Genomic DNA, 226,737 nt, shown 5'->3' with positions numbered 1-226,737 from the left:
GCGCGCCGCCTGGTTCGCCGCGCGGCTGGAGAAACCTTTCGATATCAGCCGGTTGCGCGCGGTGTTGGGCCGGGCGCTGGAATCGCCGTCCGGCCCTGGACACGCAGGTTAGTCGAACAGCCGCGCCTCGCGCAGCAAATGCCTGTCCCCCAGGCGGCGGGTGAAGCCGCAGCGGTCGAAATACTCCAGGATTTGAATCGCCAGCTTGCGGCCGCAGCCCAGTTGGTCGCGGAAGTTGGCGGCGTCGGCGTAGCCGGCGTCCTGATTCAGGCTGTGCACGATGGCCGCCATGCCGCGGATCGCCGCGCTGGAGAAATAGCGGTCCCGAACCACGGCGTGGACATGGCCCTGCCTCGCGGCTTTGCGCAGCACAGCGCGCGCCGTGTCCTCCTCCACGCCGGCCGCCGCGGCCAAATCCCGCACCCAATGCGGCTGTCCCTGATCGGTGAAAGCCGGCTCCAAACGCCGCCACAGCGCGGTCTCTTCCGCGTCGAAAGCCAGCACGTGGCCGGGCAGATGCAGCCAGCCGCGGGTATTGGCCAGCCTTCCCTCCGCCAGCAATTGATCGATCATCAAATTGACCGCGGCCTCGCTTTCCTGCGGCAGCGCCAGCCGGCGCGCGCGGCCGCGGCTGGCGCCCAGTTGGTCCGGCTGCTGGAGATGCAGCGCCGCCAGCCGTTCCAGCAGCTGTCCTTGCAACTCCGCCCAGTGTTCCGGCGCGTAAGCGTGCTGGCCGGCGGTGAGCAGCGGGGCGGCGCGCAGCAGCTCCGCCAGCCCGGCTTCGCTCAATTGCCGGTCCCAGGCGAGATCGGGCAGGGAAAGCGCCTGTCGGCTCAGGCGCAGCCGCAGGTTCTGGACGTTGTCGCTTCCGGCCGCGGCCAGGGCGCGCAGATGGGCCAGCCGTTCGTCTTGGCGCTTGCCGCGCGTAGGCGGCTGCCGTTCCAGCACCGTGGCGCAGGCCAGGGTGTGCTGCGCGCCGGCGTCGCGCAGGATCAGCTTGTCGCCGTCGGCCAGGTGCAGCGGCCGGTCCAGGCTCAGTTCAGCCAGTCCCTCGTCGCCGGGATGGAGTTGCGGACGTTCCAGCAGGGCCACCCGGCCGGTGCAGTGGCTGGCGGCGTGATGGAGATGGACGGCCTGCCAGTGGCGCAAAGTGGCGTGAGCGGCCGGGGCCAGGCGCAAGCGCACGCTGACGCGGACGGCCGGCGCCGGCGCCGCTTGCTCCAGCAGCCAGTCGCCGCGTTGAATCTGTCGTTTGTCGATGTCGCCGACCAGGTTGAGCGCAATGCGCTGGCCGGCCTGGCCTTGCCGCGCCGGCTGGTTTTGCACGTGCAGGCCGCGCACGCGGACGGCGACGTCCTTGCCGCTCAGCCATAGGGCGTCGCCCACGTTCACGCGGCCGCCCCAGGCGGTGCCGGTCACCACCAGGCCGGCGCCGCCTATGGTGAAGGCGCGGTCTATCGCCAGGCGGAAGCGACGTTCGGTTCCGGCGGCTTGGTCGCGCAGTTGCAGCAGATGCCGCCGCAAGACGTCGACGCCGGCGCCGCTGCGCGCGGAAACCGGCAGCAGCGCAGCCGCGCGCAGGCCGTGTTCGGCCAGCGCCCGCCGCGCCTCGTCCATGACGCCTTCCAGCGCTTCCGGGCCGGCCAGGTCGCTTTTGCTGATGGCCACGGTCAGGCTGTCCAGTTGCAGCAATTGCAGGATGGCCAGGTGTTCTCGGGTTTGCGGCATCACGCCGTCGTCGGCGGCGATCACCAGCAGCGCGTGGCGCACGCCGCCGACGCCGGCCAGCATATTGCTCAGGAAACGCTCATGGCCGGGCACGTCGATGAAGCCGATCGCGCCGCCCTCGGGCGTCGGCAGATAGGCATAGCCCAGGTCTATGGTCATGCCGCGCTTTTTTTCTTCCGGCAGGCGATCGGCGTCGGTGCCGGTCAGGGCGTGAAGCAGGGCGGTCTTGCCGTGGTCTACGTGTCCGGCGGTGGCGATAATCATGGCGGGCGAAGCGGCAGGGGTAAAAGGCCAAGTATCGCCAGAAATGGCGGACTTGGCCATGGGCTGGGCTCAGCGGACGGGCGAGGGGTCCGGCAGATAATGGCCGGCGGGGTCGATGTGGGCGAGCACGTCCAGCACCGGGTGCCGCTCCAGCACGCGGTGGCGCGCGGCTTCCGAGATGGCGTGGGCCTGTTCCACGCTAATGGCGCCGTCCACTTCCAGGTGCACGTCCACCTGGATCAGGTCGCCCATCTTGCGGGTGCGCAGATCGTGCACGCCGTGAATGCCCGGGGTGCTCAGCAGGGTCTGGCGGATGGCGGCGACGGCGTCGTCGTCGGCGGCGCGGTCCATCAGGTCGTGCATCGCGTCCCAGCCGAAGCGCCAGCCCATGCGGGCGACCAGCAGGCCCACCAGCAGGGCGGCCACCGGGTCCAGCAGCGGATAGCCCATCAGGTTGCCGATGATGCCCAGCGCCACCACCAGCGAGGAGGCCGCGTCGGAGCGCGCGTGCCAGGCATTGGCCACCAGCATGCTGGAGCGCACGCGCTTAGCCACCGCCAGCATGTAGCGGAACAGCGCCTCCTTGACCGCCAAGGCCAGCAGCGCCACCCACAGGGCGACGGCGTGGACGGTGGGAATGGAGGCGGGGTCGTGGAATTTCGCGGCGGCGCTGTACAGCATGCCCAGGCCGACGCCCAGCAAGAGCAGGCCCAGGATCAGCGAGGCGGCGTTCTCGTAACGGTGATGGCCGTAGTGGTGATCGTTGTCCGGCGCTTTATGGCTGTGTTTGCCGGCCAGCAAGACCACGAAATCGGCGATCAGGTCGGACAGCGAGTGCAGGCCGTCGGCGATCAAGGCGGAGGAGTGCGCCAGCGCGCCCACCACGATCTGGGTGGTGGAGAGGATCAGGTTGACCGCGACGCTGACCAGCGTGCTGACGCGGCCGGCGCGGCGTTTCTCTACGCTGTCGCCGTCGATGGCGTGATGAGTGTGGGCCATGGCAGTGCAGTCCGGCAGTGGGTGGGATGCCCTGATTATCGCACAAAGGCTATTAATTTTAAAAAATTGATTGTTTTTATTAATGAGAATGAGAACAAGAATGAACCTCAGCCGCGGCGGGGACGCCTTGTGACACAATTGGGGTTTTCCGGGAACGGGGAGGGGAATGGCTTTATTGCTGAAAAGCGCCTTGGGCGCGCTGGCGGTGCTGTTGATCAGCGTGTTGGCCAGGTCCAGGAATTACTATATCGCCGGCCTGGTGCCGCTGTTCCCCACTTTCGCGTTGATCGCGCACTATATTGTCGGCAGCGAGCGCGGCGCGGCCGAGCTGAAAACCACCTTGCTGTTCGGCATGGCTTCGCTGCTGCCTTATTTCATCTATTTGCTGGCCCTGTATTGGCTGATAGACCGCTGGCGGCTGGGCGCGGCCTTGCTGGGCGCGGCGGCGTGCTGGGCCGCGGCCGCCGGCGTCTTGATCTGGCTATGGACGCGCCAATGAGGCCAGATTGGCGATGAAGCCGGCTTCGTCCTCCAGACAGCGCAGGTCCAGCCACAGCCTGCCGTCGGCCAGCCGGCCGATCACCGGCTGCGGCAGCGCGCGCAGCGCTTCGGCCAGCCGTTCCAGCGTGCCGCCCCGGCCGTCGGCCGGCGAAACCGCCAGCGCCCAGCTGGGCAGCCGGTCCACCGGCAGCGAGCCGCTGCCGATCTGGGACAGGCAGGCGGCGCCTTCCACCAGGTAGTCCGTTCCCAGCGCCGCGCTCAGCGGGGCGAGCAAGCGCTCGGCGCTGGCGCGCATCGCCGCTTGCGGGCGGCTCAGCCGGCGCAGCGTCGGCAGCGTGTCGGCCAGCCGGTCCGGTTCCAGATAGAGGCGCAGCGTGGCTTCCAGCGCCGCCAGCGTCATCTTGTCGCAGCGCAGCGCGCGTTTGAGCGGGTGCTGTTGAATCTTGTCTATCCATTCGCGCTTGCCGATGATCAGGCCGGCCTGCGGGCCGCCCAGCAGCTTGTCGCCGGAGAAGCTGACCAGGTCAACGCCAGCGGCGATCATCTGTTGCGGCATAGGCTCGTGCGGCAGGCCGTAGGCGGCCAGGTCGATCAGCGCGCCGGAGCCCAGGTCGGTGGCCACCGGCAGGCCGCGTTCGCGCGCCAGTTCCGCCAGTTCCGCCTCCGCCACGCTGCTGGCGAAGCCCTGAATCGCGTAATTGCTGGTGTGGACCTTGAGCAGGAGGCCGGTTTCCGCGGTGACGGCGTTGCGATAGTCCTTCAGATGGGTGCGGTTGGTGGCGCCCACTTCCACCAGCCGGCAGCCGGCCTGACGCATCACGTCCGGCATGCGGAAGGCGCCGCCGATCTCCACCATCTCGCCGCGGGACAGGATCACCTCGCGGCCGGCGGCGACGGTGGACAGCATGATGAGCACCGCGGCCGCGTTGTTGTTGACCACGCAGGCGGCTTCGGCGCCGGTGAGTTCGCGCAGCAGCTCGCTGACCGCCTGGTCGCGGTGGCCGCGGCCGGCACCTTGCAGATCGAATTCCAGCGTGGCGGCTTCGCGCATCGCCGCGGCGACGGCTTCCACCGCGGCCTCGGCCATCGGCGCGCGGCCCAGATTGGTGTGCAATACGGTGCCGGACAGATTGAACACCGGCCGCATCCGCATGCGTTGCCGTTCGGCGACCCGGTCGCCGACGGCGGCGGCCAGGCTGTCGTCGCTGTCGGCCCAGGCGGGCAGCGCCTGTTGTTCGCGTATGGTCCGGCGCGCCTGCTCCAGCGTCTGGCGCACGGCCTCGGCCAGCGCGGCGTTGCCGTGGCGGCCCAGCAGGCGGGCCAGGCGCTCGTGGCCCAGCAGGCGGTCAACGGAGGGCAGGCGGGTGTACAGGTTCTTCAGGTCCATGGAAGCTTCCGGCGCAATGTCAGATTCCTTCATTTTACCCGCTTACGCTCGAGCGCTGCCGGCTGCGTATAATGCCTGGATGCAGACACATCAAACGCCTCCCTTCGCCGGCCTGACGCCGGACGCCATTCTCGACGCCGTGGACAGCCTTGGCCTTTACAGCTCCGGCAGCCTGCTGGCGCTGAATAGCTATGAGAACCGGGTTTACCAGATCGGCATCGACGACGCCGCGCCGCTGGTGGCCAAGTTTTACCGGCCGGAGCGCTGGAGCGATGAGCAGATTCTGGAGGAACACGCGTTTTCGCTGCAATTGGCGGAGCGCGAGATTCCGGTGGTGCCGCCGCTGGCCTTCAAGGGCGCCACCTTGCATCATCACGGCGGTTTCCGTTTTGCTTTGTTTCCGCGTCGCGGCGGCCGGGTGCCGGAGTTGGGCGACGCGCGCACGCTGGAATGGATAGGCCGCTTTCTGGGCCGCATCCACGCCTTGGGCCGGGTGGAGGATTACGCGCGGCGGCCGGCTTTGGACGCGGACAGCTTCGGCCGCGAGCCGGCGGACTATTTATTGCGGCACGCGGACTTGCCGCCGGAACTGCGCGAAGTCTTCCGCGGCGTGCTGGAGCAGGCGCTGGCCGGCGTCGACCGCGCTTACCAGCGCGCCGGCGCGGTGAGCGCGCTGCGGCTGCACGGCGATTGCCATGTCGGGAATATGCTGTGGACCGACGACGGCCCGCATTTCGTCGACTTCGACGACAGCCGCATGGGGCCGGCGGTGCAGGATTTGTGGATGCTGTTGTCCGGCAGCCGCGAGGAGCAGTCGGCGCAACTGGCCGAGGTGCTGGCCGGCTATGAGGATTTCTGCGAGTTCGATCTGCGCGAGCTGCATCTGCTGGAGGCGCTGCGCACCTTGCGCTTGATCCATTACAGCGCCTGGCTGGCGCGGCGCTGGCACGATCCGGCCTTCCCGGCCGCCTTCCCCTGGTTCAACAGCCAGCGTTACTGGGAGGAGCAGATACTGACGCTGCGCGAACAGATTGCGCTGCTGGACGAGCCGCCGCTGTGGTCTGCCTGAGCGTGCGGTTCAGCCGGTGCTGGCTTCCTTGCTTTGCTGCATTCTTTCCTTGACCCAGCTTTCGAAGTGGGGCGCGTCCATGGGCTTGGCGATGAAATAACCCTGGCCCATCAAGCAGCCGCGGTTGCCCATGAAGTCCAGATCGGTGGTGGTTTCTATGCCTTCGGCCACCGTGGTCAGCTGCATGCGCTGGGCCAGTTCGATCACGCTGTTGAGCACCGCCTCCAGATGAGGCTTGGTGGACACCGAGGTGACCAGCGACTGGTCGATTTTCAGTTCGGTGAACGGGAAACGGGTCAGTTGCTGCAAGGTGGCGAAGCCGGTGCCGAAGTCGTCGATGGACAGGCCCAGGCCGCCCAGGCGCAGCCGGGCGGCGATGCCGATGGCTTCGGCCAGATTGTCGGCGATGGCGGTTTCCGTCACTTCGAAAATGATGAAGCGCGGCGGCACATGGGTGCTGAGCAGCCGCTGTTCGATTTGCTGGGTCAGGTCGTCACCCTTTAGCGACAGCGCCGACAGATTGACCGACAGCGGCAGCCGCAGGCCGCGGCGCGCCCATTCCTGCCATTGCTTCAGGCCCTGGTCCAGCATGCTCAGCGTCAGTTCGGTGGCCCAGCCGCTGGCCTCCACCACCGGGATGAAACGGGCGGGGGAGACGATGCCGAGTTCCGGATGTTGCCAGCGCGCCAGCATTTCCGCGCCCTTGAGCAGGCCGCCGTTGAGGGTGACCTTGGGCTGGTAGTAGGGAATGATCTCGCCCTTGTCCAGCGCTTCGCGCACTTCCACCTCGCTGAACAGTTCGGCGTGATGGTCGTCGCCGCCCTTGGGCGTCCACACCCGTTTGAGCAGGTCCAGCAGCTCGGGCTGGCGCAGCGGCTTCTTTAGGCCGCCGAGCACCGGCAGGCCCAGTTCCCGCCCCATCAGCTCCACGGTGGAGATCAGCAGGTAATCCTTGCTGGAGGTGACCACCAGCGGCGCGCCCAGGCCTTCTCTGGCCATGTGCTGCATCACTTGCACGCCGTCCAGCTTGGGCATTTCCAAATCCAGCAGGATCAGGCTGGGAAGCTGCTCGCGCATCCGCTCCAGGCCTTCCTCGCCGTTGGCGGCCTGGCGGATCTGCTGCGCGCCCAGGCCTTGGCAGATCTCGCAGCCGTGCTGACGCTGCAAGGTGCTGTCGTCGATGATCAGGACGTCCTGGATATCCAGTTGCATGGTGTTTCCTCGTTCAACGGCAAATCGCCTTGGCGATGGTGTCCAGCGGCATCACTTCGTCGGCCGCGCCCAGGCGGATCGCCTCCTTGGGCATGCCGAAGACCACGCAGCTTTCCTCGTCCTGGGCGATGGTCTTGGCACCGCAGTCGTGCATTTCCTTCAAGCCCTTGGCGCCGTCGTCGCCCATGCCGGTCATGATGATGCCCAGCGCGTTCTTGCCGGCGAACTTGGCGGCGGAGCGGAACAGCACGTCCACCGAGGGCTTGTGGCGGCTGACCAGCGGGCCGTCCACCACCTCCACCAGATAAAAAGCGCCGCTGCGCTTGATCATCATGTGCTTGCCGCCGGGGGCGATCAGCGCGCGGCCCGGCAGGATGCGGTCGCCGTTGCTCGCTTCCTTGACTTCGATCTGGGACAGGCTGTCCAGCCGCTCGGCGAAGGAGCGGGTGAATTTTTCCGGCATGTGCTGGACGATGGCGAGGCCGGGGCAGGTGCGCGGCAGCGCGGTGAGCACGGTTTCCAGCGCCTGGGTGCCGCCAGTGGAGGTGCCCACGGCGATGATGCGTTCGGTGGTGGCGAACATATTGCCGCCGGTGGGCGCGGACAGGATGGCGTCGGCGGACAGCTTGGGCCGGGTCTCCAGCGGATTGGACGCCGGCGCGGCGCCGCCGGGCGCGGAGCCGCCGGCCGAAGGCATCACCCGCACCCGGTTCATCCGGGCGGCGGCGGCGCTGCGCACCGCGTGCACCAGCTGATTGGCGCTTTCCTCCAGGAAGCCCTTGACCCCGGCCATGGGCTTGGCGATCACCTCCACCGCGCCGGCGGCCATCGCCTGCATGCTGATGTCGGTGCCTTTCTGCGTCAGCGAGGAGCAGATCACCACCGGCGTGGGCCGGCTGGCCATCAGCTGCTTGAGGAAGGTGATGCCGTCCATGCGCGGCATCTCGATGTCCAGCACGATGACGTCCGGCCACTGCTGCTTCATTTTTTCCATCGCGGCGATGGGGTCGGTGGCCACATCCATCACCGTCATGCCGGTTGCCTGGCTGAAAACCTGGCTCAGCACCTGGCGAACCACTGCAGAGTCGTCCACGATCAGCACTTTGATAGTCATGCCCGAGTCCTTGCCTTATGGTGTGCGGAAATCCTGCTCATGTCCGCGTCCTGCGTCTGTTTTACCCACACATCGCCCGTGGCCAGATCGAACATCACCAACCGCGGGCTGTTGCCGCCCAAATCCTCCGCCTGCACCGATAGTCCGAGCTGCTTGACCAACTGGTAGGCCATGTCGATATTGCGCGAGGGCACGTCGTGCGGCTGATCGCGCTCGACGCCGGCCAGCACCGCGGCGCCGCCCACCAGCTTGGCGTGGAATTCCTGCAAGGGCAGGCCGGAGGCCAGCACCTCGTGCAGCATCAGCAGCATGGCTTCGTCGCCGTAGCGGCCGGACAGCGCCGTCGGTCTGCGGTCGGTGCGCCGCGCCAGCAGGTAGTGGCACATGCCGCCGATCTTGGCCTTGGGGTGCCACAGCGTGATCGAGACGCAGGAGCCGAGCAGCGTGCGGATCTTGTGGTGCTTGTCGCCGAAGTACCAATCGCCGGGATGCAGGAATATATCGACTTCTTGTTTTGTCATTGCCAGGGCCTTTGCGCCGAAAGTCGGCCAAGCGACCGGTTCATTCGTTTCAATGTAGAACAGTTGCCGCGCCGTTTCAGGGCGGATTCGGCGCGTCCTCCGCCGCCGCGCCCGATTCCCGGACCAGGAAATAGGCGATTTGCTGTTGCAGGCGCGCAGCCTGTTTGTGCACTTCGGCGGCGGTGGCGGCCAGGGCTTCGCTGTTGGCGGTGTTGCGCTGGGACACGTCGCCCAGGTGTTCCATCGAGCTGTTTACCTGGGCGATGCCGCGTGCTTCTTCCCGGCTGGCGGTGCTGATGCCGCCCACCAACTCCGCGGTGGCCGCGCTGCGCTCCAGAATGCCGGACAGCGCGCGCGCGGCCAGACGCGCTTCATGGCGGCTGCGCCGGGCCAGTTCGCCGATTTCCCGGGCGGCGTTCTGGCTGCGTTCCGCCAGTTTGCGCACGTCGTCGGCCACCACGGCGAAGCCGCGGCCGTGCGGGCCGGCGGTGGCGGCTTCGATGGCGGCGTTGAGGGCCAGCAAATTGGTCTGGTAGGCGATGTCCTCGACGATTTCTATGCGCCTGGCGATCTGCTCCAGCGCGCTTTCCGCGGTCTGCACCGCTTGCTTGCCGTCCGCCACCTGGCGCGCGGCGTCGTGCGCGGCGGCGTTGGTCAGTTCCGCCTGCGCCAGATTGCTTTGGCTGACTTCGTGCATTTGGGCGCAGGAGTGGGCGGTGGCGCCGACGCTGAGCGCGGCGGCCCAGCTGTTTTGCGCCAGCGCCTCGGCGGTGGCCCGGATTTCCTGGGCGCTGTCGGCCAGTTGGTCGGCGCTGCGGCGCACGTCCAGGATGATGTCGCTCAGGTGGCGGCTGCAGTAGCTCAGGGTGGCGTGCACGCTGCGGCGCGTTCCGGAGGGCGGCCTGTCGCCGCGGGAGAGCCGGCCGGCGGCCATCTCGCGCATGCGCTCGGCCAGCGCGTCGGGCTCGGCGCCCAGAATGCGCCACAGATTGCGGTGGATGGCCCAGGCCAGCGCCAGGCCGGCCAGCGCGCTGCCGCCGGCCAGCGCCATCAGCAGCGTTTTCAGTTCGCGGCCGCGGCGCTCCGCTTGCAGGGCGGCTTGCTGGCGCAAGGCGTGCGCTTGTTCGCGGACTTGCCGCAGCGGGGCGAGCAGCGCCGGCGCGGCCTGGTCCAGCGCTTTGCGGGCTTCGTACTTCTGATTGGCGGCGGCCTGGCGCACGCCCTGGTCCAGCATGGGGAAGGCCAGGCCGCGCTGGGCTTGCAGCTGCCGCATCGAGCGTTGCAGCGCGTCCTTGCCCGGCGCCTGCTGCCGTTCGATGGCGTCGGCCAGTTTCCGCTCCAACTCCAGATAGCGGCCGCGGGCGGCCAGATAGCGCTCCCGCCAGGCCTGGATGTCGCGGCGGCTGGAGACGATGATCAGCGAGCGGTAGTCGATGCGCATTTCCTGGATCTGGACGTGCATGCGGTCGCTGAGCCGGGCGTGGCGGCCATAGACTTGGGTGATTTCTTCCAACTGGGTATGGAATTGCTCAAGGCCGTAGAGCCCGGCGGCGATCAGGGCCAGCAGCAGGATCAGCAGCGCGCCGAAGCCCAGTTTCAGTTGCCGGGAGACGGACAGGGCGCTTCGGCCGGGCGCGGGGACGAAGTGGGCCGGCATCGCCGCTCAGGCCTTTTCCGTCTGGGTTTCCGCGGCGGCGTCCTGTTGGCCCAGGCTGGAGATCAAGGCCATTTCATCGACCGACAGCACTTTGTTGACGTTGAGCAGCACGATGAAATGGCCGTCCAGCTTGGCCATGCCGGCGATGAAGTCGACGCGTATCTTGCTGCCGAACTGAGGCGGCGGTTCGATATCGGCGTCGGGGATGGCCAGCACCTCATGCACCGCGTCCACCAGAATGCCGATCAGCTGCAATTGTTCTTCGCCCTCCACTTCGATGATGACGACGCAGGTGCGGCGATTGATTTCGGTTTCGCCGCGGGCGAAGCGCAGCGACAGGTCTATCACCGGCACCACCGAGCCGCGCAAATTCATCACGCCGCGGATGAAGGCCGGCATCAGCGGCACGTGGGTGGGTTTCAGGTATTCCAGGATTTCGCGTATCGCCAGGATGCCGATGGCGAAGACGTCGCCGCCCAGCTGGAAAGTCAGGTATTGGCGGGCGTCGGCCTGCGGTTCGGCGGAGGCGGCGTTGTCGTGCTTGCGCTGCAGATGGAGCGGTTTCATGGCGCTGTCCGGTTAGAAACGGATGAAGTCGGACTCTTCCGCCAGCGGCGGGTGCAGCGGCTTGTGCGGCAACAGGGGCTCGCGCCGCGCGCGCGGCGCCGGGTGGAAGGACTCGGCGGCGCCCAGCTTGAAGTAGCCCATCAACTCGTGCAGGTGCTCGGCCTGATCGTTCATTTCCTCGGCGGTGGAAGCCAGCTCTTCGCTGGCGGACGCGTTTTGCTGCGTGGTCAGGCTCAGTTGCTGGATGGCGGAGTTGATCTGGCTGACGCCGCTGGCCTGTTCATTGGAGGCGGCGGCGATCTCCTGCACCAGGTCGGCGGTGCGGCTGCTGGAGCGGACGATTTCCTCCAGGAACTGGCCGGCCTGCTCGGCCAGCTTGACGCTGCTGCCGGCCACGCCGCTGATTTCCTGGGCGGCGATCTGGCTGCGCTCGGCCAGCTTGCGCACCTCGGCCGCCACCACGGCGAAGCCCTTGCCGTGTTCGCCGGCGCGCGCGGCTTCGATGGCGGCGTTGAGCGCCAGCAGATTGGTCTGGTAGGCGATGTCGTCGACGATGCCGATCTTGTCGGCGATCTGGCGCATCGCCTCCACGGTGCGGCGCACCGCCTCGCCGCCTTCGGCCGCCTCGCGCGAGGCCTTGGTGGCGATGCTCTCGGTGACGCGGGCGTTGTCGTTGGTCTGGCTGATGGAGGAGGACATTTCCTCCACCGAGGCCGAAGTTTCCTCGATGCCGGCCGCCTGCTCGCTGGCGGCCTGGGACAACGCCTGCGAGGTGGAGTTGATCTGTTGCGCGGCGCTGGACAGCGCCTCGGAGCCACTCTTGACCTCGGCGATGATGTTGCGCATCCGTTCAATGGTGACGGCGATGGCGGCGCACAAGCTGCTTTGGTCGCCCGGACGCAGCCGGATTTCCGCGTCCAGATTGCCGTCGGCCACCTGGCGCATCACCTCGGACACATAGTGCGGCTCTCCGCCCAGGGTGCGCAGCAGATTGCGGGTGATCAGGGTGGCCAGGCCGGCGCTGATCAGGGCGGCCAGCAAGGACAGCGCGATCATCACCCAGTGCGCCTGTTGATAGCTGGCGTTGGCCTGATTGGCCAACTGGTCGTTGAGTTTGTCCTCCAGGTCCGCCAGCGCGGTCAGTTGCTGGTTGAAGGCGACCATCTGCGGCGCGATCTCGTTCTGCATCAGTTTCTTGGCTTCGTCCTGACGCCCTTGATTGGCCAGGTCCACCGCCTTGTCCACCATCGTGAGCGTGGCCGGCCGCATGTTCTGAATGCGGCTCATCTGTTCCAGCTCCTGGGGGGTGTTGTTGTCGGCCTGCCGGAAGACTTCGGCCAGTTTCTTTTCCCTGTCCATATAGGCGACTTTGCTCGCCTGATAGGCTTGCAGCGCGCTGTTGATGTCGGCGGGCCCCTCGGCCAGCATCACATTGCGGTAGGCGATGCGGATGTCCTGGTTGTCGCTGATCAATTGGCGCGCCAGCCGGCTTTCCACATTGTTGACCTGGGTGATGTCGCGCAGGGCGATATTGCTGATCTCCAGCCCGTACAGCGCCGCGCTGACGCAGATCAGCATCAGCGCGATGATCAGGCCGAAGCCCAGGCCGAGCTTCTGCGCGATGGACATGCCGTGTTTGTATTGGCTCATTGGGCGCTCCTATCCGTTTTCGCCGCGGTGTTTGTGGTGCCAGCTTCCCATTCCCGGGCGGGAAGCAGCGCGTACCGCTCCGCCTCTTTTTGGGTGGCATGGTGGATCAGGGCGGGCACGTCGAGAATCAAGGCGACTTCGCCGGTGCCCAGAATGGTGGAGCCGCTGATGGCCTTGAGGTGGCGGAACAGATTGCCCAGCGGCTTGATCACGGTCTGGAATTCGCCCAGCAGCGCGTCCACCACCAGGCCGGCCTTGCGTTCGCCGTAGTGCACCACCACCACGTTGCGGCGTTTGGCCGCGACGGCGGGCAGTTCCAGAAAGCCGTCCAGGCGCAGCAAGGGCAGCAGTTCGCCGCGCAGATTCAGGCAGTCGTGAACGCTGTCCTTGTCCAGCGCGGCGGGCAGCTCTATGCATTCGATCACCGCTTCCAGCGGCACCACGAAGGTGGCGGCGGCGACTTCCACCAGGAAGCCGTCGATGATGGCCAGGGTCAGCGGCAGCCGGATGCGGAAGGTGGTGCCTAAGCCCAGTTCGGATTCGATGTCTATGGTGCCGCGCAGCTGCTCTATGCTTTTCCTCACCACGTCCATGCCCACGCCGCGGCCGGAGATGTTGGTGACCTGGTCCGCGGTGGAGAAGCCGGCCTCGAAGATCAGGCGGAACACGTCCTGCTCCGGCAGCGCCATGTCGGCGGGCAGCAGGCCGCGCTCCACCGCCTTGGCCAGGATGCGCTCTTGGTTGAGGCCGCCGCCGTCGTCGGCCACTTCGATCACGATGCTGCCGGATTCATGGTAGGCGTTGAGCCAGACATGGCCTTCGGCCGGCTTGCCGCCGGCCAGCCGGCGCTCGGTGGTTTCTATGCCGTGGTCGATGGCGTTGCGCACGATGTGCATCAGCGGATCGCCCAGTTTTTCCACCATGGATTTGTCCAGCTCGGTCTCCGCGCCGGAGATGTGCAGCTGGATGTCCTTGCCCAGTTCGCGCGAGACGTCGCGCGCCACGCGCGGGAAGCGGTTGAAGATTTCGCCTATCTGTATCATGCGCATGGACAGCGTGCCGGCGCGGATCTGTTCGATCAGATTGGCGATGGTCTGGGTGGACTCCACCAGCGCGCTTTGCTGCGAGCGGCGCGCCACCAGATTGGCGGCGGCGCCGGCGATCACCAGTTCGCCTATCAGATTGATCAGGCTGTCCAGTTTGCCGGCCTCCACTTTGATGAATTTGCTTTCGGCCGATTTGCCGCTTTTGGCGTCGCCGGCGGTTTTGGCGGCGGCGCGCGCGGCGGGCGCTTCCGGCGCGGCGTCGGCGGGGGCATCGGACACGGCGTCGGCGGCAAGCGGTTCGTCCGGCGCGAACTCCACGATTTCCACCGACGGCGCCGTCGCCTCTGCTTCGGCGAACGCCGCTTCCGGCTCGGCGGCATCGGCTGCGGGCTCCAGGCCAAAGCGCAGCCATACCGCCTGGACCGCGTCGGCCTCCTCCCGCGGCGCGCTGGCCAGGGTCTGAGCCTGCTGCCGCGAGCTGGGCGGCCACGGCCAGATATGGACCTCGCTGTCTTCGCGCGCGAACTCGAAAACGTCCAGCAGCGTCTGCTGCGCCTCCTGGCTGCGGTACAGCGCCTCCAGGCGCAGATAATTGGTTTCCGGATTAAAGTCGTCGCCGCTTGGCAGCTGGGTGGCGACGGCCTCGATCCGGTCGATCTCGCCTATGGTGGCGAGATAGCGGATAAAGGACGACGGGTCCATGCCGTTGCGCAGCATGTCCGGACCGAAGCGCAGCGACAGCAGCCATTGCTCCGGCAGCGGCGCGGCGGGCTCGGGCTGCGGCTCGGACGGCGCTTCCGTTTGCTCCATCCCGGCCGGCGCCTCCTGGGCGGCCGCGCCGCCGGCGGCGCGGCTGTAGGCGACCAGCTCGTCCAGCAGCTCGGTGCCGGCGAAACGCTCCAGGTTGTCCTTGGCCGCCAGCGCGGTCAGCATTTCCTTGACGTGGTCGTGGCAGCGCAGCAGCAGGCCGGTCAGCATATCGTCCAGCCGCAGTGCGCCGTCGCGCAGCAGGTCCAGCACGTTTTCCACTTCATGGGTGAAGCCGACGACGACGTCCAGGCCGAACAGCCCGGCCGAGCCCTTGATGGTGTGCATGGAGCGGAACAGGGCGTTCAACTGTTCCGTGGTGGTGGAGTCGGCTTCCGCGTCGAGCAGAATGCTTTCCATCTCCCCCAGCAGATCGTTGGATTCTTCGAAGAAGGTTTGCAGCGCCAGTTCAAGATCCATGCGCGACCTCCTCCAAAGAGAGCTGGCCTTGCAGGCCCACCAGGCGGATGAAGTCCAGCGAGGCCGGGCTGGGGGCGATGAAGCGCAACGCGACGTCCTTGCGCAGGCTTTCCCGGCGCAGCCACAGCAAGACCTGGGCGATGGCGCAGTCCAGCTCTCCGACGCAGGACAGGTCCAGTTCGATGGCGGCGTGGCCGGCGAGGGCGGCGTGGAGCTGCTGATGCAGTTCCGCCGCCTGGTAAATGGTTTGTTCTCCGCTGAGCGTCAGTTGGAAAACGGCGGCGGCCGGCGCGGCGGGCGCGCTGTCTTTGGCGTCTGGTTTTTTGCGGGCGCGCGGCATGTCGGGCTCCCGATCAGGGTAGGATCAATTTGGAAACGGCGGTCAACAGCACCGGCGGCTGGAAGGGTTTGACCACCCAGGCCTTGGCCCCGGCGGCCTTGCCTTCCTGCTTCTTTTCCTCGGAGGATTCCGTGGTCAGCATGATGACCGGAGTGAATTTGTAATTGGGATGGACCTTGATATTGCGCAGCAGCGCGATGCCGTCCATCAACGGCATGTTCACATCGGAGACGATCAAATGGACTTTGCGTCCGTCCAGCACGTCAAGGGCTTCCTGGCCGTTGGCGGCCTCCAGCACCTCATAGCCCGCGCCGGCGAGCGTCATGCGAACCACCTGCCGCAGGCTGGCCGAGTCATCGACGATGAGTATGGTCTTGGCCATCTGGAACATTCCCCGGATCAAAAGAAAGTGATGTTGTTTTGCTTATTGCCCGATTCCGCTTGGTCGCTGCTGTGCAGGACGCGCTGCTCATGGGTGGTATAGCTGTTTTTCAAGGCGTCCAGCCAGGCGGCGGTGTCCGGCGGCGTCGGCCGACGCTCGGTGTCCACCAGCGCCTGGCTGAAGACGCTCTCCAGCCGGCGCATATCGTTCTGCACCCCGCTGAGGATTTGGTCGACCCTGTCCTGGAATTGCAGCTGCACCAGAATGTCTTCCAGCGCTTGCTGCAAGGATTGGGATTGGACGGCCTCGTCGTCCGGCGCGGCTTCTTCCGCCGGCGCGGAGGCGTCGGCGGCGTTCAGCGGCGCGTGCGGCCGCAGCGGCTCGTGCGCCATCTGCGCCAGGCTGTCCATGGCCTTGTCGATCTGGTTCTGCAGCCGGGACAGCTGTTCCAGCGTGTCGCTGCCCAATTGCTCCATGCTTTGCTCGCCGTCCAGCTGGTGGCCGCTGACCAGGCTGCGCACCAAGTTCTGCAGGGTGTTGGCCGATTGGCCCAGGGTGTGCAGGTGGATGGCGAGATCGGTCTGTTGCCGGGTGGCGTTCTGCAATAGCTGCAGCATGTGCTTGAGCCGGCTCTCCGCCTGGGCCAGCGCCGCCTGGTCGGTGTGTTCGCCCGGCTTGGGCACCGCGCCGCCCACTTGGCGCAGTATGCCGTCGAAGCGCAAGGTCAGTCGGTTGGCGGCGTCGTCCATCTGCTCCTTGCCCAAGGAGATGTGGCCGGCCCACAAGGGCAGCAAGGCGCAGACGTGGCTGGCGAAGCCCTGCCAGTATTCGTCCGGAGTCGGGGCCGGCTCCGCGGCGGCGGCCGGCGCCGGCCAGAACAGGACCAGCGCCAGCGCGGCGCAGCTGAGCGCCAGTCCGGCCCAAAGCAGCGGATGCCCCCAGAACAGCCAGCAGAGGACGCCGCCATTGATGGCCAGGCCCAGCAACAGGCGGTTTCTTGGCGTCAGAGGCGGGAGCAGGACCATGTCGATCAACCGGGATGGAAAAAAGTCATACCTTTTTTGTAGTTGTTGGTTTTTTCTTATGCAAACGGACGGCGCGGCCAAAGCGCTCGCCGACGCCATGAAAAAAGCCTCCGTGTAGGAGGCTTGGGGGACCTTGGGAGCGGGGGCTTAGCCGGGAAACAGCAGCGGATTGACCCCGCTGCGGGCGAAGCCGCGCTGCTCCAGCTGCTGGTCCAGCGCCAGCGTGGCCAGATCGTCGGCCGCCGGCTCGGCGTCCAGGTCCTTGTCCAGCGCCAGGATCTTCAGATAGCTGCCACAGTCGCCGCAGCTTTCGCCGCGCACCGCGGCCTGCTGGCTGTCGCCTTGCTCCAGCGACCAGTAGCCGATGTCGCGGGTCGCCTCGCAATTGCTGCACTTGGCGCGCACCAGATGCCATTCGCTCTCGCACAGGCTGCAATGCAGATAGCGCAGGCCGGACTCGTTGCCGAGGCGCACCACGCTGGCCACCGGCGGCATCGCGCACACCGGGCACAGGTGGCGGGCGTCGTCGGGCTCGGCCACCGCCGTCACCTGCAGTTGCGCGGCCAGCTGGCTGAAGTAGACCGACAGCGCCGCCCACAGCAAGGGCGCGCGCGCCGAGCCGACGGCGGCGAAGTCGCCGTCCAGCAGCGCGCGGGCGGCGCTTTCCAGCGCGGCGTCGTCCGTCTGTTCCAGCTCGCGCGCCATCTGGCCGGCGGGGCCGGGCAGGGCGGCGAGCTCCGCGCACAGCGCGCGCAGCAGATTGCGCCAGACCGGATCGCGCGGCCAGGCGGCGGCGCCCAGCGGCGGCAGGCCGTGCTCGGCGCAATGATGGAAGTAATCGCCGCGCGGCGGCAGCGTCACCGGCTGTTCGCGCACCAGGCGGTGCTGAGCCGCGGCGATGCGGGCGGCGAAGGCCAGATAGGCCGCCATCGGGTGGCCGTCGGCCAGCGCCGTCAGGCGCCGGCTGCGGGCCAGATAGCGTTCGGCGGGCTGGGGCAGCAATAACGGCGGGATCTCTCCCGCCGCGGTTTGCAGCCGGCCAGCCTCGTCCAGGGGGACGATGCGTATGCTCATGGCTTGTTCTTGTCTCCGGTCATTTCACGGTACCAGCGCGGATGATGCTTCTTGGCCCAGGCATGGGTGACCACGCCTTCCACCATCGCCCGTATCGTGCCGCGCACCCAGATGGCGGCGTAGACGTGGACGATGATGCCGGCGATCAGGATCAGCGCGCTCCAGGCGTGCAGGAGCAGGGCCACGCGGATCACCGGGATGGGGAAGTACATCGCGAAGTACGGCCGCCACATGATGAAGCCGGTGCACACCAGCACCAGCATGCAGCCGGTCATCAGCCAGAACATGCCTTTCTGGCCGCCGTTGTACTTGCCGATGTCGCCGACCTCGTGGCCGGACAGCACCGACTTCACCGCCATCATCCACTTCACGTCTTCCTTGTCCAGGAAGTTGTGATGCCAGTAGCGCAGGAATTGGCGCGCGAAGCCGACGAACATCAGCACCCCGACGAAGGGGTGGATGATGCGCGCCAGCTGCGGCGTGCCGAACACGCCGGTCAGCCAGAAGAAGGCCGGGTAAAAGAAGGCCAGGCCGGAAATCGCCAACAGCACGAAGCACACCGCCACGATCCAGTGGTTGACGCGTTCCGCCGCGCTGTAGCGCTTGATCAGCTTTTCCTTGCTCATGCCTTTTCCTCCTCTTCCTCTTCCGCCTTATTGGGGCCGACGCCGATGTAGTGGAAGAAGCCGAACAAGACCGAAGCCGCCAGGCCGATGGTGGACAGCGGCTTGAGGATGCCCTTCCACAGGCTGACCACCGGGCTGATCTTGGGATCCTTGGCCAGGCCGGAATACAGCTCCGGCTTGTCGGCGTGGTGCAGCACGTACATCACGTGGGTGCCGCCCACGCCTTCCGGATCGTACAGCCCGGCGTTGGCGTAGCCGCGGGTCTTCAGCTCTTCCACCCGGTCATGGGCGTAGGCCTGCATATCGGACTTGGTGCCGAAGCGAATGGCTCCGGTGGGACAGGTCTTCACGCAGGCCGGCTCCTGGCCCACCATCACCCGGTCGGAACACAAGGTGCATTTATACGCCTTGTTGTCCTTCTGGTTGATGCGCGGCACATTGAACGGACAGCCGGAGATGCAATAGCCGCAGCCGATGCAGTGCTCGGACTGGAAATCCACGATGCCGTTGGCGTACTGGATGATGGCCCCCGGCGACGGACAGGCCTTCAGACAGCCCGGGTCGGCGCAGTGCATGCAGCCGTCCTTGCGGATCAGCCATTCCAGCTTGCCGCTTTCCTCCACCTCGCTGTAGCGCATCACCGTCCAGCTGTGGGCGGTGAGATCGGCCGGGTTGTCGTAGACGCCGACGTTGCTGCCCACTTCGTCGCGGATGTCGTTCCACTCCGAGCAGGCCACCTGACAGGCCTTGCAGCCTATGCAGGTGGACACGTCGATCAGCTTGGCCACCTCGGCCTTGTAATCTCGCACCACCGGCGGCTGGGTGGGGCTGGCGGAGCGGCGCAGGATATCTTGCGATTGCAGTGATGACATGGTCGCTCCTTATACTTTCTCGACGTTGACCAGGAAGGACTTGAATTCCGGCGTCTGGGTGTTGGCGTCGCCTACAAACGGCGTCAGCGTGTTGGCGCTGAAGCCTTTCTTGGCCACCCCTTCATAACCCCAGTGAATCGGAATCCCGACCTGGTGCACCGTCTTGCCGCCCGACTGCAGCGCGCGGATGCGCTTGGTCACCACCGCCTTGGCCTTGATGTAGCCGCGCTTGGACGACACTTTCACCGTGTCGCCGTGGGCGATGCCTTTCTCCTTGGCCAGCGCCTCGCCGATTTCCACGAACTGCTCCGGCTGGGCGATCGCGTTCAGCCGCGCGTGCTTGGTCCAGCCGTGGAAGTGCTCGGTCAGCCGGTAAGTGGTGGCCGCGTACGGGAAGGCGTCGTGCTTGCCCATCTGCTCGCGGTCCGCCGGGAACACCCGCGCCGCCGGATTGGACACCACCTTGGGATGCAGCGGGTTGGTGCCCAGCGGCGTTTCGAACGGCTCGTAGTGCTCGGGGAAGGGGCCTTCGGCCATCTTGTCGAGCGCGAACAGCCGCCCCAGACCCTCGGCCTGCATGATGAAGGGGCCCATGGCGCTGCCGGGCGGCTCGTCGGCCTTGAAGTCCGGCACGTCGATGCCTGTCCATTTTTCGCCGTTCCACTTGATCAGCGTCCGCTTCTTGTCCCAGGGCGTGCCGTCCGGCTTACAGGAAGCGCGGTTGTACAGCACGCGGCGGTTGGCCGGCCACGCCCAGGCCCAGCCCAGGGTATTGCCCAGCCCGGACGGATCGCTGTTGTCGCGGCGCGCCATCTGATTGCCGGCCTGGGTCCAGCTGCCGGCGAAGATCCAACAGCCGGAAGCGGTGCTGCCGTCGGCCTGCAACAGCGCGAAGCCGGACAGCTGCTCGCCTTTCTTGGCCAGGAACTGTCCCGGGTTCTTGGGATCCGGGATGTCCGCCAGCGCCTTGCCGTTGAGCTCCTTGGCCAGTTCCTCCGGCTTGGGCTCGTGCGGATCGCCGTAAGCCCAGGACAGGCTCATGATGGCCTCGGCGTTCTTGCCGCCGTCCTTGGCGTACTGCGCCTTCAGGCGGGTGAAGATGCCGGCCAGGATTTCCGCGTCGGTGATGGCTTCGCCCGGCGCGTCCGCGCCTTTCCAGTGCCATTGCAGCCAGCGTCCGGAATTGACCACCGCGCCGTCTTCCTCGGCGAAACAGGTGGTGGGCAGACGGAACACCTCGGTCTGGATTTCCGCGGTCTTCACATCGTTCTGCTCGCCGTGGTTTTTCCAGAAAGTGGAGGTGTCGGTGGCCAGCGGGTCCATGATCACCAGGTATTTCAGCTTGGAAAGCGAGGCCACCACCTTGTTCTTGTCCGGGAAGGCCAGGATGGGGTTGAAGCCTTGGCAGAAATAGCCGTTGATCTTGCCCTGATGCATCAGCTCGAAGTACTGCAGCACGTCGTAGCTCTTGTCCCACTTGGGCAGCCAGTCGTAGCCCCACTGGTTGTCTGCGGTGGCCTTGTCGCCCCACATCGCCTTCATCAGCGAAACGAAGAACTTGGGATAGTTCTGCCAGTAGTTCATCTGCCCGTCGGCCAGCGGCTTGCTGGTGTACTTGCTCAGATAGGACTCCAGCGTGGGCTCCTTCTCCGAGGGCATGTTCAGATAGCCCGGCAAGCTGGTGGACAGCAGGCCGATATCGGTCAGACCCTGGATGTTGGAGTGGCCGCGCAGCGCGTTGACCCCGCCGCCGGCCATGCCCATATTGCCCAGCAGCAGCTGGATCATCGCCATGGTGCGGATGTTCTGCGAGCCGATGGAGTGTTGCGTCCAGCCCAGCGCGTACAGGAAGGAAGTGGTCTTGTCGTGGGCGCCGGTTTCCGCCAGGTATTCGCAGACCTTGAGGAAGGCGTCCTTGGGCGTGCCGCAGAGGGTTTCCACCATTTCCGGCGTGTAACGGGCCACGTGCTCGCGCATCAGATTGATCACGCAGCGCGGGTCGGACAGGCTGTCGTCGCGCTTGGCCATGCCCTTGTCGTCCAGCTGGTAGGTCCAGGTGGATTTGTCGTAGCTGTGCTTGTCGGCGTTGTAGCCGGAGAACAGGCCGTCGTCGAACTTGAAGTCCGGGTTCACCAAGAGCGCGGCATTGGTGTATGCCAGCGTGTATTCCTTATTGTACTTGCCGGTTTGCAGCAGGTAGCGGATCACGCCGGACAGGAACGCAATGTCCGTGCCGGTGCGGATGGGGGCGTAATAATCCGCCACCGAGGCCGTGCGGGTGAAGCGCGGATCGATGACGATCAGCTTCGCCTTGTTGCGGGTCTTGGCCTCAATCGCCCAGCGGAAACCCACCGGGTGCGCCTCGGCCGCATTGCCGCCCATGACGACGATGAGGTTGGCGTTCTTGATGTCGACCCAATGGTTTGTCATGGCACCGCGACCAAATGTTGGGGCAAGACTTGCCACCGTTGGTCCGTGTCATACACGCGCCTGGTTGTCGACCGCCAGCAGCCCCAGGCTGCGGGTGAATTTGTGGGTCAGCCAGCCGGCCTCGTTGCTGGACGCGGAAGCGGCCAGGAAACCCGTGGTCAGCCAGCGGTTGACGGTGACGCCGTCCGCGTTCTTCTCGACGAAGTTGGCGTCGCGGTCGCGCTTCATATGGGCGGCGATGCGCTCGAAGGCCTCGTCCCAGCTGATGCGTTTGTATTCGTTGGAGCCCGCTTCGCGCACTTCCGGGTAGCGCAGGCGGTTGGGGCTGTGGATGAAGTCGATCAGGCCGGCGCCCTTGGGACAGAGCGCGCCGCGATTGACCGGATGGTCCGGATCGCCTTCAATGTGGAAAATATCGGCTTTGGCGTTCTTGGCGCCGTCGCCCAGGCTGTACATCAAGATGCCACAGCCCACCGAACAGTATGGACAGGTATTCCGGGTTTCCGTCGCGCGCAGCAATTTATAGCTGCGGGTGTCGGCCAGCGCGGTCTCGGGCATGAAGCCCAGGGTCGCGATGGTGGTGCCTGCCATGCCGCCGGCGCAGAGCTTGAAAAACTGCCGTCTGCTGACTTGCATGGGTTTGTCTCCTTGGGGTTGAACTGGGCGCGTCCCTGACCCACCAAGGACGCGTTGCTCACTCACAGCGGAAAATCTATTATCGCCCTAGGTATCAATTAGTACAAACTATTGCAGTGAATGGCAGGCCACATTTTATGAAAAAAACCGAAGCGCTGGAGCAGGCGGCGCTTGAGCTCGGCATTGTCGATTGCCGTCACGGCGGCGCCCAGGCCAGGCAGGACTGGGTGGCGGTGGAAACCCCGGTGGCGCTGGTGTACAACGGCCTCTCCCACGTGGTGATGATGGCCAGCCCGCGGGAGCTGGAAGACTTTGCGTTGGGCTTCAGTCTGGCCGAAGGCATCGTCTCCCATCCAGGCGAGATCTACGGCATCGACATCGTTCCGGGCGAACGCGGCGTGGAAGCGCGCATCGATCTGGCCTCGGCCCGCTTCATGGCCTTGAAGGAGCGCCGCCGCCAGCTGGCCGGCCGCACCGGTTGCGGCCTGTGCGGCGTGGAACAGCTGGCCGAAATCCACCGGCCGCTGCCGCCGCTGCCGGTCACCCAAAACTTCAGCCTGGACGCGCTGGCGCGCGCCTTGCCGGTGCTGCAGCAGGCGCAAAGCCTGTCCCAGGCCACCGCCTGCGCCCACGCCGCCGGCTGGGTGACGCCGCAGGGCGAACTTCTGCACCTTAGCGAGGACGTGGGTCGCCACGTGGCGCTGGACAAGCTGATCGGCGCGCGCGCGCGCCAGGGCTGGCGCGATGGCGCGGTCATCGTCACCAGCCGCGCCAGCTATGAAATGGCGCAGAAGGCCGCCGCCGCCGGCATCGAGATCCTGATCGCGCTGTCCGCGCCCACCTCGCTGGCGGTGGAGATGGCCGCGCGCTACGGCCTGACCCTGATCGGCTTCGCCGGCCACGGCCGCGCCAATCTGTACAGCTGCCCCGAACGTTTGCGCATGTAATCCAACAGAAATATTCTGCCAGTAAACGGCATGGCAGCCGTGGATTGATGCCGGCAAGCATCGCAGCGTCGGCAGCTTGCGCCGCGCAGTGCCGGCTGGGGCTGGCCGCGGGTTTTGCGTTGCAGCATCCGCGGAGAATTCCGCCTTGCAATTCTGGCCAGGATAGGGTCAGAATCGAAGCTCGACATTTCAACCCTTTCGAATATAAGAAACAAGCATGGCACTCATCGTACAAAAGTACGGCGGCACTTCGGTTGGAACCACCGAACGGATCAAGAACGTTGCCCGCCGTGTCGCCAAGTGGAAGTCGCAGGGACATGATGTCGTGGTGGTGGTGTCCGCCATGAGCGGCGAAACCAACCGCCTCATCGCCCTGGCAAAGGAGATTCAGGACTATCCGGACCCGCGCGAGCTGGACGTGGTGATATCCACCGGCGAGCAAGTCACCATCGGCCTGCTGGCCATGGCGCTGAAGGAAATCGGCGTGCCGGCCAAGAGCTACTGCGGCTGGCAGGTGAAGCTGGTCACCGACAACGCCCACACCAAGGCCCGCATCCAGGAGATAGACGACGCCGCGATGCGTTCCGACCTCAATGAAGGCCGCGTCGTCATCGTCGCCGGCTTCCAGGGCGTGGACGAGGACGGCGACATCACCACGCTGGGCCGCGGCGGCTCGGACACCTCCGCCGTGGCGCTGGCCGCCGCGCTGAAGGCCGACGAATGCCAGATCTACACTGATGTGGACGGCGTTTACACCACCGATCCGCGCGTGGTGCCGGAAGCGCGCCGCCTGAAGACCGTCACGTTCGAGGAAATGATCGAAATGGCGTCGCTGGGCTCCAAGGTGCTGCAGATCCGCTCGGTGGAGTTCGCCGGCAAGTACAAGGTTCGTTTGCGCGTGCTCTCCAGCTTCGAAGACGAAGGCGAAGGCACCCTGATTACGTATGAGGAAGATGAAAGCATGGAAAAGGCCGTTGTCGCAGGCATCGCATTTGACCGTAACGAAGCGCGCATCAACGTCAAGGGCGTGCCGGACAAGCCTGGCATCGCCTACCAGATTCTGGGGCCGATCGCCGATGCCAATATCGAAGTGGACATGATCATCCAGAACGTGGGCGAAAACGGCGCGACCGATTTCTCCTTCACCGTGCCGCGCGGCGAATTTCAGCGCGCGCTGACCATCCTGCGTGAAGTGCAGACCCATATCGGCGCCGCCAAGATCGACGCCGACGACAAGGTGGCCAAGATCTCCATCGTGGGCGTGGGCATGCGTTCGCACTGCGGCATCGCCTCCACCATGTTCCGCACCCTGGCGGAAGAGGGCATCAATATCCAGATGATCTCCACCTCGGAAATCAAGGTGTCGGTGCTGTTGGACGAGAAGTATCTGGAGCTGGCGGTTCGCGTTTTGCATAAAGTTTTCGGGCTGGACCAGCCGGCGTAAATAATTTCGGATACACGCTTGACAGGGGGCGCAGCGCTAATTAATATGGCGCTCTCTGAACGGAGAAATGGCCGAGTGGTCGAAGGCACTTCCCTGCTAAGGAAGCATACGGGCTTAAACCTGTATCGAGGGTTCGAATCCCTCTTTCTCCGCCAGTTCGCATTAAGCCCTTGATTGGAAACAGTCGAGGGCTTTTTTGCGTCCTAGCGGCCCGAACCTCATCGTTAGATTCCTGAAGCGGATCAACAAGACCAAGAGCTTCCTAGAAGCGTAACCGTCTCTGCGAAAACGCGATCAATCCATTTGACCTAGATAAAACTAGTCGAGACACGCCCTCGAGCGGTTTGCGCGGCAATTCCCGATTGCCTCTGTGTATTGGGGAAAAGGGGTGTCTTCCATCGGCTGGAGGATGGAGGCGGATGAATTCGATTGATGGCCGGAAGCAGGTGGGAGATCCGCTCCGGCCATTTTGTCGCTTGCTCATGCTGCTATTCAAACTGCCAAGGGGGCTGAATAGTTTCCTCTGTTTCAGTCACCGCCACTTCCTGTCCGGTAGCGTAATGGCGCTAGAGCAGACGCCCGACCCGCTAATCCGCCAGCGACGCGCTGCCCGGTGCGCTGGTCTTCTTTCGCCATGGCTCGGATGGCTTGAGCAGGTAGTTGGCGTATACGTAGCGCCAGGGCACGACTGCATAGAAGACGATCAGCAAGGGAATCCAGCCCAGATTGGCTTCGGTAAAGGGTTCTATGCGCCCGCTGCGCCACTGGGGAATGGCTACCAACACCACCCACAGGGTTTTCCAGATCATTTCCCATAGCAGCACCGGGAGCATTTGCAGCGGGTAGCGCACGCCAAATAGGGTTAACAGCCAAAAGGCCAAGAGCATGTGGTCCACCACGGTTCTAGTGGGAACCGCCGGGGTATGGGGACTCAAGATATTAGGTAGCAGGGAGACTCCAAATCCGACGGCGATAAACAGATACAGGCCTCTCAAGCAGTTCAGGCGAAATAGTGAAATGTCTTGCATTTTATCTTTCTCCATGAAAATGACCCATTTGGGCGAGTGGATACAGCTTGCTTCGGACGCCGTTCGATTTGGCGGGCGCTTGCTACTGGCGCTACTGGCCCGCCAGATGGAACTGGCCAAGGCCCGGCGCGTAAACAGATGGCTTAAGCTTTATTTTGGAACGGCTTGATCTTCCTTAGTGCTGGCCGCATAGTCCAGCAAGTCGCCCGGCTGACATTGCAAGGCTTCACAAATTGCTTCCAAGGTCGAGAACCTGATGGCGCGGGCTTTTCCGGTTTTGAGGATGGAAAGATTCGCCAGGGTGATGTCTACACGGTCCGCAAGCTTGCTCAAAGTCATTCTTCGCTCATGCAACAGGGCATCGAGCTTTACCAGAATAGCCATGGCTTATACGGTTCCTTCCAAATCGATACGCATTTTCGTTCCTGCATCAAATACTCGCGCCAGAATAAACAGCAGCAATACAGATAGCCATCCATCGACCGAAGGGCTCCACCCAATGTCCAACGGGTAGGTCATGGATACGCTTGCGCAAACCGCGCCGACGGCAAGGTTGAGAATTTGTATGGCGAGCAGCGCCCAAGCAATGGCTTGCAGCCGGGCGGCGCGATAAAGCTGGCAAGCAAAAGTGCCCCAATTCCCATGCCGAATATGAGGTTCAGGCTGAGCAGGGCGCGCAAGACCAGGCGGGTCGTAGACAAAAGGTTCGGACGGCTAGGCATCATTTCCTCCTCCTGGGTTTATTGTTAAACGATAAATAGGACATTGGTATTCTGCAGGAAATTTATCGTTGTCGATAATCTTGCTTGAGCTTGTCGCAACCAGGGAACAGGTAAGGAGGGAACGGCTCCGGTCTAGGTCGCTGCGGCGACCCGTCGAACGGGGGCCAACTTGCTCAATGACCGGGTACAGCTTTTCTTTGCGGAACAGGGCATGGGGATCATCCGCATCCGCAGGCGCCGCTTCTGCAGTCTGGCCAATTTGGCCATGCGTGCATTTTCTCCCAGGGGGAACGGAGTGAACCGCCATCAAAAGCCGCTGAAAGCCTTTCATTAACAAGGCCATCAGCTGGATTCGATTGAGGGGTTAAAGCTGATGAAACTTGTACCTTGGTTGGACGTTTGAATCAGCCGAAAACATCCAAATTGAATACTTTTGGTCTAGCTTGCCAGGGCACTTCGTCGAGCAGCGAGTAGCCGCCGCTATCCCCATACCTGCCATCGCCATCGGCGAACCGGAAGGATGCCCACACGCCATACCCAAAATGAACCGTACAAATGAGAATCGGCGGGTAGCGCTTGCTCTAGGCCGGGCGGGGAAAATTGCGAGTTTTGTTGAGTCAGGCATGGCTTTATGAAAATTTTCTCCATTTTGCGGGTTTGGAAAAATTTCAGAGCAAGCTGTTGACAAGGTCCAGTAAAGGACACATACTGTGCGCCTCTTGATCGACAGCACAGCAAGCGCTGCTGCTAGAGAATTCAAGGGTTTGGTTGTTTGAGAGCGGGTATTTTCACGAATCCCTCTTTCTAAGCCAATCAGCGCACCCGTAGCTCAGTTGGATAGAGTATCTGGCTACGAACCAGAGGGTCGGGCGTTCGAATCGCTCCGGGTGCGCCACTTGCTGTCCCTATAGTTTAGCGGTTAGAACACCGCCCTTTCACGGCGGTAGCCGGGGTTCGATTCCCCGTGGGGACGCCAGATTCAGAAAAACCCATCGCGCAAGCGGTGGGTTTTTTGCATTTCTAATGCTGTTTATCCGGCAGTGAGCCCCATCGGCACCATCACCACACGGGACCGCTGTTTCTAAGCGGCCCATCCGGCAGAAGCACGGCGCGCGGCTAGCTTTTGGCGGGCCGTGTAAAACACTGCTCCACCACCTGTTCGCCCCAGCGCGCTCCTGGGCGCTCCTCGCTCAAGACAAAGCCGAAGGCCTCGTACAAATGCCGCGCCGCCAGCAAGCCCTGGAAGGTCCACAGCCGGACGGCGAGGCGCTGCTGATCGCAAAACGCCATCGCCTGTTCCATCATGCGGCGGCCAAGACCGCTGCCGCGCGCCTCCTCGTCCAGAATGAACCAGCGCAGCTGCGCCTGCCCCGGCGCGTCCGGCTCCGCCGCAATCACCAATGAACCGATGATGCGGCCGTTGCGCAAGGCCAGCCACAGCTGATTGCCGGGCTGGCTCAGGCGGCCGAGGAAATCGGCCAGGCCGGTGGCCACCTGCCGTTCGAAGAAAGCGCCGAAGCCGGCGTGGGCGTGGTAATAGCGCGCATGCATGGCGACAATGCTGCCCAGCGCGCCGCAACGGTAACCGGTTTCAATGGCGATGGGCGCCGCGGCCGGCGGCGTGTGCTCGGCGTGCCTGGCTTCCAGCGCCGCCGCATAGCAATTCAGGCCTTGTTCCACCTGCCGCTGCTGCTCCGCCGACAGGTGGACGAGGGCGCCGCCCACCTGGCCGCGTCCGTAGTCCTGCAACTGCGCGAACAGCTGCTGGCCGGATGGGCTCAAGGCCAGCAGCTTGGTCCGGCCGTCGCTGGGGCTGGCCTGCTCCAGCAGCTCGCCGCCCTGCGTCAGTTTGCGCACCAGCCGGCTTACCGTGGATTTTTCCAGCTGCAGCTTGTCCGCCAACTGGCTGGCGGACAAGCTGCCGGCCAGGCCGATCTCCACCACCGCATGCACGGCGGAAGCGGAGTGCCGGCTCATGGCCAGGGTGCTGCGCATGAAACCCAGCTCGCGCACGATGCGCCGCGAGGCGGAGCGGATCTGGTCGATGACAAGCTGCGGCGGCGGTGTAGGGTTCATGCGCGCTCTCCTGTGGTAATGGTTGTAACATACAACTAAATAGTTGCTTATTACAATAAATCGTGAGCGCGCCAGCCGTTCAGAACTTGTGATTCACCTCCACCCACCACTGGCGTCCATAGGGCAGATAACTGCCCACCGGGTAGTAGGGCCAGTTGCTGGTATCGTCGCGCTTGATGGTGTCCAGCACATTGTTGACGATGAGCCCCACCGAAGTCTGCTTGCTCCATTGATACTGAGTGCTGAAATTGGCCAGTACCGTGGGCGTCAGATTGCCATTGCCGCTGGCCTTGGGAATCTTGCCGTAGCGGGTCAGCAGCACGGTGGACGACCAGGAGCCGATGTCCCAGCTCAGGCTGGTGTCCAGCTTGTCCGGCCAATCGGTGTTTTCCGGGTCGTTCAACATATTCTTTTCCACATCGCCGGCAAACTGCTGGTAAGTGTGCTTCAGCACCTTGGTGTAATTGGCTTTCAGCAGGAAGCTGCCCCAGTTGGCGGTTTTCCAGCGCAGCTTGCCGGCGATGTCGAAACCGCTGGTGCGCTCGCTGGCCGCATTGATTGGGTTGACCACGATCTGCTTGATCGCGCCCGGATTGATCAAGGCATTGGCCGGATTGCGCTGCACTCGGCGCAATGTGTCCTGGCACAGCTGGGACGACGCGTCCAGCACGCCGGCGCGGCACTGCGCCTCGTCGCGCAACAGCTTGTCGCCGCTCAGGTCGGTGACCAGATCATTGATGGCGATGTCCCAGTAATCCACCGAAATATCCGCGCTGCTGCTGGGCGACCACACAAAGCCGAAGCCGTAGGACTTGCCGTTTTCCGGCTTCAGTTCGGCGTTGCCGTTCTTCACGTAGTCCGCGCCCGGCGACATGCTTTTGTAGTCGCAGCTGGCCAAGGGTTGGTCGGCCTGGGCGCAACGCCAGTAATCGGTGCTGGACGAGTAATAGCCGCGGCTCTGGGTCAGGAACAGATAATTCATGTCCGGCGCACGGAAGCTGGTGGCGTAACTGCCGCGCAGCAGCAAGCTGTTCAGCGGCCGGAACGCCAGGCCGGCGCCGTAAGTGAACTTGCCGGCGCTGCTGTCCGGCAGCTGGTAGCGGTCGTAACGGCCGGATAGCGTCAGGTCCAGCCGCTTCAACACCGGGATGAACAACTCGCCGCCCAGCGCCTGGCGCGAGCGGGCGCCGCCGGCGTGCACGGCCGGCGAGGTGTTGTAGAAAGCGCCCTGATTGATCAGCGGGTCCGGATCGTTGCTGAAGCCCTGGCTGCCCCATTCCAGCGTGCCGGCCAGCTTCACCGCGCCGGCCGGCAGCTTGAACAACTCGCCACTGCCGCTCAGGCTGAGTGCCTGCAGCCAGGACTTGTTCTGGCTCACCGAGCGCCCGGCGATGCTGTCGAACTCCGCCTGCGTCAGCTGGCGGTTGAACGGCCCGGCCGACGGCGCGTAAATCGGCACCCCCTTGGCGTCCACGCCCTGCTGCTGGCCCAGGAAGAAACTGTCTGCATTGGCCAGCAGCCGCGGCGCGATGTTCTGGCTGGTGTAGATGGACGCGTTGTAAGCGGCTTCGTAACTCCAGCTGCTGTCCGGCACCGTGCCGCGCAGGCCGAAAGTCAGGTTGGCCGCCACATCGTCCCACTTGCGGTTGTAGCGGCTGGCGCCGCCCATCTCCTCCGGCGACAGCAAGCGGCTCCAGACCTCGTAGCGGCCGCTGTTCTGGTTCAGGAAATAGCCGCCGTTGCCGGCGGCCGAGGTCCAGCTGGGGCCGCGGGTGTTGTTCTCGCTGTGGTTGAAGGCCAGCAGCGCGTCGCTGAACAACTCCAGGTGATCGTTGAGCGCGTAATTCAGGCTCAGATAACCGTTCTGGCTCTGGTTGGCGGTCTGCACCGTCCAGTAGGAGGCCCTGGCCAGCGGGCTGGCGCAGACATTGCTCTTGCTGCTGCGGTAAGCGCGCACGCTGCCGGCGTACAAGCCGCCCAGCGCGCCGCAAGCCGCGCCGGGGTCGATGAACTTGCCGCTGCTCACATCCTTCTGCGACCACACCGTGGTGGGCGCCGCGCCGTTGACGGTGTTGTCCGCCATGAAGCCGCGCTGGCGCGACCAGATCGGGTTGCGCTGGCTCAACTCCAGCGCATAGACCAGATTCAGCTTGTCCCAGCTCTTGCCGCCGCTCAGCTGCAGGCGCAGGTTTTCGCCGCCATGATGCTCGCTGCCGCCGGCCTTGACGTTGACCGTGGTGCCGTTGGCCTTCTTCTTCAGGATCACATTGACCACGCCGGCGATGGCGTCCGAGCCGTAAATCGCCGACGCGCCGCCGTTGAGCACCTCGATGCGCTCAATCATCGCCGCCGGGATATTGGCCAGATTGACGAAGTTGACCGAGCCCTCGTAAGCCACCGGGTAATCGGCGATGCGGCGGCCGTTGAGCAAGGTCAGCGTATGGTTGGGCCCCAGCCCGCGCAGGCTGATGGCGTTGGCGGCCGGGGTGAAGGTATTGCCGAAATCCGCGCCCTGAGTGAAGCCGGTGTTCTGCGCCAGATTGTTCAGCGCGTCGTAAACATTGGTGTAACCCTGTTTTTCGATATCGGCGCCGCTCAGCACCGTGACCCCGGTGGGGCCTTCCTTGCCGGCGCGCGCAATGCGCGACCCGGTAATGGTGACGCTGTCCAGCGTGTTGCCGTCGGCGGCCAGCGCCGGCAAGGCTTGCCCTGCCAAGGCCAGCGCCAGCGCGGAGAGGGTGAAATGTGGATATGCCATCGCGGAATGCCGGCTGTGCCGGCCCTTTATTGATTTTGGAAAACAAAATCTAGCATGATTGCATATATGTTAAAAATCTGGAAAATTAGATTGTTATTCAAATTGAGAATAACGTGATTGGAAGGATTGCGGGGGAGGGGTTGGGGATGCTTTCTAGGCTGCCCATCCGGCAGAGAACCTGTACCGAACTCAGCACGGTGAGCCCTTCGCTTTCTAAGCTGCCCATCCGGCAGAGAACGTTTGCCAAGGCCGCCGACAGACTGGGCGCGGTTTTCTAAGCAGCCCATCCGGCAGAGAACAAGCGGTGGGTTGCTGGCGTTGGCCGTGGTGATTTCTAAGCTGCCCATCCGGCAGAGAACGTTCGACCGCCAGCAGTACATCGATTTTCATGTTTCTAAGCTGCCTATCCGGCAGAGAACATCATGCGCAGCGCGGTACGCCTTGCCAGGGATTTCTAAGCTGCCTATCCGGCAGAGAACCTTGGTGCCAATGACGCGCGCAGCGTCGATCATTTCTAAGCTGCCTACCCGGCAGAGAACCCGAGCATGCTAATAGCTGTCTCGCTCCTGTTTTTCTAAGCTGCCTACCCGGCAGAGAACTGGCCCGGCCAACATCCGCGCCGGCTCGTTTATTTCTAAGCTGCCTACCCGGCAGAGAACGGGATAATAGGATTTGGCATAGCTCCAATGATTTTCTAAGCTGCCTACCCGGCAGAGAACATCCAGCTGCTGCCCGGCGCGCCGTACACGCTTTTCTAAGCTGCCTACCCGGCAGAGAACGCTCAGCGACGAGACCGGCGCCAAAACCTACAATTTCTAAGCTGCCTACCCGGCAGAGAACTAACTTGAGCCGTAGGGGCCGTAGAACCAGCATTTCTAAGCTGCCTACCCGGCAGAGAACAAGGGCAAGCAACTGCGGCGTGCCGACGCAATTTTCTAAGCTGCCTACCCGGCAGAGAACAGCAGACTGGCGCATCGTCAAAAACAAGCTGCCTTTTCTAAGCTGCCTACCCGGCAGAGAACATGGTGTCGACAAGAGCGTCGACCATCTCATCTTTCTAAGCTGCCTACCCGGCAGAGAACTAGAGCCTTTCCCCCGCAAACCCGCGCCAGCGGGGGAAAGCATCGCTTTCCCCAATAAAAACCCTTTTATTTCTCCCCGCGCCAAGCCCTTGATTTAACAGGCTTGGCGGCGGGGCAGGAAAAAAAGGGTTAGAACCACGGCACGGTGGCGTCGGGGCTGAGGCCGAAGGCGTTGAAGCGGCCGCTGTGGGTGGCCGGGGCTGGGCGCTGCTCGATGTGCAGCTGGTAACGTTGGCCGGTGCTGGCGCTGTTGAGGGTGAGGAAGGGCAGGGTTAGCCGGCGGGCGGCGCTGTCCGGGAAACGCTGCGCGGCTTCTTCCGCGCTGATGCCCAGCCGCCGCACCAGCCGGCGGCGCTCCTTGTCCGGATTGGTCTTGGCCTGCTTGCGCCGCACCTGCCAGGCTTCCGCCTGCGGCGGCACCGGCTGGATGGCGGCCAGCGCGATGTGGTCGCGCATGCCGCTAAGCCAGTCGCCGGCCATCAGCCGCTGCAAGGCGGCGTGGCCGCCGTGCAGGCGCAGGGTGTCGCCCAGCGCGGCGGCCGGGGCCGCGCGCGGGAAGCTGACGCCGATGTCGTCGCGGCCTTGTTCGCTCAGCGCGCGGTGCAGCTTGGCGAACAGCGCGTTCATCAGCAGCGTGGGCGCAAACTCCGGGTCCGGGCGTAGCCGGATGTCCAGGTAGTGATCCATGGCTTACTCCGCCGCGCCGAACACACCGCCGCGGATCAGCGTGGCCAGCACAAAGTGCTGATCATGCGGCGCCGGGGCCTGGTCTTTCAGCACCCAGTTGTCCAGCAGGGTGTAGAAGTCGGACTTGGCCTTGGGCTGGCGGCAGGCCTTGCCCAGCGTGGTGACCGAGCCGTAGGGCTCCACCGCGATGGGGCCGAGCTGTTCGGCTTCCGGGTGCCAGTCGTCAATGGTGCGGATGGCGTTGCCCAGCTTCTGCGAGTGGATGGCGGCGATTTTCAGCGTGCCTTGCTCGATGGCGTACAGGGTTTTGCTCTTGTCGCCGCGGCTGCGGTCCAGGATCAGCTCCTGCGACGGGAACACCTCCTGGCCGGCGCCCAGCCGCGCAAAGGCGGTGATTTGCAGCAGCAGATGGCGCTGGCCGGCCAGGCCGGCGGCGATGGCGGCGGCCAGTTGTTCCAGCGCGGCGGCCTGATTGCCGGGGTCGAAGTGGCGCAGGGACAGCGCCAGCGCGTCGAACTGCCATTGCTGCGCCGGCTGGCCTTGCTCCAGCAGCGCCACCCGTACTTCCACCTGCTCCGCGCCCACGCGGTTGCGCCACAGGAAGCGGCCGTTGGCCAGGTTGCAGGCATAGCGGCGCGCCAGCTCGGCAAAGCCGTGAGCTTGCACATAGCCGGCCACGGTGGCGCGCAGCTTGGCCTGGTAGGCGCTGTCGTTGCAGGCGGACGGCGCGCCGACATTGCCCAGTACCCGCAGCGTGAAGCTGATCTTCAAGGTGTCCGCGTGGTGCGGCAGCGCGGCCACGTCCACGGTTTGCAGATTGGGGTTTTCAATCTGCGCGTCCAGCTTGGCCGGGTCCTGGTCCTTGGTTTTCAGGCGGTTGGAAATGGTGCCGCGCACGGATTTTTCGATGACCCTGACCGGCTCCCAGCCGGCGTGCTGCTCGCGCTGTTGCCAGTCGCCGGCGTGAAACAAGGCGTCGGACGGGTCCAGCTTGCGTTCAAAGGCCAATACGGTAGCGGTTTTCAGCGGTGCGGTGCTCATGAGGCTTCCTTTCTGTCTTCTATTTCCAAGGTGGCGGCGTAATCATTGCGGCAGCGGTACAAGCCGCTGGCGGTGTCGTCGTCGGCGTACCACAGCAACTGGCCGACATCATGCAGCCGGTGCGGGCTGAGCCATTCGCCCAGCGAATACAGGCTTTCCACAAAGCGGAACGGCGTCTGCGCGTCGCGGGCGTTGGCCACGCTGCCGGCCGGGTAGAGCGGGGACAGCGCGCCGTAGCCCACCGGCATCGGCACCGTCCAGCCCTGGCTGTGGCCGCGTTGGCTGCGCCATTCCAGCGTGCGGCGCGGCTCGCCGCCGGTCGGGTCCGCTTGTTCCTGCCAGTGAGGCGCGTGGTTGATGCGGGACAGATCCAGCCAGGCGTCGAAGAGGTCTGTTTGCGGCTGGCTGGCGCGCAAGGCGGCCAAGTGGCTTTGCAGCAGATCGTCGCGGGACACCAGCGCAAAGCCGGGCAGCAGGCTGCGTCGCAGCTGGCGGAATTGCTCGCGTTGTTCCGTCTCGTCCTCGCTCAAGGTCATCAACTGCGGCGCGGGACGGCGACGGCCGGGCAGCGGCGGCGTCACGCTGCCGCCGGCAATGCGCATGCCGTGCAGGGTGTCCGTTACTTGCCGCGCCAGTTCCGGCAGCTGCTCCCCTGGCGCGGCCAGTGCTTCGCCGGTGAGGCCGAACAGCAGACTGATGTCCAGATGGATGCGGCCTTCCTCCACAATGGCGGCGGTGGCGCCGTCCTTGTCCACCGGGTTGCGGCTGAGGTGGAAACCCTGGGTGTACGCGCCGCTGGTCTGCGCCTGGTAATGGTGGCAGACCACGCCCACCGCCTCGAACTGCAAATCCAGGCTGCCGGCCAGCTTGCGCTCCAGCGCCTGGGCCAGGCCGGTGAAGGCGGTAATGGCCGGAAAGCCCCAGGTGAAGGGGCTGGAAATGGCGTTGGCGTTTTGCACCCGCAGCCGGGGCACGCTCAGCAGGCCGGTGATCACGGGCAGAGTGCTCATGCTTGCTCCTTGGCCATGGCCGCCAGCTGGCGGCGGGTTTGATCGTGCAGGGCCTGCCAGCCCAGGTCCCCGGCCAGCTCACGCGCCCAATGGTGGAATTCCGCGTCGCCCATCTCCAGCGGGCTGGCGTCGAATTGCTGGTTCAGCCAGCGGCCGAAGCGTTTGGCCACTTCCAGCGGCCAGTCCTCGCCGTGCCAGCGCGCGGCAAAGTCCGCGTCGGTATCGGCGCGCCAAGGGTCCAGCCACAGCTGCTGGTATTCCGGCAGCCGGCAGCGCGTGTCCGCGCTCCAGCCGGGCGGCAGGCCTTCGTGCATTTCCTTGCCGAACAGCAGCAGTTCCTCCAGCAGCGCATTGCCCAGATCGTCACGACGATCTTGGGCATCTTTGTTTTGAGGCGGTTGGCTTTCCAGAAAGACGCGCAGTTGGCGGACCAGCCGGCGCACATCGTTGCGGCGGCCAAAGCGCAGCAGCGCGTCCTCGCTATTGAGCGGCGGTTTCAGGCCCTGGCTTCGCCACTGCGGCGGCAGGGAAGCCAGCAGATAGTTATTGCCCTTGCGTTCGCTATTGAGCTGGGAAATATTCTGCGGCTTGGTGCCGCCCAGTTTCTGCACCGCCAACTGCGGATAGTCGCAATAGCCGTGCGGATGCTCGCGCTGTTCGCGGCGGGCCTGGCGCGCGGCCTTGGCGGCTTCGCCGAAGCGGTGCTCCTGGATGGTTTGGTACAGTCGCTGCGCCAGCGCGCTGGGATAGAGCGGGGCCAGTAGGTGGTAGTGCTCGTCCTTGGCCGGCTCGTAACCCACCAGCCAATACACTTGCTTGGCGCGGCTGTGGCTGGCGAGGTTTATACGAGGCTGCTGTAGTGTTGCAAAAATCTCGAGCCATTTTTGGGATAGCTCTGAGTCATTACTAAGTGCTGCGGCAAAGTCGCTATCTCGTGATGTTGCCAATTCAAGTAGGGCTTTACCATCAAACTTTTGTTCTAAGAATTTGTAAAACGCTGAGGAAATGGCTGCATTGCCAGTGAGGTCATTGTTGAATGTAGGGCCAAGTAGATGACTACCAACTTCTTGATGAGGTGGGAGTTTGTTTGGATAGCAATAAAGGTTAGTTGCTTCGGTAATTTTGATATCGGGATGAGTAGCTTTTAGCAGGTGGGTGACAAACTGAACCTCGAGGGCCCGTTGAACGAGGTTTGAGAGCCAAGTTGTCGGTTGATAATTGGCCAGCAGCGCTTCGCGCTTGGCGTCGTCGTCGGGCGCGAGCTTGTTCAACTTATCGTCGCGCCGTTGCCGGATGAAGTCGGTCATCAAGGCGCGTAGTGCTGCGGCGCGGGGCGTGAGGGTAGGGGGCATGGCTGGTCCTTGGATCAAAATCAGGAACAAACAGCAGTGCGGCCCCGGCGCGATTGGGCTGCCGGGGCCTTGGGTCGGTGCTTCATTGCATGCGCATCCTCCTGTTTTGCAAGGGATAGGGATGGGTGTGAGCCGGTCTTCCAACTTTGTCACGCGCTTGCGCAACACCGACATCCGCCATTTTTTTACCTAGTTAAAGTGACATTTATCGTTAATGAGCAGTGGCGACTTGTAACATCGGCGCCACTGCCGGCATAAGGCAGCTTAGAAATAGTCCAACTGAAACTTTCATTTCAGTTCTCTGCCGGATAGGCAGCTCAGACCGGCCAGCGCGCAAGCGACTGGCCTTTTTTACGTCCATCCGTTTGGCATGCCATCTATCTAGTGTGCCTGCGAGCAGGTGATATTGGTATGGACAGTGGTCGGGATTTACTTGACCTGTATCAGGCGGGGGTGGAGCAGGGGGTCTGGTGTGCTGAACTCAGGCGGTTAAGTCATGTGTTCGGCGGGATGGTGCTGCCATGTGATATCGATTTGTCTGCTGTGGAAGCTGTTAGACTTGTATGGCGTGCTGCCGGATAGGCAGCTTAAGTAACGGAATAAACCTACTGTTCATCTACCCCGTATGTTCTCTGTCGGATAGGCAGCTTAGAAAAAGCTCGGCGGTCACCCTTTGCCAGCAGTGATGTTCACTGCCGAATAGACAATTTAGGAAAGAGTGGTACCACACCATCCCACGCCAGACTGCTGTTCTCTGCGGGATGAGGTGCTCATTTCTCTTGCCCAGACTGGTTGATGTTCCTACAGGTCTATTCAGCAAAAATGGCTTCGGCTTGAAGGAAAGTAATGATGAGCAAAACAGCTAAAAACTATGGGATTGTGCTGAAGGCGCGCAAAGGGCCGGTCAAGCCGGTAGAGCTGGATTTGAGCGGTGAACCCGGCGTGCGCATTGTCAAGACTGCGGCCAAGCGGGTGATTCAGCGCCACAAAAAAGTGATCAAGGCGTTGGCGGATCGATGATCAATCCACGCGTGGTGGTGCAGTTGCATGATGCCATTTTGGAGATGGAGCCAGGGTTGGCGGGCATGCATGACATTGGGCCGCTGGAGGGCGCGTTGGCGCGAGTGGATAACAAGATCCGCTATGAGGGGATGGAGGATATCTTCGATATCGCCGCCATGTATGCGGTGGCCATTGCTCGCGGCCATTGCTTCAATGACGCCAATAAACGGACCGCGCTGGTGACGGCGCTGACTTATCTGGACTTGCAAGGCGTGGTGATTCTGCGTAGTGCCAAGCTGGAAGACATTATGGTGGATGTCGCTTCCGGGGCCTTGGAGGTGACGGAACTGGCTACGATTCTTTACTCACTGGCTAATTCATAGCTATCAGAATCTCAAAGGGCGTTTAGCCAATGTGCCCGCTAGCGGCACTGTGAAGCATGCTTGCTGCGGTGTGCCGTACTTCAATGTTCCTGCTACTTAGGCGAAGGGTGTGAGGTGCTTTGCTATGTAGTGAGGCTTATCAATTCAATATTGATAATCATTCCCATTTATAGTGTAAGATTGCTGCTCTCATTTGATCTGCCCACGCATCATTGCGCTGGCATGGAACCGCAACGGCACGCCTTCTTATGACTTTGACCGCTTCTCGCCTCCCCGTCAGCGCCGCGCAGCACGGCATCTGGATGGGACAGCAACTTTCCCCGGACAACCCGAGTTACCTCACCGCCGAAGCCACCGAGCTGCGCGGCGCGCTGAACCTGGACGCCTTGCGCGACAGCGCCGCCGAGGTGTTGGCCAATTGCGCGGCGCTGAACATGCGCTTTGAGTTTGACGGCAGCCAGCTGTGGCAGCAGCCGGTGGCCGCGCAGGCGGAGATACCCTGCCTGGACTTCAGCGCGGAAACGGAACCGGAAGCGGCGGCGCGCGCCTGGGTGGCTCAGACGCTGGCGCGGCCGTGCGATCCGGCGCGGGACGCGCTCTATCTGGGCGCGCTGTTGAAGCTGGGGCCGGAGCGGCACTGGTGGTATCTGCAGACCCACCATATCGCGCTGGACGGCTTCGCCTACGGCCTGCTGAGCCAGGCGCTGGCGGCGCGCTACAGCGCCCGCGTCAAGCAGCAGGCCCTGCCGCCGCTGGCGGATTGGTCGCTGGACAAGATCGTCGTCGCCGATCACGCCTACCAGGCCAGCGAGGCCTGCGCGCAGGACCGCGCCTTCTGGCTGCAGCGCCAGGGCCGGCAGCCGGCGGCCAGCACGCTGGCGCCCGCCGCCTTGCTGGCGGACGGGGTGAACAAGGCCGAGCAATGGCTGAGCCCGGCGCAGATCGCCGCTTGGCAGGCTTCGGCCAAACAGCACGGCGTGGACTGGGGCGCCTGGTTGCTGGCAGCGGTGGGTGCCTGGCTGGCCAAGCGCAGCGGCCGCCGCGCGCTGACCCTGGGTCTGCCGGTGATGAACCGCCTGGGCACGCCGGCGCTGGCGGTGCCGTGCATGGCGATGAATATCGCGCCGCTGAGCCTGCGGCTGGACGAAGAGCTGGGCGCGGCGGAGCTGAGCCGCCAGCTGGCGGACAGCCTGCGCGCGATCCGGCCGCATCAGCGCTATCGCTACGAGCAGCTGCGCGGCGATCTGGCGCGCGTTGGCGGCCAGCAGCGCTTGTTCGGCGCGGTGGTGAACCTGATGCCCTTCGACCGCCGCGCGCCGTTCGCCGGCCTGGACAGCCGGGTGCTGCCGCTGGGTTCCGGCCCGGTGGAAGATGTGTCGATCAATTTCAGCCTGTTGAACACCGAATGGCGGCTGTGCCTGGAAGCCAACCCCAACGCTTACCCGCAGGCGGAGCTGGACGGCCTGCGCGACGATTTGCTGGCCTGGCTGGACGCCTGGGCCGGCCGCGCGCCGGACGCCGCGTTGAGCGAGTTGCTGCCGGAGCTGCCGCCGCTGAGCGTGCTGGACGGCGCAGCGCTGGAGCGCGAACCGCTGGAGGTGCTGAGCCTGATCCGCGCCGCCGCCGCCGCGCGGCCGGACGCGACGGCGCTGGAACAGGACGGCGAGCGCCTGTCCTACCGCGAGCTGTTGCAGCGCGTGCTGCAACTGGCCGGCCGCTTGCAAGCCGCCGGCCTGCAGGCGGAGGAACGGGTGGCCATCGTGCTGCCGCGCAGCCCGGAAGCCATCGTCGCCATCCTGGCCACGCTGTGGGCCGGCGGCTGCTATGTGCCGCTGGACCCGCACGGCCCGCCGACGCGGCTGGCCATGGTGCTGGACGACGCGCAGCCGCGGTTGGCCGTCACCCTGAACGCCTGGCGTCCGCTCTTGGGCGCCGTGCCGGCGCTATGTCTGGACCTGCCGCCGCAACAGGACGCGCTGGCCGCCGCGGACCCGGCGCCGGAAGCCGGCCAAGCCGCTTATCTGCTCTACACCTCCGGCTCCACCGGCAAGCCCAACGGCGTGCTGGTCAGCCACGGCGCGCTGGCACAGTTCGTCAGCAGCGCCGGCCAGCTGTACCGCATCGGCGCCGACGAACGCATTCTGCAATTCGCGCCGCTGCACTTTGACGCCAGCATCGAGGAAATCTTCCTGGCGCTGTGCCATGGCGGCACCCTGGTGCTGCGCACCGACGCGATGCTGGAATCCATGCCGGCCTTCGCCGCCGCGGTGGCGCGCCAGCGCATCAGCGTGCTGGACCTGCCCACCGCCTTCTGGCACGAACTGGCCTTCGCCTTGCAGCCGGAACTGGCCGCGCAGCTGGCCAGCGTGCGGCTGACCATCATCGGCGGCGAAGCCGCGCTGCCGGAACGCGCCGGCCGCTGGCAGGCGCTGTTGCCGGGCAGCGTGCTGCTCAACAGCTACGGACCCACCGAGGCCTCCATCATCGCCACCAGCGCCATCCTGTCCGGCCCCGGCGCGGTGTGGGACGGCGGCGACAGCGTGCCCATCGGCCTGCCGCGCCCCGGCGTGCGCGCCGTCATCGTGGACGAGTGCCTGCAGCCGGTGGCGCAGGGCGAGGACGGCGAACTGTGCCTGCTGGGCGAGGCGCTGGCCATCGGCTACCTGGGCCGCGAAGAACTGACCGCGCGCCGCTTTGTAACGCTGGACGCGTTGCCCGGCGCGCCGCGCGCCTACCGCACCGGCGACCGCGCGCGGCTGAGCGACGGCCAGCTGCGCTTCCTGGGCCGGCTGGACCATGAAATGAAGATCAGCGGCCTGCGCATCGACCCGGCCGAAATCGAAAACGCGCTGCTGGCCTGCCCGGAGGTGCGCGAGGCGGCGGTGGTGGGCCTGCCGCTGGCTGGCGGCGGCTATACCCTGGCCGCCTTCCTCAGCGGCGGCGAGACCGAGCCGGCGGCGATGCGCGCGCGCTTGGCCGAGGTGCTGCCGGCGGCGGCGATCCCGGATCACTGGCGCTGGCTGGACAGCCTGCCGCGCAACGTCAACGGCAAGATAGACCGCAAGCAGCTGGCCGCCGGCATGGAAGCGCAAGCGCCAACCGCGGCGGAAGACGCCAGCCCGCTGGAACGCCAGGTGATGGAGGTGTGGCAGCAAGTGTTGGGCGTCACCCCGCCCAGCCGCCACGCCAACTTCTTCGAACTGGGCGGCAAATCGCTGCAAGCCATCCAGGTGGCCAACCGGCTGGCGCAGCGCCTGAACCGCGAAGTGGCGGTGTCCGCGCTGTTTAGCCACAGCACGGTGGCGGCGCTGGCGCAGGCGCTGAGCGCGCCCGCCGCGCACCGGCCGCCGTCGGCCAGCGAAGGCCAGGAATTCGCGCCGCTGCTGACCATCCAGCCCGGCGCGCTGCCGGCGCTGTTCTGCCTGCACCCGGCGGAAGGCCTGTCCTGGTGTTATCTGGGCCTGGCCAAACACCTGCCCGGCGTGGCCATCTACGGCCTACAAGCCACCGGCATCACCGGCGACAAGCCAGCCAGCTTCGACGCGATGGTGGCGGACTACGTAGCCCGCGTGCGCGAGGTCCAGCCGCAAGGGCCGTACCGGCTGCTGGGCTGGTCCCTGGGCGGCGGGCTGGCGCAGGCGATGGCGGCGCAGCTGCGCGCCGCCGGCGAAACCGTGGAACTGGCGGCGCTGATGGACAGCTATCCGACCGCCAGCTGGCAGGGCCGGCCGCAACCGATATTGCACGACGCGCTGGTGACGGTGCTCAGCGTCAACGGCGAAGTGGACGCCGACGAAAACGGCCAGCCGTTGGACAATGAGGCGATCTACCAACGCCTGCTACGCCCCGGCAGCCCGCTGGCGCCGCTGGGCCGCGCCGCGCTGGAGCGGCTGGGCGCGGCCTCGCTGCACGGCATGCAATTGTTCCGCGACAGCCAAACCCCGCCTTACGACGGCGACGTGCTGCTGTTCCGCGCCGGCATCCACCCGGAAGACGCGCCCAAGCCGGAAGATTGGCGGCCCTTCCTCGGCGGCAAGCTGGAGTGCGTGGAGCTGGACTGCGACCACTTCGGCATGAGCGATCCGGAGCCGATGAGAAGGATAGGCGAGGAGTTGGCGCGGCGCTTGGCTTGAGCCGCGCTGGTTTGATGAAAAACGCCGTTCACCCTGGGTGAGCGGCGTTTTTGTCTATGCTGTCAGACTGTTCATTCGCTGGCAGCAGGATCTGCTTGCTTGTGGCTTGCCGGGAGCGGGGCCGTCATCTCCGCTGCGGCGGGGAGAGGCTCAGTGGTGAGCTGGCCTCTTTCTTCCTGCTTCGCTTGGCGTGCTTTTTGACGACGAATCATCTCCTTCGCACTGACACAACGGCGCAATGGCTGCACGGTTAGGAATAGGAAGAAACCGGTATAGGCGCTTAGAAATAAGAGCAGCATGCGTTGCTTTGATACGGTGTCGCTGATCGCCTTGGGGTAATTGGTCTGCTTGAAGAATTTGCAAAAAATTTGGGCGTCGTCAGGGGAGAAACCCGTGGCCGGGAGCGAGGCCTTGGCGCAGTCGCTTTCACTGATTTTGTTCTTGCCCCATAAGCCGGTGATGGTTTTTTGGCTGCTGGCAAAGAACCAGGTCTTGCTTTCCGTGGTGGCATAGAGCCCGTCGTCTATGCCGGTGCTGGCAACACCGCTGGCGGTGAGGATGCCCAGCACGAGAACAGCTAGCAGTAGGGCGATGCTGCCTAACCTATTGGGCGAGGTGATATTGCCGGGCTCGCTGAGCTTGAAGTAATGCCCGCAGCGTTTGATGTCGTCGATATCCTCGTTGTGCTTGGCCGCCCATTGGATCAGCGTCAGCATTTCTTGTTTGGTGCGGATCTTAAGCCCGGTCAGGGTACGGAACTTCATGATGGCGTTTCTTTCATCCAGAAAGTCCGCCAGCAGTTTGTCGTTGATTTCCTTCTTACCGCCCACGATGCGCCATAGCAGCGTCAAGGGAATGTGGTAGGACTGGGTGCGCAGCACCACGAACAGAATGGCCAGTATCGGCAGCGCGCCCAAGATGATGGCGGTGAGGGGCGAGATCAGTTTGGATGCCTGATTGACGTAGTCAATGTATTCCACGGCCACTCCTTTGATGATTTTATTGGCATATTTTATCCTTTGGGAGTGGCTTTGTTCAGGCGGCAGATCAAGAAAAATGCCCCATCAGGAGCGTTTTGTTTGCGGGCTAGCTGGCAGTGAACGCGGTAACTCGCCAGGATCAGTTCTCTCCCGTTTCTAAGCTGCCTATCCGGCAGTGAACTTGGTGGCCGCGCTTTGATACCCGGTGTTGGTTTTCTAAGCTGCCTATCCGGCAGTGAACTGGCTGACAGAGACTAGGCGTGTGCTCAAGCCTTTCTAAGCTGCCTATCCGGCAGTGAACCCGGCGACGTTGCGCACTTTGATGATGCCGTTTTTCTAAGCTGCCTATCCGGCAGTGAACGTCGCCTTCATTCAGTGCATCGTTGACGATCTTTTCTAAGCTGCCTATCCGGCAGTGAACGGCGGCACAACCAGAAATCGCCCGGCTTATGGTTTCTAAGCTGCCTATCCGGCAGTGAACCATTGTAGGGTTTTAGTGGCTATCGCACCTGTTTTCTAAGCTGCCTATCCGGCAGTGAACCGACTGGCATGATCCATCATCCAGCCGGGGAATTTCTAAGCTGCCTATCCGGCAGTGAACGAGAAACAGGCCGCTGCCTGTCTCGGCCCATATTTCTAAGCTGCCTATCCGGCAGTGAACTGATGCTGTTCATGGTGTCCTCAGTACTGGATTTTCTAAGCTGCCTATCCGGCAGTGAACGACCAAACGCCCCACTTGCAGCGCTGCATAGTTTTCTAAGCTGCCTATCCGGCAGTGAACACGACCGACACACTTAAGCCAGATCACGTCGCTTTCTAAGCTGCCTATCCGGCAGTGAACATGGAAACATCGGTGCCCTACGTGTCGTGCCTTTTCTAAGCTGCCTATCCGGCAGTGAACTCTGGACAATCGGCGCCACGGCGCCGCCCGGCTTTCTAAGCTACCTATCCGGCAGTGAACCAGGAAGTTACCCGGGGTGAACGAGCCGGTACTTTACTAAGCTGCCTATCCGGCAGTGAACAGCTGGTCAGCGGCATCAATACCTTGACGTAATTTCTAAGCTGCCTATCCGGCAGTGAACTCGTTTGTCACGCGCGTCCGGACATGCGACATTTTCTAAGCTGCCTATCCGGCAGTGAACTGTCATGGGGCATTGGTCGGATGGATATGTAGTTTCTAAGCTGCCTATCCGGCAGTGAACTAGAGTCTACACCGCTCATAGTCCTTATGGCGCGGGCATTTGCAGCGATTCCTCCGGCGTTGACCCAAATTTCCAGATTGTCGCTAAGTCATTGTTTTTAAATGTCGGAACCAGGGGGCTGAAAAAAAGGGTAGTCCGCGCAGGCTGTCCCACCGTTCATGCCCATGGCAAGATATGCCGTCGCGTTCCATCCTGAAGGGCTCGCCGTGTCCGATTTTCCCCCGTCTGATCTCAAGACCATTCTGCATTCCAAGCGCGCCAATCTTTACTACCTGCAGCACTGCCGGGTGCTGGTCAACGGCGGGCGGGTGGAGTACGTCACCGACGCGGGCAAGGCTTCGCTGTACTGGAATATCCCCATCGCCAACACTAGTTGCATCCTGCTGGGCACTGGCACCTCGGTGACGCAGGCGGCGATGCGGGAGCTGGCCAAGGCCGGGGTGATGGTGGGGTTTTGCGGCGGGGGCGGCACGCCCTTGTTTAGCGCCAATGAGTTGGAGCAGGAGGCGGCGTGGTTTGCGCCGCAAAGCGAGTACCGGCCCACCGAGTATCTGCAGTACTGGGTGCGTTTCTGGTTTGACGACGCGCAGCGGCTGGCTGCGGCCAAGGATGTGCAGCTGGCGCGGCTGGGCTGTTTGCAGCGGCATTGGCTGGGCAGCCGCGCCTTGCGCGAAGCCGGTTTCGTGGTGGAAGAGACCGGCCTGGAGGCGGCCTTGCAGGCCTCGCGCCAGGCGATTGCCCAGGCGCCGGACCACGCGCATTTGCTGACCGAGGAGGCGCGGCTGACCAAGCTGTTGTTCCGTTTGGCGGCGCAGGCCACCGGTTATGGCGATTTCAGCCGCGCCAAGCGCGGCGCCGGCACGGACCCGGCCAACGCCTTTCTGGATCACGGCAATTACCTGGCTTACGGCCTGGGCGCCACCGCGGCCTGGGTGCTGGGCTTGCCGCACGGCCTGGCGGTGTTGCACGGCAAGACCCGGCGCGGCGGGCTGGTGTTCGACGCGGCGGATCTGGTCAAGGATGCGCTGATCCTGCCGCAGGCCTTTGTTTCCGCGATGCGCGGCGACGATGAGCAGACTTTCCGCCAGGCCTGCATCGAGGCGCTGACCCGCGGCGAGGCGCTGGACTTCATCATCGACACCTTGAAGGACATTGCCGAGCGGCGGGGGCGGGCGGCATGAATATCCTGCTGATTTCACAATGCGACAAGAAGGCGCTGACGCGCAGCCGGCAGATCCTGGACCAGTTCGCCGAGCGCCGCGGCGACCGCGTCTGGCAAACGCCGATCACCCAGGCCGGGCTGGACACGCTGCGGCGCTTGCTGCGCCAGAGCGCGCGCAAGAACACCGCGGTGGCCTGCCACTGGATACGCGGCCAGGACCATAGCGAGCTGCTGTGGATCGTCGGCGACGCCAGCCGTTTCAATGCCGACGGCGCCACGCCCACGCACAGCACCCGCCGCAATGTGCTGCGCAGCGCGGACGAGAACGATTGGCACAGCGGCGAGGACATCCAGCTGCTGGCCGGCCTGGCGGCCTTGCTGCACGACCTGGGCAAGGCCAGCCAGGCGTTTCAGCAACGGCTGCGCGGCGAACGGAGCGAGCGCAATCTCTACCGCCACGAGTGGGTGTCGCTGCGCTTGTTTCAGGCCTTTGTCGGCGATGACGACGACGCCGGCTGGCTGGCGCGCTTGCGGCAGCCGACGGAGCAGGATCACGCCAGCTGGCTGGCGCGTTTGCAGGCGGACGGCATGGGGGAGGCGTGCGAACCGCCGTTTTCCCGTCTGCCGCCGCTGGCCGCCGCGGTGGGTTGGCTGGTGCTGACGCATCATCGGCTGCCGCTGATGCCGGAGTTCAAGCAGGAGCGGCAATGCCGCTTGGGCGGCAAGCTGGAGGGTTTTCAAAGCCGCATGCTGTTGAATATTCCGGCCCATATCGACGCGCGCTGGAACGAATGGCGGGAGACGGAGGCCGAGCCGGCGCAGCTGGCGCCGTACTGGCGTTTCCCGCTGGGCCTGCCGGTGAATACGCCGGCCTGGAGCCGCCGCGCCGCGCGGCTGGCGGACAAGCTGGCCGCGCGCCTGACCGCGCGCGGCGAGACGCGCTGGCTGGACAATCCTTACGCGATGCATGTGGCGCGGCTGAGCCTGATGCTGGCGGATCACCATTTTTCCAGCCTGGATTACGCCCAACTGCGGCACAAGCGCGGCCAGGCCGGCTATCCGCTGTGGGCGAATACTCATGGCCGGTCCGGCGATTTCAATCAGCCGCTGGACGAGCATTTGCTGGGCGTGGCGGAGCAGAGCGCTTTGGTATGCCGCGTCTTGCCCGGTTTTGAGCGCGAGTTGCCGCGGCTGCTGCGGCGCAAGCGCTTGCTGCAGCGCAGCGCCGATGGGCGCTTCCGCTGGCAGGACCGCGCCGCGGACCAGGCCGCGGGAATGCGCGCGCGGGCGGCGGAGCAGGGCGCTTTCATCGTCAACATGGCGTCCACCGGCTGCGGCAAGACGCTGGGCAATGCGCGGATCATGTACGCCTTGGCGGACCCGGCGCTGGGCCTGCGTTGCGCGTTTGCGCTGGGCTTGCGCGCGCTGACGCTGCAAACCGGTCAGGCCTTCCGCCAGCGGCTGCGCCTGAACGAGGACGATCTGGCCATCTGCGTGGGCGGCAGCGCCAACACCCAGTTGTTCAAACACTATCAACGGCAGGCGGAGGCCAGCGGCTCGGCCTCGCGTCAGGCTTTGTGGGATGAGGGCGGCGAGGTGCGTTACGAGGCCGGCGGCGAGCACCCGCTGTTGTCGCGCGCGCTGCGCGATCCGCAAACGGCCAAGCTGCTGCAGGCGCCGCTGCTGGTGTGCACCATAGACCATCTGACGCCGGCTACGGAAAGCCAGCGCGGCGGGCGGCAGATTGCGCCCATGCTGCGGCTGATGAGCGGGGACCTGGTGCTGGACGAGCCGGACGATTTCGACCTAGCGGATTTGCCGGCGCTGACCCGGCTGGCGCATTGGGCCGGCTTGCTGGGCAGCCGGCTGCTGCTGTCGTCCGCCACCTTGCCGCCGGCGCTGATCGAGGGCTTGTTCGAGGCCTATCTGGCCGGCCGCCGTCAGTTCCAGGCCAATCGCGGCCAGCCGGGGCGGCCACTGGCGGTGTGCTGCGCCTGGGTGGATGAACAGGACCGGGCCCAGGAAGACTGCGCCGATGTCGACGCTTTCCGCCGGCGGCAACGCCAGTTCGCCGGCCGGCGCGCCGATTGGCTGGCCACGCAGCCGGCGCGGCGCCATGCCGAGCTGCTGCCGTTGAGCTTCGGCCAGGGGCAGGCGCCGGCCTTGCGTCGGGAGTTCGCCGCCCAGTTGCAGCCGGCTATCGAGCGCTTGCACCGGCTCAATCAGCAGCGGGACCCGATCAGCGGCCAGGCGGTCAGCTTCGGCCTAGTACGCATGGCCAATATCCAGCCCTTGTTCGAGGTGGCGCTGGCCTTGTACGCGCTGCCGTGGCCGGCGCACTGGCAGCTGCATTTATGCGTCTACCACTCGCAATACCCCTTGCTGCTGCGTTCCGCCATCGAGCGCCAGCTGGACCAGGCGCTGAATCGTTCCGATCCGCAGGCGGTGTTCACGCTGCCGGCCATCCGCCGCGAGCTGGACGCTGAGCCGGAGCGCGAGCATGTGTTCATCGTGCTGGGCTCGCCGGTGACCGAGGTGGGGCGGGATCACGATTACGACTGGGCGATCGTCGAGCCCTCGTCGATGCGTTCGCTGATCCAGCTGGCCGGCCGGCTGCGCCGCCACCGTCCGGATCCTTGGGACAAGGTGAATGTGTTGATTGGCGAGCGCAATCTGCGCAGCGTGGAACAGCCCAGCCAGCCGGCCTTCTGCTGGCCGGGCTTCGAGAGCGAGACGTTTGCCTTGGACAGCCATCTATTGAGCGAACTGCTGGAGGAGGACGAGTACCGGCATCTGGACGCGCGGCCGCGCATCGTGCAGCCGGAGCCCTTGCGGCCGAAGCGGCGCTTGTCGCACCTGGAGCATGCGCGGCTGGCGCAGATGATGTCGCCGGCCGGCCAGGCCAAGGCTGCCAGCAGCAGGCCGGGGCGGGAGGGTCAGGCCATCGCGCCCTTGGGCGCGTATAGCTGTTGGCAGCAGCCGCAGGCGCTGCTCAGCGGAGTGTTGGCGCAGCAGCAGCCTTTCCGCGCCAGTGGCGAGCCGGAGGTGGATTTGCTGTTATTGCCCACCGAGGACGGGGGCAATTATGTGCTGCACCGGGTGGTGGCCCAGCCGTGGCCGAAGCCGCCGGACTTTATTCCGGCTGAGAAACAGAAGAACCAGCGGGTGCCAGACGCGGCGTTGACGCAGCCGAATATCCGAGCCTGGGGCCACAGCGAGTATCCGGCGGCCTTGGCCGAACTAGCGGCGGAGCTGGGCATGGAGCTGGACGCCTGTGCGCGGCGCTTTGGCGGGCTGAGCTTGCCGCGGTCGGACAATGGCTGGCGCTTCCATCCGGCGCTGGGGTTTTGCAAGGCTTGAGGCGCGCCAGCAATGAAAACGGCCGAGGCGGCGAGCGTATCGCCGGGGGCCTCGGCCGTGTGGGGGCTCAGCGCAAACCGCTGTGCAGCCCGTCCACCAGCACATGCGCCACGCCCTGAGAGCAGCGCTCCACCCGGCCGCTGACGCCGTAGACGCGGCGCAGGCTTTGGCTGTCTATCACCTCGTCCGGCGCGCCGTTGGCTTGCAGCGCGCCGTCCTTCAGCATCAGCACCCGGTCGCAATGGCGCAGCGCCACATTGAGGTCGTGCAGCACGATGACGGTGACCATGCCGCGGCGGCGGGTTTCGCGGCGCAGCAGGTCCATCACGTGGAACTGGTAGTTGAGGTCCAGCGCGGACAGCGGCTCATCCAGCAGCAGCACCGCCGGTTCGCGGATCAGCGCCTGGGCGATGCCCACCAGCTGGCGCTGACCGCCGGACAACTGGTCCAGGTAGCGCAGCGCCAGTTGCTCGATGCCCAGCGATTGCAGCAGCGCGAACACTTGCTGGTCGTCGTGGCGGCGCGACAGGCCGGCGGCGGTGGCCTGGCCGGCCACCATCAGCGATTCGAACACCGACAGATGCACGCTGGGCGGCAGGGTCTGCGGCAGGTAGGCCACTTCGCCGCGCTGGCGGCTGAGCGCGCGCTGGTCCAGGCGGACGTCGCCACTGCTGTGCTGCAGGCCGGCCAAGGCGCGCAGCAAGGTGGACTTGCCGCTGCCGTTGGGGCCGAGCAAGGCCGTGATGTCGCCCGCCCGCAGACAGGGCACGTCCAGCGCGCGTATCACCTGGCGCTTGCCGTAGCTGACCGAGAGTTGATGGATGGACAGGGCGGAGCTCATTGGCGGCCTCCGTTGCGCAGCACGATGGCGATGAAGAAGGGGATGCCCACCAGCGAGGTGACGATGCCCACCGGCACGATGACGCCGGGCACCAGATTCTTGGTCACCACCGAGGCCATGGACAGGATGGCGGCGCCGGTCAGCGCGCTCACCGGCAGGTAGAAGCGGTGATCCTCGCCCACCAGCCGGCGCGCGATATGCGGCGCGATCAGGCCGATGAAGCCTATGGTGCCGACGAAGGCCACCGCCAGCGCGGTGAGCAGGCTGGCGCGCAGCAGCGAGCTGAGGCGCAGCCGGCGCACATTGATGCCGAAGCTGGCGGCGCGGTCTTCGCCCAGCCGCAGCGCGGTCAGCCGCCAGGACTGGCTCAGCGACCAGGGCAGGATCAGCGCGAAAGCGCCGAACAGCAAAGCGATCTTGGGCCAGTCCGCGCGCGACAAGCTGCCCATCAGCCAGAACACCAAGTCTTGCAGCGAGTCCGCGGTGGAGACGAATTGCAGCAGGGACACCAGGGCGTTGAAGCTGAAGAACAGCGCGATGCCGAACAGCACCACGCCGCTGGTGGGCATATTGCTCCAGCGCGCCACCACGTCCAGCAGCAGCGCGGAACCGAGCGCGAACACGAAGGCGTTGACCGGCAGCATCCACGGGCCGGGGATGCCGGGGAGGCTGACATCCAGCAGGATGGCCAGCGCCGCGCCGAAGGCGGCCGCCGGCTGCAGGCCCAGGGTGAACGGGTCCGCCAGCGGGTTGTGCAGCACGGTCTGCATTTCGGCGCCGGCCAGACCCAGCGCCAGGCCGGCGGCGATGGCGATCAGCGCGTAGGGCAGGCGGATCTGCCAGACGATCACCTCGGTGGCCGGATCGGCGGCGGCCGGGTGCCACAGCGTCTGCCAGAATTCGGCCAGCGGCATGCCGCTGGCGCCGGTGGTGACGTCCAGCGTCAGCGAGACGGCGAGCAGGCTCAGCAGCACGGCCATCAGCAGCAGCCGGCGCAGCAGGGTGCGGCGGTAGTCCGCCGCCACCATGGCGGCGGAAAGCGTTAGGGTTTCGCCGCTCATTTAACGCCCTTGACCCAGTAAGTGCCTTGCGGCTCTATGGCCAGGAAGTCGCGGTGCAGCTGCTTCCAGCTGGCGTCCGGGTCCAGCTTGGCGAAGCGCGCCGGTTGCAGTTCCTTGGCGAAGGCTTCCAGCAGCACGATGTGGTAAGGCGTGTTGTAGAAGTGGTGCCAGGCGCCGAAGGTACGGCCTTCGCGCACCGCGCGCAAGGCGCCCACCGGGCTGCGCGCGGCGGTGCGCTTGAGCGAGGCCTGCGCCTGCGCCGCGCTGATGTTGGCGCCGAACTGAATGCCGGTCTTGTCGGCGGCGTCCGCGGTGCCGGTGCCGATGTAAAGATCCGGATTGCTGGCCAGCACATGCTCCATATTCACTTCGCCCACCGCGCCGGGAATCAGCTTGTCGGCGATATTGACGCCGCCGGCGGCGTCCACCAGCTCGCCCAGGCTGCCGCGGCCGGCGCTGGTGACGTTGCTGAAGGCGCCGGCGCGCAGGTCCAGGAAGGCCTTGGGCTTTTGCTGCGCCGGGATGGCGGCGACGACTTTGCGGATGGCGTCCATCTTGCCCTGGTAGAAGCGGATGAAGCGCTCGGCCTCGGCCTCGCGCTGCAGCGCCTTGCCCATGATGCGCAGGCTGGGCACGGTGTGTTCCAGCGGCGCGTTGCGGAAATCGACGAAGACCACCGGCACCTTGGCTGCTTGCAATTGCTGCACGATGGGGTTGTTCAGGCCCGGGCCGTGGCCGGAGATGCTGAACACGGCGATGTCGGGGCGCAGCGTCAGCACTTTTTCGGCGCTGACCGAGTTTTCGCTGGTCTTGCCGATCAGCGGAATCTGGTCGATGGCCGGGAAGCGTTGTTTGTACTGGGCGTAGGTTTGCGGGTCCAGCTGGCGGAAGTCGCCCTGCCAGCCGGCGATGCGGGCGATGGGCTGCTTGCCTTCCAGCAGGGCCAGCGCGTAGAACAGCCGGCCTTCGCCCAGGAGGATGCGGTTGACCTTGGCCGGCACTTCCACTTTACGGCCGGCGATGTCGGTGACGGTGGCGGCTTGGGCCGCCAGCGTGGCCGCGGCCAGCGCGCCGGCCAGCAGCAGACGGGAGAACAGTGTTTTCATTGTGATTCCTTGAGCGATACGGCTCCGCTGCCAAAGCCCGCCGCGGTGGAGAGGGCGGGTGGACGGGCTTTAGCCGTGGAGCGGGTGGCAAGCATCATACAGAAACGGGAGCCGCCGGGCAGGCCCGGCGCGCTCGGAAAACGCGGCTGGGCTGGGGGGCTTACTCGGTCTTGGCCCAATCCAGTTTCAAGTCCGGCGTCTTGGCCATCAGGCCCAGGTGCTCGTCCATGATGAATTCGATCTTGGCCAGCTTGTCGGCCGCGTCGGCGGCACAGATCATGTCCAGGGTGTCGTCCTGGCGCTGAATCCGGCATTCGCCGATGGGGAAGTGCACATGAGCCTGGTGGCTGTCGAACTCCACCGGGACTTTCAGCGCGTAGTGCTTGCACAGCTTGTACAGCACCTTGTCGGCATTGGGCGTGGTCAATTGGGCGCGGCTGCTCAACATCATCAATTCTCCAATCGTAAAAACGGGAACAGGCAGTTGGCGAATCCGGCGGATTCGGCAACTGCCGTGCGGTGTTTCCGGCCCGTCCGGGGACGGGCCGTCAGGGTGCGGCTTAGAAGCTGTTCACAATCTGCTGCGCGTCGGCGATACCGCGTTGCCAACGGCTTCGGAATGCTCATGTACCACTTGTACATTCCGCTTCCTCAACCGTTTGCGCCTTGTCTCGCTCTAGCTCGCGAGATCGTGAACACCTTCTTAGAACTTGCCGGTCAAGGTCAGCCAATAGCGGCGGCCCTCGTCGACCATCCAGTTGCCGTTAAGCGGCGCTTTGGTTTTGTCTTTCTCTGCGTTGCCTACGCGGTCGTCGATCGGTACTTTGCGGTCGGTCAAATTGAAGACGGCGAAGTTGACGTCGAAGTTCTTGCTCAGCTTGTAGCTGCCGCCAAAGTCCCAGGTGCTGGAGCCGCCGCGGGTGCGCGCATCGTAAGCGCCGTTGCGGAAGCCGGTGTAGTACTGTTTGCCTTCAAAGTTCAGGCGAGTGTACAGGTCCAGCTTTTCCATCGGCGCCCAAGCCAGCTTCACATTGCCGGCGTGTTCCGGTGTCTTGTCCAGCGGTAAGCCGTTCAGCGATTGACCGGACAGCGAGGTTTCCTTGCCGCCTTCGCGCTTGGACTTGGTGTAGGTGTAGTTGCCGGACAGCGTCCATTTCGGCATGAAGGTCCAACTGCTGGACAGCTCGAGACCACGGATATCAACTTGGTCTACGTTGTCGTAGACATAGACTCTCGCATCTTTGTATTGCTTGTCGTTTCTATCGAAGTACTTCAACTGATCGGTAAATTGGTCCGTACCGTAGCTGACTACCTTGTTGCGGAAACGATTGTAGAACAGAGTGGCGCTGCTGTTCAGGTTCCGGCTATTGTCGAAATGAAGACTAACTTCATAAGAAGTGCTTTCCTCAGGCTTCAGTTTGGAGTTGCCGCACAGCAAACCAGTCTCTACGCGGCTGCCGGTACGCATGCAATAGCCGTCGGTGCTTTGGCGAATGGTCGGCGCCTTGAAACCCTTGCCCGCGCCACCTTTCAGTGTCCACTGCGAGCCCAGGTGCTGGACCAGGTAAACGCGCGGGGTGAAGTGGGTGCCGAACACGCTGTGGTGGTCGACGCGACCGCCGGCGGTGATGGTCAGATTGTCAGTGGCCTCATAGCTGTCCTCGGCGAACAGGGCCCAAGTATTGACAGTAACTTTATCCGGATTGGCAGGGCCTTTGTATTGGAATGGCGGAAGCAGGGCCTCTTGTGCCTGAAGATCGGAACCAACTTGTCGGCCAAACTGGGTGCCAACCTTCACTGTGTGCCGATCCAGCAGGAAGGTCAGTTGGCCGTCCAGCGTGGTATTGGCCAACTTCACGCCTTTGCCGTCGCTGACGTTGTTTTCGTCCGAGCTGGACTTGGCCATTTCCTGATACAGCGCGACATTGGAACGGATATTGCCGTATTTGCCGTTGTGGCTCAGGCTCCAGTGATCACGGGTATCGTATTGATCGTATTTGCCGAGAGTCGGGGACAAACTCTTGCCGCCCGTGGTGGTCTTGCGCAGTTCGTTATGGCCGGCTTCGAAGGTGATCTCGTGGTCCTGGTTCGGGGTGAAACTCAACTTGGCGTTGATGTCGGACATGTGATTGGCGTCTTTGCCGCCGTCGCCGCTCTTGCTGTAGAAAATATTGTCTTCAGCCTGGTTGTTCAGCGAGCCGTAGACTTGCAGCGACAGCAGGTCCTTCATCAGCGGGCCGCCCAGCCAGAAGCTGCTCTGGCCGGTATTGCCTTCGTTCGAATGTTCGGTGATGGTGCCGCCCAGCGTCATCGAACCATGCCATTCCTTGGGCGCTTTGCGGGTGATGATGTTGACCACGCCGCCCATGGCGTCGGAGCCGTATAGCGAGGACATCGGGCCGCGCACCACTTCGATGCGCTCAATCGCCTCCATCGGCGGGATCTGGTATTGCTGGAAACCGCCGGTGCCGCGGCTACGCACTTCGCGGGTGCCTTGGCGGCGACCGTCCACCAGGATCAGCGAGTATTCGCCGGGCATGCCGCGGATGGAGATGTCCTTGTCGCCAGGGCCGGAGCCGTTGATGTTGATGCCTTCCAGGTCAACCAGCGCGTCGGTTAGATTGGTGAACGGTTTTTTCGCCAAGTCTTCACGGGTGATCACCGAGATGCTGGCCGGAGCCTGTTTGATTTTTTGCTCGTAGCCGGAGGCGGTGACCACGACCGAGGGCAGCGTGGCTTCGGCTTCCGCCGCGTGGGCGGCGGGCAGGTAGAGGGCGGAAACCGCCGCGGACAACAGGGCAAGGCGCACGCCGTGACGGGCGGCGGAGTCAAAGGTTTTCATTATCGTGGATACCTGGAAATCATCACATGAACGAAGCCCATTTGATCCGCGTCCCGGCAAGGCCGGCGCTGTGTGCATGCCGTTGGCGTTTAGTTTGCGCAAGGAATGTCAAATGGGACCATAAGTATCCCACCGAATTAATGCGAACGCAAATGCGAATCGTTATTGATTGAGGGTGTGATTGTACTCGATCGCCACAAATCTGGCGCGGATATGACCTGGCTCAAACTTTGCGCGGGGTGGGAGAAATGGCGAAATGGCTTGGGAACCAAGGCGCTATCCGTCAGTCTCAAGCCTGTTCCGGACTCAGCGCTCTACCTGAATCGATGCCTATTCGTCTGCCCTTGCTACTGTTGCTAACGTGTCTGCTGCTCTTGCCGCAGGCGGGTTGGAGCATGGGCGGACGTATGGACGCCAGCGCGCCCTGCGTCTGGATGGCCGACGACGGCGCGGCTTGCCATACCCAGCCGGCCAGCGCCGCTCAGGCCGCCGCTTGCTGCCAGTTGCCGGCCGCCCCATGGCCGGCGGCGCCCAGCCTGCCCTTGCAGGCGATCCGCCCGGTGCTGCAGGCCAAGGCTGAAATAGTGTGGTCCGGTTTCATCCCCGCGCCGCCGGAGCGGCCTCCCCAATCTGTTGAATGATCCTTTTTTTGCGCCAACCGCGGTTTTGCGGGCTGGTTCGCTTTTTCATTCAAATAGCATTGGATTTCATCTCATGAATAAACGCATGTATTGGGCCGCCGCCGCGCTGGCCGTTTCCTTGATGTCCCCCGTGGTGGCCGCCGCCGGCGGCGTGATGCACAAGGACCCGTATTGTGGTTGCTGCACCGCCTGGGCCGAGCATATGCAGCAGAACGGCGTGGCGCTGCAAAGCCGCAACGAGGCGGATATGTCAGCGTTGAAGGCCCGCTTGAAGGTGCCGGCGGATCTGCGTTCCTGCCATACCGCCGAGATCGGCGGCTATGTGTTCGAAGGCCATGTGCCGGCGGATCTGGTGAAGAAGGTGCTGAAGGACAAGCCCAAGATCGTCGGCCTGGCGGTGCCGGGCATGCCGATGGGCAGCCCGGGGATGGAGGGGCCGAGCAAGCAGCCTTATCAGGTGTTGAGTTTTGATGGGCAGGGGAGGCGCAGCGTCTACGCCACGCGTTAAGACCCGCTAACAAAACCCCCTGATCCTGCGTTGCGCCTCCTTGTCGTACGACTTGTACTGCCTGCGTCGGCGCACCTTGGCTCAGGTGCGCTGCGCGGTTTTGTTAGCGACTCTAAGAACCTGTTCATAGTCTGCTGCGCTGCGGCGGGATGGATAGAAAAGGGCGTTGGAAAAGACCTCAGAATGCTGATGTACCATATGTAGATTCCGCTTCTTCGGTCGTTTCCGCCTTGTCTCGCTCTAGCTCGCGAGACTTTGAACAGATTCTAGATTAGCGATGCGCCAGCCGCCTTGCAGCGGCTTGCTTGAGTGTATGACGGGCGTTCCGGCAGGTCGGAACGCCCGTCTTGCGTCAGCGCATTGAGAACGCCTCGTGGTGGAAAGCCGGGGCCTGCGCGCCGCGTTGTTTCAGGCCGCGCCGCAGCGCCTCGCCCAAGCCTTGCGGGCCGCAGAACCAGACCTCGTCCACTTCCGGCAGCATGCCGGCGTTCAACTGTGCCCCGGCTTCGCTTTCGATCAGATGCAGCCGCACGCCGCGCTGACGACAGGCCTGGCGCATTTCTTCCAGCCGCGCCGCTTCGCCGCGGTTGCGCACGCAATAATAGAAATCCACGTCCAGCTGCTTCTCCTTCAGTTCCCGGCTTTGCAGCCAGGCCAGGAAGGGGGTGACGCCGATGCCGCCGGCTACCCAGGCTTGGCGCGCGCCGCCGCGCGGCTGGAAGCCGCCGTAAGGGCCTTCCACGGTGACGGCCTGGCCGAGCTTGAGTTCGGCCGGCAGGCGGCGGGTGTAATCGCCCAGCGCCTTGATGATGAAACGCAGCCGGCCGTCGCCATGGTCGGCGCTGGCGATGGTGAAGGGGTGGGCGCCTTCGGCGGCGTCGAAGCTGACCAGGGCGAATTGTCCGGCGCGGTGGCCGGGCCAGGCGTCCATCTGGCAGATCACTTCCAGTTGTCCGGCCGGCAGCGTTTCGATGCCGCACACCCGGCCGGCGTATTGTTGTCGCTTGCCGATGCGGCCGGCCAGCGAGTAGAGCGCGCAGCCGGAGCCGATCAGCATCAGCGCGGCCAGCAGCCAGCCCACCGGCTGCGCCCACATCTCGGCCGGCATCAGGATCAGGCCGTGGAAGGCACCCATCAGGTAGAGCGGGGCGAACAGCTTGTGCAGCTTGCGCCAGAAGCGATAGGGCACGGCGCGCAGCAGCGCCAGGATCACCATGGCCAGCACCGCCCAGGCCGCCCATTCGCCCACGTCCTTGGCCAGCGAGACCAGCGGGTCTTTGCCGCCGCCGCCGCTTCTGACGCGGGGAGCGACCCAGTCCAGCGCCAGCATCAGCTTGGGCGACAGCTTGATCAGCCAGTGAGCCGCCAGCAGCAGACCGGCGGCGATGCCCAGCTGCTTGTGCAGCGCGTAGAGGCGGTCCAGGCCGCCCAGCAGCGATTCCAGCCGGCGCGGGCGCGCGGCCAGCAGTATGGCGGCGCTCATGACGGCCATCAATTGCACGCCGCTGAGCAGCACCAGTTCGTGTCGCCATTGCCAGTAGTTGGCCGGCAGGCCGTTTTGCCACAGGCTGGCGGCGGCGTACAAGGCGCCGCTGGCGAGCAGCAGCAGGCTGAGCAGGGGGAGTCTACGGTTCATCGCCATGTCCTTTCTTGCGATAGGGGATTAAGGCGATTGGAACACCGCAAACTTAAGCGCAGCTTAAACGCGGCGCGGGGGCCGGTTTAGCGTGGCGGCTTGCCGGCCTGGGTGTCGCCGCCCAGCGCCTTGTACAGCGCGATCAGGTCGGCGGACAGCGTTTGCCGCGCGGCCAGCCGCTGTTCGCGCAGCGCGGCAAGCTGCAACTGCGCTTCCAGCACGTGGCTTTGCGCGGCCTCGCCGACGGCGACGCGCTGGCGGGCGTAGCCAAGCTGGCGTTGCAGCGCGGCTTCTCCCTCGGCCAGCCGCGTGTCCTGGACGCGGCCGGCCTGGCTGCGCAGCAGCGCGGTTTCCACATCGGCCAGCGCTTGCAGCACCGCCTTGCGGTATTGCGCCAGCGCGGCGTCGTAGCCGGCCTCGCGCGCCCGGACCTGGGCTTGCAGCCGGCCGCCGGCGAACAGCGGCAGGCTCAGTTGCGGCCCCAAACTCCAGTAGCGGCTGGCCTGGGAGGCGAAGTCGCCGGGGCGGACGCTGTCCCAGCCGCCGCTGGCCAGCAGGCTGAAGCGCGGGTATTGCTCGGCCGCGGCCACGCCGATGTCGGCGCTGGCGGCCGCCAACTGCCGTTCCGCGGAGCGCAGGTCCGGCCGGCGCAGCAGCAGTTCCGACGGCAGGCCGGCGGCGGGCGCGGCGGGCAGCCGCGGGGCCGGCGCGGCGGCGTCCAGCAGCGTGCGCAGCTGTTCCGTCGGCAGCGCGGTCAGCGGGCCCAGCGCGGCGAGCGCGGCCTGGCGGGCGGCGAGCAGCGGTTGCAACTGCGCGTCGGCGCGCAGCCTTTCGGTTTCCGCCTGATCCAGTTCGCCGGCGCCGGCGAGGCCGGCCTGGACTTGCAGCCGGCTCAGCCGCGCCAGTTCCGCGCGCCAGCGGGCTTGGGCGGCGGCGTTGTCGGCGCGCAAGCCCCAGTAGCGGTAGTCCAGCGCCAGCCGCGCGGTTTCGGCGGCCACGCGCAAGGCGGCGTCGGCGGCTTGTTCCCGGCTGGCGTCCAGCCGGGCGCGGCCGGCTTCCACGCTGCGGGCGGTATGGCCGAACAGATCGATTTCCCAACTGGCGTCGAAGCCGGCGCGGTAGTCGGTAAATAGGGTCTGCGGGTTGGCGAAGGGGATATTGGCCAGCGCTTCGCCGCGGCGGCTTAGTTGGTCGCGGCTGACGCGGCCGCCGGCGTTGAGTTGAGGCCATTGCGCGCCGGTGTTGATCTCCAGCGCGGCGCGCGCCTGGCGGATGTTGGCGTCGGCGCTGGCCAGGTCCGGGCTATGGCGCAGCGCGGCGCCGACCAGGCGGTTCAGCGCCGGGTCCTGGAAGGCCTGCCACCAGCCTGCGGCTTCCGGCTCGGTTTCCGCGCTGGCGGCGGGCAGCAGTTGCGCCGGCGTTGGCGGCCGGTAGTCGGGGCCGACGGCGCAGCCGGCGAGCAGGGCTAGCAAGACGCAGATGGCGAGGCGAGATGGATTCATTGTCCGCTCCGGTGACGGAAGATCAGGTAGGCCAGGCCAAGGGTGGCGGCGGCGATGAGCAGCAGCGGCCACAAATGTGGCCAGGCCTCGGCCGCGCCGTAGCCTTTGAGAAACAGGCCCTTGATCACGATGATGAAATGGCTGAGCGGGTCCGCGGCGCTGAGCGCGCGCAGCGGCCAGGGCATGTTTTCCACCGGCGCCATATAACCGGACAGAATCACCGCCGGGGCCATGAAGCCGAACACGCCGAGAAAGGCCTGCTGCTGGTTGGCGCACAGCGCCGAGATCAGCAGGCCGCAGCCGGACAGGGCCAGGCCGTAACACAGCATGGAAAGATAGAGCAGCGCGACGCCGCCGCCGAAGGGTACTTGGTAGATCCATACCGCGGCGGCGGAAATGACGCTGCCTTGCAGCGCGGCCACCAGCATGCCGGGCACGGCCTTGCCGGCCATGATGTAGCCTGGCGTCAGCGGGGTGACCAGCAATTGGTCGAACGTGCCTTCCTCGCGTTCGCGCGCCAATGACAGCGCGGTGACCATCAGACAGCCTATGGTGGTGATGATGGCCACCAGGCTGGGCAGCACGAACCAGCGGTATTCCAGATTGGGGTTGTACAGATGGCGAACCAGCAATTGGGCCGGCGGCGGCGCGGGGCTGAGTTCGCGTGCGTACTGGGCGACGATTTGCTGGGCGTAGCCGAAGGCGATTTGCGCGCTATTGGAGCGGCGGCCGTCGATGACGGCTTGCAGCGGCGGCGCGCTGCCTTGAGCCAGCCGCCGGGAGAAATCCGGCGGAATGCGGATGGCCAGCAGCGCTTGTTGGCGGTCTATGGCGTCGCGCAATTGGGCTTCGCTGCGGATATTGAGCAGCTGCGGAAAAGCCTGGGCCGAGGCCAGGCGCTGGGACAGTTCGATGGAGGCGGCGCCGCCGTCCTGGTTGTAGATGGCCAGGGTGCTGTTCTTGACTTCCAGCGTGGCGGCGAAGGGGAACAGCAGCAGTTGCAACAGCACCGGCATGATCAGCAGCCGGCGGCTTTGCGGGTTGGACAGCAGGGCCCGCAATTCTTTGTGGATCAGGGTTAGCAGTGAGTGCCACATCAGAACCCTTTCTAACCGTCCAGCCGACGGCGGAATTTAAGCGCGGTCAGCCCCAGCCAGAAGGCCGCGGACAGCAGCAGCCAGACGGTGTTGAGCAACAACACCGGCCAGATGTCGCCGGCCTGGAACAGGGTTTGCAGCGCGTTGACGAAATAGCGCGCCGGCACCAGATAGGTGGCGGCCTGCACCGGCGGCGGCATGCTGTTGATCTCGAATACGAAGCCGGACAGCATGGTGGCCGGCAGGAAGGCGGCGGTGAGCGCGCCCTGGGCGGCGACGAACTGGTTGCGGGTGATGGTTGAGAGCAGCAGGCCCAGGCCGAGGGCGCTGCCCAGGAAGAGGCTGCTGACGATGAACAATAGCCACCAGGAGCCGCGCAGCGGCACGTCCATCAACAGGGTGGCCGCCAGCACGCAGACCAGCATCGCGGCCATGCCCAGCAGGTAATAGGGCAGGATTTTGGACAGCAGCAGTTCGGCGCGGGTCACCGGGGTGGACAGCAGCGCCTCCATGGTGCCGCGCTCCCATTCGCGCGCCACCACCAGAGAGGTGAGCAGCGCGCCGATGATGGTCATGATCACCGAGATGGAGCCGGGCACCAGATAGTTGCGGCTGACGGTGTCGGGATTGAACCAGTAGCGCGGCTCCAGCCGCAGCGGGGCCGGCGGCGGCTGGCCGCGATCCTGCGCGCGCTGGGTCTGCCAGATCTGCCAGGCGCCTTGCAGATAGCTGGCCAGGAAGTTGGCGGTATTGGGCTCGGCGCCGTCGGTGAGCAGCTGCGCCGCGGCCGCGCCGCGCCCCTGGAGGGTTTTGGCGGAGAAGTCGGCGGGAATCACCACCATGCCGCGCACTTCGCCGGCGGCCAGCCGCGCGCGCATCTCGGCGCGGTCATGTCCGGGATGGACTTCCAGATAGGGCGAGCCCGCCAACGCGTCGGCGAAGCGGCGGGCTTCGACGCCGCTGTCTTCCAGCACCACGCCGATGCGCACCTTGTTGGCGTCCAGATTGATGCCGTAGCCGAAGATGAACAGCAGCACCATCGGCAGCACGAAGGCGATCAGGATGCTGCTGGGGTCGCGCACGATCTGCATGGCTTCCTTGCGGCACAAGGCCAGCAGGCGCGCGGGTTTGACGGCGGCGCTCATGCGGGGGCTCCGGCGCGGTCGTCGGCCGTCACCAGGCGGATGAAGGCTTCCTCCATGGTGATGTCTTCATCGACGCCGGCGGCCTGGCGCTTGAGCTGGTCCGGCGTGCCGCTGGCGATCAAGCGGCCGCGGTAGACCAGGCCGATGCGGTCGCAGTATTCGGCCTCGTCCATGAAATGGGTAGTGACCATCACGGTGACGCCCTTGTCCACCAGGCCGTTGATATGGGTCCAGAATTCGCGGCGGGTGATGGGGTCGACGCCGGAGGTGGGTTCGTCCAGAAACAGCAGCGGCGGCCGGTGCATCAGCGCGCAGGCCAGCGCCAGCCGCTGTTTGAAGCCCAGGGGCAGCGCGCCGGCGAGCATGTCCAGATAGGGCGCGAGCGCGAACACGCGGACCATTTCGGCGACGGTGTCGCGTTGCGTCTGGCCGCTCAGGCCGTAGATGCCGGAGAAGAAGTCCAGATTGTGGGCGACGCTGAGATTGCCGTAGAGCGCGAATTTCTGCGCCATATAGCCCAGCTGCCGGCGCGCGCGGCTGGCGCTGCGTTTCAGGTCTATGCCCATCACGCTGGCCTGGCCGGCGCTGGGCCGCAGCAGGCCGCACAGCATTTTGAAGGTGGTGGACTTGCCGGCGCCGTTGGGGCCGAGCAGGCCGTAGATCTCGCCACGCCGCACCTGGAAGTCGATATTGTCGGCGGCGACGAAATCGCCGAAACGGCGCGTGAGCTGTTCGGCGCGGATCACTGCGTCCGGGTCCACGCCGGCCGGCAGTTGCGCCGGCGGCATCTGCTCGGCCAGGCCCGAGTCGCCGCCGGGGCCGCCGCCCAGCAGTTCGATGAAGGCGTCCTCCAGCCGCGGCGGAACCACGATGAAACAGGCGTCCGGCCCGGCCTGCAAGGCGCTCAGCTCAGGCGGCCGGCCGGCCTGGCGCAGCACCAGGCGCAGCGCCTGGCCCTGGATCACCCCGTCCAGCACTTGCGGCTGACGCAGCGCGCGCCGCAGTATCTGACGAGGGTTGCCGGCGATGCCGCGCAGCTGCACGCTGCGGCCCTCCATGCGTCGGATCAGCTCGCCGGGCGCGCCGGCGTAGCTCAGCTGGCCGGCGTTGATCAGCAGCACTTCGTCGCAGCGTTCGGCCTCGTCCAGATAGGAGGTGCTCCACAGCACGGTCATGCCGTCGGCGGCCAGTTCGCCCACCATCTTCCACAGTTCGCGCCGGGAAATCGGGTCGACGCCGACGCTGGGCTCGTCCAGCAGCAAGACCCTCGGCTCGCCCAGCAGCGCGCAGGCCAGGCCCAGCTTCTGCTTCATGCCGCCGGACAGCTTGCCGGCCGGCCGCGCGGTGAAGCGGGCCAGGTCGGTGAAGGCCAGCAGGCGTTCGAAGCTGCGTTGGCGGGGCTCGCCGGCGACGCCGCGCAGATCGGCGTACAGCTCCAGGTTTTCCTGCACCGTCAGGTCTTCGTACAGGCCGAATTGCTGCGGCATATAGCCGATCAGCGCGCGCAGCGCGTCGCCGTCGGCGATGGGATCCAGCCCTTCAACGCGGACGGCGCCGTCGCTGGCTTGCAGCAGGCCGGCAAGCAGCCGCAGCAAGGTGGTTTTGCCGGCGCCGTCCGGCCCGGCCAGGCCGGTGATCGCGCCGCGGCGTATCGTCGCGTCTATGCCGGCCAGCGCCTCGTGCGCGTCGAAGCGCTGGCGCAGCCCGCGCAGGACGATGGCGTTTTGCGCATCCATCTCAGCGGCCGTCCGCCAGCGTCACCGTCACCGGCATGCCCTGGCGCAGCGCGGCGTCCGGGTTTTGCACCACCACGCGCAGCCGGTAGACCAGGGCGGTGCGCAGGTCCTGGGTTTCCACGTTCTTGGGAGTGAATTCGGCGCTGGGGGAGACGAAGCCGACCACGCCGTCGTAAGGCTGGGCGCGGCCGTCGCTGCGGACCTTGACCTTGGTTCCGGGGGCCACCTTGCCCAGCTCGGGCTCGGCGACGTAGGCGCGCACCCACACCGGCCGGGTCAGCGACAGGGTGAACACCGGGCCGCCGGCGCTCAGCATGCCGCCGGGTTCGACCGCGCGGGTGAGGATGACGCCGTCGGCCGGGGCCAGCAGCCGGGTGTCGGCCAGTTGCAGCTGGGCCTGAGCCTGTTGCGCCGCCGCGCGTTCGGCATTGGCGTCGGCCTCGGCGATTTCCTCCTTGCGGTAGCCGCGCTTGAGCGCCTGCCATTGCTGGCGCGCCGCCTCGGCCTGCGCCGCCGCCTGGTCGCGCTGCGCGCGGGCCTCGTCCAGCGCGCGTTGGGCGGAGGCGCCGGTGTCGGCCAGTTGGCGCTGGCGCTGGTAGGTCTGCTCGGCGTTGAGCCGCGCGGCGCGACGCGCGTCCAGATTGGCCTGCGCCTGTTCGATGTCCTCGCTGCGCGGGCCGGCGCGGTACAGTGCCCTGCGCGCTTGGGCGGCGGCCAGGCCGGCGTCGGCGTCGCGCAAGGCGTTCTGATAAGGCCGCGCGTCCAGTTCGCCCAGCAGCTCGCCGGCGCGTACGCTGGCGCCTTCGTCCACGTTCAGGCTCCGCAAGCGGCCGGCCACCCGGAAGGACAGACTGACTTCGCGGATGTCGACGTTGCCGGACAAGCTCAGGCGTTCTTGGGCGAGCTGCCGTTGCCGCCAGGCGTAGCCGCCTCCGGCGATCAGGGCGACGACGATGAGGCCGATGAGCAGAGGGGAACGCTTCATGGCTGTGGCTCCAATGGGCGCAAACCGCGCAGCGCCCATTGCAGGCGTTGCTCGATATGGCGCGGATCGATGGCGTAGGTGTTGAAAGCTTGCTGGATCAGGCCGGGCAGCAGCGGCTTGCCGGCGATGATGTGCTGGGCCAGCGCCGGCAGGCCCAGCGCCGCCATCAGGAACAGCGCTTGGTGCAGCGGATCGCCGCGTTCCAGTTCGCCGGCCTGTTGCGCGTCGGCAATGCTTTGCAGCAGCAGCTTGGGATGGCGGGGCGCCAGCGTGGACAGAAAACCCTGCGCGGCGGTTTCGCCGGCGGCCGCGTCCAGCAGCATGTGGGCGATCAGCTCGCCGTGCTCGGCGACGAAGGCCAGCAGCTGACGCAGCAGGGTCTGCAGCCGCGGCAAGGCCGACGCTTGCTGCTGCAACTGCGATTGCATGTGCCGGAACAGCGGCGCGTACCAGTTTTCCAGCAGTTCGGCCAAGTAGCGGTCGCGGCTGCCGAAGTGGTAGACGAAGCTGCCCGGATTGACCCCGGCGCGCTGGCACAGGCCGCGCACGGTGAGCGCGCGCAGGCCGGCCTCCTTGGCCATGGCCAGTCCGCAGTCCAGCAATTGCTGTCGAGTCGCGTTGTTCGGTTTCATACCTCTATTCTTATACGAACGTATAAGTCCATGCAAGCTGAATTTGTACGTCTGTATAAATCATCGGGAATTCCAGCCGGCTCGCCAAGTGCTTGTTTTCAAAAGCGGCCGTCGCCAGCCCTGCGGCCGCGGGCAAATTCACCGCGCGGCGGCATGTGCCGGCGGAAAATAATCGGCCATAATTGGAGCGTCGGCGCTTCGCCGCAAGCAAGAATCCCACAGCCGCCCAGCTCAGGCCGCGGCAAAAACAGCGATTCGTCGCGCCATTACAAGGGGACACATCATGTTGGCCATCATCGGCGGCAGCGGCCTGGCCCAGCTGCCCGTATTGGAAGTCACCCACCGTCAAGTTGTGCGCACCCCGTACGGCGATCCCTCCTGCGCGCTGACCTTCGGCCTATTGAACGGGCAGAACGTGGTGTTCATCGCGCGCCACGGCTACGGCCATTCGCTGGCGCCGCATGAAATCAATTACCGCGCCAATATCTGGGCGCTGCACGATCAAGGCGTCAAAGGCGTGATCGCCATCGGCACCGTGGGCGGCATCCGCCCCGACATGCCGCCGGGCCGCCTGGTGGTGCCGGACAACATCATCGACTACAGCTGGGGCCGCAAGCACACTTTCTTCGAGGGGCTGGACCGCCCGGTGGTGCACGCCGAATTCTCCTCGCCTTACGACGAGGCGTTGCGAGAGCGCCTGATCCGCGCGATGGCGGACAGCGGCCACAGCGGCGTGGTGGGCGGCGTTTACGCCTGCACTCAGGGGCCGCGTTTGGAAAGCGCCGCGGAAATATTGAAGTTGGAGCGGGATGGTGCCGATATAGTCGGCATGACCGGCATGCCGGAGGCGGCCTTGGCGCGGGAGATGAATCTGCCTTATGCGCATCTGTGCCTGGTCAGCAACTGGGCGGCCGGCAAGGGTGGCGCGGCGACGGTGGAGTTCGACGCCACCACCGGGGCGATGGGGGTGGAGGTGGTGATGTCGGTGCTGGCTGAGCTATTGTCAAGCAAACAGTAGGGTTGTTGGATTGGTGTGCTTGTGTCGTATTAAGGCATGGTACTGGAAGGTGGGCTTGCGGATTATCGGCAAGCGTTGCTTTGGCGGACAAGGATCGGAAGCCTGGCGCTGATGGCGGACGGTTGCTCCGTCTTTTTCAAAGAAATAAAGGCATATTGGCGATGTTTGACAACAAGTCCATCTTAATTACTGGCGGAACGGGATCCTTCGGCCGTAAATTCATTACCACGCTATTGGAGCGGTTCAAACCGGCGCGAGTGGTGGTGTTTTCTCGCGATGAGTTGAAACAGTTTGAGATGCAACAGGAGTTTTCCGATCCTTGCATGCGTTTTTTCCTCGGCGATGTACGAGATGGCGAGCGCTTGAAGCAGGCGATGCGCGGCATTGATCTAGTGGTGCATGCCGCCGCTCTCAAGCAAGTGCCTGCCGCCGAGTACAATCCTACCGAGTGCATTCGCACCAATGTGAATGGCGCGGAAAACGTGATCAATGCCGCTATCGAGTGCGGGGTAGAGAAGGTGATTGCGCTGTCTACCGATAAAGCGGCTAGTCCAATCAATCTGTATGGGGCAACCAAGCTGTTGTCGGATAAGTTGTTTGTGGCCGCGAATAATATTGTTGGCGGCCACAAGACCCGTTTCGCGGTAGTGCGCTATGGCAACGTCGTCGGCTCGCGGGGCTCTGTGGTGCCGTTCTTTCGAAAATTGATCGCGAGCGGGGCTGATAGCCTGCCCATTACCGATGTGCGGATGACCCGCTTCTGGATCACCCTGCAACAAGGGGTGGACTTTGTGCTCAGCAACTTTGAGCGGATGCAGGGCGGGGAGCTTTTTGTGCCCAAGATTCCTTCCGTGAGCATTGTGGACTTGGCGACAGCAATGGCCCCCCAGTTACTGCAACACCAGATTGGCATCAGGCCAGGGGAAAAGCTGCATGAACTGATGATTTCCGCTGATGACAGCCTACATACCTACGAGTTTGACGATCATTATGTGATCGCTCCTTCGATTCGCTTCACAGTTCACCATGGTTATGATTCCAATCAGTTGAGCGAGGCAGGGACATTAGTGTCGGAGGGATTTCAATATTCTTCCGAGAGTAATCCCTGGTTTCTGAGCATTCCCGAGCTAGAAATTTTGGATCAGGCAACGCCATGAGCATGATTCCATATGGTCGGCAACAACTCGATGAGGACGACATTGAGGCCGTTGTGGAGGTATTGCGTTCGGATTGGCTGACACAGGGGCCTGTGGTGCCGGCTTTTGAGCAGGCTCTGGCTCTGCGTTGTCAGGCTACGCATGCCGTGGCGGTTAGTAGTGCGACCGCTGCTTTGCATATTGCTTGTGTTGCGGCAGGTTTGGGGCCGGGAGACTGGCTGTGGACGAGTCCTAACACCTTTGTCGCTTCGGCTAATTGCGGGCGCTATTGTGGGGCAGAGGTTGATTTTGTCGATATCGATATTGCCAGTGGAAATATGGATATGGGCAAGCTGGCAAGCAAACTGCAACAGAGCGAGCAGTTAGGGCGCTTACCCAAGGTAGTCGTGCCAGTGGCGTTTGCCGGTCGCAGCTGTGATATGGCTGCCCTTAAGTCCCTATCGCGGCGCTATGGTTTTGTTGTGATCGAAGATGCTTCCCATGCGATTGGTGCCGAGTTTGCTGGTCAACCTGTTGGTTGCGGGAGTCATGCTGATATGACGGTTTTCAGCTTCCACCCGGTCAAAGTGATTACGACGGGGGAAGGCGGTGCGGTATTGTGCAATGATTCCGCTTTATATGAGCGTCTGGGCGAATTGCGTAGTCATGGAATTACCCGTGATGAGTGCCGCATGGAGGGCAATTCAGACGGCGCTTGGTACTATCAAATGACTGGACTGGGGTTCAACTACCGAATGACGGATATACAGGCGGCGATTGGACTATCTCAGCTGAGTAAATTGGACGGTTTTTTGATAGAGCGCCGCATGCTGGTCCGACGCTATGCGGAGCTGTTGGCACAGCAGCCCTTGAGTTTGCCTTGTCTAGAGCCTATCGATGAATCTGCCTGGCATCTGTTTGTAGTGAGACTGAGCTTAGAGCATGTTGCTAGCAGTCGAGCCCAGGTGTTTGAGCGTATGCGGGCTGATGGCATCGGGGTCAATGTTCATTACATACCGGTACATATACAGCCCTACTACCGTCGTCTTGGTTTCCAGTCCGGAGATTTTCCTATGGCGGAAAGACATTATCGCGAGGCACTGACCCTGCCCTTGTTTCCTGGTTTAACAGAGCGCCAGCAGAACGACGTTGTTGCCAGTTTGAAGAAGGCAATTCAATGAGCCGCAGCGTAGCTGTCATCCCGGCTCGTGGAGGAAGCAAGCGGATCCCAGGCAAGAATATCAAGCAATTTCACGGCTTGCCTTTGATTGCGTATTCGATTCGCACAGCGCAGGCGTGTGGTCTGTTTTCCCGCATTATTGTAAGCACTGATGATGATCAAATTGCTCAAGTGGCGAGGCAGTATGGTGCAGACGTGCCGTTTGTGCGTCCGCAGGAACTCTCGGATGACTATACGACGACTGTGGCTGTGATCCGTCATGCAGTGGCATTTTTGCAAGAACAGGGTGAGGTTTTTGATTATGCCTGCTGCTTGTACGCGACGGCTCCTTTGATGCAAGCATCTTACTTGCGTAGTGGCTTGAATTTGCTTGAAATGGATGCAGGCAAGCACTATGCCGTGTCGGTGACCTCATTCGGGTTTCCTGTGCAGAGAGCGTTAAAAATTTCATCCGAGGGCAACTTGGTACCGATGTATCCACAATATCGGGATACTCGATCGCAAGATCTTGAAGAGTCTTTTCAAGATGCTGGGCAATTTTATTGGGGACGGCGTCAGGCTTGGCTGGAGTGTGAGCCATTTTTTTCGGAGCGTTCGTTGGCAGTCCGTCTTCCACGTCATCTTGTTCAAGATATTGATACTGAAGAGGATTGGCGGCGGGCTGAGTGGATGTATGCGGTATTACAAGCGGAAGGGGAGCCGACGTGAAGGTGCTGTTCCGGGCCGATGCTTCAGTTGAGATAGGCAGCGGTCATGTTATGCGTTGTCTGACTCTGGCTGATTTGTTGAGACGGAATGGGGCTGAGGTCTGCTTTGTGTGCAAGGACCTGCCCGGAGCCGCCAGAGAGTTGCTGACGGATTCCGACATGTCTATTTTTTGGTTGCCGGAACAACTACCAGAGGGAGAGGCCGCTGATCTACGCGCATTGCGCTCAGTATTGCCGCAGAGCACCGTTTTTGATTGGGTGGTGGTAGATCACTATGGTTTGGGGAAGGAGTGGGAGGCTGATGCGAGGTGTTTTGCTAAACGTGTCTTGGCGATAGACGATCTTACAAATCGTTGCCATGACGCAGATCTATTGTTGAACCAGAACCTGTTTGCGGACACAGCCGCCTATCAATCATTGGTGCCTGAAGAGACGGTCTTATTGCTTGGTCCCCGTTTTGCCATGTTGCGTGATGAGTTTTCTACTACTTGCGTTAGAGAACATCCATCAAGAGCAAGCAGGGTTCTGCTGAATTTTGGCGGTTCTGATCCAACAGGAGAAACTGTCAAGAGCATGTTAGCGTTGCAGCGTTTGGCGTTTACGGAGGTGACCGTGATTGCGGGGGCCGCAAATCCGAAATTCGAGGATATCGCATACATGGCGTCACCGCAGTGGCGCGTTTATCGTCATACAAACGATATGGCCAAGTGGATGTGCTGGGCGGATGTGGCGATTGGCGCGACTGGAAGTAGCGCTTGGGAGCGCTGCGCACTGGGTTTGCCGACGGTAGGGTTTGCCGTGGCGGAGAATCAACTGCTAATAGGCGAGACGCTAGCAAAGGCTGGGGCTATAGAGTATTTGGGACCATCTACATCAGTAACGGTTGATGGCTTGGCTCAAGCTCTGGATTCTTGTTGCAATAATGTCATCTTGCGACGAACCATGTCCATGCTTGGACAAGAACTGGTGGATGGCCGCGGCGCAGGCCGCGTAGCCTTGGCAATGGAAGAAATGGTATGAGCAAAGTCGATATCTTGTGCACAGACCCAGAACACCCGGTTTGGCCATGGTTGAGGCAATGGAAAATTGAGCATCAACAATGTTTCGTAAGCCTGCTGACTGATTGCAATCAGGCTGGCGGGGGGGACTTTCTCTTTTTAGTATCTTGCCAGCAATTGATTTCCAAGTCATGTCGCGAGCGCTACCGTTACACCTTGGTGCTGCATGCCAGTGATTTACCCAAAGGAAGGGGGATGTCTCCCCATATTTGGCAGGTGCTTGAAGGTCGACAGCGTATTCTTGTTAGCTTATTGAACGCCGAGGATGGCATAGATACTGGAGCCATTTGGCAGCAACGTGCGTTTGATCTAGAGGGGCATGAGCTTAGCACGGAAATCAATGCCAAATTATTTGACTGCGAGTTGCGCTTGATGGATTGGGCGGTACACCATTGTGACGGTGCGGAACCTCAAGAGCAGCGAGGCGAGCCCAGTCTGTATCCGAGACGGGGACCTGAGGATAGCCGCCTGGACCCTGGGCAGTCTCTGCAGGAGCAGTTTAATCTATTGCGAGTGGTTGATAATCAGCGCTATCCGGCTTTTTTTGAATGGGCAGGGCACCGCTATAAGCTGACAATTGAAAAGGACGATGTCTAATGGGAAAAGGCGTTCATATCGGTGGTAGGCTGATTTCCAGAGAGGCTCCGCCTTTCATTATTGCTGAGATGTCTGGTAATCATAACCAGTCGTTAGATCGGGCTATGGCCATTGTTGCCGCCGCCGCCAGCAGTGGTGCTCATGCATTGAAATTACAAACGTATACACCGGACACCATGACGCTCGACCTAGATGAGGGTGAGTTTCATATTTCCGATCCGGACAGTTTGTGGAGTGGCTCCTCGCTTTATAAACTGTATCAGCAAGCCTATACGCCATGGGAGTGGCACCAGCCTATTTTTAACTATGCCAAGTCACTGGGTATGCTGGTGTTTTCGACGCCTTTTGACGAAACGGCGGTAGACTTTCTGGAAACTCTCGAGGTTCCCGCTTATAAGATTGCGAGTTTTGAAAATACGGATTTGCCCTTGATTCGTAAAGTGGCGGCAACCGGTAAACCTATGATTATTTCGACCGGAATGGCCTCAGTGGCCGAACTCGATGAAACTGTGAGGGAAGCAAGAGCGGCAGGTTGCCAGCAATTAGTCTTACTGAAGTGTACCAGTTCATACCCTGCTCCCCCTATGCACAGTGATCTGCGTACCATCCCGCATTTACGCGATTTGTTCGGTTGCGAGGTCGGTTTGTCCGACCACACCATGGGGATTGGCGCTGGAATTGCCGCGGTCGCTCTCGGCGCCTCCGTGATTGAAAAGCACTTCACTTTGCGACGGGCAGATGGCGGGGTGGACTCTGCTTTTTCCCTAGAACCTGAGGAGTTGGCTCAGTTGGTGATTGAAAGTGAGCGCGCTTGGCTGGCGTTGGGAGATATCAGGTACGGTAGTAGCCCGATTGAAAGCAAATCACAGATTTTTCGCCGATCCCTCTATGTTGCTCAGGATATTGCGGAGGGTGAGCTCTTCAGCGCGGAGAACATCAGAGTTATTCGGCCGGGGTTTGGCTTAGCTCCGAAATTTTTTGACATCGTCATTGGTATGCCAGCCACGAAAGCCCTGAAACGGGGCATGCCGCTCACATGGGAAGCGTTGAAATGAGTAAACAAGCCGCGACTACGGTTGCGAGTTACGAAGACGACAGTCTAATCAACTGGAAAACCCAGGCGTGGCAGGATGCCGGCATGGTTAGCTGGTACTCCGGGAGGATGGTGGAAAACACCAGCACTAACTATCTGAAGAATGCTTTGGAGGTAGGCACCATTAAGCGGCATGTCCGGGGCAAGGAGATACTCGATATCGGTATCGGTACCGGACGGGCCAGTTTGCCTTTGATAGAGCAAGGTTTTCACGTAACGGGTATTGATAGCTCCCAAGCCATGTTGAACGAAACGCGTCGCTTGGCCGGCAATATGCCCATTACATTGCAACTGGGTGACATCACTAAGTTGCCGTTTGATGAAAAGAGCTTTGATAGTGCGATCGCCTTGAACGTGATGGTGCATTTTCCCAACTGGCGGGAAGCTTTGCTGGAGTGGAAGCGAGTTGTGAGGCCGGGAGGGCGCATCGTGTTCGATATTCACTCGCGAGACCATTTCGAGGCGGCCTACGGCGCGGATACCAATCAGTGGCCAGCTGTTATGCGTGAGGCGGAAGACCCCTCTAATTTTGGTCGCTACATGTCCAGGATCCGAGTCGATGAGCTGGTGGCGTTTGCCGATCAAGAGGGCTTCGCCATCATGGATGCGGTTCCGCATGGCGCGTTTCTCGGTGGGGGGAATATCAATGCCTTCCTGTACGAGCCGCTGGAAAAGACCAAGCGATGGACACGGGTGTTGTCATGGTTTGCTCGAGACCCGCATCTGTTGGAGTTGGGCTTGTTCCTTGAGGAACTCTTGGTGGCGCGGTTGACGCCGAAGGTCGCAGGGCGAATGTTTGTGGTCTTGGAGAACCGTGCGGACGAGGCTGGCAATAAGGCCTGGGCCGAAGAACAGAGGCAAAAAGACGCCGCGTTGGGGCAACAGTCGTTTCGGGCGTTGATGCCGTGGATGCTATTGCCCAGCGAGGACCTTTCCCAGGAGTTGGACCGTCTGCTGCAGCCCTTGCGCGCGCGGCATTTCTTCTACTGCCTGTTGAAAACCTTGGTGCAACGTAGCCCTGCTTATGACTTTGCCGGGCTGCTTTCCGAAGAGCGTGTCCAACAATTTTCCGCCTGGCTGGCGGCGGAAGGCCTGGATCAGCGGGTGATGGGTCTGGTCAAGGGGTGGTCCGCCGGCAGTCGGGAGAAGTTCAGGCATGGCGTTGATCTTACCTTAGGCGCGGATTACCACTTGGTGGATACCTTATTGGCAAAACACTATGGCATTTTTGGCGGGAACCAAGGATGAAACCAAAAGCAATTATAAGCCTGCTGTGGGATAACCAGCTGGGCGCCTTGCGCCAGTTCCTGGCGATGTTTGATCCCATGGTCATTGTGACGACATCAGCGGGCATGACGCCGGCGCTGTTAAACCTTGCGGCGGAGTGCGGCTGCGCGGTAGTGGGCTTGGAAAGTCTGTTGCCTGACGGATATAACGCTGTTGGAGAAGCCAGTCCGTCCCTAGCGGCGTTGAACGAGCATTTGGCCGTCCTTAACTGGGGTGAAGAGTTCGCCGACGAGGAAAATACCGCGTCATTGGTTGAGGTGATCAAAGAGCGTTTGAGCTTTGAATTGCCAATGTCGGTGCAATTGCTGGATGGTTTGGCTGCGGCGGCTGAGGAGTTCGACGTGTCGCTGTTCGTCACTAGCGAAGACGTCACGCGTTTGGGAAAAGTCGCCACGGCCTGGGCGAGGGCGAATGGTGTTCCAAGCTTGCATCTTTCCCATGGCATTGCCTTGGCCGATCCTTACACCGTTCATGCCGAATTGATTGCGGATAAGATGGCTGTTTACGGGGAGCGCGGCAAGGAAGGCTTCTTGGATTTGGGCATTGAGCCGGAACGTCTGGAGTTAACGGGCAACCCCGCATGGGACTGCTATGCGCAACTTAGAGTCCAAAAGGCGGCGTATCGTCAAGCTTTAATCGAAAAGTATGAGATGGATCCCAATTTGCCGATCGTGGTTTTCGGTACAACTTGGGCAGCCAATCTTAGCGCGCATTGCAATGAGCATGCTTATGCGGACACGATGCTGGCGTTTTTGAGCGCTTGCGAAGCTTTGTCGCAGCATGGTTGCAAGATCAACGCGGTGATCAAGGATAGGCCAGCCAACCAGGCGATAGGCGAGCATTGTTGCTCCGAATTATTGGCGGCCTTGGGGTCCGATGGCCGTCAGTATTATTACGTGATGGAGGATACTCCCGCCTTTGCCGCTGCCGCGGATGTATTGGTAGCGGTTGATTCCAATTATTTGGTGGAGGGCATGATGGCGGATACCCCCGTCGTCAACTTGATGAATAGCTCGGGTATGCTGATGGGGCCTTGCTTTGAGGCTGAGACCGGGATCAAGGAAGTGGAGGCCCACGAGTTGGCTGCATGCATTCTGCAGCTGTTGGAGGATAAGGAAGAGCGCAATGCCCAGTTGCATCAGGCTCGTCAGCGACTGGTTTATTACCATCATGGCGGAGCGGATGGTTTGGCGGCATCGCGAGTGGCCCAGTTGATGGCAGATATGGCGCAAGGCTTGCGGGTGCGCCCGCAACGGCTGGTGTGGCAGCAATACCTGGATAACGAACATACGGATTTGACCGCTGGCTACCATACAACGGGGCGCAAGGATTTAATCAGCTTGTTCAGCAACCAGCCTCACCTGGCGCTGGACATTGGGTGCGCGGGGGGCGGTAATGGCGCTTTGATTAAGCAGCGTTTTCCATCTTGCCAGGTATGGGGGATTGAAATGAACCATGCCGCTGCGGAGATGGCCAGCCGTCAACTGGATAAAGTTCTGTTGGGAAAATTTGAGGACTTCGACCTAGAGGCGGAAGGCATGGCGTTGGGCAGCCTGGATGCCGTGGTGCTGGCTGATGTGCTTGAGCATATGTACAACCCATGGGATGTAATGGTGAAAATCCACCGTTATCTATCTTCGCAAGGGCAAGTGCTGCTCAGCGTGCCGAATGTGCGTAACCTCGCATTGATGGATGATTTGGCCAAAGGAAATTGGACTTATGCCAAAGAAGGATTGTTGGATATCACGCATATTCGCTTCTTTACCCTTCGAGAGCTGCTTAAATTTTGTCAGGAAACCGGCTACAAAGTCGTAAATAAGATGAATGCGCTTGATGGCCGGCTGCAGGATATTTTCAATCGAGCCCAAGGCTCATTGCCGTGCAATATCGAAACTGAGCGCATGGTGATTAAAAATGTCACCCATGAGGAAATGTTGGAAATGTGCTCGTTACAGTTTTATCTTCTGCTGGAAAAGGCATAGGATCGACTGCTTGTTGAGCGAGAAGCGGCCTCAGAGGGGTCGCTTCTTGTTTGTTAACGGTGTGCTTGCGCCACCCTGAATGATGCAGCGGTGTCGGCAAGCTTTTGTGTGTGGTTGTATCGGACTGTGCTGAAGTAGTCATGCCAAGGATAATGGCGGTGATCAAAACCGTTGCAATGATGGTTTGACTATGTTCGGCTTGGCGTCTTCTCTGCAGGCGGACCTCATCTCATGGAAAAAAGAAATCCCCGTATCGGCATCTTGTCTAGAGATCACTTTGATCATGCTTGTTTCAAGCTTAGATTGGGTGATCCTCTGTCTTTGCTCGCAGGCGTGGTTGATACTTATTTTTATAAAAACCTAGAGGCTCATCGCCTGGTGGGCGATTATGGGTTCGATTCAGATGCCCATTTTGTTGAGTCCATGGACGCATTTATTGTACAGCGATGGTTTATAGATAAGTGCTATATGGATTTGATGAAAATTATTATCGAATCCAAGAAACCCATTGTCTTTGATATTGATGATTGGTTGCTGGGTTTGCCAAGCAGTAACCCGATGTATGATGATTTCTTTAAATCCACTGAGCATATAAAGTGGATATTGCCATATTGTTCTGTTGTGACTGTCAGTACGCCAGAGTTGGCTAAAAAATTTGTTGCTTATAATCAGAATGTCGTAGTAATTCCAAACTCCTTGAGCCAGTTTCGTTTTGTAGAGCCAAGAGAGCGGGATGATCAGGTTGTTATTGGGTTTGCCGGTACCAGCACTCATGGTCGAGATTTGGACTTGATTTCTGGTGCTCTGTTACGGGTTTATCATGAGTATGCGGACGCGGTAAAGTTCGTGTTTTGGGGAAATGTTCCCAAGACCATGATTGGCTTGAAAGGGGTGAAGCAAGGCCCCAAAGGTGTGATGTATCACGACTATTTTTCTTATCTTGCTGATTTGAAAATAGATATTGGACTGGCTCCATTGGAGGAAGACGGGTTCAATCTGTGTAAGTCGGATATCAAGTGGATTGATTACGCGGTAGTGGGGGCCGCCAGTATCGTGTCGGACCTCCCTCCTTATGCCGAGCCCAAGGAAAAGGGGCTGGCGCTGGCTGTTGAAAACAATGAGGACGCTTGGTTCAATGCCATCGTTTCCTTGGTTGAAGACCACGCGGCAAGAAAGTCGCTGGCTTCCAGGGCACGCAATTACATCTTGCAGCAACGCACGTTGGAAGGGACGATAAGCCAGCATATCGCAGTCTGGAATAGTGTTTTGCCGAAGGCTGTCCAAATCCGCAGTCCCAGCAAAATCGGCAGGCCCATCTTGCAATCGTCATGTCCGGAAGATGCGATTGAGGAGCAGCGTTACAAGATTTGGAAGAACAATCACCAATTGCGGGAAGTTCACGCAGAACAGTTTGCCGAGAGAATGGTGAAAGCATGGTCGGTACGGCCGACGTTCAATCTGGTAACCGTGGTACCCGCGGCTGAAAAACGACGCTTGGTAGAGTCGTTGGCGGCAATGGAGAAGCAGCTGTATCCGAATTGGCGTTTACTGGTCTTGGCGGATTGGGAGATGCCGGATCCCGTGTTTCAGAATAGCCCGCAGCTGGGGTGGGTGAGGCTGCCTACGCTGGACGATCCTGAGCGCTTGACCCAAGTTTTTAACGATATCGTTGCAGACTGCTATGCGGATTGGGCCATGCTGTTGCCGGCGGGCTTCCGCTTGGAATCGCGCGCGCTGGTTAGATTGGCCGAGGCGGCCCATGCTCACCCTGAATGGATGGCTATTTATTGCGATAGCGATGTCGTTTCCCCTATGGGGGAATATTTTTTGCCCTCGTTCAAACCGGATTTCTCCCCGGAGTATTTGCGCTCCATGGACTATATCGGGGCGGGAGTTGCGATTTCGACTAGAGCCCTAGTGGCATTGAATGGCTTGCAGCCGTACCCGGGGGCTTATGTTTATGAATGCCTGTTGCGCTTGTTCGAGTTGAAGGGAAGGGATGCGATAGGGCATGTGGATGACGTGCTGCTTTCCCTTCCATATGACAAAAGTGATATTGGCCCTTTGGCGACGGCGGCGCGGAAGGTGGCTCTGGAGAACCATGCCATCAGACTGGGGCTAGCCGCCGATGTGGGCGACGGTTATGTGCCGGGCACCCATCATTTTGATATCAAAGTGCAGGGGAGTCCCTTGGTTTCCATCATTATCCCTACCCGGGATAAATTGGAGTTTTTAGAACCATGCCTCGAAAGCCTGTTCGAGAAAACCCGGTATCAGTCGTTTGAAGTCATTATTGTTGACAACCGTTCGGAGCAGCCTGAGACCCGCGAGTTTTATGAGGATATGGCTGGGAGATTCCCTGGGCGGATCAAGGTAGCCGAATACGATGCTCCTTTTAATTTCTCCGCGCAGTGCAATTTAGGCGTTAGTGTAGCGGCCGGTGAGTTCGTTTTGTTGTTGAACAACGATACGGAAGTCATTTTGGAGTCCTGGCTTGAGCGTTTGCTGGCGGTGGGGCAGCAATCTGGGGTAGGGGCTGTCGGCGCCCGCTTGTTGTACCCCGAAGTGGGGCAGATTCAGCATGCGGGAATTATTCTTGGCTTGCCGGGTGGAATGAGGTCTGTCGCCGATCATGTATTTGAGCCGATGGATATCTCCGAGTCCGGATATCAGAATCGGATTCTGACCGGGCAGAACTATTCCGCTGTGACGGGTGCTTGCCTTTTGGTGAGTAAAGAAATTTACCTGCAAGTAAGCGGTTTGGACGAAGACAAATTTAAAGTCTGCTTCAACGATGTAGACTTTTGCCTGAAGGTTCAAGCTGCGGGCTATCGTAATGTGTACAACCCTTTTGTGGTGTTGTATCACCATCATGCCAAAAGTATTGGACGAACCACGTCAGACCCTCGCGTCGCGTTGCAGGCGGCGGTGAGGGAGCGCGATGAAATGGATGCGATGCTGAGGCAATGGCTGCCGTTGATGCGACGTGATCCATTTTTTAACCGCCACTTGTCTCTGCGTGGAAGAAAGATGGAAGTGGAGTGGCAGCGTTGCGTTGCCTGGGATCCTGAGTTGCCGGGACGTAAACGTGTTCTGGGGATGCCGGTTCCGGGGGGAAGCGGCGAGTATCGGCTGAGCCAGCCGCTGTCCATTCTACAAGAGCAGGGACGGCTTGACGGGGAGATTCACCAGCCGACTCAGGGCGCGTTGTCGGTTGTTGAAATGGCGCGGCATGCGCCGGACACCCTGCTCTTGCATACCGGCATCAATGACGGAATCTATGACGCGCTGACAGCTTATCGCGAGTTCATTCCGCAAATGCGAGTGGTGTTCGGGATTGACGACTTGGTGGGCGGCACGCCGGTGAAGAGTAATCTATACGACCACTGGAAACGCCTGTATCCAGATGCGAAGCAGAGGCTTCGTAGAGTGCTGAAGTTGAGTGATGCTCTTGTTGTGTCGACAGAACCGTTGGCCGCATTCACTCAAGGAATGGTGGACGAAATCGTCGTAGTGCCCAACAGGCTGCGGAAAAGTGTTTGGGGGCAACTGAGGCCACAAAGACGGGTTGGTGCGAAGCCTCGAGTTGGTTGGGTTGGTGCCTCTCAACATCGGGGAGATTTGGAACTGTTGTTTGAGGTCATCAAGCAAACTGCAGCGGAGGTGGACTGGGTCTTCATGGGTATGTGTCTGCCGCAGTTCCGTCCTTATGTAGCTGAGGTGCATCATTCCGTGCCATTTGATCAATATCCTGAGGCGATTGCCAAGTTGAATCTGGATTTGGCGGTGGCGCCGTTGGAGCTTAACGCTTTCAACGAGGCCAAGAGCAATCTGCGCTTGCTGGAGTATGGCGCTTTGGGGTGGCCGGTAGTCTGCACCGATATTTATCCTTATCAGACCAATGCGGCGCCAGTGTGCCGAGTGCCCAATGTAGCGGAGGCCTGGATTGAGGCGATAAGAAGCAAGGTGTATGACCGAGATGCCAGTGAGCGGGAGGGCGAGCAGCTACGTGACTGGGTTGAGAGGCACTACTGGCTGGAGGATCACCATGAAGACTGGTTCCATGTGCTGCATGGTTGAGCGTTGAGTCAAGAGTCTGGTAGAGAATCGCCCTGCGGCGCAAGCCGCGGGGCAGTTTGTTTTTCACTTTGCCGCGCAGTTTGGGTGTTCGCCATCGGGCGAGGGAAGGAGGCATCCGTTTTGGTGGTTGTTTGGTAAAAATACCATTTTGGTCAAGTTTATTAACCTTTAGACGATCTAGTAAGCATGCTGCGCAAATCACGGCGTTCCGCTTGACGCAGTCTTGATCTCTAGGGGAATCACATGGCTATTACCGTAAACACCAATATTGCGTCGCTGAACGCGCAGCGCAACCTCGGCAGTTCCAACAACTCCCTGCAAGTGTCCTTGCAGCGTCTGTCTTCCGGTCTGCGCGTTAACAGCGCTAAGGACGATGCGGCTGGTCTGGCAATTTCGCAAACACTGACTTCGGCGATTCGAGGCAATAACCAGGCGATCAAGAATGCCAACGATGGTATCTCTGTTGGCCAGACCGCTGAAGGCGCCTTGGGCCAGCTTGCCAACAATATGCAGCGTATCCGTGAAATCGCGGTACAAGCATCCAACGGTTCGGTCAGCAATACCAACCGTTCGCAGCTGCAAAGCGAAGTGGATCAGCTGACTCAGGAAATCTCGCGAATTGTGCAGACCACCCAGTTCAACGGCACCAGCCTGTTGTCCGGCGGTTCGGTACTGACTTTCCAGGTGGGTTCGTCCGGCGCAGCCACCAACCAAGTGTCGATTTCGTCCACCGACTTGACCTCGGCCGGCACGCTGAACACTTATAGCTCCAGTTTGAGCAATACTGGCACGATTAGTGTGACCACCCAAGGGGGCGCCTCCGCCGCCTTGTCTTCGCTGGATGCGGATATTGCCCAGATTTCGAACATCCGCTCGACTTTCGGCGCGGTGCAGAACCGCTTTGATGCGGTGGTTTCCAACCTGCAGAACTATACTGAGAACCTGACTGCGGCCAACAGCCGCATCATCGACGTAGACTTTGCCGCGGAAACCGCCAACCTGACTAAGAACCAGATTCTGCAACAGGCCGGCACTTCGATTCTGAAGAACGCCAACTCGCTGCCGCAATCGGCGCTGACTCTGCTGCAGTAAGTTGAGGGTGCAAGAGCAGGGCGTCTGTTTGGCCAGGACGCCCTGCTTCGTTGGGTTTCGGGCCTGATACGGAAAACGGTAGAGAGTGGTTTTACGGTAAAATTCACATTGCAGCTATAAAGTTTATTGTGCCTCTGACGATATGGTGAGTAAGCAAGTCGCTTTGCCCAACTGTGTAGATCAGGAGAACTAACATGGCTATTACCGTCAACACCAACATTGCTTCGCTGAATGCGCAGCGTAACCTCGGCAACTCGAACAACGCGTTGCAAGTCTCTCTGCAGCGTCTGTCTTCCGGTCTGCGAGTCAACAGCGCCAAGGATGATGCCGCCGGTCTGGCGATTTCCCAGACCCTTACTGCCGCCATCCGTGGTAACAATCAGTCGATCAAGAACGCCAACGACGGCATCTCCGTCGGTCAGACGGCGGAAGGCGCCTTGGGCCAGATCGCCAACAACCTGCAGCGTATCCGTGAAATCGCGGTGCAAGCGTCCAACGGTTCGGTCAGCAACACCAACCGTTCGCAGCTGCAAAGTGAAGTGGACCAACTGACCCAGGAAATTTCGCGTATCGTTCAAACCACCCAGTTCAACGGCACCAGCCTGTTGTCCGGCGGTTCGGTACTGACTTTCCAGGTGGGCTCGTCCGGCGCAACCAATAACCAGGTTTCCATTTCGTCGACCGACCTGACGTCCGCCAGTGTTTTGAACAGCTACAACTCGAGCTTGACCAACACCGGTACCGTGAGCGTGACCACTCAGGGCGCGGCATCGGGCGCGCTGTCGTCGCTGGATGCGGACATCGCCTCGATCTCGAATATCCGGTCCACTTTCGGTGCGGTACAGAACCGTTTCGACGCGGTGGTGGCCAACCTGCAGAACTACGTGGAAAACCTGACCGCAGCCAACAGCCGCATCGTGGATGTGGACTTCGCAGCGGAAACTGCTAACCTGACCAAAAACCAGATTCTGCAACAGGCCGGTACTTCGATTCTGAAGAACGCCAACTCGCTGCCGCAGTCGGCACTGACCCTGCTGCAATAAGTCTAGAATGATGGTATGAGCCAGCGGCGGCTCCGGTTGGTTGGGCAACCGGAGCTGCGCGCGTCAGGAGAGTTGTCATGCAAATACCTTCTTTACAATCGCTGCCGATTGCCAATGCAGGCGCATCCGCGCCGCGGCAGCAAACGGTGGAGCTGGCACAAAGCGGGCAGGGAGCCGATAAGGCCGCTTCCGCTTTACCGGACAATGCCCAGGCAGTGGCTGCCGCCGGGCAGGCGCAGCAGCAGCAGGCGCAGAATACCGCAGCCAAGGAAAAACCATCGGTTACCGAGCAGTTGCAGTCTTCGCTGAAGCAACTGAACAGCGTGGCCTCGCTGTACAATAACCAGCTGGAGTTCTCGGTGGACAAGGACACCGACCTGCAGGTGGTGAAAGTCGTGGACAAGGAAACTCAGAAGGTCATCCGGCAGATACCTTCCGAGGACGCGATCCGGATCGCCAAGGCGATTGGCGACTTCAAGGGCATGCTGCTGAAGGACAAGGCTTGAGTCCCGGGAGCGGCTCAACAAATACACATTAAAGGGTGATGAACATGGCAGGGATAACCACATCAGTCGGCACGATCGACGTTCAAACCATCGTAAGCCAGTTGATGGCGATCGATTCCCGGCCATTGCTCGCCAGTCAGAAGAAACTGGACGGCTACAACACCCAGTTGAGCGATCTTGGCAAGATCGGTTCCGCGCTGTCCGCGCTGCAAAGCGCGATCACCAGCTTGTCGTCGGGATCGTTCTTGCAAGCGTTCAAGGTATCTTCCAGCGATACCTCCGTCGCCGGGGTCAGTACCACCTCCGGCGGGGTCAGCGGCACCTATGTCGTCAATGTATCCAAGTTGGCCACTTCGCGACAGCTGGTGTTCGATCAGATCGGCAGCAACAAGATCACCGACGCCCAGGCGGACATTCCCAGTGCGCCTGACGAATTGAAGTTCACGGTTAATGGCAAGGAACAGACGGTCAAGCTGCGCGACAAGCCGGGCGACAAGGTCAGCCTGCAGTCCATCTCTGACAAGATCAACGCCGAGGGCATGGGCGTCAACGCCTCCGTGGTCAAGAACGGTGGTAATTACAAGCTGGTTCTGGCCTCGACCGCTTCCGGCACCGACAACGCCTTCGCGATCACCGGTACCGGCAGCACGGACACCGGCAGGGTGGACGGCAACGTCATGGGCGGCTTGTCGCAGAGCACGGACGCGGCCAGCGAGTCCAAGCTTGCGGCCAATGCGGAGCTGACCGTTAACGGAGTCAAAGTGACTTCCGGCAGCAACAAGGTCAGCGGCGCGATTCCCGGGGTGGATCTGGACCTGTACAAGGAAAACGCCAACACCACGGTGACCATGAATCAGGATGCGGCCGGCATCAGCAAGAATTTGCAGAGCTTCGTCGACGCCTACAACCAAGTACTGAGTAGCATCAAAGACGCCCGTACCGGCAGCATGAAGGGCAATGCCTCCGTCTTGTCAATTCAGCAGCAGCTGCAGAGTGTACTGACCAAATCCATTCCCGGCGTCGACCCGGTCAATTCCTACGCTTATCTGTCCCAGATTGGCATTGCCATCCAGAAGGACGGCACCATCAAGCTGGACTCGACCAAATTCAACGACGCTCTGAAGAAAGATCCGACCGCGGTCAAGAATCTGTTTGGCAACAGCAGCAATAATGGGATAGCCCAACTGCTGAACAAGGAGATCAACGGTCTGTTGGGACCGACTGGCGTGGTGGAAAGCAGCAAGACCTCGATCAATTCGCGCATCAGCACGGAGAAGGCATCGCAGGATGCGCTTACTGCCCGTTTGACGGCACGGCAGAAGCAATACATTCAGCAATATACCGCGCTGAACTCGACGCTGAGCAAGATGGCGGCCAGCACCAATAATTTGAGCGGTTTGATGTCCCAAGTATAAGCTTTGAGTCGTCCAGTCATGATTTTTAGCTGAGATTCGGCGCCGGATGAAAAACAGCGCGTCGATCCAGCACAGCGGGTGGTTACAATATGCTGAATTCCAGAATGTTGAAGCAGTTCAACAAGGCCTATGAAAACGACGCCTTGAAGGCTGCGGTGTATGGCGCCAGTCCCATCGGGATCGTGGTCATGCTGTACGAAGGCGCGATCAAGGCGATCATGACCGCCAGTATTGCGATCGAGGCTCAGCGCTTCGATGAAAAAGCGCGCATGATCTCGAAGGCGATGGACATCATCGAAGGTCTGCGCATCGCGCTGGACGTGGAGGCCGGCAGCGAGGCGGCTGTCAACCTGAACGAGCTGTACCTCTATATGAAGACGCGTCTGGGACGGGCCAGCCTAAAGAACGATTTGGAGATTCTGGCTGAGGTGAGGGGGTTGCTGGAAACGATTCTTCCCGCCTGGCAGCAAGTCGACCGCAGTCAGCCCGCGGCCAGCGCGGCGGCGGGTGCATGACGGCGACGACGCGTGAGATGCCCCTGGAACAACTGGTGGCGGAACTGGAGGCCTTGACGCCTCAGGTGTCCGCCGCGGTGTCCGCCAAGGACTACGAGCGTTTCAACGCCTTGCAGGCGCAGCAGGAAAAGCTGATGTCGCGGCTGTTGGCCTCGCTGACCCAGGAAACGTTGTCCGGCCTGGAGGAGGCTCAGCGCGACAGGCTGCGCGAGCTGGTGCGGCGACGCGAGGAAATCCAGGCCGATCTGGTCCAGTGGTCGGAAGCGTTGCGCTCGGAGCTGGTGCTGATCAATCAGAGTTCCCGGGTGCTGAAACACTATCGTTGACCGCAAGTCGCCGCGACGGCCCGGCCAGGACGGCGGAGTCGATTTGATGGCGGGTTGGCCTTGGGTTGTTGGAGGTTTCGCCATAAAATTAAGTCACGGCGGAAACTCTTCCATGGGGAACCAAGATGTCCGGCACCTTTTTCCCATACCTGATGGTCGTGCTCTGGCTGATGCTGGCCATGGCGGTGGCGTATGTCTACTGGCGCGTGCTGCGTCTGGAAACCAAACGCGACAGCTTGACCACCATGTATCTCGACCAGCAGCAACAGCAGATCAGCGCTATGCAGCGGGATATGTCGCGCCTGTTGTCCCGGGTGGAGCAGCAGGCGCACGGGGATGTCGGACTCAGCCCTTACAATCAGGCGATCGAGATGATACGCCAGGGCTTGACGGCTTCCGAAGTGGCCTCCCGCTGCGGCATCTCCCGCAGCGAGGCCGAGTTGATCGTTTCCCTGTACCGAAATAGTCCCACCTCATGATTCCGTCGATCAATACCGGCGTCTTGCCGGCGCAGCAGATCAACCCCTCGCAGCTACTGGGCGAGGGCGCCAAGCTGCTGCTGGAAACCGCGACCCTTCCCAGCCGCTTGCCGACGCTGCTGCTGGGCGAGCAGGTGACGGCGCGCGTGGCGGATCGCCTCGACAATAATCAGCTGGCGGTATTGATCAAGAATTCGCTGTTCACGCTGAATCTGCCCCAAGGGGCGACGGTAAGCGGTGATACGTTGCAGCTGAAGGTGGCGTCGCTGCAACCGGCGCTGACCTTTTTATTGCAGGACGGCGGCAAGGAGAGCGCGGAGCAGACCAAGGGCAGTTCGGTGCAAGTGGCCCTGAGCCCGGCTTCCCGTTACCTGACTCATCTGCTGTCCACCCAGACCAGCGACGCCGGCAAGCCGGTGCTGGTCAACGCGGCGCAGCAGCCGCCGCCCAAGGTGGCGGAGGATTTGCAGCAGGGCGTGGCCAAGAGCGGTCTGTTTTACGAATCCCACCTGAAGGATTTCGCCGACGGCCGCACCAGCCTGGCCGAGATCAAGCAGGAGCCGCAGGCCAAGATGAGCCAGGCGCTGGCCAATACCGAGCACGCGGCGGCCAGCGCGCGGCCGCAGGCGCAGGCTCAAGCTCAGGAGTTGGGCAATCTGGTGCAAAGGCAGCTCAACGGCCTGGAAAATCAGCAACTGCAGTTTCAAGGCATGGCCTGGCCCGGCCAGCCCATGCAGATGGTGATCGAACAGGAAAAGACCGAGGCCGACCGCGAAGGCAACGGCCAGCAGGAGATGCAGGCCTGGTCGACCAATCTGTCCTTGAATCTGCCGGCCTTGGGCGGCATGGCCGCGCGCATTCGTCTGGTGGGCCAGTCGGTGCAGGTGTCTTTCTCCGCCGAGGACGAACAGGCCGGGCAGTTGATTACCCAGAACGCCGGCCGGCTGGAGGCGGGTTTGGCTTCGGCCGGCCTGGCCTTGGCCAGCCTGGTGGTGAAGGACGATGGCGCGGCCGCCGAGTGAGGACAAGCGCCGCTCCGCGGTGGCTTTGTCTTACCAGGAGGGGCACCGTTCGCCCAAGGTCGTCGCCAAGGGTTATGGCGAGCTGGCCGAGCGTATCATAGACCGCGCGCGGGAAGCCGGCGTGTTCGTGCACGACTCGCCGGAGCTGGTGTCTTTGCTGATGCAGGTGGACCTGGACAAGAATATTCCGCCGGAGCTCTACCGCGCGGTGGCCGAGGTCCTGGCCTTCGTCTACTTTCTGGAGCATCACGCCTCCGGCAAGGATTATGAATTCGAGGCCTGGCTGGGCGGGCGCAAGCCCGCGCCTTTGCCCGAGCCCTGATTCTCCCCGCCGCGCGCTGGCGTTGCGGCGCGCTTCCCCTTATCCTCGATGAATCTCGTCGTTTTCATCGTGGAGTCGCAAATGAAAGTCGCTTATATCGGTCTGGGCATCATGGGCCGTCCCTGCGTATTGAACCTGCTGAAGGCGGGCCACCAGGTGACGGTGTGGGCGCGCAGCCGCGAACGGGCCGAACCCTTGTTGCAGGCGGGCGCAAGCTGGGCGGACAGCCCGGCCGAGCTGGCCGGCCAGGTCGAGCTGCTGATCACCAATGTGTCGGACACCGCGGACGTGGAACAAGTGCTGCTGGGCGAGCAAGGCGCGGTTCACGGCGCCGGCGCGGGCCTGGTCTGCGCGGACATGAGCACCATCGCGCCCAACGGCGCGCGCCGCATCGCGGAGAGACTGGCGGCTTACGGCGTGGACTTTCTGGACTGTCCGGTGTCCGGCGGAGAGGTGGGCGCCGTCAACGGCACGCTGACCATCATGGTCGGCGGCAAGGCCGAGGCCCTGGAGCGCGCGCGTCCGGCCCTGCAGGCCATGGGGCAGACCATCACCCATATCGGCGCCAGCGGCGCCGGCCAGGTGGCCAAGGCCTGCAACCAGATCGCGGTCGGCGTCGGCGTCGCCGCGGTGGCGGAAATCATGAAGCTGGCCCAGGCCTGCAATGTCGATCCCGCGCCGGTGCGCGCCGCGCTGCTGGGCGGTTTCGCGCAGAGCAAGGTGTTGGATGTCCACGGCCAGCGGATGATAGACGACAACTACGCGCCGGGCTTCAAGGCCAAGCTGCACGCCAAGGACATGCGCATCGTGCTGGAGACGGCGCGCGAGCAGGGCATCCGCTTGCCGGAGGCGGAACGGGTGTCGGGCCTGATCGATCAGCTGGTGGCCGAGGGCGAGGGCGAGCTGGATTCGTCGGCGATCGCGCGGCTGATCTGGCGGCAGAACTGAGGCGGCGGACAAAAAAACGGCGAGGCCAGGCCTCGCCGTTTTAGCAGAAGCGCCGGAGGGCGCTTCAGGCGACCTTGTCTTTCAGCTGCTTGCTGGGCAGAAACACCACTTTGCGCTTGGCGGCGATCTCGATGGTCTCGCCGGTCTTGGGATTGCGGCCGGTGCGGGCGGCGCTTTCCTTGACTTTGTATTTGCCCACCACGGTGGTGATTTCGTCGCCGTTGGCCAGCGCGTTTTGCAGCACTTCGTCAAAAGCGCCCAACACCCGGAGCACGTCGGCCTTGCTCAGGCCGGATGTCTCGGCCAAGGCCGCGATCAGTTCTGCTTTGGTCATGTTTTGGTCTTTCCCTAAGGTCTAGGAGGGCTTGCCGCGGCGGCTCTGGCCGCCGGCGCCGCGCTTACTCGATATTCTGGATCTGCTCGCGCATCTGTTCAATCAGTACTTTCAACTCCACCGAGGCCTGCGTGGTTTCCGTGGAGACCGATTTGGACCCCAGCGTGTTGGCTTCGCGATTCAACTCCTGCATCAGGAAGTCCAGACGCTTGCCGGACTGACCGCCGGCTTTCAGGATGCGGCGCACTTCGCTGAGATGGGTGCTGAGGCGGGCCAGTTCTTCATCGACGTCTATTTTCTGAGCGAACAGCGCGAATTCCTGCTTCAGCCGGTCTTCGTCGACATTGCCCAGCGCTTCTTGCAGGCGGCTGGACAGTTTGGACATATGAGCGTCCAGAATGGCCGGCAGCTTGGGCTTGATGGCGACGACGATGGCTTCCATGCCGGTGATGCGTTCTTCCAGCACCACCTTGAGTTTTTCGCCTTCGCGGCCGCGCGAGGCGTTGAAGTCCTTCAGCGCCACCGCCAGGCTTTCCGTGCACAGCTGCTGCAGCACTTCCGGCGGCAACTCGTTGGTTTTCATCACGCCGGGCCAGCGCATCAGCTCGCCTACCGACAGACCGCGGTTTTCGCCGGCCTGCTCGCGCACCTGCTGCGAGACCTCGATCAGGCGCTGCAGCACGGCCTGGTTCAATTCCAGCGTCGGCACGGCGCTGTCCACCTGATTGATGCCGACGCGGCATTCCAGCTTGCCGCGGCTGACCTTGGCGGAAATCAGCTCGCGCAATTGCGGCTCGATCACGCGCAATTCTTCCGGCAAGCGCATTTGCAAATCAAGGTAACGGTGGTTGACCGAGCGAATTTCTAGGCTCAGCAAACCGCCGGGAAATTCCCTGCTGCTTGCGGCAAAGCCTGTCATACTTAAAATCATCAGACACCCCCTTAGATGAGCGGATTGTTTACTTTCTCAAGGCTGGGCCCGAATTGCTTTGCTAAGCTCAATCCAAGGCCTGTGGACACTATAACAACTGACACCCCATGACTCAATCGAACCAGCAGACCGCTTTGCCGGCCGGCTCCCGGCTGGGCGAGTACACGATTGTCCGCCAACTCTCCGTGGGCGGCTTCAGTGTTGTCTATCTGGCGCTGGACGATCAGGACAATAAGTTCGCGATCAAGGAGTACTTGCCGCGCAATCTGGCGCTGCGCGACGAGGACGGCCACGTGACGGTGCCGCATGAGTTGGACCGCGAGGCCTTCAATCTGGGCCTGAAGTGTTTTTTCGAGGAAGGGCGCATTCTCTCCGGCATTTCCCACCCCACCGTGGTGCGAGTGATCAATTTCTTCCGCGCCAATCAGACGGTCTATATGGTGATGGAGTACGCCGACGGCCGCTCGCTGGTGCGGGAACTGGAACTGGCCGGCGGACGGCTGGACGAGCGCCGCCTGCGCAAATGGTTCGCCGCGCTCTTGTCCGGGCTGCGGGAGGTCCATCTGCAGCGTCTGCTGCATCTGGACATCAAGCCCGCCAATATCTATCTGCGCCGCAACGGCGCGCCGCTGCTGCTGGATTTCGGCGCGGCCAGGCAGACCTTGTCGCGCCGCGACAAGCACTTCGCCTCGATGTACACCCCGGGCTTCGCCGCGCCCGAGCAATATGAAAAAGACGCGCCGCTAGGGCCGTGGACCGATATCTACGCGCTGGGCGCCTGTCTTTACGCTTGCATGGGCGGCGGCACGCCGCAGATTTCCAAGGAGCGCAAGGAAAGCGATCGGCTGACGCCGGCGAGCAAGGCCTTCCGCCATTTGTACTCCCGCGAGTTGCTGGAGCTGACCGATCAGTGCCTGGCGCTGTCTCCGGAGGAGAGGCCGGCCACCGTGCCGGGGCTGCAAAAGCGCCTGATGGCGGAGGAGTACAGTCCGCCGGAAGAACTGGCGGGCAGCAAGTGGGTGGGATGGATAAAAAACCTGACTGGCGGACGCTCGTGATGAGGGGATCGGCATGAAACTATCCATCTATCAGGAAAGCCGCATCGGCGGGCGAGCGTACAACCAGGACAGGCTGGTGATCGCCCACTCGCGCGACACCGTGATGCTGGCGGTGGCCGACGGCATGGGCGGGCATATGCGCGGCGAAGTGGCGGCGCAAATCACGGTGGACCTGCTCAGCGAGCTGTTTTACCAGCAAGCCACGCCGACGCTGACGCATCCCAATCGCTTTCTCGTCAACGCGGTCAGCACCGCGCATCAAGTCATTCTCGATTACGCCGCCGACCACCGGCTGCCGGAGGTGCCGAGCACCACGGTGGTGGCGGCCATCATCCAGCAGGGGCACTTGTACTGGTGTCATGTCGGCGATTCCCGGCTCTATCTGCTGGATGAGAAGGGCTTGCGTCTGCGTTCGCGCGATCATTCCCAGGTGCAGCGCCTGATCGATCAGGGCCAGTTGAGCGAGGACGCTGCCAAGGTGCATCCGGAACGCCACAAGATTTACAACTGTCTGGGCGCGGCCAGCGATCCGGACATCGACGTCGGCGAGAAACAAAGCGTGGGCGCGGGCTGCTCCATTCTGCTGTGCTCCGACGGCCTGTGGTCGCAGGTGATGGACCCGGAGCTGGAAAAGGTCTTCGTCCGCCGCAATGTCAGCCAGGTCTTGCCGGCGCTGATGAATGTGGCGGAGCGCCGCGCCGGCGCCGGCGGGGACAATCTGTCCGCGGCGGCGGTCACCCTGCTGGACGAGACGCAGGACTACGGCGAGCGCGAGGACGTGCTGGACACGGAAACGGCGACGCCGCGTCAGATGGGACGGATGATTCTGGACTCCAATCTGGAAACCATGCATCAGGAGATTCTGGCCAGCCGGGTGGCGGGCAAGCGCGACTAAGCGCCGTCGTCGGTGGCGACTGATATAATCGTCGGCATTTACCGTTCTGGACGATGACATGATGCGACCTTCCCAACGCCCGGCCGATGCCCTGCGCACGGTGCGGATCAGCCGCCACTACCTCAAGCACGCCGAAGGTTCGGTGTTGATCGAGTTCGGCGACACCAAGGTGATTTGCACCGCCAGCGTGGACGACGGCGTGCCGGGCTTCCTGAAGGGCAAGGGCCGCGGCTGGGTGACCGCCGAGTACGGCATGCTGCCGCGCTCCACCGGCTCCCGCATGCGCCGCGAATCCTCCGCCGGCAAGCAGTCCGGCCGCACCCAGGAGATTCAGCGCCTGATCGGCCGCTCGCTGCGCGCCGTGGTGGATCTGGAGAAGCTGGGCGAGCGCCAGATCCAGATCGATTGCGATGTGATCCAGGCCGACGGCGGCACCCGCACCGCCAGCATCACCGGCGCCTACGTGGCCTTGGCCGACGCGATCGGCCTGCTGCTGCGCGAGGGCAAGCTGAGCGAGAACCCGCTGCGCGACCAGGTGGCCGCCATTTCGGTGGGCCTGTATCAGGGCATGCCGGTGCTGGATCTGGATTACGCGGAAGACTCCAACTGCGACACCGATATGAATGTGGTGATGACGGGAGACGGCCGCTTCGTTGAGGTGCAGGGCACCGCCGAGGGCGAGCCGTTTGGCGATCAAGAGCTGCAGGCGATGCTGGGCCTGGCCCGTTCCGGCATCCGCGAGCTGGTGGCGCTGCAGCGCCAGGCGCTGGCGGAGTGAGGGCGCAAGCCCTGAATAGTAAAAAGCCCCGTCGCCGGGGCTTTTTTCATGGCTTGGCGCTCTTGCTGATGAACTGCTGCAGCGCATCGTAGAACATCGGCGCGCTGACGCTCATATTGTCTTCTTGCTTGCGCCGCGCGGCGGTGGGGGCGGAGCTTTGCACCGCGACGATGACCGGCTGTCCCGGCCCCATCACGAACACTGGCGAGCCGCTATTGCCTTCCAGCGTGTCGCAGCGGTGGGTCAGGCGGCCGTCCGGGCGCAGCTTGGTCGCCTTGCAGGCGTTGTGCACCAGCAGGTGTTTTTGATCGTCGATGGGGTAGCCGCCCTGGGTCAGCGTCCAGCTCCGCTGGTTCAGCAATTCGCGCAACTGCTTGGCGTTGCCGCTGAAGACGGGCAGCACGCCCTGGGTGTCGCCCAAGGGGGTGGCCAGGCGGACGAAGGCGAAGTCGCGCGGCGCGATGCGCGGCGGGATGTAGAGGCCGTCGGCGCGGCGGTCCAGGCCTTTGAGAAAGCTCTTGTCCACCTGCACTTCCAAAATCTTGCTGCGTGCGGTGAATTCATCGCCCCACAGGCCGACGGTGAAGCTGACCGCCGGATCGAAACGGCCTTTCTCGTCGACGAAGCAATGGCCGGCGGTCAGCACCACGTCGCGCGCCACCAGCGCGCCGGTGCAAATGGTGCGGGAGCGGGTTTGCAATTGTCCGACGGCGAGCCAGGGTTGATGGTCGGGGCGAGTGCGGACGCGATCGTCCTGGCCGAAGAACAGGATCTTGTGTTCCGCGGAGACGGTGGGGGCGGCGGACGCCGGCAGGGCAAGCAGAACACTGAGGACAAGCAGCGGGAGTTTCATCGAGTTTGGCCTTGCAAATGAAAACGGGGCGCCGAAGCGCCCCGAATTATGTGCGATTGCCGGAGGTTCCGGCAATGCTCGCCGCCTGATTACTTGGCAGCGGAAGCAGCTTTTTTGGAAGCTTTCTTCTCGGCTTTCTTGGCCGGAGCGGAAGCTTCTTTCTTAGCGGCTTGGGCTTTCTGAGCAGCGGAAGCCTCTTTCTTGGCTACGTGCTTTTTGTGCTTTTTAGCGGCTTTTTTGGCCGGAGCGGAAGCGTCGGCTTTAGCGGCTTGAGCTTTCTGAGCAGCGGAAGCTTCTTTCTTAGCAGCGTGCTTTTTGTGCTTTTTAGCGGCTTTTTTGGCCGGAGCGGAAGCGTCGGCTTTAGCGGCTTGAGCTTTCTGAGCAGCGGAAGCTTCTTTCTTAGCTACGTGCTTTTTGGCTTTTTTGGCTTTTTTCGGAGCGGAAGCGTCGGCCTTGGCGGCTTGGGCTTTCTGAGCGGCGGAAGCTTCTTTCTTGGCTACGTGCTTCTTGGCTTTTTTAGCTTTCGGAGCGGAAGCTTCAGCTTTGGCGGCTTGAGCTTTCTGAGCGGCGGAAGCTTCTTTCTTAGCTACGTGCTTCTTGGCTTTTTTAGCCTTCGGAGCGGAAGCTTCGGCTTTGGCGGCCTGAGCTTTTTGAGCAGCGGAAGCTTCTTTCTTCGCTACTTTTTTCTCGGCTTTCTTAGCCTTGTGGATCGCAACCGGAGCGGAAGCAGCAGCTTTTTCAGCGGCGAAGCCGTTAACGGACACCAGGCTGAAAGCAGCGGTCAGAGCAAGCAGAGCCAGCTTTTTCATTTATGAAACTCCTAAGTTTCTTGGATTGGTATGAAAGTGGACATGTAGTCCTTTTCAGGCCGAAATGCTAACCATGACAAGGGGCTGAGTCTATGCCTTCTGTGTATCCCAATGTTACGGAATGTACAGGCGCGGCGACGGCGGATGTCAGATCGGCCAGCGGAACAGAAAGCGCGCGCCGCCCAGCGGCGAGCTTTCCACTTTCACCTCGCCGCGGTGGGCGCGGGCGATGCCGGCGACGATGGCCAGGCCCAGGCCGTGGCCGCCGGTCTTGCGGCCGCGGCTTTCGTCCAGCCGCACAAAGGCGTCGAACACCCGGCCGCGGTCCTGTTCCGGAATGCCGGGGCCGTCGTCGTCCACCATGATGATGCAGTGGCGCTGCTCGACGATGATGCTGGTCTGCACCAGGCGGTTGGCGTGGCGGCGGGCGTTGGACAGGAAGTTGTCCAGCACCCGGGTCAGCAGGTGTTCGTCGGCGGTGATGGCCAGGCTGGCCCCGGCCGGCTCCAGCCATTGAATGTCCTGCGTCAGCGCGGCCTGGCCGGCGATGCGGTCCTTGGCCCAGGGGATGGCGTCGAAGCTGCTGAGCTTCAGCGGAGCTTCCGGCCGGTCCAGCCGCGCGTGCAGCAGCAGCTCCTCCACCAGCTTGTCGATGGCGGAGAGGTCGCGCTCTATCGCCTGCCGCTCCGGGCTGCTCTCGTCGCCTTCCAGCAGCGCCATCCGGTAGCGCAGCCGCGCCAGCGGCGTGCGCAACTCGTGGGCCACGGCGTTGGTCAGGGTTTTCTTGCTATTGATCAGCGCGGCGATATTGTCGGCCATGTGGTTGAAGGCGACGCCCAGCTGGCTGACGCCGGAGCGCGGCGGCAGGTCCACGCGGGCGGACAGATTGCCGCTGGCCAGCTTGCCGGCGGTCTGCTCCAGCGCCACCAGGTCGCGCCAGTGCGGCCGCATCCATAGAAACACCGGTATCGCCAGCGACAGGCCGATGAAGCCCAGCAGCGCGTAGTCGAACCATTTGAGCTGGTGCAGGAAGAATAGATAGCGCAGCGGACCGGCCACCAACAGGTAGTTGCTGTCCTCCAGCTTTTGCAGGAACACGTATTTGTCTTCCAGCATCACGATTTCGCCGCGGTCCAGCGCCTGCTTGGATTCGTCGTCCAGCAGATAGCTGCTCATCTTCTCCACTTTGACGCGGAAGGTGAAGCCGTGGTCGGAGTTGGCCAGCGTTTCGCTCCAGCGGTCTTCCGGCACGCCGCGCAGATCGGCTTCGATCAGCGACAGCGTGGTGCGCAGCAGGTCGGACAGATAGCGCTCGCCCACGTCGTCCACCGCCTGCTTGTAGACCGCGCCCACCAAGACCACCGCCACCAGGAAACAGGTCATCAGCAGCAGGTAGAACTGGATGAACAATCGGCGCATGCGCGCTTACTCCCAGCCGGACAAGGAGAACAGATAGCCGCGGTTGCGCACCGTCTTGATGCGGAACGGCTCGCTGGGATTGTCGCCCAGTTTCTTGCGCAGCCGCGAGATGGCCACGTCTATGCTGCGGTCCAGGCCGTCGTAGCTGACGCCGCGCATTTCCTTGAGCAGGATGTCGCGGTTCAGGGTTTCGCCGGCGTGGCTGGCCAGCAGCCACAGCAGATCGAAGTCCGAGGTGGACAGCGGGATCTTTTCATTGGCCAGCGTCACGTCGCGGCTGATCGGGTCTATCGCCAGTTGGCCGAACACCACTTTGCGGGTGCCGGGCTTGGGCGCGGCGGCGTCGGCGTTGGCCGGAGCGGGCCGCAGATTGCGCAGCTGGGCGCGCAGCCGCGCCACCAGCACCGAGGGCGGCGTGGTTTTCAGAATGTAGTCGTTGGCGCCCAGTTCCAGGCCCAGGATCTGGTTCATATCGCTGTCCAGCGAGGTCAGCATGATGATGGGGCCGTCGAATTTGGGACGCAGCTCGCGGCAGATGGAGAGGCCGTCTTTGCCGGGCAGCATGATGTCCAGCAGCACCAGGTCCGGCGCTTCGCGGGCGATGGTGTCCAGCGCGGCGTCACCGCGCGGTTCCACCACCACGTCCATTTCATGGCGGGACAGAAAGTCGCTGATCAGCTCGGCCAGGTCGGCGTCGTCTTCTACAAACACGATGCGGTGGGTCATGCCTTGCATCCATCTATTCAGTGGTCAATCCGCGAAGTATCGCCCGAGCCGCCGCGCGCTTCAACTGCAAGCACGGTCAGGACCGCCTTGTTTCCGCCCGGCGAGCAGGCGATTTCCGTTTCGAAGCGGAAAATCCACCGGTCCACAGTTGCCGGCGGCTTGATTACAGTTTCCTGACATCGCCAACCGTTTTGCAAAGGAAAGCTCATGAACGATCAAGTCCGTCCCGCCGCCGTCGACCAGACCGCGATCCGCCGCCTGGCGGACCAGGTTCTGGGGCAGATTCCCGCCTTGCTGGATGCGGCCGGCAAGTCTCTGACCGAGGTTCAGCAGCAGAAGCTGGATTCGCACGTGCTGGCGATGGCGCGCCGCTCGCTGACCGGCGAAGGGCTGCCGGATTTCGACAAGAGCCTGTTCGACGAGATCTCGGACACCACGCGGCGGCTGTCCGCCGCGGTGGTGGCCCTGTTCGGCAATCTGCCGGAAGAAGAAGCGCTTTTGCTGTCCATTCATTTCGAGATGGCCAAGAACAAGGCCTGAAGTCCGCCGTGCATAGATAGAGAGATAGAGGAGAAGACAATGACACAGATAACCGTAGTGATTGGCGACCGTCTGGGCAAGGGACAGAAAGTGGGCGCGGGCGCGGAGGCCGCCGGCGCGCGCGCGGTGGTGATCGCGGGCATGGCCGCGGATATGAAGCTGGGCGACGTGATGCAGGCGGAGGGCGCGCAGCTGGGCATTTCCTTCTGCGGCAGCGGCGGCGCCGGCGCCATCACCGCGCAGACCAAGTACGGCTACAAGGCCAAGTACGGCATGCGTTCGGTGGAGGAGGGCGTGACCGCGATCGAGGAGGGCTACACCGTGCTCGGCTTCGGCTTCATGGACAAGGAAGAGCTGGGGCAGCGGCTGGTGGCGGCCTATCAGAAGAAATACGGCGGCTGAGCGATGCAAAGGCGTTTCGAGTCCAGCGTGACGGTCAGCGGCCGCGGCGACAGCAAGGCGCAAGCTTGCGCCGACGCCTTGTCCGGCGTGCAGCGCGCGGTGACGGCGGCCGGCCATCCGGTGCTGTTGCGCATCGAGCCCATGCGGGTGACGGTGGTCGCGGCGGAGGAGATCCGCCGCCGCGAGCGCTTTCTGTTCTTCTTCCTGCCGCGGGACAGGCTCAGCTACGCCGTCACGCTGGAGGTGGAGGTCAGCGTGACGGCGTTGGATATCGAGGCCGTGCCCTTCGTCGCGCGCCAGGTTTAGGCGCCGGCTGTCGTTTCATTCCGAGGAGGAAGCCATGCTTCTGATCATTCTTCTCAAGTCGCTGTTGATAGGCGGTCTGGTCGGCGTCGCGGTGGGCGCCGGCGCGGCCCGCATGTTCCACGCGCCGACTTCCCAGGGCATGGGCGCTTTCCGCACCCTGGGCGAGCTCAATTCCTGCGAGGGCGACCCGGCCTCGCATTTTTCCTTCGGCCTGGGCTTTTTCTTCAACGCCTGGGCCTCGTCGGTGGCCGCCGGCGCCTTCACCCAGGACATCGACCACCGGGTGATTCCGCACTGGGGCGCCGCGGCTTTGCTGGCGCGCAACCGCAATCTGGCGGAGACCCTGCACAACCCGCGCAAGATGGCCTTGGTGTGCGGGGTAATCGGCATGCTGCTGGTGGCCTTCCTGAACACCACCGCTTCGGCGGTGCCGGCTTCGCTGCAAATCACCGCGGTCAAGGTCTTGGTGCCCGCGGCCAACCTCTTGGTCAACACTGTGATGCCGGTGATTTTCTGGCTGGCGGCGATTGAGGCCGGCCGGCGTTCCGGTCTGTGGGGCACGGTGTTCGGCGGCCTGGCCCAACTGATCATGGGCAATGCGGTGCCGGGCCTGGTGCTGGGCATTCTGATCGGCAAGGGCGTGGACGAGGGCGGCTGGAACAAGATCACCAAGCTGATGATGGCGGCCATCGTGGCGCTGTTCGCGCTCAGCGCCTTCTTCCGCGGCTTTGATCTGAAGCTGCTGAGCAGCTTCCACCTGAACGCCCCGTCCTGGCTGGAACTGCTGCACGCCGCCGTGCGCGGCGCTTGAGGTTGAAGGAGAGAATGATGACTGAACAAGCACAAACCGGGGGTTTCTGGCTGGCGGACTGGTCTTTTCCCTTGCTGGTGGGGCTGTTGTCCGCCGGCGTGTTCGCCGGCACGCATATGTATTACGTCTACGGCATCGGCGCTTTCAACGAGGTGGCCTTCGTGTCGATGCTGCGCGCCGGCATGGACACCGGCGTCTACGGCGCGGTGGCCGCCTTCGGCGCCAGCTTCTTGTTCGCCCGGGTGATAGAGGGCTCGCTGGTGGGCATCCTGGACATCGGCGGCGCCATCATGACCGGCGTCGGCCTGGGCATTCCGGCGATGTTCCTCGGCGCCGGCATCTTGTTTCCGGTGGAAAACTTCGGCGCGGCGCTGGCCACCGGGATGGTGATCGGCTTGCTGATCGGCGCGGTCATTATTTTCGCGCGCAAATTCACCATCAATCAGGGCAATTCCACTTACGGCGCCGACGTGATGATGGGCGCGGGCAACTCCTCCGGCCGCTTCCTCGGCCCGCTGATCATCCTGTCGGCGATGGCGGCGTCGATCCCCATCGGCGTCGGCTCGCTGCTGGGCGCGCTGGTCTTCTATCTGTGGGGCAAGCCCATCACCGGCGGCGCGATCTTGGGCGCGATGCTGCTGGGCACGCTGTTCCCGGTGGCGATTGCCTGAGGAGGCGGCGATGGATGATTTGCTGATCAAGGACGCTTTGCTGGCCGACGGCTCGGTAATGGACATTGCGGTCCGCCACGGCAAGATCGCCGGGCTGGGGCGGCTGGACGGCCCGGCCCGGCGCACGCTGCGGCTGGACGGACGCTGGCGGCTCAGCGCCGGCTGGATAGACGGCCATGTGCATTGCAACCCGGCCTCGCCGATTTATCACGACGAGCCGGATCAGGTGGGCGTGGCCGGCGGGGTCACCACGGTGGTGGACGCCGGCAGCGTAGGGGCCGACGACGTCGCCGCCTTCCGCGAGCTGGCCGGCGCTTGCCGCACCGATGTGCGCGCCTTGCTGAACATCTCGCGCATCGGCCTCGTCACCCAGCATGAATTGGCCAATCTGGACGACGTCGACGTGGTGCTGGCCGGCGCGGCCATCCGCGCGCATCGCGATTTCATCGTCGGCATCAAGGCGCGGCTCAGCGGCAGCGTGGTCGGCGCCAACGGCGTCGCGCCGCTGGCGCGGGCCAAGGAGATACAGCGGCGCTTCGGGCCGCTGCCCTTGATGGTGCACATCGGCAACACCCCGCCGTCGCTGGACGAGATCGCCGAATGGCTGGAGCCGGGCGACATCGTCACCCACTGCTTCAACGGCAAGCCCAACCGCATCCTGGACGCCGCCGGCGCGCTGCGCGCCTCGGTGCGGGCGGCGATCGAGCGCGGCGTGCTGCTGGATGTCGGCCACGGCAGCGCCAGCTTCAGTTTCCGCGTGGCGCGCGAGGCCATGGCGCTGGGCCTGTACCCGGACACCATCAGCTCGGACATCTATTGCCGCAACCGCGTGGCCGGGCCGGTGTTCGGCCTGGCGGCGGTGATGTCCAAATTCCTGAGCCTGGGCATGCCGCTGGAGAGGGTGCTGGACTGCGTGACCCGGCGGCCGGCGGAAGCGCTGGGACTGGGCGGCAAAGGCCGGCTGGAAGCGGGAGCGGACGCCGATCTGACCATCTTCGACATTGAAACCGCGCCGCGGCCGCAGAGCGACTGCGACGGCGACACGCTGACCGGCGTGCGGCACCTGACGCCGCTGGCGGCGGTGGCGGGCGGCGTCTTGCTGCCCACCGAACAAGGAAAGGCTTGTCATGTCTTCGATCTATGAGCAGTACCAGCTTAAGCCGGTGATCAATGCTTCCGGCCGCATGACCCTGCTCGGCGTGTCCACGCCGGCGCCGGAAGTGAGGGCGGCGATGGTCCAGGGCCTGGAGCGGTATTTCGAGATGAAGGATCTGGTCGACAAGACCGGCGACTACATCGCCCGGCTGCTGGAGGTGGAGGCCGCGACGGTGGTGTCCTGCGCGGCCGCCGGCATTGCCCAGTCCGTGGCCGCCGTCATCGTCCGCGACGACCCGCGCCTGCTGGTGAATCTGCACGCGCAGCCGGTGGCCGGACCGCGCGAGATCGTGCTGCCCAAGGGGCACAACGTCAATTTCGGCGCACCGGTGGGCGCCATGGTGGCGCTGGGCGGCGGCCAGGTGGTGGAGGCCGGCTGGGGCAATGAGTGCTCGGCCGCGCAATTGGAGGCGGCGATAGGTCCCGACACCGCCGCCATCCTCTATATCAAGTCCCACCACGCCTTGCAGAAAAGCGTGCTCGGCGTGGCCGAGGCCGCCGAAGTGGCGCGCCGCCGGAAGGTGCCGCTGATCGTCGACGCGGCGGCGGAGGAAGACTTGCGCGAGTATTACCGGCTGGGCGCGGACCTGGTGATCTACAGCGGGGCCAAGGCGATAGAGGGGCCGACCAGCGGCCTGGTGCTGGGCCGCCGCCAGTATGTGGAATGGGTCAAGCTGCAAAGCCAGGGCATAGGCCGGGCGATGAAGGTGGGCAAGGAGGGCATTCTGGGCCTGACGTGCGCGATAGAACGCTATCTGAAGCAGGACAAGGAAAGCGGGGCGGCGATGGCGGAGCGGCTGCGGCCCTTCATCGCCGGGCTGAACCAGTTGGCCGGCGTCAGCGCGCGCCTGGTCTGGGACGCCGCCGGCCGCGACATCGCCCGCGCCGAGATCGCTTTCGACGCCAGCGCCACCGGCGTCAGCGCGGTGGCCGCCGCCGCCGCGCTGAAACAGGGCGAGGTCGCCATTTATTTCCGGGAATACCGGGCCAACGAGGGCAAGCTGGAGGTGGACGCGCGCAGCGTGGACGCCGCTCAGCTGGAACAGATCGGCACGCGCATCCGCCGCTTGCTGACGGGAGAGAAGGCATGAAACTGGAACCCCATTTTTATCAGGACCGCGTTTGCTTGAATGTACTGGCTGGAAGCAAGCACAATGCCCGTCAGATTCATCAGGCGGCGGAAGGCCATGTGCTGGTGGGCGTGCTGTCGAAGAACTACGCCGACGTGGACAGCGCGGTGGCGGACATGCGCGAGTACGCGGCCTTGATAGACAACGCCTTGTCGGTGGGACTGGGCGCCGGCGATCCGCGCCAGTCCGACATGGTCAGCGCCATTGCCGGCCAAGTGCAGCCGCAGCACGTCAATCAGGTGTTCACCGGCGTGGGCGCCAGCCGCGCGCTGCTGGGTCAGGCGCGTACCGTGGTCAACGGCCTGGTTTCGCCCAGCGGCATTCCGGGCCTGGTCAAGGTGTCCACCGGCCCGCTCAGCGCCGGCGCGCCGGTCTGCGCCGCGCCGGTGGACACCGCCATCGCCATGCTCAAGGATATGGGCGGCAGTTCGATCAAGTACTTCCCCATGGGCGGGCTGGATTGCCGCGACGAATACCTGGCGGTGGCGGAAGCCTGCGCGCGGCATGATTTCTGGCTGGAGCCCACCGGCGGCATCACGCTGGAGAATTTCAGCGAGATCGTCCGCCTGGCGCTGGAGGCCGGCGTGCCCAAGGTGATACCGCATGTGTACAGTTCCATCATCGACTCCAGCGGCGAAACCCGGCCCGGCGACGTGGAGCGGCTGTTGTCGATGGTGAAAGCCTTGTTGTAGACGCGTCCGGGGAGGCCGGGCGCGGATGGGTTTAAGAAGGAGGCTCATGGTCAAATTCCCCTATCAACGGCTGGCCCAGGCCTTTGCCGCCCTGCAGGCGGAAGCGTTGCCGCAGGAAGAGCTGGCGCGCCGGCTGGCGGTGTCCACCCGCACTGTGCGCAACGATATCGACGCGCTCAACGCCATTCTGGCCGAGCACGGCGCGCGCTTCGTGCTCAAGCGCGGCGAGGGCTACCGGCTGCAGGCCGACGACCCGGAACGCTTCCAGCAGGTGCGGCCGCAGGCCGGCTCTGGCCGCGCCATTCCGCGTCAGGCCGGCGAGCGGGTGCATTATCTGCTGGCGCAGTTCCTCGGCTCCGCTTACGCCTTGAAGCTGCAGGACCTGGCCGACGCCTGGTGCGTCAGCCGGGCCACCTTGCAGACGGACATGGCCGAGGTGCGCGAGCGCCTGGCCGGCTACGGCCTGAGCATAGAGGCCAAGCCGCATTACGGCATGAAGCTGCTGGGCGCGGAATCCTCCATCCGCGTCTGCCTCAGCGATCTCTTGGCGCAGCTGGCGGCGGAGCGGGCGGACCATCCCTTGTTGAGCGCGGACCCGGTGCTGGCCGACGCGCTGGCGACGGTGCGCGCCGGCCTGCCCGGCTGCCTGAGCCGCGCCGGTGTCCGCCTCAGCGACGACGGCGCCCAGTTCCTGAGCTTTTATTGCGCGGTGGCGGCCAAGCGCATCGTCGACGGTTTTCCCTTGCAGGATTTCTCCTGCGAGGAAGCGCCGCCGGCGGCGGCCCAGGCCGCGACGCACATCGCCGGCTTGCTGCGGCGCATGAGCGGGGTGGAGATCGCCGCCGCCGAGCAAGCCTTCCTCTGCGTCAACATCGCCGCGCGCAGCCTGAGCGGCATATTGCCCAGCGCGATCAACGCCGACGACGCCGACGCGCTGGTCCGCTACATCCTCGACTACATCAACCGCCATTACCGCTACGATCTGCGCGCCGACCGGCAATTGCGCGACGATCTGGTCACCCACGTCAAAACCATGATCACCCGGGTGCGTTACCAGATCACGCTGGCCAATCCGGTGCTGGCCGACATCAAGCAGCATTACGCGCTGGCCTACGACTTCACGCTGGCGGCGGTGTCGAGTTGGGCCAAGCACTCGCCGTACCGGATCTCGGAGAACGAGATCGGCTATCTGGTGCTGCACATCGGCGTGGGGCTGGAGCGCCATTACCAGATCGGTTATCTGCGCCGGCCGCAGGCCCTGCTGGTGTGCGACGGCGGCAACGCCACGCTGCGCACGCTGGAGGCGGTGCTGCGGCGTCGCTTTCCGCAGCTGGAGGTGTGCGCCGCCTTGTCCTGTCAGGAGTACGAGGCGCTGGAGCATGTGGGCGCGGATTTCGTGGTGTCCACAGTGAGGCTGGAGGACAAGCGCAAGCCGGTGGCGCTGCTGTCGCCGTTTCCGTCGGATTACCAGCTGGAGCAATTGGCGCGGCTGGTGGCGGTGGACCGCACCCGGCCCTATATGCTGGAGCGCTATTTTTCCGCCCAGCATTTCTGGGTGGCGGAGCAGGGGCTGAGCCAGCAGGCGCTGTTCGAGCGCGTTTGCGGGCGGCTGCGCGAGGAAGGCTATGTCGACGCCGATTTCCTGCCTTCGGTGCGCGAGCGCGAGGACATCCTCAGCACCATGCTGGGCGACGGCATCGCCTTGCCGCACTCGCTGGGCTTGCTGGCGCGCAAGACCACGGTGTGCACCATCATCGCGCCTCACGGCATTGCCTGGGGGGAGGGCGGCGTGGCGCGGGTGATTTTCCTGCTGGCGATCAGCAAGACCGAGTACGAGGAAGCGATGGCGATCTACGAGCTGTTCGTTTCCTTCATGCGTCAGCGCGCCGGCGCCCGGCTGGTGGAGAGCCGCAGTTTCGAAGCGTTTCTGCGCAATGCCTTGCTATGTCTGCCCGACGCCTGAGCCAGGCGGGACCGGCGTTTTCCTTGCTGTCAATCCATATTGTTTGGTTTATGTTTTTGTTGCGATTTGTATTGAATCCCGTTGTTTTTGTGCACTGCAAGGGGCGGAGTTCCAGCTTTTTTGTAACAGTTTGAAACTGTGTATAGGTTCGAGTATTTACTTCATGCTTTCGTTCTAGATCACGCCATGTCTGCGCTTTGGCTCTATTTTCGTCATTGATCTGTAACAAGCTCTCTGGATTTACCCCGCGAGCGGCCGTTAACCTGGATCAAATTTGCCCTTGAAAGTTGGGGGCGAACTGTTTTTAATAGCGCCGCCTGGCTTCACAACCGGGATGCTCCCGCCGCTTTCTGCGCCGTCCAGGGCTTGCTTGCCCGCCGGAAGACGCGTCTCCGCCCGAGGGTTCGCCGGCTGTCAGCGTTGTGATGTCCCAGCAGGGGAAGGCCGCTTGTCGCCGTTTTCCTGTCGCGTCATCCACCCGGGGCGATTCGCGTCGCCCCTGTCGATTGATCATGCCGACCTTTCGATTTTGATCAGCTCGCGCTGCGAGTTCCGCATTGCTTTTTATTATGCCAATAGCATTTGCATGGCCGTCGGCCGCGCAAGGGCTTGCCGTTGCCGTCCGGTCATGAGCCGGGCCTGGATTACCGCCGCCGGGGCCGATGGCGCGCAGCCTTACGCGCCCGGGCGAGATAACAAGAATGTTCAACCCGTAAAGTCGTAAATGATGAGAAACCAAAGACCCTCACGCCTGTGGCGGGGACTTGCTGTAGCTTCGGCGCTGCTGCTCGCCGGGTGTCAAGGCGGAATCCTTGACCCCAAGGGCCCCGTGGCGGCGGAGCAGAAGTCCCTGATCATCACGGCAACCGCGCTGATGCTGCTGGTGGTCATCCCGGTGATCCTGATGACCTTCTTCTTCGCCTGGAAGTACCGCGCCAGCAATAAGGACGCCGTCTATGAGCCGAAATGGTCGCATTCGACCAAGATCGAGCTAGTGGTCTGGCTGATTCCCTGCATCATCATCGCCTTCCTCGCCGTGCTGACCTGGGAAACCACCCACAAGCTGGACCCGTACCGCCCGCTGGATTCCGACCAGAAGCCGATCGAGGTGCAGGTGGTGGCGTTGAATTGGAAATGGTTGTTCATCTATCCGGAGCAGCAGATCGCCACGATCAACGAGCTGGCCTTCCCCAGCAATGTGCCGGTGAACTTCAAGATCACTTCCGACGCGGCGATGAACTCCTTCTTCATCCCGCAATTGGGCGGCCAGATTTACGCGATGGCCGGCATGCAGACCCAGTTGCATCTGCTGGCGCATGAGCCGGGCGTGTACAAGGGCTTCTCCGCCAACTACAGCGGCGCCGGTTTCTCCGGCATGAAGTTCAACGCCGTCGCCACCAAGACGCCGGCGGAGTTCGAAGCCTGGGTCGCCAAGGTCAAGGCCTCCGGCAAGACGCTGGACGTGAACGGCTACCGCGGCCTGGTGCTGCCCAGCGAAAAGAACCCGGTGGCCTATTACGGCGCCGTCACCCCCTATCTGTTCCAGGGCGTGCTGCACAAATACATGACCGGCCGCACCTCGCTGGCCGCCACCGAGGCCGACGTGAAGCTGGCCGCTCTGGCCAAGAGCCTGTGCGAACCGCTGACGGTGAAGGAGTAATCAAGACATGCTGTTAGGCAAACTTACGCTGGACGCCATCCCCTTCCACGAGCCCATTGTGATGGGCGCGCTGGGCGGCGTCGGCCTGATCGGGCTGATGCTGGTGGCCCTGATCTCCAAAATGGGCAAATGGGGCTATCTGTGGCATGAGTGGCTGACTTCGGTCGACCACAAGAAGATCGGCGTGATGTACATCATCGTCGCCATGATCATGCTGCTGCGCGGCTTCGCCGACGCGCTGATGATGCGCGCGCAATTGGCCATCGCCACCGGCGGCAGCCACGGCGTGCTGCCGCCGGATCACTACGATCAGATCTTCACCGCCCACGGCGTGATCATGATCATCTTCATGGCGATGCCGTTCATGACTGGCCTGATGAACATCGTGGTGCCGCTGCAGATCGGCGCGCGCGACGTGGCCTTCCCCTTCCTGAACTCGCTGAGCTTCTGGCTGCTGGTGGCGGCGGTGATCCTGGTCAACCTGTCGCTGGGCGTGGGCAATTTCGCCCGCACCGGCTGGGTGGCCTATCCGCCCTTGGCCGGCATCGCCTTCAGTCCGGACGTGGGGGTGGATTACTACACCTGGGCCTTGCAGATATCAGGGATAGGGACGACGCTGACGGCGATCAACTTCCTGGTCACCGTGATCAAGATGCGCGCCCCCGGCATGAAGCTGATGGACATGCCCATCTTCACCTGGACCTGCACCTGGGCCAATGTGCTGATCGCCAGCTCCTTCCCCATCCTGACCGGCGCGCTGGCCATGCTGAGCCTGGACCGCTATCTGGACTTCCATTTCTTCACCGCGGAAGCCGGCGGCAACGCGATGATGTATCTGAACCTGTTCTGGGCCTGGGGCCATCCGGAGGTGTACATCCTGGTGCTGCCCGCCTTCGGCATTTTCTCCGAGGTGGTGTCCACCTTCACCGGCAAGCGCCTGTTCGGCCATAAGTCCATGATCTACGCCAGCGGCGCGATCTCCATCCTGGGCTTCATGGTGTGGCTGCATCACTTCTTCACCATGGGTTCCGGCGCCAGCGTCAACGCTTTCTTCGGCATCGCCACCATGATCATTTCGATCCCGACCGGGGTGAAACTGTTCAACTGGCTGTTCACCATTTACCGCGGCCGCCTGCGCTTTGAAACCCCCATCCTGTGGACGCTGGGCTTCATGGTCACCTTCTCCATCGGCGGCATGACCGGCGTGCTGATGGCGGTGCCGGGCGCGGACTTCGTGCTGCACAACAGCCTGTTCCTGATCGCCCACTTCCACAACACCATCATCGGCGGCGCGGTGTTCGGCTATCTGGCCGGCGTCACCTTCTGGTTCCCGAAAGTGTTCGGCTTCAAGCTGAACCCGAAACTGGGCAAGGCCTCGTTCTGGTTCTGGCAGATCGGCTTCATGTTCGCCTTCATGCCGCTGTATGTGCTGGGCTTCCTCGGCATGACCCGCCGCCTGAACTACACCACCAACCCGGAATGGGAGCCGTGGCTGTACCTGGCGCTGTTCGGCGCGCTGTTGATCGCCTGCGGCATCGCCTGCCAGTTGCTGCAGATCGTGGTCAGCATCCGCGACCGCAAGAAGCTGGCCGACGTCAGCGGCGACCCGTGGAACGGCCATACCCTGGAATGGTCCACCTCGTCGCCGGCGCCGTTCTACAACTTCGCCAAGCTGCCGGTGGTGCATGACATCGACGCCTTCACCGACATGAAGGAAAAGGGCGTGGCCTACGCGGTGCCCAAGTCCTACGAGCCCATCCACATGCCGAAGAACACCGCGATGGGCGTCTATATCGGCGGCTTCACCACGGTGTTGGGCTTCGCCCTGATCTGGCATATCTGGTGGCTGGCCATCGTCGGCCTGGTGGGCATCGTCGGCTGCATGCTGGCGCGCGCCTACGACAACGATCTGGACTACTACGTGCAGCCGGAGGAAGTGGAAGCCATCGAGCGCGAGCGTTTCGAAAAACTGGGCATCGATGTGGACAACTACACCGAGCGCGACCCGGCCCAGCCGCACAAGGCGGCGCGTCCGACCACCACCGCGTAACAGGTTGAATCCGACATGACGACTTATGTAAAAGACGCGCACGAAGCGCACGACGACCACGAGCACCACGACAGCGGTTCGCAAACCGTGTTGGGCTTCTGGTTCTACCTGATGACCGACTGCATCCTGTTCGCCAGCGCGTTCGCGGCTTACGCCGTGCTGTTCCGCAATGTGGCGGAAGGCGTGTCCGGCAAGGAGATCTTCGATCTGCAATACGTGCTGGTGGAGACCGCGGCGCTGCTGCTGTCTTCCATCACCTACGGCTTTGCGATGATCGCCGGTCAGAAGGGCAATAAATCCGCGGTGCTGGGCTGGCTGGGCATGACCTTCCTGTTCGGCGCCGCCTTCATCGGCCTGGAAATCAACGAATTCCACCACCTGATCTCCGAGGGCCACGGCCCGCAGGTCAGCGCCTTCCTGTCGGCCTTCTTCGGCCTGGTGGGCCTGCACGGCCTGCACGTGACCGCCGGCCTGATCTGGATGGCGGTGATGATGGTGGAAGTGGCCAAGACCGGCCTGACCGGCCGCGCGATGACGCGTCTGAACTGCCTGTCGCTGTTCTGGCACTTCCTCGACATCGTGTGGATCTGCGTGTTCACCGTCGTCTACCTGAAAGGAGCCATGGGATGAGCCAGGCACATCAACACGCCGCCCACGGCAGCGTGAAAAGCTATCTGATCGGCTTCCTGCTGTCGGTGGTGCTCACCGCCATTCCGTTCTGGATGGTGATGGGCGGCGCCTTCACGCCGCAGGCGACGGCCATCGGCATCTTCGCGCTGGCGGTGGTGCAGATCGTGGTGCATCTGAAGTATTTCCTGCATCTGGACTTCAGCAAGGAGGGCAAGCTCAATACCTTCTCCTTCCTGTTCACCGGCATGGTCATCGTGCTGCTGGTCGGGCTGTCGATCTGGATCATCTACACCGCCGACGCGCTGATGATGCGCTGAGGCGGGTTTGAGAGAGACCGTCTTGACATTCAAGCGCTATCTGCAGGTGACCAAGCCGGGCATCATCTTCGGCAACCTGATCTCGGCCGTCGGCGGTTTTCTGCTGGCGGCCCAGGGCCGGGTTGACTGGAGCTTGCTGCTGGCCACCCTGGCCGGCCTCTCGCTGGTGGTGGCGTCCGGCTGCGCGATCAACAACTGCATCGACCGGGACATCGACGCCAAGATGGCCCGCACCCGCAAGCGGGTGCTGGTCACCGGCGCGATGAGCGCGCGGGCGGCGCTGGCCCACGGCCTGCTGCTCGGCCTGGCCGGCTTCTACGCGCTGTGGCGCTGGACCAATCCGCTGGCCTTCGGCTGCGTGCTGTTCGGCTTCGTCATCTATGTGGGGGTGTACAGCCTCTATATGAAGCGCCATTCGGTGTACGGCACCCTGGTGGGCAGCTTGTCCGGCGCGGTGCCGCCGGTGGCCGGCTATTGCGCGGTGACCGGCCGTTTCGACGCCGGCGCGGCCATCCTGCTGCTGATGTTCTGTCTGTGGCAGATGCCGCATTCCTACGCCATCGCCATCTTCCGCCTGCAGGATTACCAGGCGGCGGGGATTCCGGTGCTGCCGGTGGTCAAGGGCATTTCCAGCGCCAAGCGCCAGATCGTGCTCTACATCCTGGCCTTCGGCGCCGCCACCGCGATGCTGGCCTTCGGCGGCTACGCCGGCTACGGCTATCTGGCGGTGGCCGGGGCCACCAGCCTGTGGTGGCTGAAGATGGCCTTGTCCGGCTACAAGCGCAGCATCGACGACCGCGTCTGGGCGCGTCAGCTGTTCTTCTTTTCCATCATCACCATCACCGCGCTGTCGGTGATGATGGCGGTGGATTTCCGGCAGCCGGAGCGGCAGCAACTGGCCGGTTTGAGCGCGTCCGCGCAGTCCTGAACGCCAGCAAGCCAAGACAAAGCGCGGGCCGTGGCCCGCGCTTTTTTCATGGTTGAGCGGCTAGAGCGCGATCAAACGTCGTCGGCCGCGACGCTGGCCAGCAGCTGGTCGGCGGCGACGATGTCGCCCACCCGGCAGTGCAGCGCGCTGACGACGCCGGCGCGCGGCGCGTAGATGCGGTTTTCCATCTTCATCGCCTCGACGACGGCCATCACCTGATTGGCCTCCACCCGCTCATTGACCGCCACCGGCAGCGCCACCACCGTGCCCGGCATCGGCGAGGCCACCCGCTGGCCGGCGTCGGCGTCCGCCTCGGCGGCTTCCGGCTGCTCCGCCTGCAAGCGCAGGCGATGGCCGGCCACCGTCAACTCCATGTCGTCGCCGCAGGGCAGGGCGCTCCATTGCCGCCCGTCCACCTCGCCGCGCCACAGCTCGCCGTCGCGGCGCAGTTCCACGCGCAGGCTCCGCTCCGCCACCGCCGCGCGGACCTGGGCGCCTGAGCGTTCCAGCAAGCGCGCCTGCCAGCGCGAGGCGCCGGCGCGATAGCTCAGCCGGCCCAAGGGCGCGTCCGGGTCTAGCGCGGCGCGGTCGTGCGGGCCGATGCCGCCCTGCCAGGGCGAGGACGATTCGACGCAGGCCAGGGTCAGTTCGACGGCGGCGGCGCAGGCGACGGCCTCGGCCAGCGGCGCGGCTCCCGGCGCGGCGGCGAGCTGGTCGACCAGATGGGTGTCCAGCTCGCCGGCCCGCACCCGCGGCTCGCGCAGCAGCCGCTCGATGAAGCCCAGATTGGTGCTCAGGCCCGGCAGCGCGGTGTCGCGCGCGGCGGCTTGCAGCGCGTCCAAGGCCGCGGCACGGCTGCCGCCGTGGGCGATCAGCTTGGCCAGCATCGGGTCGTAGAAAGCTGGCACCTCGCCGCCGTCGCCGTCGAAAGCCGCGTCCACGCGGCAGCCTTGCGGCCAGCGCGCCAGCAGCGCCTTGCCCGGCATGGGCGCGAACTCGCGCAGTGGGTCTTCGGCGTAGACCCGGCATTCGATGGCGTGGCCGTCGGCGCGGATCTCCTCCTGGCGCAGCGGCAGGGCTTCGCCGGCGGCGACGCGCAACTGCCACTCCACCAGGTCCAGTCCGGTGACGGCCTCGGTGACCGGGTGCTCCACCTGCAAGCGGGTGTTCACCTCCAGGAAATAGAACTGGCCGTCCGGCGCCAGGATGAATTCAAAAGTGCCGGCGTTTTGGTAGCCGATGGCCGCCGCGCCGCGCACCGCGGTGTCCAGCAGCGCGGCGCGGGTGGCGGCCGGCATCGCGCAGGCCGGGGCCTCCTCGATGATTTTCTGATGACGGCGCTGCAAGGAGCATTCGCGTTCGAACAGATGCGCCACATTGCCGTGGCGGTCGCCGAACACCTGCACTTCCAGATGGCGCGGCCGCGCGATATAGCGCTCCACCAGCAAGCGGCCGTCGCCGAAGCTGGAGCGGCCGACGCGCACCGCGGCGTCCACCGCCTCGCGCAGCGCGGCTTCTTCCCACACCACTTGCATGCCCTTGCCGCCGCCGCCGGCCACCGGCTTGAGAATGACCGGATAGCCGATCTCGGCGCAGCTCTCCAGGATCAGTCCGTAGGACTCGGTGGCTTCCGCCGAGCCCGGCGTCACCGGCACGCCCGCCGCCGCCATCAATTGGCGCGCGCGCGCCTTGTCGCCCATCTGGGCGATGGTGTCGGCGTCGGGGCCGATGAAGACCAGGCCCGCGGCGGTCACCGCGCGGGCGAAGTCGGCGTTTTCCGACAGGAAGCCGTAACCGGGATGGATGGCCTCGCAGCCGCTGTCCAGCGCCGCGGCGATGATGGCCTCGCCGTTCAGATAACTGGCGCTGGCCGGGGCCTCGCCTATCCAGCGCCGCTCCGCGGCCCCTTCCAGGTGCGCGGCGCCGGCGTCGGCCGTGGAGTAGACGGCGACATGCTCGATGCCGAGCCGCCGGCAGCTGCGGGCGATGCGGCGCGCGATCTCGCCGCGGTTGGCGATCAAAATTCGTTTGAACATGGTGTTTACATCCTGAATACGCCGAAGCGGGTGTCTTGGACCGGGGCGGCGGCGGCCAGCGCCAGGCTGAGCGCCAGCCATTCTCGGGTCTGGGCCGGGTCGACGATGGCGTCCACCCACATGCGGGCCGCCACGTACAGCGCCTGGCCCTGGCGCTCGTAGGCGTCGCGGATCGGCCGTTTGAAGCTTTCCTCTTCTTCCGGCGTCCAGGCCTTGCCCTGTTTTTCCAATTGCTCGGCGCGGATCAGCGCCAGCACCGTCGCCGCCTGTTCGCCGCCCACCACCGTGGTCTTGGCGTTGGGCCACATCGCCATCAACTGCGGGCCGATGGCGCGGCCGCACATGGCCAGATTGCCGGCGCCGTAGCTGCCGCCGATCAGGATGCTGAACTTGGGCACGCGGGCGCAGGAGGCGGCGTTGACCATCTTGGCCCCGTGTTTGGCGATGCCGCCGGCCTCGTATTCCGCGCCCACCATGAAGCCGTTGATATTGTGCAGGAACAGCAGCGGAATGCCGCGTTGGGCGCAGAGTTCGATGAAGTTGGCCGCTTTTTGCGCGCTTTCCGAGAACAGCACGCCGTCGTTGATCAGCACGCCCACCGGATAGCCGCCGATGTGGCCGGTGCCGCACAGAATGGTGGCGCCGAAACGGGCGCGGTATTCGGCGAAGGCGGAGTCGTCCAGCAGCCGGGCCAGGATTTCCCGCGCCGGAATATGCTCGCGCGGGTTGGCGCTGACGATGCCGGCCAGTTCCGCCGGATCGTAACGCGGCGGCCGCGGCGCTTGCGGCGGCGCGTACTGCCGGCCGCGGCCGCGGCGCGCGACGATGTCCCGCATCAGCCGCAGCGCGTGTTCGTCGCTGAGCGCGTAGTGATCCGCCACCCCGCTGTCGCGGGCGTGCACATCGGCGCCGCCCAGGGTTTCCGCGTCCACGATCACGCCGGTGGCGGCGCGCACCAGTTGCGGGCCGCCCAGGAAGATGGAGCCGTTGCCGCGCACGATGATGGTTTCGTCGCTCATCGCCGGGATGTAGGCGCCGCCGGCGGTGCAAGAGCCGAGCACCGCCGAGATCTGCGGCAGGCCCAGCGCCGACATCTCGGCGATATTGCGGAAGATGCGGCCGAAGTGCTGCTCGTCCGGGAAGATGTCTTCCTGCAAGGGCAGGTAGACTCCGCCGGAATCCACCAGATAGAGGCAGGGCAGGCCTTGTTCACGGGCGATCTGCTGGGTGCGCAGATGCTTGCGCAGCGTCAGCGGGTAATAAGTGCCGCCCTTGACCGAGGCGTCGTTGGCGAACACCGCCACCGCGTGGCCGGCGACGATGCCGATGCCGGTGACGATGCCGGCGCAGGGCACCGCGTGCTCGTACACGTCGTGGGCGGCCAGTTGGCCGATCTCCAGAAAGGGCGTGCCGGGGTCCAGCAGCAGGGATAGGCGTTCGCGCGGGGACAGCTTGCCCTTGGCCGCTTGCTTGGCGCGCGCCTCCGGGCCGCCGCCTTGCAAGGCGGCGTCGCGGGCGGCGGCGATGCGCTCGCGCAGCTGGCGGTAGGCTTCGGCGTTGCGTTCAAACGTCTCGCCGGAGGCGGGAACGCGGGATTCGATACGGGACATGGAAGAGCTTCCTCGATTCAGGCGGCGCGCGCGCGCACCTTGAACAGCACTTGCGACAGGGTCAACAGGCCCAGGGCGGCCACCGCCAACGTCCAGGCGCCGTCGTGATGCAGCAGCACCGAGACGGTGGCGGCGATGCCGGCCAGCCCCTGCTGCAGGAAGCCGCACAGCGCCATCGCGTGCGCGCCGTGCTCCTTGGCGTCGCTGACGGCGGTGGCCATGCTGTTGGGGAACAGCACCGCCTGGCCGAAAATGGTCAGGCAGTAGAGGCCGATGAACAGCCACAGGCCGGGCAGACGCTCCAGCAGGCCCAAGTGCCAGCCCAGCAGCATGGCCAGCGTGGCCGCGGCCAGCAGCGCCGCGCCGGCGCGCATCAGGCGCAGCCCGCCCACGCGGGCCACCAGGCGGTTCACCACCATGGCGCCGCTGAAATAGGACAGGCCGATCAACAGTCCGACGTTGCCGAAGCCGGCCACCGCCAGGCCGAAGTGCTCCTGAAACACGAAGGGGCTGACCTCTTGCAAGGTCACCGTGGTGGCGAAGCCCAGGCCGCCGGCGCAGGCCGGCCACAGAAAACCGGGCCGGCGCAGAATGCCCCAGTACGGGCTGGGGCCGGAGGCCGCGGCGGCCGGGCGGCCGGCTTGCAGCGGCAGGCCCATGGTCAGCAGCGCCGCCACGGCGCCGGTGACCGCCATCAAGGCGAAGCCGGCTTCCCAATGACTGTATTTGCCGATCAGGCCGCCGATGAACTGGCCGCCGCCCAGCGCGGTGATGAAGGCGACGGAGAGCACGGACAATTTGCGCGCCAGATCGTCGCCGCGCCAGTGATCGCGCACGATGATGCGGGCGATGATGGCCGCGCCGCCGCCGGCGATGCCCTGCGCCACGCGCAGCGTCAGCAGCTCCGCGGCGTTGGACACGAAGGCGAGCAGCAGGCTGCAGACCACGAACAGCGCCAGCGAAATCAGCAGCGGCCCACGCCGGCCCCAGCGGTCGGCCGCCGAGCCCCAGAACAGCACCGGCAAGGCCGCGCCCACCACATAGCCGGAAATCGACATCTCCACCAGGCTCTGGCTCATCGCCAGCTCCCGCATCACCGCCGGCAGCGAGGGCAGATACACGGTGGTGGCCATCTGCGCCATGAACACGATCAGGCAGGCCAGCGCCATCAGCCGGCCGGCCGGCCGCGCCAGCGCCGCGGGCGGCGCGGTCAGGGTTTTCTCATTCATGGGCGGCTCGCAACTGATTGAGGCAGGCGGCGAAGCGTTCGATCTCCTGCGTCGTCATATTGGCGCGGATCATGATGCGCAGGCCGGCGCGGCCCTTGGCGATCACCGGGAAGAAGATGGGCGAGGTGTAGAAACCGTCTTCCAGCAAGCTCTTGGCGTAGAAGATGGTGTTTTCCTCCGAGCCGATGGAGACGAAGCGGATGGGCAGCGGCTCGCCGCTATTGTCCGAGGCCACGTGCTGGTCGAACAGGCGGATATTGTCCTGCAGCCGTTGTTGCAGACGCGGCAGCTCCTCGGAGCGGTGAATGGCCGCCGACTGGATGATGGCGCCCAGGCCGGCGGTGTTGATGCGTTGCGACCAGGTCACCGGCCCGCCGAAGCGGGTGGCCAGCTTGCGGCGCTGGGCGTCGTGGCGCGGACCCAGGAAGATGGCGCCGCCGGACGCGCCGAAGCCCTTGTTCAGCGAGGTGACGATCAAGGTGCGCTCATTGATGCCGCCCATGGTTTCCAGCACCAGGCCGCGGCCGTGGCGGCCCAGCGTGGACAGGCCGTGGGCTTCGTCGAAGAACAGGAACAAACCGTATTTGTCCTGCAACGCCAGCAGCTCCGGCACCGGAGCCATGCCGCCGGTGCTGTAGACCCCGTCGGCGACATAGGCCACGCGCGCATGGGTCTTGCACAGGTCTTCCAGCGCGTTCAGATCGTTGTGGCGTATGGTCTGGATCTCGGCCTCGTCGGCGCAGATCGGCTTCATCATGTTCAGGCAGAAGTGGGCGTTCTTGTCGAACACCATCAAGGGCGGCACGTCTTCGGTCAGCGCGCCGGAGGCCAGCAGGGGCAGGGCGGCCGCGGCGGCGGCGGCGCAGGACGGCACGGTCAGCGTTTCCGCGTCCACCAGCTCCGCCAGCGCGTCCTCCGCCTGCTGCAGGATGTCGAACTGCACCCGGATGCGCGAAATCGAGGTGTTCAACGAGCCGGTGTTCAAGACCGCGTCCGCCGCCGCCTGCAGAATGTCCGGGTGCGAGTCCAGGCCCAGATAGGAATAGGACGACATATTGACGAAGCGCTTGCCGTTGGCCACCGCCTCATGGCGGCCGTCGCCCAGGTTGCGGGTGACGATATTGGCCATGCCGGCCTGGGTGGTGATGTCCCAGAAGCTGTTGCTCAACTGGATGGCTTTTTTGATATTGGCGTGTTGATGCATGTTTCCCCCCTCGTATGGTTTGACGGCGGCCGTCAAGGCCGCCTCGTCCGGCCTATACCCGTTCCAGAATCAGCGCCAGGCCCTGTCCCACGCCCACGCACATGGTGCACAGCGCGTAGCGCTTGCCGCCGGCCTGCAACTGCGCGGCGGCGGTCAGCGCCAGCCGGCTGCCGCTCATGCCCAGCGGGTGGCCCAGCGCGATGGCGCCGCCCTTGGGGTTCACGCGTTCGCAATCGTCGGGCAGGCCCAGCGCGCGGGTGACCGCCAGCGCCTGGGCGGCGAAGGCTTCGTTCAGTTCGATGACGTCGATGTCCTCGATGCCGAGGCCGGCCTGGCGCAGCGCCTTGCGGCTGGCCTCGATCGGGCCCGCGCCCATGATGCGCGGCGCGATGCCGGAGCTGGCCGAGGCCAGCACCCGCGCGCGCGGACGCAGGCCGTGGCGTTGCGCCGCCGCGGCCGAGGCGATGATCATCGCCGCCGCGCCGTCGTTGACGCCGGAGGCGTTGCCGGCGGTGATGCTGGACTCCGGGCCGAACAGCGCCTTGAGCTTGGCCAGCTCCTCCAGAGAGGTCTGGCGCGGATGCTCGTCGCGGCTGACGATCAGCGGGTCCTGCTTGCGGCGCGGGATCGTCACCGGGATGATCTCCTCGGCGAAGAAACCGGTTTCCAGCGCGGCGAAGTAACGTTGCTGGCTGCGCAGCGCGAAGGCGTCCTGATCCTGGCGGCTGACGCCGAATTCGCGCGCCACGTTCTCCGCCGTGGCCGGCATGGTGTCCACGCCGTATTGTTTCTCCATCGCCGGATTGACGAAGCGCCAGCCTATGGTGGTGTCGTAGATCTGCATGTCGCGGCCGAAGGCTTTGTCCGATTTCGGCATCACGAAGGGCGCGCGCGACATGGACTCCACGCCGCCGGCGATCAGCAGCTCGGCCTCGCCGGATTTGACGGCGCGCGCCGCCAGCGCCACCGCGTCCAGGCCGGACGCGCACAGGCGGTTCACGGTCAGGCCCGGGACGCTCTCCGGATAGCCGGCCAGCAGCAGGCTCATGCGGGCCACGTTGCGGTTGTCCTCGCCGGCCTGGTTGGCGCAGCCCAGGATCACTTCGTCTATCGCCGCCGGGTCCAGGCCCGGATTGCGCTCCAGCAGCGCGCGCAGCGGCGCCGCGGCCAGATCGTCGGCGCGCACGCTGGACAAGGCGCCGCCGAAGCGGCCGATGGGGGTGCGCACGGCGTCGCAGATGAAAGCGTCGGTCATCGCGGTCTCCTCTCAGCTCAAGCTGGTTTGCGGTTGCAACAGCGCGGACAGCAAATCGCGCGCGGCGTCGATCTCGTCGGCGCAAACGTGGTGGGGCATGTCCGGATAAACGCGGAAATCCACCTCGGCGCCGGCGCGGCGGAAGGCCTCGGCGCTGCGTTCGATGCGCTCCAGCGGCATCCAGCTGTCGCTGTCGCTGGTGCCGAAGAAGGCCGGGAAGTCCAGCGCCGCGGACGGCGCGCCCCAGGCCGCCTCGTCGGGGCCGAACAGGCCGCCGGAGAAGGCGATCAGCCCGCCTATCGGGCGTGGGCGGCGATAGATGAACTCGGCGGCCAGGCAAGCACCCTGGGAGAAGCCCATCAGCACGATCCGGCTGTCGGCGAAGCCGTAGCCGCGCAGTTCCTCGATGGTGGCCTCGACGCAGTCCAGCGCCTGGTCCAGCGAGGGCTGATTGCTGTCCAGCGGCGCCATGAAGCTGTGCGGATACCAGGTGCGGTCCTTGGCGATGGGCAGAATGTAGGCGACGTCGGCCAGGCCGATGGCCTCGCCGTTCTTGTAGGCGTCCTGGGCGCTCTGGCGGCGGCCGTGCAGCAGCACCACGGCGAGCTTGGCCTGGTTCAGCGGCGCGCCGTAGATTTCCAGGCCGTGTTCTTTATGCGGATTAGGATCGATCGTGCTCATGTAGTGTGTCCTTTAGTGGATGCCCAGAATTTGCTTGGCTTCGGCGGGGGAGGCGATCTCGCGGCCGACTTCGCCGGCCAGGCGCGCCAGGCGCTCCACCAATTGGGCGTTGTCTCGGGCCAGTTCGCCGTAGCGGTAATAGACGTTGTCTTCCAGGCCGGTGCGCACATGGCCGCCCAGCAGCAGGGTGTGCAGATTGATCGCCAGCTGGTGTTTGCCTATGCCCAGCGCCGACCACACGCTGTCCTGCGGAATGCTTTCGACGAAATGCAGCAGGTTTTTGCAGGTGGCGGCCGCGCCGCCCTGTATGCCCATGGCGAAGCTGAAGCACAGCGGGCCGCTCAGATAGCCGTCTTCCTGCAGTTTCAGCGCCTCGCCGATGATGCCCTGGTGATAGACCTCGATCTCCGGCTTGGCGCGGTATTCGCGGATGTCCAGCGCCAGCGCGCGGGCCAGTTCAGGCGGATTGATGAAGGGCTTGCTGCCGTGGTTGACCGAGCCGCAGTTGAAGGAGGCGATGTCCGGACGGAAGGACAGATGGTTCCAGGCTTCCTTCTTCTCCAGTTGCGGCGGCAGATTGAGGCCGGAGGTGCTCAGATTGATCAGGATGTCGCAGCGCTCGCGGATGCGGCGGACGATATCGCCGTAGATGTCCGCGTCGTAGCTGGGCGTGCCGTCCGGGTTGCGGGCGTGGATGTGGACCACCGAAGCGCCGGCGTTCCAGCATTCATAGGCGGCCTGGGCGATTTCTTCCGGCGAAAACGGCACGCCGGGATGTTTCTGCCGGCTGGTGATGCCGCCGTTGACGGCGGCGGTGATGATGAGTTTTTGCATGGTGGGAACGCTCATGTGAATGAAAGAGGAAAAAGCAGCGGTGTTCAGATCTTGTCGCCGACGGGGGCGGTTTGCGGCTGCGCGGCGGCGTCCGGGCGCTTGGACACCAGATAAATGCCGACGCCGATCAGCACGCCGCCGATCAGCTCATGCAGCGACAGCGAATAGCCGAAGGCGGCGAAGGAAATCAGGGTGGCGAACAGCGGGGACAGAAACAGGAAACCGCTGGTGCGCACCGCGCCGCCCAGGTCCAGCGCCATGAACCACAGCGCCATCGCGCCGGTGGTGGCCGGCAGCGCCAGCCACAGGAAGGCGGCCAGCACCCGCTCGCTGTGAGGCAGTGTCGGGACTTCGCCGCCGGCCCAGGCCAGCAGCGCCAGGCAGGCCGAACCCACCAGCATCTGCCAGAAGGTCAGCGCCCAGACGTTGATCACGATGCGGCTGCCCTTGATCACCAGCGTGGACGCCGCCCAGCAGGCCGCGCCGCACAGCACCAGCGCGTCGCCGGCGCCGAAGCCGTCCAGCTTGTTCAGGCCGATGCAGACGGCGACGCCGAAGAAGGCCAGGACCAGGCCGACGGCGGCCAGAGGGTGGATTTTTTCCTTCAGCGCCAGCCGCGACATCAAGGCCACGATCAGCGGGGTGCAGGCCATCAGAATGGCGGCCTTGGCCGGGGTGGTGCTGCGCAGCCCGATATTGAGAAAGCCCATCGATCCGGCGGTCTGCAACAGGCCGATCAAGGCCAGCACGCCCCAGGGGCGAGGGCGGACGAAGGCGCGCGGATAGCGGAAGCGCTGCCACAGCAGAATGGGCACGATGCCGGCGGCGGCGGCGGTGAAACGCGCCACCGCGGCCCACAAGGGCGGCATTTCCGACAACACGATCTTGGAGGTGGGAAAGGTGGAGCCGAACAGAAAGGTGGCGGCCAGAATCAGCAGCCAATAGCGTTTGGCGTCGTAGTTGGGATGGGACATGGTCACCTGGCCAGACGGCGGTTTCAATAGCCATTTATCATATTGAAACGGTTTGGTTCAGGCTTCTTGCAAGCGGACAATTGCTGCTTCAAAACGGACAATTATGCTGCGCTGCGGCAAAGCCGTGCCGGCGCGCGGGTCCGCGGGGCGGAAAAGAGGCGGTTCAAAGCCTCGCTCTTGTCGGCTGGGCTTTGAACCGCGGATGGGATCAGGAGAAGTACTGGCTGGGGGCCGCGTTCATGATGCGGCGGAACATGGAGGAAAACGCGCCGGGCGTTTCATAACCCAGATCGGAGGCGATCAGGGTCACCGGCTCGCCGGCGCCCAGCCGCGGCAGCGCCGAGATCGCGCACACTTGCTGACGCCAGTACAGATAGGACACGCCCAGCTCCTGCTGGAACAGCCGCGCCAGCGTGCGGCTGGACGCGCCCACCAGTTCCGCCCATTCGTTAAGCCCGCGCCGGTCGCCGGGATTGGCCAGAATCGCCGAGCACACCCGCTGCAAACGCTGATCGCTCAGCGGCGGCAGCGGCAAGGCCGTTTCCCCCGACCATTCGATTTCGTCGATCAGCACGTCCAGCAAACGGCCTTCTTTTTGATCGGCGTGGGGAATGCCGCGCGTGCGCATCAGACGGATGATGAGTTCCCGCATCAGCGGCGAAATGGCGATGGCTTTGGAGTGGCGCGGCAATTGCGCCAGATAGTGCGGGGACTGGATGTACAGGGTGCGCAGCGACACCGTGCCGCGGGCGCGCATGCTGTGCTCCACCGCGGGCGGCATCCAGACGCCGCGCTGCGGCGGCACCAGCCACAGACCGTCGGCGGTGGACAGTTCCATCACGCCGGAAACGGCGAAAATCAGCTGGCCTTCGCGGTGTTGGTGGCGGCCGACTTGATGACCGCTGGGAAAGTCCTTGGACATGCTCCACGCGGCGAAGTCCGGTAGGACGGCGTTGGATTCTATGGCCATGCGCTTGCTTTCTTATTTGAGGGTAGCCCGGTTCCGCGCGGCTTGCGGCCCTGTTGTGCGGGCGTCTTCAGCCGTCGGTTCAGGCTCATGATACTGCAGCGCACAAAATATTCATACAGTATAAATTGTGTCTATTTCAATGCGAATGCCTTGGATCGGCGGAGCCGCCCGCCGCAGGGACAAAAGAAAACACCGCAGCCGGAGGGCCGCGGTGCGCAGGAGGAGGGTTAAGAAGAGCGATGCTTCGTCAGAAGCTCAGCCCAAAACCGCGCGCGTAGCGCAGCGCGCCCGGCTGGCCGTTTTCGTCCAGCGCGTGGATGGCCACCGGCAGCTTGCCGCCGGGCGGGTTCGCGCCCAGCATCACGTCCACCAGCGCCGGCATGGACGGCCCGCGCAGGCCGTTCTCATAGCCGTAGTAGGCGTAGGTGGCCAGCGTGGCGTCGGCCAGATCGTCGTAATTGATCACGTCGTAAGGCGCGCGCAGGGTCACGTGTATCAGCTTCTTGCCTTGCCGCTTGGCGTATTCCATCGCATTGCGCATTTGCTGCGCCTCGCTGAGCGGCGGCGCGGACAGGCTGCGGGCGAAGCGGGTCCGCAGCGCGGGCAGGTCTTCCGCCACATTGAAGACCAGGGAACCGTTGCCGGCGGCCGGCGCCGGCTCGGCCTGCAGGCTGCGCTTCATCCGCGGCGCGATGGCCGGCGCGTTGGGGTCGCCGTTGCGTTCCACCGGGCTGACGCCGGTGGCGAGGGTGCCGATGACGACCACGTCGGCCTGATCGATCGCCTGTTTCTGCGCTTCCCATGGCGTGGCGCTCAGCTTGGCGCCGCTGACCTGGCGATAGCCTTTTTCATCGAAGCGACGGCGCATCGCCTCGGCCTGTTCGCCCCAGGGCGTCAGGATGAAGATGCGCTGGCTGGGCGAGCGCAGCGGCAGCGCCGCGCCCTGATTGCGCAGCAGGGTGATGGATTGCCGGGTGATTTTAGCTTCCACCGCGCGGTGTTCCGCGCCGCCTATGGTGCTCAGCGCCGGCAGCGGTTTGGCCTCGCCGGCCGGGGTGACCTCGTTGCGCAGCTTCATCGCCACGATGCGCCGCGCCGAGCGGTCCAGTTCGGCGCGGTCTATCCGGCCGTCCGCCACCGCGGCGGCCACCTGGTCTATCAATTGACGCAGCCGGCCGGCCTGCGCGGCGGTGCGGAACTCCGTAGGCATCAGCGCGATGTCCACATCGGCCTGGAACACCTTGATCACCGCGTCGGCCTGCTCGAAGAAATCGCTGATGCCCTTCATGTCCAGCGCGTCGGTGACGGTGACGCCCTGATAGCGCATCTCGCCGCGCAGCAGATCGTGCTGGATTTTGCGCGACATCGTCGCCGGCGCGATCATGCGTTCGCCGTTGCGGGCGGTGATTTGGCTGCTGTCCAGCGCCGGGTACTGGATGTGGGCGGTCATGATCATCTCCGGCGGCTGGCCGGAGGCGATGGCCTGGCGGTAGGGCGCCAGATCGATGGCGTAGGCGTCGGCGCGCGACTTGTTCACCACCGGCAGGCCGTAATGGGAGTCGGTGGCGGTGTCGCCGTGCCCGGGGAAGTGCTTGAAGGAGCCGATCACGCCTTGCTCGCGCATGCCCTGCGTCGTGGCCTGCCCCAGCAGGCTGATGGTGGCCGGATCGTCGCCGTAGGCGCGGACATTGATGACCGGATTGAGCGGATTGCTGTTGACGTCCACGTCCGGCGCGAAGTTGACGTTGAAGCCGACGGCGCGGATCTCGGCGGCCAGCACCCGGCCGGAGTCGCGGGCGAGGTTGCTGTCCCGCGTCGCTTCATAGGCGGCGCCCAGCGCCATATTGCCGGGGAAGCTGGTGGCCAGCGGGCGCGGCAGGCGGAAGACATTGCCGCCTTCCTGGTCAGAACCGATCAGCAGGCCGACCGGGCTGTTCTGCGGCCGCGCCCGGCGGATCTGCTCGGATAGACGGCGGGTTTGCTGCAAATCGCTCAGATTGTTGGCGAACAGGATCACGCCGCCGATGGCGTTGTCGCGCAGCGCGCGGCTGGCGGCGTCCGGCAGTTCGGTCATGCCGGCGGTGCAGGCGGGCTGATCGTCCGGGCACCAGTAACGGAAGGCCATCATGATTTTCTGGCCGATCTTCTCGCGAACGCTCATCTGTTCGACGATGCGCGCGGCTTGCTGCTCGACGCTGGGCTGCTCAAGGCAGCCGCTCAGCAGCGCTGGCAACAGCATCAGCGCCGGCAGGCGCAGGGAAAGTGGTTTGGACATGGTTCAACCTTGTGCTGAAGTGGAGGCATCCGGAATGACGGGCAGGCCCGTCTTGCCGCTGGCGACGCAGGTCCGGCGGCGAGGCCGGACCTGCGGACAGCCGTGGAGGCTGGGATCTCTTTTTGTGAATATATTCATTTGTGAATGGTTTTTGTTAGTAATGAATTGCGCGTCGGACGCCCCTGCCAGGGCGCGCTCGGCGCGAAGAAGCGGCCGCCGAGGCTAAACCTTATGAAATTCAATTTTTGAAAAAGTTGCCTGCGGCGAGGAATTGCCTGGGGCTGTGCGACGCATCTACTTGATTGCTCGGCGTTTTTGTCTCAATGCTTGACCCTGGATCGGCTACGGGAGGATAATTCATGCCTTTTTTCAAACGCTTAGCGCGATGGCGGGCCGGCTGGCCGCCGACGCTGAGCGGCGATTGGCTTTCGGGTGGATAGGGATACGATGCAGGACAGCGGAGTGAAGCATTCTAGGGTTCAGGAGAGCGGCGGCCTGCCGTCGCGCCGGCTGTCGGTGGCGCCGATGCTGGATTGGACCGACCGTCACTACCGCTATTTCGCGCGTCAGATCACCCGGCATGCCTGGCTCTATACCGAGATGGTCACCACCGGCGCGCTGCTGCACGGCGACGTCGAACGCCATTTGCGCTTCGACGAGGCGGAGCACCCGCTGGCGCTGCAACTGGGCGGCAGCGAGCCGGCGGAGCTGGCGCGTTGCGCCAGGCTGGCGGCGGAATGGGGCTACGACGAGGTCAACCTGAACGTGGGCTGCCCGTCGGAGCGCGTGCAAAAGGGCGCTTTCGGCGCCTGTCTGATGGCCGAGCCGCAATTGGTGGCCGACTGCGTCAAGGCGATGCGCGACGCGGTGTCCATCGACGTGACGGTCAAGCACCGCATCGGCATCGATCGCATCGAGCATTACGATTATCTGCGCGACTTCGTCGAGCAAGTGGCGGACGCCGGCTGCCGCACCTTCATCGTCCATGCGCGCAACGCCATCCTCAAGGGCCTGAGCCCCAAGGAAAACCGCGAAATCCCGCCCTTGAAGTACGATTACGTCTACCGGCTGAAGCGGGAACGCCCGGATCTGGAAATCCTGATCAACGGCGGCGTCAAAAGCCAGGCCGACATCGACGAGCATCTGCGCCATGTGGACGGCGTGATGGTGGGGCGCGAGGCCTATCACAATCCCTGGCTGATGGCCGATTGGGACCAGCGCTACTACGGCGCCGGCGCCGCGCCGGAGCGCGAACAGGTGGTGGCCGCGATGATGCCCTATGTGGCGGCGCGCCTGGCCGAGGGCCACAAGACGCGCAATATCGCCCGCCACATCCTGGGCCTGTTCCAGGGCATTCCCGGCGCGAGAAACTGGCGGCGCATGCTGTCCGACGCCAAACTGCTGGACGGCGCCGACGAGCGTCTGCTGCAACAGGCCTTGGAAGCGACGCTGGGCGCCGCCCGCCGCGCGGAATCAACAGAATAAACCGCCTGGCCGCCGCGGCCAGGAACGGATTCGCGGCGCCGGAGTCTGCTGTAGCAAGGCGAGAGCGCTGTTCTTGCTGAGGCAGGGCCCGACGCCGCCATATTAAGAACGTGTTGACGATCCAAGGAGCAAGCGCGAGACAAGGCGGAAGCCGCGCGTGGCGCAAGAGCGTCTCGACGCCGCGTCAGCTCCCGCGAAGCGCTGCGGATCGTGAACAGGTTCCAAGTCGCGGGACTTCCCAAGGGAGAGCCCGCCATGGCGGCTTGCCGCCTTTTCTGTTCGCCATGCTGGTCATGGCCGTCTGGAGGTGAATCTGAATTGAAACCGCTGAAGCTTGTCCTATTGTCCTCCATCCTGTCGTCCGCCGTCTGGGCCGGACCCAAGGACGTCTTGCACATCTATAACTGGAGCGGCTCCTTGTCGGACGCCATCCTCCGCCAGTTCGAGAAAAGCTGTGATTGCCGCGTGGTGCAGAATTACTACGGCGACAATGAGGAAATGCTGGCCAAGCTGGCGGCCGGGGCCAAGGGCTACGATATGGTGTTTCCGTCCAGCTTCGTGATCGAGGCGATGAGCAAGCAGAAGCTGCTGCGGCCGCTGGATCACGCCAAATTGCCGAATCTGAAGAATGTCGACCCGGCCTATTTGTCCCAAAGCTACGATCCGGGCAACCGCTACACCGTGCCCACGGTGCTGTCGCTGACTTCGGTCGGCTACAACGCGGAGCGTCTGCAGAAACTGGGCATCGACCCGCACAGCTGGTCGGTGATCTTCGATCCCAAGGTGCTGCAGAAGATCAAGGGCAAGGTGACGGTGCTGGACAGCTCGCGCGAAGTATTCGCCGCCGCGCTGTTCTACCTGGGCAAGAACCCCAACACCGCCAGCCAGGCCGATTATCGCGCGGCGCAGGCGGTGATCAAGCAGGCCAAGCCCTACTGGGCCACCTTCTCCAACGCCAGTTATCTGAAAGAGCTGGCGGTGGGCAATATCTGGGTGTCGCTGGGCTACTCCACCGAGTTCTTCCAGGCCGCCGAGGACGCGCGCCAGGCCAAGCGCCGCTTCCGCATCGCCAATGTGGCGCAGAAGGAAGGCAATGAGCTGGGCGTGGACACCATGGCGGTGCTGGCCAGCGCCAAACGCCCGGACCTGGCGCATCAGTTCATCAACTTCATGCTGGACGGCAAGAACGCCGCCCAATTGACCAACCTCAACGGCGCCACCAATCCGGTCAAGACCGCCGCGCCCTTTTTCCGCGCAGATTTGAAAAGCCATCCGGTGATCGATCCGACGCCGGACACCGTGAAAAAATGGACGGTGCTGCGCGAACTGACGCCGGCGGAGCGGCGCTCGCTGGCGCGGATGTGGACGGAAGTGAAGGTCAGCCGTTAAGCTTGTCTTTAATAGATATTCCGCAGCCCCGGCATCGTCGGGGCTGCGTCGCATTCGATGGAGTTCTCATGTTCGACAAATTAGTGATGGCCAGCAACAACGCCGGCAAGTTGAAGGAATTCGCCGCGCTGATGGCGCCGCTGGGCATACAAGTGATTCCGCAGGTGGAACTGCAAGTGCCGGAATGCCCGGAACCGCACCACACCTTCCTGGAAAACGCGCTGGAAAAAGCGCGTCACGCCAGCCGCGTGAGCGGCTTGCCCGCGCTGGCCGACGACTCCGGCATCTGCGTCGAGGCGCTGTCCGGCGCGCCGGGCGTGTACTCGGCCCGCTACGCCGGCGAACCCAAGTCCGACGCCGCCAACAACGCCAAGCTGGTGGCGGCGCTGCAGGGCGAGGCCAATCGCCGCGCCTGGTATTACTGCGTGCTGGTCTTGGTGCGCCACGCCGACGATCCGCAGCCGCTGGTGGCGGACGGCATGTGGTTCGGCGAAGTGCGCGACGAGGCGGCCGGCGCCGGCGGCTTCGGCTACGACCCGCATTTCTGGCTGCCGCAGCACGGCTGTAGCGTGGCGGAGATGGACGCGGCGGAGAAAAACCGCGTCAGCCACCGCGGCCAGGCGCTGCAAGCGCTGCTGGCCAAGCTGCGCGCGCTGGCATGAAGCGGGTCCCTTCGTTCAGCGCCCGGCCGGCGCGGCTGGAGCCGCAAGGAGCCGCGACGTGCAGGTGAGCAAGATTTCGCTGTCCGCGCTTGGGCTGGGCGGTCAAGTCGGCTTGAAAGAGCTGCCGCCGCTGTCGCTCTACATCCACTTCCCGTGGTGCGTGCGCAAATGCCCGTATTGCGACTTCAACTCGCACGAGCCCAAGAGCGGTTTCGACGAGATGGCCTATGTCGACGCCTTGCTGCGCGATCTGGAATTCAGCCTGCCCGAGGTCTGGGGCCGTCCGCTGAGCAGCATCTTCATGGGCGGCGGCACCCCCAGCCTGTTCTCGCCTCAGGCGATGGACGCGCTGCTGGCCGGCGTGCGCGCGCGCATGCGGCTGCAGCCGGACGCGGAAATCACCATGGAAGCCAATCCCGGCACCTTCGAGGCCGAGCGTTTCCGCGGCTACCGCGAGGCCGGCATCAACCGGCTGTCCATCGGCATCCAGAGCTTCAAGCCGGCGCATTTGCAGGCGCTGGGCCGCATTCACGACGGCGAGGAGGCGCGTCGCGCCATCGACATCGCGCTGAGCCACTTCGACAACGTCAATCTGGACCTGATGTACGCGCTGCCGGGGCAGACCCTGGACGAAGCGCTGGCCGATCTGGACACCGCGCTGTCCTACGGCATCACCCATCTGTCCGCCTACCATCTGACGATAGAACCCAACACCCTGTTCGCCGTGGAGACGCCGCGCAATCTGCCGGACGACGAAGTCTCCGCCGACATGCAGGAGGCGATAGAAGCCCGGCTCGCCGCCGCCGGCTTCGAACATTACGAGACCTCGGCCTTCGCGCGGCCGGGCCGCCGCGCGCGCCACAATCTCAACTACTGGCAGTTCGGCGACTATATCGGCATCGGCGCCGGCGCCCACGGCAAGATCAGCAGCCATGCCGGCATCGTCCGCCAGATGCGCTACAAGCAGCCGGCCGCCTACCTGCAGGCGGTGGCCGAGGGCAAGCCCCTGCAAAACAGCCGCAAGGTGGGGCGGAGCGAACTGCCCTTCGAATTCATGATGAATCTGCTGCGGCTGACCGAAGGCTTCGAATTGCGCCTGTTCCAAGAGCGCACCGGCCTGCCGCTGTCCGTCATACAATCCGCCTTGACGCAAGCCGAGGCGCAAGGCCTGATCGCGCGCGACGCCGTGATGTTGCGGCCCACGCTCAAGGGCCAGCGTTTCCTCAATGATTTATTAACCCTGTTCCTGAAAGAAGGAGATGAATAATGGCTAAGGAAATCATCCACACCGACAAGGCTCCGGCCGCCATCGGCGCTTACTCGCAAGCCGTGAAAGCCGGCAACACCGTTTACCTGTCCGGCCAGATCCCGCTGGACCCGGCCACCATGAACGTGGTGGAAGGCGGTTTCGCCGCTGAAACCCATCAAGTGTTCAAGAACATGAAGGCCGTGTGCGAAGCCGCCGGCGGCAGCCTGGACCAGATCGTCAAGCTCAACGCCTATCTGACCGACCTGTCCAATTTCGCCACCTTCAACGAAATCATGGGCCAGTACTTCAGCCAGCCCTTCCCGGCGCGCGCCGCCGTCGGCGTGGCCAGCCTGCCCAAGGGCGTGTTGGTGGAAGCGGAAGCGGTTCTGGTACTCTAAACCTGCTTACGATCTGCTGCGCTTCGTGAGACGTGGCACGGTGAGTACGTCTTCAAAATGCTCATGTACCGTGTGTACATTCCGCTTTTTCAGCCGTTTTCGCCTTGTCTCGCCTTAGCTCGCGAGATCGTAAACAGGTTCTGAGCGGCCCAACTGCTCCAAATGTCAGACCACAAGGCGGCCCAGGCCGCCTTTTTTCATGTTAACTATCCGGACTCCTCATCTTAAGCCGTGGAGGTCGCATGAGAGTCCGGATCGCGCTATTGCTATTGCTGCCGGGCCTGGCCTGGGCCCAGGTTTACAAATGTCGGAGCGCGGACGGCCGGCTGGCCTACAGCGATCGGGCTTGCGCCGACGGCGGCGCGGCGGAAACCTTCCAGCCGCCGCCGCTCAATGTAGTGGAGCAAGACGAGCGCCAGCGCCGCGAGGCGGCCAAGTACCAGGACCAAGGCCGGCGCTGGGCCGCCGACGAGGCGCGCGAGGCCAGGCGGCGCCAGGCGCAGCAACGCCGCGACGAACGCGCGCAGGCGCGGGAACTGGACAAAGCGCGCCGCCGCTGTCATGGTCTGGAGCTTCAGCAACGGCGCTTGCGGCAGTCCGCGGCGGCGGCGCCGGCCAGGAAATCCCTGGCCGAGCGCTTGGCCGGCGTGGAAGAGAAACTGGCTGCGGCGGCGTGTCATCGATTCCAGGAGGGGGCATGAGCGGGTATTCGTTCGAATTGGTCAATGTGTTCGCCGAGGAGCGCTTCGGCGGCAATCCGCTGGCGGTGTTCACCGACGCCAGCGGGCTGGACGAGCGCGAGATGCAGCTCCTGGCCAGACAGATGAATCTGTCGGAAACCGTATTCCTGTTTCCGGACGGCGAAGCGGCGGCGCGCTTGCGCATCTTCACGCCCAGCCAGGAGCTGCCCTTCGCCGGCCATCCCACCCTGGGCGCGGCGGCGGTGCTGCACTGGCGCGGCGAACTGGATTCCCGCTTTCAGTTGCGCACCAACGCCGGCCTGATCCCCATCCTCCACAGCGACGGCGTTTACACCTTGCGGGCGAATCCGCCAAGCGCGCGCGACGCCGGCCTCAGCCGCGTCCAGGCCGCGGCGATGCTGGGGCTGGACGAGGAGGACATCGCGCTGGAGCCGACATGGGTGGACACCGGCAGCGAACAATTGCTGATCCGCGCCGCCAGCGCCGGCGCGGTGCTGCGCGCCCGGCCGGTGCACGCTTTGCTGGTGCGTGACGCCACCTTGCGGCCGGGGCGCAGCGTCGCCTATCTGTGGCATGAGGACGGCGGCGTCGCCACCGTGCGGCTGTTTTTCGAACAGCAGGGCGCGGTGCTGGAAGATCCCGGCACCGGTTCGGCCTGCGCCAATCTGGGCGGCTGGTGCGCGCTCAACGGTCTGGGGCCCTTGCAGTGGCGGGTGGAGCAGGGCGCGGCGCTGGCGCGGCCCAATGTGCTGCATCTGCAAGTGGACGCCGCGGGCGAGATCCTGGTGGGTGGGCGGGTGTTGCGGATAGGCCGCGGCGAGATCTCCCTGTGAGTTGCATCGTCCCTCGTTTCCATTCTTGACGTCGGCATTGGCTGTTGGCATCCTAGAGCCGCTGCTCCAAACCAACGTTTCTTTTCGGCGTGCCGGCGGTTCCGGGGCGGCGTTCAGATAATTAAAAGGCCGCTGCGGCCGCCCGTTCGCGGCGCGGCCTCGCGGTCCGATTCGCGAGGAAATCAAGATGAGCAAATTCGCCAAAGCCGCCTGCCTGGCGTCCGCGCTGGGCCTGTTCAGCCATATGGCGCTGGCCGACAGCGCCGCCGGCGTCTGGAAGACGATAGACGACGAAACCAAGCAGGCCAAGGCCCTGGTGCAGATCACAGAAAGCGCCGGCGGCGAGCTGAACGGCAAGATCATCAAGCTGTTCGCCAATCCGGAAGCGGTGTGCGACAAGTGCGAAGGGGACCGCAAAGGCAAGCCGGTCAACGGCATGCAAATCCTGTGGGGCCTGAAGAAGGACGGCGCCGAGTGGGGCAGCGGCAAAATCCTGGATCCCAAGTCTGGCAAGATCTACACCTCCGGCGCCAAGCTGATCGAAGACGGCAAGAAGCTGCGCGTGCGCGGCTACATCGGCCCCTTCTTCCGTTCCCAGGTGTGGGAGCGCCAGTAAGCGCAAGGGCCGCGACGCGGCGCGCGTGAGCAAGGCGGAAGCGCGAACAGCTTCCGCCTTTTTCTTTATTGGGTACAATCGCTGCTGATGAGCTCCCTAATCGACCCCGCCAATCAGCCGCCGGCCGTGGCGCCGGCGCTGGCCAAGAAGCTGGAAAAGCTGGGCATACGCCGCCGTTTCGATCTGGTCCTGCATCTGCCGCTGCGCTATGAGGACGAGACCCATCTGTACGCCATCGCCGACGCGCCTTACGGCCAGGCGGTGCTGGTGGAGGGCGAGGTGATCGCCCATGAGATCCAGTTCCGACCGCGCCGCCAACTGGTGGCGCGCATCGAGGACGCCAGCGGCAGCCTGGTGCTGCGCTTCATTCATTTCTATCCCAACCAGGTCAAGCAATTCACCACCGGCAACCGGGTGCGCGCGCTGGGCGAGATCCGCCGCGGCTTCGCCGGCGACGAGATGGTGCATCCCAAGATCCGCGAAGTGGGCAACGGCGCGCCGCTGGCGGACAGCCTGACGCCCATCTATCCCACGGTCAACGGCCTGACCCAACCGGCGCTGCGCAAGCTGATCCACGCCGAGCTGGACAGCCAGCCGCTGGGCGAGACGCTGCCGGAGGAATTGGCCGCGCCGCTGCGGCTGACGCCGTTCGCCGAGGCGATCCGCCTGCTGCACCTGCCGACGCCGGACTACAGCGCCGGCCAGCTGGCCGATCCGGCCCTGCCGGCCTGGCAGCGGCTCAAGTTCGACGAGTTGCTGGCGCAGCAGCTGTCGATGCGGCTGGCCTATCGCGCGCGCAGGCTGGGCCGCGCGCCGCCCTTGCGCGGCGACGGCAAGCTGAGCCGGGCCTTGGCCGAGCGCTTGCCGTTCACGCTGACCGGCGCGCAGCAGCGCGCGCTGGCGGAAGTCCGCGCCGACCTGACCCAGCCGCACCCGATGCACCGGCTGCTGCAGGGCGACGTGGGCAGCGGCAAGACCATCGTCGCGGCCCTGGCGGCGCTGACCGCGATCGAATCCGGCTACCAGGTGGCCTTGATGGCGCCGACCGAAATCCTGGCCGAGCAGCATTTCCTCAAGCTGTCCGCCTGGCTGGAGCCGCTGGGCGTCCCGGTGCGCTGGCTGGCCGGCAGCCTGCGCAAGAAGCAGAAACAGGAGGCGATGGCGGCCATCGCCAGCGGCGAAACACGGCTGGCGGTGGGCACTCACGCGCTGTTCCAGGACGAGGTGGCTTTTGAGCGCCTGGGCCTGGTCATCGTCGACGAACAGCATCGCTTCGGCGTGGGCCAGCGGCTGGCGCTGAAAGAGAAGGGCGGCGAGCCGCATCAGCTGATGATGTCGGCGACGCCGATTCCGCGCACGCTGGCGATGAGTTTCTACGCCGACCTGGACGTGTCGGTGATAGACGAATTGCCGCCGGGGCGCACGCCCATCGTCACCAAGCTGATCAATAGCGCGCGCCGCGAGGAGATCGTCGCCCACGTGGCCAAGACCTGCGCCGACGGGCAGCAGGCCTATTGGGTGTGCCCGCTGATCGAAGAATCGGAAACCCTGCAATTGCAGACCGCGGTGGACACCCACCAGCAACTGACCGCCGATCTGCCGCATTTGGGCGTGGGCCTGGTGCACGGCCGGATGAAGGCGGACGAAAAGGCGGCGGTGATGGCGGCCTTCGCCCGCAACGAGCTGCAAGTGCTGGTGGCCACCACGGTGATCGAGGTGGGCGTGGACGTGCCCAACGCCAGCCTGATGGTGATCGAGCACGCTGAACGCATGGGCCTGGCCCAGTTGCATCAATTGCGCGGCCGGGTGGGGCGCGGCAGCGCGCGCAGCGTCTGCGTACTGATGTTCGACAACCCCTTGTCGGACTTGGCCAAGGCGCGCTTGAAAGTGATTTACGAGAATGTTGACGGTTTCGAGATCGCGCGCCAGGATTTGCTGATCCGCGGCCCCGGCGAACTGCTGGGCGCGCGTCAGAGCGGCCTGCCCATGCTGCGTTTCGCCAACCTGGAAGAAGACCTGGAACTGCTGGAAGCGGCGCGCGAGCTGGCGCCCTTGCTGCTGGAGCGCCATCCGCAGGCGGTGGACGCTCATCTGGACCGTTGGCTGGCGGGGCGCGAGCAGTTTCTCAAGGCTTGAGTGCGCCATGAATCGGGCAAAAAAAAAGCGCCTCGGCTGGGGGGCTGAGGCGCAAAGGGATTGCTGCAAACAACAAAGGAGAAACCATGATGAAGCGAGCAAATATTAGCAATTTATAAAATATTGGCACAAGCAATCCGGGCTTAAAGCTTGACCCAGGTCAATCGAAAATTTTCCGGGCGGAAATGCCAAAAGAAAAAGCCACCGCGATGCGGTGGCTTTGTTTTTTTCCGGCAGCCTTAAACAGAGGCTGAAAGACCGTGACCGGACTTGATTACAGCCAGAGCGAGGCCACGTAGTACAGCCCGCCCGCCAGCAGCATGGACACCGGCAGGGTGAACAGCCAGGCCAGCGCGATGGAGCGGATGGTGGACATCTGCAGGCCGGCCTTGTCCGCCACCATGGTGCCGGCCACGGCGCTGGACAGCACCTGGGTGGTGGACACCGGGAAGCCGAACTGGCTGGCGAGGCCGATGGAGATGGCGGCGGTCATCTGCGCCGACACGCCCTGGGCGTAAGTCATGTCCTTCTTGCCTATGCCTTCGCCCACGGTCTTCACCACGCGGCGCCAGCCCACCATGGTGCCGATGCCCAGCGACAGCGCCACGGCGACGATCACCCAGGTGGGCGCGTATTCGGTGGTGGTGGTCAGATCCTTGCGCAGGTTCTGCAGCATCTGCTTGTCGTCGGCGGACAGCTTGGGCAGCGCGGAGGCCTTCTTGGCGGCGTCGTCCAGGCACAGCAGCTCGGTACGCACGTTCCAACGCTGTTCCGAGCTCAGCGCGTGGTAGTCGCCGCCGTCGCCCATGGTGCTCAGCAGGCGCTTGACGGTGTCGCCGGTTTCCAGCGGATGGCACTCGTACTGGCTGCTGCCCTTGGATGGCACGATGATCTTGCTCAGTTCGACCTGATGGCGTTCATAGAACTTCTGCAGGTGAATGGCGGCGTCCCGGGTGCGGTCCAGCTGGTAAGGCGTGCTGTCCAGATCCAGCACGAATTTGGCCGGCACGATGCCGATCAGCACCAGCATGATCAGGCCCACGCCTTTTTGGCCGTCGTTGGAGCCGTGGGCGAAGCTGACGCCCATGGACGACACGATCAGCATGAAGCGGGTCCAGAACGGCGGATGCTTGCGGCCTTCCACTTGCTGGCGTTGGTAGGGGGTTTTGTGCACATTGCTGTGCGGCCGGTAGCGCCGCAGCAGAATGACGATCAGCGCGGCGAGCAGGGCGCCCACCACGGGCGAGGCCAGCAGCGAGGCGCCGACGTCGATGGCCTTGCTCCAGTTGATGCCGTGGGACAGCGAGGTGCCGTGGATCAGGCTATTGGCCACGCCCACGCCCAAAATGGCGCCGATCAGCGTGTGGCTGCTGGAGGCGGGTAGACCGAAATACCAGGTACCCAGGTTCCAGGCGATGGCGGCGGTCAACAGCGCGAACACCATGGCCATGCCGCGGGTGGTGTTGATCGAGATCAGCAGGTCCACCGGCAGCAGGTGCACGATGGCGTAGGCGACGGCGAGGCCGCCGGTGATCACGCCGAGGAAGTTGAAAATGCCGGAATAGAACACCGCGAGACGCGGTTTCATCGATTGGGTATAGATAACGGTTGCCACCGCGTTGGCGGTGTCATGGAAGCCGTTGATGAACTCAAAGGCGAGCACGAAGCCCAGGGAAAGCACCAAGGTGATGGCGACGTGGGTCTCAAGCCCGGAAAACAGGTCCAACATGGTGAAATGTGCACGCAGTATCGTAAAGGCGGGATTGTTGTGTCCAAGGCCAATGCCGTCAAGTACTTATAAAAAAAAAATAAATGGTGTCGCATTTGCCGGAAAAGCATGCGGAATCGCCTTGACAGACCGGGCGGGGAGAACGGCGGATTTAGGCCGTTTTTTGCCGCCGTCATGCGCTTTTGCCCGCGTGGAAACGCCAACGGCCGTCATGCCGGAAACGGTCATGACGGCGGTCTGCGAGCCGGGGCGGAATCAGCCGAACTTGCCGGTGATGTAGTCCTCGGTGGCCTTCTTCTGCGGGGTGGTGAAGATGGAGTCGGTGTCGCCGAATTCGATCAGCTCGCCCAGATACATATAGGCGGTGTAGTCCGACACCCGCGCCGCCTGCTGCATATTGTGGGTGACGATGGCGATGGTGTAGTCCTCTTTGAGCTCATGGATCAGCTCTTCGATGTGGGCGGTGGAAATCGGGTCCAGCGCCGAAGTGGGCTCGTCCAGCAGCAGCACTTCCGGCTTGGACGCCACCGCGCGCGCGATGCACAGCCGCTGCTGCTGGCCGCCGGACAGCGAGTTGCCGGACTGCTTGAGCTTGTCCTTGACCTCGTCCCACAGCGCGGCCTTGCGCAGCGCCCATTCCACCCGGTCCTCCATCTCGCCCTTGGACAGTTTTTCGTAGAGCTTCACGCCGAAGGTGATGTTGTCGTAGATGGACATCGGGAACGGGGTGGGCTTCTGGAACACCATGCCCACCTTGGCGCGCAGCAGGTTGACGTCCACGTCGCGGCCCAGGACGTTGTGGCCGTCCAGCAGGATGTCGCCCTCGGCGCGCAGGCCGGGGTAGAGCTCGTACATGCGGTTGAAGGTGCGCAGCAGCGTGGACTTACCGCAGCCGGACGGGCCGATGAAGGCGGTGACCTTGCGCGAGGCGATTTCCAGCTGGATGTTCTTCAGCGCGTGGAAATTGCCGTAAAAGAAGTTCAGATTCTTGACCTGAAGCTTGGAGTGGATTTCAGCCATGGTCTGCAAGCCTTAATGCGATTGGTTTTTCTGGCTGCCCATCCAGCGGGCAACGATATTCAGCGTCAGCACGCTGAAGGTGATCAACAGGGAGCCGGCCCAGGCCAGCTTGTGCCAGTCTTCGTACGGGCTCATCGCGAACTGGAAGATTACGATGGGCAGGTTGGCCATCGGCTGGTTCATATTGCTGTTGAAGAACTGGTTGTTCAGCGCGGTGAACAACAGCGGCGCGGTTTCGCCGGAAATGCGCGCCACCGCCAGCAGGATGCCGGTCAGCACGCCGGCCTTGGCCGAGCGCAGGGTGACGTGCAAGGTGACTTTCCACTGCGGCGCGCCCAGCGCGGACGCGGCTTCGCGCAGGCTGCCCGGCACCAGGCGCAGCATGTTCTCGGTGGTGCGCACCACCACCGGAATCACCAGGATGGCCAGCGCGAAGGAGCCGGCCCAGCCGGAAAAGTGGCCGACCGACACCACGTAGACTTCGTAGATGAACAGGCCGATGACGATGGACGGCGCGGACAGCAGGATGTCGTTGATGAAGCGGGTGGCCGGTGCCAGCCAGCCGCGCTGGCCGAACTCGGCCAGATAGATGCCGGCCAGGATGCCGATCGGCGTGCCGAACAAGGTGCCGAAGCCGGTCATCATCAGGCTGCCGTAAATGGCGTTGGCCAGGCCGCCGGTGCTGCCCGGCGGCGGGGTGCTGGAGGTGAACACCTCCCAGTTGAGCCCGGACAGGCCGTGCTGCAACAGGGTGGTCAGAATCCAGAACAGCCAGAACAGCCCGAAGGCCATGGTGAACATCGAGGCGCCCATATTGACGCGGTTCACCAGCCGGCGGCGGCGATAGACGCTGCTGTCGGCTTTGGCGGCGATGGCGGACTGGGGCGGGCGCAGGGCGGAAGTCATAACGGTTTGGCTCATGCGGTTAGCGTCTCTCATGCTCAGGAAGGACGACCTTCCTGTTTCTTCAGGCGCAGCAACAGCAGTTTAGAACACGCCAGCACCACGAAGGTGATGAAGAACAGAATCAGGCCCAGTTGAATCAGGGAGGAGAGATACAGCTCGCCGTTGGCCTCGGCGAACTCATTGGCCAGCGAGGAGGCGATGGAATTGCCCGGCTCGAACAGGCCGGCGGCGAAACGGGTGGAGTTGCCGATGACGAAGGTCACCGCCATGGTCTCGCCCAGCGCGCGGCCCAGGCCCAGCATGATGCCGCCGACCACGCCGGTCTTGGTGTAGGGCAGCACCACGTAGCGCACCACTTCCCAGGTGGTGGAGCCCAGGCCGTAGGCGGACTCCTTCAGCATCACCGGCACCACTTCGAACACGTCGCGCATCACCGAGGCGATGAAGGGAATGATCATGATGGCCAGGATCAGGCCGGCGGTGAAAATGCCTATGCCCATCGGCGCGCCCTGGAACAGCACGCCCAGCAGCGGCACCTCGCCCAGGGTGTCGATCAGCAGCGGCTGCACGTGGTCGGCGAAGATGGGCGCGAACACGAACAGGCCCCACATGCCGTAGATGATGGACGGGATGCCGGCCAGCAGTTCCACCGCGATGCCCAGCGGCCGCTTCAGCCAGGTGGGGCACAGCTCGGTCAGGAACAGGGCGATGCCGAAGCTGACCGGCACGCCGATCAGCAAGGCGATGAAAGAGGTGGCCAGGGTGCCGAAGATGGGCACCAGCGCGCCGAACCGCTCATTGACCGGGTCCCAGTCGCTGGTGACCAGAAACTTGAAGCCGAAGGCGTGGATGCTCGGCAGCGCGCCGATCAACAGCGAAATCAGGATGCCCACCAGCAAGGCCAGCACCAGGAAGGCGAAAAAACGGGTGACCCAGCGGAACAGATTGTCCAGCAATAACTGGGTTTTGATTTGCTGCGGATTGCTCAACTTTTGCATATGCATGCTCATTTATCAGACAAAAAGCCGGGGAGCGCGTCCCCGGCCGCTTGCGTGCATTGTATGCGGCTCAGTTCCACACCGGCTTGCCGCCGTTGTCGGCAATTTGCTTCCAGCTGGCGCGGATCACGCCCTTGATCGCGTCCGGCATCGGGATGTAGTCCAGATCCAGCGCGGTCTTGTCGCCGTTCTTGTAAGCCCAGTCGAAGAACTTCAGCACCTCGCCGCCTTGCGCCGGCTTGTCCTGTTTCTTGTGCATCAGGATGAAGGTGGCGCCGGCGATCGGCCAGCTGTCCTTGCCCGGCTGGTTGGTCAGCAGCAGATAGAAGCCCGGCGCTTTTTTCCAGTCGGCGTTGGCGGCGGCGGCCTTGAAGCTGGACTCGTCCGGCTTGACGAAGCTGCCGGCCTGGTTCTGCATCAGGCCGAAGGCCAGCTTGTTCTGCTTGGCGTAGGCGTATTCCACGTAGCCGATCGCGCCCTTGATGCGGGTCACGTAGTTGGCCACGCCCTCATTGCCCTTGCCGCCCACCGGGTTGCCTTTCCAGCTGACCGCGGTGTTGGAGCCCACTTCCTTGGCCCAGTCCGGAGAGACCTTGGACAGGTAGTTGGTGAAGATGAAAGTGGTGCCGGAGCCGTCGGAGCGACGCACCACGGAGATGCGCAGGTCCGGCAGCTTGACGCCGGGGTTCAGCTTGGCGATGGCCGGGTCGTTCCACTTGGACACCTTGCCCAGGTAGATGTCGGCCAGCAGCGGGCCGGTGAACTTCACTTGTCCCGGGGTGATGCCGGGCACGTTCAGCACCGGCACCACGCCGCCGATCACGGTGGGGAATTGGGTCAGTCCGGATTTTTCCAGCTCTTCCGGCTTCAGCGGCATATCGGACGCGCCGAAATCCACGGTCTTGGACTGGATCTGCTTGATGCCGCCGCCGGAACCGATGGATTGATAGTTCAGATTATTATTGGTGCCGGCCTTGTAGGCGGCGGCCCATTTGGCGTACAGCGGGTACGGGAAGGTGGCGCCCGCGCCGGTGATGTCGGCGGCCACGGCCGCGCCGGACAGGCAGACGGAACCCAGTACAAACGATGCGGCCAGACGAACAGACTGTTTCATGCCTACTCCTGAGAATGGATGAGGTGCGTGGTGATGGGCGCATGCTAAGGCTGAAATTTTTCAGGAATATTACAAGTCGTCGAAACGGCTTCGTTTGCGGACAATCAACATCAGCCGGATGCCGGTTTGAGCCAAGATGGCGGCTGCGGATATAATCGGCGGATATTTAAGAATCGCGGGAGGCGGAGATGGCCGGCAAGCTGGTGATTGGCAACTGGAAGATGAATACCCGCGCCGACAGCGCGCAGACGCTGCTGCAGGCGCTGCTGGCGGACGAGACGAGCAACCGCGACTGGATCGGCGTGGCCGCGCCGGCGATCTACCTGGCCGGCCTGGGCGAGCGGCTGCGCGGTCAGGCCTTGCGCTTGTGCGCGCAAGACGTCAGCGCCTTCGATCAGGACGGCGCCTTCACCGGCGAGACCAGCGCCGCGATGCTGGCCGACATCGGCTGCGCTTACACCCTGGTGGGCCACTCGGAGCGCCGCCAGTACTTTGGCGAGAGCAACGCGGTTCTACTGAAGAAGATGCGCGCCGCCATCGCCGCCGGCCTGGTGCCGGTGTTGTGCGTCGGGGAAACGCTGGACGAGCGCGAGGCGGGCCGTCAGTTGGAGGTGATTAGAGATCAGCTTGCGCTTCTGTCCGAGATAGACCATGGTGAATACGTTGTGGCTTATGAACCGGTCTGGGCCATCGGCACCGGCAAGGTGGCGACGCTGGCGCAAATCGCCGAAATCCACGGCGCGATCAAAAATTGGTGCTTGCAAAACGTCAAGGCCTCCGATAATATTCGCGTCCTCTACGGCGGCAGTGTCAAGGCAGAGAATGCCGAAGCGATTCTGGCGACTGAAAATGTCGACGGAGCCCTTGTTGGAGGGGCATCTCTGGACGCCGGTTCATTCAGGGCAATTTGCCAAGCCGCAGGAAAATTGATATAGTATGGAACTTATTAAGACGCTTATCTGGATTGTAAATATCCTGTCTGCAGGGACTATTATCGTGCTGGTTTTGATGCAGCACGGCAAAGGCGCGGACATGGGGGCGGCTTTCGGTAGCGGCTCTTCCGGTAGCTTGTTCGGCGCGTCTGGTTCTGCGAATTTCTTGAGTAGGACAACCGCTGTCGCAGCGGCCGTGTTCTTCTCGACTTCCCTTGCTCTGGTTTTTCTGTCTGGGGGCGGAAAAAGCGATTTGGGCGTAATGGGGACCAAGGTTGAACAGGTTGCACCGCAAATCCCGGCCGGTGTGCCTAGCGATAAAGCTTCGGGTACGACATCGAAAATACCGGAGTAACAATTAAAGCTTGCTGTGCCGACATGGTGAAATTGGTAGACACGCTATCTTGAGGGGGTAGTGGCGAAAGCTGTGTGAGTTCGAGTCTCACTGTCGGCACCACCATTCAAAAACAGGCCACCGGGACTCCGGTGGCCTGTTTTATTTGGAGCCAAGGGGGGTAACCCCCTTTTTTGTGGGGGTGTACGGGAAATGCTGCAAAATTACTTTCCCATTCTGCTGTTTGTCATGGTCGGACTGTTGGTCGGCGTAGGCCCTATTTTATTGGGCAAACTGCTGGCTCCCAACCGTCCCGATCCTGAGAAACTGTCTCCGTATGAGTGCGGCTTCGAGGCTTTCGAAGATGCCCGCATGAAGTTTGACGTCCGCTATTATCTGATAGCCATCCTCTTCATCCTGTTCGACCTCGAGGTCGCCTTCCTGCTGCCGTGGGCGGTGGTGTTGAAGGAGCTGGGGACCTATGGTCTGGGCGTCATGGTGGAGTTCCTGGGTGTATTGACCCTGGGCTTCGTCTACATGTGGAAAAAAGGAGCTCTGGAATGGGAGTAGAAGGTATTCTGGAGAAGGGGTTTGTCACCACGACGGCTGACAAGCTCATCAATTACACCCGAACCGGTTCGCTGTGGCCGATGACCTTTGGTCTGGCCTGTTGCGCGGTCGAGATGATGCACGCCGGCGCGGCGCGCTACGACCTGGACCGTTTCGGCATCGTGTTCCGTCCCAGCCCGCGCCAGTCCGATCTGATGATCGTGGCCGGCACGCTGTGCAACAAGATGGCTCCGGCCCTGCGCAAGGTTTACGACCAGATGGCCGAGCCGCGCTGGGTGATCTCGATGGGGTCCTGTGCCAACGGCGGCGGCTATTATCATTATTCCTATTCAGTCGTGCGCGGCTGCGATCGCATCGTGCCGGTCGACGTCTACGTGCCCGGCTGTCCGCCAACTGCAGAGGCCTTGCTGTACGGCATCATTCAGCTGCAGAACAAGATCAAACGCACCAACACCATCGCCCGCTAAGGTAGAAACTTATGGCCTCCAAGAAAATGGAAGCGTTAGGGTCGGCTGTGCAGCAGGCGCTGGGCGACAAGCTCGTGCAAAGCACGCTGGCTCTGGAAGAGCTGACCATTGTATGCAAGGCGGCGGATCTGATCGCCGTGGCGACCACGCTGCGCGATCACGCCGACCTGTCTTTTGAGCAATGCATCGATTTGTGCGGCGTGGACTACAGCGCATACCGCGACGAGGTATGGGACGGTCCGCGCTTCGCCGTTGTCTACCACCTGTTGTCGGTCAAGCACAATCAGCGCGTCCGCCTGCGCGTGTTCGCCGAAGACGACGCCTTCCCGGTGGTCGACTCGGTCGTCGGCGTCTGGAGCGGCGTCAACTGGTTCGAGCGCGAAGCGTTCGACCTGTTCGGCATCGTTTTCGACGGCCACCCCGACCTGCGCCGCATCCTGACCGACTACGGTTTCGTCGGCCATCCGTTCCGCAAGGACTTCCCGCTGTCCGGTCACGTGGAAATGCGTTACGACCCGACACAACAGCGCGTGATCTATCAGCCGGTGACCATCGAGCCGCGCGAAATCACGCCGCGCATCATTCGCGAGGAGAACTACGGTGGCTGAAATCCGTAACTACACCCTCAACTTCGGCCCGCAGCACCCGGCCGCGCACGGCGTGTTGCGCCTGGTGCTGGAACTGGACGGCGAAGTCGTCCAGCGCGCCGACCCGCACATCGGCCTGCTGCACCGCGGCACCGAGAAGCTGGCCGAGAGCAAGACCTTCATCCAGTCGCTGCCTTATATGGACCGTCTCGACTACGTGTCCATGATGTGCAACGAGCACGCTTACTGCCTGTCCATCGAGAAGCTGCTGGGCATCGACGTGCCGGAACGCGCGCAATACATCCGCGTGATGTTCGCCGAGATCACCCGTCTGCTGAACCACTTGCTGTGGATTGGCGCGCACGGCCTCGACATCGGCGCGATGACCGTGTTCCTGTACGCCTTCCGCGAACGCGAAGACCTGATGGACTGCTATGAGGCGGTGTCCGGCGCGCGTCTGCACGCGGCTTACTTCCGTCCCGGCGGCGTGTATCGCGATCTGCCGGACAGCATGCCGCAGTACACCGTCTCCAAGATCAAGAACGCCCGCGAACTGGCCCGCCGCAACGAAGGCCGCCAGGGTTCGCTGCTGGACTTCATCGACGAGTTCACCCAGCGCTTCCCGGGCTATGTGGACGAGTACGAGACCCTGCTGACCGACAACCGCATCTGGAAACAGCGCACCGTCGGCATCGGCGTGGTGACGCCCGAGCGCGCGCTGAACCTGGGCCTGACCGGCCCGATGCTGCGCGGCTCCGGCATTGCCTGGGATTTGCGCAAGAAGCAGCCCTACGATGTGTATTCCAAGCTGGATTTCGATATCCCGGTGGGCGTCAACGGCGATTGCTACGACCGCTACCTGGTGCGCGTCGAGGAAATGCGTCAGTCCAACCGCATCATCCGCCAGTGCGTGGAATGGCTGCGCAAGAACCCGGGCCCGGTGATCACCGACAACCATAAAGTGGCGCCGCCTTCGCGCGAAGGCATGAAGGCCAATATGGAAGACCTGATCCACCACTTCAAACTGTTTACCGAAGGCATGCACGTGCCGGAGGGCGAGGCTTATGTGGGCACCGAGCACCCGAAAGGCGAGTTCGGCGTCTACCTGGTGTCCGACGGCGCCAACAAGCCGTACCGCCTGAAGATCCGCGCGCCCGGCTACGCCCACCTGGCGGCGCTGGACGAGATGGCCAAGGGCCATATGATCGCCGACGTGGTGGCCATCATCGGTACGCAGGATATCGTGTTTGGGGAGATTGACCGCTGATGCTGTCCGCTGAATCGCTAGCCAAAATCGATCGCGAAGTCGCCAAATATCCCGCCGACCAGAAACGGTCCGCGGTGATGGGCGCCTTGCGCATCGCGCTGACTGAACGTCGCGAAGCGGGCTCCGCTCCGGAGGAGCGTTGCCTGAATACCGAGGTGATCGAGTTCGTCGCCAACTACCTGCAGATCCCGCCGGTAGCCGCGTACGAAGTCGCCACCTTTTACAATATGTACGACATGAAGCCGGTTGGGCAGTACAAGATCACTGTCTGCACCAACCTGCCCTGTGCCTTGTCCGGCGGCGTCAACGCCGCCGAGTACATCTCCAAGAAGCTGGGCGTCGCCATCGGCGAAACCAGCGCCGACGGCAAGTACACCTTGCTGGAAGGGGAGTGCATGGGCGCCTGTGGCGACGCGCCGGTCTTGCTGGTCAACAACCACAAGATGTGCAGCTTCATGACGCCCGAAGCAATCGATAAGAAACTGGCGGAGCTGAAATAATGGCAATCTTCGTCAATGGCGTGATTTTCGATGGCGTCGACACTTCCGACCCCCATTGCTGGCAACTGAGCGCCTACGAGGCGCGCGGAGGCTACCAGGCGCTGCGCCGCATCCTGGACAGCAAGATGGCCCAGGAAGACGTGATCGCCGAAGTGAAGAACTCCGGCCTGCGCGGCCGCGGCGGCGCGGGTTTCCCCACCGGCCTGAAGTGGAGCTTCATGCCGCGCTCCTTCCCGGGCGACAAATACGTGGTGTGCAACACCGACGAGGGCGAACCGGGCACTTTCAAGGACCGCGACATCCTGCGCTTCAATCCGCATTCGCTGATCGAAGGCATGATCATCGCCGGTTACGCGATGGGCACCAAGGCCGGCTACAACTACATCCACGGTGAAATCTTCGCCGAGTACGAGCGTTTCGAAGAAGCGCTGGACGAAGCGCGCAAGGCGGGCCTCCTCGGCGAGAACATCCTGGGTTCCGGCTTCAACTTCGACCTGTTCGCCCATCACGGCTACGGCGCCTACATCTGCGGCGAGGAAACCGCGCTGCTGGAATCGCTGGAAGGCAAGAAGGGTCAACCGCGCTTCAAGCCGCCGTTCCCGGCCAGCTTCGGCCTGTACGGCAAGCCGACCACCATCAACAACACCGAATCGTTCGCCTCGGTGCCCTTCATCATCCGCGACGGCGCGCAGCCCTTCCTGGAAAAGGGCAAGCCGAACAACGGCGGCACCAAGCTGTTCTCGGTGTCCGGCCACGTGAACCGTCCGGGCAACTACGAAATCCCGCTGGGCACCCCGTTCTCCGAACTGCTGGAAATGGCCGGCGGCATGCGCGACGGCAAAAAGCTCAAGGCGGTGATCCCGGGCGGCTCGTCCGCGCCCATCCTGCCCGCCGACGTCATGATGCAGTGCACAATGGACTACGACAGCATCGCCAAAGCCGGCTCGATGCTGGGTTCCGGCGCTGTCATCGTGATGAACGAAGACGTGTGCATGATCAAGGCGCTGGAGCGTCTGGCCTACTTCTACCATGAAGAATCCTGCGGCCAGTGCACGCCGTGCCGCGAAGGCACCGGCTGGCTGTACCGCGTGATCCATCGCATCGCCAACGGCCAGGGCCGTCCGGGCGATCTGGAGCTTCTGGATTCCGTGGGCAACAATATGGCGGGCCGCACCATCTGTGCGCTGGCCGACGCCGCCGTGTTCCCGGTTCGCAGTTTCACCAAGCATTTCCGTCACGAGTTCGAGTACGCGATCGAACACGGAAAGACCTTGGTGGACCACAAATGGTGTTGAGCGATGCTTGAAATCGAAATCGACGGAAAAAAACTGACGGTCCCGCAAGGCAGCACCGTCATGGAAGCGGCCCACTCGGTGGGCACGTACATTCCGCACTTCTGCTACCACAAGAAGCTGTCCATCGCGGCCAACTGCCGCATGTGTCTGGTGGAAGTGGAAAAAGCGCCCAAGCCGCTGCCGGCTTGTGCCACCCCGGTGACCGACGGCATGAAGGTCCATACCCACTCCGACATGGCCAAGAAGGCCCAGGCCGGCGTGATGGAATTCCTGCTGATCAACCATCCGCTGGATTGCCCGATCTGCGACCAGGGCGGCGAATGCCAGTTGCAGGATCTGGCCGTGGGCTACGGCAACTCCTCCTCGCGCTATCAGGAAGAAAAGCGCGTGGTGGTGGGCAAGGACATGGGCCCGCTGGTCTCGGCGGAAGAAATGTCGCGCTGCATTCACTGCACCCGTTGCGTGCGCTTTACCGAGGAAGTCGGCGGCTTCCAGGAAATCGGCATGGCTCATCGCGGCGAGTTCTCCGAGATTCTGCCCTTCCTCGGCAAGACCGTGGATTCGGAAATCTCCGGCAACGTCATCGATCTGTGCCCGGTGGGCGCGCTGACCTCCAAGCCGTTCCGCTACAGCACCCGCGCCTGGGAGCTGTCGCGCCGCAAATCGGTCAGCCCGCACGACGGCCTGGGCTCCAACCTGATCGTTCAGGTCAAGAGCAATGAAGTGATGCGCGTGCTGCCGCTGGAAAACGAGGCCATCAACGAGTGCTGGATCGCCGACCGCGACCGCTTCTCCTACGAGGGCTTGAACTCGGCCGAGCGTCTGAAGCAGCCGATGATCAAGTTCGACGGCCAGTGGCACGAGACCGACTGGGAAACCGCGTTGAATTACGTGGTGAAGGGCTTGAACGGCGTGTCCGCCGATCACGGCAAGGACGCCATCGGCTTCCTGACCAGCCCGCACTCCACCACCGAAGAACTGCATCTGGCGCAAAAGCTGGCGCGCGCCTTCGGCGTGGAAAGCATTGATTACCGTCTGCGCCGCAGCGACTTCGCCGCCGACGCGGCCAAGCAGGGCGCCGAGTGGCTGGGTTCCGGCATTGCCGATCTGGTCGCGGCCAAGTCGGTGCTGGTGGTCGGCTCCACGCTGCGCAAGGAACAGCCGCTGCTGACCTCGCGTCTGCGCACCGCGGCCAAGAAAGGCAGCGAGCTTAACATTATCCATGTCGCCGACGACGAGCTGCTGATCAAGATCAACGCCAAGCTGATCGTATCGCCGCTGGCGCTGGTCAACGGCTTCGCCCAGGTGCTGAAGGCCGTGGCCGAGATCAAGGGCGGCGAAACCGCCGTCGATCTGTCCGCGGTGCAAGTGTCCGCCGAGGCGCGCCGTATCGCCGAGAGCCTGAGCGGCGCGGAAACCGCCGCCGTGGTGCTGGGCAACGTGGCGCAACACCATCCGGCGTTCAGCCAACTGCTGGCCGTGGCGCAGGAGATCGCTCGCCTGAGCGGTGCCCGCTTCGGCGTGCTGTCCGAGGCCGCCAACAGCGTGGGCGCTGAACTGGCGGGCGCGCTGCCGCAAGGCGCGGGCGCCAACGCCGCCGCGATGATCGCCCAGCCGAAGAAGGCTTACGTGCTGCTGAACACCGAAGTCGAGTTCGACAGCTACAACCCGCAAGCCGCCGTCGCCGCGATGAAGCAGGCCGCCACCGTGATCGCGCTGACCGCGTTCAAGGGCCAGGGCCTGCTGGATTACGCCGACGTGCTGCTGCCGATCGCGCCGTTCTCCGAGACCGCCGGCTCCTTCGTCAATATGGAAGGCAAGCTGCAGAGCTTCAACGGCGTGGTGCGTCCGCTGGGCGAAGCCCGCCCGGCCTGGAAAGTGCTGCGCGTACTGGGCAATATGCTGAATCTGTCCGGCTTCGACTTCAACAGCGCCGAGGAAGTGCGCGCCGAGCTGCTGGCCAAGGGCGACATCGCCGCGCGCCTGAACAATGCGCTGAGCCAGCTGAACGTCGCGGCCTCTGCGGCCGCCGGCGTGGCGCGCATCGGCGAAGTGCCGCTGTACCAGGCCGACGCCGTCTGCCGCCGCGCCGAGTCGCTGCAACAGACCCGCGACGCGGCCGAGCCGGTGGCTTCCGCCCACAGCGGCCTGCTGCAGAAGCTGGGCATCGCCGTCGACAGCACCGCATTGCTGAGCCAGGGTTCCGGCCAGGCGCGCGTGCGCATCGTCGCCGACGACAGCCTGCCGCAGGATACGGTCCGCATCGCCACCGCTCACGCGGCCACGCTGGCGCTGGGCGGCATGTTCGACGCTATCGAGATCACCCAGGGGTAAAGCATGGAGTTCTTGCAAGGTATTCTTGGCACTGACGCGGGGCTCGTGGTTTGGACCCTGTTGAAGATCATCGCCATCGTATTGCCGATGCTGCTGTGCGTCGCCTACCTGACCTATGCCGAGCGCAAGGTCATCGGCTTCATGCAGATCCGCATCGGCCCCAACCGGGTAGGCCCGCTGGGCCTGCTGCAGCCGATCGCCGACGCGGTCAAGCTGCTGATGAAGGAAATCATCCTGCCCACCAACTCCAGCAAGGGCCTGTTCCTGCTGGCCCCGGTGCTGTCCATCGCTCCGGCGCTGGCGGCCTGGGCGGTGATTCCCTTCACCGACAAGCTGGTGCTGGCCAACGTCAACGCCTCGCTGCTCTACATCCTGGCGCTGACCTCGATGGGCGTGTACGGCGTGATCATCGCCGGCTGGGCGGGCAACTCCAAGTACTCCTTCCTCGGCGCCATGCGTTCCGCCGCCCAGATCGTGTCCTACGAACTGGCGATGGGCTTCGCGCTGATCGGCGTGCTGATGGTGTCCAGCAGCCTGAACCTGGTGGAGATCGTCCAGCAGCAAGGGCAGGGCATGGCCGGCGGTTCCGTGTTGTCGTGGAACTGGCTGCCGCTGTTCCCGCTGTTCGTGGTCTACCTGATTTCCGGCGTGGCCGAAACCAACCGCGCGCCGTTCGACGTGGCCGAGGGCGAATCCGAGATCGTCGCCGGTTTCCACGTCGAGTACTCGGGCATGGCCTTCGCCATCTTCTTCCTGGCCGAATACGCCAACATGATCCTGGTCGCCGCGCTGACCGCGCTGCTGTTCCTCGGCGGCTGGCTGTCGCCGTTCCCTGCGTCCTGGGGCATTCTGGGCGCGGGCGGCTTCTTCTGGCTGGCGCTTAAAGTGGCCATGGTGCTGTTCTGCTTCCTGTGGTTCCGCGCCACCTTCCCGCGTTATCGCTACGACCAGATCATGCGTCTGGGCTGGAAGGTGTTCATCCCGGTGACCCTGGTGTGGATCCTGGTGGTGGGCGTCTGGATGATGACCCCGCTGTCCTTGTGGCACTGAGACGGGGATAGGTGAAAAGATGAATTCGATCCGAAACTTTTTCAAGACCTTCCTGCTGGTGGAGCTGGTCAAGGGCCTGATGGTCACTGGCCGCTACTTCTTCGCCCGCAAGATCACGGTCCAGTTCCCTGAAGAGAAGACGCCGATTTCGCCGCGCTTCCGCGGTCTGCACGCGCAGCGCCGCTACGCTAACGGCGAAGAGCGCTGCATCGCCTGCAAACTGTGCGAGGCGGTGTGCCCGGCGATGGCGATCAGCATCGAGTCCGAGCAGCGCGACGACGGCACCCGCCGCACCACGCGCTACGACATCGATCTGACCAAGTGCATTTTCTGCGGCTTCTGCGAGGAAGCCTGTCCGGTGGACGCCATCGTGGAAACCCACATCTTCGAATACCACGGCGAAAAACGTGGCGACTTGTACTACACCAAGCCGATGTTGCTGGCGATCGGCGACAAGTACGAGGCCGAGATCGCCGCCAACAAGGCGGCCGACGCCAAGTATCGCTAAGGGGGGGTCATGAACTTCACACTGTTTGTCTTCTATGTTCTGTCCGCCATCCTGGTGTTCGCGGGCATCCGCGTGGTGACGGCCAAGAACCCGATTCACGCGGCCTTGTTCCTGGTGCTGGCCTTCTTCAACAGCGCCGGCCTGTGGCTGCTGATGGAAGCCGAGTTCCTGGCCATCACCCTGGTGGTGGTGTATGTGGGCGCGGTGATGGTGCTGTTCCTGTTCGTGGTGATGATGCTGGACATCAACATCGAGAAACTGCGCGAGGGCTTCTGGAGGAATCTTCCGGTCGCCGCCGCCGTCGGCATCATCATGGTGTTTGAAATGGCGATGATTCTGGCCAGCCCCAGCGCGCGGCTGGACGCCTACCAGGCGGCCGCGCCGCTGGCGGCGGACTTCAGCAACGTCAAAGTGCTGGGTCGCCAGCTGTACACCACCTATCTGCTGCCTTTCGAAGTGGCGGCGGTGGTGCTGCTGCTGGCCATGGTGGCCGCCATCGGTCTGACCATGCGCAGCCGCAAGGACACCAAAGCTATCGATCCGGCGCTGCAGGTCAAGGTCAAGCGCAACGACCGCGTGCGTCTGGTGAAGATGCAGGCCGAACAGCCTGCTGAAGAATCCACGGTGGAGGAGGCCTCCGAGGCCGAATCCGGTAAGCAACAGGCCTGACGGCCAATCAACATAAGGGAGGAAATGTGCTGACACTGACTCACTTCCTGGTGCTGGCCGCAATCCTGTTTGCCATCGGCGTGCTGGGCGTTTTCCTGAACCGGAAAAATCTGATCGTGCTGCTGATGGCCATCGAGCTGATGCTGCTCGCGGTGAACTTCAATTTCATCGCGTTCTCGCATTACCTGTCGGATACGGCGGGCCAGATCTTCGTATTCTTCATCCTGACGGTGGCCGCGGCCGAAGCCGCGATCGGTCTCGCCATCCTGGTGGTGCTGTTCCGCAATCTGCGCACCATCAACGTTGAAGACTTGGGCAGCCTCAAAGGCTAAGGCAAACCGGAACCTACACAAAGCACACAAGCATGGATATGAAGAGCTTATACCTGCTGATTGCACTCGCCCCGCTGGCGGGTTCCATCATTGCAGGCCTATTTGGATGGGCCATCGGCCGGCGCGCTTCGCACGTCGTGACGATAGCCGGCGTGGCGCTGTCCGCCGCGCTGTCGCTCAAGGTGCTTCACGCCTTCCTGACCGGGCAGGCTGAAGTGTTCAACGGTCCGGTTTACACCTGGCTGACGGTGGGAGGCTACGAATTCTCCGTAGGCTTCCTGGTGGATTCGCTGACCGCGATGATGCTGGTGGTGGTGACCAGCGTGTCGCTGATGGTGCACATTTACACCATCGGCTACATGCAGGAAGACCCGGGCTATCAGCGTTTCTTCAGCTATATCTCGCTGTTTACCTTCTCGATGCTGATGCTGGTGATGAGCAACAACTTCATCCAGCTGTTCTTCGGTTGGGAAGCGGTGGGCCTGGTGTCCTATCTGCTGATCGGCTTCTGGTTCAAGCGTCCGACCGCGATCTACGCCAACCTGAAGGCTTTCCTGGTCAACCGCGTCGGCGACTTCGGCTTTCTGCTGGGCATCGGCCTGGTGCTGGCCTACTTCGGCGGCTCGCTGAACTACAGCGATGTGTTCGCCGCCGCTCCGGCGCTGGCGAACAAGACCATCAGCCTGATTCCGGGCACCGAATGGTCGCTGCTGAGCGTGACCTGCATCCTGCTGTTCATCGGCGCGATGGGCAAATCGGCGCAGTTCCCGCTGCACGTCTGGCTGCCGGACTCGATGGAAGGCCCGACGCCGATTTCGGCGCTGATCCACGCGGCCACGATGGTGACCGCCGGCATCTTCATGGTGTCGCGTATGAGCCCGCTGTTCGAACTGTCCGACACCGCGCTGAACGTGATCATGGTCGCCGGTTCCATCACCGCGCTGTTCATGGGCTTCCTCGGCGTGGTCCAGAACGACATCAAGCGCGTGGTGGCTTACTCCACGCTGTCGCAGCTGGGCTATATGACCGTGGCGCTGGGCGCCTCGGCCTACTCGGTGGCGATGTTCCATGTGATGACCCACGCCTTCTTCAAGGCGCTGCTGTTCCTGGCGGCGGGCTCGGTGATCATCGGCATGCATCACGATCAGGACATGCGCAATATGGGCGGCCTGCGCAAGTACATGCCCATCACCTGGCTGACTTCGCTCTTGGGTTCGCTGGCCTTGATCGGCACGCCGTTCTTCTCCGGCTTCTACTCCAAGGACTCCATCATCGAGGCGGTGCACGCGTCCAATCTGTCCGCGGCCGGTTTCGCCTACTTCGCGGTGATCGCCGGCGTGTTCGTCACCGCCTTCTACTCCTTCCGCATGTACTTCCTGGTTTTCCACGGCAAGGAACGCTGGATGGAGAAGAAGGACGATCATCACGATCACGGCCATGACGATCACGACCATCACCATGGTCTGGGTCCGAACGACAAGCCGCACGAGTCCCCGTGGGTGGTGACCCTGCCGCTGGTGCTGCTGGCGATTCCGTCGGTGCTGGTCGGTTACTTCGCGATCGAGCCGCTGCTGTACGGCGACTTCTTCAAGGGTGTGATTGCCGTCAACCACGAACTGCATCCGGCGATGGAAGAGATCGCCCGCGAGTTCCACGGCGCCGCCGCCATGGGCGTGCATTCCTTGAGCACGCTGCCGCTGTGGCTGGCCTTGGCCGGCGTGGCCACCGCCTGGTTCTTCTACATGAAGGCGCCGCAGATTCCGGCCGCCATCAAGCAGAAGTTCAGCCTGGTGAACAAGATCCTGGAAAACAAGTATTACCTGGACGAGATCTATTTCGCCGTGTTCGCCAAGGGCTCGCGCGCTCTGGGCACCTTCTTCTGGAAGGTGGGCGACATGTTGCTGATCGACGGCCTGTTGGTGAACGGCACCGCCAAGCTGGTGGCGACTTTCTCCGGCTTCATCCGCCGCGCTCAGACCGGTTTCATCTACAGCTACGCCACCGCGATGATCATCGGGGTGCTGGCGCTGATGACGATGTGGTTCTGGCAACTGATCTGGCGTTGAGCCCGGGCTCCGGGATTGGAATAACAACTTGGGTTTGACTATGTTCACAAATCTATTGTCTCTGGTGATCTGGACCCCTATCGCGGCCGGGTTGCTGGTGCTGGCTACGGGGGGCGATCAGCGCGCGTCGCTGGCGCGCTGGCTGGCCGCGGCGGGAGCCCTGGCGGGCTTCCTGCTGTCGCTGCCGCTGTTCACCGAGTTCAACAACCTCAGCGGCGGCATGCAGTTCGTCGAGATGAAGCCGTGGATCGAATCCCTCGGCATCAACTATCACCTGGGCGTGGACGGCATCTCGATGCTGTTCGTGGTGCTCAACAGCTTCACCACCTTGCTGGTGGTGGTGGCCGGCTGGCAGGTGATCCAGAAGCGCGTGTCGCAGTACATGGCCGCCTTCCTGATCATGTCCGGCCTGATCAACGGCGCCTTCGCCGCGCTGGACGCCATCCTGTTCTATGTCTTCTTCGAAGGCATGCTGATTCCGATGTATCTGATCATCGGCGTCTGGGGCGGCCCGCGTCGCGTGTACGCGTCGATCAAGTTCTTCCTCTACACCTTGCTCGGCTCGCTGCTGATGCTGGTGGCCTTGATCTACCTGTACTTCCAGGCCGGCAAGTCCTTCGACATCCAGGCTTTCCACGACATCGCCAAGATCCCGCTGACGGTGCAGATTCTGCTGTTCGTCGCCTTCTTCCTGTCCTTCGCGGTGAAGGTGCCGATGTGGCCGGTGCACACCTGGCTGCCGGACGCCCACGTGGAAGCGCCGACCGGCGGCTCCATGGTGCTGGCCGCGATCACGCTGAAGATCGGCGCTTACGGCTTCCTGCGGTTCGTGCTGCCCATCCTGCCTGACGCCGCGCGCGAGCTGTCCGGCGTGATGGTGGCGCTGTCGCTGGTGGCAGTGGTCTACATCGGCCTGGTGGCGCTGGTGCAGTCCGACATGAAAAAGCTGGTGGCTTATTCCTCCATCTCGCACATGGGCTTCGTCACCCTGGGCCTGTTCCTGTTCACCGGTTCCGAACTGAACCAGTGGGCGGTTGAAGGCGCGTTGGTGCAGATGGTGTCCCACGGCTTCGTCTCCGCCGCGATGTTCTTCTGCATCGGCGTGATGTACGACCGCGTGCACAGCCGCAACATCGCCGACTACGGCGGCGTGGCCAACAAGATGCCCATCTTCGCCGCCTTCATGATGCTGTTCGCGATGGCCAACTCCGGCCTGCCGGCCACTTCCGGCTTCGTCGGCGAGTTCATGGTGATCATGGGCGCGGTGCAGGTGAACTTCTGGTACGCGGTATTGGCCGCCACCACGCTGATCTTCGGCGCCGCTTACACCTTGTGGATGTACAAGCGCGTGATCTTCGGCGAGGTGGGCAACAGCCATGTGGCCGAGCTGTCCGACGTCAACAAGCGCGAGTTCCTGGTGCTGGCCATCCTGGCCATCGCGGTGCTGGGCATGGGCCTGTATCCGCAAGCCTTCGTCGAGAAAATGCACCTGTCGGTCAATGACCTGATCCTGCATGTCTCGCAGAGCAAGCTGTAAGCGCGGAAGGAATGGAAACAATGAATTGGGCTGATCTCAACCTGATACCGGCAATTCCCGAGATGTTCCTCGCCGGCGCGATTCTGTTCGTGCTGATGGCGGACCTGTTCGTTTCGGACGAAAAGCGCGGCATCACCCTGGGCCTGACCCTGCTGAGCCTGTTGGGCGCGGCAGTGGCGCAGGTGATGACTTTCACCACGCAGCCGGTGGTCACTTTCTCCGGCATGTTCGTCGCCGATCCGATGGGCGGCGTGGTCAAGCTGGCCATGTACGCGGTCACCGCCATCGTGCTGATCTACAGCCGGCAGTACACCGCCGACCGTCAGCTGTTCAAGGGCGAGTACTTCTCGCTGGCCCTGTTCGCGCTCTTGGGCATGAACCTGATGGTGTCGGCCTCGCACTTCCTGACCTTGTACATGGGTCTGGAACTGCTGTCGCTGGCCTTGTACTCGCTGATCGCGCTGCAGCGCGATTCGGTGCAGGCCACCGAGGCGGCGATGAAGTACTTCGTGCTGGGCGCGTTGGCCTCCGGCCTGCTGCTCTACGGCATCTCCATGGTTTACGGCGCCACCGGCTCGCTGGAACTGGCGACGGTCGCCAAGTCCATCGCCGCGCACAAGGCCAACGACGTGTTGCTGGTCTTCGGCCTCGTCTTCATCGTGGCCGGCTTGTCCTTTAAGCTGGGCGCGGTGCCGTTCCATATGTGGGTGCCGGACGTTTACCACGGCGCGCCGACTTCGGTGACGCTGATGGTGGGCGCGGCGCCCAAGCTGGCGGCCTTCGTGTTCACGCTGCGCATCCTGGCCCAGGGCCTGGACGCGCTGGTGGCGGACTGGCAGCAGATGCTGGTGATCGTGGCCGCGCTGTCCATGGCCATCGGCAACATCACCGCCATCGTGCAGACCAATATCAAACGGATGCTGGCCTATTCGACGATCTCGCACATGGGCTTCCTGCTCCTGGGCGTGCTGGCCGGCACCAAGGTCGGCTACTCGGCGGCGCTGTTCTACGCGCTGAGCTATGTGCTGATGTCGCTGGTCAGCTTCGGCATGCTGCTGGCGCTGTCCCGCGCCGGTTTCGAATGCGAGAAGGTCGACGATCTGAAGGGCCTGAACAGCCGCAACAGCTGGTATGCGCTGCTGATGCTGCTGACCATGTTCTCCATGGCGGGCATCCCGCCGCTGGTGGGCTTCTACGCCAAGTTCGCGGTGATCAAGGCCATCGTTGACATCGGCATGATCAAGCTGGCCATCTTCGCGGTGCTGATGTCGGTGATCGGCGCGTTCTACTACCTGCGCGTGGTGAAGGCGATGTACTTCGACGACGCCGAAGACCGCAGCGACATCGTGGTGCGCGGCGACATGAAACTGGTGCTGTCGCTGAACGCGCTGGCCTTGCTTTTCATCGGCCTGCTGCCGGAACGCGCGATGGAGCTGTGCCTGCAAGTCGTGCGTCAATCGCTCACCGTGATTTAAGGCCTGTCCACCATGCAATCCAGCGTCATCGTTTTGCTGATCGTCGCCCTGGCGGCGGCGAACCTGCCGTTCCTGACCCAGAAAGTGGGCGGAGTGTGGAAAGTGGCCAACAAGCATTTTGGCTGGCGCTTTCTGGAATTGACGGCGCTGTATCTGCTGGTGGGTGGTTTCGCCTACCTGCTGGAAAGCCGGCTGATGCCGGTGCAGTCGCAGAACTGGCAGTTCTACGTGACCACTTTGTCCTTATTCCTGGTGTTCGCGTTTCCGGGCTACGTCTATCGCTATTTCTGGCGGCGACGGGCCTAGCCGGGCTGGGCGGGCGCAATACGCGGCGCGGACGGGATCTCCCGTCCGCGCTGTTTTTTTTGGGAAGGGCGCGGCGTAGCGAGGCCCGCGCGATGAGACGAAGGGAGAGGACGGGATGTTGAAAGTGATTGCTCAGGACTTCATTCAGCCGGACCGCGTGGCCGAGGTGATGCCGCTGTATCGCGAACTGGTGGAGAAGACGCGGCAAGAGCCGGATTGCATCGGCTATGAGCTGTTCATCGATCAGAAAGACCCCGGCCATTTCGTCTTCATCGAGACCTGGCCGGATAGGGAGGCGCTGGATCGGCATTGCCAAACCGAACATTTCCGGCGGCTGGTGCCGCAGATCGACAGCCGGCAGCGACAGGCGGGCACTTTTTTGCTGATGGACGCCTTCGCCGAGGCCGGCAGTTGATTGAAAAAGGCGCCGCGTTGCGGCGCCTTGCTTAGAACGTGTTTACGATCTCGCGAGTAAGAGCGAGACAAGGCGAAAACAGCTGAGAAAGCGGAATGTACAAGCGGTACATGAGCATTTCAAAGCGGGCACTCATCGCACAATGTCTCTACCGACGCGTAGCAGATCGTGAACAGGTTCTTAGTAAAAGCGGGCCTCGCCCTGCGGCCGGCTCTTGAAGCGCTTGTGCAGCCAGAAGTACTGGTCCGGGATTTCACGGACGCGCTGCTCCAGGAAGGCGTTCATGCGGCGGGTGTCGGCCTCCACGTCCTCGCTGGGGTAGTCGTCCCACGGCGGGTAGAACTCCAGCTCGAAGCGGTCGCCGACGCGGCGGGCGATGGCCGGCACCACCTTGGCGCGCGCCAGCTTGCTGATGCGGGACAGGCCGGTGATGGTGGCGGCCTTGACGCCGAAGAAGTCGACGAAGACCGAGTCGCGCACGCCGAAGTCCTGGTCCGGCAGATAGAGGAAGGGCGCGTGGTCCTTGCGCATCGCCTTGATGATGGGGCGCAGGCCTTCCTGGCGGGACACGATGTAGGCGTTGTCGTAACGCTGGCGGCCCTGATAGATCTGGCGGTCCAGCGCCTCGTTCTTCTGGTGGGAGTAGACGCTGACCAGCGGGATGTGCTGGTTCAGCGAATACACGCACATTTCAAAGCCGATGAAGTGAGGGTAGAACAGAATCACGTCTTCGCCGCGTTCGCGCAGTTCGGTGACGTAGTGCAGGTTCTTGATCTCGACCAGTTTGTCGATGCGCGCGGCCGAACTCCACCAGACCACGCCGTACTCCAGCACCATGCGTATCATGTGCTGGAAATTGCGGCGGATCAGCCGGCGGCGTTCCGCCACCGGCTTCTCGGGAAAGCATAGCCTCAGATTGATCATGCCGACGCGGCGGCGGTCGCGCGCCAGACAGTAGGCGACATTGCCCAGGCCGCGGGCCAGCAGGCCGATCGCCCACATCGGCAGCAGGCGGATGAGCCATAGCAGGGCAAAAGCGAATTTCATAGATTTCCTTGTTGGGATGCTCGACAAACCGACTGCGCGGCTCGATAGCTGCGTTGCTCCGTGAGCGCTCCCTCGCTGTACTGTTTGTACTATCTCGGTCGCTGTGCGCCAATGTCCAACGGGGGCGCCTTGCTCTCAAGCCGCTCGTGACGGTTTGTCTTGGATCCCTGTTATTGCGCGTCCGGCCGGCTGACGCCGGGCGGACATTTATAGCGGTTATAGCTCCACAGATATTGGCTGGGGAAGCGGCGGATCAGCGCTTCCACCTGGGCGTTGAGCTGGGCGGCGTCCTGTTCCTTGTCGCCGCTGAAGGCTTGCGCCGGCGGTTCGATGTGGACGCGGAAGCCCTGGCCGCCCGGCAGGCGCTCGCCGACGAAGAACAAGGTCTCCACGCCGCTGATCTGCGCCAGACGCGGCACCAGGGTCATGGTGTAGGCCGGGCGTTCGAAGAACGGCGCCCACACGCCCTCGCCGTTGCCGGGCACCTGGTCCGGCAGGATGATGGTGGCTTCGCCGGACTTCAGCGCCTTCATCAGCACGCGCACGCCGGCGCCGGTGGCCGGCGCGGTCTTGCCCTTGCCGCGGGCGCGGCCGGCCTGCATCACCGGTTCCAGCCAAGCCATCTTGGGCGGGCGGTACATCGCGGTCAGCGGAAACGGCAGCCGCGAGCTGATGTAGCGGCCGGCGATGTCGTAGCTGCCCAGATGCGGGGTGACGAAGACGATGCCGTGGCCCTTGGCCAGCGCCGCCTCGACGTGCTCCCAGCCGGAGCAGGATTGGACCATGGCGGCGATGTCGTCCGGCTCGCGGCACCAGGCGATGGCCAGTTCCAGCGCGCCCTTGCCGGTTTCCGCGGCGCTTTGTTTGACTAAACGCGGTAAAAGCTGATAATTTCCACAGATTTTACTAGAACTTAGGTTCTCCCGGAGCCGTGCTCTGTAGCGGGGGGACGCATGATAAGTCAGTCGTCCAAGAACGGCACCTAGGCCTTGTAGCCAGGATAAAGGCAGGTGCGCCAGGAAAGACAGCAATAAATGGACTAGCTTAGACATATGAAGCTCAGTCTTGGTCTTAAAGCGACCTATTTTATCATCACAAGGTTTTGCATTTTTCGGGAACGAATAATAAATGAGCGAATATCTGTTTACATCTGAGTCGGTGTCGGAAGGACACCCGGACAAAGTCGCCGATCAGATCTCCGACGCCATCCTCGACGCCATCTTGCGCGAGGACAAGCACGCGCGCGTCGCCGCCGAGACCTTGGTGAACACCGGCCTGGTGGTGTTGGCCGGCGAAATCACCACCAGCGCCAATATCGATTACATCAAGATCGCCCGCGAAACCATCAAGCGCATCGGTTACGACGATTCCGCGCTGGGCTTCGATTTCCGCGGTTGCGCGGTGATGGCTTGCTACGACAAGCAGTCGCAGGACATCGCCCAGGGCGTCAACGAAGGCGAGGGCCTGGATCTGAACCAGGGCGCCGGCGACCAGGGTCTGATGTTCGGCTACGCCTGCGACGAAACCCCGACGCTGATGCCGTTCCCGATCTACTACGCGCACCGTCTGGTGCAGCGTCAGGCCGAGTTGCGCAAGGACGGCCGCCTGCCGTGGCTGCGCCCGGACGCCAAGAGCCAGATCACTTGCGTCTACGACGGCGCCACCGGCCTGCCCAAGCGCATCGACACCGTGGTGCTGTCCACCCAGCATACCCCGGAGATCGATCACAAGACGCTGACCGAGGCGGTGATCGAGGACATCATCAAGCCGGTGCTGCCGCCGGATATGATCACGCCGGAAACCAAATTCCTGATCAACCCGACCGGCCGCTTCGTGATTGGCGGCCCGATGGGCGATTGCGGTCTGACCGGCCGCAAGATCATCGTCGACACCTACGGCGGCGCGGCGCCGCACGGCGGCGGCGCTTTCTCCGGCAAGGACCCGTCCAAAGTGGACCGTTCCGCCGCCTACGCCGGCCGCTACGTGGCGAAGAACATCGTCGCCGCCGGCCTGGCGCGCCAGTGCCAGATCCAGGTTTCCTACGCCATCGGCGTGGCCGAGCCGACCTCGATCGCGGTGGACACCTTCGGCACCAACTCGATTCCGAACGAGAAGATCGTCGAGCTGGTGAAAAAGCATTTCGATCTGCGCCCGAAAGGCATCATTCAGATGCTGGACCTGCTGCGCCCGATCTACAGCAAGACCGCCGCTTACGGCCACTTCGGCCGCGAAGAGCCGGAATTCAGCTGGGAGCGCACCGACAAGGTGGAAGCGCTGCGCGCCGACGCCGGTCTGTAAACCGCGTTCGGCTTCGCGCCAAGAAACGCCTGTCCACGGACAGGCGTTTTTTTGTGTCTTGCTAGAAGGCCGCGCTCAGGCGGCAGGCGTTCTTGCCGCCGGCCTTGACCGCGTACAAAGCCCGGTCTGCGGCCTGGTACAGGGCGGCCGGGCTGTCCGCGTGCACGGGGAAGGCGGCCAGACCGCAGGAGAAGGTGGCGCAGAAACTGTCGTCGCCGGCGCCGTGGGGCTGACGGGCGAAGGCTTGCCGCCAGCGCTCGGCGCGTTCCCAGGCCTGGGACGGCGAGCAGCCGGGCATCAGTACCAGAAACTCCTCCCCGCCCAGGCGGCAGAGGATGTCGCCGCCGCGGCTGTCTTCGGCCAGCAGCGCGGACAGGCGGCGCAAGACCTCGTCGCCGAAGTAATGACCGAAGCTGTCGTTGATGCGCTTGAAATCGTCCAGATCGATCAGCGCGATGCTGAGCGGCGCGCCCTCGCTGCGCGCGCGGCTCAGTTCGCGGGCGAAGGTGTCGTCCAGATAGCGGCGGTTGTACAAACCGGTCAGCGGATCGCGCAAGGCCTGCTCGCGCAGCGCCGCCTGCAGGGCTTCGATTTCGGCGATGCGCAGGGCCAAAGTCTGATTGGCGCCGCGCAGCGCCTCCTCGGCCCGGCGCCGCTCGGTGATGTCGCGGGCCACCAGCATGCGGCTGGAGTGAGGCTGAGGCTGCTGGGCGATCGGATACACGCGCAGGTCCAGGATGCGCGCGCCGTCTTGCAAGGACAGCTCCAGGGATTGCTCCCGGCCGCGCAGGATCTGCTCCCGCGGCCAGTCCGTCGGCAAGGGCTGGCCCAGCAATTGACGGCCGGGCCGGCCCAGCAGCCGCGCGGCGGCCGGATTGAGGTCCAGGATGCGCAGCTCGTCGTCCACCACCAGCACCCCGTCGCCCATGGCTTCGAAGGAGCGCGCGCGCGCCACCGGCACCAGATAGAGCAGGCGCAGGTAGAGCAGGTCCAGCGCGAACACCAGGCCGGTGACGGTAAAGGCGAGCGGCGTCGGATCCAGGCCCTGCAAGGGCATGGCGCCGCTCAGGTAAAGGATGTTGCCCAGCCAGGGCGCGCAGGCGCTGGCCATCAGCACGATGGATTGTCCGCGGAAGTGGGCCGGGTAGTAATGCAGCGCGCGGATCAGCATCAGCGAGCCGATCAGCATCATCAGGTAGGAATAGCCGGCGACGCCGATCCAGAACGCCGGGCCGTGCTCATAGATCAGCAGATTGTAGCCGGAAGGGCTGGGCCGGTAGCCGGTCCACACCAATTGGTGGCTTTCGTTGCTGAGCGCCAGCAGCAGGCAGAGCAAGGGCAGGGCGAACAGCGCCGCCAGCCAGCGCCGGCTCAGCTGGATGCGGTTATAGTCCAGCGCCAGCAGCAGGAAGAGCACCGGGGTGCTCAGCGTGCCCAGGTACTCCAGCTTGGACCAGGCGATCTTGGCGGACAGGCTGGCGGCGGACAGCTCGCACATCGCGCCGGCGGCCCAGAACGCCACCGAACTCATCAGCAGCGCCAGCCAGCGCACCCCGGGAAACTGGCGGCGATACCAGGCGATGGCGGCGATGGCGGTGGAAATCAGCGCGGCGATCCCGGACAGGGCGGCCAGCGGGGTGAAGTCGAAAGTCATGGGGCGAGGATGAATCGGCAAGCGGCTAGTGTATCTTCTTGGCATGCAGACTCCTACCTTTTCCGAGCGGCATAGGTATAATCGAAACGTCGCCGTCCGCGTGTCCACGCCGTCGGCGGCCGGTCGGCCCGAGGGGCGCTGCGAGGATGATCCATCCCCAGGCTCGGGCCGCTCCCGTTTCAACGGCGCTCACCTGATCAAAACCGTGCCGGGCACGGGAGCGGGTGAGCCGCATCCTGGCCGGCTGCGTGAACTAAGGAATGCTCGCGATGGCTGATTTCACCGATTTTCATGTTGCCGATATCAATCTGTCCGCCTGGGGCCGCAAGGAACTGGCGATTGCCGAAACTGAAATGCCGGGCCTGATGGCCTTGCGCGATGAGCACCGGCACAGCCAGCCGCTGCGCGGCGCGCGCATCGCCGGCAGTCTGCACATGACGATCCAGACCGGGGTCTTGATCGAGACCCTGGTGGCGCTGGGCGCGGAAGTGCGCTGGGCCTCTTGCAATATCTTCTCCACCCAGGACCACGCCGCCGCCGCCATCGCCGCGGCCGGCATCCCGGTATTCGCCTTCAAGAGCGAGAGCCTGGACGAGTACTGGGAGTTCAGTCACAAAATCTTCGAATGGCCGGAGCAGGAGCCCGCCAATATGATTCTGGACGACGGCGGCGACGCCACCTTGCTGCTGATGCTGGGCAGCAAGGCGGAAAGCGATCGCGGCGCGATCAGCCACCCGTCCAACGAGGAAGAGACCGCGCTGTTCGCCGCCATCGCCCGTTATCTGGAAAAAGATCCGCAGTGGTATTCCAAGCGGCTCAAGCACATCAAGGGCGTGACCGAGGAAACCACCACCGGCGTGCACCGGCTCTATCAGCTGGAGAAGGAGGGGCGTTTGCCGTTCCCGGCCTTCAACGTCAACGACTCGGTGACCAAGTCCAAGTTCGACAACCTCTACGGCTGCCGCGAATCGCTGGTGGACGGCATCAAGCGCGCCACCGACGTGATGGTGGCCGGCAAGGTGGCGGTGGTGCTGGGCTACGGCGACGTGGGCAAGGGCTGCGCGCAGAGCTTGCGCGGCCTGGGCGCCACGGTGTGGGTGACCGAAGTGGACCCGATCTGCGCATTGCAGGCGGCGATGGAAGGCTATCGCGTGGTGCGCATGGACGAAGTGGCCGACCAAGCCGACATCTTCGTCACCGCCACCGGCAATGTCGGCGTGATCACCCACGAACATATGAAGAAGATGCGCAACAACGCCATCGTCTGCAATATCGGCCATTTCGATAGCGAGATCGAAGTCGCCAGTCTGCGCCAGTACCAGTGGGACAATATCAAGCCGCAGGTGGACCACATCATTTTCCCTGACGGCAAGCGAGTGATCCTGTTGGCCGAGGGCCGGCTGGTCAACCTGGGTTGCGCCACCGGCCACCCCAGCTTCGTGATGTCCAACTCCTTCACCAACCAGGTGCTGGCTCAGGTGGAAATCTTCGCCAACGGCCTGCAATACGGCAAACAGGTGTATGTCTTGCCCAAGCATCTGGACGAGAAGGTGGCGCGCCTGCACCTGGGCCGCATCGGCGCCAGACTGACCGAGCTGTCCGACGAACAGGCCGCCTACATCAGCGTGCCCAAGCAAGGTCCATATAAGCCGGATCACTATCGTTATTGATTTTTATAACGATAGAAAAACGGACAGGGCTATTAGAATGGTGCTGTCCGTTTTTTCTTGTCCGCTGTTGCGGATCGCGGCCAACCTATAAAAACAAAGGAGTCTCCCGCAGGGAGATGCAGAGAGATCATGACAGCACAGAGCCGAACCTTCAGTTTCGAATTCTTTCCGCCCAAGACGCCGGAAGGCATCGCCAAGCTGCGCACCACGCGCCAGCAGCTGGCCCAGTTCAAGCCGCAGTTCTTTTCCGTCACCTTCGGCGCCGGCGGCACCACCCGCGACGGCACGCTGGCGACGGTGCTGGAAATCCGCAGCGAAGGCCACGCCGCCGCGCCGCACCTGTCCTGCATCGGCTCCACTCGCGAGAATATCGGCGCCATCCTCAAGGAATACCGCAACAACGGCATCCGCCACATCGTCGCGCTGCGCGGCGACATCCCGTCCGGCATGGTGGCGGCCGGCGAATTCCGCTACGCCAACGAGTTGGTCGAATTCATTCGCGCCGAGCACGGCGACCATTTCCACATCGAGGTGGCCGCCTATCCGGAGTTCCATCCGCAGGCGCGCTCGGCCGAGGACGACATCGGCAACTTCGTGCGCAAGGTCCACGCCGGAGCCAATTCGGCGATGACCCAGTACTTTTTCAACGCCGACGCCTATTTCCGCTTCGTCGACGAGGTTCAGGGCCGGGGAGTGAATATTCCCATCGTGCCGGGCATCATGCCGATCTCCAATTTCGGGCAACTGTGTCGTTTTTCCGACATGTGCGGCGCGGAAGTGCCGCGTTGGCTGCGCCAGCGCATGCAAGCCTATTACGACGACAGCGCGTCCATCCGCGCGCTGGGCCTGGACGTGGTGACCGAGTTGTGCGATCGCTTATTGCAGCACGGCGCGCCGGGTCTGCACTTCTACACGCTGAATCAGGCCGGCTTGGTGTCCACCATTTGGCAGCGGCTAGGTTTGTGAATCGGGACGCGTTCCCATGCAAAACGGCCCGGTATTCCGGGCCGTTCTTTTTCAAATCTGTATGCGGCTCGGGGCCGCGCCGCCTTAAAGACCACGCAGCTGGCCGAGCGGCAGCGAGGTGGTCCGCTTGATCTCCTTGAGCACGAAGCTGGACTTCACATCCGCGACACCGGGGTGTTGCAATAGCTCGTCCATCACGAAGCGCGAAAAGTGCTCCATGTCCTCGAAGTACACCTGCAGCAGATAATCCATCTCGCCGGTCATCGCAAAGCAATTGATGACCTCCTGCCAGCTTTGCACCGATTCGATGAAGCTTTGCAGATGCGCGTTGCCGCGTTTCTCCAGCGTGACCCTGACCCAGGCTTGCAGGCCCAGGCCGATGCGGGCCGGGTCCAGCAGCGCCACGTATTGGCGGATCACGCCGGATTCCTCCAGCTGCTTTAGGCGACGCAGGCAAGGGGATGGAGACAGGGCCACCCGTTCTGCTAATTCCACATTGGTTAAGCGGCCGTCGTGTTGCAGTTCGGCCAGAATACGCAAGTCTGTCTTATCTAATGTAAGACTTGGCATGTTTTCTCCTAAAAGAGGCAAAATATTAGTGTTTTATACTTAGTTATTACTGGTTTCTTGGTATTTAGCAAGAAAATTGCCCCGTAGTTTCCATAGAATAAAAAGCCTAAAAACGCATTCTACACACGGCGCTAAAAAAGCACCGGGGTTTGTCGAGTGAATAAGACGGCGGAGATAAGATTCACATTCTGAGGAGAAGCTTGTCGTTCGTCGCGGCAAGTCAAACCAGCGCGCGGCAAGCGCCTTTCTCCTCATTCAGTCTTTTCCCTTCCGACTTTTCCACGCGAAGCCAAATGCGTTGCACAGGGCTTTTTACAACATGTCATGACAAGACTATCACAAGACATGTCATCAAAAGCTACTGTTACTTGTTTATAAACAAGCTTGTTGCGCGGAATACCAGATCAAGTCGCCGGTTCAGAGCGGCGCCACGCTCCGCTCGCCGCCCAGCGGCCGCACACTCATCTACAACAGGAGAAACAGATGAAAATGGAAACCATACTGCAAAACCCCCTGGCCACCGACGGCTTTGAATTTGTCGAATACACCGCGCCCAGCGCCGAAGGCCTGGCCAAACTGAAGGCCTTGTTTCTGTCGCTGGGTTTCAGCGAAGTGGCGCGCCACCGCAGCAAGAACGTCAGCCTGTTCCGCCAGGGCGACATCAATTTCATCTTGAACGGCGAGTCGTCGCAGCCGGCCAACGATTTCGGCCACGAGCACGGCCCGTCGGCTTGTGCGATGGCGTGGCGCGTCAAGGACGCGGCCAAGGCCTATGAATACGCGCTGGCCCACGGCGCCAAGAAGTACGAGCGCCCGATCGGCTTCATGGAGCTGAATATTCCGGCGGTGGAGGGGATTGGCGGCTCGGCACTGTATTTCGTCGATCGCTACGGTCCGGAACACAGCATCTACGACGTGGACTTCCAGCCGTTGGACGGCGTAGACCAGCATCCGCAAGGCGTGGGCCTGTATGAGATCGATCACCTGACCCACAATGTGTTCCGCGGCAATATGGCGAAGTGGGCGGGTTTCTACACCGATATCGCCAACTTCCGCGAAATTCGTTACTTCGACATCGAGGGCAAGCTCACCGGCCTGGTGTCCCAGGCGATGACCAGCCCCTGCGGCAAAATCCGCATCCCGATCAACGAATCCTCCGACGACAAGAGCCAGATCGAGGAATTCCTGCGCGAATACCACGGCGAGGGCATTCAGCACATCGCGCTGACCACCCGCGACATCTACCGCACCGTGGAAACGCTGAAAGCCGCCGGCACCCGCTTCCTCGACACCCCGGACACCTATTATGAAAAAGTGGACGAGCGGGTGCCGGGCCATGGCGAAGACCTGGCGCGCCTGCACAAAAACCACATCCTGGTGGACGGCGCGCCGGTGGACGGCGCCGGCATTCTGCTGCAGATCTTCACCGAGACCGTGATCGGGCCGATCTTCTTCGAGATCATCCAGCGCAAGGGCAACGAGGGCTTTGGCGAGGGCAACTTCCGCGCCCTGTTCGAGTCGATCGAAGAGGACCAGATCCGCCGCGGCGTCATCTAAAGCCCGCAGTTCATCGATGCCATCCCGCCGCCCAGGCGGCGGGATTGAAGGACACACCATGCGTAAATGGATTCAGTACCCCCACCGCGAAGGCACCGTCTCGCGCCAGGCCCACGCCGATTTCCCGGACACGGCCATCTATGAGCGCGAAGTGGGCCGCAGCGGTTTTTTCGGTCCCGCCACTCATTTGCACCACAAGCATCCGCCCACCGGCTGGAGCGCCTGGGAAGGCCCGTTGCGCCCGCGCGCCTTTGATCTGAACGAACTGCCCAAGAGCGTTGCCGCGCCCTGGGCCGCGCCGCTGGTGCTGCACAACGCGCAATGCAAGCTGCGCATCTGGAGCGTGGAGCAGGCGATGACCCAGCTGTTCCGCAACGGCGACGGCGACGACATGCTGTTCATCCACGCCGGCAGCGGCGAGCTGTTCTGCGATTATGGCCACCTGAGCTACCGCGACGGCGACTACATCCTGATGCCGCGCTCCACCAGCTGGCGCATCGAACCGGCCGCGCCCACCACCATGCTGTTGATCGAAGCCAGCAACGGAGCCTACCAATTGCCGGACAAGGGCCTGGTGGGACCGCACGCCATCTTCGACGAGGCGATGCTGGACGTGCCGTCCATCGACGACGCCTTCCGCGCGCAGCAGACCGAGGACGAGTGGCAAGTGGTGATCAAGCGCCGCGGCGCGCTGTCCACCGTGACTTACCCGTTCAATCCGCTGGACGCGATAGGCTGGCACGGCAACCACTCCGTCGCCCGCATCAACTGGCGCGACATCCGGCCGCTGATGAGCCATCGCTACCATCTGCCGCCATCGGCGCACACTACCTTCGTCGCCGACGGCTTTGTGATCTGCACCTTCGTGCCGCGGCCGATCGAATCCGATCCCGGCGCTTTGAAGGTCCCGTTCTATCACAACAACGACGATTACGACGAAGTGATCTTCTATCACGCCGGCGACTTCTTCAGCCGCGACAACATCAAGCCGGGCATGCTGACCTTCCACCCGGCGGGCTTCACTCACGGGCCGCATCCCAAGGCCTTCGCCAAGGCGATGACGGAGCCCAAGACCTTCACCGACGAAGTGGCGGTGATGATAGACACGCGGGACGCCTTGGAACAGGGGCCGCAGATGCCGGCGGTGGAGTGGACCCAGTATGTGGACAGCTGGAAACCCAAGCCCTGATTGTTTGAGTTCATTTCTACTGCGCAGGCTGATCTCGAAACTGTGATGCTCGCGGTACCATTTGTACCGCTGCGCTTCTCGTTTCGACCTCAGCCCGCTCGCGACGAAATGCTCCTCAAACGAAGCTTTCATGTCATACCGTATCACTGGAATTTCAGCTGCCCAGCTGCAGAAAGAATAGAAGATGAAACTCGCCACATATCAGAATCAAACCCGCGACGGCCAGTTGTTGGTCGTCAGCCGCGACCTGTCCCGCGCGGTGGCGGTGCCGCAGATCGCCGCCAGTCTGCAACAGGCGCTGGACGGCTGGGACGCGCTGGCGCCGCGGCTGCAGGAAGTCTACGCCGCGCTGAACGCGGGCGAGGTGCCGGGCGCTTTCCCGTTCGAGCCGCAGCGCTGCCACAGCCCGCTGCCGCGCGCCTATCAATGGGCGGACGGCAGCGCCTATCTGAACCATGTCGAGCTGGTGCGCAAGGCGCGCGGCGCCGAGGTGCCGGCCAGCTTTTACCACGACCCGCTGATGTACCAGGGCGGCTCCGACGCCTTCCTGCCGCCGCTGGCGCCCATCCCGCTGCGCGACGAGGCCTGGGGCCTGGACTTCGAGGGCGAGGTGGCGGTGATCACCGGCGACGTGCCGCTGGGCGCGGACGCCGACGCCTGCGCGGGCCAGATCCGCCTGCTGATGCTGGTCAACGACGTCAGCCTGCGCAATCTGATCCCCAACGAGCTGGCCAAGGGCTTCGGCTTCTTCCAGAGCAAGCCGGCCACGGCTTTCTCGCCGGTGGCGGTGAGCCCGGACGAACTGGGCGCCGCCTGGCGCGACGGCAAGGCGCATCTGCCGCTGCTGGTGGAATACAACGGCGCGCCTTACGGCCATCCCAACGCCGGCGTGGAAATGCAGTTCAGCTTCCCGCAACTGGTGGCGCACGTGGCCAAGACCCGCGAGCTGGCCGCCGGCTCCATCATCGGCTCCGGCACCGTGTCCAATCACGACCGCAGCGTCGGCTCCTGCTGCCTGGCGGAACAACGGATGATAGAAACCATCGAGAACGGTGCGCCGACGACTCCGTTCATGAAGGTGGGCGACCGCGTGCGCATCGAGATGAAGGACGCCGCCGGCGCCAGCGTCTTCGGCGCCATCGAGCAGACGGTGGTGAAACATGGTTGAGCGCGTGCTCTACGGCTATTTCCGTTCCAGCGCCGCTTACCGGGTGCGCATCGCGCTGAATCTCAAGGGGCTGGATTACCGCTATCAAGCGGTCAATCTGCTCAAGGGCGAGCAGCGCAGCCCCGAGTATCTGGCTATCAACCCGCAGGGCTTGGTGCCGCTGCTGGACGATGGCGGGGTCAAGATCGCGCAGTCCCTAGCCATTTGCGAATACCTGGACGAGGCCTATCCGGATGCGCCGCGGCTGTTGCCGTCCGCTCCGGCGGCTCGGGCGCGGGTCCGCGCGCTGGCCCTGGCCATCGCCGCCGATATCCATCCCTTGCAGAACACTCGAGTCGGCAAGTATCTGCAGACCGAGTACGGCAAGGACGAAGAGGGCAAGGCGGCGTGGATACGGCACTGGATTCGCACCGGCTTCGACGCGCTGGAGCAAGCGCTGGCGGAATCGCCCAGCCGTTACGCGGCGGGCGAGCAGCCGACGCTGGCCGATGTCTGCCTATTGCCGCAGGTGTTCAGCGCCCGGCGTTTCGGCTTGGACCTGAGCGCGTATCCGCACATCGTCCGCGTTGCGGACGCGCTGGAGCAACTGCCGGCTTTCGCCGACGCGCATCCATCCCGTCAGCCGGACGCGATCTAAGTCTTTGATCCGGCGGGCCGGTCGTTTCAGACGGCCCTCCCGCCTGCTTTTTCCGCGCCGCCGCTATTCGTTTTTTTGCAATTATTCCTTGACTCTGAATTCGTCCTCTGATTAAATGCGTGGCTCTGACGGCGCGACAGCGCAGCAGTGATGGCCAGTTAGCTCAGTTGGTAGAGCAGCGGATTGAAAATCCGCGTGTCCGTGGTTCGATTCCGCGACTGGCCACCATCACCGCCTTAGCTTCAGCACCCGTCGGCCAGTTAGCTCAGTTGGTAGAGCAGCGGATTGAAAATCCGCGTGTCCGTGGTTCGATTCCGCGACTGGCCACCAGATACCTGAAAAGCCGAACTCGTTGAGTTCGGCTTTTTGCATTGCGGCGCCGGACGCCTGTCCTGTCGCCGGTTTTGGGGGGCGTGCCATAATGAGGCCATGAAACCGCTGCCGCCTCTTTATACCCTGATCGCTTTTGAAGCTGTGGCCCGGCTCTCCAGTTTTACCCAGGCCGCCGGTGAACTGAATCTGTCGCAAGGCGCGGTCAGCCGTCAGCTGCAGTTACTGGAAGACTATCTGGGGTGCAAATTGCTGCAGCGGGGCACCCGCAAGGTGGAATTGACTCCGGCCGGCGAACAATACCTGAGCGAAGTCCGCTCCGCCCTGGAGCAATTGGCCGGCGCCACCGCCAGTCTGATGCATTGGCAGCAAGACAAGCAGGTGACGGTGGCCTGTTCCACCGCGCTCGCCTCCTTGTGGCTCATGCCCAATCTCTCCGCCTTCCGCCAGGCTCAGCCTGACCTCTCAATCCGCATTCTGGCCAACGATAATATTCAAGAGCTGCAGGCATTCGAATTCGACCTCGGCGTTTACTATTTCCGTCAGCCTCCCAAGGACGCCGATGCGGTGGCCTTGTTCGATGAGCACATGTACGCGGTTTGCAGCCCGGGCTATTTGCCGGCCGGTCCGGCCCAGCCAGTGGCTTTGTTGGACGAGACGCTGATCACCATGGATGGCGGTCAGCGCGACTGGTTCAACTGGCCGCAGTGGTTTGCCGCCCAAAACATCGCCTGGAGACCGGCCGCCAGACAATTGAGCGTGACCAACCACCATTTGGCAGTGCAGGCGGCGCTGGCCGGGCAGGGGGTGGCGCTGGCCTGGGGGCATCTGATCGACAGCTATCTGGCCAGCGGAGCGCTGGTGATGGCGTCGGACGCCAAGGTGACGATGAGCGGCGCTTTTTACTTGTTGCTGCCGGAACGGAGGCGGCCCAAGCCGGCCACCAGATTGTTCGCGGATTGGCTGGCCTCGCTGGCGGTGATGCGGCGGTGACATCGGATGATGGCCTCACGCCTGCAAGATGGCGATCACACGGCTTGATTGATGAGCTGAAAACATAAATCTATCTAAAACTATCGTTTGTCCCGGCTTGGGTTTATCGCCGACACTGGTTTGGCCTGGGTAATAGCTCAGGCTTGCCTGCAAGCCGCGCCGGCATCAGAACCGCCGCCCCGGGGGCGACAGCGGCGGCAGGCTCCATCAAGGAGACAAACCATGCGTAGCCATCATCGCATCCGGCCCCTGGTGTTCTGGCCCACCTTTTTGCTGCTGTTGGCGGCCTTGCTGCTCAGCTATCTTGACCTGTCGGTCTTTCTCCGTCTGGCCGGCGCAGCCAATAAATGGATACTGGGCCACTTTTCCTGGCTATTCAGCCTAGCCAGTTTCAGCCTGTTGTTGACCTGTGTCTGGGTCTATTGCTCGCCGATAGGCAAGCTGCGCATCGGCGGTGCGGACGCCTTGCCCTTATTGGGCCGCAAGCGCTGGTTCGCCGTCACCTTGATGACCACGATGGCGGTTGGGGTACTGTTCTGGACCTCGGCCGAGCCGATCTACCACCTGTACTACCCGCCGGCGGCGTATGGCCTGCGCGCCGGTAGCGCCGAGGCCGCCAGTTTTGCCATGTCGGCCATGTTTCTGCACTGGACATTCACCCCTTACGCCATTTACACCGTGCCGGCCCTGCTGTTCGGCTTGGTGTTTTACAACCTCAAGCTGCCGTTCTCGGTAGGCAGCATGTTGCGGCCCTTGCTGGGACGCTGGGTGGGCGGCCGCAGCGGGCAATTGATCGACGCCCTGGCTTTGTACTCTCTGGTGGCCGGCATGGCGTCCAGCCTGGGCACCGGCGCGCTGGCGCTGGTGGGCGGCATCAACCAGTATCTGCCCCTGCCTGCCAGCCCGTTCAGCATCGGCCTGGTGATTGCCTGCATTGTCGTGACCTTTGTCTGCTCGGCGCTCAGCGGCTTGCAACGCGGGCTGAGCTGGTTGTCCAGCGTCAATACCTGGGTTTTGCTGGGGCTGGCCGGGTTTTTGCTGATTTTTGGGCCGACTACTTTCATCCTGGCGTTTGGCCTGGAGTCGTTTGGCAACTATTTGAACCAGTTCTTTCGGTTAAGCCTGTCCACCGGCGCGGCCAGCCAGGATGGTTGGGCGGGCTCCTGGACCATCTTCTATTGGGCGGTATGGTTTGCCTGGGCGCCGATCAGCGCCATGTTTCTGGGCAAGATCTCCCGCGGTTACACCGTGCGGGAGGTGATCGTGATGAATTTGCTGCTGCCGGCCGGCTTCACCGCCTTGTGGATCATGATTTTCAGCGGCACGGCCCTATCCATTGATTTGGGCCAGGCCGGCCTGCTCAAAGGCGTGCTGGAGAGTCAGGGCGTGGAGAATGTGCTGTACACCATCATCCGCCAGATGCCCTTGAGCGAACTGATGGTGGCCATGGTGGTGTTCATCGCCTTCCTCAACTATGTCACTGCGGCGGACAGCAATACCGACGCTATCAGCAATCTGTGCACCGCCGGTTTTTCCTCAGACAGCGCCGAAAAAGCGGGCATGGGCATGAAAGTGGTGTGGGGCGGGGTGATCGGCGTGGTGTCTTGGGTGATGACCAGTTACGCCGGCGGCGTCGATGGCGTCAAAATGATGTCCAATCTCGGTGGTTTGCCGGCCTTGCTCATCATCATGGGCTGCATGCTGTCGCTTATCGCCTTGGTGCGTTCCGGCAAGCTGACATGTCCGCCTTCCGACGCGCCCGTAGTCGTCAAGGAGACGCGATCATGAAAACCGTCACTCAGCTGCCGCTGGCCATTCGCGAAGTGGAGCACTTCACCATCACGCTGGCTGACGGCTGCCAATTGGCCGCGCGGATGTGGCTGCCGATGGACGCCGAAGCCAGCCCGGTGCCGGCGATTCTGGAATACCTGCCTTACCGCAAGCGCGACGGCACGGCCGTGCGCGACCAGCTGACTCACCCGTACTTCGCCGGCCACGGTTATGCATGCCTTCGGGTGGACATGAGGGGCTGCGGCGAGTCCGATGGCGACTTCGTCGATGAATACCTGCAACAGGAACAGGACGATGCGCTGGAGGTGATTGCCTGGATCGCCGCGCAAGCATGGTGCAGCGGCAAGGTCGGCATGATGGGCATCTCCTGGGGCGGCTTCAATAGCCTGCAAGTGGCGGCCCGCCAACCGGAGGCCTTGAAGGCCATCATCACGCTATGCTCCACCGACCATCGCTACGCCGACGACATCCACTATAAGGGCGGTGCGCTATTGCTGGAAAACCTGGGCTGGGCCGGCACCATGTTCAGCTATTGCGCCGCCGCGCCCGATCCGCTGTTGGTGGGCGAGGCCTGGCGGGAGCGTTGGCTGCAACGCTTGGAGCGGATGCCTCTGTTGCTCAAAACCTGGCTGAGCCATCAGACCGACGACGACTATTGGCGGCATGGCTCCATCTGCGCCGATTACAGCAGCATTAAGGCCGCCGTTTACGCGGTGGGCGGTTGGGGAGACGCCTATCACAACGCCGTCGGCCGGATGATGCGGCATCTGAGTTGCCCGAAAAAAGCGCTGATCGGTCCGTGGGCCCATAAGTATCCGCACTTCGCGGTACCGGATCCGGCTATCGGTTTTTTGCAGGAAGCGCTGCGCTGGTGGGACTACTGGCTGAAGGATATCGACACCGGCATCATGGCGGAAGACCCGGTCACCCTGTATCTGCAAGACGCGGCGCCGCCGCGGGCCAGTTATGCCGCACGTCCGGGCGTCTGGCTGCGCGACCCGGCCTGGCCCAGCCCGCATGTTCGGCGAAGGGAGTGGGGGCTGAACGCCGCGGGCGAACTGCGGCCGGACATGGCCGGCGAGGGGGAGGCCGCGATTCGTTCGCCGCTGACCACCGGCGCCGCCTGCGGCGAATACTGCGTGATCTGGCTGGGACCGGAGTTCCCGCTGGATCAGCGCCGCGACGACGCCGGCTCGCTGGTGTTCGACAGCCCTGCGTTGGAGCGGGAGCTGCCGCTGTTGGGCGCGCCGACGCTGCGGCTGCGGCTGAAGTGCGACAGCCCCAGCGGTCAACTGGCGGTGCGGCTCAACGATGTGGCGCCGGATGGCGCGGTCACCCGCATCAGTTACGGGGTGCTGAACCTGGCGCTGCGCGACGGTTATCAACAGCGGCGGGCGGTCAGGCCGGACGAGTGGATGGATATCCGGCTGCAACTGGATGATTGCGGCTACCGTCTGCCGGCGGGCCATCGGCTGCGCTTGAGCGTTTCCAGCGCTTACTTCCCGCTGATCTGGCCGGCGGCGGATCATGCCCGGCTGACATTGGACCTGGCCGGCGCCACGCTCAGCCTGCCGGTGCATGATCTGAGCACCGTGGTGGCGCAGCCCTTTGCCGAGCCGGAAGGCGCGCCGCCGCTGGCGCTGAGTTATTTGCGCTCTCCCGCCAGCAGCCGCGAAATCATCGAGGACGCGATGAGCGGCGAGGTGCGCACCGAGATTCGCGACGATTTCGGCCACTATCGCTTTGACGACCATGGTTTGGAAGTGGCGCAAAGCTGCGAGGAAATTTACCGTATCCGGCCCGATCAGCCTTTATCGGCCAGCGGCGTGGTGAAGTGGAGCTATAGCGCCGGCCGCGGTGATTGGCGGGTCAGTGTGGAGAGCGAATTGAGGCTGACGGCGGATGCCCATCATTTTCGCATTCAGGCGGAGCAAAGCGCTTGGGAGGGGGAGCAATTGCTGCAACGGCGGGAATGGGACGAATGGGTGCCTCGTCAGGTCCAATAAGGCGGAACACCGCAAGGATGGTGAGCGATGATGTGGTATGACTGGATAGGGCTGATCGGGGTGTTTTTCTATCTCCTGGCCTACAGCCTGCTGCAATGGAGGCTGGTGGACTTGAGCGACTACAGCTATAGCGGCTTCAATCTGATTGGCGCGATGCTGCTGCTGATCTCGCTGTGTTACGCCTTCAACTTGGCTTCATTGCTGGCGCAAGTGTTGTGGATCGTCATCAGCTTGGTGGGCATGCGCAAAACCCGCAAGGAGCGCTTGCTGGCCTTGTCGGGCAGGGAGGGGATTTAGGCCGAGCGGGCGGCGGAGGCGTTTTACATGCCGTCCATGGCGGCTGGCCACCAGCTGCCTGAAAAGCCGAACTCGATGAGGTCGGCTTTTTACATTGCGGCTTGCTTTCATCTTTCAATATATGATTAAATATAATATATATTGTTATGTTAAGGAGACGAGCATGAGCTTTCATTACCCTGATTTGAGTGCGGAACTGGGCGCGGAGTTGAGCAAGCTGCGCAAGGAAATCCCGGAAACGATGAAAGGCTTCGGCCAGATGAGCCGGGCCGCTCACGCGGACGGCGCCTTGTCGAACCGGACCAAGGAACTGATCGCGCTGGCCATAGGCATCGCCAACCGCTGCCACGGCTGTCTGGCTTTCCATGCCAAGGCGCTGGTGGAGCTGGGCTGCAGCCGCGCCGAATTCATGGAGATGCTGCAAGTGGCCGTCTATATGGGCGGCGGCCCTTCCTTGATGACGGCGGCGGAGGCCTTGCAGGCCTATGAGCAGTTCGGCGGGGAGAGCGCGCCCGACTGATCCCGGTTCGGACCAGAAAGCGCTCGCTCGCATTGATGGGCAGCGCCGCCGGGCGGGCGTATACTGTGCGCTTCTGTTGTCGCGGGAGTTTGATGGTGTATCACTTCATCGCATCCGATCTGGATGGCACCTTGCTGGACCCCAATCACGCGGTGGACGATTTCACCGCCAGCACCTTGCAGGCCCTGCAGGCGCGCGGCGTGCGTTTCGCCATCGCCACCGGCCGTCATTATCTGGACGTGCAGGGCATACGTCAGGCGCTGGGCATTCGCGCTCACCTGATCACGTCCAACGGCGCGCGGGTGCATGATCCCGACGACAAGCTGGTGCATCGCCAGGATATCGATCCCGTCTTGGTGCGCCGGCTGGCGCAGCCGGAGTTCGCCGCCGGCACGGTGCTGAATTTCTATCTGGACGACGCCTGGCTGATCGACCAACCCTGCCAGTATCTACTCAATTTCCACGCCGATTCCGGCCTGCGCTATCAATTGGCCGATCTGGCCGGGCACGGCGGCGAGGGTGTCGGCAAGGTGCTCTACATCGGCGAGCACGCGTATTTGCTGGAGGTGGAGCGCAAGCTGCACCAGGCCTTCGGCGATGAGCTGTACATTACTTTCTCGGCCGACGATTGCCTGGAGGTGATGGCGCCCGGGGTGTCCAAGGGCCACGCGCTGGAGCTGGTGTTGTCGGATCTGGGCCTGGACAAGGCGCATTGCCTGGCCTTTGGCGACGGTCAGAACGATATCGAACTGCTGCGCACCGCCGGCCACCCGCGGATGATGGGCAACGCCCAGGCGCGGCTGGCCGAGCAACTGCCGGATGTGCCGCGCATCGGCAGCAACCGCGAAGCCGGCGTGGCGCGCCATCTGCGCGAGCTGTTCGCCTTATAGCCGAGACGGGCCCCGCCAATAAAAAACGCCAGCGCTTGCGCTGGCGTTTTTACGTGGTGCGGATCGTTTCGGTTCGCTCAGCCTTGAAGCGCCTGAGCCAGGCCGGCGGCTTGATCGCCGACGATCAAATGCCAGACGCCGGGCGCCACTTCCAGCATCGCCGCCACGCCGGCCGCTCGGGCCGCGTCCTGATTGAGCAGCGAGCCCTGCTTCAGCTCCACGCGCAAGCGGGTATGGGCGATGGCTTCCACCTTGGCCAGATTGGCCGTGCCGCCCAGCGCCTGGCGCAGCGCCGCGGCCTGGCCTTGATCCGCTGCGGGCGTCGGCGTCGCCGCTTGCGCCGCCGGAGCCGGCGCGCTGGCCGGGGCGTCGATTTCGGCGTCCGCGCCCGCGCCGCGCAGATAGATTTCCATATCGGTTTTCAGGTTTTCCGACTGCGGGCCGAAGATGGCCTGGATGCCGTTGCCCACCACCACCACGCCGGACGCGCCCATGCTCTTGAGCTTGGCCTGGTTGACCTTGGCCGGCTCCCGCACCGCGATGCGCAGGCGGGTGATGCAGGCGTCCAGGCTGCTGATGTTGCTGCGGCCGCCAAAGGCCAGAACCAGTTCGCGCGCGCGCGCGTCTTCGCTGACCGCCGCGCCGGCGTCGGCGCTCTCGTCCTCGCGACCCGGGGTTTTCAGGTTGAACTTGGCGATGACGAAGCGGAACACCCCGTAGTAGATGGCCGCGTAGATCGGGCCGAGGATGAACACGTACCAGGCGTGCTTGGCCTTGTCGCCGATCAGGTTGAACATCAGGAAATCGATGCCGCCCTGGGAGAAGGTGAAGCCCATGTGCATGTCCAGGGTGTTGGCGATGAACTGCGCCGACGCCGCCAGGCAAGCGTGGAGGAGGTAGAGCACCGGCGCCACGAACAGGAAGGAGAATTCGATGGGCTCGGTGATGCCGGTCAAAAAGGAGGTCAGCGCGGCGGAAATCATGATGCCGCCCACCTTGACGCGGTTCTCCGGCTTGGCCGAATGCCAGATGGCGATGGCCGCGGCCGGCAGGCCGAACATTTTGAACAGGAAGGCGCCGGACAGGATGCCCGCGGTCGGATCGCCGGCGAAGAAGCGGTTGATGTCGCCGTGTATCATCTTGCCGCTGATCGCGTCCGGGAAGGCGCCGATTTCAAAGAAGAAGGGCACGTTCCAGATATGGTGCAGGCCGAAGGGCAGCAGCAGCCGTTCTACGAGGCCGTAGACGGTGGCGGCGGTGCGCGGATCGCTGACCGCGGCCCACTGCGAGAAGCTCTTGATGCCGTTGCCTATCGGCGGCCAGATGAAGGACAGCGCCACGCCCAGCGCGATGGCGCTGATGGCGGTGATGATGGGCACAAAGCGCTTGCCGGCGAAGAAGCCCAGGTATTCGGGCAGCTTGATCCGGTAGAAGCGGTTGAACATATAGGCCGCCAGGCCGCCGGCGAGAATGCCGCCGAACACGCCGGTCTGGATGGACGGCAGGCCCATGATGGTGTCGGGCTTGACCCCCATCAGGCCGGCCATCACCCCCAGGGTGACGGTGGTGACCAGGTGGCCGATCACGGCGGCGATCGCCGCCACGCCGTCGTTTTCGGTAAAGCCCAGCGCCACGCCGACGGCGAAGATCAGCGGCAGATTGCCGAAGATCACGTCGCCGGAGTTCTTCATCAGCGACAGGATGGCCAGCGCGACGGTGTTCTGGGTGTGGAAATCGGTGGCGCCTATGCCCAGCAGCAGGCCGGCCACCGGCAGCACGGCCACCGGCAGCATCAGCGCTTTGCCGATCTTTTGCAGAAATGCGAATGATTGACTAAACATGGTGGTTCATTCCTTGCTCAACAGCGTAGGAAATAGCGGGCGGCGCATTCGCCGCCCTACATCGCTCCGGATGGCCGGAGAGTCTCGTTTATCGGGCTTGCGCGTTCAGGTGTTCGCGGACTTCGCTCGCCGTGGACAGGGCCAGCGCTTGTTGCGCCAGAGCCTCGCACTCCGCCGCGCTCCAGCGCGACAGCGTGGCCTTGACCGCGGCCAGCGCCGGCGTGCTGACCGACAGCTCGCTGACCCCCATGCCCACCAGCAGCGGCGCGGCGCGCTCGTCGGAGGCGAGGCCGCCGCAGATGCCCACCCACTTGCCGTGGGCGCGGGCGCCGTCGCAAGTCATCGCGATCATCGCCAGCACCGCCGGGTGCAGCGCGTCGGCCTGCTTGGCCAACTGCGGGTGGCCGCGGTCCATCGCCAGCACGTACTGGGTCAGGTCGTTGGTGCCGATGGAGAAGAAGTCCACTTCCGGCGCGAAGCGCGCGGCCATGACGGCGGCGGACGGCACTTCCACCATGATGCCCACCTTGACGTCATGCTGGCCGCTGGCGGCCTGCTCTTCGGCCAGCACGGCCTTGGCGGCGCGCAGTTCGTCCAGCGAGGCCACCATGGGGAACATGATGTGCAAGCGGGTCAGCGGCGCGGCTTGCAGGATGGCGCGCAACTGGGTGCGCAGCAGGTCCGGGCGCTCCAGGCTGACGCGGATGCCGCGCAGGCCGAGGAAGGGGTTGTCCTCCTTGGGCAGCGGCAGGTAGGACAGGGGCTTGTCGCCGCCTACGTCCAGGGTGCGCACCACCAGCGGGCGCTCCTTGCCGAGCGCGCGGGCCACCGCGCAGTATTCCTCCGCCTGTTCCTGCTCGCTGGGCGGGGTGTCGCGGTTGTCGAACAGAAACTCCGAACGCAGCAGGCCCACGCCCTCGGCGCCCTTGGCCACCGCTTCGCGCGCGTCGGCGGCGTTGCGGATATTGACCACCACTTCGATGCGGACGCCGTCGCTGGTGCGGGCTTCCCGCTGCGACATTGCCGCCTCGGCGGCGCGGCGCTCCGCGATCTGCGCGATCTCCGCCTCGGCGGTGGCCAGCTGTTCGGCGTTCGGCGCAATGCGCAGCGTGCCGCGGCCGCCGTCGATGACGACTTGTTCGCTATCGGGCAGGGCCAGCGCGGCCTGGGAGATGCCGCAGATCGCCGGGATGCCCAGAGAACGCGCCAGGATGGCCACATGGCTGGTGGCGCCGCCGGTGCGGGTACAGAAGCCCAGCACCTTGTTGGGGTCCAGCGCGGCGGTGTCGGACGGGGTCAGGTCTTCCGCGATCAGGATGGAGCCGGCAGGCACGTCCAGGCTGGCCTGCTTGACGCCGGCCAGCAGCGCCAGCACGCGGCGGCCCACGTCGCGGATGTCGTTGGCGCGTTCGCGCAGCAGCGCGTTGTCTTGCGCTTCCAGCCGCGCGGAGTAGGAACTGAAGGCGGCGCGCCAGGACCAGGCGGCGGATTTGCCGTCGGCCAGGCCGGCGTAGGTCTGCGCCAGCAGGTCCGGGTCTTGCAGCAGTTCCTGGTGCATGGACAGGATGGCCTGCTTGGCCTTGTCGGTCAGCTGGCTCTTGACCGCGTCGATCTGCTGAGCGGCTTCTTCGGTGGCGCGGGCGAAGTGTTGCTGTTCCAGACTGGCGCCCTGGCCGAATTCCGGCACATCGAATTCCTGCAGCCGGTGATGATAGACGCGGCCGATGGCCAGGCCGGGAGAGGCGCCGACGCCGACCAGCAGCTCGGCGCTTTCCTGTTGTTGGGCGACGGCGGCGATGGGCGCGGGCGCGGCCGGCGCTTCGTCTTCGGCTTCGCCGCAGCGGTCCAGCAGCAGCTGGGTCAGCTCGGCCAGCGCCTGTTCGGCGTCCGCGCCGACGGCTTCGATGCGCACCTTGTCGCCGTTGCGGGTGGACAGGCCCATCACGCCGACCACGGATTTGGCGTTGGCGGACTGCTCGTCCAGCAGCAGGTGGATGTCGGCCTGGAAGCTTTTCGCCTTGCTGGCGAAGACCGCGGCCGGCCGGGCGTGCAGGCCGGCGGGGTTGGTGATTTCGATTTCCGGGGACAGCAGCTTGGCGCCGCCGGCCGCGGGCGCTGCGGCGGCGGCCGCGCCGGCCAGCTCCAACTCCAGCACCGCGGTCTTGCCGGCCTCGGCCAAGCCGCTGGCGCGGTGCATGGCGCTGACGGTTTCGTCGCCGTTGGTGATGATGATCTGGGTCAGCAGGCTCTGCGCGTTGCGCGCCACCATGTCCAGATTGAAGTCGATCAGCGCCTGGCCGGCGCTGACGCGTTGTCCTTGTTCCACCAGCGGCTGGAAACCCTGGCCTTTGAGCATCACGGTGTCGATGCCGATGTGCACCATCACTTCCACGCCTTCGGGCGAGGTGATGGTGAGCGCGTGGTGCGCGGAATGGAGATTGCTGACGACGCCGGACACCGGCGCGAGCAGACTGCAGGAGGTGGGGTCCAGCGAGATGCCGTCTCCCACCATCTTGCCGGCGAACACCGGATCCGGGACGGTGTCCAGGGCGACCAGCCACCCGGAGAGGGGGGCGAGGATCTTCAGTCTTGGCAAGGGTGTGCTCATATGTAACTCCTCAGATCGGGAATTTATCAGTTGTTTTATTACGAGCGTCGGCCTGCTTCTTCATGAGCGGTTCCGCGTGGCGTGCCGGATAGGGTACACCGTACGGAAAGGCCTGTCTTGATTCGATGGCGCTGCGGCATCCATCGCGCGGCAACAGTACAGACGCTTACTGTCCAGCTGGCGATATGATGCCAATATTGTAGTTTAACTACATCGAAATAACGGTGCAGCTTGATGGCAATCAAGAAATTGCGCAAGTAGGAATTCACGTATTTGCACTAGTTCGCGCGGAGACGATGGCGGAGGGACGAGGCGGGCTGCGACGGGGATGGGTTTGGCGTGGAAATGCGAGCGTCTTGGCGGCGGGGCCCGCGGCCGGGCGGCTGTTGCATTTTTGTTATGCGCGAAATGAAAAACGGCGGCCTCTCGAGAGGGCCGCCGTCTTGGAGGCGGTCAGGCGCCGTTGTTTCAGGCCTGGCGCTTGTTGTCGCCGAGGAAGAACAGGGCCAGCGAGCCGGCGATCAGGAAGGCCGGGTATTCCCAGCCGCCGCCTTCGTTGGCGAACATCCAGCCGTGGGCGCCGTGCACCAGCACGATGGTGCCGAGCAGCAGCGGGGTCAGCGCCAGCGCCACCCAGCGGGCGAAGAAGCCGGACAGCAGCAGCAGGCCGCCGCCGACTTCGGCCAGGATGGCCAGGTAGCCGACGAAGCCGGGCAGGCCCAGGCTGGCGAAGTAGCCGGCGGTGCCGGCCGGTGTGAACACCAGCAGCTTGAGCAGGCCGTGGGACAGATACATCAGGCCCAGCGACAGGCGCAGGATCAGGGTGCCGAGGGCGGGGTTCTGGAAGCGGTTCATGGTGGGTTCCAATCAAGTTTGCGATGGAGAGCATTTGACCATGTAGAGAAAACTCAATAAATCCGCTATTAATAAAAATATTGTTTACCAATAGGAAATGATCATGGACCGCTTTTCGGAAATCCGCGCCTTCGTCTGCGTGGCGGAGCTGGGCAGTTTCGCCGCCGCCGCCGAGCGGCTGGAGCTGTCGCGGGCGATGGTGACCAAGCTGGTGTCCAGTCTGGAAGGGCGTCTGGGCGTGCGGCTCATGCATCGCACCACGCGGCGTTTGTCGCTGACCGAGGCGGGCGAGACCTATCTGGGGCAGGCCGGCGGCCTGCTGGCCGAGCTTGACGATCTGGACGCGCGTTTATCGCACGGCGCCAGCAGTCCGGTGGGGCGTTTGCGAGTGTCGGCCCCGGTGTCCTTCGGCATGCGTTATCTGGGGCGCGCGGTGGCGGGCTTTCATCTGCAGTACCCGCAGATCGAAGTGGAGCTGAACTTGAACGACAGGCGGGTGGACTTGGTGGAAGAAGGTTTCGACCTGGGTTTGAGGGTGTCGAATCTGTCCGACTCCTCCCTAGTGGCGCGCCGGCTGGCGCGGATACGGGATCTGGTCGTCGCCGCGCCCAGCTATCTGCAACGCTGCGGCACGCCGGCGACGCCGGCGGATCTGGCCGAGCATCAGTGTCTGCTGTACGCGCTGACCGCGCAGCCCAATCTATGGGATTTCACCGCGCCGGACGGCAGCAGCGGCCGGGTCAAGGTCAAGGGCATGCTGCGCGCCAACAACGGCGACATCCTGACGGACGCCGCCGTCCACGGCATGGGGGTGATCCTGCAGCCGCGTTTTCTGGTGGAGCAGGGCCTGGCGGACGGCACGTTGGTGCCGCTGCTCAGCGATTACGACTGGCACTGCCTGGACTTGTCGGCGGTGTACCCGGCGCGGCGGCACGTGCCGGGCAAGGTCCGGGCTTTCGTCGATTACCTACAGCAGTTTTTCCAGTAGCGGCGGCGCGTAGCTGATTGGCCGTGGGCTCAAAGCCGACTCATGTCGACCGCGTAAATTTCGGCGTCCTGTGAATGAACGCCGCAGTTGTGATTGATCCGCATGCTGTCGCCCAGGAACTCAAGGCTCAGGCTGTCGCCGGTCTTCTTGAGCAGCGCCAACGCGTTGCCGACGCTGGCCAGCTCTTGCCCCAGCGGCGTCTTGTTGTAGTCAAAGTGGTGGACATGGCCGCTGTCCGCTAGATCCGGCGTTTCCCCCTTGCCGCTGTAGACCATCATCGCGTGATCGAAATGATCGCGAAGAAAGGCGGCCAGTTCGCGGTTATTGCCGACCGGACGGTCTGGCGGAGCTTGGTCGCCGCATAGCCGTCTATGGGCGTCCACAATGGAGCGCGCGCCGTCGGTCGCCGTCTCCCATTCTCCGTCGCCGTTTTTCACGGTGCCGGCGTGATAGGCGTAAAGCATTCCTGCTTTCAGCGCGTAGACCATGGTGCAGCCGGAGAGCGCGCCGGAGTTGAACAGGCAGCAATCGCCGTCCCGTAGCGCGCCGGTGTCGAACTTCACCCCTACCGTGCCTTGCAGGCCGTTGCCGATTTCGATCAGCCGCAGCGTGTCGCCGAACTGGAATTTATTGTAATAGTTGCCGATCGGCGTGCCGGGAATCAGCTCCTTGGCTTTGGCCTGGCCGCCGTGAGAGTACTGGATGAAGTCGGAGGAGACGGCGTCGCCGCCTTTTTTATCGCCCTCCCGGTCGTGGCGGACGCAGTCGACGACGCCGGCCGGAGCGGAGGCCTGGGCGCCGCCTTCGACGGAAAGCACGCCCTTGCCGATCAGCGGAGCGACGCTGCCGGACAACACTTGCGATTTATCCCGCTCGAACAAGAGCTTTTCTTGCGGCGAGGAGGTGGTGACGGTTTTGTTTTGTCTGACGTCCTGCCTGAAGTTCGCCGTGGGATCGCCGTATTTGGCGTGGTCGTGCACGACGCGGCTTTGGCTGATCAAGGCCTTTTTGGCGTGGTAAAGATTGGCTTGCGCGTTTGGGTCCTGGCAGAGCTGCCGGACGAAGGCCTTGGCGCGTTTGGTCTGATCCGGGTGCAGCAGGCTGTGCAGCCGGCTGTTGTACACCACCAGGGCGCCGCTTTTGCTCAGGCCGAATCTCAGGTCTTGGGCTTTGCCCTGCTTGGCCGCCGGCTGTTGAAGCAATTGTTCGTAGATTGTTTTGATGGATATCGGACTCGATATTTTCATCTGCTGTTCCAGGCGGAATAGGGGATGGAGAAGGGCTTTCCCTCGCTGTGGCGCTGGGCCGGCGCGAGGGCGCTGCTTTGGTTTCGGGCCAGGGGTCTGGCCGCGCTGACCATTGCAGCGAAAAAGGAGGGGTCTGTCTTTCAAAAAACGACGACGGGGAGGGGGAGAGCGGAGAGGAGGAAGGCGGCCGCTTAGAGCCTGTTCAAAGTCTCGCGAGCAAGGGCGAGACAAGGCGAAAACGAGCGAAAAAGCGGAATGTGCACGTGGCACATGAGCATTTTGAGCTTGTTTTCAACGCTGTATCGCTGAAGCGCAGCAGACATTGAACAGGGTCTTAGGCCGCTGGCGGGAAAGCGCGCGCTGGGCGCGCGCTTTTTATTCGTGCATCGCCAGGAAGCCCTTGAGACGGCTTTCGATGATGCGCGGGTTTTCGCCGTTGGCGATGGAGACCAGGCCTTCCACCACCAGCTCTTTCAAGGCGACTTCCGAGGCGATCAGGTGTTTGAGCTTGTTGGCGATGGGCAGGAACAACAGGTTGGCGGAGCCGACGCCGTAGACGGTGGCGACGAAGGCGACGGCGATGCCGGCGCCCAGCTTGGACGGGTCGGACAGGTTTTCCATCACGTGGATCAGGCCCAGCACCGCGCCCAGAATGCCCATGGTCGGCGCGTAGCCGCCGGCGGATTCCCAGATGCGCGCCGCCTGTTTGCGCGCGTGTTCGAACATGGAGATCTCCACGTCCATCACCGAGCGCAAGGTGTCAGGCTCCGCGCCGTCCACCAGCATTTGCAGCGCTTTCTTGATGAAGGGGTCTTTTTGCAGGTTGATGTAGCCTTCCAGCGCCAGCAGGCCGCCCTTGCGCGCGGTCTGGCTCCAGTTGATGACTTCGCGGATCATCTTGTCGTGATCCAGCACCGGCGGCTGGAAGATCCATTTGAGCATGCGCACGCCGGCGGCGAATTGCTTGGGCGTGCTTTGCAGCATCACCGCGCTGACGGTGCCGCCGATGACGATCATGAAGGCGGTCAGCTGCATCAGGGAGCCGATGTTGCCGCCCTCCAGCGCCTGCCCCGCGATAATGGCGGTCAGGCCCATCAGAATGGCTACAATGCTTATCTTATCCACGCGAAGTTCCGGTTTTTAATGTTATGCCGCGTCAGGGCGCGGAGGGTCAGAGCCAGTCCTTGATGCGCGCGCGCAGCCGGGCGATGGCCTGGCTGTGCAGTTGGCTGACTCGGGATTCGGAGACGCCGAGCACCGCGCCGATTTCCTTCAAGTTCAATTCCTGCTCGTAATACAGGGACATCACCAACTGGTCGCGCTCCGGCAGCAGCTTGATGCCGTCTATCAGCGCCTGGCGGAAGCCGCCGTCGGCCAGCGCGGCGAACGGGTCCGGCGAGTCGTCGTCGGCGACATTGGCCACCGCGTCGGGCAGCGCGTCGCCGTCGTCGTTGGAAAAATCTTCGAAATGCAGCAAGGTCATGCCGCGGCAATCGCCCAGCATGTCCTGGTACTGCTCCAGCTCCAGCCCCATTTGCGCGGCGATTTCCGATTCCAGCGGCGAGCGGCCCAGCTGGTGTTCCAGCTGGCGGACCGCGTCTTCGATCTGGCGCGAGTGGCGGCGCGCCTGGCGCGGCATCCAGTCTTCGCGGCGCAGTTCGTCCAGCATGGCGCCGCGCACCCGCTGGCTGGCGAAGGTTTCGAACATCACGCCCTGGGCCGGGTCGAATTGGCGCGCGGCTTCGATCAGGCCGATGACGCCGACCTGGATCAGGTCGTCGATGTCGACCGAGGCCGGCAGCCGGGCGATCATCATGCCGGCCAGCTTCTTGACCAGCGGCGCGTAGGCCTCCACGTCGATCTCGGCGGGAGGCGAGGCGGCGGCGTAGCCGGTTCGGCGTAAGGACGGCAAGCTCATAGCGGTTTGACTCCATCCGCCTCGGCCCAGTCGCGTGAGGCGGCAATCAACAAATCCATGAATCCGGTGCCGCTGCGCGGCGTTTCCTGGGTGTCCCACTGCGGCAGCACCGCGGCCAGCTGCGAGAAGGCCATCGCGGCCTCGCTGTCCGGAAACGCCTCCATCAACGGCCGGCGCAGCGTCTGGCTGCGACGCACCGCGTTGTCCATCGGCACAAAGCCCACCCAGCGCAGCGATACCGACAGGAATTCGCCGGTGGCGGCGGACAGCCGGGTGAACAATTCGCGCGCTTCCTCCAGATGGCGCGCGCGGTTGATCAGCACATTGAAGCGCTGGCGGCCGTAGCTGCCGGACAACCTCTTGATATTAGCGTAGGCCGTTGTCAGCGACTCCGCCGCCGGCGTGAGCACTAATACCAAATTGTCGGCCACGCTGGCCGGCACCGGGTCGTGGGCGGGGCTGGGGGCGTCCACCAGCAGCACCGAGGCGTCGCGTTCCAGCGCGGCGAATTCGCTGCCCAGCCTCAGCCATAGCTGAGCGGAGAACAGCGCGCGCTCTTCCGGGCGCGCGTAGAGATTGATCAACTGAATGCCCTGGCGCGAACTCATCATCATCTCGTCCAGGCCGCCCAGGGTCAGCACCTGGCTTTCCAGCGTGGCGGTGGTGGGCACGCCCAGACGGCGCGCCTGCACCTGGCCCAGCGTGCAGTCCACCAGCAAGGGCCGCTGGCCGGCGTAGGCCAGGCCCAGCGCCAGTTCGGTGGCCAGGGTGCTGGCGCCGGCGCTGGCGGAGCCGATGAAGGCGAAACTGGGCGCGCGCGCGGACCGGGCGCTGAGCAGGCGGAGGCTGGCGGCTTGATCCTGCATCGCGCTTACAACCATCCGGCCTGGGCCGCGTTCATGATGGGCAGTTCGTCGGCCTGAAGAGTGAAGGGGGAATGCTGTTGCTGCGAACGCATCGCGCGGTCCACCAGGAAGCCGGCGTGGGCGGCGTGCAGGTCTTCCGGCACGCGCTGGCCGTTGGTGATGTAGAACAGGCGCAGCCGGTTGCGGATGATCACGTCCAGGCTGGGGCCCATCGCCACCGATTCGTCTATCTTGGACAGCACGCAGCCGGTGAGGCCGTCGCCGCGATAGCGGCGCACCACGTCTTCCAGCGTCTGGCCGTCGGCGTTGGAGGCCAGCAGCAGCAGCCGCTCTATCGGCCGGCCGGCGGTGCGGAACATTTCGATCTGCGCCAGCACGCGGGCGTCGCGCTGGCCCATGCCCACGGTGTCGATGAAGACGATGTGGCGGTTGGACAGATCGGCCAGCGTCAGCTGCAGATCGCCCTCGTTCTGGATGGAGAACACCGGGATGCCGAGAATCTTGCCGTAGATGCGCAATTGATCCTGGGCGCCGATCCGGTAGCTGTCGGTGGTGATCAGCGCCACGTGCTGGGCGCCGAAGCGCATGGTGGCGCGCGCGGCCAGCTTAGCGACGGTGGTGGTCTTGCCGACGCCGGTGGGGCCCACCAGCGCGTAGATGCCGCCGCGGTCCATGATTTCCTTGTCGGCGTCCGCGCATTTCAGATTGTGCATCAGCGCCGAGCGCGCCCATTTGACCGCGACATCGGCCTCGTACTGGGCCGGCATCTTTTCGATCAGCTGGCGGATCAGATGGGCGGAAAAGCCCATGGCCAGCAGATGTTTGAACAGTTCCAGGCGATTGGGCGCCTTGCCTTCCATATCGGACCAGGCGAAGCTGGCCAGCTGGCTTTGCAGCAGGCTGCGCAGCAGCTTGATCTCGTCGCCGATCTGCTTCAGCTCCTGCGCCATCACTTCCGGCTCCTCGCCGTTGTTGGCGACCGGAGAGGCGGCGGGGCGGGGAGGCGGCGCGGTTTGCGCAGGCGGCTGCACGCGCGGGGCGGCGGGCTGGGGCGCGGCTTGCGCGTACTGCGGCGGATAGGACGGCTGGGCCGGCCGCGGCGCGGCCTGGGGCTCCGGCGCGAAGGCCGGCTCGATGCGCTGACGCGGCGCTTGCGCTTCGATGCGCGGCGGCGGCGGGCTGTCCAGCGGCTCCACCGGCATGGCGTAAGTGCGGGCGATGGCGCGGTTGACCGCGGCGCCGGCCGGGGTGGGCAGCGGCGACGGCGCGCGGTTGACCACCGGCGGCGCGTTGCGCGGCGGATGCTTGCTGGAGGAAGTGGCCAGATTGGTGGCGAGGTTGGCGACGTCGGCGTCGGCCACCGCCATGATTTCCACCCCGCCGCCCATGGTGGGGCGGTTGGACAGAATCAGGGCGTCCGCGCCCAGTTCTTCTCGAACTTGTCTGAGCGCGTCACGCGTGGTTTTGCCGAAAAACTTTTTCACCACCATGTTCGATTAGCCCTTGCTTCCCCCAATTACAGCAATTATACGAATTGATTTATTGTCCGGTATCTCATTATGAGAAATAACACGCAGCTGCGGCAGCGCGCGGCGCAGGAAGCGCGCCAGCAAAGGCCGCAGTCCCGGCGCGGTCAAGAGTACCGGATTGTACCCTTGAATTTCCACTTGTTCGGTTTCCTGGGCGGCGCTGGCCAGCAGATTTTCCGCCAGGCCCGGTTCCAGGCCGCCGCCGGTCTTGGATTGCACCGCCTGCATCAGCACATTTTCCAATGTCGGCTCCAGGGTCATCAAGGGTAATTCTTGCTCGCCGGGGAATAATTGCTGGACGATGACGCGGGACAGCGCGGTGCGCACGATATTGGTCAGCTCGTCGATGTCCTGAGTGGTGGCCACGTGATCGGCCAGCGTTTCCAGTATGGTGCGGAAATCGCGGATGTGGATGCCTTCGGTCAGCAGCTGTTGCAGCACTTTTTGCAGCGTGCCTATCGGCACCACCTTGGGCACCAGGTCTTCGATCAGCTTGGGCGATTCCTTGGCCTGATGATCGATCAGCGCCTGCACTTCCTCGCGCCCCAGCAATTCCGCCGCGTGGGTCTGCAGCAGATTGGAAATATGGGTGGCCACCACGGTGCTGGCGTCCACCACGGTATAGCCCAGGCTCTGCGCCTCTTCGCGCTTGCCGGCGTCTATCCAGATCGCCGGCAGGCCGAAGGCCGGATCGGTGGTGGGGGTGCCGGCCAGTTCGCCGTTGACCCGGCCCGGATTGATGGCCAGATATTGGCCGATGAAGGCTTCGCCTAGGCCCAGCTCCACGCCCTTGAGCAGGATGCGGTAGGCGTTGGGCTTGATTTCCAGGTTATCGCGGATATGGACCGGCGGCACCAGAAAGCCCAGCTCCTGGGCGATCTTCTTGCGGATGCCGCGGATGCGGCGCAGCAGTTCGCCGTCCTGGCTGCGGTCCACCAGCGGAATCAGCCGGTAGCCCACTTCCATGCCCAACTGGTCCACGTGCTGGACATCGTTCCAGCTGACTTCGGTCGTGGTGTGTTCCGGCGGCGGCGCGGCCTGTTGCTGCTGCTCCGCCTGCTGCGCCTCGGCCTTCTGGCGCTTCTCCATCATGCGGCCCAGCAGGCCCAGGCTGCCGGCGATCAGCAGGAAGGAGAAGTGCGGCATATTGGGGATCAGGCCGACCATGCCGATCACCGCGGCGGTGATGTAGAGCACTTGCGGCTTGGTGAACATCTGGCCGAGGAATTGCTCGGACATGTCCTTGTCGGTGCCCACGCGGGACACCACGATGCCGGCGGCGGTGGAGATGATCAGCGCCGGAATCTGCGCCACCAGGCCGTCGCCGATTGTCAGCAGGGTATAGGTCTTGGCGGCGACGCCGGCGTCCAGGTCGTGCTGGACCATGCCCACGATCAAGCCGCCGACGATGTTGATGATGATGATCAGGATGCCGGCCATGGCGTCGCCGCGCACGAACTTGGAGGCACCGTCCATCGCGCCGAAGAAGTTGGCTTCCTCGGCGATGGTGACGCGGCGCAGCCGGGCTTCGTCCTCGCCGATCAGGCCGGCGTTGAGGTCGGCGTCGATGGCCATCTGCTTGCCGGGCATCGCGTCCAGGGTGAAGCGGGCGCTCACTTCGGCGATGCGGCCGGCGCCCTTGGTGATCACCACGAAGTTGATGATGGTGATGATGACGAAGACCACGATGCCGATGGCGACGTTGTCGCCGATCAGGAAGTGGGCGAAGGATTCGATCACCTTGCCGGCGGCGTCCGGCCCGGAGTGGCCCTCCAGCAGGATGACCCGGCTGGAGGCGACGTTCAGCGACAGCCGCAGCAAGGTGGTGACCAGCAGCACGGTGGGGAAGGCGGAAAAGTCCAGCGGCTTGCGCACATTGATCCCCACCAGCAGCACGATCACCGAAACGGCGATGTTGAAGGTGAAGAAGATGTCCAGCAGCACCGGCGGCAGCGGCAGCACCATCATCGCCAGAATCAGGATGATGAGCACGGGGCCGGCCAGCTGGGTGACTTTGAAGCGCTTCAGTATGTCTAGTATGGAGTCCATGCTGGATTTATGGCTCAAGCCGGTCGAATCGGTTCGTCGACCTTATCATTATGGTGGCGTCGCATCTTGCTGGCGTTTGCTTTGCGGGTCAAGCTCGGCGGGCACGTCCAGCTGGTCCGGGAACACCGGCGCCAGGCCGCCGTTGTCCTGATAGCTCTTGAGCTGGAACACATAGGCCAGCACCTGGGCGGCGGCGGAATAGAGCTTGGCCGGAATGTCCTCTCCCATTTCGGCGTGGAAGTACAGCGCGCGGGCGAAGCTGGGCGAGCGCATCACGATGACGTGGTGGTCCTTGCCGGTGTCGATGATTTTTTCCGCCAGCTTCAAAGACCCCTTGGCCACCACTTGCGGCGCGCGCATGCCGTCGTCGTACTTGATCGCCACCGCGTAGTGGGTAGGGTTGGTGACGATCACGTTGGCGCTGGGAATCTCCTGCATCATGCGCTTGCGCGCGGCTTCGCGCTGCATCTGACGGATGCGGCCCTTGACCTCGGGCGAGCCCTCGGCCTCCTTGTATTCCTGCTTGACCTCTTCCTTGGTCATGCGCAGCTTCTTGTGATAGCTCCACAGCTGGAAGGGCACGTCGATCGCCACCAGCAGAATCATCGCCGAAGTCACCACGAAGAAGGTGGTGATGATCATATCGGTCATCTTGGCGATGCCGGTGGGCAGCGGCATGGAGATCAGGCCGATGATTTCCGCGCGCTCGCGCCAGACGAACCAGGTGGCGATGCCGCCGATCAGCACGCTCTTGAGAATGGCCTTCAGCGCTTCGGTGGCGGCGTTGACCGAGAACATGCGCTTGATGCCGGGCAAGGGGTTGAGCTTGCTGAACTTGGGCTCGACGGCCTTGAAAGTGAGGTTCCAGCCGCCCACCAGCATGGGCACGAACAGCGCCACCAGCGCCAGGCCGGCCAGGAGCGGCGCCAGGCTCCACAGCGCGTTGAAAATGGTTTCCTTGAAGCGGGTCAGCGCCGGCTCCACATTGTGCACCGTGGTCTGGTCGAAGGTGAGCAGCATGCGCATGGTCTGCGCCAGATTGGTGGCGATGTGGCCGCCCTGGGCCATCAGCAGCGCCACGCCGGCCATGGTGATGGCGAAGGTGGTCAGCTCGCGCGAGCGCGGGATATTGCCGTCTTCTCGGGCGAGGCCCAGCCGTTTCGCGGTCGCGGGTTCGGTGCGTTCTAGATCGGAATCTTCAGCCATGTCCGGTGTTTCATGCTTCTGTCTTGATTTTAAAGAGAATGGTAGCCGAAGCGGCGAGGCCGGGCCAGCTTTTCCGAGCCGGCTTCAAGTCGGGTACAATGGCCGGTATCAAAGATGGAATGAACACAATGCGACAGTATCTCGACCTGATGCGCCATGTGCTGGAACATGGCCACGACAAGTCCGACCGCACCGGCACCGGCACCCGTTCGGTATTCGGCCACCAGATGCGTTTCGACCTGCAACAGGGTTTTCCGCTGATCACCACCAAGAAGTGCCATCTGCGTTCCATCATCCATGAATTGCTGTGGTTCCTGTCCGGCGAGACCAATATCCGCTATCTGAAGGAAAACGGCGTGTCGATTTGGGACGAGTGGGCCGATGAAAACGGCGATCTGGGGCCGGTCTACGGCTACCAGTGGCGCAGCTGGCCGGCGCCGGACGGCCGCCACATCGATCAGATCGCCAATGTGGTGGCGATGATCAAGAACAACCCGGATTCGCGCCGCCTGATCGTGTCAGCCTGGAACCCGGCGCTGGTGGACGAGATGGCGCTGCCGCCCTGCCACAGCCTGTTCCAGTTCTACGTGGCCGACGGCAAGCTATCCTGCCAGCTTTATCAGCGCTCCGCCGACATCTTCCTGGGCGTGCCCTTCAATATCGCCAGCTACGCCTTGCTGACCATGATGGTGGCCCAGGTGTGCGGACTGCAGCCGGGCGATTTCGTCCACACGCTGGGCGACGCGCATCTGTACAGCAACCATCTGGAGCAGACCGAGCTGCAGCTGTCGCGCGAACCGCGCGCTTTGCCGACGATGAAGATCAATCCGCAGGTCAAGGACATCTTCGGCTTCAAGTTCGAGGATTTCGAACTGGAAGGCTACGATCCGCATCCGCACATCAAAGCGGCGGTGGCGGTATGACGGCGGCCGGGAAGCCGCGCTTGACCCTGGTGGCGGCGATGGCGGCCAAGCGGGTGATTGGCATAGACAACCGCCTGCCCTGGCATTTGCCGGAGGATCTCAAGCACTTCAAGGCGGTGACGCTGGGCAAACCGGTGATCATGGGCCGCAAGACCTGGGACTCGATAGGCCGGCCGCTGCCGGGCCGCCGCAACATCGTGGTGACGCGCCAGACGGATTGGCGCGCCGACGGCGCGGAGGCCGCGCATTCGCTGGAGCAGGCTTTGGTCCTGGCCGGCGCGGTGGAGGAGGTGTGCCTGATCGGCGGCGCCGAATTGTACCGCCAGGCGATCGCCGGCGCGGATTGCCTGCGTCTGACCGAGATCGACGGCGATTACCCGGGCGACGCCCATTTCCCCGAGGTGTCAGCCGAACTCTGGCGCGAGGACCGCCGCGAGGCGCATGTCAGCGCCGCCGGGCTGGCTTACGCCTTCGTCGATTATCTGCGGCGCTGATTAAATACCGGCCCCTGATGAAAAGCCCGCGTAGCGCGGGCTTTTTTGGTGCCGTTCGGCGGCGGCAGGAGGGGGCCCGTTTGCGCGCGCAGGATCCGGAGCGGAGCGATATCATGGGATGAGGTCTCTGCGGTTCTGCGCAATGGTGTGCGGGTTCGCAGGGCCAAAAAAAAACGCCAAGACGAGAGTCTTGGCGTTTTGTCCGGCGGAGGTTTTCCGCCATGGCTGCGCAGCGCTTAGCCGAGCACGGCGGCCAGTGCGGCGTTGAAGCTGGCGCTAGGGCGCATCACCGCGCCGCACTTGGCGGCATCGGGATGGTAGTAGCCGCCGATGTCGGCCGCTTTGCCTTGCACCGCCTTCAGTTCGGCCAGGATCTTCTGCTCGCTGTCGGCCAGGCTCTTGGCCAGCGGCGCGAAGCGGGCTTGCAGCTCCTTGTCGTCGGACTGGGCGGCCAGCGCCTGAGCCCAGTACATGGACAGGTAGAACTGGCTGCCGCGGTTGTCCAATTCGCCGGTGCGGCGCGACGGGGACTTGTCCTCGTCCAGCAGCTTGCCGGTGGCGAGGTCCAGCGTCTTGGCCAGGATCTTGGCCTTGTCGTTGCCGGTCTTGATGCCCAGTTCCTCCAGCGACACCGCCAGCGCAAGGAACTCGCCCAGGCTGTCCCAACGCAGATGGTTTTCTTCCAGCAGCTGTTGAACGTGCTTGGGCGCGGAGCCGCCGGCGCCGGTCTCGTACATGCCGCCGCCGGCCATCAGCGGCACGATGGACAGCATCTTGGCCGAGGTGCCCAGTTCCATGATGGGGAACAGATCGGTCAGGTAGTCGCGCAGAATGTTGCCGGTCACCGAGATGGTGTCCAGGCCGCGGGCCACGCGTTCCAGGGTGTAACGCATCGCGCGCACCTGGGACATGATGTGGATTTCCAAGCCGCTGGTGTCGTAATCCTTCAGGTAGGCGTGCACCTTCTTGATCAGCTCGTTCTCATGCGGGCGGTACGGGTCCAGCCAGAACACCGCCGGCATGCCGGAGTTGCGGGCGCGGGTGACGGCCAGCTTGACCCAGTCGCGGATCGGCGCGTCCTTCACCTGGCACATGCGCCAGATATCGCCTTGCTCGACGTTCTGCGACAGCAGCACCTCGCCGGTGGCGAGGTCGACGATGTTGGCGACGCCGTCTTCCTGGATTTCATAGGTCTTGTCGTGGGAGCCGTATTCCTCGGCCTTCTGCGCCATCAGACCGACGTTGGGCACGGTGCCCATGGTCTTGGGATCGAAGTTGCCGTGCCATTTGCAGAAGTTGATCATCTCCTGGTAAATGCGGGCGAAGGTGGATTCCGGCATCACGGCCTTGGCGTCGTAAGGCTTGCCGTCGGCGCCCCACATCTTGCCGCCGGCGCGGATCATCGCCGGCATGGAGGCGTCCACGATCACGTCGTTGGGCGAGTGGAAGTTGGTGATGCCCTTGGCCGAATCCACCATGGCCAGACGCGGGCGGTGCTCCTGGCAGGCGTGCAGATCGCGAATGATTTCTTCGCGCTTGGAGGCCGGCAGGGTTTCGATCTTCTCGTACAGGGTGGCCATGCCGTTGTTGACGTTGACGCCCAGTTCCTCGAACAGCTTGCCGTGCTTCTCGAAGGCTTCCTTGTAGTAGATCTTGACGCAGTGGCCGAACACGATGGGGTGGGACACCTTCATCATGGTAGCTTTGACGTGCAGGGAGAACAGGATGCCGGATTCGCGGCAGTCTTCCATTTCACGCTCGTAGAAGTCGCACAGCGCCTTCTTGCTCATGAACATGGAGTCGATGATCTCGCCGGCCTGCAGCGCGACCTTGGGCTTGAGCACGATGGTCTGACCGTTCTTGGTGGTCAGTTCCATCTTCACGTCGCGCGCCTTGTCCAGCGTGATCGACTTTTCGCCGTGGTAGAAGTCGCCATGGTGCATGTGGGAGACGTGGGTCTGGGACCATTGCTTCCATTCGCCCATCGAGTGCGGATGCTTCTTGGCGTAGTTCTTCACCGCCAGCGGCGCGCGGCGGTCGGAGTTGCCCTCGCGCAGCACCGGGTTCACCGCCGAGCCCAGACATTTGGCGTAGCGGTCCTTGATCGCCTTGTCGGCGTCCGAGGCCGGATTTTCCGGATAGTCCGGCAGCGGGTAGCCCTTGGCCTGCAGTTCCTTGACGCAGGCGATCAGCTGAGCCACCGAGGCGCTGATATTGGGCAGCTTGATGATGTTGGTGTCGGGCTGCTGGGTCAGCTTGCCCAGCTCGGCCAGGGTGTTCGGCACTTTCTGTTCGTCGGCCAGATAGTCGGGGAATTCGGCCAGGACGCGCGCCGCCAGCGAAATGTCCGCGGTGGCGATTTCAATGCCGGCGGAGCCGGCGAAGGCTTGCACGACCGGCAGGAAGGCGCTGGTCGCCAGCGCCGGCGCTTCGTCGGTCAGGGTGTAGATGATTTTGGGCTGTTCCGATGGCATTACTCTATCTCCTTTATCTTGTGACGACAGAACGATTGCGCAGGGCGCTGCCGGCGCATTGAAAGACCTTGGAAAGGCGGATGCCGGGCCCAGGCGACGCGGCCTGAACGCGGTCCGGAGACTCTCTGGCAATTTTCAAAAGCGAATTATACCTCTGTGCGCGCGCTTGGCTCGCAGCGCATTTGAACTTTTATGCTTGATAACTGCGCGGCGGCGGTTCGAATGCGAATTATAGGCCGCATCCGGCGCGTGCATGCGCCGGCTTCGCCGGCAAACTTGCGGCGCGCGGCGCGCGGCTCTTGTATCATTCGCCTCATTCTTTCTTGCCGCTCTTCACGCTATGTCCCGACTCATTCTGCTCAACAAGCCCTACGGCGTCATCTGTCAGTTTTCCGAGCATCCCAAGCATCCGACGCTCAAATCCTGCGTGCCCTTGCCGGGCGTGTATCCGGCGGGGCGGCTGGACACCGACAGCGAAGGCCTGTTGCTTTTGACCGGCGACGGGGAATTGCAGCACCGCATCGCCAATCCGCGCTGGAAACTGCCCAAGACCTATTGGGTGCAGGTGGAGGGGCTGATTCGTGAGGAGCAGCTGGAGCAGCTGCGCCGCGGCGTCGACCTGGGCGATTTCACCACCCAGCCGGCGCAGGCGCGGCGCATCGAGGCGCCCGCGCTGTGGGAGCGCACGCCGCCGGTGCGTTTTCGCAAGACGGTGCCGGACGGCTGGCTGGAGATCGTCATCAGCGAGGGCAAGAACCGCCAGGTGCGGCGCATGACCGCCAAGGTGGGGCTGCCGACGCTGCGCCTGGTGCGGGCGGCGATCGGGCCGTGGGCGCTGGACGGCCTGCAGCCGGGGGACATGCGCGAGCTGGAGGTGGATCTTGCGGATTTGCCGCGGGTCTCGCAAGCTCAGCGCACCGCCAAGCCCGGCGCGCAGCCGCGCGGCGGCGGTTTTCGGCGCGGAGGCCCGCGCAAGCCTTGAACCGCATCCGAAGCGAGGCCTGCCTGGCGCCGACAGCGCAAAGAAAAACGGGGAAGCTTTCGCTTCCCCGTCCTGGGTGTCGCACGCGGCCCTGTTCTTTGGGCCTGCGTTTAGGCGCGGTGGCTGTCCTCGAAGTAGGCGATAGGCCCGGCGCTGGTTAAGCCGATGTGGAAGGTCGAGCTTTCCGGGAAGGTCTCGCCTATGCTTTCCGCAGCGCGCACGATCTCGTACAGCACTTCCACTTCCTTGAATTTTCGGGTGATGTTGTCATTGCCCAGCAACCAGGCCCGGATTTCCTCGGCATGCGGGTGGTTGTTTTCCAAGTCCAGCTGGCAGGCCGGCGTGCTGATCAGGCTGATCGCAGGCGGCATGCTGATGTCCAGTTGTTGCAATTGTTGGTTCGCCAGTTCGGCGAAGCTGGACAATTCGAGGTTGGCCCGCTCGCGGATGGAGGAAAGGGCAATGCTTCCATCGTCCGTGACCTGACTGAACAGCTGGACCAGGCCCGGGGCGGTGGCAGTGTTTTCAAGCGACATTGTTGTTGCTCCTGTCTCGGATGTTACCTTCTAGTAATATAGGAAACGTCCCCGGGTCTGGCCTGGTCATTTGGCCAGTTTCTTTAATTCATAGAGCAGAGCTTGCGCTTCCCGTGGCGAGAGATCGTCTAGATCGACCTCCAGAAGGCGTTCGACCGCGGGATTCGGTTCCGGTTCCACGTTTGCCGTCGTGGGTAAACTGATAAATAGGTCTGGCTGCACGCGGCTGGCGGAGTGGTTCTCCAGTTCGGTCAGATAGCGGCGCGCTTCCCGGATCACTTTGCCGGGCACGCCGGCCAACTGGGCCACCGCCAGGCCGTAGCTCTGGCTGGCCGGACCTTCCTCCACATGGTGGAGGAACACGATGCGGTCCTTGTGCTCCACCGCGGACAGATGGACGTTGGCGACGCTGGGGTATTCGCTTTCCAGGCTGGTCAGTTCGAAATAATGGGTGGCGAACAGCGTATAGGCGCGGCTTTTCTCTATCAGCGCCTTGGCGATGGCCCAGGCCAGCGCCAGGCCGTCGAAAGTGGAGGTGCCGCGGCCCACTTCATCCATCAGCACCAGCGAGTGTTCGGTGGCGTTGTTGAGGATGTTGGCGGTTTCCGTCATTTCCACCATGAAGGTGGAGCGGCCGCCGGCCAGGTCGTCCGAGGCGCCGATGCGGGTGAAGATGCGGTCTATCGGCCCGATCACCGCGCGTTGGGCCGGCACGAAGCTGCCGACGTGAGCCATCAGGGTGATCAGCGCGTTCTGGCGCATATAGGTGGATTTACCGCCCATGTTCGGGCCGGTGATCAGCAGCAGTTTGCGGGTGTCGGACAGCCGGGTGTCGTTGGCGATGAAGCGCTCCACCTCCGCCTCCACCACCGGGTGGCGGCCTTCGATGATTTCCAGCCGCGGTTCGGCGACGAATTCCGGCTCCACGTAGTTGTTGACGCTGGCGCGCTCGGCGAAGGCGGACAGCACGTCCAGCCCGGCCACCGCCTGGGCGATCAGCTTCAGGTCGGGGATGTGCGGCGCCAGCTGGTCCAGCAGGTCTTCGTACAACTGCTTTTCCAGCGCCAGCGCGCGGTCCTGCGCCGACAGCGCCTTGTCTTCGAATTCCTTCAGTTCCGGCGTGATGTAGCGTTCGGCGTTCTTCAGCGTCTGGCGGCGGCGGTAATCGTCCGGCACCTTGTCGCCCTGGGCCTTGGTGACTTCGATGTAGAAGCCGTGCACGCGGTTGAATTCCACTTTCAGCGTGGGAATGCCGGTGCGTTCCTTCTCGCGCGCTTCCAGCGCCAGCAAGAAGGCGCCGCAGTCGGTCTGGATCGCGCGCAATTCGTCCAGCGTGGCGTTGAGGCCGTGGTTGATCACGCCGCCGTCGCGCAGAAAGGTGGAGGGCTCGGGCAGGATGGCCTGGCTGAGCATGGTTTCCACCGGGGAGTCGTCCGGCAGCAGACGCGCCAGCTCGCCCAGCAGCTCGGCGTCCAGGCCGGCGGCCAGCCGCTTGACGCCGGTCAGCGCCTTCAGCGAATCGCGCAGCGCGGCCAGATCGCGCGGGCGGGCGCTGCGCAGCGCGATGCGGGCGGTGATGCGTTCGATGTCCGCCACTTCACGCAGCTGGGCGTGGGCGTCGTCGTAGGCCGGCAGCAGGGCGCGCACCGCTTCCAGCCGGCGGGCCAGTTTGCCGTGGCTGCGCACGGGGTGGTGCAGCCAATGGCGCAGCAGGCGGCTGCCCATGCTGGTGGCGCAGCCGTCCAGCAGCGAGGCCAGGGTCGGCGACGGTTCGCCGCGTATGGTTTCGGTCAGTTCCAGGTTGCGGCGGGTGGCGCCGTCCATGCGGATCAGTTCGCCGGCGTCTTCCACCGCCAGATTGGCGATGTGGGCCGGGTTCACGCTCTGGGTGGTCTTGACGTATTCCAGCAGCGCGCCGGCGGCGCCCACCGCCACCGGCAGGGTGTCGGCGCCGAAGCCGGCCAGGTCGCGGGTGCCGAAGTGCCGGGTCAGCGTCATCTGCGCCGATTCGATGTCGAACTGCCACGGCGGCAGTTTTTTCTTGGGCGCGGCCACGGTTTCGAACACATTGAGACCGGTGTCGTCCGGGATCACCAGCTCGGCCGGCTTCAAGCGTTCCAGCTCGCTGTGCAGATCGTCCACCCGGGTCTGCAGCACTTTGAATTCGCCGCTGGCGAGGGATAGCCAGGCCAGGCCCAGCACGCCCTTGACCATGTTCACCGCCAGCACCAGGTTGTCGCGCTTGTCGTCCAGCAGCGCGGCGTCGGTCAGCGTGCCGGGGGTGACGATGCGCACCACCTTGCGTTCCACCGGACCCTTGGACAGGGCCGGATCGCCGATCTGTTCGGCGATGGCGACGGATTCGCCCATCTTGACCAGGCGCGCCAGATAACCTTCGGCGGCGTGATAGGGCACGCCGGCCATCTTGATCGGATTGCCGCCGCTGGCGCCGCGTGTGGTCAGGGTGATGTCGAGCAAGCGAGCCGCCTTCTCCGCGTCCTCATAGAACAGTTCGTAGAAGTCCCCCATGCGATAGAACACCAGCTTGTCGGCGTGTTCGCGTTTGATGGCCAGGTATTGCTGCATCATCGGGGTGTGTTGGGGCGTGCTCATCGGCTATGGGCTCTTATGTTTTCAATGGACAACAGGATGCCGCGGCCGCGGCCCGCGGATCAAGGCCGCGCGGGCGCCGGGCATCCCTGATTAAAGATTTCAGCCCCGCGCGGGGCGGGGCTTTGGAGAGTCGGCGCTATTTTAGCGCAGCCCGACAGCGGCGTCAGCCGCGCCGGGTATGGGTGTTGCAATGCGGTTTGCATGGGGCGGCGTCTTGTCAAGCGAGCCGCTCAACGATGGTTGTGATTGACTTGGTTTCATTGCGAATTTATGATTTATATCAAAGTTTCAGAAATTCCTGAAAATTGAGAACGTCATGAATCTATCGCCACTCGTCCAGTCTTTCGTGCTGCATTTCGGTGAAATGGGCAGCCGCTGGGGCATCAATCGCACCGTCGGGCAGATCTACGCGCTGCTATATGTATCTGAGAAGCCGCTGAACGCGGATGAAATCGCCGAAAGCCTGAGCTTCTCGCGCTCCAACGTCAGCATGGGACTCAAGGAGCTGGAGTCCTGGCGCCTGGTCCGGCTGCAGCACTTTCCCGGCGACCGCCGCGAATATTTCTCCACGCCCGACGATGTGTGGGCCATCTTCAAGACCCTGGCCGAGGAGCGCAAAAAGCGCGAGGTGGAGCCCACGCTGACCATGTTGCGCGGCGCCATCATGGAGAAGCCGGCCAGCGACGCGGAGCGCCACGCGCAGCAGCGGATGAAGGAGATGCACCAGTTGATCGAACTGGTGACCACCTGGTTTTCCGACATCCAGCACATGGACGTGGAGACCTTGCAACGCTTGATGAAACTGGGCTCGCAGGTGCAGAAGATCCTGCAGTTCACCCACTCGCTTTCGAAACTGACCAGTCGCGACGGCGACAGGGAGTAGCTATGGACTTTGACCCGCTGGTATTGGCGCGCATTCAGTTCGGCGCCAATATTTCCTTCCACATCTTGTTTCCCACCATCAATATCGCGATGGGCTGGGTGCTGCTGTTCTTCAAACTGCGCTATCTCAAGACCGGCCAGCAGGGCTGGATGGACGCCTACGGCTTCTGGGTGAAGATTTTCGCGCTGTCCTTCGCGCTGGGCGTGGTCAGCGGCGTGACCATGAGCTTCCAGTTCGGCACCAACTGGCCGGGCTATATGCAGACGGTGGGCAATATCGCCGGCCCCTTGCTGGCCTACGAAATCCTGACCGCCTTCTTCCTGGAGGCCACCTTCCTCGGCGTGATGCTGTTCGGCCGTTCCAGGGTGTCGGAGCGGGTGCATACCTGGGCCACCTTCCTGGTGGCCTTCGGCAACACGGTGTCGGCGTTCTGGATCCTGGCCTTGAATTCCTGGATGCAGACCCCGGCCGGCTTCAAAATGGTGGACGGCAAGGCGGTGGTGACCAGCTGGCTGGAGGTGATCTTCAATCCTTCGCTGCCTTACCGGCTGACCCATATGCTGATCGCTTCCGGTCTGACCACGGCCTTCCTGGTGGCCGGCCTGTCCGCTTATCGCCGGCTGAAGGGCGATCGCAGCGACGGCGCCAAGATGGCCTTGAAAACCGGCGTGATCACCGCGGCCTTGCTGATTCCGCTGCAGATCTTCGTGGGCGACATGCACGGTCTGAACACCTTCAAGCATCAGCCGGCCAAGCTGGCGGCGATTGAAGGCGTCTGGCATACCGAGAAGGGCGCGCCGCTGTTGCTGTTCGCGCTGCCCAATGCGGAAACGCGGCAGAACGATATGGCGGTGGGCATTCCCAAACTGGCCAGCCTGATCATCACCCACGATCCCAACGGCGAGATCCGCGGCCTCAACGAGTTCGCCCAGCATCCGCCGGTGGGCAAGGTGTTCTGGAGCTTCCGGGTGATGGCGGGCGTCGGCGCGCTGATGTTGCTGGTGTCCTGGCTGGCCTGTTGGCAACTGCGCCGCCGCGGCCAGTTGGCGCCGCTGATGCTGCGGGCGCTGGTGGGCATGACCTTCGCCGGTTGGGTGGCGACCCTGGCCGGCTGGTACGTGACCGAGATCGGCCGTCAGCCGTGGCTGGTGGAAGGGGTGCTGACCACCGCGCAGGCGGCGGGTCCGGCGACCGGAGGCATGGTGGCGTCTACGCTGGCGATGTATCTGGGCCTGTATTTGGTGTTGCTGACCGCTTATGTGTCGGTCTTGTTCTACATGGCGGGCAAGGCTGCCGGGCAGTCCGGCGGCGAAGCCGCGCATCTCGAGGAGAAACTGGCATGAGTGGCGCTGTGTATTGGTTGCCGGTGGTGTTCGCCGGCCTGATGGCCCTGGCCATGCTGATTTACGTGGTGCTGGACGGTTACGATCTGGGCGTGGGCCTGTTGCTGCCCTTCGCCGAGGACGACGAGAAGGACATGATGATCGCGTCTATCGGTCCGTTCTGGGACGCCAACGAAACCTGGCTGGTGCTGGGCGTGGGCTTGTTGCTGGTGGGCTTCCCGCTGGCGCACGGCATCATCCTGGGCGAACTCTATCTGCCGGTGGCGCTGATGTTGGCCGGCTTGATCGTGCGCGGCGTGGCTTTCGATTTCCGCGTCAAGGCGCGCGAACCGCACAAGCCGTGGTGGAATGTCGCCTTCGCCTGCGGTTCCCTGTTGGCGGCGTTGACCCAGGGCGTGATGCTGGGCCGCTATCTGACCGGTTTCGCCGAAGGCTGGCTGGCCTGGGGTTTCGCCTTGCTGGCCGGCATCGGCCTGGCGGCGGCCTATACGCTGTTGGGCGCCGGCTGGCTGATCATGAAAACCAGCGGCGCCTTGCAGGCCAAGGCGGTGGCCTGGGCGCGGCGCAGCCTGGCCGGCGCCGGCCTGTCGGTGCTGCTGGTGTCGGCGGCCACGCCGCTGGCCAGCAGCCATATCGCCGCCAAGTGGTTCGCCTTGCCGGAGTTCCTGTTGTTGCTGCCGCTGCCCTTGGGTTGCATCGTGTTGTTCGCCACCTTGTGGGTGATCCTGCCGCGGCTGGCGGTGCGCCAGGCGGCAGGCAACGACAATTGGTGCTGGGCGCCGTTCGCCTGCACCGTCGGCATCGTGCTGTTGTCGTTCTGGGGATTGACCTATAGCGTGTTCCCTGAGGTGGTGATCGGTCGGTTGAACATCTGGCAGGCGGCCAGCGACACCGCGGCGCTGTGGGTGATCTTCTGGGGCGCGGCGGTGGTGCTGCCGGTGATTCTGCTGTACACCGCCTTTGTCTATCGGGTGTTCCACGGCAAGGCCAATGCGCTGACTTACCAATAAGCTTGCGATTTCCGTCCTTGACGAAGCCGCCTTTGCCGAGCAGAGGCGGCTTTTGCCATACTGGAAGCGCGTCATCCGCCTGCAATCCGCGTCGGCGACAATGACGCCTTTTGTCCGAGGTCCGCAAGGAAGCGCCCATGTCCCAGTCCACGTCCGGCCGGCAATGGCCTTATCCCCGCTTCATCGCCCATCGCGGCGGCGGCGTCCTGGCGCCGGAGAACACTCTGGCGGGATTTCGCGAAGGTCTGCGCTACGGCTACCGCGGCGCGGAATGCGATGTGAAGCTGTCCGCGGACAATGTTTGCTTCCTGCTGCACGACGACACGGTGGAGCGCACCAGCAACGGCCGCGGCGCGGCGGCGGCGATGAGCATGGCGCAATTGGCGCGGCTGGACGCCGGCGGCTGGAAGGGCGCGGCTTTTGCCGGCGAGCCGATGCCGACGCTGGACAATGTCGCCGCTTATTGCCTTGCGCACGGCATCGCCTTGAACATCGAGATCAAACCCTGCCCGGGACGGGAGGCGGACACCGGCGCGGCGGTGGCGGCGGAAGCCGCGCGGCTATGGGTCGGCGCCGCGCAGCCGCCCTTGCTGTCGTCTTTTTCCGACGAGGCGCTGCGCGCCGCGCGCGATGCCGCGCCGTGTCTGCCGCGCGCCTGGCTGGTGGAGCAGGCGCCGGCGGACTGGGAGGCGCGTTTGCGCGAGCTGGCTTGTATTGCGCTGCACTGTGATCACCAGAGCTTGAACGCTGAGCTGAGCGCCGAGATCAAGCGAGCCGGCTTTCAATTGCTGTGCTATACGGTGAACCGGCCGGTCGACGCCGAGCGCTTGCTGGCCTGGGGCGTGGACAGCGTCTGCACGGATCGCTTGGATTTGCTGCGGCCTATTTCAGATTGAAAGCCTTGAAGCTCCCGTCCGCCTTCATCGTCAGGATGGCGTGGTTCAGCCGTTGCATGGCGTCGTCGCTCAATTGAGGATGGCAGGCGAAATAGATGTCCGTCTCATTCACCACCAGGGCGACGCGCGGCGTCGCCATTTTCATTTTGTCGGCCATGCCCTGTATGCCCACATCCAGCGTGGCCAGCAAGTCGATGCGGCCCAATTGCAGTTTGCGCAGGCTGGTTTCCAAGTCCGCGCTTTCGTCCAGCGCCCAGCCCTGTTGTCTTAGCCGGCTGGCCACGGCGGTGCCGCGCACGGCGCCGATGTGGAATTGCCGGGCCTGCTCCGCCTTGCCGAAGCGGCGGGTCTCGTCTTGACGCGCCAGCAGCACCAGCCGCAGGCGGATGATGGGCTCGCTCCAGCGGAACAGCGCCTCGCGTTCGGGAAAGCGGGCGGCGGTCAGGCAGGTGTCCGGGGTGTGCCGGACCAGCAGCACCGCGCGGGCGGTGGGGTAGGGCGCGAACTTGAACGGCAGGCCGGCGCGTTGCGACAGCGCGCGCATCAGGTCGATGGTGGCGCCGGAGACGCGTTGCTGATCGGCTGACACTTCGATGATGGGAGGCTGAGGGCTGACCAGTATGGTCAGCCCGGCCGCCGCGGCCGGCGCCGGGGCCAGCGCCGCGATCCCCAGCCACAGCAGGCGCCGCATCGCGGCCTAGACGCTGAAGCGGCCGGCGAGCTGGCCCAGCCGCTGCGACACCGACTGCAGTTCGCCGGCGGTCTGCGCGCTGGCTTCGACGGCGCTGGCGTTGGTTTCCGACATCCGCGCCACGCTCTCCACGTTTTGCGCCAGGGACTGGCTGGCGCTGCTCTGTTCCTTCAGCCCCTGAGTGATTTGATGGATGCTGTCCAGCACCTGGTCCACGCATTGGCGGATGGAGGCGATGCTGGCGCCGGCGTTGCGGGTGTTTTCCTGGCCTTGCATGATGGCGCTCATGCCGGTTTGCATATTGGCGATGGCCTGCTGCGAGGTGCGCTGGATGTCGGAGACGATGGTGCTGATCTCGGTGGTGGATTGCGCGGTGCGTTCCGCCAGCTTGCGCACCTCGTCGGCCACCACGGCGAAGCCGCGGCCTTGTTCGCCGGCGCGCGCGGCTTCAATGGCGGCGTTCAGCGCCAGCAGATTGGTTTGGTCGGCGACATCGCGGATCACATCGACGATGCTGGCGATGGACTCCGATTGCTGGCCCAGCGCGCCTATGGTTTCCGAGGCCGAGGACACGTCGCGCACGATGCTGTCCATGCTGGCGCTGGCGTCGTGGATGATGGCGTTGCCCTCGCTGGATTGGCTGACCGCGGCGCGCGAGAGTTGATTGGCTTGTTCCGATTGCTCGGCGCTGACCATCAGGCTGGTGCTCAACTGTTCGATCGCCGCCGCCATGCTGGCCGCCGCCTGAGTTTGCTTGGTGCTGCTGTGGGACACGTTCTGGGCGCTTTGCGCCATCTGGTCGGCGGCCGAATTGACTTCGCGCGAGGTGTCCAGCAACTGGGTCACGGTGTCGCGCAATTGGTCGCGCATCTGGCCGATGGAGGCGAGCAAGCTGCTACGGTCCTGTTCGCGCAACTGGATGCGGGTGCCCAGCTGGCCGGCGGCCAATTGCTCGACCACGCTTTGAACGTAGAAAGGCTCGCCGCCCAGTTGCAGGGTGATGGACAGATAGAGCTGGTGGAACAGGAAGCTGGCCAGCAGCATGGCGGCCAGGCCGATGCCGATGTAGAAATTGCGCTGGGCCTGCATCCGTTCGATGCGGGCTTGCAGCAGCGTGTCCAGATTGTTCAGCGTCACGTCGCCGAAGCGGGCGCCGATCTCGGCGTTTTTCGCCGCCATGCCGCTCACCGCCAAGGCCGCGCCGGTTTGGCCGGCGATGGCCTTGTCTATGGCCGCGCCCTGGCCTTGATGAAACGCGGCCAAGGCCTGGGATTCGGCGTTCAGCGCGGTCTTCAGCGCCGGATTGTAGGCCAGCGCCTTGGCCAGATCGCCATTCAAGCCGTCCAGCGCGCCGTTGATCAGCGGGCGCAGTTCCACCAGGCGGTCGCGTTCCGCCGGCGTCAGCGCCTGGCCGGCTTCCGGTTTGGCGGCCCAGGCCAGCGCTTCGCCGATGTAGTTGCTCAGCGAGGGCAGCTTGGCGGTGGCGGCGTCCATCAGGTAATAGCTGTCGATGTCCGGGTCCAGCGTCAGATTGGAATTGTCGCTGGCGGCGCCGAGCAGGGCGTTGAGTTTGTCCGCGGTGCTGTCGAAGCTGGCGATCACTTGCGGCGGCGGCGCTGCGCCTATCCGCGACAGCGTGCCTCGCGCGGCGCTGGCGGTTTTCCAGGCCTCGTCGGTTTGCAGGATGGCGCCGTATTGTTCATGGGCGCTTTGCAGCCGGTTCCAGCCTTGCTCCAACTGCGCCTGCGCCGCCGGCAGCGCCGCCTTGGCGGCGGCCTCGCCCTGCGCCGCTCGCACGGCCAGATCCTGAGCTTGTTCCAGCGCGCCCAGCAGGTGATGCAGCGGCTGGATGTAGGACACGCCGACTCTTTCTTTTTGCGAAAAGTCGATATTGTCCTGATTGGTTCGATACAGACCGTACACCATATAGAGTAAGGCGACGGCAAAGACCGCGCCGATCAGCGCAAAGCGGCTGGGGTAGCTCAAGCGCTGCATCAGCCTTACCACGGGCGTTGTCATGATTTCGCTCCTGACTGTGGCGGCGACGCCCGCAATGTGAACGTCTACCGCGCCAGTTCCAGAATAGGCAATTTTCACGGACTGCGATTGCCGCATGAAATGCGATGGCTGGGCTGAAGCGTCGCGTATCAGTTCATTGCGGGCGGGAGCATGAGCTTTGCCTTGTCTGGCGTATGAAGGCAACCGGCCATAATGCTTAAGTCATCAAAAATGACTTTTGATTGTTTTGTGCTTGGATAAATAGGCCGCTCTCTGGACGGGATCAATGACAAAGGCGTTCCCGGGCGCGACGGAAAGCCGGCTGGCGCGGCTTTGGCCGATGGCGTCCGGCATTGCCAGCAATCACTCTATTTTGCTAAATTCGCCGGGTTTCGCATCAAAACAGTCTGACGAAGCGGTGTCCCGAAGCAGGCGGCCTGACGGCCGCGGGGAGCCGTCTCGTCAAGACCGCAACCCTCGAGCCCGGCGCCAAGATCGGGACGGGGTCAATCTTCCAGTCTGAAATCCTTCCGGCGCGCGTCGCCCATTTCCAGATTGCCACGCTCAGAGCTTTAAGAGGATCCATGGACTTGCTTCATTCGTTTATCAATGCCGCCAATGATGTGATTTGGGGCAAGATGCTGATCGGTCTGTTGTTGGCCGTCGGCTTGTATTTCTCGTTGCGTTCCGGCCTGTTGCAGCTGAGGCTGTTCGCGCGCGGCTGGCGCGAAATGATGGGCGGCCGCGGCGGCCATCGCAGCAAGGACGATATTTCGCCGTTCCAGGCTTTCGCCACCGGCCTCGCCAGCCGGGTGGGCACCGGCAATATCGCCGGCGTGGCCATCGCCATTGCCGCCGGCGGCCCCGGCGCGGTGTTCTGGATGTGGCTGACCGCCATGCTGGGCATGGCCAGCGCTTTCGCCGAATCGACTTTGGCGCAGCTGTTCAAGACCAATCACCATGACGACACCTTCCGCGGCGGCCCGGCCTACTACATCCAGAAAGGCCTGGGGCAACGCTGGCTGGGCGTGATCTTCGCCCTGTGTCTGATCCTGGCCTTCGGCCTGGTGTTCAACGCGGTGCAGGCCAACTCCATCGTGGCGGCCACCGAGGGCGCCTGGGGCTGGAACCGCTATATGGTGGGCATCGCCCTGGTGGTGATGACTGCCCCCATCATTTTTGGCGGCGTGCGCTCGGTGGCGCGGGTGGCCGAGTGGCTGGTGCCGGTGATGGCGGCCATTTATCTGCTGATGACCTTCTATGTCTTGGCGGCGCACGCGGCCGAGCTGCCGGGTTTGATCGTGTTGATCGTCAAGAGCGCCTTCGGTCTGGAGCAGGCGGCGGGCGGCTTTGCCGGCTATGCGGTGAGCCAGGCGATGATGCTGGGCATCAAGCGCGGCCTGTTCTCCAATGAGGCGGGCATGGGCTCCGCCCCCAACGCGGCGGCGACGGCGACTTCGCGTCACCCGGCGAGTCAGGGCGCGATCCAGATGTTCGGCGTCTTCATCGACACCATGGTGATCTGTACCGCCACCGCCGCCATCATTCTGCTGTCCGGCGTGTATGACCAGGGTTTGAGCGGCGTGGCGCTGACGCAGAAGGCGATCGAATCGCAGTTCGGCCCGATAGGCGCGTCCTTCCTAGCGGTGGCGATGTTCCTGTTCGCTTTTTCCACCATCATCGGCAATTACGCTTACGCCGAGGGCAATGTCGAATTCATCCGCAGCAATAAGGGGATCTTGCTGGCCTTCCGTCTGATCGTGCTGGCGATGGTGATGTTCGGCGCGGTGGCCAGCCTGCCGCTGGTGTGGGATATGGCCGACTTCGCCATGGGCCTGATGGCGCTGATCAATCTGGTGGCCATCGTGCTGCTGTCGCGTTATTTCTTCATCGTGCTGAAGGATTACGAGCGTCAGCTGAAGCGGGGCGAGTCCACCCCGGTGTTCAAGGTGGCGGATTACCCGGAACTGGCCGCCAAGGTGGAAAAAGACATCTGGTAAGCCTGCGTCCGGCTCCAACGATAAACAGCCCGCGTCCAGACGCGGGCTGTTTTGTTGCTAGCCCCGTTCAAATGGTCTTGGAGTAGCGCGCCTGGGTGCGGCGCTCTCGCAGATGCCGGTCGAAGATCATCGCGATATTGCGGATCAGGAAGCGGCCCTTGGGCTCCACCATGATGAAGTCGCCGTCGAAGGACAGCAGGCCCAGTTGCTGGTATTCGCGGATCTGCGGCAGTTCTTCGGCGAAGTACTCGGCGAAGTTGATGCCGTGGATCTCTTCCAGCGCCTCCACCGACAGCGAGAAGCGACACATCAGGCCCTGGATGATGCTGCGGCGCAGGATGTCGTCATTGTCCAGCGTCAGCCCGCGCAACACCGGCAGATGGCCGCTGTCCAGCGCCGCGTAATAACTGTCCAAGTCCTTGGCGCTCTGGCTGTAACAGGGGCCGATCTTGCCGATGGAGGACACGCCAAGACCGATCATGTCGCAGTCCGCATGGGTGGAGTAACCCTGGAAATTGCGTTGCAGCCGGCCCTGGCGCAGGGCGGAGGCCAGTTCGTCGTCCGGCTTGGCGAAGTGATCCATGCCGATGAAGACATAGCCGGCGTCGGCCAGGCGCTGCACCGAGTCCTGCAGGATGTCCAGCTTGGTTTCCGGCGAGGGCAGATCGGCCTCGTTGATGCGCCGCTGCGGCATGAACACGGTGGGCAGGTGGGCGTAGTTGTACAGCGCCAGCCGGTCCGGCCCGATGGCGATCACCTTGTCCAGCGTGCGGCGCACCGATTCCCGGGTCTGCAGCGGCAGGCCGTAGATCAGATCGACGCTGACGGACTTGAAGCCGGCGTCGCGCGCGGCCTGGATCACCTCCAGTGTTTCCTCTTCGGACTGCACCCGGTTCACCGCCTGCTGCACCGCCGGTTCAAAGTCCTGAATCCCGACGCTGATGCGGTTGAAGCCGAGTTCGGCCAGTTTGAAGATTGTCGCCGCGCTGACTTTGCGCGGGTCTATTTCTATGGAATACTCCCCCTCCTTCAAGAACTCGAAATGAGTCTTGAGCAAGGTCATCAATCGTTCCAGTTGCGCGTCGGACAAGAAAGTGGGGGTGCCGCCGCCGAAATGCAGCTGTATCACTTGCTCGCGGCGGCCCAGACAGGAGGCGATCATGCGGACCTCCTTCTCCAGGTAGTCCAGGTACAAGTCCGCTTTGCCGCTGTCCTTGGTGATGATCTTGTTGCAACCGCAGTAGTAGCAGATAGTGTTGCAAAAAGGTATATGAGCGTACAATGATAAAGGTTTCCGGTTGGCGCCGATGCTGCGCTGCCGTAGCCAGTGGATGTAGTCTCTTTCGGCAAAACCCGGCGTAAAGCGATCCGCTGTCGGGTATGACGTATATCTAGGACCTGTCCCGTCGAGGCGCTCAATCAGCGCGCGGTCGAATTCAAAATGGGCAGGAGAAAATGGGTGGGTGGTCTTCATGTCGTATTTGGATGGCAAAACCTCTGGTGGACTGGTAAATTTGCGGAAATCCTGCGAATTTCGCTTTGATAAGGGTCAAGCTTCATCGCAAGCTTGTACTAAACATGCCATGTCCGATCAGAACCATATCTCTTTGCATAACCTGAAGGTCTCCTGCTCCAACTGCAGCCTGAAGGAACTTTGTCTACCTGTGGGGCTTAACCGCGAGGAGCTGACCCAGCTCGACGCGGTGATCCGCCAAAGCCGCCGTTTGAAGCGCGGCGAGTACTTGTTCCGCAGCGGCGAAGGCTTCCGTTCGCTGTTCGCGGTGCGCACCGGCTTCTTCAAGACCAGCGTCGCCAGCCAGGACGGCCGCGAGCAGGTCACAGGCTTCCATATGTCCGGCGAACTGATGGGCCTGGACGGCATTTCCGCCAATGTGCACGGCTGCGACGCCATCGCGCTGGAGGACAGCGAGGTGTGCGAGCTGCCGTTCAGCCGCATGGAGAGCCTGGGCCGCGAAATTCCCACCCTGCAGCACCATTTCTACCGTCTGATGAGCCGCGAGATCGTTCGCGATCAGAATGTAATGTTGTTATTGGGCAACATGAAGGCGGAAGAGCGCCTGGCCGCCTTCCTGCTCAATCTGTCGCAGCGTCTGTCCACCCGCGGCTTCGCCGCCAACGACTTCATCCTGCGCATGAGCCGCGAGGAAATCGGCAGCTTCCTCGGCCTGAAGCTGGAAACCGTCAGCCGCACGCTGTCCAAGTTCCAGCAGCAAGGCTGGATCACCGTCGATCACAAGCACATCCAACTGGTGATGGTGGACGAATTGAAGGCGCTGATTTCCGGCTGCGCTCACGCCAACGGACATTGATTCCGCCGCGCGGGCGGACAGATGGAAAACGCAAGGCAAGCCCTCGGGCTTGCCTTTTTTCATGGGGCCGGCGCGCAGTCCGCGATTTGCAGCAGCAGCCGCGACAGCGGCGCTTCCTGAGGCCAGCCCGGCGGCACGGCGAAGCCGCGGGCCACTTCATGCCAGTCGCCGTCGGGGCCGGGTTGCAGTTCGGCCAGTAGCTGCGGCGCCTCGGCCTGTTCCAGGCGCGCGCGCAGTTCCGCCGCGTCGGCGGTGTGTTCCCGTGAGCGGCGCGCCGGCGCCAGCCAACTGAGCCTGGGCAGCCAGGCCCAGCGCGAATCCGCATTCAACGCCGGCCAGTCGCCGCGCAGCGGCCAGTATTGCCCGTACAGCGGCTGGGCGCCGGGCGGCGCTTCCGGCGCGGTGTCGCGGGCGTGGAAGAGCCAGCCGCTGAGCCGGGCGCCGACCGCGCAGCCCTCAAAGCCCGCCGGAAGCGTCGCTTGCGCCGCCGGGTGGCGGGACAGGCGCAGCTGGGTTTGCAGTTTATGGGCTTTCAGCGCCCAGGCGTCGCGCAGGCTGGGGCCGGTCAAGGTGTCCGCGCTGCGGCCCAGTTGCAGATAGAACTTGCTGGCGGCTTCCAGATGCAGCGGTTGGCCGTCTAGGCGCAGCAGGAAGTCGAACTCGCCGACGGTGCGGCCGTCCGGCGCGCGCACCGGCAGATTGCTGGCCACCAGTTCGATGTGCGGCGCCAGCCGGAACCAGAAGGACAGCAGCCGTTCCGCGTAATGGCCCAGACGGCGGGTGGGCTGGCGCGCCAGCCAGTGCTGAAGTTCGGCAGGATCGGCGTCCAGCGTTTGCAGCAAGGCCGGGCCGTCGGCCCCCAGCAGCCGCTGCGGCGGGATGTCCGCGCCGCTGCGCCAGGGAGAGGGCGCGGAGAGCAGAAAAGCCAGATCGCGCACCGCCGGGTGCGCGTAGGGCAGGGTGAACGGCGGCTTATTCGCCATCCTGTCCGGGCGCGTCGCGGCGGACTTCGCCGTCGGCGGCGCGCTGCACCTGTTTGAGGAAGCCGCGCAGGATGTCGATTTCCTCGCGCAGCAGGCCGGAGCGGTTGAACAGGGTGCGCATCCGGCGCATCATCCGTTCGCTGTTGCGGCGGCGGAAATAGCCTATCTTGTCCATGGTCTGTTCCAGGTGGCCGCAGAAGCCCTCCACCTCGCCCAGCGCCGCCGCGTCGCTGTCTGCGCGCAGATAGTCGACGTCCACGCCGGTGTGGCTGAACAGTTCGTAAGTCATCACCTGCACCGCCATCGCCAGATTCAGCGAGAAGTAGTCCGGGTTGCCGGGGATGGTCACCAGGCGGTTGCATTGTTCGACTTCTTCAATGGACAGGCCGAAGGTCTCGTTGCCGAACACCAGGGCCACCTGTTCGCCGGCGCGGGCGCGCGCCACCAGTTCCGGCGTGGTCTGGCGCGGGGTGGACAGCGGGGTGGTCAGCTCGCGACGGCGGCTGGTCAGCGCGCAGGCGATGGTGACGTCTTGCAAGGCCTCGGCCAGGCTGGACACCACGGTGGCCTGCTCCAGAAGATCCACCGCGCCGGAGGCCAGCGTATTGGCCTCGTCGCTGGGAAACACTTTGGGTTCAACCAGATACAGCCGGCTCAGGCCCATGGTTTTCATCGCCCGGGCGGCGGAGCCGATATTGCCCGGATGGTTGGGGCGGGCCAACACGATGCGAATGTTTTTCAGAAAATCAGGTACTTGGGGTTTATTCATCAGCAGTTTCACATTAAAATAGCCGGCTTATCGAAAGCCCGCGCGCCGTTTTGCGCGCAAGGCCAGCGTTTGCCGGATTGGGCAGGCGTGCGGCCTTGCCCGATTGCGCCGGGTTTTTCTTGTTCCTTAACCCAGATTGTTACTAGCAGACGTCGCGTCATGTGGCGGACGTCTGTCATGGTTGAAAGTGTAGAGGCCGTCAATGCATCCGATGCTCAATGTCGCGGTGAAAGCCGCTCGCCGCGCCGGCAGTGTCATCCAGCGCGCGTCGCTGAATCTCGACGCGGTGCGCGTAGAGCGCAAGAAACACAATGACTTCGTGACCGAAGTGGACCGCGCCGCGGAAGAGTCCATCATCGCTTCCATTCTGGAAGCTTATCCCAAGCACGCGATTCTAGCAGAAGAGTCCGGCGCGAAAGGCATCGGTTCGTCGGAATACGAGTGGATCATCGATCCGATCGACGGCACTACCAACTTCCTGCACGGCCACCCGCAGTACGCGATCTCCATCGCGCTGGCGCACAAGGGCCAGGTGCAGCAAGCCGTGGTCTTCGACCCCAACCGCAACGATCTGTTCACCGCCTCGCGCGGCGTCGGCGCCTTCCTCAACGATCGCCGCATCCGCGTGTCCAAACGCTTCATGATGAATGAATGCGTGATCGCCACCGGCTTCCCGGTGTCCGACCAAAGCTATATCGACCAATACCTGGGCATGCTCAAGGATGTGCTGGCCAAGACCGCCGGCGTACGCCGCGAAGGCGCGGCCTCGCTGGACCTGTGCAATGTCGCTTGCGGCCGCGTGGAAGGTTTCTGGGAGCTGAACCTCAAGCCTTGGGACATCGCCGCGGGCAGCCTGATCGTGCAGGAAGCGGGCGGCATCGTCACCGATTTGTCCGGCGAACAAGGCTGGCTGGAGTCCGGCGACATCGTCGCCGCCAACCCGAAAGTGCTGGCGCAGCTGCTGCATACGCTGGCGCCGCATATCGGCAAGTAAGCGCTGCCGGCTTGGGCCCCTTGGGGCTTGAGCGGCTAACGCGTCACGGCGTCCTCGGGGGCGCCGTTTTTGTTTGGAGCATGATATGAAACAGTTTTTGGGTTCGGTCGCCCTGGTGGTGACGGATTACGATGAAGCCATCGCCTGGTATGTGGACAAGCTGGGCTTTGTCTTGCTGGAGGATGAGCGCCAGGGCGAGGACAAGCGCTGGGTGCGCGTGGCGCCGCCGGGAGCGAGCGAGTGCGCGCTGCTGCTGGCCAAGGCGAGCAATGCGCGGCAGCAGGCGGCGGTGGGCGGCCAGACCGGCGGCCGCGTGGGTTTCTTCCTGCATACCGACGATTTCTGGCGCGATTACCGCCGCATGGCGGCGGCGGGCGTGAGCTTCAGCGAGCAGCCGCGCGAGGAGGAATACGGCACCGTGGTGGTGTTCGAGGACTTGTACGGCAATCGTTGGGATTTGCTGCAGTTGAAGTCCGACGTTTAAACGCCGGCTGGGCCCCGTGAATAACAAAGAGCCGCGCATTGCGCGGCTCTTTGTTATTCACGTCGCCAAAAACCGCCGGCTCGTCGTCGGCAGCGGCTTGCGGCTGCGGCGGATAGGCGTCCGCTTCGTTCCAATCCAGATCCCAATCCAGATCCAGTTCGGCCAGCATGGCCTGGCGTCCGGCCTGGCGCTGTCCGGAGCGGCTTTGTCCGTGGGCGCCGCCTTTTTTCATGATGGGCGCGCAAGCGTGCGGATTGCGCGGTTTGATTGTGTGCATGGAGTGCTCCTGTGCTTGGGGCCCGCTAAGCGGGCGGAAGACGGCGGCGCGGACGCCGCCGGGTAAATCAGTTGTGCACCATCAGGCTGGCCACCTTGGTGGTGATGATGTCCACCGCCGGATCATTGGCGCCGTGCGGCAGGATCACGTCGGCGAAGCGCTTGGTGGGCTCGATGAACTGGTTGTGCATCGGGCGCACCGTGGTCAGGTATTGTTCGATCACGCTGTCGGTGGTGCGGCCGCGTTCGGTGATGTCGCGCTTGAGACGACGGATGAAGCGCACGTCGGAATCGGTGTCGACGAAGATCTTCAAGGACATCATGTCGCGCAGCGCGGCGTCGTACAGCGGGAACAGGCCTTCGATGACGATGACCGGCGCCGGCTGCACGGTGATGGTTTCCTCGGCGCGGGTGTGGTTGGCGAAGTCGTAGACCGGCATTTCGATGGCGCGGCCGTTGCGCAGATCGTCGATGTGCTCGATCAGCAGCGGCCAGTCGAAGGCTTGCGGGTGGTCGTAGTTGGTGGCCAGCCGCTGTTCGAAGGTCAGATGGCTCTGATCGCGGTAGTAATAGTCTTGAATGATCACTGCCGCCATCTCGGAGCCAATGGTTTCCAGCACTTGATTGGTCACCGTGGTTTTACCGCTGCCGCTGCCGCCTGCAACGCCGATGATGAACGGGGTGGTCATGAAACTATCCTTCTACGCGTAAAAATGATAAAAAAACGCGCCATTCTAATGAGTTATGGCGCGTCCTTCCACTCTAATTGCGACATTATCCGCTATGACGCGCGCTGACCTTCCGCCTGGGCGGCCTCATACCACTCCCGCATCGCCGGCAAAGCCAGCAGACGATCGACGTAAGCCTGCGATTGCTCCGGCAATTTGACGTTATAAGTGTGGAAGCGGGTGGCGATGGGAGCGAAGAAGGCGTCGGCGATGCTGAAGCCGCCGAAGATGAATTCGCCGTTGGCCTGGTGGCGCGGCAGATGCTCTTCCCACAGCGAGATGATGCGGGCGATGTCGAACTCCACCGCCGGCGTGCTCTGATAATTGATGTGGCGCAGCGTCAGATTCATCGCCAGGTGTTCGCGCAGCGCGGAGAAGCCGGAGTGGATCTCGGCGACGATGGAGCGGGCGACCGCGCGCAGTCCCGCGTCGTCCGGCCACAGCTTGGCGGCGGGAAAGCATTCGGCCAGGTATTCGCAGATGGCCAGCGAATCCCAGATCCGCAGCTTGCGGTCTATCAGCACGGGCACCTTGCCGGCCGGGTTGGCGGCCAGGATGCGGGCCTTGGTGTCGGACAGGTAGAGATCGATCTGCTGCTCTTCAAACGGCTCGTCCAGCATTTTCAGCACCAGCCAGGGGCGCAGGGACCAGGAGGAGTAGTTTTTATTGCCGATGATGAGGGTGAACATCAGGGAGCTCCGTTTCGAAAGAGGAGGCTGCCGGCGGGCTGTCGCAGCCTTTGTCCGATGATACCGCCATCGGCCCGTCTTTTCCTATGCGGAGACGGCGGGTTTTGGGCCCAAGACGGCAAAAAGGCCGCATCCTGCGACGCGGCCTTGCTAAAACGGGGGGCGGGGAGGCTTATTACACCTCGTCGATCCAGGCTTGCTGGATCGCCTCCAGCACGCGTTCGCCGCCGCGGCTGTGGTCGTCGTCAAAATCCGGCAGCTCGACGACCCAGTTGTGCAGATCAACGAAGCGCACGGTCTTGGGGTCGACTTCCGGATGGGTTTCCGCCAGTTCGATGGCGATGTCCAGCACGTCGGTCCATTTCATCTTCTTGTCTCCTGAGCGGGGAACCGCTCATAAAATCCAGCGCAGCGGCTGTAGCAAGGCGCGCCGCCGCGGACAGTACATGAGGTACGGCAAGGCGGCGCAACGCGGCTACAGGGATTTTAGGGCGTGTTCCTAGTGGTGTTCGCGGGCGTGGTTGATGGTGTACCGGGGAATGTCTATCACCAAATCCTCATCGGCGACAATGGCCTGGCAGGACAGCCGGGACTGGGCTTCCAGTCCCCAGGCCTTGTCCAGCAGGTCTTCTTCCAGCTCGTCGGCTTCGTTCAGGGAGTCGCCGCCTTCGCGGACGATGCAATGGCAGGTTGTGCAGGCACAGGACATCTCGCAGGCGTGCTCGATCTCGATATCGTGATCCAGCAGGACCTGGCAGATGTTCTGGCCGGGTTCGGCGTTGTCGATGACCAGGCCTTCCGGGCAGAGGTCGGCGTGGGGCAATACGATGATTCGCGGCATGGCGGATCCTTACAAATCGGAAATGTTGTGGCCTTTGAGCGCGCGTCGGATATTGCGATCCATGCGGCGCGAGGCGAATTCTTCGGTGGCGCGGTTGAGGCGGCCGGAGGCCTCGTTGACCTCGCGTGCGATTTGAGCGGCGGCGATGGCCGCGTCCACGGCCGCCAGCGCCTCTTCCACCGCGGCGCGTTCGTCGGCGTCCAGCAGGTCGCCGTCGCTGGCGAGCGCAACGCGACAGGCCTCGCTGAGGCTGGTGGCGTCGACGACGGCTTCGCGCAGTTTGCGCGCCTCGATGTCTTCATGCACATGGGTCATGGACTCGGTCAGCATGCGGCTGATTTCCTCGTCACTCAGGCCGTAGGAGGGCTTGACCTCGATGCGCGCTTCCACGCCGCTGGTCTGTTCGCGGGCGGACACTTCCAGCAGGCCGTCGGCGTCCACCTGGAAGGTGATGCGGATGCGCGCCGCGCCGGCCACCATCGGCGGGATGCCGCTCAGGGTGAACTTGGCCAGCGAACGGCAATCGGCCACCAGCTCGCGCTCGCCTTGCAGCACGTGGATGGACATCGCGGTCTGGCCGTCCTTGAAGGTGGTGAAGTCCTGAGCGCGGGCCACAGGGATGGTGCTGTTGCGCGGAATGATCTTCTCGGTCAGGCCGCCCATGGTCTCGATGCCCAGCGACAGCGGGATCACGTCCAGCAGCAGCCACTCGTCGTCGCCCTTGTTGCCGGCCAGCACATTGGCCTGGATCGCCGCGCCCAAGGCGACGACCTTGTCCGGGTCCAGATTGGTCAGCGGCTCCTGGCGGAAGAAATCGCCGACGGCTTTTTGCACCTGGGGCATGCGGGTGGCGCCGCCCACCATCACCACGCCATGGACCTCGTCCGCGGCGACGCCGGCGTCGCGCAGCGCCTTGCGCACCGGCAGCAGGGTCTTGTCCACCAGGTTCTTGGTGATGCCGCGGAAGGTGTCCTGGTCCAGCGTCAGGTTCAGGGCCTGGCCGTCGGACAGCAGCGCGGTGATCTGAGTCTCCGCGTGCTCGGTCAGCGCTTCCTTGGCCTCGCGGGCGCGGGTCAGCAGCAAGCGGGTATCCTGGGCGCCTAGCCCGGACAGGCCGGCTTGTTCCAGCATCCAGCAGTAGACGCGATGGTCGAAGTCGTCGCCGCCCAGCGCGGAGTCGCCGCTGGTGGCCAGCACTTCGAACACGCCGCGGCTGAGTTTGAGAATGGAGACGTCGAAGGTGCCGCCGCCCAGATCGTAGACGACGTATATGCCTTCGCTGCCGTTGTCCAGCCCGTAGGCGATGGCGGCGGCGGTGGGTTCGTTCAGCAGGCGCAGCACGTTCAGGCCGGCCAGACGCGCGGCGTCCTTGGTGGCCTGACGCTGGGCGTCGTCGAAATAGGCCGGCACGGTGATGACCGCGCCGGTCAGATCGCCGCCCAGGCTGGCTTCGGCGCGCTGTTTCAGGGTGCGCAGAATGTCGGCGGAGATTTCCACCGGGCTTTTGATACCGCCGCGGGTCACCAGTTGCAGCATGCCGGGCGCGTCGACGAAGCGATAGGGCAGGTTGCGGACGTCCGGCAGATCGGCCAGGCCGCGGCCCATGAAGCGCTTCACCGAGACGATGGTGTTGTGCGGGTCCTTGTTCTGCTCTTTCTGGGCGTCGTAGCCCACGCTGACGCCGCCTTCTTCGGCGTAGCGCACCACCGAGGGCAGCAGGCTGCGGCCGTGCTCGTCCTTGAGCACGGCGGCGGATCCGCTGCGCACCGAGGCCACCAGGGAATTGGTGGTGCCCAGATCGATGCCGATCGCCAATCGGTGTTGGTGAGGGGCGGCGGAGAGGCCGGGTTCGGCGATTTGCAGTAAGGCCATATTCAGTTCAAATCAGTTCGAGGTAAGCCGCCTGCTGCGGCGGAGGCGGATGGAGAGGACGGGCCGGAGCGCGATCCCCACGACGGGGAAGGGCCGGCGGCCGAGGGCTCAGTCAAGCAGCGCCTCGATGGCATCGCCGATTTCCTGGTCCAGTTTTTCCAAAAACCGCAATTTTCTCACTAGAAGCGCGGCGGCGTCCAAGTCGGCGCGCTGGTCCAGCGCCAGCTCCAGCTCGGCCTGATGCGAGCGGCTCTCGTCCCGCAACTGGCGCGACAAGGCTTCCAGGCGTTCGAGCTCGCCGCCGGCGCGGGCTTCTTCGATGTTTTCGCGCCATTCCATCTGCGCCATCAGGAAGGCGGCCGGCATCTGGGTGTTGGTGTCTTCCTGGGTGTCCACGCCGGCGAGCGTCAGCAGGTAGCGGGCGCGGTTCAGCGGCGACTTCAGCGTTTGGTAGGCTTCGTTGACCCGGGTGGCCTGCATCAGCGCGCTGCGTTTTTCGGCGTCGGAGCTGCTGGCGTAGCGGTCGGGATGGACCTGGGCCGCGGCGGTGCGCCAGGCGTGCTCCAGCGCTTGGCCGTCGATGGCGAAACGGCGCGGCAGATTGAACAGGGAGAAGAAGTCTTGGCTGAAATCGGTGCTCATAGGGACGGGGCCGGAAAACCTAGCGTACAGTTGGACGACGGGCGGGCGGCGCCGAAGCGCGCCCGCCTGCCGGGGTCAGACGTTGAAGCTTTCGCCGCAGCCGCACTCGTTTTTGACGTTGGGGTTGTTGAACTGAAACCCCTCGTTCAAGCCTTCCTTGGCGTAATCCAGCTCGGTGCCGTCGAGATAGGCCAGGCTCTTGGCATCGGTGAACACGGTGACGCCATGGCTTTCAAAGGTCACGTCTTCGTCGCTGGCCGCGTCGACGAACTCCAGCTTGTAGGCCATGCCGGAGCAGCCGGAGGTCTTGACGCCCAGACGGATGCCCAAGCCCTTGCCGCGTTTGGCGATGAAGGCGCTGACGTGAGCGGCGGCGCGTTCGGAAAGGGTGATAGCCATGATGTGTCCCCGCTGATTATTTGCCGTGCTTTTGCTTGTAGTCGTTGACCGCGGCCTTGATCGCGTCTTCGGCCAGGATGGAGCAGTGAATCTTCACCGGCGGCAAGGCCAGTTCTTCGGCGATGGCGGTGTTCTTGATATCCAGCGCCTCGTCCAGCGATTTGCCCTTGACCCATTCGGTCACCAGCGAGGAGGAGGCGATGGCGGAGCCGCAGCCGTAAGTCTTGAACTTGGCGTCCTGAATCACGCCGTCCTCACCCACCTTGATTTGCAGCTTCATCACGTCGCCACAGGCCGGCGCGCCCACCATGCCGGTGCCCACGCTGTCGTCGCCTTTTTCGAAAGAGCCCACGTTGCGCGGGTTTTCGTAGTGATCCATTACCTTGTCGCTGTATGCCATGATTGTCTCCTTCAGCGCCGCTCCGGCCTGGCCGGCTCGGCGCTGGATATTGCTGTCGCCCTTAGTGGGCGGCCCATTGAACCGAATTCAGATCCACGCCGTCTTTGAACATTTCCCACAAGGGGGACAGTTCGCGCAGCTTGCCGATCTTTTGGTTTAGCAGATTCACCGCGAAGTCGATTTCCTCCTCGGTGGTGAAGCGGCCCAGCGTGAAGCGGATCGAGCTGTGGGCCATTTCGTCGTTGCGGCCCAGCGCGCGCAGCACGTAGGACGGCTCCAGCGAAGCCGAGGTACAAGCCGAACCGCTGGATACGGCCAGCTCCTTGATCGCCATGATCAGGCTTTCGCCTTCGACGAAGTTGAAGCTGACATTGAGGTTGTGCGGCACGCGTTGGTCGATGTCGCCGTTGATGTAGACCTCTTCCATGTTCTTGATGCCGTTCCACAGGCGGTCGCGCAGCATGCGGATGCGTTCGCGCTCGCTGTCCATCTCTTCGCGGGCGATGCGGAAGGCTTCGCCCATGCCCACGATCTGGTGGGTGGCCAGGGTGCCGGAGCGGAAGCCGCGCTCATGGCCGCCGCCGTGCATCTGCGCTTCCAGGCGCACGCGCGGTTTGCGGCGCACGTACAGGGCGCCGATGCCCTTGGGGCCGTACACTTTGTGGGCGGACAGGCTGAGCAGGTCCACTTTCTGCTTTTCCATGTCGATGATCACCTTGCCCGGGGCCTGGGTGGCGTCGACGTGGAAGATCACGCCCTTGGCGCGGCAGATTTCGCCCAGCTGTTCGATGTCCTGTACCACGCCGATTTCATTGTTGACGAACATCACCGAGGCGACGATGGTGTCCGGGCGGATGGCGGCCTTGAATTCTTCAATGTCCAGCAGGCCGTTGTCCTGCACGCCCAGATAGGTCACTTCAAAGCCCTGGCGCTCCAGCTCGCGCATGGTGTCCAGCACCGCCTTGTGTTCGGTCTTGACGGTGATCAGGTGCTTGCCCTTGCTCTTGTAGAAGTGGGCGGCGCCCTTGATCGCCAGGTTGTCGGACTCGGTGGCGCCGGAGGTCCAGACGATTTCCTTGGAGTCGGCGTTGATCAGCTTGGCCACTTCAGCGCGCGCGTTCTCCACCGCTTCCTCCGCGTCCCAGCCGAAGCTGTGGCTGCGGGAGGCCGGGTTGCCGAACTTTTCGTAAAGATAGGGAATCATCTTGTCGGCAACGCGCGGGTCTACCGGCGTGGTGGCCGAGTAGTCGAGGTAGATCGGATGCTTGAGCTGGCTCATTTATATTCTCTCCACAGAAGATGGGTCCGCGCCTCACAGGGCGCCGGAGGCGGCAGAAGCGTGAACCACGCTGCATTCGCGCTTATCCTGCAATACAGTGTTTTCCTTGGTCTTTTGCTGCTCAACCAGGCTGGCGAGGCTGACCTTGGACAGGTAGTCGAAAATGGTGACGTTCAGATTGGTCCACAAATCGTGGGTCATGCAGCGCTGATTGCCGCGACAGTTCTCGCGGCCGCCGCACTGGGTGGCGTCCACCGGCTCGTCCACGGCGGTGATGATGTCGGCCACGGAGATGTCGATCGGGGTCTTGGCCAGGGTGTAGCCGCCGCCGGGGCCGCGCACGCTGTCCACCAGTTCGGCGCGCCGCAGCTTGCCGAAGAGTTGTTCCAAGTAGGAGAGCGAGATGCCTTGACGCTCGCTGATGCCGGCCAGCGTGACCGGGCCGCCGCTCTCGCGCAATGCCAGATCCAGCATCGCGGTGACGGCAAAACGCCCTTTAGTGGTTAAACGCATGTCTCTGGTCTCCAAGAGTGGGTATTTGGAGGAGGATGAATTCCTGATGCAGACGATTATACCTAATATCCGACTGTTTTAGTCAACTATTATCGACGGAGGCAATCGACGGAGGCAATGAGTGATGCGGCTGCGCAAAGCCGATCATTTTACTCGGTTTTTAGTTCAAGGGGTAGTTTTGCCTATGGGATCCGCGGCAGGCCGCAGGCCGGAATCGGGCGTCGGCAAGGCGGCGCGAGCCGGCCGCGCAGAGGCGGGAAGGGCCGCGAGCCGCGCCGCGGCGGCGTTTGCGGTTTTATTACTTTCAGATGAAGGGCTTGGTGTAGAATCCGGCGACGGATAAGGATCGTCCGCGGACGGGCCGAAACGGGGCGGGCATTTCCGCTCGGGCGGCGCAGCGAGGACTGTCGCCGCCGCAACAAAAATCTACACTTACCCGGGTCACGGGGGGCTAAAAGGACAATTCATGCACAAGGTCGTCATTAGCGGAACCGGCTTGTTCACGCCGCCGCATGCGGTCAGCAACCAGGAACTGGTCGCGGCTTTCAATGCCTTTGTACACGCTCACAATCAGCAGCACGCGGACCGGATCGCCGCCGGAGAAATGGAAGCGCTGGCCGAGTCCAGTTCCGAATTCATCGAGAAGGCCTCCGGCATCAAGCAACGTTTCCTGATGGACAAGAGCGGGGTGCTGGATCCGGCCAGAATGGCGCCGCGTTTGCCGGAGCGCGGCAACGACGAGTTGTCGGTGCAGGCGGAGATGGCGGTGGCCGCGGCGCGCCAGGCGCTGGAACGCGCCGGCCGCAGCGCCGCGGACATCGACATGGTCATCGTCGCCTGCTCCAATATGCAGCGTCCGTACCCGGCGGTGTCCATCGAAGTGCAGCAGGCGCTCGGCATCCAGGGCTACGCCTTCGATATGAACGTGGCCTGCTCGTCCGCCACCTTCGGCATTCAGACCGCGGTCAACGCCGTCGCTTGCGGCCAGGCGCGCGCGGTGCTGATGGTGAATCCGGAAATCTGTTCCGCCCATTTAAACTTCCGCGACCGCGACAGCCACTTCATCTTTGGCGACGCTTGCACCGCGGTGGTGCTGGAGCGCGCCGAGGCGGCGAGCTCGGCGCAGCGTTACGAGGTGCTGGGCAGCAAGCTGGCCACGGTGTTCTCCAATAATATCCGCAACAACTTCGGCTTCCTCAATCGTTGCGACGAGGCGGGGATAGGCCAGCCGGACAAGCTTTTTGTGCAGCAAGGCCGCAAGGTGTTCAAGGAAGTCTGCCCGATGGTGGGCGATCATATCGCCGCGCATCTGGAAGGCCTGGGCATCGCGCCGGCCGAGGTGGCGCGCTTCTGGCTGCACCAGGCCAATCTGGCGATGAACCAGCTGATCTCCCGGCGCGTGCTGGGCCGAGAGGCCGGCGATCAAGAGGCGCCGGTGATTCTGGACCGTTACGCCAACACCAGTTCCGCCGGCTCCGTGATTGCATTCCATCTGCATTCGGATGACCTGCGGAGCGGGGATGTCGGCGTCATTTCATCTTTTGGCGCGGGCTATTCGGTGGGCAGCGTTGTGCTGAGGAAAATCTGATAAGCCGGAAAAAATAGTCCTAGCGCGAAGGGCCCTTGGCAGAAAAAAGCAGAGGACGCTTGTCAAAAGCGTCCTCTCTGCATAATGTATCCCCCCATGGCGGGCTTGGATCCCGCTGACAAGAAAGACCGATGAGTCTGTACAAGGGAAAGGAAATAAAGATGCAAACTGTCAAGAAAGCGCTGTTGGCAGCCGGCCTGATCGCCGGGACCGCGATGGCCGCCCAGGCCGCCGGCACCTTGGTGTACTGCTCCGAAGGCAGCCCGGCGGGTTTCGACCCTGGTCAATACACTACCGGCACCGATTTCGACGCTTCCGCCGAAACCGTGTTCAACCGCCTGGTGCAGTTCCAACGCGGCGGCACCAAGGTGGTGCCGGCGCTGGCAGAGAAATGGGATGTGGCCGCCGACGGCCTGAGCTACACCTTCCATCTGCGCAAGGGCGTGAAGTTCCAGACCACCGACTACTTCAAGCCGACCCGCGAATTCAACGCCGACGATGTGGTGTTCACCTTCAGCCGCATGGTCGACAAAAACCATCCGTTCCGCAAAGCCTATCCGACCGAATTCCCGTATTTCACCGATATGGGCCTGGACACCAATATCGTCAAGGTCGAGAAAATTGACGCCAACACCGTCAAGTTCACTCTGAAGAGCCTGGACGCGGCCTTCCTGCAGAACCTGGCGATGAGCTTCGCCTCGGTGCAGTCCGCCGAGTACGCGGACAAGCTGCTCAAGGCCGGCAAGCCGCAGCTGATCAATCAGCAGCCGGTGGGCACCGGCCCGTTCATCTTCAAGCGTTACCAGAAAGACGCGCAGATCCGCTTCGCCGCCAACAAGGAATACTGGAACAAGGCCGACGGCCCGAAAGTGGACAATCTGGTGTTCGCCATCACCACCGACGCTTCCGTGCGCTACCAGAAGCTGAAAGCCGGCGAGTGCCAGATCACCGTCAACCCGCGTCCGACCGATCTGGCCGCGATGAAGGCCGATTCCAAGCTGTCGGTGACCGCGCAGCCGGGCTTCAACCTGGGCTACCTGGCCTACAACGTCAAGCACAAGCCGCTGGAGAAGCTGGAAGTGCGTCAGGCGCTGGACATGGCGATCAATAAGAAAGCCATCATTGACGCGGTGTACCAGGGCGCCGGCCAGCCGGCCACCAATCCGATGCCGCCGACCCAGTGGTCCTACAACAAGAGCCTGAAAGACGCGCCTTACGATGTGGCCAAGGCCAAGGCGCTGCTGGCCAAGGCCGGCTACCCCAACGGCTTTGAATTGAGCTTGTGGGCGATGCCGGTACAGCGTCCGTACAACCCCAACGCCAAACTGATGGCGGAAATGGTGCAGTCGGACTGGGCCAAGATCGGCGTCAAGGCCAAGATCACTTCCTACGAATGGGGCGAGTACATCAAGCGCGCCAAGGCCGGCGAGCATGACACGATGTTGATCGGCTGGACCGGCGACAACGGCGATCCGGACAACTGGCTGGGCGTGCTGTTCGGCTGCGACGCGATGAACGGCAACAACTTCTCCAAGTGGTGCTACAAGCCGTTTGAAGACCTGATCCAGAAGGGCAAGCGCACCGCCAACGTGGCCGAGCGCACCAAGCTGTACATGAAGGCTCAGGAAATCGTCAAACAGCAAGTGCCGATGACCACCATCGCCCACTCCACCGTCAATCAGCCGATGCTGAAATCGGTGCAGGGCTTCAAGGTCAGCCCCTTCGGCCTGAACTCCTTCTACGGCGTCAGCGTCAAGTAAGCCTGAAATAATAAAAACACGGCGACATCGGGGGCCTGGCCCCCGATGTTTTGGCTAAGTTCGGCGAATGGCGCTGCTGATGCCGGCCTGTCCGCGTTGCGGCCGGGACCGACGCTGAAGCGGAGCGCTATTGGCCACTACAAGCCTTGGGTTTCCAGTCGCACGCAGAGGCGGCGGGCCCGATGGCGGCGGAACGTCTACTGGGTGGTTTTCAGAGGGTAGTCAGTCACAGCGTGGAGAGGCTGTGCGTCCGGCTTGACCTGGGTCAAGCTCGTCTGCGGCGAGGGGTGCTATCTTGCACTTGCCGTGGCGGTGGCGCAGCTGATGTGGGTGGGTGGTTCAGTTGCATGCCATCGCTTCGGCGCTCTTCTTGCTGTTTTCCTTGCTTCTTCTCCGTCCGATTCCGGTAACGTCTCCCCAAAACGCAATAGAGCCGTCGTTCGCCGTTTGCCATGCAAGGCGTCGTCGCTCTGGGTCTCATTTGAGTATTGCGCCCAGTCGCCCAGCGGGGCCGGCGCAAGGGAGAAGTCCTCATGTTTTCCTTTATTCTGCGAAGGTTGGGTTTATTGGTGCCAACCTTCTTCGGCATCACGCTGCTGACCTTCGGCCTGATCCGCATGATTCCGGGCGATCCGGTGGAGGTGATGGTGGGCGAGCGCGCGCTCGATCCGCAAATGCACGCCGAAGCCTTGCATCGCCTGGGTCTGGACAAGCCGCTGTACGCTCAGTATTTCGACTACGTGGTCAATCTGCTGCATGGCGACCTGGGCGAGTCCCTGGTGACCAAGACCGGGGTGTGGACCGAGTTCAAAACCCTGTTCCCCGCCACGCTGGAATTGGCGATCTCCGCCTTGATCTTCGCCACCGTGCTGGGTCTGCTGGCCGGCGTCATCGCCGCCATCAAGCGCGGCTCGCTGTTCGACCACGGCGTGATGGGCATCTCGCTGACCGGCTTCTCCATGCCCATCTTCTGGTGGGGTCTGATCCTGATCATGTTCTTCTCGGTCAAGCTGGGCTGGACCCCGGTGTCCGGCCGCGTCGACCTGACCTTCGACATCGCGCCGCACACCGGCTTCATGCTGATCGACTCCTGGATGGCGGAGGTCGCGGATCCGGAAGTGAACGCCGGCGCCTTCAAGAACGCTTTGATGCACCTGATTCTGCCCGCTATCGTGCTGGGCACCATTCCGCTGGCGGTGATCGCGCGGATGACGCGCTCGTCGATGCTGGAAGTGCTGCGCGAAGACTATGTGCGCACCGCGCGCGCCAAGGGCCTGTCGCCGGCGCGAGTGATCTTCATCCACACCCTGCGCAACGCGCTGATCCCGGTGTTGACCGTGATTGGCCTGCAGGTGGGCACGCTGATGGGCGGCGCGGTGCTGACCGAAACCATCTTCTCCTGGCCGGGCATAGGCAAATGGCTGATCGACGCCATCAGCCGCCGCGATTATCCGGTGGTGCAGAACGGCATCCTGATGGTGGCGACGCTGGTGATCGTCACCAACTTCATCGTCGACATCCTGTACGGCATCGCCAATCCGCGCATCCGTCACGCCAAGTAACAGCCAGTAGGTGGACTTATGACTCAGACTACGCAAGTCAACGCCGGGCCGGACCTGGCGCTGGCCTATCCCTCGCCGCTGAAGGAGTTCTGGCAGGGCTTTTCCCACAACAAGGGCGCGGTGGCCGGCCTGATCTTCATGCTGATCGTCACCTCCTGTGCGCTGTTGGCGCCGCTGGTGGCGCCCTACAGCCCCATTGAGCAGTACCGCGATCATTTGCTGACCCCGCCGGCCTGGGTGGACGGCGGTTCGGCGCAGTTCCTGTTCGGCACCGACGAATTGGGGCGCGACATCCTGTCGCGGCTGATTCACGGCGCGCGGCTGTCGCTGTTCATCGGCCTGTGCTCGGTGCTGATGGCCTTGCTGCCGGGCGTGGTGCTCGGCCTGTTGGCCGCCTTCTTTCCCAAGGCCCTCGGCGGCGCGATCATGCGGCTGATGGACATCATGATGGCCTTGCCCTCGCTGTTGCTGGCGGTGGCCATCATGGCCATTCTCGGACCGGGGCTGATGAACGCGATGATCGCCATCGCCACCGTGTCCTTGCCCGCCTATGTGCGCCTGACCCGCGCGTCGGCGATGACCGAGCTGAACCGCGACTACGTCACCGCCTCGCGCGTGGCCGGCGCGGGCCTGCCGCGGCTGATGTTCGTCACCGTGCTGCCCAACTGCATGGCGCCCTTGATCGTGCACGCGACCATGAGCTTTTCCTCGGCCATTCTGGAAATCGCCGCGCTGGGCTTCCTCGGCCTGGGCGTGCAGCCGCCCACCCCGGAGTGGGGCACCATGCTGGCCTCGGCCCGCGATTACATTGAAAGCGCCTGGTGGGTGGTGACGCTGCCCGGCCTGACCATTTTGCTGTCGGTGCTCGCCATCAACTTGATGGGCGACGGCTTGCGCGACGCGCTGGACCCGAAACTGAAGCGCGCCGCTTGAGGGGATGGACATGAGTTTGTTGCAAATCAAGAACCTCTCGGTGGAGTTTGGTTCGGAAAAAAATCCCTTCCGCGCGGTGGAGGGGCTGGACTTAGAGGTCAATCAGGGCGAGATCGTCGGCATCGTCGGCGAATCCGGCTCCGGCAAGTCGGTGACCATGATGGCGATGATGGGGCTGCTGGAAGGCCAGGGCCGCATCGTGGCCGACGAACTGAGCTTCGACGGCAAGAACCTGCTGACCATTTCCTCGCGCGAGCGCCGCAAGATCGTCGGCAAGGACATCGCGATGATCTTCCAGGACCCAATGACCTCGCTGAATCCCAGCTACACCGTCGGTTACCAGATCATGGAAGTGCTGAAGCTGCATCAGGGCCTGCGCGGAGCGGCGCTGAAGCGGCGCGCGCTGGAACTGATGGAACTGGTGGAGATTCCGGCGCCGGCCTCGCGGCTCAACGCCTATCCGCACCAGCTGTCCGGCGGCATGAGCCAGCGCGTGGTGATCGCGATGGCCATCGCCTGTAATCCCAAGCTTTTGATCGCCGACGAGCCGACCACGGCGCTGGACGTGACCATTCAGGCGCAGATCATGGAGTTGCTGGTCAGTCTGCAGAAAAGCCAGAACATGGCGCTGATCATGATTACTCACGATCTGGCCGTGGTGGCCGAGGTGGCCCACCGGCTGGCGGTGATGTACGCCGGCCAAGTGGCGGAGATGGGCGCGGTGCCCGGCGTGTTCAACCACCCGACCCACCCGTACACCGAGGCGCTGCTGTCGTCGATTCCGGAGCACAGCAAAGGCGCGCATCGGCTGAACACCTTGCCCGGCATCGTGCCGGGGCAGTACGACCGTCCCAGCGGCTGCCTGTTGTCGCCGCGTTGCCCCTATGTCAAGGACAACTGCCGGACCCAGCGTCCGGGGCTGACCCCGGTGGAAGGCGGCGCCGTGCGCTGCCACTACCCGTTGCTGGACAAGGAGGCGAAATGAGCACCGTATTGCAAGCGCGGGATCTGACCCGCTATTACGACGTGTCCCAGGGCTTCCTCAAGCCCTCGGCGCAGGTCAAGGCGCTCAACGGCGTCTCCTTCGAACTGCAGGCCGGCAAGACGCTGGCGGTGGTGGGCGAATCCGGCTGCGGCAAGAGCACGCTGGCCCGGCAACTGACGCTGATCGAAGCGCCGACCTCCGGTTCTTTGCTGCTGGACGGCAAGGACGCGGCCCAGGCCGGCAAGGCCGACTTGAAAGCCATGCGCACCAAGGTGCAGATGGTGTTCCAAAACCCGTACGCGTCCTTGAATCCGCGTCAGAAAATCGGCAGCCAGCTGGCCGAGCCGCTGCTGATCAACACCTCGCTGAACGCCAAGGAGCGCGAAGACAAGGTGCGCGGCATGATGCAGCGGGTCGGTCTGCGGCCGGAGCACTTCTTCCGCTATCCGCACATGTTCTCCGGCGGCCAGCGTCAGCGCATCGCCATCGCGCGCGCGATGATGCTGAACCCCAAGATCGTGGTGGCGGACGAGCCCACCTCGGCGCTGGACGTGTCCATCCAGGCCCAGGTGCTCAATCTGTTCATGGATTTGCAGGACGAGTTCAAGACCGCCTATGTGTTCATCTCCCACAATCTGTCGGTGGTTGAGCATGTGGCCGACGACCTGATGGTGATGTACCTGGGGCGGGCGGTGGAGGTGGGGGAAAAGAACCGCGTTTACGAACGGCCGCTGCACCCCTACACCCAGGCCTTGTTGTCGGCGACGCCGTCCATCCATCCTGAGCAGCGCCGCATCAAGATCAAGATCGAGGGCGAACTGCCCAGCCCCTTGAAGCCGCCGTCGGGCTGCGCCTTCCACAAGCGCTGCCCGCACGCGAACCAGCGTTGCGGGGAAGAGGTGCCGGAATTGCGCGAGCTGGATCAGCGCATGATCGCCTGCCATCGCGCCGAAGACATCAACGTCTGAGCGCGTATTGTCCTATCGTCAGCGGGGCCGCCATGCGCGGCCCGCTTTTTTTTGGCCGCGCTTTGTCGATAATGAGGAAAATGGACAGATTCTGCTGCGGATAGTCCAGCTGGAAGCGAAACATTTTGCGCAATGCACAAAAATTGCTTTACCCGCCCCCAACGACCACGATACATTCGCCATGGCACACACAGTCAAAGGAAAACGAGAATTGAAGCGAGCCGTGTACGCGGGCAGCTTCGACCCGGTGACCAACGGTCACCTATGGATGATTCGCGAAGCGGTGGAACTGTTTGACGAATTGATCGTAGCGGTCGGAGTGAACCCGGAAAAACACTGTACCTTCAGTGTCGAGGAACGAGTAGCTTTGCTGCGCGCCGTCACCGGCGGCTTCAGCAAGTTGCGGGTGGATGTGTTCGAGAACCAGTTCCTGGTCAATTACGCGCAAAGCATAGGCGCCAACTACATCATCCGCGGCATCCGCACCGTCAGCGACTATGAGTACGAGCGCACCATGCGCTACATCAACTCCGATTTGCACCCGGACATCACCACCATCTTCCTGCTGCCGCCGCGCGAATACGCCGAGGTGTCGTCGACGATGGTCAAAGGCCTGGTGGGGCCGCGCGGCTGGGAAAGCGTGATTCGCCAATATCTGCCGGAGCCGGTCTACCGCAAGCTGATCGAGATGTATTCGTCCGAATAGCCGCGGCTGTAATAGAATTGGATATCCGTTCACGCGCCGCCTGCAGTCAGCGGCGCGTTTGTTTTGTGTTTTGCCCATCGCCCATATCGAGGACTCATGCTGGACGTCAGCCCATTCGCCAATCGCCTGGCCAAGAATTTCAAGCACCACGCCAAATGGGCGCGCCGCCAGGGGCTGGACGCCTGGCGCGTTTACGACAAGGACGTGCCGCAGTTCCCGTTCGCGGTGGACCTGTACGGCGAGCGCGTCCATCTGCAGGAGTACGACACCGGTTGGGAGATGGAGGACGAGGCCTATCGCGACTGGATCAACGCGGTGGTGGACAGCCTGTGCGCGGTCACCGGCCTTGCGCCCGGCGCGGTGACGCTGAAGAACCGCCGCCGTCAAAAGGGCGTCAGCCAGTACGAGAAAGTGGGACAGTCGGGCGACGACTTCATCATCGATGAGTTCGGCCAGCGTTTCATCGTCAATCTGGACGCCTACCTGGACACCGGCCTGTTCTTGGACCACCGCAACACCCGCAAGCGGGTGAGGGAAGAGGCCGCCGGCAAGCGTTTCCTCAATCTGTTCGCCTATACCGGCAGCTTCACCGTCTATGCCGGCTGCGGCGGGGCGATCAGTTCCGAAACCGTGGACATGTCCAATACCTATCAGGATTGGTCGCGCCGCAATTTCGAGCTCAACGGCCTGGATCTGGCCCGGCATCAGCTGGTCAGGGCCGACGTGTTCCAGTATCTGGAAGAGGCGGTGGACGGCGGCAAGCAGTTCGATCTGATCGTGATGGACCCGCCCACCTTCTCCAACTCCAAGAAAATGCGCGACATCCTGGACGTGCAGCGCGATCACGTCTGGCTGATCGACTACGCGATGGCGCTGCTGGCGCCGGGCGGCACCTTGTACTTCTCCAATAATCTGCGCAGCTTCAAGCTGGACGAGAGACTGGCCGAGGATTACGTCATCCGCGACATCAGCGCGCAATCGGTGCCGGAAGACTTCCGCAACCGAGCCATCCATCAGTGCTGGCAGATACGCCGCGACTAGCGGTTTGAGTCTTCTATATAAGGTTCCGGTTAATTAGAGACCGAACTTTATCGCCGGGTTTCCTATCGTATTGCATGGCGCGACAACATTCCGACAGCTGCTAGTCTGAATCATGCGCGCCTTCGCTCATCACAATAAGGAGACTCGATGATTCAACTCGATTTCTACGGCACCCTGGTGGCCGCGTCGCTGGTTTTGCTGCTCGGGCGCAAACTGGTGGCG

General features: G+C 63.4%; 204 protein-coding genes, 6 tRNA genes, 2 CRISPR repeat arrays and 1 riboswitch (2 of these 213 only partly in view). Of the genes, 117 read left to right on the top strand and 93 right to left on the bottom strand.

The window, feature by feature from the left end:
* Positions 1 to 112: the 3' portion of an ATP-binding response regulator gene (locus JC616_RS19320; protein ID WP_158274333.1), read on the top strand. Its footprint begins 1,643 nt before the window's first position; the window shows 112 of its 1,755 coding nt (coding positions 1,644–1,755); its start codon lies off the left edge, out of view; it ends in the stop codon at positions 110 to 112.
* On the opposite strand, the gene selB is transcribed toward JC616_RS19320, so the two are convergent.
* Together selB and JC616_RS19310 are read right to left on the bottom strand one after the other, a co-directional pair.
* Complete coding sequence (gene selB, locus JC616_RS19315) at positions 109 to 1,992, bottom strand: selenocysteine-specific translation elongation factor (protein ID WP_227104870.1); 1,884 nt, start codon at positions 1,990 to 1,992, stop codon at positions 109 to 111. The two genes, JC616_RS19320 and selB, sit on opposite strands and share 4 nt — an antisense overlap.
* A 69-nt stretch (positions 1,993 to 2,061) precedes the next feature.
* Positions 2,062 to 2,991 carry a cation diffusion facilitator family transporter gene (locus JC616_RS19310; protein WP_107800501.1) on the bottom strand — a complete coding sequence of 310 codons (930 nt, stop codon included), beginning with the start codon at positions 2,989 to 2,991 and terminating at the stop codon, positions 2,062 to 2,064.
* A 166-nt stretch (positions 2,992 to 3,157) separates the two neighbouring features.
* On the opposite strand from JC616_RS19310, the gene JC616_RS19305 reads away from it, so the two are divergent.
* The gene (locus JC616_RS19305; RefSeq protein WP_107800500.1) at positions 3,158 to 3,490 is read left to right on the top strand and encodes a GlpM family protein; all 333 of its coding nucleotides are present in this window, start codon (positions 3,158 to 3,160) and stop codon (positions 3,488 to 3,490) included.
* Here JC616_RS19305 and selA read toward each other — a convergent pair.
* On the bottom strand, positions 3,473 to 4,879 hold the full coding sequence (gene selA / locus JC616_RS19300; protein ID WP_107800499.1) for an L-seryl-tRNA(Sec) selenium transferase: 1,407 nt from the start codon (positions 4,877 to 4,879) through the stop codon (positions 3,473 to 3,475). The two genes, JC616_RS19305 and selA, sit on opposite strands and share 18 nt — an antisense overlap.
* A 79-nt stretch (positions 4,880 to 4,958) precedes the next feature.
* Between selA and JC616_RS19295 the strand changes: the two genes are divergently transcribed.
* Positions 4,959 to 5,948, top strand: coding sequence for a serine/threonine protein kinase (locus JC616_RS19295; protein ID WP_107800498.1), 990 nt, complete (start codon positions 4,959 to 4,961; stop codon positions 5,946 to 5,948).
* Positions 5,949 to 5,957: 9 nt separating this feature from the next.
* On the opposite strand, the gene JC616_RS19290 is transcribed toward JC616_RS19295, so the two are convergent.
* From JC616_RS19290 to fdnG, 14 genes are all read right to left on the bottom strand, one after another.
* Positions 5,958 to 7,160: an EAL domain-containing response regulator gene (locus JC616_RS19290; protein WP_227104868.1), complete on the bottom strand. Its 1,203-nt coding sequence runs from the start codon at positions 7,158 to 7,160 to the stop codon at positions 5,958 to 5,960.
* A 13-nt stretch (positions 7,161 to 7,173) separates the two neighbouring features.
* Complete coding sequence (locus JC616_RS19285) at positions 7,174 to 8,274, bottom strand: protein-glutamate methylesterase/protein-glutamine glutaminase (RefSeq protein ID WP_107800497.1); 1,101 nt, start codon at positions 8,272 to 8,274, stop codon at positions 7,174 to 7,176.
* Positions 8,271 to 8,795 (bottom strand): chemotaxis protein CheD, encoded by a 525-nt coding sequence (locus JC616_RS19280; protein WP_107800496.1) that lies wholly within the window; start codon positions 8,793 to 8,795, stop codon positions 8,271 to 8,273. The genes JC616_RS19285 and JC616_RS19280 overlap by 4 nt, the downstream gene beginning before the upstream one ends.
* Before the next feature lie 76 nt (positions 8,796 to 8,871).
* Entirely contained in the window at positions 8,872 to 10,452 is a 1,581-nt protein-coding gene (locus JC616_RS19275; RefSeq protein WP_227104866.1) for a methyl-accepting chemotaxis protein, read from the bottom strand.
* 6 nt (positions 10,453 to 10,458) lie between these two features.
* Positions 10,459 to 11,019: a chemotaxis protein CheW gene (locus tag JC616_RS19270; protein ID WP_107800494.1), complete on the bottom strand. Its 561-nt coding sequence runs from the start codon at positions 11,017 to 11,019 to the stop codon at positions 10,459 to 10,461.
* Positions 11,020 to 11,031: 12 nt separating this feature from the next.
* Positions 11,032 to 12,669, bottom strand: coding sequence for a methyl-accepting chemotaxis protein (locus tag JC616_RS19265; RefSeq protein ID WP_107800493.1), 1,638 nt, complete (start codon positions 12,667 to 12,669; stop codon positions 11,032 to 11,034).
* Positions 12,666 to 14,942 carry a chemotaxis protein CheA gene (locus JC616_RS19260; protein ID WP_227104864.1) on the bottom strand — a complete coding sequence of 759 codons (2,277 nt, stop codon included), beginning with the start codon at positions 14,940 to 14,942 and terminating at the stop codon, positions 12,666 to 12,668. Before JC616_RS19260 ends, JC616_RS19265 begins: the two co-directional genes overlap by 4 nt.
* Positions 14,932 to 15,282, bottom strand: coding sequence for an STAS domain-containing protein (locus tag JC616_RS19255; RefSeq protein ID WP_107800491.1), 351 nt, complete (start codon positions 15,280 to 15,282; stop codon positions 14,932 to 14,934). The genes JC616_RS19260 and JC616_RS19255 overlap by 11 nt, the downstream gene beginning before the upstream one ends.
* Before the next feature lie 13 nt (positions 15,283 to 15,295).
* Positions 15,296 to 15,664: a response regulator gene (locus tag JC616_RS19250; RefSeq protein WP_048409685.1), complete on the bottom strand. Its 369-nt coding sequence runs from the start codon at positions 15,662 to 15,664 to the stop codon at positions 15,296 to 15,298.
* Between the two features lie 17 nt (positions 15,665 to 15,681).
* Positions 15,682 to 16,689, bottom strand: a complete 1,008-nt coding sequence (locus JC616_RS19245) for a hypothetical protein (protein WP_146176705.1) — start codon at positions 16,687 to 16,689, stop codon at positions 15,682 to 15,684.
* A gap of 147 nt (positions 16,690 to 16,836) precedes the next feature.
* Entirely contained in the window at positions 16,837 to 17,763 is a 927-nt protein-coding gene (gene fdhE / locus JC616_RS19240) for a formate dehydrogenase accessory protein FdhE (RefSeq protein WP_227104862.1), read from the bottom strand.
* A complete protein-coding gene (locus tag JC616_RS19235) occupies positions 17,760 to 18,389 on the bottom strand; it encodes a formate dehydrogenase subunit gamma (protein WP_107800488.1) in 630 nt (209 codons plus the stop codon). The genes fdhE and JC616_RS19235 overlap by 4 nt, the downstream gene beginning before the upstream one ends.
* On the bottom strand, positions 18,386 to 19,261 hold the full coding sequence (fdxH, locus tag JC616_RS19230) for a formate dehydrogenase subunit beta (RefSeq protein WP_107800487.1): 876 nt from the start codon (positions 19,259 to 19,261) through the stop codon (positions 18,386 to 18,388). The genes JC616_RS19235 and fdxH overlap by 4 nt, the downstream gene beginning before the upstream one ends.
* 9 nt (positions 19,262 to 19,270) lie before the next feature.
* A complete protein-coding gene (gene fdnG, locus JC616_RS19225; RefSeq protein ID WP_146176704.1) occupies positions 19,271 to 22,327 on the bottom strand; it encodes a formate dehydrogenase-N subunit alpha in 3,057 nt (1,018 codons plus the stop codon).
* Positions 22,328 to 22,464: 137 nt separating this feature from the next.
* Between fdnG and fdhD the strand changes: the two genes are divergently transcribed.
* From fdhD to JC616_RS19210, 3 genes are all read left to right on the top strand, one after another.
* Complete coding sequence (gene fdhD / locus JC616_RS19220) at positions 22,465 to 23,274, top strand: formate dehydrogenase accessory sulfurtransferase FdhD (RefSeq protein WP_227104860.1); 810 nt, start codon at positions 22,465 to 22,467, stop codon at positions 23,272 to 23,274.
* A gap of 217 nt (positions 23,275 to 23,491) precedes the next feature.
* On the top strand, positions 23,492 to 24,718 hold the full coding sequence (locus JC616_RS19215; protein ID WP_227104858.1) for an aspartate kinase: 1,227 nt from the start codon (positions 23,492 to 23,494) through the stop codon (positions 24,716 to 24,718).
* Positions 24,719 to 24,779: 61 nt separating this feature from the next.
* Positions 24,780 to 24,873, top strand: a tRNA-Ser gene (locus JC616_RS19210).
* Between the two features lie 432 nt (positions 24,874 to 25,305).
* Here JC616_RS19210 and JC616_RS19205 read toward each other — a convergent pair.
* Both JC616_RS19205 and JC616_RS19200 read right to left on the bottom strand, forming a co-directional pair.
* Positions 25,306 to 25,605: a hypothetical protein gene (locus JC616_RS19205; protein WP_227104855.1), complete on the bottom strand. Its 300-nt coding sequence runs from the start codon at positions 25,603 to 25,605 to the stop codon at positions 25,306 to 25,308.
* 291 nt (positions 25,606 to 25,896) lie between these two features.
* A complete protein-coding gene (locus JC616_RS19200) occupies positions 25,897 to 26,130 on the bottom strand; it encodes a helix-turn-helix domain-containing protein (protein WP_227104853.1) in 234 nt (77 codons plus the stop codon).
* Positions 26,131 to 27,286: 1,156 nt separating this feature from the next.
* On the opposite strand from JC616_RS19200, the gene JC616_RS19195 reads away from it, so the two are divergent.
* Together JC616_RS19195 and JC616_RS19190 are read left to right on the top strand one after the other, a co-directional pair.
* Positions 27,287 to 27,363 (top strand) — tRNA-Arg (locus JC616_RS19195).
* A 6-nt stretch (positions 27,364 to 27,369) separates the two neighbouring features.
* Positions 27,370 to 27,444: transfer RNA gene (locus tag JC616_RS19190), tRNA-Glu, on the top strand.
* A gap of 140 nt (positions 27,445 to 27,584) precedes the next feature.
* Here JC616_RS19190 and JC616_RS19185 read toward each other — a convergent pair.
* The 6 genes from JC616_RS19185 to csy1 all read right to left on the bottom strand — a co-directional run bounded on the left by JC616_RS19185 (position 27,585) and on the right by csy1 (position 36,429).
* Entirely contained in the window at positions 27,585 to 28,544 is a 960-nt protein-coding gene (locus JC616_RS19185) for a bifunctional helix-turn-helix transcriptional regulator/GNAT family N-acetyltransferase (protein ID WP_227104851.1), read from the bottom strand.
* 79 nt (positions 28,545 to 28,623) lie between these two features.
* On the bottom strand, positions 28,624 to 31,302 hold the full coding sequence (locus tag JC616_RS19180) for a TonB-dependent receptor plug domain-containing protein (protein WP_227104849.1): 2,679 nt from the start codon (positions 31,300 to 31,302) through the stop codon (positions 28,624 to 28,626).
* A gap of 150 nt (positions 31,303 to 31,452) precedes the next feature.
* Positions 31,453 to 32,384: a CRISPR direct-repeat array (repeat unit 28 nt; unit sequence TTTCTAAGCTGCCTACCCGGCAGAGAAC).
* Positions 32,385 to 32,513: 129 nt separating this feature from the next.
* The gene (gene cas6f, locus JC616_RS19175; protein ID WP_048408886.1) at positions 32,514 to 33,071 is read right to left on the bottom strand and encodes a type I-F CRISPR-associated endoribonuclease Cas6/Csy4; all 558 of its coding nucleotides are present in this window, start codon (positions 33,069 to 33,071) and stop codon (positions 32,514 to 32,516) included.
* A 3-nt stretch (positions 33,072 to 33,074) separates the two neighbouring features.
* Positions 33,075 to 34,112 carry a type I-F CRISPR-associated protein Csy3 gene (gene csy3, locus JC616_RS19170; RefSeq protein ID WP_227104847.1) on the bottom strand — a complete coding sequence of 346 codons (1,038 nt, stop codon included), beginning with the start codon at positions 34,110 to 34,112 and terminating at the stop codon, positions 33,075 to 33,077.
* A complete protein-coding gene (gene csy2, locus JC616_RS19165; RefSeq protein ID WP_227104845.1) occupies positions 34,109 to 35,122 on the bottom strand; it encodes a type I-F CRISPR-associated protein Csy2 in 1,014 nt (337 codons plus the stop codon). The genes csy3 and csy2 overlap by 4 nt, the downstream gene beginning before the upstream one ends.
* Entirely contained in the window at positions 35,119 to 36,429 is a 1,311-nt protein-coding gene (csy1, locus tag JC616_RS19160) for a type I-F CRISPR-associated protein Csy1 (RefSeq protein WP_227108606.1), read from the bottom strand. Before csy1 ends, csy2 begins: the two co-directional genes overlap by 4 nt.
* 894 nt (positions 36,430 to 37,323) lie before the next feature.
* Between csy1 and JC616_RS19155 the strand changes: the two genes are divergently transcribed.
* The 3 genes from JC616_RS19155 (at position 37,324) to JC616_RS19145 (ending at position 41,992) form a co-directional block, all read left to right on the top strand.
* Positions 37,324 to 37,494 (top strand): hypothetical protein, encoded by a 171-nt coding sequence (locus tag JC616_RS19155; RefSeq protein ID WP_162788165.1) that lies wholly within the window; start codon positions 37,324 to 37,326, stop codon positions 37,492 to 37,494.
* Positions 37,491 to 37,859 (top strand): type II toxin-antitoxin system death-on-curing family toxin, encoded by a 369-nt coding sequence (locus JC616_RS19150; RefSeq protein ID WP_166454272.1) that lies wholly within the window; start codon positions 37,491 to 37,493, stop codon positions 37,857 to 37,859. Before JC616_RS19155 ends, JC616_RS19150 begins: the two co-directional genes overlap by 4 nt.
* A gap of 248 nt (positions 37,860 to 38,107) precedes the next feature.
* Positions 38,108 to 41,992, top strand: a complete 3,885-nt coding sequence (locus JC616_RS19145; RefSeq protein ID WP_227104842.1) for a non-ribosomal peptide synthetase — start codon at positions 38,108 to 38,110, stop codon at positions 41,990 to 41,992.
* 71 nt (positions 41,993 to 42,063) lie between these two features.
* On the opposite strand, the gene JC616_RS19140 is transcribed toward JC616_RS19145, so the two are convergent.
* Positions 42,064 to 42,972 (bottom strand): DUF6216 family protein, encoded by a 909-nt coding sequence (locus JC616_RS19140; protein ID WP_227104840.1) that lies wholly within the window; start codon positions 42,970 to 42,972, stop codon positions 42,064 to 42,066.
* A 153-nt stretch (positions 42,973 to 43,125) separates the two neighbouring features.
* Positions 43,126 to 44,174: direct repeats of the CRISPR family, unit length 28 nt; unit sequence TTTCTAAGCTGCCTATCCGGCAGTGAAC.
* Positions 44,175 to 44,380: 206 nt separating this feature from the next.
* Here JC616_RS19140 and cas1f point away from each other — a divergent pair.
* The gene (cas1f, locus tag JC616_RS19135) at positions 44,381 to 45,355 is read left to right on the top strand and encodes a type I-F CRISPR-associated endonuclease Cas1f (RefSeq protein ID WP_227104838.1); all 975 of its coding nucleotides are present in this window, start codon (positions 44,381 to 44,383) and stop codon (positions 45,353 to 45,355) included.
* Complete coding sequence (gene cas3f, locus JC616_RS19130; RefSeq protein WP_227104836.1) at positions 45,352 to 48,696, top strand: type I-F CRISPR-associated helicase Cas3f; 3,345 nt, start codon at positions 45,352 to 45,354, stop codon at positions 48,694 to 48,696. Before cas1f ends, cas3f begins: the two co-directional genes overlap by 4 nt.
* A gap of 67 nt (positions 48,697 to 48,763) precedes the next feature.
* Here cas3f and JC616_RS19125 read toward each other — a convergent pair whose 3' ends face one another.
* The 5 genes from JC616_RS19125 to JC616_RS19105 all read right to left on the bottom strand — a co-directional run bounded on the left by JC616_RS19125 (position 48,764) and on the right by JC616_RS19105 (position 54,546).
* Complete coding sequence (locus JC616_RS19125; RefSeq protein ID WP_019101553.1) at positions 48,764 to 49,537, bottom strand: ABC transporter ATP-binding protein; 774 nt, start codon at positions 49,535 to 49,537, stop codon at positions 48,764 to 48,766.
* On the bottom strand, positions 49,534 to 50,598 hold the full coding sequence (locus tag JC616_RS19120) for a FecCD family ABC transporter permease (protein ID WP_227104833.1): 1,065 nt from the start codon (positions 50,596 to 50,598) through the stop codon (positions 49,534 to 49,536). The genes JC616_RS19125 and JC616_RS19120 overlap by 4 nt, the downstream gene beginning before the upstream one ends.
* Complete coding sequence (locus tag JC616_RS19115) at positions 50,595 to 51,704, bottom strand: ABC transporter substrate-binding protein (RefSeq protein ID WP_048408875.1); 1,110 nt, start codon at positions 51,702 to 51,704, stop codon at positions 50,595 to 50,597. Before JC616_RS19115 ends, JC616_RS19120 begins: the two co-directional genes overlap by 4 nt.
* Before the next feature lie 160 nt (positions 51,705 to 51,864).
* Positions 51,865 to 52,155 carry a DUF2218 domain-containing protein gene (locus tag JC616_RS19110; protein WP_227104831.1) on the bottom strand — a complete coding sequence of 97 codons (291 nt, stop codon included), beginning with the start codon at positions 52,153 to 52,155 and terminating at the stop codon, positions 51,865 to 51,867.
* 252 nt (positions 52,156 to 52,407) lie between these two features.
* Entirely contained in the window at positions 52,408 to 54,546 is a 2,139-nt protein-coding gene (locus JC616_RS19105; protein ID WP_166452707.1) for a TonB-dependent receptor domain-containing protein, read from the bottom strand.
* Between the two features lie 326 nt (positions 54,547 to 54,872).
* Here JC616_RS19105 and JC616_RS19100 point away from each other — a divergent pair, with 326 nt between their 5' ends.
* Positions 54,873 to 55,187, top strand: a complete 315-nt coding sequence (locus tag JC616_RS19100; protein ID WP_146176701.1) for a hypothetical protein — start codon at positions 54,873 to 54,875, stop codon at positions 55,185 to 55,187.
* A 73-nt stretch (positions 55,188 to 55,260) separates the two neighbouring features.
* Complete coding sequence (locus tag JC616_RS19095; RefSeq protein WP_227104828.1) at positions 55,261 to 55,695, top strand: DUF411 domain-containing protein; 435 nt, start codon at positions 55,261 to 55,263, stop codon at positions 55,693 to 55,695.
* 352 nt (positions 55,696 to 56,047) lie between these two features.
* Here JC616_RS19095 and JC616_RS19090 read toward each other — a convergent pair whose 3' ends face one another.
* From JC616_RS19090 to JC616_RS19060, 7 genes are all read right to left on the bottom strand, one after another.
* Positions 56,048 to 57,331, bottom strand: coding sequence for a ferredoxin reductase family protein (locus JC616_RS19090; protein WP_227104825.1), 1,284 nt, complete (start codon positions 57,329 to 57,331; stop codon positions 56,048 to 56,050).
* An 86-nt stretch (positions 57,332 to 57,417) separates the two neighbouring features.
* Entirely contained in the window at positions 57,418 to 58,833 is a 1,416-nt protein-coding gene (locus JC616_RS19085; RefSeq protein ID WP_227104823.1) for an efflux transporter outer membrane subunit, read from the bottom strand.
* Positions 58,830 to 59,930, bottom strand: a complete 1,101-nt coding sequence (locus JC616_RS19080) for an ABC transporter permease (protein WP_227104821.1) — start codon at positions 59,928 to 59,930, stop codon at positions 58,830 to 58,832. Before JC616_RS19080 ends, JC616_RS19085 begins: the two co-directional genes overlap by 4 nt.
* Before the next feature lie 11 nt (positions 59,931 to 59,941).
* The gene (locus JC616_RS19075; protein ID WP_227104819.1) at positions 59,942 to 61,075 is read right to left on the bottom strand and encodes an ABC transporter permease; all 1,134 of its coding nucleotides are present in this window, start codon (positions 61,073 to 61,075) and stop codon (positions 59,942 to 59,944) included.
* Positions 61,072 to 62,811 (bottom strand): ATP-binding cassette domain-containing protein, encoded by a 1,740-nt coding sequence (locus JC616_RS19070; protein WP_227104817.1) that lies wholly within the window; start codon positions 62,809 to 62,811, stop codon positions 61,072 to 61,074. The genes JC616_RS19075 and JC616_RS19070 overlap by 4 nt, the downstream gene beginning before the upstream one ends.
* A gap of 1 nt (position 62,812) precedes the next feature.
* Positions 62,813 to 63,796 (bottom strand): secretion protein HlyD, encoded by a 984-nt coding sequence (gene hlyD, locus JC616_RS19065; protein WP_227104815.1) that lies wholly within the window; start codon positions 63,794 to 63,796, stop codon positions 62,813 to 62,815.
* Positions 63,793 to 64,428, bottom strand: a complete 636-nt coding sequence (locus tag JC616_RS19060; RefSeq protein WP_227104814.1) for a TetR/AcrR family transcriptional regulator — start codon at positions 64,426 to 64,428, stop codon at positions 63,793 to 63,795. The genes hlyD and JC616_RS19060 overlap by 4 nt, the downstream gene beginning before the upstream one ends.
* 283 nt (positions 64,429 to 64,711) lie before the next feature.
* On the opposite strand from JC616_RS19060, the gene JC616_RS19055 reads away from it, so the two are divergent.
* From JC616_RS19055 to JC616_RS18960, 20 genes are all read left to right on the top strand, one after another.
* The gene (locus tag JC616_RS19055; RefSeq protein ID WP_227104813.1) at positions 64,712 to 65,446 is read left to right on the top strand and encodes an S-methyl-5'-thioinosine phosphorylase; all 735 of its coding nucleotides are present in this window, start codon (positions 64,712 to 64,714) and stop codon (positions 65,444 to 65,446) included.
* Between the two features lie 161 nt (positions 65,447 to 65,607).
* On the top strand, positions 65,608 to 66,603 hold the full coding sequence (gene pseB, locus JC616_RS19050) for a UDP-N-acetylglucosamine 4,6-dehydratase (inverting) (protein WP_227104812.1): 996 nt from the start codon (positions 65,608 to 65,610) through the stop codon (positions 66,601 to 66,603).
* Positions 66,600 to 67,763: a UDP-4-amino-4,6-dideoxy-N-acetyl-beta-L-altrosamine transaminase gene (gene pseC / locus JC616_RS19045; protein ID WP_227104811.1), complete on the top strand. Its 1,164-nt coding sequence runs from the start codon at positions 66,600 to 66,602 to the stop codon at positions 67,761 to 67,763. The genes pseB and pseC overlap by 4 nt, the downstream gene beginning before the upstream one ends.
* Positions 67,760 to 68,470, top strand: coding sequence for a pseudaminic acid cytidylyltransferase (gene pseF / locus JC616_RS19040; protein ID WP_227104810.1), 711 nt, complete (start codon positions 67,760 to 67,762; stop codon positions 68,468 to 68,470). The genes pseC and pseF overlap by 4 nt, the downstream gene beginning before the upstream one ends.
* The gene (gene pseG, locus JC616_RS19035) at positions 68,467 to 69,489 is read left to right on the top strand and encodes a UDP-2,4-diacetamido-2,4,6-trideoxy-beta-L-altropyranose hydrolase (RefSeq protein WP_227104808.1); all 1,023 of its coding nucleotides are present in this window, start codon (positions 68,467 to 68,469) and stop codon (positions 69,487 to 69,489) included. The genes pseF and pseG overlap by 4 nt, the downstream gene beginning before the upstream one ends.
* Positions 69,486 to 70,124: a formyltransferase family protein gene (locus tag JC616_RS19030; protein WP_227104806.1), complete on the top strand. Its 639-nt coding sequence runs from the start codon at positions 69,486 to 69,488 to the stop codon at positions 70,122 to 70,124. Before pseG ends, JC616_RS19030 begins: the two co-directional genes overlap by 4 nt.
* The gene (gene pseI / locus JC616_RS19025; RefSeq protein ID WP_227104804.1) at positions 70,124 to 71,179 is read left to right on the top strand and encodes a pseudaminic acid synthase; all 1,056 of its coding nucleotides are present in this window, start codon (positions 70,124 to 70,126) and stop codon (positions 71,177 to 71,179) included. The genes JC616_RS19030 and pseI overlap by 1 nt, the downstream gene beginning before the upstream one ends.
* On the top strand, positions 71,176 to 72,465 hold the full coding sequence (locus JC616_RS19020; RefSeq protein WP_227104802.1) for a class I SAM-dependent methyltransferase: 1,290 nt from the start codon (positions 71,176 to 71,178) through the stop codon (positions 72,463 to 72,465). The genes pseI and JC616_RS19020 overlap by 4 nt, the downstream gene beginning before the upstream one ends.
* On the top strand, positions 72,462 to 74,486 hold the full coding sequence (locus JC616_RS19015) for a class I SAM-dependent methyltransferase (RefSeq protein WP_227104800.1): 2,025 nt from the start codon (positions 72,462 to 72,464) through the stop codon (positions 74,484 to 74,486). Before JC616_RS19020 ends, JC616_RS19015 begins: the two co-directional genes overlap by 4 nt.
* Positions 74,487 to 74,717: 231 nt before the next feature.
* The gene (locus JC616_RS19010; protein ID WP_227104798.1) at positions 74,718 to 78,566 is read left to right on the top strand and encodes a glycosyltransferase; all 3,849 of its coding nucleotides are present in this window, start codon (positions 74,718 to 74,720) and stop codon (positions 78,564 to 78,566) included.
* 243 nt (positions 78,567 to 78,809) lie between these two features.
* Entirely contained in the window at positions 78,810 to 79,658 is an 849-nt protein-coding gene (locus JC616_RS19005; protein WP_227104797.1) for a flagellin N-terminal helical domain-containing protein, read from the top strand.
* 194 nt (positions 79,659 to 79,852) lie between these two features.
* Positions 79,853 to 80,701 (top strand): flagellin N-terminal helical domain-containing protein, encoded by an 849-nt coding sequence (locus JC616_RS19000; protein ID WP_227104796.1) that lies wholly within the window; start codon positions 79,853 to 79,855, stop codon positions 80,699 to 80,701.
* Positions 80,702 to 80,778: 77 nt separating this feature from the next.
* Positions 80,779 to 81,207 carry a flagellar protein FlaG gene (locus tag JC616_RS18995; RefSeq protein WP_043642102.1) on the top strand — a complete coding sequence of 143 codons (429 nt, stop codon included), beginning with the start codon at positions 80,779 to 80,781 and terminating at the stop codon, positions 81,205 to 81,207.
* Positions 81,208 to 81,251: 44 nt separating this feature from the next.
* Positions 81,252 to 82,622: a flagellar filament capping protein FliD gene (fliD, locus tag JC616_RS18990; protein WP_227104795.1), complete on the top strand. Its 1,371-nt coding sequence runs from the start codon at positions 81,252 to 81,254 to the stop codon at positions 82,620 to 82,622.
* Positions 82,623 to 82,726: 104 nt separating this feature from the next.
* Positions 82,727 to 83,137 (top strand): flagellar export chaperone FliS, encoded by a 411-nt coding sequence (gene fliS, locus JC616_RS18985; protein WP_019103817.1) that lies wholly within the window; start codon positions 82,727 to 82,729, stop codon positions 83,135 to 83,137.
* 17 nt (positions 83,138 to 83,154) lie between these two features.
* Entirely contained in the window at positions 83,155 to 83,463 is a 309-nt protein-coding gene (locus tag JC616_RS18980) for a hypothetical protein (RefSeq protein ID WP_227104794.1), read from the top strand.
* Positions 83,464 to 83,615: 152 nt separating this feature from the next.
* Positions 83,616 to 83,942: a DUF2802 domain-containing protein gene (locus JC616_RS18975; protein ID WP_227104793.1), complete on the top strand. Its 327-nt coding sequence runs from the start codon at positions 83,616 to 83,618 to the stop codon at positions 83,940 to 83,942.
* Positions 83,939 to 84,964: a flagellar hook-length control protein FliK gene (gene fliK, locus JC616_RS18970; RefSeq protein ID WP_107800443.1), complete on the top strand. Its 1,026-nt coding sequence runs from the start codon at positions 83,939 to 83,941 to the stop codon at positions 84,962 to 84,964. The genes JC616_RS18975 and fliK overlap by 4 nt, the downstream gene beginning before the upstream one ends.
* The gene (locus tag JC616_RS18965; RefSeq protein ID WP_019103813.1) at positions 84,945 to 85,286 is read left to right on the top strand and encodes an EscU/YscU/HrcU family type III secretion system export apparatus switch protein; all 342 of its coding nucleotides are present in this window, start codon (positions 84,945 to 84,947) and stop codon (positions 85,284 to 85,286) included. Before fliK ends, JC616_RS18965 begins: the two co-directional genes overlap by 20 nt.
* 81 nt (positions 85,287 to 85,367) lie before the next feature.
* Positions 85,368 to 86,234, top strand: a complete 867-nt coding sequence (locus tag JC616_RS18960) for an NAD(P)-dependent oxidoreductase (protein ID WP_107800442.1) — start codon at positions 85,368 to 85,370, stop codon at positions 86,232 to 86,234.
* A gap of 64 nt (positions 86,235 to 86,298) precedes the next feature.
* Here the strand turns inward: JC616_RS18960 and JC616_RS18955 are convergent, their stop codons facing one another.
* Both JC616_RS18955 and JC616_RS18950 read right to left on the bottom strand, forming a co-directional pair.
* The gene (locus JC616_RS18955) at positions 86,299 to 86,568 is read right to left on the bottom strand and encodes an HU family DNA-binding protein (protein WP_048414328.1); all 270 of its coding nucleotides are present in this window, start codon (positions 86,566 to 86,568) and stop codon (positions 86,299 to 86,301) included.
* Positions 86,569 to 86,632: 64 nt separating this feature from the next.
* Positions 86,633 to 87,499 (bottom strand): YicC/YloC family endoribonuclease, encoded by an 867-nt coding sequence (locus JC616_RS18950; RefSeq protein WP_107800441.1) that lies wholly within the window; start codon positions 87,497 to 87,499, stop codon positions 86,633 to 86,635.
* Positions 87,500 to 87,606: 107 nt separating this feature from the next.
* On the opposite strand from JC616_RS18950, the gene JC616_RS18945 reads away from it, so the two are divergent.
* The 3 genes from JC616_RS18945 (at position 87,607) to rph (ending at position 90,230) form a co-directional block, all read left to right on the top strand.
* The gene (locus tag JC616_RS18945) at positions 87,607 to 88,557 is read left to right on the top strand and encodes a serine/threonine protein kinase (RefSeq protein WP_081545449.1); all 951 of its coding nucleotides are present in this window, start codon (positions 87,607 to 87,609) and stop codon (positions 88,555 to 88,557) included.
* Between the two features lie 13 nt (positions 88,558 to 88,570).
* Positions 88,571 to 89,452 carry a PP2C family protein-serine/threonine phosphatase gene (locus JC616_RS18940; RefSeq protein WP_107800440.1) on the top strand — a complete coding sequence of 294 codons (882 nt, stop codon included), beginning with the start codon at positions 88,571 to 88,573 and terminating at the stop codon, positions 89,450 to 89,452.
* A gap of 61 nt (positions 89,453 to 89,513) precedes the next feature.
* Entirely contained in the window at positions 89,514 to 90,230 is a 717-nt protein-coding gene (gene rph, locus JC616_RS18935; RefSeq protein ID WP_107801945.1) for a ribonuclease PH, read from the top strand.
* A 46-nt stretch (positions 90,231 to 90,276) separates the two neighbouring features.
* Here the strand turns inward: rph and JC616_RS18930 are convergent, their stop codons facing one another.
* The 5 genes from JC616_RS18930 to JC616_RS18910 all read right to left on the bottom strand — a co-directional run bounded on the left by JC616_RS18930 (position 90,277) and on the right by JC616_RS18910 (position 94,246).
* Positions 90,277 to 91,083, bottom strand: a complete 807-nt coding sequence (locus JC616_RS18930; RefSeq protein ID WP_107800439.1) for a trypsin-like serine peptidase — start codon at positions 91,081 to 91,083, stop codon at positions 90,277 to 90,279.
* Positions 91,084 to 91,172: 89 nt separating this feature from the next.
* On the bottom strand, positions 91,173 to 91,892 hold the full coding sequence (locus tag JC616_RS18925) for a hypothetical protein (protein WP_227104792.1): 720 nt from the start codon (positions 91,890 to 91,892) through the stop codon (positions 91,173 to 91,175).
* Between the two features lie 147 nt (positions 91,893 to 92,039).
* Positions 92,040 to 93,311 carry a two-component system sensor histidine kinase RstB gene (gene rstB / locus JC616_RS18920; RefSeq protein WP_107800437.1) on the bottom strand — a complete coding sequence of 424 codons (1,272 nt, stop codon included), beginning with the start codon at positions 93,309 to 93,311 and terminating at the stop codon, positions 92,040 to 92,042.
* Positions 93,312 to 93,317: 6 nt separating this feature from the next.
* Positions 93,318 to 94,037, bottom strand: coding sequence for a two-component system response regulator RstA (gene rstA / locus JC616_RS18915; RefSeq protein ID WP_039755039.1), 720 nt, complete (start codon positions 94,035 to 94,037; stop codon positions 93,318 to 93,320).
* A 17-nt stretch (positions 94,038 to 94,054) separates the two neighbouring features.
* Entirely contained in the window at positions 94,055 to 94,246 is a 192-nt protein-coding gene (locus JC616_RS18910) for a hypothetical protein (protein ID WP_146176699.1), read from the bottom strand.
* Between JC616_RS18910 and JC616_RS18905 the strand changes: the two genes are divergently transcribed.
* The 14 genes from JC616_RS18905 (at position 94,245) to cyoE (ending at position 107,292) form a co-directional block, all read left to right on the top strand.
* Positions 94,245 to 94,577, top strand: coding sequence for a glycine dehydrogenase (locus tag JC616_RS18905; protein WP_107800436.1), 333 nt, complete (start codon positions 94,245 to 94,247; stop codon positions 94,575 to 94,577). The two genes, JC616_RS18910 and JC616_RS18905, sit on opposite strands and share 2 nt — an antisense overlap.
* 39 nt (positions 94,578 to 94,616) lie before the next feature.
* The gene (locus tag JC616_RS18900; protein ID WP_107800435.1) at positions 94,617 to 94,979 is read left to right on the top strand and encodes an SFCGS family glycine-rich protein; all 363 of its coding nucleotides are present in this window, start codon (positions 94,617 to 94,619) and stop codon (positions 94,977 to 94,979) included.
* A gap of 3 nt (positions 94,980 to 94,982) precedes the next feature.
* Positions 94,983 to 95,285: a DUF4312 family protein gene (locus JC616_RS18895; protein ID WP_043591096.1), complete on the top strand. Its 303-nt coding sequence runs from the start codon at positions 94,983 to 94,985 to the stop codon at positions 95,283 to 95,285.
* 34 nt (positions 95,286 to 95,319) lie between these two features.
* A complete protein-coding gene (locus tag JC616_RS18890; RefSeq protein ID WP_019101592.1) occupies positions 95,320 to 96,096 on the top strand; it encodes a DUF4311 domain-containing protein in 777 nt (258 codons plus the stop codon).
* 17 nt (positions 96,097 to 96,113) lie between these two features.
* Positions 96,114 to 96,767, top strand: coding sequence for a DUF4310 family protein (locus JC616_RS18885; RefSeq protein ID WP_019101591.1), 654 nt, complete (start codon positions 96,114 to 96,116; stop codon positions 96,765 to 96,767).
* Positions 96,768 to 96,777: 10 nt separating this feature from the next.
* Positions 96,778 to 97,911: an amidohydrolase/deacetylase family metallohydrolase gene (locus tag JC616_RS18880; protein ID WP_227104791.1), complete on the top strand. Its 1,134-nt coding sequence runs from the start codon at positions 96,778 to 96,780 to the stop codon at positions 97,909 to 97,911.
* Complete coding sequence (locus tag JC616_RS18875; RefSeq protein WP_227104789.1) at positions 97,895 to 99,013, top strand: DgaE family pyridoxal phosphate-dependent ammonia lyase; 1,119 nt, start codon at positions 97,895 to 97,897, stop codon at positions 99,011 to 99,013. Before JC616_RS18880 ends, JC616_RS18875 begins: the two co-directional genes overlap by 17 nt.
* Positions 99,010 to 99,744 (top strand): 2-dehydro-3-deoxy-phosphogluconate aldolase, encoded by a 735-nt coding sequence (gene dagF / locus JC616_RS18870; RefSeq protein WP_227104787.1) that lies wholly within the window; start codon positions 99,010 to 99,012, stop codon positions 99,742 to 99,744. Before JC616_RS18875 ends, dagF begins: the two co-directional genes overlap by 4 nt.
* 46 nt (positions 99,745 to 99,790) lie before the next feature.
* On the top strand, positions 99,791 to 101,707 hold the full coding sequence (locus JC616_RS18865; protein ID WP_107800429.1) for a BglG family transcription antiterminator: 1,917 nt from the start codon (positions 99,791 to 99,793) through the stop codon (positions 101,705 to 101,707).
* 724 nt (positions 101,708 to 102,431) lie between these two features.
* Entirely contained in the window at positions 102,432 to 103,367 is a 936-nt protein-coding gene (gene cyoA / locus JC616_RS18860; protein ID WP_319792906.1) for a ubiquinol oxidase subunit II, read from the top strand.
* Between the two features lie 7 nt (positions 103,368 to 103,374).
* Entirely contained in the window at positions 103,375 to 105,417 is a 2,043-nt protein-coding gene (cyoB, locus tag JC616_RS18855; RefSeq protein ID WP_107800428.1) for a cytochrome o ubiquinol oxidase subunit I, read from the top strand.
* A gap of 15 nt (positions 105,418 to 105,432) precedes the next feature.
* Positions 105,433 to 106,047: a cytochrome o ubiquinol oxidase subunit III gene (cyoC, locus tag JC616_RS18850; protein WP_166452675.1), complete on the top strand. Its 615-nt coding sequence runs from the start codon at positions 105,433 to 105,435 to the stop codon at positions 106,045 to 106,047.
* On the top strand, positions 106,044 to 106,364 hold the full coding sequence (gene cyoD / locus JC616_RS18845) for a cytochrome o ubiquinol oxidase subunit IV (protein ID WP_227104785.1): 321 nt from the start codon (positions 106,044 to 106,046) through the stop codon (positions 106,362 to 106,364). Before cyoC ends, cyoD begins: the two co-directional genes overlap by 4 nt.
* 22 nt (positions 106,365 to 106,386) lie before the next feature.
* Entirely contained in the window at positions 106,387 to 107,292 is a 906-nt protein-coding gene (gene cyoE, locus JC616_RS18840; protein ID WP_227104783.1) for a heme o synthase, read from the top strand.
* 71 nt (positions 107,293 to 107,363) lie between these two features.
* Here the strand turns inward: cyoE and JC616_RS18835 are convergent, their stop codons facing one another.
* From JC616_RS18835 to JC616_RS18790, 10 genes are all read right to left on the bottom strand, one after another.
* Positions 107,364 to 109,328, bottom strand: a complete 1,965-nt coding sequence (locus tag JC616_RS18835; RefSeq protein ID WP_227104781.1) for an acetyl/propionyl/methylcrotonyl-CoA carboxylase subunit alpha — start codon at positions 109,326 to 109,328, stop codon at positions 107,364 to 107,366.
* A gap of 5 nt (positions 109,329 to 109,333) precedes the next feature.
* The gene (locus tag JC616_RS18830) at positions 109,334 to 110,938 is read right to left on the bottom strand and encodes a carboxyl transferase domain-containing protein (RefSeq protein ID WP_227104779.1); all 1,605 of its coding nucleotides are present in this window, start codon (positions 110,936 to 110,938) and stop codon (positions 109,334 to 109,336) included.
* Between the two features lie 17 nt (positions 110,939 to 110,955).
* Positions 110,956 to 112,167 (bottom strand): MFS transporter, encoded by a 1,212-nt coding sequence (locus JC616_RS18825; protein WP_227104777.1) that lies wholly within the window; start codon positions 112,165 to 112,167, stop codon positions 110,956 to 110,958.
* Positions 112,160 to 113,371 (bottom strand): 8-amino-7-oxononanoate synthase family protein, encoded by a 1,212-nt coding sequence (locus tag JC616_RS18820; protein WP_227104775.1) that lies wholly within the window; start codon positions 113,369 to 113,371, stop codon positions 112,160 to 112,162. Before JC616_RS18820 ends, JC616_RS18825 begins: the two co-directional genes overlap by 8 nt.
* 52 nt (positions 113,372 to 113,423) lie before the next feature.
* Positions 113,424 to 114,626: a 3-oxoadipyl-CoA thiolase gene (gene pcaF / locus JC616_RS18815; protein WP_227104773.1), complete on the bottom strand. Its 1,203-nt coding sequence runs from the start codon at positions 114,624 to 114,626 to the stop codon at positions 113,424 to 113,426.
* 12 nt (positions 114,627 to 114,638) lie between these two features.
* Positions 114,639 to 115,307 (bottom strand): alpha/beta hydrolase, encoded by a 669-nt coding sequence (locus JC616_RS18810; RefSeq protein WP_227104771.1) that lies wholly within the window; start codon positions 115,305 to 115,307, stop codon positions 114,639 to 114,641.
* 12 nt (positions 115,308 to 115,319) lie between these two features.
* Entirely contained in the window at positions 115,320 to 116,141 is an 822-nt protein-coding gene (locus tag JC616_RS18805) for a BKACE family enzyme (protein WP_048415426.1), read from the bottom strand.
* Positions 116,142 to 116,185: 44 nt separating this feature from the next.
* A complete protein-coding gene (locus JC616_RS18800; protein WP_107800420.1) occupies positions 116,186 to 117,115 on the bottom strand; it encodes a DMT family transporter in 930 nt (309 codons plus the stop codon).
* 208 nt (positions 117,116 to 117,323) lie between these two features.
* Positions 117,324 to 118,085 (bottom strand): AraC family transcriptional regulator, encoded by a 762-nt coding sequence (locus JC616_RS18795; RefSeq protein WP_199225921.1) that lies wholly within the window; start codon positions 118,083 to 118,085, stop codon positions 117,324 to 117,326.
* A 247-nt stretch (positions 118,086 to 118,332) separates the two neighbouring features.
* Complete coding sequence (locus JC616_RS18790) at positions 118,333 to 120,360, bottom strand: glycoside hydrolase family 3 protein (RefSeq protein WP_227104769.1); 2,028 nt, start codon at positions 120,358 to 120,360, stop codon at positions 118,333 to 118,335.
* Positions 120,361 to 120,822: 462 nt separating this feature from the next.
* On the opposite strand from JC616_RS18790, the gene dusA reads away from it, so the two are divergent.
* The 9 genes from dusA to recG all read left to right on the top strand — a co-directional run bounded on the left by dusA (position 120,823) and on the right by recG (position 129,829).
* Positions 120,823 to 121,845 (top strand): tRNA dihydrouridine(20/20a) synthase DusA, encoded by a 1,023-nt coding sequence (gene dusA, locus JC616_RS18785; RefSeq protein WP_227104767.1) that lies wholly within the window; start codon positions 120,823 to 120,825, stop codon positions 121,843 to 121,845.
* Between the two features lie 318 nt (positions 121,846 to 122,163).
* On the top strand, positions 122,164 to 123,234 hold the full coding sequence (locus JC616_RS18780) for an ABC transporter substrate-binding protein (protein WP_107800417.1): 1,071 nt from the start codon (positions 122,164 to 122,166) through the stop codon (positions 123,232 to 123,234).
* Between the two features lie 68 nt (positions 123,235 to 123,302).
* Positions 123,303 to 123,896, top strand: coding sequence for an RdgB/HAM1 family non-canonical purine NTP pyrophosphatase (gene rdgB / locus JC616_RS18775; RefSeq protein ID WP_107800416.1), 594 nt, complete (start codon positions 123,303 to 123,305; stop codon positions 123,894 to 123,896).
* 79 nt (positions 123,897 to 123,975) lie between these two features.
* Positions 123,976 to 125,163 carry a radical SAM family heme chaperone HemW gene (hemW, locus tag JC616_RS18770; protein ID WP_256477427.1) on the top strand — a complete coding sequence of 396 codons (1,188 nt, stop codon included), beginning with the start codon at positions 123,976 to 123,978 and terminating at the stop codon, positions 125,161 to 125,163.
* Positions 125,163 to 125,543 carry a RidA family protein gene (locus tag JC616_RS18765; RefSeq protein WP_043642167.1) on the top strand — a complete coding sequence of 127 codons (381 nt, stop codon included), beginning with the start codon at positions 125,163 to 125,165 and terminating at the stop codon, positions 125,541 to 125,543. Before hemW ends, JC616_RS18765 begins: the two co-directional genes overlap by 1 nt.
* Before the next feature lie 242 nt (positions 125,544 to 125,785).
* The gene (locus JC616_RS18760; protein WP_227104763.1) at positions 125,786 to 126,244 is read left to right on the top strand and encodes a DUF4124 domain-containing protein; all 459 of its coding nucleotides are present in this window, start codon (positions 125,786 to 125,788) and stop codon (positions 126,242 to 126,244) included.
* On the top strand, positions 126,241 to 127,077 hold the full coding sequence (locus tag JC616_RS18755; RefSeq protein ID WP_227104761.1) for a PhzF family phenazine biosynthesis protein: 837 nt from the start codon (positions 126,241 to 126,243) through the stop codon (positions 127,075 to 127,077). The genes JC616_RS18760 and JC616_RS18755 overlap by 4 nt, the downstream gene beginning before the upstream one ends.
* Positions 127,078 to 127,264: 187 nt before the next feature.
* The gene (locus JC616_RS18750; RefSeq protein ID WP_227104759.1) at positions 127,265 to 127,693 is read left to right on the top strand and encodes a DUF2147 domain-containing protein; all 429 of its coding nucleotides are present in this window, start codon (positions 127,265 to 127,267) and stop codon (positions 127,691 to 127,693) included.
* An 87-nt stretch (positions 127,694 to 127,780) separates the two neighbouring features.
* Positions 127,781 to 129,829 carry an ATP-dependent DNA helicase RecG gene (gene recG, locus JC616_RS18745; protein WP_227104757.1) on the top strand — a complete coding sequence of 683 codons (2,049 nt, stop codon included), beginning with the start codon at positions 127,781 to 127,783 and terminating at the stop codon, positions 129,827 to 129,829.
* Positions 129,830 to 130,103: 274 nt separating this feature from the next.
* On the opposite strand, the gene JC616_RS18740 is transcribed toward recG, so the two are convergent.
* The 6 genes from JC616_RS18740 to pstS all read right to left on the bottom strand — a co-directional run bounded on the left by JC616_RS18740 (position 130,104) and on the right by pstS (position 135,596).
* Positions 130,104 to 131,558, bottom strand: a complete 1,455-nt coding sequence (locus JC616_RS18740) for an inorganic phosphate transporter (protein ID WP_107800410.1) — start codon at positions 131,556 to 131,558, stop codon at positions 130,104 to 130,106.
* A 66-nt stretch (positions 131,559 to 131,624) separates the two neighbouring features.
* Positions 131,625 to 131,786: a hypothetical protein gene (locus JC616_RS18735; RefSeq protein WP_227104755.1), complete on the bottom strand. Its 162-nt coding sequence runs from the start codon at positions 131,784 to 131,786 to the stop codon at positions 131,625 to 131,627.
* A gap of 27 nt (positions 131,787 to 131,813) precedes the next feature.
* Positions 131,814 to 132,578 carry a phosphate ABC transporter ATP-binding protein PstB gene (gene pstB / locus JC616_RS18730; RefSeq protein WP_043590752.1) on the bottom strand — a complete coding sequence of 255 codons (765 nt, stop codon included), beginning with the start codon at positions 132,576 to 132,578 and terminating at the stop codon, positions 131,814 to 131,816.
* A 12-nt stretch (positions 132,579 to 132,590) separates the two neighbouring features.
* Positions 132,591 to 133,484 carry a phosphate ABC transporter permease PstA gene (gene pstA / locus JC616_RS18725; RefSeq protein ID WP_227108605.1) on the bottom strand — a complete coding sequence of 298 codons (894 nt, stop codon included), beginning with the start codon at positions 133,482 to 133,484 and terminating at the stop codon, positions 132,591 to 132,593.
* Between the two features lie 35 nt (positions 133,485 to 133,519).
* Positions 133,520 to 134,482 carry a phosphate ABC transporter permease subunit PstC gene (gene pstC / locus JC616_RS18720; protein ID WP_107800408.1) on the bottom strand — a complete coding sequence of 321 codons (963 nt, stop codon included), beginning with the start codon at positions 134,480 to 134,482 and terminating at the stop codon, positions 133,520 to 133,522.
* A gap of 70 nt (positions 134,483 to 134,552) precedes the next feature.
* Positions 134,553 to 135,596, bottom strand: a complete 1,044-nt coding sequence (gene pstS / locus JC616_RS18715) for a phosphate ABC transporter substrate-binding protein PstS (RefSeq protein ID WP_107800407.1) — start codon at positions 135,594 to 135,596, stop codon at positions 134,553 to 134,555.
* Positions 135,597 to 135,784: 188 nt separating this feature from the next.
* On the opposite strand from pstS, the gene tpiA reads away from it, so the two are divergent.
* The 19 genes from tpiA to JC616_RS18620 all read left to right on the top strand — a co-directional run bounded on the left by tpiA (position 135,785) and on the right by JC616_RS18620 (position 152,240).
* The gene (gene tpiA / locus JC616_RS18710) at positions 135,785 to 136,531 is read left to right on the top strand and encodes a triose-phosphate isomerase (protein WP_227104754.1); all 747 of its coding nucleotides are present in this window, start codon (positions 135,785 to 135,787) and stop codon (positions 136,529 to 136,531) included.
* A gap of 1 nt (position 136,532) precedes the next feature.
* Positions 136,533 to 136,883 (top strand): preprotein translocase subunit SecG, encoded by a 351-nt coding sequence (gene secG / locus JC616_RS18705; protein ID WP_227104753.1) that lies wholly within the window; start codon positions 136,533 to 136,535, stop codon positions 136,881 to 136,883.
* A 17-nt stretch (positions 136,884 to 136,900) separates the two neighbouring features.
* A tRNA-Leu gene (locus tag JC616_RS18700) sits at positions 136,901 to 136,985 on the top strand.
* Between the two features lie 90 nt (positions 136,986 to 137,075).
* Positions 137,076 to 137,432, top strand: coding sequence for an NADH-quinone oxidoreductase subunit A (locus tag JC616_RS18695; RefSeq protein WP_019103472.1), 357 nt, complete (start codon positions 137,076 to 137,078; stop codon positions 137,430 to 137,432).
* Positions 137,423 to 137,899 carry a NuoB/complex I 20 kDa subunit family protein gene (locus tag JC616_RS18690; protein WP_019103471.1) on the top strand — a complete coding sequence of 159 codons (477 nt, stop codon included), beginning with the start codon at positions 137,423 to 137,425 and terminating at the stop codon, positions 137,897 to 137,899. The genes JC616_RS18695 and JC616_RS18690 overlap by 10 nt, the downstream gene beginning before the upstream one ends.
* Positions 137,900 to 137,910: 11 nt before the next feature.
* A complete protein-coding gene (locus JC616_RS18685; protein ID WP_227104752.1) occupies positions 137,911 to 138,507 on the top strand; it encodes an NADH-quinone oxidoreductase subunit C in 597 nt (198 codons plus the stop codon).
* Positions 138,500 to 139,753 carry an NADH-quinone oxidoreductase subunit D gene (locus JC616_RS18680; protein WP_227104751.1) on the top strand — a complete coding sequence of 418 codons (1,254 nt, stop codon included), beginning with the start codon at positions 138,500 to 138,502 and terminating at the stop codon, positions 139,751 to 139,753. Before JC616_RS18685 ends, JC616_RS18680 begins: the two co-directional genes overlap by 8 nt.
* Positions 139,753 to 140,253: an NADH-quinone oxidoreductase subunit NuoE gene (nuoE, locus tag JC616_RS18675; protein WP_107800402.1), complete on the top strand. Its 501-nt coding sequence runs from the start codon at positions 139,753 to 139,755 to the stop codon at positions 140,251 to 140,253. Before JC616_RS18680 ends, nuoE begins: the two co-directional genes overlap by 1 nt.
* Entirely contained in the window at positions 140,253 to 141,548 is a 1,296-nt protein-coding gene (gene nuoF / locus JC616_RS18670) for an NADH-quinone oxidoreductase subunit NuoF (protein WP_107800401.1), read from the top strand. The genes nuoE and nuoF overlap by 1 nt, the downstream gene beginning before the upstream one ends.
* Positions 141,549 to 141,551: 3 nt before the next feature.
* Positions 141,552 to 143,882 (top strand): NADH-quinone oxidoreductase subunit NuoG, encoded by a 2,331-nt coding sequence (gene nuoG, locus JC616_RS18665; RefSeq protein WP_227104750.1) that lies wholly within the window; start codon positions 141,552 to 141,554, stop codon positions 143,880 to 143,882.
* 3 nt (positions 143,883 to 143,885) lie between these two features.
* Positions 143,886 to 144,932 carry an NADH-quinone oxidoreductase subunit NuoH gene (nuoH, locus tag JC616_RS18660; protein ID WP_048413406.1) on the top strand — a complete coding sequence of 349 codons (1,047 nt, stop codon included), beginning with the start codon at positions 143,886 to 143,888 and terminating at the stop codon, positions 144,930 to 144,932.
* A gap of 28 nt (positions 144,933 to 144,960) precedes the next feature.
* Positions 144,961 to 145,440: an NADH-quinone oxidoreductase subunit NuoI gene (gene nuoI, locus JC616_RS18655; RefSeq protein WP_196783887.1), complete on the top strand. Its 480-nt coding sequence runs from the start codon at positions 144,961 to 144,963 to the stop codon at positions 145,438 to 145,440.
* A 9-nt stretch (positions 145,441 to 145,449) separates the two neighbouring features.
* Positions 145,450 to 146,109 (top strand): NADH-quinone oxidoreductase subunit J, encoded by a 660-nt coding sequence (locus tag JC616_RS18650; protein ID WP_107800399.1) that lies wholly within the window; start codon positions 145,450 to 145,452, stop codon positions 146,107 to 146,109.
* 26 nt (positions 146,110 to 146,135) lie between these two features.
* Positions 146,136 to 146,441 (top strand): NADH-quinone oxidoreductase subunit NuoK, encoded by a 306-nt coding sequence (gene nuoK / locus JC616_RS18645; RefSeq protein WP_019102195.1) that lies wholly within the window; start codon positions 146,136 to 146,138, stop codon positions 146,439 to 146,441.
* A 32-nt stretch (positions 146,442 to 146,473) separates the two neighbouring features.
* On the top strand, positions 146,474 to 148,507 hold the full coding sequence (gene nuoL, locus JC616_RS18640; RefSeq protein ID WP_107800398.1) for an NADH-quinone oxidoreductase subunit L: 2,034 nt from the start codon (positions 146,474 to 146,476) through the stop codon (positions 148,505 to 148,507).
* 40 nt (positions 148,508 to 148,547) lie between these two features.
* A complete protein-coding gene (locus JC616_RS18635; RefSeq protein ID WP_107800397.1) occupies positions 148,548 to 150,044 on the top strand; it encodes an NADH-quinone oxidoreductase subunit M in 1,497 nt (498 codons plus the stop codon).
* A gap of 20 nt (positions 150,045 to 150,064) precedes the next feature.
* On the top strand, positions 150,065 to 151,519 hold the full coding sequence (gene nuoN, locus JC616_RS18630; protein ID WP_227104749.1) for an NADH-quinone oxidoreductase subunit NuoN: 1,455 nt from the start codon (positions 150,065 to 150,067) through the stop codon (positions 151,517 to 151,519).
* Positions 151,520 to 151,531: 12 nt separating this feature from the next.
* Positions 151,532 to 151,825 carry a DUF2818 family protein gene (locus tag JC616_RS18625; RefSeq protein ID WP_107800396.1) on the top strand — a complete coding sequence of 98 codons (294 nt, stop codon included), beginning with the start codon at positions 151,532 to 151,534 and terminating at the stop codon, positions 151,823 to 151,825.
* Positions 151,826 to 151,940: 115 nt separating this feature from the next.
* Positions 151,941 to 152,240 (top strand): putative quinol monooxygenase, encoded by a 300-nt coding sequence (locus JC616_RS18620; RefSeq protein WP_227104747.1) that lies wholly within the window; start codon positions 151,941 to 151,943, stop codon positions 152,238 to 152,240.
* A gap of 180 nt (positions 152,241 to 152,420) precedes the next feature.
* Here the strand turns inward: JC616_RS18620 and JC616_RS18615 are convergent, their stop codons facing one another.
* On the bottom strand, positions 152,421 to 153,287 hold the full coding sequence (locus JC616_RS18615) for a lipid A biosynthesis lauroyl acyltransferase (protein WP_227104745.1): 867 nt from the start codon (positions 153,285 to 153,287) through the stop codon (positions 152,421 to 152,423).
* Positions 153,288 to 153,457: 170 nt separating this feature from the next.
* Entirely contained in the window at positions 153,458 to 154,339 is an 882-nt protein-coding gene (locus tag JC616_RS18610; RefSeq protein WP_107800393.1) for a lysophospholipid acyltransferase family protein, read from the bottom strand.
* 76 nt (positions 154,340 to 154,415) lie between these two features.
* Between JC616_RS18610 and metK the strand changes: the two genes are divergently transcribed.
* The gene (metK, locus tag JC616_RS18605; RefSeq protein WP_107800392.1) at positions 154,416 to 155,585 is read left to right on the top strand and encodes a methionine adenosyltransferase; all 1,170 of its coding nucleotides are present in this window, start codon (positions 154,416 to 154,418) and stop codon (positions 155,583 to 155,585) included.
* A 61-nt stretch (positions 155,586 to 155,646) separates the two neighbouring features.
* Here metK and JC616_RS18600 read toward each other — a convergent pair whose 3' ends face one another.
* Positions 155,647 to 157,284, bottom strand: a complete 1,638-nt coding sequence (locus tag JC616_RS18600; RefSeq protein ID WP_227104743.1) for a histidine kinase N-terminal 7TM domain-containing diguanylate cyclase — start codon at positions 157,282 to 157,284, stop codon at positions 155,647 to 155,649.
* 79 nt (positions 157,285 to 157,363) lie between these two features.
* Positions 157,364 to 157,437, top strand: a riboswitch (S-adenosyl-L-homocysteine riboswitch).
* A 62-nt stretch (positions 157,438 to 157,499) separates the two neighbouring features.
* Between JC616_RS18600 and ahcY the strand changes: the two genes are divergently transcribed.
* A complete protein-coding gene (gene ahcY / locus JC616_RS18595; RefSeq protein WP_227104741.1) occupies positions 157,500 to 158,909 on the top strand; it encodes an adenosylhomocysteinase in 1,410 nt (469 codons plus the stop codon).
* A gap of 129 nt (positions 158,910 to 159,038) precedes the next feature.
* Positions 159,039 to 159,875 carry a methylenetetrahydrofolate reductase [NAD(P)H] gene (gene metF, locus JC616_RS18590; RefSeq protein ID WP_107800389.1) on the top strand — a complete coding sequence of 279 codons (837 nt, stop codon included), beginning with the start codon at positions 159,039 to 159,041 and terminating at the stop codon, positions 159,873 to 159,875.
* A gap of 84 nt (positions 159,876 to 159,959) precedes the next feature.
* Here the strand turns inward: metF and JC616_RS18585 are convergent, their stop codons facing one another.
* A complete protein-coding gene (locus tag JC616_RS18585; protein WP_107800388.1) occupies positions 159,960 to 160,445 on the bottom strand; it encodes an Lrp/AsnC family transcriptional regulator in 486 nt (161 codons plus the stop codon).
* A 483-nt stretch (positions 160,446 to 160,928) separates the two neighbouring features.
* Here JC616_RS18585 and hppD point away from each other — a divergent pair, with 483 nt between their 5' ends.
* From hppD to JC616_RS18525, 12 genes are all read left to right on the top strand, one after another.
* Positions 160,929 to 162,002 (top strand): 4-hydroxyphenylpyruvate dioxygenase, encoded by a 1,074-nt coding sequence (gene hppD / locus JC616_RS18580; protein WP_107800387.1) that lies wholly within the window; start codon positions 160,929 to 160,931, stop codon positions 162,000 to 162,002.
* Between the two features lie 58 nt (positions 162,003 to 162,060).
* The gene (locus JC616_RS18575; protein WP_107800386.1) at positions 162,061 to 163,191 is read left to right on the top strand and encodes a homogentisate 1,2-dioxygenase; all 1,131 of its coding nucleotides are present in this window, start codon (positions 162,061 to 162,063) and stop codon (positions 163,189 to 163,191) included.
* Between the two features lie 184 nt (positions 163,192 to 163,375).
* Entirely contained in the window at positions 163,376 to 164,359 is a 984-nt protein-coding gene (locus JC616_RS18570) for a fumarylacetoacetate hydrolase family protein (protein ID WP_227104739.1), read from the top strand.
* Positions 164,352 to 164,996, top strand: coding sequence for a maleylacetoacetate isomerase (maiA, locus tag JC616_RS18565; protein ID WP_227104737.1), 645 nt, complete (start codon positions 164,352 to 164,354; stop codon positions 164,994 to 164,996). The genes JC616_RS18570 and maiA overlap by 8 nt, the downstream gene beginning before the upstream one ends.
* A gap of 152 nt (positions 164,997 to 165,148) precedes the next feature.
* Positions 165,149 to 165,224: transfer RNA gene (locus JC616_RS18560), tRNA-Phe, on the top strand.
* 26 nt (positions 165,225 to 165,250) lie between these two features.
* Positions 165,251 to 165,326 (top strand) — tRNA-Phe (locus JC616_RS18555).
* 99 nt (positions 165,327 to 165,425) lie between these two features.
* Positions 165,426 to 166,319, top strand: coding sequence for a LysR substrate-binding domain-containing protein (locus tag JC616_RS18550; RefSeq protein ID WP_227104735.1), 894 nt, complete (start codon positions 165,426 to 165,428; stop codon positions 166,317 to 166,319).
* Positions 166,320 to 166,541: 222 nt separating this feature from the next.
* Complete coding sequence (locus JC616_RS18545) at positions 166,542 to 168,107, top strand: BCCT family transporter (protein ID WP_107800382.1); 1,566 nt, start codon at positions 166,542 to 166,544, stop codon at positions 168,105 to 168,107.
* The gene (locus JC616_RS18540; RefSeq protein ID WP_227104733.1) at positions 168,104 to 170,116 is read left to right on the top strand and encodes a CocE/NonD family hydrolase; all 2,013 of its coding nucleotides are present in this window, start codon (positions 168,104 to 168,106) and stop codon (positions 170,114 to 170,116) included. The genes JC616_RS18545 and JC616_RS18540 overlap by 4 nt, the downstream gene beginning before the upstream one ends.
* 27 nt (positions 170,117 to 170,143) lie before the next feature.
* The gene (locus tag JC616_RS18535) at positions 170,144 to 170,413 is read left to right on the top strand and encodes a CBU_0592 family membrane protein (protein WP_107800380.1); all 270 of its coding nucleotides are present in this window, start codon (positions 170,144 to 170,146) and stop codon (positions 170,411 to 170,413) included.
* 163 nt (positions 170,414 to 170,576) lie between these two features.
* A complete protein-coding gene (locus JC616_RS18530; protein WP_107800379.1) occupies positions 170,577 to 170,933 on the top strand; it encodes a carboxymuconolactone decarboxylase family protein in 357 nt (118 codons plus the stop codon).
* A gap of 92 nt (positions 170,934 to 171,025) precedes the next feature.
* Positions 171,026 to 171,823, top strand: coding sequence for a Cof-type HAD-IIB family hydrolase (locus JC616_RS18525; RefSeq protein WP_227104730.1), 798 nt, complete (start codon positions 171,026 to 171,028; stop codon positions 171,821 to 171,823).
* A gap of 77 nt (positions 171,824 to 171,900) precedes the next feature.
* Here the strand turns inward: JC616_RS18525 and ptsG are convergent, their stop codons facing one another.
* The 3 genes from ptsG to JC616_RS18510 all read right to left on the bottom strand — a co-directional run bounded on the left by ptsG (position 171,901) and on the right by JC616_RS18510 (position 177,127).
* The gene (ptsG, locus tag JC616_RS18520; protein ID WP_227104728.1) at positions 171,901 to 173,664 is read right to left on the bottom strand and encodes a PTS glucose transporter subunit IIBC; all 1,764 of its coding nucleotides are present in this window, start codon (positions 173,662 to 173,664) and stop codon (positions 171,901 to 171,903) included.
* An 88-nt stretch (positions 173,665 to 173,752) separates the two neighbouring features.
* Positions 173,753 to 176,272, bottom strand: a complete 2,520-nt coding sequence (gene ptsP / locus JC616_RS18515; RefSeq protein ID WP_227104726.1) for a phosphoenolpyruvate--protein phosphotransferase — start codon at positions 176,270 to 176,272, stop codon at positions 173,753 to 173,755.
* A gap of 468 nt (positions 176,273 to 176,740) precedes the next feature.
* Positions 176,741 to 177,127, bottom strand: coding sequence for a DoxX family protein (locus JC616_RS18510; RefSeq protein WP_019103721.1), 387 nt, complete (start codon positions 177,125 to 177,127; stop codon positions 176,741 to 176,743).
* 103 nt (positions 177,128 to 177,230) lie between these two features.
* On the opposite strand from JC616_RS18510, the gene JC616_RS18505 reads away from it, so the two are divergent.
* Positions 177,231 to 178,115, top strand: coding sequence for a LysR family transcriptional regulator (locus JC616_RS18505; protein WP_107800376.1), 885 nt, complete (start codon positions 177,231 to 177,233; stop codon positions 178,113 to 178,115).
* Between the two features lie 29 nt (positions 178,116 to 178,144).
* On the opposite strand, the gene JC616_RS18500 is transcribed toward JC616_RS18505, so the two are convergent.
* The 7 genes from JC616_RS18500 to flhB form a co-directional block, all read right to left on the bottom strand.
* Positions 178,145 to 179,362, bottom strand: coding sequence for a cytotoxic necrotizing factor Rho-activating domain-containing protein (locus JC616_RS18500; protein WP_227104724.1), 1,218 nt, complete (start codon positions 179,360 to 179,362; stop codon positions 178,145 to 178,147).
* A gap of 375 nt (positions 179,363 to 179,737) precedes the next feature.
* Positions 179,738 to 180,487, bottom strand: a complete 750-nt coding sequence (locus tag JC616_RS18495) for a flagellar motor protein (RefSeq protein ID WP_081545394.1) — start codon at positions 180,485 to 180,487, stop codon at positions 179,738 to 179,740.
* Positions 180,488 to 180,533: 46 nt separating this feature from the next.
* A complete protein-coding gene (locus JC616_RS18490; RefSeq protein ID WP_081545393.1) occupies positions 180,534 to 181,280 on the bottom strand; it encodes an RNA polymerase sigma factor FliA in 747 nt (248 codons plus the stop codon).
* Positions 181,277 to 182,146: a MinD/ParA family ATP-binding protein gene (locus JC616_RS18485; protein ID WP_107800372.1), complete on the bottom strand. Its 870-nt coding sequence runs from the start codon at positions 182,144 to 182,146 to the stop codon at positions 181,277 to 181,279. Before JC616_RS18485 ends, JC616_RS18490 begins: the two co-directional genes overlap by 4 nt.
* Positions 182,147 to 182,151: 5 nt before the next feature.
* Positions 182,152 to 183,636 carry a flagellar biosynthesis protein FlhF gene (flhF, locus tag JC616_RS18480; RefSeq protein WP_227104722.1) on the bottom strand — a complete coding sequence of 495 codons (1,485 nt, stop codon included), beginning with the start codon at positions 183,634 to 183,636 and terminating at the stop codon, positions 182,152 to 182,154.
* A gap of 6 nt (positions 183,637 to 183,642) precedes the next feature.
* Positions 183,643 to 185,724, bottom strand: a complete 2,082-nt coding sequence (gene flhA, locus JC616_RS18475) for a flagellar biosynthesis protein FlhA (protein WP_107801935.1) — start codon at positions 185,722 to 185,724, stop codon at positions 183,643 to 183,645.
* Between the two features lie 48 nt (positions 185,725 to 185,772).
* Entirely contained in the window at positions 185,773 to 186,930 is a 1,158-nt protein-coding gene (flhB, locus tag JC616_RS18470; RefSeq protein WP_227104720.1) for a flagellar biosynthesis protein FlhB, read from the bottom strand.
* Positions 186,931 to 187,058: 128 nt separating this feature from the next.
* Between flhB and JC616_RS18465 the strand changes: the two genes are divergently transcribed.
* Positions 187,059 to 187,853, top strand: coding sequence for a thymidylate synthase (locus JC616_RS18465; protein WP_107800369.1), 795 nt, complete (start codon positions 187,059 to 187,061; stop codon positions 187,851 to 187,853).
* Complete coding sequence (locus tag JC616_RS18460; RefSeq protein WP_227104718.1) at positions 187,850 to 188,347, top strand: dihydrofolate reductase; 498 nt, start codon at positions 187,850 to 187,852, stop codon at positions 188,345 to 188,347. Before JC616_RS18465 ends, JC616_RS18460 begins: the two co-directional genes overlap by 4 nt.
* Positions 188,348 to 188,583: 236 nt before the next feature.
* Here the strand turns inward: JC616_RS18460 and JC616_RS18455 are convergent, their stop codons facing one another.
* Positions 188,584 to 190,821 carry an NADP-dependent isocitrate dehydrogenase gene (locus JC616_RS18455; protein WP_227104716.1) on the bottom strand — a complete coding sequence of 746 codons (2,238 nt, stop codon included), beginning with the start codon at positions 190,819 to 190,821 and terminating at the stop codon, positions 188,584 to 188,586.
* A 340-nt stretch (positions 190,822 to 191,161) separates the two neighbouring features.
* Between JC616_RS18455 and JC616_RS18450 the strand changes: the two genes are divergently transcribed.
* A complete protein-coding gene (locus JC616_RS18450) occupies positions 191,162 to 191,803 on the top strand; it encodes a pseudouridine synthase (RefSeq protein ID WP_227104715.1) in 642 nt (213 codons plus the stop codon).
* 110 nt (positions 191,804 to 191,913) lie between these two features.
* Here JC616_RS18450 and JC616_RS18445 read toward each other — a convergent pair whose 3' ends face one another.
* Entirely contained in the window at positions 191,914 to 192,339 is a 426-nt protein-coding gene (locus JC616_RS18445; protein WP_107800364.1) for a hypothetical protein, read from the bottom strand.
* A 66-nt stretch (positions 192,340 to 192,405) separates the two neighbouring features.
* A complete protein-coding gene (gene mutS, locus JC616_RS18440; protein WP_227104713.1) occupies positions 192,406 to 194,952 on the bottom strand; it encodes a DNA mismatch repair protein MutS in 2,547 nt (848 codons plus the stop codon).
* A gap of 316 nt (positions 194,953 to 195,268) precedes the next feature.
* Between mutS and JC616_RS18435 the strand changes: the two genes are divergently transcribed.
* The 4 genes from JC616_RS18435 (at position 195,269) to ugpQ (ending at position 199,084) form a co-directional block, all read left to right on the top strand.
* On the top strand, positions 195,269 to 195,835 hold the full coding sequence (locus JC616_RS18435) for a GbsR/MarR family transcriptional regulator (RefSeq protein WP_107800362.1): 567 nt from the start codon (positions 195,269 to 195,271) through the stop codon (positions 195,833 to 195,835).
* A gap of 2 nt (positions 195,836 to 195,837) precedes the next feature.
* Positions 195,838 to 197,178 (top strand): cytochrome ubiquinol oxidase subunit I, encoded by a 1,341-nt coding sequence (locus JC616_RS18430; RefSeq protein ID WP_227104710.1) that lies wholly within the window; start codon positions 195,838 to 195,840, stop codon positions 197,176 to 197,178.
* On the top strand, positions 197,175 to 198,188 hold the full coding sequence (locus JC616_RS18425) for a cytochrome d ubiquinol oxidase subunit II (RefSeq protein WP_019100876.1): 1,014 nt from the start codon (positions 197,175 to 197,177) through the stop codon (positions 198,186 to 198,188). The genes JC616_RS18430 and JC616_RS18425 overlap by 4 nt, the downstream gene beginning before the upstream one ends.
* A 137-nt stretch (positions 198,189 to 198,325) precedes the next feature.
* Positions 198,326 to 199,084, top strand: coding sequence for a glycerophosphodiester phosphodiesterase (gene ugpQ, locus JC616_RS18420; protein WP_227104708.1), 759 nt, complete (start codon positions 198,326 to 198,328; stop codon positions 199,082 to 199,084).
* Here ugpQ and JC616_RS18415 read toward each other — a convergent pair.
* Positions 199,071 to 199,775, bottom strand: coding sequence for a substrate-binding periplasmic protein (locus JC616_RS18415; protein WP_227104706.1), 705 nt, complete (start codon positions 199,773 to 199,775; stop codon positions 199,071 to 199,073). The genes ugpQ and JC616_RS18415 overlap by 14 nt on opposite strands.
* Before the next feature lie 6 nt (positions 199,776 to 199,781).
* On the bottom strand, positions 199,782 to 201,794 hold the full coding sequence (locus tag JC616_RS18410; RefSeq protein ID WP_227104704.1) for a methyl-accepting chemotaxis protein: 2,013 nt from the start codon (positions 201,792 to 201,794) through the stop codon (positions 199,782 to 199,784).
* 563 nt (positions 201,795 to 202,357) lie between these two features.
* Between JC616_RS18410 and JC616_RS18405 the strand changes: the two genes are divergently transcribed.
* Positions 202,358 to 203,773, top strand: a complete 1,416-nt coding sequence (locus JC616_RS18405; RefSeq protein ID WP_107800357.1) for an alanine/glycine:cation symporter family protein — start codon at positions 202,358 to 202,360, stop codon at positions 203,771 to 203,773.
* Between the two features lie 67 nt (positions 203,774 to 203,840).
* On the opposite strand, the gene hemN is transcribed toward JC616_RS18405, so the two are convergent.
* Positions 203,841 to 205,247: an oxygen-independent coproporphyrinogen III oxidase gene (hemN, locus tag JC616_RS18400; RefSeq protein WP_227104702.1), complete on the bottom strand. Its 1,407-nt coding sequence runs from the start codon at positions 205,245 to 205,247 to the stop codon at positions 203,841 to 203,843.
* A 109-nt stretch (positions 205,248 to 205,356) separates the two neighbouring features.
* On the opposite strand from hemN, the gene fnr reads away from it, so the two are divergent.
* Positions 205,357 to 206,103, top strand: coding sequence for a fumarate/nitrate reduction transcriptional regulator Fnr (gene fnr, locus JC616_RS18395; protein ID WP_043590811.1), 747 nt, complete (start codon positions 205,357 to 205,359; stop codon positions 206,101 to 206,103).
* 59 nt (positions 206,104 to 206,162) lie between these two features.
* Here the strand turns inward: fnr and JC616_RS18390 are convergent, their stop codons facing one another.
* Together JC616_RS18390 and JC616_RS18385 are read right to left on the bottom strand one after the other, a co-directional pair.
* The gene (locus JC616_RS18390) at positions 206,163 to 207,086 is read right to left on the bottom strand and encodes a DUF1853 family protein (protein ID WP_107800355.1); all 924 of its coding nucleotides are present in this window, start codon (positions 207,084 to 207,086) and stop codon (positions 206,163 to 206,165) included.
* On the bottom strand, positions 207,076 to 207,855 hold the full coding sequence (locus JC616_RS18385; RefSeq protein WP_227104700.1) for an RNA methyltransferase: 780 nt from the start codon (positions 207,853 to 207,855) through the stop codon (positions 207,076 to 207,078). Before JC616_RS18385 ends, JC616_RS18390 begins: the two co-directional genes overlap by 11 nt.
* A 202-nt stretch (positions 207,856 to 208,057) precedes the next feature.
* Between JC616_RS18385 and JC616_RS18380 the strand changes: the two genes are divergently transcribed.
* The 3 genes from JC616_RS18380 (at position 208,058) to JC616_RS18370 (ending at position 209,676) form a co-directional block, all read left to right on the top strand.
* Positions 208,058 to 208,849: an inositol monophosphatase family protein gene (locus JC616_RS18380; RefSeq protein ID WP_048411783.1), complete on the top strand. Its 792-nt coding sequence runs from the start codon at positions 208,058 to 208,060 to the stop codon at positions 208,847 to 208,849.
* An 85-nt stretch (positions 208,850 to 208,934) separates the two neighbouring features.
* Positions 208,935 to 209,333, top strand: coding sequence for a VOC family protein (locus JC616_RS18375; protein ID WP_107800353.1), 399 nt, complete (start codon positions 208,935 to 208,937; stop codon positions 209,331 to 209,333).
* 16 nt (positions 209,334 to 209,349) lie between these two features.
* A complete protein-coding gene (locus tag JC616_RS18370) occupies positions 209,350 to 209,676 on the top strand; it encodes a hypothetical protein (protein ID WP_227104698.1) in 327 nt (108 codons plus the stop codon).
* A 1-nt stretch (position 209,677) separates the two neighbouring features.
* Here JC616_RS18370 and udk read toward each other — a convergent pair whose 3' ends face one another.
* The 10 genes from udk to iscR all read right to left on the bottom strand — a co-directional run bounded on the left by udk (position 209,678) and on the right by iscR (position 216,972).
* On the bottom strand, positions 209,678 to 210,298 hold the full coding sequence (gene udk / locus JC616_RS18365; RefSeq protein ID WP_048413454.1) for a uridine kinase: 621 nt from the start codon (positions 210,296 to 210,298) through the stop codon (positions 209,678 to 209,680).
* A 92-nt stretch (positions 210,299 to 210,390) separates the two neighbouring features.
* Positions 210,391 to 211,026, bottom strand: a complete 636-nt coding sequence (locus tag JC616_RS18360; protein ID WP_107800352.1) for a glutathione S-transferase family protein — start codon at positions 211,024 to 211,026, stop codon at positions 210,391 to 210,393.
* A gap of 175 nt (positions 211,027 to 211,201) precedes the next feature.
* Entirely contained in the window at positions 211,202 to 211,393 is a 192-nt protein-coding gene (gene iscX / locus JC616_RS18355) for a Fe-S cluster assembly protein IscX (RefSeq protein WP_227104696.1), read from the bottom strand.
* A gap of 132 nt (positions 211,394 to 211,525) precedes the next feature.
* Complete coding sequence (gene fdx, locus JC616_RS18350; protein ID WP_107800350.1) at positions 211,526 to 211,867, bottom strand: ISC system 2Fe-2S type ferredoxin; 342 nt, start codon at positions 211,865 to 211,867, stop codon at positions 211,526 to 211,528.
* 9 nt (positions 211,868 to 211,876) lie between these two features.
* Positions 211,877 to 213,739 carry a Fe-S protein assembly chaperone HscA gene (hscA, locus tag JC616_RS18345; protein ID WP_227104694.1) on the bottom strand — a complete coding sequence of 621 codons (1,863 nt, stop codon included), beginning with the start codon at positions 213,737 to 213,739 and terminating at the stop codon, positions 211,877 to 211,879.
* Positions 213,740 to 213,847: 108 nt separating this feature from the next.
* Positions 213,848 to 214,381 (bottom strand): Fe-S protein assembly co-chaperone HscB, encoded by a 534-nt coding sequence (gene hscB, locus JC616_RS18340; protein ID WP_227104692.1) that lies wholly within the window; start codon positions 214,379 to 214,381, stop codon positions 213,848 to 213,850.
* 75 nt (positions 214,382 to 214,456) lie between these two features.
* Positions 214,457 to 214,780, bottom strand: coding sequence for an iron-sulfur cluster assembly protein IscA (gene iscA / locus JC616_RS18335; RefSeq protein WP_107800347.1), 324 nt, complete (start codon positions 214,778 to 214,780; stop codon positions 214,457 to 214,459).
* 16 nt (positions 214,781 to 214,796) lie between these two features.
* The gene (iscU, locus tag JC616_RS18330; RefSeq protein ID WP_048411946.1) at positions 214,797 to 215,180 is read right to left on the bottom strand and encodes a Fe-S cluster assembly scaffold IscU; all 384 of its coding nucleotides are present in this window, start codon (positions 215,178 to 215,180) and stop codon (positions 214,797 to 214,799) included.
* 61 nt (positions 215,181 to 215,241) lie between these two features.
* Positions 215,242 to 216,459, bottom strand: a complete 1,218-nt coding sequence (locus JC616_RS18325; protein WP_107800346.1) for an IscS subfamily cysteine desulfurase — start codon at positions 216,457 to 216,459, stop codon at positions 215,242 to 215,244.
* 33 nt (positions 216,460 to 216,492) lie between these two features.
* Positions 216,493 to 216,972 (bottom strand): Fe-S cluster assembly transcriptional regulator IscR, encoded by a 480-nt coding sequence (iscR, locus tag JC616_RS18320; RefSeq protein ID WP_107800345.1) that lies wholly within the window; start codon positions 216,970 to 216,972, stop codon positions 216,493 to 216,495.
* A 466-nt stretch (positions 216,973 to 217,438) separates the two neighbouring features.
* On the opposite strand from iscR, the gene JC616_RS18315 reads away from it, so the two are divergent.
* The 9 genes from JC616_RS18315 to gltS all read left to right on the top strand — a co-directional run.
* The gene (locus JC616_RS18315; RefSeq protein WP_227104689.1) at positions 217,439 to 218,560 is read left to right on the top strand and encodes a beta-ketoacyl-ACP synthase III; all 1,122 of its coding nucleotides are present in this window, start codon (positions 217,439 to 217,441) and stop codon (positions 218,558 to 218,560) included.
* A gap of 161 nt (positions 218,561 to 218,721) precedes the next feature.
* On the top strand, positions 218,722 to 220,320 hold the full coding sequence (locus JC616_RS18310) for an ABC transporter substrate-binding protein (RefSeq protein WP_107800343.1): 1,599 nt from the start codon (positions 218,722 to 218,724) through the stop codon (positions 220,318 to 220,320).
* A 533-nt stretch (positions 220,321 to 220,853) separates the two neighbouring features.
* Entirely contained in the window at positions 220,854 to 221,882 is a 1,029-nt protein-coding gene (locus JC616_RS18305; protein WP_107800342.1) for an ABC transporter permease subunit, read from the top strand.
* Positions 221,883 to 221,900: 18 nt separating this feature from the next.
* Positions 221,901 to 222,815 (top strand): ABC transporter permease subunit, encoded by a 915-nt coding sequence (locus JC616_RS18300; RefSeq protein ID WP_107800341.1) that lies wholly within the window; start codon positions 221,901 to 221,903, stop codon positions 222,813 to 222,815.
* A gap of 10 nt (positions 222,816 to 222,825) precedes the next feature.
* On the top strand, positions 222,826 to 223,800 hold the full coding sequence (locus JC616_RS18295) for an ABC transporter ATP-binding protein (protein ID WP_107801933.1): 975 nt from the start codon (positions 222,826 to 222,828) through the stop codon (positions 223,798 to 223,800).
* Positions 223,797 to 224,768 (top strand): peptide ABC transporter ATP-binding protein, encoded by a 972-nt coding sequence (locus tag JC616_RS18290; RefSeq protein WP_227104687.1) that lies wholly within the window; start codon positions 223,797 to 223,799, stop codon positions 224,766 to 224,768. Before JC616_RS18295 ends, JC616_RS18290 begins: the two co-directional genes overlap by 4 nt.
* A 181-nt stretch (positions 224,769 to 224,949) precedes the next feature.
* Complete coding sequence (coaD, locus tag JC616_RS18285; RefSeq protein WP_227104686.1) at positions 224,950 to 225,474, top strand: pantetheine-phosphate adenylyltransferase; 525 nt, start codon at positions 224,950 to 224,952, stop codon at positions 225,472 to 225,474.
* A 96-nt stretch (positions 225,475 to 225,570) separates the two neighbouring features.
* Positions 225,571 to 226,515: a class I SAM-dependent methyltransferase gene (locus JC616_RS18280; protein ID WP_107800338.1), complete on the top strand. Its 945-nt coding sequence runs from the start codon at positions 225,571 to 225,573 to the stop codon at positions 226,513 to 226,515.
* 147 nt (positions 226,516 to 226,662) lie between these two features.
* On the top strand, positions 226,663 to 226,737 hold the beginning of the coding sequence (gene gltS / locus JC616_RS18275; RefSeq protein WP_107800337.1) for a sodium/glutamate symporter. Its footprint extends 1,128 nt past the window's final position; the window shows 75 of its 1,203 coding nt (coding positions 1–75); the start codon lies at positions 226,663 to 226,665; its stop codon lies beyond the right edge, outside the window.

Source organism: Chromobacterium rhizoryzae (assembly GCF_020544465.1).
In the GTDB taxonomy this organism is placed as follows: Bacteria; Pseudomonadota; Gammaproteobacteria; order Burkholderiales; family Chromobacteriaceae; genus Chromobacterium.
This window is presented reverse-complemented; position numbering and strand designations above follow the sequence as displayed.

Bases quoted from the DNA above. Each gene is read 5' to 3' on its own strand.
- selB (WP_227104870.1), bottom strand. From the start codon at position 1,992: ATGATTATCGCCACCGCCGGACACGTAGACCACGGCAAGACCGCCCTG.
- JC616_RS19310 (WP_107800501.1), bottom strand. From the start codon at position 2,991: ATGGCCCACACTCATCACGCCATCGACGGCGACAGCGTAGAGAAACGC.
- JC616_RS19305 (WP_107800500.1), top strand. From the start codon at position 3,158: ATGGCTTTATTGCTGAAAAGCGCCTTGGGCGCGCTGGCGGTGCTGTTG.
- selA (WP_107800499.1), bottom strand. From the start codon at position 4,879: ATGGACCTGAAGAACCTGTACACCCGCCTGCCCTCCGTTGACCGCCTG.
- JC616_RS19295 (WP_107800498.1), top strand. From the start codon at position 4,959: ATGCAGACACATCAAACGCCTCCCTTCGCCGGCCTGACGCCGGACGCC.
- JC616_RS19290 (WP_227104868.1), bottom strand. From the start codon at position 7,160: ATGCAACTGGATATCCAGGACGTCCTGATCATCGACGACAGCACCTTG.
- JC616_RS19285 (WP_107800497.1), bottom strand. From the start codon at position 8,274: ATGACTATCAAAGTGCTGATCGTGGACGACTCTGCAGTGGTTCGCCAG.
- JC616_RS19280 (WP_107800496.1), bottom strand. From the start codon at position 8,795: ATGACAAAACAAGAAGTCGATATATTCCTGCATCCCGGCGATTGGTAC.
- JC616_RS19275 (WP_227104866.1), bottom strand. From the start codon at position 10,452: ATGCCGGCCCACTTCGTCCCCGCGCCCGGCCGAAGCGCCCTGTCCGTC.
- JC616_RS19270 (WP_107800494.1), bottom strand. From the start codon at position 11,019: ATGAAACCGCTCCATCTGCAGCGCAAGCACGACAACGCCGCCTCCGCC.
- JC616_RS19265 (WP_107800493.1), bottom strand. From the start codon at position 12,669: ATGAGCCAATACAAACACGGCATGTCCATCGCGCAGAAGCTCGGCCTG.
- JC616_RS19260 (WP_227104864.1), bottom strand. From the start codon at position 14,942: ATGGATCTTGAACTGGCGCTGCAAACCTTCTTCGAAGAATCCAACGAT.
- JC616_RS19255 (WP_107800491.1), bottom strand. From the start codon at position 15,282: ATGCCGCGCGCCCGCAAAAAACCAGACGCCAAAGACAGCGCGCCCGCC.
- JC616_RS19250 (WP_048409685.1), bottom strand. From the start codon at position 15,664: ATGGCCAAGACCATACTCATCGTCGATGACTCGGCCAGCCTGCGGCAG.
- JC616_RS19245 (WP_146176705.1), bottom strand. From the start codon at position 16,689: ATGGTCCTGCTCCCGCCTCTGACGCCAAGAAACCGCCTGTTGCTGGGC.
- fdhE (WP_227104862.1), bottom strand. From the start codon at position 17,763: ATGAGCATACGCATCGTCCCCCTGGACGAGGCTGGCCGGCTGCAAACC.
- JC616_RS19235 (WP_107800488.1), bottom strand. From the start codon at position 18,389: ATGAGCAAGGAAAAGCTGATCAAGCGCTACAGCGCGGCGGAACGCGTC.
- fdxH (WP_107800487.1), bottom strand. From the start codon at position 19,261: ATGTCATCACTGCAATCGCAAGATATCCTGCGCCGCTCCGCCAGCCCC.
- fdhD (WP_227104860.1), top strand. From the start codon at position 22,465: ATGAAAAAAACCGAAGCGCTGGAGCAGGCGGCGCTTGAGCTCGGCATT.
- JC616_RS19215 (WP_227104858.1), top strand. From the start codon at position 23,492: ATGGCACTCATCGTACAAAAGTACGGCGGCACTTCGGTTGGAACCACC.
- JC616_RS19205 (WP_227104855.1), bottom strand. From the start codon at position 25,605: ATGCTCTTGGCCTTTTGGCTGTTAACCCTATTTGGCGTGCGCTACCCG.
- JC616_RS19200 (WP_227104853.1), bottom strand. From the start codon at position 26,130: ATGGCTATTCTGGTAAAGCTCGATGCCCTGTTGCATGAGCGAAGAATG.
- JC616_RS19185 (WP_227104851.1), bottom strand. From the start codon at position 28,544: ATGAACCCTACACCGCCGCCGCAGCTTGTCATCGACCAGATCCGCTCC.
- JC616_RS19180 (WP_227104849.1), bottom strand. From the start codon at position 31,302: ATGGCATATCCACATTTCACCCTCTCCGCGCTGGCGCTGGCCTTGGCA.
- cas6f (WP_048408886.1), bottom strand. From the start codon at position 33,071: ATGGATCACTACCTGGACATCCGGCTACGCCCGGACCCGGAGTTTGCG.
- csy3 (WP_227104847.1), bottom strand. From the start codon at position 34,112: ATGAGCACCGCACCGCTGAAAACCGCTACCGTATTGGCCTTTGAACGC.
- csy2 (WP_227104845.1), bottom strand. From the start codon at position 35,122: ATGAGCACTCTGCCCGTGATCACCGGCCTGCTGAGCGTGCCCCGGCTG.
- csy1 (WP_227108606.1), bottom strand. From the start codon at position 36,429: ATGACCGACTTCATCCGGCAACGGCGCGACGATAAGTTGAACAAGCTC.
- JC616_RS19155 (WP_162788165.1), top strand. From the start codon at position 37,324: ATGAGCAAAACAGCTAAAAACTATGGGATTGTGCTGAAGGCGCGCAAA.
- JC616_RS19150 (WP_166454272.1), top strand. From the start codon at position 37,491: ATGATCAATCCACGCGTGGTGGTGCAGTTGCATGATGCCATTTTGGAG.
- JC616_RS19145 (WP_227104842.1), top strand. From the start codon at position 38,108: ATGACTTTGACCGCTTCTCGCCTCCCCGTCAGCGCCGCGCAGCACGGC.
- cas3f (WP_227104836.1), top strand. From the start codon at position 45,352: ATGAATATCCTGCTGATTTCACAATGCGACAAGAAGGCGCTGACGCGC.
- JC616_RS19125 (WP_019101553.1), bottom strand. From the start codon at position 49,537: ATGAGCTCCGCCCTGTCCATCCATCAACTCTCGGTCAGCTACGGCAAG.
- JC616_RS19120 (WP_227104833.1), bottom strand. From the start codon at position 50,598: ATGAGCGGCGAAACCCTAACGCTTTCCGCCGCCATGGTGGCGGCGGAC.
- JC616_RS19115 (WP_048408875.1), bottom strand. From the start codon at position 51,704: ATGAAAACACTGTTCTCCCGTCTGCTGCTGGCCGGCGCGCTGGCCGCG.
- JC616_RS19110 (WP_227104831.1), bottom strand. From the start codon at position 52,155: ATGATGTTGAGCAGCCGCGCCCAATTGACCACGCCCAATGCCGACAAG.
- JC616_RS19105 (WP_166452707.1), bottom strand. From the start codon at position 54,546: ATGAAAACCTTTGACTCCGCCGCCCGTCACGGCGTGCGCCTTGCCCTG.
- JC616_RS19100 (WP_146176701.1), top strand. From the start codon at position 54,873: ATGCCTATTCGTCTGCCCTTGCTACTGTTGCTAACGTGTCTGCTGCTC.
- JC616_RS19095 (WP_227104828.1), top strand. From the start codon at position 55,261: ATGAATAAACGCATGTATTGGGCCGCCGCCGCGCTGGCCGTTTCCTTG.
- JC616_RS19090 (WP_227104825.1), bottom strand. From the start codon at position 57,331: ATGAACCGTAGACTCCCCCTGCTCAGCCTGCTGCTGCTCGCCAGCGGC.
- JC616_RS19085 (WP_227104823.1), bottom strand. From the start codon at position 58,833: ATGAATCCATCTCGCCTCGCCATCTGCGTCTTGCTAGCCCTGCTCGCC.
- JC616_RS19080 (WP_227104821.1), bottom strand. From the start codon at position 59,930: ATGTGGCACTCACTGCTAACCCTGATCCACAAAGAATTGCGGGCCCTG.
- JC616_RS19075 (WP_227104819.1), bottom strand. From the start codon at position 61,075: ATGAGCGCCGCCGTCAAACCCGCGCGCCTGCTGGCCTTGTGCCGCAAG.
- JC616_RS19070 (WP_227104817.1), bottom strand. From the start codon at position 62,811: ATGGATGCGCAAAACGCCATCGTCCTGCGCGGGCTGCGCCAGCGCTTC.
- hlyD (WP_227104815.1), bottom strand. From the start codon at position 63,796: ATGAAGCGTTCCCCTCTGCTCATCGGCCTCATCGTCGTCGCCCTGATC.
- JC616_RS19060 (WP_227104814.1), bottom strand. From the start codon at position 64,428: ATGAAACCGAACAACGCGACTCGACAGCAATTGCTGGACTGCGGACTG.
- JC616_RS19055 (WP_227104813.1), top strand. From the start codon at position 64,712: ATGTTGGCCATCATCGGCGGCAGCGGCCTGGCCCAGCTGCCCGTATTG.
- pseB (WP_227104812.1), top strand. From the start codon at position 65,608: ATGTTTGACAACAAGTCCATCTTAATTACTGGCGGAACGGGATCCTTC.
- pseC (WP_227104811.1), top strand. From the start codon at position 66,600: ATGAGCATGATTCCATATGGTCGGCAACAACTCGATGAGGACGACATT.
- pseF (WP_227104810.1), top strand. From the start codon at position 67,760: ATGAGCCGCAGCGTAGCTGTCATCCCGGCTCGTGGAGGAAGCAAGCGG.
- JC616_RS19030 (WP_227104806.1), top strand. From the start codon at position 69,486: ATGAGCAAAGTCGATATCTTGTGCACAGACCCAGAACACCCGGTTTGG.
- pseI (WP_227104804.1), top strand. From the start codon at position 70,124: ATGGGAAAAGGCGTTCATATCGGTGGTAGGCTGATTTCCAGAGAGGCT.
- JC616_RS19020 (WP_227104802.1), top strand. From the start codon at position 71,176: ATGAGTAAACAAGCCGCGACTACGGTTGCGAGTTACGAAGACGACAGT.
- JC616_RS19015 (WP_227104800.1), top strand. From the start codon at position 72,462: ATGAAACCAAAAGCAATTATAAGCCTGCTGTGGGATAACCAGCTGGGC.
- JC616_RS19010 (WP_227104798.1), top strand. From the start codon at position 74,718: ATGGAAAAAAGAAATCCCCGTATCGGCATCTTGTCTAGAGATCACTTT.
- JC616_RS19005 (WP_227104797.1), top strand. From the start codon at position 78,810: ATGGCTATTACCGTAAACACCAATATTGCGTCGCTGAACGCGCAGCGC.
- JC616_RS19000 (WP_227104796.1), top strand. From the start codon at position 79,853: ATGGCTATTACCGTCAACACCAACATTGCTTCGCTGAATGCGCAGCGT.
- JC616_RS18995 (WP_043642102.1), top strand. From the start codon at position 80,779: ATGCAAATACCTTCTTTACAATCGCTGCCGATTGCCAATGCAGGCGCA.
- fliD (WP_227104795.1), top strand. From the start codon at position 81,252: ATGGCAGGGATAACCACATCAGTCGGCACGATCGACGTTCAAACCATC.
- fliS (WP_019103817.1), top strand. From the start codon at position 82,727: ATGTTGAAGCAGTTCAACAAGGCCTATGAAAACGACGCCTTGAAGGCT.
- JC616_RS18980 (WP_227104794.1), top strand. From the start codon at position 83,155: ATGCCCCTGGAACAACTGGTGGCGGAACTGGAGGCCTTGACGCCTCAG.
- JC616_RS18975 (WP_227104793.1), top strand. From the start codon at position 83,616: ATGGTCGTGCTCTGGCTGATGCTGGCCATGGCGGTGGCGTATGTCTAC.
- fliK (WP_107800443.1), top strand. From the start codon at position 83,939: ATGATTCCGTCGATCAATACCGGCGTCTTGCCGGCGCAGCAGATCAAC.
- JC616_RS18965 (WP_019103813.1), top strand. From the start codon at position 84,945: ATGGCGCGGCCGCCGAGTGAGGACAAGCGCCGCTCCGCGGTGGCTTTG.
- JC616_RS18960 (WP_107800442.1), top strand. From the start codon at position 85,368: ATGAAAGTCGCTTATATCGGTCTGGGCATCATGGGCCGTCCCTGCGTA.
- JC616_RS18955 (WP_048414328.1), bottom strand. From the start codon at position 86,568: ATGACCAAAGCAGAACTGATCGCGGCCTTGGCCGAGACATCCGGCCTG.
- JC616_RS18950 (WP_107800441.1), bottom strand. From the start codon at position 87,499: ATGATTTTAAGTATGACAGGCTTTGCCGCAAGCAGCAGGGAATTTCCC.
- JC616_RS18945 (WP_081545449.1), top strand. From the start codon at position 87,607: ATGACTCAATCGAACCAGCAGACCGCTTTGCCGGCCGGCTCCCGGCTG.
- JC616_RS18940 (WP_107800440.1), top strand. From the start codon at position 88,571: ATGAAACTATCCATCTATCAGGAAAGCCGCATCGGCGGGCGAGCGTAC.
- rph (WP_107801945.1), top strand. From the start codon at position 89,514: ATGCGACCTTCCCAACGCCCGGCCGATGCCCTGCGCACGGTGCGGATC.
- JC616_RS18930 (WP_107800439.1), bottom strand. From the start codon at position 91,083: ATGAAACTCCCGCTGCTTGTCCTCAGTGTTCTGCTTGCCCTGCCGGCG.
- JC616_RS18925 (WP_227104792.1), bottom strand. From the start codon at position 91,892: ATGAAAAAGCTGGCTCTGCTTGCTCTGACCGCTGCTTTCAGCCTGGTG.
- rstB (WP_107800437.1), bottom strand. From the start codon at position 93,311: ATGCGCCGATTGTTCATCCAGTTCTACCTGCTGCTGATGACCTGTTTC.
- rstA (WP_039755039.1), bottom strand. From the start codon at position 94,037: ATGACCCACCGCATCGTGTTTGTAGAAGACGACGCCGACCTGGCCGAG.
- JC616_RS18905 (WP_107800436.1), top strand. From the start codon at position 94,245: ATGAACGATCAAGTCCGTCCCGCCGCCGTCGACCAGACCGCGATCCGC.
- JC616_RS18910 (WP_146176699.1), bottom strand. From the start codon at position 94,246: ATGAGCTTTCCTTTGCAAAACGGTTGGCGATGTCAGGAAACTGTAATC.
- JC616_RS18900 (WP_107800435.1), top strand. From the start codon at position 94,617: ATGACACAGATAACCGTAGTGATTGGCGACCGTCTGGGCAAGGGACAG.
- JC616_RS18895 (WP_043591096.1), top strand. From the start codon at position 94,983: ATGCAAAGGCGTTTCGAGTCCAGCGTGACGGTCAGCGGCCGCGGCGAC.
- JC616_RS18890 (WP_019101592.1), top strand. From the start codon at position 95,320: ATGCTTCTGATCATTCTTCTCAAGTCGCTGTTGATAGGCGGTCTGGTC.
- JC616_RS18885 (WP_019101591.1), top strand. From the start codon at position 96,114: ATGACTGAACAAGCACAAACCGGGGGTTTCTGGCTGGCGGACTGGTCT.
- JC616_RS18880 (WP_227104791.1), top strand. From the start codon at position 96,778: ATGGATGATTTGCTGATCAAGGACGCTTTGCTGGCCGACGGCTCGGTA.
- JC616_RS18875 (WP_227104789.1), top strand. From the start codon at position 97,895: ATGTCTTCGATCTATGAGCAGTACCAGCTTAAGCCGGTGATCAATGCT.
- dagF (WP_227104787.1), top strand. From the start codon at position 99,010: ATGAAACTGGAACCCCATTTTTATCAGGACCGCGTTTGCTTGAATGTA.
- JC616_RS18865 (WP_107800429.1), top strand. From the start codon at position 99,791: ATGGTCAAATTCCCCTATCAACGGCTGGCCCAGGCCTTTGCCGCCCTG.
- cyoA (WP_319792906.1), top strand. From the start codon at position 102,432: ATGATGAGAAACCAAAGACCCTCACGCCTGTGGCGGGGACTTGCTGTA.
- cyoB (WP_107800428.1), top strand. From the start codon at position 103,375: ATGCTGTTAGGCAAACTTACGCTGGACGCCATCCCCTTCCACGAGCCC.
- cyoC (WP_166452675.1), top strand. From the start codon at position 105,433: ATGACGACTTATGTAAAAGACGCGCACGAAGCGCACGACGACCACGAG.
- cyoD (WP_227104785.1), top strand. From the start codon at position 106,044: ATGAGCCAGGCACATCAACACGCCGCCCACGGCAGCGTGAAAAGCTAT.
- JC616_RS18835 (WP_227104781.1), bottom strand. From the start codon at position 109,328: ATGTTCAAACGAATTTTGATCGCCAACCGCGGCGAGATCGCGCGCCGC.
- JC616_RS18830 (WP_227104779.1), bottom strand. From the start codon at position 110,938: ATGTCCCGTATCGAATCCCGCGTTCCCGCCTCCGGCGAGACGTTTGAA.
- JC616_RS18825 (WP_227104777.1), bottom strand. From the start codon at position 112,167: ATGAATGAGAAAACCCTGACCGCGCCGCCCGCGGCGCTGGCGCGGCCG.
- JC616_RS18820 (WP_227104775.1), bottom strand. From the start codon at position 113,371: ATGCATCAACACGCCAATATCAAAAAAGCCATCCAGTTGAGCAACAGC.
- pcaF (WP_227104773.1), bottom strand. From the start codon at position 114,626: ATGACCGACGCTTTCATCTGCGACGCCGTGCGCACCCCCATCGGCCGC.
- JC616_RS18810 (WP_227104771.1), bottom strand. From the start codon at position 115,307: ATGAGCACGATCGATCCTAATCCGCATAAAGAACACGGCCTGGAAATC.
- JC616_RS18805 (WP_048415426.1), bottom strand. From the start codon at position 116,141: ATGCAAAAACTCATCATCACCGCCGCCGTCAACGGCGGCATCACCAGC.
- JC616_RS18800 (WP_107800420.1), bottom strand. From the start codon at position 117,115: ATGTCCCATCCCAACTACGACGCCAAACGCTATTGGCTGCTGATTCTG.
- JC616_RS18795 (WP_199225921.1), bottom strand. From the start codon at position 118,085: ATGGCCATAGAATCCAACGCCGTCCTACCGGACTTCGCCGCGTGGAGC.
- JC616_RS18790 (WP_227104769.1), bottom strand. From the start codon at position 120,360: ATGTCCAAACCACTTTCCCTGCGCCTGCCGGCGCTGATGCTGTTGCCA.
- rdgB (WP_107800416.1), top strand. From the start codon at position 123,303: ATGTTCGACAAATTAGTGATGGCCAGCAACAACGCCGGCAAGTTGAAG.
- JC616_RS18765 (WP_043642167.1), top strand. From the start codon at position 125,163: ATGGCTAAGGAAATCATCCACACCGACAAGGCTCCGGCCGCCATCGGC.
- JC616_RS18760 (WP_227104763.1), top strand. From the start codon at position 125,786: ATGAGAGTCCGGATCGCGCTATTGCTATTGCTGCCGGGCCTGGCCTGG.
- JC616_RS18755 (WP_227104761.1), top strand. From the start codon at position 126,241: ATGAGCGGGTATTCGTTCGAATTGGTCAATGTGTTCGCCGAGGAGCGC.
- JC616_RS18750 (WP_227104759.1), top strand. From the start codon at position 127,265: ATGAGCAAATTCGCCAAAGCCGCCTGCCTGGCGTCCGCGCTGGGCCTG.
- recG (WP_227104757.1), top strand. From the start codon at position 127,781: ATGAGCTCCCTAATCGACCCCGCCAATCAGCCGCCGGCCGTGGCGCCG.
- JC616_RS18740 (WP_107800410.1), bottom strand. From the start codon at position 131,558: ATGTTGGACCTGTTTTCCGGGCTTGAGACCCACGTCGCCATCACCTTG.
- JC616_RS18735 (WP_227104755.1), bottom strand. From the start codon at position 131,786: ATGACCGTTTCCGGCATGACGGCCGTTGGCGTTTCCACGCGGGCAAAA.
- pstB (WP_043590752.1), bottom strand. From the start codon at position 132,578: ATGGCTGAAATCCACTCCAAGCTTCAGGTCAAGAATCTGAACTTCTTT.
- pstA (WP_227108605.1), bottom strand. From the start codon at position 133,484: ATGACTTCCGCCCTGCGCCCGCCCCAGTCCGCCATCGCCGCCAAAGCC.
- pstC (WP_107800408.1), bottom strand. From the start codon at position 134,482: ATGCAAAAGTTGAGCAATCCGCAGCAAATCAAAACCCAGTTATTGCTG.
- pstS (WP_107800407.1), bottom strand. From the start codon at position 135,596: ATGAAACAGTCTGTTCGTCTGGCCGCATCGTTTGTACTGGGTTCCGTC.
- tpiA (WP_227104754.1), top strand. From the start codon at position 135,785: ATGGCCGGCAAGCTGGTGATTGGCAACTGGAAGATGAATACCCGCGCC.
- secG (WP_227104753.1), top strand. From the start codon at position 136,533: ATGGAACTTATTAAGACGCTTATCTGGATTGTAAATATCCTGTCTGCA.
- JC616_RS18695 (WP_019103472.1), top strand. From the start codon at position 137,076: ATGCTGCAAAATTACTTTCCCATTCTGCTGTTTGTCATGGTCGGACTG.
- JC616_RS18690 (WP_019103471.1), top strand. From the start codon at position 137,423: ATGGGAGTAGAAGGTATTCTGGAGAAGGGGTTTGTCACCACGACGGCT.
- JC616_RS18685 (WP_227104752.1), top strand. From the start codon at position 137,911: ATGGCCTCCAAGAAAATGGAAGCGTTAGGGTCGGCTGTGCAGCAGGCG.
- nuoE (WP_107800402.1), top strand. From the start codon at position 139,753: ATGCTGTCCGCTGAATCGCTAGCCAAAATCGATCGCGAAGTCGCCAAA.
- nuoF (WP_107800401.1), top strand. From the start codon at position 140,253: ATGGCAATCTTCGTCAATGGCGTGATTTTCGATGGCGTCGACACTTCC.
- nuoG (WP_227104750.1), top strand. From the start codon at position 141,552: ATGCTTGAAATCGAAATCGACGGAAAAAAACTGACGGTCCCGCAAGGC.
- nuoH (WP_048413406.1), top strand. From the start codon at position 143,886: ATGGAGTTCTTGCAAGGTATTCTTGGCACTGACGCGGGGCTCGTGGTT.
- JC616_RS18650 (WP_107800399.1), top strand. From the start codon at position 145,450: ATGAACTTCACACTGTTTGTCTTCTATGTTCTGTCCGCCATCCTGGTG.
- nuoL (WP_107800398.1), top strand. From the start codon at position 146,474: ATGGATATGAAGAGCTTATACCTGCTGATTGCACTCGCCCCGCTGGCG.
- JC616_RS18635 (WP_107800397.1), top strand. From the start codon at position 148,548: ATGTTCACAAATCTATTGTCTCTGGTGATCTGGACCCCTATCGCGGCC.
- nuoN (WP_227104749.1), top strand. From the start codon at position 150,065: ATGAATTGGGCTGATCTCAACCTGATACCGGCAATTCCCGAGATGTTC.
- JC616_RS18625 (WP_107800396.1), top strand. From the start codon at position 151,532: ATGCAATCCAGCGTCATCGTTTTGCTGATCGTCGCCCTGGCGGCGGCG.
- JC616_RS18620 (WP_227104747.1), top strand. From the start codon at position 151,941: ATGTTGAAAGTGATTGCTCAGGACTTCATTCAGCCGGACCGCGTGGCC.
- JC616_RS18615 (WP_227104745.1), bottom strand. From the start codon at position 153,287: ATGAAATTCGCTTTTGCCCTGCTATGGCTCATCCGCCTGCTGCCGATG.
- JC616_RS18610 (WP_107800393.1), bottom strand. From the start codon at position 154,339: ATGTCTAAGCTAGTCCATTTATTGCTGTCTTTCCTGGCGCACCTGCCT.
- metK (WP_107800392.1), top strand. From the start codon at position 154,416: ATGAGCGAATATCTGTTTACATCTGAGTCGGTGTCGGAAGGACACCCG.
- JC616_RS18600 (WP_227104743.1), bottom strand. From the start codon at position 157,284: ATGCCAAGAAGATACACTAGCCGCTTGCCGATTCATCCTCGCCCCATG.
- ahcY (WP_227104741.1), top strand. From the start codon at position 157,500: ATGCTCGCGATGGCTGATTTCACCGATTTTCATGTTGCCGATATCAAT.
- metF (WP_107800389.1), top strand. From the start codon at position 159,039: ATGACAGCACAGAGCCGAACCTTCAGTTTCGAATTCTTTCCGCCCAAG.
- JC616_RS18585 (WP_107800388.1), bottom strand. From the start codon at position 160,445: ATGCCAAGTCTTACATTAGATAAGACAGACTTGCGTATTCTGGCCGAA.
- hppD (WP_107800387.1), top strand. From the start codon at position 160,929: ATGAAAATGGAAACCATACTGCAAAACCCCCTGGCCACCGACGGCTTT.
- JC616_RS18575 (WP_107800386.1), top strand. From the start codon at position 162,061: ATGCGTAAATGGATTCAGTACCCCCACCGCGAAGGCACCGTCTCGCGC.
- JC616_RS18570 (WP_227104739.1), top strand. From the start codon at position 163,376: ATGAAACTCGCCACATATCAGAATCAAACCCGCGACGGCCAGTTGTTG.
- maiA (WP_227104737.1), top strand. From the start codon at position 164,352: ATGGTTGAGCGCGTGCTCTACGGCTATTTCCGTTCCAGCGCCGCTTAC.
- JC616_RS18550 (WP_227104735.1), top strand. From the start codon at position 165,426: ATGAAACCGCTGCCGCCTCTTTATACCCTGATCGCTTTTGAAGCTGTG.
- JC616_RS18545 (WP_107800382.1), top strand. From the start codon at position 166,542: ATGCGTAGCCATCATCGCATCCGGCCCCTGGTGTTCTGGCCCACCTTT.
- JC616_RS18540 (WP_227104733.1), top strand. From the start codon at position 168,104: ATGAAAACCGTCACTCAGCTGCCGCTGGCCATTCGCGAAGTGGAGCAC.
- JC616_RS18535 (WP_107800380.1), top strand. From the start codon at position 170,144: ATGATGTGGTATGACTGGATAGGGCTGATCGGGGTGTTTTTCTATCTC.
- JC616_RS18530 (WP_107800379.1), top strand. From the start codon at position 170,577: ATGAGCTTTCATTACCCTGATTTGAGTGCGGAACTGGGCGCGGAGTTG.
- JC616_RS18525 (WP_227104730.1), top strand. From the start codon at position 171,026: ATGGTGTATCACTTCATCGCATCCGATCTGGATGGCACCTTGCTGGAC.
- ptsG (WP_227104728.1), bottom strand. From the start codon at position 173,664: ATGTTTAGTCAATCATTCGCATTTCTGCAAAAGATCGGCAAAGCGCTG.
- ptsP (WP_227104726.1), bottom strand. From the start codon at position 176,272: ATGAGCACACCCTTGCCAAGACTGAAGATCCTCGCCCCCCTCTCCGGG.
- JC616_RS18510 (WP_019103721.1), bottom strand. From the start codon at position 177,127: ATGAACCGCTTCCAGAACCCCGCCCTCGGCACCCTGATCCTGCGCCTG.
- JC616_RS18505 (WP_107800376.1), top strand. From the start codon at position 177,231: ATGGACCGCTTTTCGGAAATCCGCGCCTTCGTCTGCGTGGCGGAGCTG.
- JC616_RS18500 (WP_227104724.1), bottom strand. From the start codon at position 179,362: ATGAAAATATCGAGTCCGATATCCATCAAAACAATCTACGAACAATTG.
- JC616_RS18490 (WP_081545393.1), bottom strand. From the start codon at position 181,280: ATGAGCTTGCCGTCCTTACGCCGAACCGGCTACGCCGCCGCCTCGCCT.
- JC616_RS18485 (WP_107800372.1), bottom strand. From the start codon at position 182,146: ATGCAGGATCAAGCCGCCAGCCTCCGCCTGCTCAGCGCCCGGTCCGCG.
- flhF (WP_227104722.1), bottom strand. From the start codon at position 183,636: ATGGTGGTGAAAAAGTTTTTCGGCAAAACCACGCGTGACGCGCTCAGA.
- flhA (WP_107801935.1), bottom strand. From the start codon at position 185,724: ATGGACTCCATACTAGACATACTGAAGCGCTTCAAAGTCACCCAGCTG.
- flhB (WP_227104720.1), bottom strand. From the start codon at position 186,930: ATGGCTGAAGATTCCGATCTAGAACGCACCGAACCCGCGACCGCGAAA.
- JC616_RS18465 (WP_107800369.1), top strand. From the start codon at position 187,059: ATGCGACAGTATCTCGACCTGATGCGCCATGTGCTGGAACATGGCCAC.
- JC616_RS18460 (WP_227104718.1), top strand. From the start codon at position 187,850: ATGACGGCGGCCGGGAAGCCGCGCTTGACCCTGGTGGCGGCGATGGCG.
- JC616_RS18455 (WP_227104716.1), bottom strand. From the start codon at position 190,821: ATGCCATCGGAACAGCCCAAAATCATCTACACCCTGACCGACGAAGCG.
- JC616_RS18450 (WP_227104715.1), top strand. From the start codon at position 191,162: ATGTCCCGACTCATTCTGCTCAACAAGCCCTACGGCGTCATCTGTCAG.
- JC616_RS18445 (WP_107800364.1), bottom strand. From the start codon at position 192,339: ATGTCGCTTGAAAACACTGCCACCGCCCCGGGCCTGGTCCAGCTGTTC.
- mutS (WP_227104713.1), bottom strand. From the start codon at position 194,952: ATGAGCACGCCCCAACACACCCCGATGATGCAGCAATACCTGGCCATC.
- JC616_RS18435 (WP_107800362.1), top strand. From the start codon at position 195,269: ATGAATCTATCGCCACTCGTCCAGTCTTTCGTGCTGCATTTCGGTGAA.
- JC616_RS18430 (WP_227104710.1), top strand. From the start codon at position 195,838: ATGGACTTTGACCCGCTGGTATTGGCGCGCATTCAGTTCGGCGCCAAT.
- JC616_RS18425 (WP_019100876.1), top strand. From the start codon at position 197,175: ATGAGTGGCGCTGTGTATTGGTTGCCGGTGGTGTTCGCCGGCCTGATG.
- ugpQ (WP_227104708.1), top strand. From the start codon at position 198,326: ATGTCCCAGTCCACGTCCGGCCGGCAATGGCCTTATCCCCGCTTCATC.
- JC616_RS18415 (WP_227104706.1), bottom strand. From the start codon at position 199,775: ATGCGGCGCCTGCTGTGGCTGGGGATCGCGGCGCTGGCCCCGGCGCCG.
- JC616_RS18410 (WP_227104704.1), bottom strand. From the start codon at position 201,794: ATGACAACGCCCGTGGTAAGGCTGATGCAGCGCTTGAGCTACCCCAGC.
- JC616_RS18405 (WP_107800357.1), top strand. From the start codon at position 202,358: ATGGACTTGCTTCATTCGTTTATCAATGCCGCCAATGATGTGATTTGG.
- hemN (WP_227104702.1), bottom strand. From the start codon at position 205,247: ATGAAGACCACCCACCCATTTTCTCCTGCCCATTTTGAATTCGACCGC.
- fnr (WP_043590811.1), top strand. From the start codon at position 205,357: ATGTCCGATCAGAACCATATCTCTTTGCATAACCTGAAGGTCTCCTGC.
- JC616_RS18390 (WP_107800355.1), bottom strand. From the start codon at position 207,086: ATGGCGAATAAGCCGCCGTTCACCCTGCCCTACGCGCACCCGGCGGTG.
- JC616_RS18385 (WP_227104700.1), bottom strand. From the start codon at position 207,855: ATGAATAAACCCCAAGTACCTGATTTTCTGAAAAACATTCGCATCGTG.
- JC616_RS18380 (WP_048411783.1), top strand. From the start codon at position 208,058: ATGCATCCGATGCTCAATGTCGCGGTGAAAGCCGCTCGCCGCGCCGGC.
- JC616_RS18375 (WP_107800353.1), top strand. From the start codon at position 208,935: ATGAAACAGTTTTTGGGTTCGGTCGCCCTGGTGGTGACGGATTACGAT.
- udk (WP_048413454.1), bottom strand. From the start codon at position 210,298: ATGACCACCCCGTTCATCATCGGCGTTGCAGGCGGCAGCGGCAGCGGT.
- JC616_RS18360 (WP_107800352.1), bottom strand. From the start codon at position 211,026: ATGTTCACCCTCATCATCGGCAATAAAAACTACTCCTCCTGGTCCCTG.
- iscX (WP_227104696.1), bottom strand. From the start codon at position 211,393: ATGAAATGGACCGACGTGCTGGACATCGCCATCGAACTGGCGGAAACC.
- fdx (WP_107800350.1), bottom strand. From the start codon at position 211,867: ATGCCGCGAATCATCGTATTGCCCCACGCCGACCTCTGCCCGGAAGGC.
- hscA (WP_227104694.1), bottom strand. From the start codon at position 213,739: ATGGCCTTACTGCAAATCGCCGAACCCGGCCTCTCCGCCGCCCCTCAC.
- hscB (WP_227104692.1), bottom strand. From the start codon at position 214,381: ATGAGCACCGATTTCAGCCAAGACTTCTTCTCCCTGTTCAATCTGCCG.
- iscA (WP_107800347.1), bottom strand. From the start codon at position 214,780: ATGGCTATCACCCTTTCCGAACGCGCCGCCGCTCACGTCAGCGCCTTC.
- iscU (WP_048411946.1), bottom strand. From the start codon at position 215,180: ATGGCATACAGCGACAAGGTAATGGATCACTACGAAAACCCGCGCAAC.
- JC616_RS18325 (WP_107800346.1), bottom strand. From the start codon at position 216,459: ATGAGCCAGCTCAAGCATCCGATCTACCTCGACTACTCGGCCACCACG.
- iscR (WP_107800345.1), bottom strand. From the start codon at position 216,972: ATGCGTTTAACCACTAAAGGGCGTTTTGCCGTCACCGCGATGCTGGAT.
- JC616_RS18315 (WP_227104689.1), top strand. From the start codon at position 217,439: ATGCACAAGGTCGTCATTAGCGGAACCGGCTTGTTCACGCCGCCGCAT.
- JC616_RS18310 (WP_107800343.1), top strand. From the start codon at position 218,722: ATGCAAACTGTCAAGAAAGCGCTGTTGGCAGCCGGCCTGATCGCCGGG.
- JC616_RS18305 (WP_107800342.1), top strand. From the start codon at position 220,854: ATGTTTTCCTTTATTCTGCGAAGGTTGGGTTTATTGGTGCCAACCTTC.
- JC616_RS18300 (WP_107800341.1), top strand. From the start codon at position 221,901: ATGACTCAGACTACGCAAGTCAACGCCGGGCCGGACCTGGCGCTGGCC.
- JC616_RS18295 (WP_107801933.1), top strand. From the start codon at position 222,826: ATGAGTTTGTTGCAAATCAAGAACCTCTCGGTGGAGTTTGGTTCGGAA.
- JC616_RS18290 (WP_227104687.1), top strand. From the start codon at position 223,797: ATGAGCACCGTATTGCAAGCGCGGGATCTGACCCGCTATTACGACGTG.
- coaD (WP_227104686.1), top strand. From the start codon at position 224,950: ATGGCACACACAGTCAAAGGAAAACGAGAATTGAAGCGAGCCGTGTAC.
- JC616_RS18280 (WP_107800338.1), top strand. From the start codon at position 225,571: ATGCTGGACGTCAGCCCATTCGCCAATCGCCTGGCCAAGAATTTCAAG.